Source organism: Pseudomonas brassicacearum, assembly GCF_009601685.2.
GTDB classification, from domain to species: domain Bacteria; phylum Pseudomonadota; class Gammaproteobacteria; order Pseudomonadales; family Pseudomonadaceae; genus Aquipseudomonas; species Aquipseudomonas kilonensis_B.
On record NZ_CP045701.2, the window covers coordinates 3613445 to 3844130 of the forward strand.

The following is a 230686-nucleotide window of genomic DNA, read 5'->3' on the forward strand; positions in this document are numbered from 1 at the left end:
GGGCTTCAGCCTCCTGGGCTTGCACCAGATCGAGCCGCGCCTGGGCCTCATCGATATCGGTGATCGCGCCCTGGCCGCCCTCATAAAGCTTTCTACTTTGAATGACCAAGCCTCGGATGGCGGACTTTTGCTGGGCGATCAACTTGATTTCGTTCTCCGCCCGGGCAACATCGAAATACCCCTTCGCCACCCGGTCATACAGGGTCTGACCGGCCACGTCGAACACCTGGACGCCCAGTTGACCGCGCGCCTTGCCCTCCTGGTACGCCGCCCAGCGCGCCTTGTCGTAGAGCGGCTGTTGCGCCGCCAGGGTGACGTTGTTCGCCTGGTAATCGTTGCTGTTGACATAGGTGCTGTCATCACCGCCGTCGGTCCGCCCGCCGTAGCCGTAGCGCGAGGTCAGCGACACTTGCGGGTAAAGGCCGCCACGCCCGATGTCTTCTTCATGCCGCGAAGCTTCATAGGCGTGGGCAGCCGACTGCACGGTCGGATCGTTGAGGCGCGAGGCATCATAAGCGGCGCTCAGGCTCAGACCGCCCTCAGCGGCCCACACCGGATTGAGCGCCGCCCAACCCGCACACAGGCTCAGCAATACACGCAAACGGTAGCGGCAACGATCGACCACGCTCATTCCTCCTTGAAGGCTGCAAGCAAGCGTTCACGCAAAGGCTTCATCAGGTAGTTCATCAAGGTGCGCTCGCCCGTCACCACCGTGACGTCGGCGAGCATGCCCGGGCGCACCAGCAAGCCTGCGCCCTGCAACGCAACCACGGTGTCGGCGGGAATCTCGACCTTGGCGGAGAAGTACGGTTGGTGGGTCTGTTCATCGATCAGTTGATCCGCCGACACCGTCGTCACCGTGCCGGTAACCGTTGGCGTATCCACCCGCTGCAGCGCCGTGAAATGCACATGCACCGGCAGGCCCGGGCGCAGTTTGTTGGCCATCAGCGGCTCGAAACGCGCGGTGATCGCCATCGGTGCATCCAGCGGCACCACTTGCATCAGGGTCTGGCCGGCCTGCGCCACGCCGCCGACGGTATGAATGCTTACGTCCATGACCTGCCCGGCCACCGGCGCACGGATCGCACCGTTGTCGACTTCAAACTGCAAGGCGCGAATCTGATCGGCATAACCGGCCGCCTCGGCCGAGACTTCGCTGAGCTGGGTTTCGGCATCGCGGCGGAATTCCTGCTGCGCCTGCAAGGCCTTGAGCCGGCTTTCATTGATCGCCTGGCGAGTCCTGCCGACATCACCCACACCAGAAGCGATCTGCCCCGCCAACTGGGCCGCGTTGCGCTCGGCCTCGAAGAGTTTGTTGCGCGGAACGTAACCCTCCCGAGCCAAATCACGCAGGCCTTCGAGTTCCTGCTGCTGGAAGCGCATCTGCGCGTCGTAGTTGCGCTTGACGCCTTCGTAGCCAAGCAATTGCTGCTGCAAGGCCGCGGCTTCGTGCTCGATGATCTGCAAGCGGCTGCCCAGCTCCGCGCGGCGGGTGATGAACAACTGGCTCTGCAAGGCCATGGCCGCCTTGACTCGCGGTTCGTCGGCGTGCGCCAGCAGCTCCGCGGGCCATTGGATCTGGGCACTGCCCAGGCGCTCGGCAATCAAGCGCGCCTCGATGCTGCGATCATTGAGCAGCTTGCCCAAGGTCACGTCCAGTTGCGACTGCGCCTGCACCGTATTGAGTTGCACGAGCAATTGCCCCTGGGTGACGCGGTCGCCATCGCTGACCAGCAGTTTTTCCACCACCCCACCGACCAGCGACTGCACCGCCTTGCGCTCCCCCGCCACCACCACGGTGCCGCTGCCTACCACCCCTTGGTCGAGCGGCGCCAGGCAGGCCCAGAGCAGGAAACCACCCAGCGTCAGGACCAGGAATCCCACGCCATAGCGAGCCGCGCTCCCGGCGTCGGTGCTGGCGCTGGGCAGTGTCGTGGTGCTGCGCACGCTCAGCCCCTGCTCGCTGTACGCTTGTGTTCCTGGAGTCAGATCACGCATCGCCGCCCGCCTCCCTGACCGCGGCCGGTCTCGGCCCCGGCATCAATGCCTTGAGCACCCGGTCCCGTGGGCCGAACGCTTGTTGAGTACCGTCCTTGAGCACCAGGATGTGATCGACCACCGCCAGCACACTGGGTCGGTGAGTAATCAACACCACGGTGCTGCCAGCCGCCTTGAGCGCACTGATGGCCTGCACCAGCGCCAGCTCGCCGGCGTCATCGAGATTGGAGTTGGGCTCATCGAGCACGATCAGCGATGGCCGTCCATACAGCGCGCGAGCCAGGCCCAGGCGTTGTTTCTGCCCACCGGACAAGCCAAGCCCACCGGGGCCCAACGGCGTGTCGTAGCCCTTGGGAAAGCGCAGGATCATTTCGTGAATGCCGGCATGACGCCCGGCGACGATGATCTTGTCGGCGTCCTGCTCACCGAAGCGGGCGATGTTGTCGGCGACAGTGCCGTCGAACAACTCGATGTCCTGCGGCAGGTAGCCAAGGTGTGGGCCCAGGGCGTCGTGGGACCACTGGCTGATCTCGGCGTCGTCCAGGCGCACCGACCCGCCCATGGCCGGCCATACCCCGACCAGCGCCCTGGCCAGGGTCGATTTACCGCTGGCACTGGGGCCGACCACGGCCAGCACATCGCCCTTGGCGAGGCTGAAATTGATCCCGCGCAGGATCGGCTGCGAAGCGCCCGGCGGACCGACATACAACTGCTCCAGGCGCACCGCGCCGGTCGGCGGTGGCAACGGCATGCGCAGGCGCTCGCGCGGATGCTGGGCCAGCAATTGGCTCAGGCGCTGGTAGCTCTGGCGTCCGGCGTTGAATTGCTTCCACGAGCCGATGGCGATTTCCACGGGCGCCAGGGCCCGTCCCAGCAACAGCGACATAGCGATCATCATGCCTGCCGACAGTTGGCCTTCAAGCACCAGCAAGGCGCCCAGCCCCAACGCCAGGGACTGCCCGGAGATGCGCACGAAACGGGTCGTCGAGGTGATACGCGCGCTGCGATCGCTGGCATGGGCCTGAGCGGCAATGATCCGTTGCTGCAGCAGGCTCCAGCGCTGACGCAGCGGCCCGAGCATGCCCAGAGCCTGGATGACTTCAGCATTGTGCAGCGTGCTGTTCACATAGATAGACGACTGCACCCCCAGTCGATTGGCCTCCCCCAAGCGTGCTCGCGTCGCCAGTTCTCCCCACAGCGCCAGGCCGATCAGCACCAAGGCCAGCACCAGTGTCAGCACGCCGAACCAGGGGTGAAAGATGAACGCCACCAGCAGGAAGATCGGCAGCCAGGGTGCATCGAGCAAGGCGATCAGGCCCTGCCCGGTAATCAACTGGCGCAGCGTCGCCAGATCGGTGAGCACCTGCGCCGGGTTGGCGTTGTGCTCGCGCAGGCTGCGGGAGAAGGCGGCGTCGAAAATCCGCTCCCCCAAGGCATCGTCCAGCCCCGCGCTCATGCGAATCATCACCTCGCCACGGACCCACTCGATCAGGGCGCTGAACATGAACAGCCCCAAGGCCATCAAGGTGAGCATGAACAAGGTGGTTTCGTTGCGGCTGGTCAGGACCCGGTCGTAGACCTGCATCATGTAGAGCGACGGCACCAGCACCAACAGATTGATCACGCCACTGAACAATGCCAGGGCCCAGAACACCCGGCGGTAGCTCAATAAGGCAGCATCAATGTCATGACGCGGATCGAGTAGAAAGCGCATAGAGAATCAACCCGCAATAGGAATAGTCGGTCCCGGCGCAATCCATCGCGAGTTACTTGCCCTAAGGCGTCAAAAAAAAGAGCGTCATGTTGCTGACGTGCCGCTATCAGAGCCGATCGTCGCCGCTACGGACGCCAAGTACTGACAACGTAACCTCAGGTAAGTGCCAGCCCCCAAGTGAGTGTTTTCACCTCAATGACCAGCGGGTTGCCGCACTTCAAAGGTGAACCATCGAAATAACCGCTTTAAATTTTTTACCCAGTTAAGTATTTTGCGTGATATCTGAGCGCCGATGGCAACTACGAACCCTGTGGGAGCGAGCTTGCTCGCGATAGCGGTCTGTCAGTCGACATTAATGCTGCTGATCCACTGCTATCGCGAGCAAGCTCGCTCCCACAAGGGATTGGTGCCGCTCTTCTAGCCTCTTCTTCCCGACAACAAGGACCTCCCGTGAGCGGACTGCGTGAACGTCAAAAAGCCGAACGCCGCCAAGCCATCAGCAAGGCGGCGGTCGAACTGTTCGAGCGCCAGGGTTTCCAGAACACCACCATCGAACAGATCGCCAGCCAGGCCGGCGTATCGGCTCCCACGGTGTTCAAGTATTTCGGCAACAAGCAGGAGATCATCCTGGAGATCCTGCACGACGCCGACCAGCGCGCACTCACCGACACCCGCAACCAGATGCCTGAAATCGACGACCCGGTCCAAGCGCTGTGTTATCTGGAGCGGCTGTTGACCGGCTACGCGCTGGAGGTCATGCACCCGAGCCTGTGGCGCGAGTTGCTGCCGCTGATCCTGTTTGGTGGCGACAACGGGCTGCCCGAGGGGTATCGCGCCATGAACGATGCGCTCAGGGCCGAAATCAGTGGGTTGATCAGGGAATTGCAACACGCTGGCAAGCTGCGCGCCGACCTCGACGTCGACCTCGCCGCCTTCCTGTTGAACGACTATTCGCACTTGCAGCTGTTCCGGTTGGTCAACCAGGAACAACCGGACATCGAGGCACACTCCACCCAGGTCCGGCGGATCACCGAATTGCTCTTCCAAGGCATGCGCGCCTGACCCACCAATACGGACCCGGCGCCGCAACGCCGGGTCACGCTGATCAGCGATGGGTCTTGATGCCAGTCCAGGTGCGGGTGCGGATCCGCTCCACTGCCGCCGGCACCGGCTCCAACGCGAACAGGGTCTTGCGCGCCTCGTCCGGCACATACATGGCGGGGTTGTTGCGAATATCGGCGTTGACCAGCGCCGTGGCTTCCTTGTTCGGGTTGGGGTAACCGATCTTGTTGCTGATCCGCGCGATGACATCGGGACGCAAGATGTAATTGATGAACGCGTAGGCCTCTTGGGTATGAGGGGCGTTGGTGGGCACCATCATGACGTCCGACCACATCGGCGCACCTTCCTTGGGCAGCGCCATTTCCACCTTGACCCCCTTCCCTGCGTCTTCGGCCAGCCTCTTGGCCAGGGCCACCCCACCGGACCAACCCACCCCGACGCAGATTTCGCCGTTGGCCAGGTCCATGCCGTAGCGCGACGAATTGAAGTAGGTGATGTAGGGGCGAACCTTGAGCATGGCCGCTTGCGCCTTTGCGTAGTCCTCACGTTTCTGGCTGTTGGGGTCGAGCCCTTCGTAGTGCAAGGCGATGGGCACGATCTCGTTGGCGGCGTCGAGCAGACCGACGCCGCAACTGGCCAGCTTGGCCATGTTCTCTTCCTTGAAAAGGATGTCCCAGGTGTTCATTTGCACATCGGCGCCCAGCACCTGGCGCACCTTGTCGACGTTATAGCCGATCAGGGTCGTGCCCCACAGGTACGGCGCCGCATAGCGGTTACCCGGATCGCCCACCGCTTCCAGGGACTTCATGAACTCGGGGTCCAGATGCTGCCAGTTCGGCAACTGGCTGCGGTCCAGGGGTTGGACGGCGCCAGCGGCAATCAGGTGACTGACGTTGGAACTGCTCGGGTAGACCACGTCATACCCGGAGTTGCCGGTCAGGAGTTTGGACTCCAAGGTCTCGACGCTGTCGAAAACGTCGTAGATGGGACGGATGCCGGTTTCCTCCTGGAAGCTCTTGAGGATTTCAGGCGGCAGGTACTCGATCCAGTTGTAGATTCGCACCGTCCGCTCTTCGGCCAGGCTCGCGCCACTGACCAGCATCGAAACAACAGCGCCCAGCAAGGTGTTGCGCAAAAACAGGCTCATGATCAAACACTCCAGCGCGGCCGCGAAGGCTCGCGGCACTTAATAGCGGTAGGTGAAGTAGAGTTCCAGCGCGCTGAACTTCCGGTCGTCGCCGAACACTTGCTTGGCCGCTGCCATGGGCTTGACCCAGTTATAGGACAGCGAGGTGGACAGCGACTTCGAAGGCGCCCAATCCAGGAAGACGACACTCTCATCGGCAAACCGCCGGTCACTGACGGCAGCGCCCATGTAGTTTTTTTCGTCGAGCCAGAACTGGTAGTGGATCGCCCCCAGCGTAAGGGTTTCGTTGAGGTGGGTCTTGAGTGAGAACTGCTGGACGTTTTCGTTGCTGTTGAACAGCAGGTAGTTGCCGACGACATCGCCGATCAGCCAGGTGCTCCAGTCGACGAAGCCCTTGCTCAACGGATCCCAGGCTTTCTGTCGGTTGTCGGTGAGGTTGTCGTCGCCGGAAAAGCTCGCGTAGCGGTAGCCAATCACCGGGGTCAACGGCAGCGTGCTGAAGGTGTAATCCGCCTGGCCGTACCAGGCCTTGGCGTCGTAATCCACGCCTTCGCCGCTGCCTCGCTCCAGGGCGTATTCGGCATTGAGGGTCAGGTCCGCGATGCCCGGGAGCTTGGCGTTCAACGCCCTGACGTTGTACACCAGCATGCCATCGCGGCGGCGCGGCAATGCGCTGCCCTTGGGCCCCATGGCCTTGACCTTCAACGCGGTGGCGCCCAGCGTCACCTGGTCGTCGAGGTTGTAGTCCAGGTTCACGCCGCTCATGCGAAAGTCACCCAGGTCGCTGTCGGTGCCCAGGCTGAAGCCCTGGACCTTCAACGCGCCATGATCCCAGGCGACCACCGCCGAATCCTTGAAGGCAGTGCGTGGGGCGAGCCAGTAGGCGCCGTCGTTCAACTGGTCGAGGTTGCCATCCATCACGATGAAACCGTTGCCGATCATGTAGTTCTGGCGACCGCCGGTGACCGTCCACTCCCCGGCCCGGAAACCGCCATAGAACTCTTCGGTCGACACCTTGCCATCGGAGCTGCGGGAGAAGCCACCGGCATCGCCATCACCCAACGTGGTCGCGCCCACCAGGGAGCCACCGGCCAACAGGCTGAAATCCGGCTGCACGGCGTATTCCAACTTGACGCCCGGCTTGACGTAGAACTCCTGCCAGTCGATTTTCGTGCCGCGATTCTTGCCGCTGCGCATGTCCACCACACCGCCGCCAAAGTTGACGTTGCGGGTAGAAAGGACTGCGCCACCGGCACTGAAGTTGACCTCGCCCTTGAGGTTGCCCTCCTCGAAGGTGTAGCTCGCCCAGGCAACCTGGGCGGTCAAGGGTAACCCGAGCACGAGGAACGTTCGGGACAAACGCATCATGGAAACCATATGGAGCTCCTGTGTGATTATTGTTGTTACAGGGCAGTAAATGGCGGCGCAAAACCGCGCCAACACCTGGTGGGGCCAGGTGAGCGGAACGCAAAATTCTTGTGTTTATCGGATGACGTCAGGGCGTCAGGTGCGCCGCGATGGCACGCAGCATGCGCACGCTGTCGCCGTCGAATGGGCTGACGGCCTCGCCCAGGGACGACTGCTTGACGATCACCACGCCGGACGGTTTGTCGATGAACAGGTATTGACCATGGATGCCACCGGCCATGAGCGCCTGCCTGTGGTCGTTGAAGACATACCATTGGCTGCGGTAGGACGCGCCTGGGGTCCAGCTCGAAAAGTCAGGGGATGCAGCGTAGATCGCGGGGTCGGCTCCGGCGGCGATACCGGCCAGCGCCTCGGCCGAGAGCAGTTGTGTCCCACCCTGGCGGCCATCGTTGGCCAGCAGACGGCCGAAGCGCGCCATGTCACGCAAGGTCGCACTGAAACCGGCACCGGCGACGCTGCGGCCCCAGGGGTCCGCCAGGAAGTAGCCGTCACGTTCACAGCCCAACTGGCTCCAGATCTCTTGGAGCAACTGATGGCAGGCCTTGCCTGATGCCCGCTCCATGACCCAGGCCAACGCCTCGGTGGTGGCCGTCACGTAATGGAAAAAGCCACCGTGACTGCCGCGTTTGCGCAGTGAGGGCAAGTACTGATACAGGGATTCGAACGTCGCGTACTGCGCCGGCGCCGGCTGGAAACCGCAGGCGTAACCGTATTGGGAACTCTCTGAATCCGGATCCTCATAGACCTCGCTGTAATCGACCGCCACGGCCATGTCGAACAACTGGCGCACGGTCGCATCGCCGAACGCGCTGCCTGTCAGTTCCGGTACGTAATGGGCGGCCGTCAACGTAGGGTCCAGCAGGTCTTCGCAGACCAGTTGCTCGCCCAAGGCACCGATCAGCGACTTGGTCACCGAAAACATGATGTGCCGGTCCTGGGGACACTGGCCGTTGAAGTAGCGCTCAAACAGTACGGTGTCGCCCTGCAAGACCAGGAAAGCATCGGTCTGGCTGGCGACCAGGTGATCGATCACGCTGATGCTCAAGCCACATTCGCTGTCGAAGTGCAGCTCATCCAGCGGCTGGAGCGCCTGCTTGAACGCGCTGACCGGCCCGCTGCCGGCCTGCACGTCGATGCAAGGACGCAAGCGCGCCAGGTTGCGGAAACCCCATTGGTTGAACGGTGGGCTCATCCAGTTGTGCCAGGTAACGCGGCGCTGGGGTTCGGCGGGAAAGCCTTGCATGAGTGAAGGCGCCAGGCGTGCGTCAAATGACGATTCGTGAGTCTCGACGTAAAGACTGGCCAGTGAAGGCACGGTGTTCTGATTCATCGGGTTGCCCCTGCAAAATGACTCTGCGTGAAAGCAGATGCAGGAGAATAATTACTCGATGTAATTTTTTAGTCAATAAAACTTTTTATCGACATTATTCCTGTAGGAGCTGTCGAGCGAAGCGAGGCTGCGATCTTGTCCCAGACACTTGAGTCGCAAGCAATAGATCAAAGGCCAGCGCCTGGCGATCGCCCCAAGCCGTCAGTACGGTTGATCCAGGCAAAGGCGCAATGCCACGCTATGATCCCGCAAACGTCAGCACCTCAAACAAGGGCAACCATGAACACTCACGCAGCGTGCCTCGGACTGTCTGCCTTGACGCTCGCCTTCCTGTGCGAGCCGGTCCAGGCCTCGACGTGGCAGATCTGTCACCTGGAGCTGCGTATCGTCGAGGTCCTGAAACAACCCTATCCGCAGCTGCAGGCGCAGATCGTGAAAGCCAGGCCAAAGTCCTCCTCGGTGGAGTGTCCGGCGCAAGGCTCATTGCTCACTTTCACCCCGGAAACCCCGGACTACCAAGCCACGCTCCCCCGCCGGCAATGGCCCCGGAAAGGACAGTCGCTACAGGTCGAGTACCGTTACCTGGATGGCGTCTGTAAAGGCGACGGCAACTCGTATGCGTGTCGTATCAAGCACTACCCGGTGGTGGGCCGATAATCAGGCGGCTGGAGAACGTGGCATTTAGCTGATGACCTCATCGCGAGCAAGCTCGCTCCCACAAAAAGGACTTGCGCAACCTCCTGTGGCTAGCTTGCTCGCGATGACGTCGGCACAGCCAACCTCAGCGACTCAAGCCAACAACTCAGTGATCCAACGGGCCTGCCGGGCTATGTCTTGCAGCTTCTCTTCCGGCACGGCTTGCCGCGCCTTGGCGAAACTGGTGAGGGTCTTTTGCTTCTGGCGCAGCAGGCGCTGCCACTTGGCCAGGAAGATCGGGTTACGGGCTTGCAGCTGCAGCGGGCCGAAGTACAGCTCCTCGGCCGTGTACGTCACTGGCCCAGCGCGCTCGGCGACGATGATCTCGTAGTAGAAACGGTTTTCCCGCAGCACTTCCTCGCAGAGGATGCGGTAGTCGTGTTCCATCAGCCATTGGCGCAGCGGTTGCTCGCCGCCGTTGGGCTGCAGGATCAGGCGTTCCTGGCCACTCAACCGCGCTTTGCCGCTGTCCAGGATGTCGCGGATCGTCTCGCCGCCCATGCCACAGAGGCTGATCGCGGTGATCCCGTCTTCCGGCTCGATCGCCGCCAGGCCATTGGCCAGGCGTACGCTGATCTGCTGTTCCAGGCCATTCTCGCCCACGGTGCGTTCGGCGGCGCGAAACGGCGTCAGCGCCACCTCGCCAGCCACCGCCATCGCGATGGCGCCACGGCGCAGCAAGGCTACCGGCAGGTAAGCGTGATCCGAGCCGATATCGGCCAGGCGCGCACCCGCTGGCATATGCGCCGCCACGCGCTCCAGGCGCATGGACAAGGTCTGTTCGTTCAACTGCAATTCCCTGGATTAATCGTAGAACGGCTCGACCGCCGTCCGGCTGCCGACAAAAAAACTGTCCGCGACCAACCGCAGCGGCTGCAGGTCCATGTCGCTGGCGTTGTCGGCAATCAGTTGCTGGAAATGTCGATACACCGCCGCGTACTCGGCTTCCTCGGATACAGCCTGGCGCACGCCGTCGATGCTCAACAGTGCACCGCCGTTGTCCAGGCGCAGGACGCCTTCGGCGCAGCGAATCTCGATACTCCAGAGCTCGTCATGGCCATGGTCGAAATCGAACTCCGCACGAATATCGAGGTGGCGCGCGTCGGCCATCTTGATGCTGGCGGCAATTGGCGACTGGCAGTTGTCCGGCACGCGCAACTCGGCGGATTCCACGAACAGCGGCAGCGCCAGCAGATGGGTCACAATCGACAAGGCATTGATACCCGGATCGAAGACGCCCAGGCCACCGGGTTGCCAGATCCATGCCTGGCCGGGGTGCCACTTGCGCACGTCTTCCTTCCAGTCGATCTGCACGCTCTGCAAGGTGCGACTCGCCAGCCAGTCACGGGCGGCTGCGATGCCCGGCGCGTAACGCGAATGCCAGGCGAACAGGCCGCTGACGCCTTGCTCGCGGACCTGCTCCACCAACGCCATGGCTTCTCCCAGCGTGGCGCACGGCGGTTTTTCCACCAGCACGTGCTTGCCAGCCGCCAGCGCCTGTTGCACCAGGGCAAATCGACCTTGTGGCGGTGTGCAAAACGCAATGGCATCGACCTGCGGACCGTTTTCGAGCAGTTCGCCCAGGGACCGGAAGTTATCCACCCCGGCGCAAGGCAGCCCTTGCGTGGCGACAGCCACCAGTTGAAACGCGGGGTTGGCGTGGATGGCTGGAACGTGTTGATCCTGGGCAATCTTGCCGTAGCCCACCAGCCCGAGACGAATCGGTTGCATCGATGACTCCTGATTTTTGTACTTGTGATCGGCCAGCAAACTAGACGCAAATCGCCCGGCGGACAATGGGGGCCGTGCAGTATCTATACGATGGTCCTGCGCAATTGGGTAACAGCAGTGCCGCAAAGACCTCAGCTGTGCCGTAGCTCACTGGCTGCAGTCACGACGTTGGTCACCCGGCCGAAGAAGGGTTCGAGTCGCTCACGCGGCGCATCGTGCTCGACCACCAGGGAGGCGACCTCTTCGCAGGCGGCCACCTGATAGTGGGCAACGCTGGAGAGCTTCTCGTTGGTCACCGCCGCGATCACCTGCCCGCTTGCCGCGACCACCGCGCGCTTGAACTCCGCGTCATCCAGGCCGAACGCCGTGACGCCATTGTCCGGATCGATGGCGCAGGCGCCGAGGACACACACGTCAAAACTGAACTGGCGCAATTGCTGGACAGCCGTCAACCCGATCACGCCACCCGCGTTTGGACTCAAGCGGCCACCCAGCAGGATGACCTCAGCGCGGGGCAGCTTCATCAACTGAACCGCAATCAGCGGCGAATTGGTGGTGAGGGTCAGCTGCAGTTGCGGATCGATGGCGCAGGCCACGGCCAGATTGGTCGACCCGGCGTCGATGAAGACGTGCTGGCCCGCGCGCAGCAGTGCAGCGGCCGCTTGGCCGAGACTGCCCTTGCGCGCCGGGTCTTTGCGCACGCGTACGTCCAATGAGCCTTCGACAGCGGGCACGAGTATCGCGCCGCCATAAACGCGCTTGCACACCCCCGCCGCTGCCAATGCCCCCAGATCACGCCGTATCGAGTGCTCGGACACATTGAATTCGCTGGCCAAGTCAGCCGCGATCACCCGGCCATACCGGGCAAGACGCTCGCTGATCAATTGCTGGCGTTCGCCGGGGAACGCTTCGTGAGGAGAAGTCATGACGTTACAACCTGCATAAACGAGCACTAATGATCATAAACGAGCAAATAGTGCCGGTTATGCAGCGAGGCGTCAAACCCAAGCCACCTCAACCAGCACACAAAAAAAGCCCCGCGACCGAATACGGTGCGGGGCAAGAAAATTGGTTGGTTGCGGCCAACCAAAGGAGCACAGTGAAAAACGTTTACGGGCCGCTCAGATGCATTCCTGTGCGGCGCGTTCGAAACTCGAAGGCAGGAGGTTGGAGGCCAGCAAATGCCGCTCGTAGATGAACACCTTGCCGCCGCTGCCGGCCTTGTAGGCTTCCAGCACGTTGTCTGCCGAGACTTTGCTCGGCACCACGATGCGGTAGCTGCGCTGGGTCTGCGAGACCATCGGGTTGCCCTGCAATTTCGGCACGACGCATTCAGCGTATTGGGCCGGTGTCTTGCTGGTCTGCAAGGTCAGGGTCGGATTGTTCGGTGCCGAGACACAACCGGCCAGCAACAACGGGAAAAACGCCAGGGGAAGCAAAAATAAAGGGCGCATGGGTGGGGTCCTGAAAATAAAATAGTGGGCTGCGTATTCGATGGCGTTGATTTTCCAATGATTGTCGGCAAAGCAGAACTTGCATTTCGTAATGGTCACTATTACTCCTAGCAATAGTTGCAAGCCGAGAAAGATTGAGGGGGTATAGCCATGAGAACGTTTGATCTGATTCGCGACGCGGTATTGCCCGACTTCCGTGAGCGGGTGGCTGATTACCTGATCCAGTACGAAAGCGTGCTGCTAAGCAAGACCGAACTCGATCCGGAGCTCAAGCGGGCCACGGCCAATCAACTGCGCGGTTATTTGCGCGGGTTGAACACCACTCGGGTACTGGGCATGGCGGATTGGGAGGAGCTGGATCGGCGGGTGGTGGATACGTGGCTTTTGACAGGCTGATCCCCTGACTCTGGATTCCTCTGGCACGAGCCATGGCTCGGCAAATGTGCCAAACGGTCCAAGACAGCGGTTGGCGGCAACTAGCCGCCGACGGCGAGGACACCGTATTGCTGGATTCGGGCACCTTGAGCCAGAACAACGCCCAACGCTCGATATGGGCAGGCATCGACTATGCGCGCCTGCGCCTGGATGAAACGAAAGCAAGCCCTACGATCGCCGGTTCGAGCGTGTAGAAATCAATTGCGCAACCCGCCAAGCCAGCACCCGCCTGACTTATCGTTTAAGCGACCAAGGCCTGCTGCCGCCACCCGGCCAGCCACTCGACAGTGCATTCGACGCAGCGCAACGCGCTCAGTTGATTGACGCGGTGTGTGCCGAGCCCACCCACTTGACGAAACTCGCCACGCCCGGCCCGCGCCGGAAAAAACTACCGCCAAACCTGCCTGCGCCGCAGGTACCGGCAGCGCTGTTGGCCCAGGTGAGCGCACTGCCTCAAGGACAACCGACCAACACCCTCAACCATTTGCAACTCACATATGACGCGGTCTCCCCGATGGCGCCAAGTGCCGTGATCAAAGACACGCCTATGGATTTGTACCTGCAGCCAGGTCCTGCTCGCGGCATATGGCGCGAGCAGGCAACTGGCGCATTGAGTAGTAAACAGGTGAGCGTCCGCTGGCGCGGGTTGATCGAACTGGCCGCGACGAGCGACGCCGGGCTCGATGGCCTGCCCGCCCAAGAAAGTCGCCTGACGAGCATCGATTTGGTTGGGGACTGGCAAAACCTCAAGCCTGGCAGTGCTCTGGGCTACAGCAAGACGTTGGCTGCCAGCACGGGCAAACCTTTCGTGCAGAAGTTTGAATGCTCGGTGGGTGAATCCTTTCCTGCGGCACAACACTTCGCCTCGCTGCTGGGGCTGGCGCGCAATGTGACGTGCAGCGCAGACAATGGACTGAAGTCCAGTAGCACCTATCTCTACCTGGAGGCCTATGACCTGTTCGTAAAAACCGCTGAAAGGTCCATGCTGCTGGTCCAAGTCAGAAAGCTCAAGGCAGCGCAATAACGGGCAATCCTTAGCAATCCGGTGGAACGGATCGGTACTCAGCCCGTCAGTAGCTCGAACCACTGAGGTGGCGTCATCTTCGTCACCATGATCAGCACAATGACAAACATCCCCAAAAATCCAAAAACGCCCATCCAGAACCATTTTTGATACACGGATGAGTATCGATCATCGAGCGCCCTCCCATCCCCAACCGCGTTCGAAGCCATCACGTATAGCCGCTTCTGGAGCACCAGCACCGGAAGCCAGAGCGCGCCCACGCAAAGAAAGATGATCAACGACGTCATGATCCATGCAGTGGTCAGGGGAAGTCCGGCCAGCCTCAGCAGCAGGTAGCCCGTCCCTATCTGAATAAAGCCCGCCGGCGTGGTAATCCAGGTGTCGAACTGGACGACGGTCCTGGCCACGTGGGCAATAACCTGAGGGTTGGCGGTGCGGCTGGCAGCGATCAGGTAGAGGTAGGACCCCATGCCGAAGCCGAACAGGAAAATGGCAGCAATGATGTGGAGGTACTTCAGGCAAAGATAGAGCATCTGTCAGCCCTGCTCGTCAGAGAAGTGTACAGACAGGCTCAAGTTTTCGGGGTCGTTGATGGCAGCCATGTATTCATCGACGGTAATTTCACCCACGCAGGCCCGAGCACCGGGTGCGGGCAGATACCCTTGGGCGATTTTTGCCGCCAAGGCAACGGCTGCACAGCTGGGAATTTCCGGCCCTTTGTCGTTCATGGCGGTGAGCTGCACGTTCATCGACAGCGGTTCGCCATCGGCACCGATGCCCTGGACGTCGATGTACATTGCGCTTTTGCCATCGCCAAATCGTTCGAACCAGAGTCCCCACCGATGAAGCCTGGCGGCCCAAGGGGCATGGTCACGCACCATCCCCATCCTCATTGCCTGGGCCAGCAGATAGTTGGCAACGCCGCCAAGCTTCAGGCCTGAGCCGGCCTTGAAGCTCAGGGTCTGCGCACCATAGCGGCTGGCGAAGATATCCATGTCCGGCACGTCGACATTGGCCAGTACCCGGGTTCCCATATAGCGCATTCTGCGAAGCGTCAGATCCTGCCATCCCAGGACCTCATGTACCCGGCCACTCCTGAGTTGCTTGATCGGCTTGCCTGCATAGGCCAGAACACCTTCGACGGTGGACAACCCCGGCATCTTGGCCGAAGAGGAAATACCATGCTCGATCGTGTCGATGCGTTTAAAGCGATGCCGCTGCTGATCGATGAGGGCCGCCGAGAGCGTCGGCACTGAGCTGCAACCACTGAGGACCGCGACGCCTGCCTGTTTTGCCCGGGCGTCGAGTGCACCAATGCCGGTGACGAAGGCTCTGGAATCGGACAGGTCGCAGTAGTTCACGCCCGCGTCGATGCAGCTCTCGGCAACGGCATAGGATTGCCCTTGAAATGGGCCGCCGGTATGGATGACCCATTGGATGTTCATCAAGCCCAGGACAGATTTGAAGCCCGCGCCCAAGGCGTCGCCGCACCAGCTTTCACACACAGTGCCCGATTGAGCGTTCAATTCATCGACTTTGCGCTGCAGTTTTTGGGCGTCGCGCCCCGAAATCACCAACTGTACGCCTGGCATCACCACCAGGTGCCTGGAGACGATACTGCCGAAGTTTCCATACCCGCCGACCACCATGACTCTGAGCGTCATTCCTTCCGTCCCTAAATATTCGATGAAGCCCGCAACCTTGCCACAAGGAAGGCTCGGTGGTGTACCCATTGTGGCGGGGGAGCTTGCTCACGATGGTCTTTGTAGGAGCTGCCGAAGGCTGCGATCTTTTGATCTTGATCTTGATCTTGATCTTGATCTTGATCTTGATCTTTCGCTTTTGACTCAATTGTTTGGGACAAGATCGCAGCCTCGTTGCACTCGACAGCTCCTACAACAGCTCCTACAACAGCTGCTCCTACAACAGCGCCTTCGACAGCTCCTACATCGCCGCATTGGCCCCCTGCTGATACTCCCGAGGCGTGCAGCCGAACTCGCGGCGAAACACGGTGTGCAGGTATTGCGCCGATTTGAAGCCACAATTCTGGGCGATGTCGGCAATCGGCGCGTCGGTGTTTTCCAGTCCGTTGGCGGCGGCGGCGAGTTTGAAGCGCAGGATTTCGTCGTGGACGCTGCAACCGCGCTCCTTGCGAAAGTGCGCTTCCAGCGATGAGCGCGACACTCCCACATAGGCCGCCACCTGGGCCGTCTTGATGCCCTGGCAGGCGTATTGGCGGATGAAGAGCAGCGCCTGCATGACATAAGGGTTGCCCAACGGTTGATGCAGGCTCGATACCTGAACGTTGATCGCATCCGGCGGTATCAGGATCTGCGTGCCCGTGGAAGGCATGCCGTGCAGCATCTGATGGAGCAGGCGCGCGGCGGTGCGGCCCATGGTTTCGGTGCCCTGGATCACCGAGCTCAGCGGCACCCGCGTCAGGCTGCGGGTCAGGGGATCGTTGTCGATGCCGATCAACGCCACTTGCTCGGGCACGGCAATCCCGGCGGTCAGGCAGGCTTGCAGCAGCTGCCGGGCGCGGGCGTCGCTGACGGCGATGATGCCGATGGGTTTGGGCAGGCTTTGCAGCCAGGCGATCTGCTGTTCGACGGCGCTGTCCCACAGCGGTGCGCTGGTGCCCATGCCGCGATAGACCTCGGCGTGCAGGCCGTCGCGCTGCACCAGCCGGCGGAAGGCCTTTTCCCGTTCCTGGGCCCAGCGATTGGCTTGTGCTTCAGGCAGGCTGAAACAGGCAAAACGCGTCAACCCGGCCTCGATCAGGTGCTCGTAGGCCAACGTCATCAACGCATCATTGTCGGTGGCGACATAGGGAATGCCCTTGGGGTAGGCGCGTTCATCCTGGTAAGAGCCGCCCACCGCCACCACCGGCAGCTTGATCCCGGCCAGCGCCTCGCCGATCAGTGGGTCGTCGAAGTCGGCGATGATCCCGTCGCCCTGCCAGCGCTCGATGCCTTTCAAGCGACAGAGAAAATCCTCCTCGAGGAACAAGTCCCAGGACGCACGCGTGCTGCTCAGGTAATTGCCGATGCCGCTGATGATGCCGCGGTCGTAGATCTTGCTGCCGTTGAACAACAGAGCAATGCGGTGAACGGGCGGGACGGTTTTCATTGGTTTAACCCTGTGCCGGTCGACACAGACTAGGCGTGCAGCCGACGAATCTCAATACTCAAAATCGAACTGCCCATTGGTGATTTTCATAATCAGCAGCCACAGGGCCGGCGTTAGTATCGAGACACCGCCAAGAATAAAAAGGAAATTGCACATGCCGTACTTCCCCGGTGTCGACAAGATTCGCTACGAGGGCTCCAACAGCGATTCACCGCTTGCCTTCCGTCACTACGACGCCAACAAAGTGGTGCTCGGCAAACCCATGCGCGAGCACCTGCGCATGGCGGTCTGCTACTGGCATACCTTTGTCTGGCCGGGGTCGGATGTGTTCGGTGCCGCCACGTTCAAGCGCCCGTGGCAGCACGCAGGGGATCCCATGGAGGTGGCCATCGGCAAGGCCGAAGCGGCCTTCGAGTTCTTCTCCAAGCTGGGCATCGACTACTACTGCTTCCACGACACCGATGTCGCCCCGGAAGGTAACTCGCTGAAGGACTACCGCAACCACTTCGCCCAGATGGTCGATCACCTGGAGCGCCATCAGGAAGAGACCGGGATCAAGCTGTTGTGGGGCACCGCCAATTGCTTCAGCAACCCGCGTTTTGCCGCCGGCGCCGCCAGCAACCCGGACCCGGAGGTGTTTGCCTGCGCCGCCGCCCAAGTGTTCAGCGCCATGAACGCCACCCAGCGTCTCAAAGGCTCCAACTACGTGTTGTGGGGTGGCCGTGAAGGTTATGAAACCCTGCTCAATACCGACTTGAAACGCGAGCGCGAACAGCTGGGTCGTTTCATGCGCATGGTGGTCGAGCACAAGCACAAGCTCGGCTTCAAGGGCGACCTGCTGATCGAGCCCAAGCCCCAGGAGCCGACCAAGCACCAGTACGATTACGACAGCGCCACGGTGTTCGGTTTCCTGCAACAGTTCGGCCTGGAAAACGAGATCAAGGTCAACATCGAAGCCAACCACGCCACCCTGGCCGGGCACAGCTTCCATCACGAGATCGCCACGGCCGTCTCCCTGGGTATTTTCGGCAGCATCGACGCCAACCGTGGCGACCCGCAGAACGGCTGGGACACCGACCAGTTCCCCAACAGCGTCGAGGAAATGACCCTGGCCACCTATGAAATCCTCAAGGCCGGGGGCTTCGGCAATGGCGGGTTCAACTTCGACTCCAAGGTCCGGCGCCAGAGCGTGGACGATATCGACCTGTTCCACGGCCATGTCGCCGCCATGGACGTCCTGGCCCTTGCCCTGGAACGCGCGGCGGCCATGGTGCAGAACGATCAGTTGCAACAGTTCAAGGACCAGCGCTATGCCGGCTGGCAGCAACCGTTTGGCAAAGAGGTACTGGCCGGTAATTTCAGCCTTGAAACACTGGCCGAGCATGCCTTCGAACACGAGCTGAACCCCCAGGCCGTCAGCGGGCGCCAGGAGATGCTCGAGAACGTGGTCAATCGGTTCATCTACCCCTGACAACGGGCAATGGTCGGGGCACAGGGGCTGTTACATTCGCGCGACAAATCTGTGCCCATGGCGCCCTGCAACGCTCTACAGTTCTACCCGGTATCACGCTCATCGTCAGGCAGTGTCTTTCAAACAACAATAAAAGGACGCACCACATGAATACATTCAAACGTACCCTGCTCGCCGGCGCCCTCGCCCTGCTCTCGCTTCCGGTCATGGCCGATGCGGCCCATCCGAAAATCGGTTTCTCCATCGATGACCTGCGCCTGGAACGCTGGTCGCGGGACCGAGACTACTTCGTCGCGGCGGCGGAAAAACTCGACGCCAAGGTCTTCGTCCAGTCCGCCGATGCCAACGAGCAGAAGCAGATCTCGCAGATCGAAAACCTGATCTCCCGCGGCGTCGATGTGATCGTCATCGTGCCATTCAACGCCACCGTGCTGACCAACGCCATCGCCGAAGCCAAGAAGGCCGGGATCAAGGTCGTGTCCTACGACCGACTGATCCTCAACGCCGATATCGACGCCTACATTTCCTTCGATAACGAAAAGGTCGGCGAGATGCAGGCCAGCGGTGTGCTGAAGGCCGCGCCCAAGGGCAACTACTTCCTGCTCGGTGGCGCCCCCACGGACAACAATGCCAAGGTCCTGCGTGAAGGCCAGATGAAGGTGCTGCAACCGGCCATCGACAAGGGTGACATCAAGATCGTCGGCCAGCAGTGGGTGAAGGAATGGAACCCCACCGAAGCCCTGAGCATCGTGGAAAACGCCCTGACCCGCAACGACAACAAAATCGATGGCATCGTCGCCTCCAACGACGCCACCGCCGGCGGCGCCATCCAGGCCCTGGCCGCACAGAAAATGGCCGGCAAGGTGCCGATCTCTGGCCAGGACGCCGACCTCGCAGCGGTCAAGCGCGTAATCGATGGCACCCAGACCATGACCGTCTACAAGCCGCTGAAGCTGATCGCCTCCGAAGCCGCCAAGCTCTCGGTACAACTGGCGCGCAACGAGAAACCCACCTTCAGCTCGCAATACGACAATGGCAGCAAGAAAGTCGACACCATCCTGCTCACCCCTACTGCGTTGACCAAGGACAACATCGACCTGCTGGAAAAGGACGGGTTCTACACCAAGGCGCAAATAGCCGGGCAGTGACCTGACCAGTCAATCAAGCCCCCTGTGGGAGCGAGCTTGCTCGCGATGACGGCAGCACATCCAACATTGATGCAAGCTGAACCGCCGCTATCGCGAGCAAGCTCGCTTCCACAGGTCACATGGCTTGACTGCCTGCCCCACTGCTGATGTGTGAGCCCTTTTTCATGAGTCCTTGCCATGCCCGACTACCTGCTGCAAATGAACGGTATCGTCAAAACCTTTGGCGGTGTCAAAGCCCTGAACGGCATCGACATCCAGGTCAGGCCGGGTGAGTGTGTCGGCCTGTGCGGTGAAAACGGCGCCGGTAAATCCACGCTGATGAAGGTCCTGTCGGCGGTCTACCCCTACGGCACCTGGGAGGGTGAGATTCTTTGGGACGGCCAGCCGCTCAAGGCGCAATCGATCAGCGAAACCGAAGCCGCCGGGATCGTCATCATTCACCAGGAGCTGACCCTGGTTCCCGACCTGTCGGTGGCTGAAAACATCTTCATGGGCCACGAAATCACGCTTCCCGGCGGACGCATGAACTACCCGGCGATGATCCACCGCGCCGAAGCCCTGATGCGTGAACTCAAAGTACCGGACATGAACGTCTCGCTGCCGGTATCGCAGTACGGCGGTGGCTACCAGCAACTGGTGGAAATCGCCAAGGCGCTGAACAAGCAGGCGCGGCTGTTGATCCTCGATGAGCCCTCCTCGGCCCTGACTCGCTCGGAAATCGAGGTGCTGCTGGACATCATCCGCGACCTCAAGGCCAAGGGCGTCGCCTGCGTCTACATCTCCCATAAACTCGATGAAGTGGCCGCCGTGTGCGACACCATCTCGGTGATCCGCGACGGCAAACACATCGCCACCACCGCTATGACCGACATGGACATCCCGAAGATCATCACCCAGATGGTCGGACGGGAAATGAGCAACCTCTACCCCACCGAACCCCATGACATCGGCGAGGTGATTTTCGAGGCGCGCCACGTCACCTGCTACGACGTCGACAACCCCAGGCGCAAACGGGTCGACGACATTTCATTCGTGCTCAAGCGCGGGGAAATCCTCGGCATCGCCGGACTGGTCGGCGCCGGTCGCACGGAACTGGTCTCGGCGCTGTTCGGCGCCTACCCCGGTCGCTACGAAGGTGAAGTCTGGCTGGACGGCCAGCCCATCGACACGCGCACGCCGCTCAAGTCGATCCGTGCCGGCCTGTGCATGGTTCCCGAAGACCGCAAGCGCCAAGGCATCATTCCAGACCTGGGCGTGGGACAGAACATCACCCTCGCAGTGCTGGACAACTACGCGAAACTGACCCGCATCGATGCCGAAGCCGAACTGAGCAGCATCGACAAGGAGATCTCGCGCATGCACCTCAAGACCGCGAGCCCGCTCCTGCCGATCACCAGCCTCTCCGGTGGCAACCAGCAAAAAGCCGTGCTGGCGAAAATGCTCCTGACCAAACCCCGCGTGCTGATTCTCGATGAACCCACCCGCGGCGTAGACGTCGGCGCCAAGTACGAGATCTACAAGTTGATGGGCGCGCTGGCAGCCGAAGGCGTGTCGATCATCATGGTGTCCTCGGAGCTGGCCGAAGTATTGGGGGTTTCCGACCGCGTGCTGGTGATCGGCGAAGGCCAGTTGCGCGGCGACTTCATCAACCACGAACTGACCCAGGAACAAGTGCTTGCCGCCGCGCTCAGCCATCCCGATGGCCATAACAATAATGATCGGAAGTCCGCGTAGATGAATCAGGTCAAACAACTCTTCAGTCGCTACAAAATGCTCGCCCTGGTGATCGCCGTGGCGATGATCTGGCTGTTCTTCAGCTGGCAGACCGACGGTGGGTTCCTGACCCCGCGCAACCTCTCCAACCTGCTGCGGCAGATGTCCATCACGGGCATTCTCGCCTGCGGCATGGTGCTGGTGATCATCAGCGGCGAGATCGATCTGTCGGTGGGCTCATTGCTTGGGCTGCTGGGTGGCCTGGCGGCGATTCTCGATGTGGTCTATCACATCCCGCTGCTGGCGAACCTGAGCCTGGTAGCCCTGTGCGGCTTGGTAATCGGCTTGGGCAATGGCTACATGACCGCCTACCTGCGCATCCCGTCGTTCATTGTCGGCCTGGGTGGCATGCTCGCGTTTCGCGGCGTCCTGCTGGGGGTGACCGGCGGTACCACCATTGCCCCGGTGTCACCGGAACTGGTCTACGTTGGCCAGGGTTACTTGCCGCACACGGTCGGGACCGGGCTCGGCATCCTGCTGTTTGCCCTGACGCTGTTCCTGACCTGGAAACAGCGACGTAACCGTGCCCTTCATGGCCTGGCGGCCCACTCCCTGGGACGTGACGTATTGCGCGTGGTGGTGATCGGTGCGGTGCTGGGCGGGTTCGTCTATACCCTCAACAGCTACGACGGCATCCCGGTGCCGGTGCTGCTCCTGCTGATCCTGCTGGGCGTATTCAGCTACGTCACCAGCCAGACCGTGTTCGGCCGACGCGTCTATTCGGTGGGCAGCAACATGGAAGCCACGCGCCTGTCCGGCATCAACGTGCAGGCCGTGAAGCTGTGGATCTTCGGCATCATGGGCGTGATGTGCGCCCTCGCCGGCGTGGTCAACACCGCACGCCTGGCCGCCGGTTCCCCCTCGGCCGGCAACATGGGCGAACTCGACGCCATCGCCGCCTGCTTTATCGGCGGCACCTCCATGCGCGGCGGCTCCGGCACCGTTTACGGCGCCCTTCTCGGCGCGCTGGTCATCACCAGCCTGGACAACGGCATGTCCATGCTCGACGTCGACAGTTATTGGCAGATGATCGTCAAAGGCAGCATCCTGGTGCTGGCGGTATGGGTGGATGTGAGTACGCGCACGGGGCGGCGTTGACCTGTACTCGTCACTTGCTGGCAGACGCCATCAGCACACCGAAACCCAGGAAGGTGATGCCCGACAGTTTGCCGACAATCCTGGCGCCCTGGGTCGAGGAGAGCCAGCCCCTGGCGCCATTGGCCATGAGCGCATAGCCGCCATGCACCAGTACGACCAGCACGCTATAGGACGACACCAGCAAGAAGAACTGGCTGTAGTAGTCACCCGCCGGCTTGATGAACAGGGGAAACACAGCCAGGAAGAAAAACCCGGCCTTGGGATTGAGCAACTGGATCGACAACGCCTCGACGAATCGCCGCCACGGGCGCGGCGACGTGGCCTGGAGTTCGGGAATAAAGCGCTGGGTACGCCACATCTTGATGCCCAGGTACAGCAAGTACAGGGCGCCGATGTATTTGAGCACCGTGAAGGCCGTCGCCGAGGCGGCCAGGATCAACCCCAAGCTGCTGGCGCAAATACCCGCCACGATAAACGCGCCCGACGCGATCCCGAAGATACCCGGCAACGCACCGCGCCAGCCATGGCGCAAGGCGTTGGTAATCGTCAGCACTACGCCGGGGCCCGGGCTGAGCACCGTCAGGGTCGCCAGGATCAGAAAAAGTCCGTAACCGGCCATGCATCACTCCACATTCAGGGCAAATTGCTGTGGCCTTCAGGGTGGCGTGGCACCGGGACGCTGACAAACGCTTTAATTGCACCGCCTATGTGACTAAATTAGACACATGATCGCCAACCTCCCCCCGTTGAACGCCGTCCGCGCCTTCGCCGCTGCCGCTCGCCACCAGAGTTTCAGCCGCGCCGCCGAAGAACTGCACGTCAGCCACAGCGCCGTCAGCCGCCACGTAAAGTTGCTCGAAGAGCGCTTGGGCGTGCTGCTGTTCGAACGTCGAGTCCGGCAGTCCGTGCTCACGCCCGCCGGCCGGGCTTTCTACGAAGAGGTCAGCGAGGCACTGACCCAGATCGCCAACGCCGCCACTGCACTGACCCGCAGTGCTGCCCAGCGCAAAGTGACCATCAACGTGCGCCCCTCCTTCGCAGTGCGTTGGCTGATCCCGCGACTGCCCGACTTCATGGCGCTCCATCCAGACATCAAGCCCGACGTCGTCACCAGCACGCGGCCTCCCGATCCATCACGGGAAACGTTCGACGTGGTCATCCGTCGCGGGCATAGCGGCTGGTCGCCGCATGTGCAGCCCATGGTATTGCTGGAAGACGACCTGCTGCTGGTCGCCGCACCGTCGTTGCTGCAAAGCGTGCCATTGCAAAACATCCACGACCTGGCCCGGCACACCTTGTTGTCGGGCAGGACGCGCAGCAGCGATTGGCAAGACTGGGTGGAGCACGCAGGGATCGATCCATTGAACCACCCGCCGCCCCTGCAATTCGATCACATGCACCTTGTGCTGCAGGCCGCCGTCGATGGGCTGGGCGTGGCGTTGTGTCCGGCTTCGCTGCTGGGCAGGGATTTGTCCAACGGGCGCCTGACCTGTCCGTTGCCGGCGTTGCGCCTGCCGTTAGCCCGCTATTACTACGGGGTGTCCGGGAATGCGGTGGCTGAGACGCAGGTTTTTGTTGATTGGTTGTTGACTCATATTCATCAGGGTTGGGATGGGCGGGGTTTCAGTCATTCAGATCCAGTTGGCAGTGCTGCAAATAGCCAGCCGCATCCAGGGTAACGGTCAAAAAACGTAGCGCTCGGCAAAAGACGGGATGACATTGGTCATAAGGTAAATCGTCGAAAGGTGCCCAAAAGAACTCAAAGGCAAGACCGCCGCCGTCACACGTGTTGTATGTCCATCGCTCGGGGAGTGCGATCCTTGGGTCACATAGATGGAACGACCATACTTGGGCAAGGTGGTCAGCGTCCCAACATCCGAGATCAGCCGAGACTGTCGCGCAGTCGATGCCAGCCTCCTCATTCAGCTCTCGCAGTGCGGCCTGCCAGGCAAACTCGCCGACCTCAATCGTGCCCTTCACAATTTGCACACCTGCCAACGGATGATGGAACAACAAGATTCGCGGCGGGTGAGAATGGGAAAGAATGATGGGACAAGCTTTGTTTGGACGCATCATGTTTTCCAGAGAGAAGGCCAGGTTGCTTAAGGTTTCTCAAGCAATGTCGGCTCAACGCAATCCGACAAGACTAGCCATTCAAAGCTGGTTTCGCGGTAGCTGTGCTGTTGTTTGTGAGGTGTGAAATCAGTATCAAGAGTGGCTACGGCAACCGATATCCAGTCTGGAAACGCACCGTGAGGGTCAGACCAGAACAAGCTTGAACCGCAGGCCCCGCAGAACTGCCGTTTGACGCCAGTTTCGGATTCATACAACCTGAGCACGTTTCCATTTGCCGAGATTTTCAGTGATGCAGCCGGAACGCTGGCATAGGTTGCGAACGCAGCACCATGAGCTTTCTGGCAGCGCCTGCAATGGCAATGAGTCAACGCCTTGAGCTTTGCCGAAATTTCGTAACGTATCTCGCCGCATAGGCAGCTTCCGTGGTGACTTTCATTCATCCTTGACGCTCTGTTTAAACTTGGGCGGGGACTCTAGCGCAATGATCGCTGAGGGCCAACACATTGGGCAAGAATGTCCGAGAGCCTAGGTCGAAGCGATGCCGATGTCTAAGCCCCTGAGCCGCTTTGCCCTCAACTTCCAACAACTGCTTCCGGATCAGTAACTTTAGTCCAGTGATTGAATCAACACGACAACTGACGGTACGGCAACTGCTAGAACTTCCTTCAGCGATTCTGCAACTGGAGGCAGAATCTGTTACAGAGGGTTTTAGGTTTCTTACTCGCTTGATCACCGATTGGAGAGACGGGTCCAATCGATTCGATCAACCTGGAGAGTGCTTTCTAGGAGTCTTCGACAACGGGCAACTGATTGCTGTTGGCGGACTTTCATGTGATCCCTATGTCGCCCCGAGTGTCGGGAGGTTGCGAAGGGTATATGTCACGCGAACCTCAAGGGGCCTGAAGGTGGGCAGGTTTTTGGTGGAGCATCTCTTGGAACATGCGGCATCACGGTTCCAAGCGGTGCGCCTGTCTACAGACACACCAGAGGGCGCAGCCTTTTACCTGCGCTGCGGATTTCGGCCGGTAGAAGATGATTTTGCGACCCATGTCATGTCATTTTCAGATGCCAGGTAATCAGGACGAAAACACTCATGCTCATCGAACCTTTCTCCATCAACATCCCTGACAGCGCTCTTGAAGACCTTCGACACCGCCTGTCGAACACGAGGCTGCCTGAGCCCTTGGCCGACCAAGGCTGGAGCGAAGGCATGGACATGGATGTGCTTCGGGAGCTTCTGGCCTATTGGTCGAACACGTTCGATTGGCGTGCCCAGGAAGCCGCGCTGAATCGCCTGCCGCAGTTTGTCAGCCACATCGGCGGGCAAAGGGTCCACTTCATTCATCAACGTGGCGTCGGGCCGAATCCGATGCCATTGATCCTCACCCATGGTTGGCCCGGCTCGTTCATCGAGATGCAGCGCATCATCCCATTGCTGACGGACCCGGCCCGCCATGGCGGCGATCCTGCGGACGCCTTCGATGTGGTGGTGCCGTCGCTGCCCGGCTACACCTTTTCCGCACCGTTCCAGCAATCCGGCATGGGGCCTTATGAGGTCGCCGGTTTATGGGCTGAGTTGATGACGGGGTTAGGCTATGACCGGTTTGGCGCCCAGGGTGGGGACATTGGTGCTGGCGTGTCGACGTGGTTGGGCGTGCGCTTTGCCGAGCGGGTGACGGGCATTCACCTCAATTACATCCCGGGTTCCTATCGCCCTCCCCTTGGCGAAACCGAACCCGCGCTGACCGAGGCAGAAACCACCTTCCTGCAACGCGCCGGGGCCTTTGCCGATACCGAAGGCGCCTATGGGCACATCCAGCGAACCAAACCGCAGAGTCTGGCCGTGGGCTTGAATGATTCACCGGCGGGACTCTTGGCGTGGATGGGGGAAAAGATCCTGTCCTGGTGCGATACCCAACCCGCCATCGATCGTGACTGGCTGCTGACCAACGTCACGCTGTACTGGCTGACGAACTGCATCGGCTCGTCGTTCCGCCAATACGTTGAAGGTAGCAAGCGGCCGTTGCTGTTCAACCACGGCGAACGGGTGAAGCCCCCGGTGGGTGTCGCGCTGTTTCCCAAGGAACTGCCCCTGCCGCCGAGGAGCTGGGTGGAGCGCTGCTGCGAGGTGAAGCGCTGGACCGAGATGCCTCGGGGCGGTCATTTTGCCGCGTTGGAGCAGCCGGAGTTGTTGGCGGAGGATATCAGGGCTTTTTTTCGCGGCTGTCGCTAGAAAAATCTGAAAATACTCGCCGCAAGCCTCCTGGGGGAGCACGGTTCCTGTGGGGGCAAGGCTTGCCCGCGATGAAGACGACGCGGTCTTCCGGGGAACCGAGGTGCCTGCATCGCGAGCAAGCTTTGCTCCCACAGCAAGCCGTACACTCCAGTGGTAGCGGCAAGAAGCGCTCCGAAAATCTCGTAGGAATTTACCTCTGTGGCGAGGGGATTTATCCCCGCTGGGCTGCGAAGCGGCCCCAAACCAGGCACCTCTTTTCGCCAGGTACTCCGCTGGTACCGGTTTTACGACTGCTGCGCAGCCGAGCGGGAGCAAGCTCCCTCGCCACAGGGGACGGGGGCGTCCTACAGGTCGGTTGTGGGTGCCGGGATCGACTTCTATAGTTGGGTCGTCGCTGGCTTTGGCCGGTGGCTGGGTTTCGCAGCCCTCGATGAAAAAGATCTAATACCGTCAAATGAAATTCAGGCAAACTTGCCCGCGTTCATTTTATGGCGGTTGTGCGCGGGAGACTTTCGGGTCTGCCGAGTTTTTGGATTCTTTCCTCGGTCTGCGAACCCTCGCGCAACTGCCACCCATTTGATTCGCAGCAAAAAGGTGGCATTTCTTCTTTCTTAAAAGGAATTCAACCTCATGACAACTCACTCATCCAGCCGCTTCACCCCTCTCACCCAAACCGCCACCACCCACCCCGTCCTGCTGATCGACACCCTCACCAACGTCGCCCGGATCCTGGTGCAGGATGTGGCGGATGTGTTTGGCGTGATCGAACAGCGCGGCCTCGAAGACTAGCCAGCCCCTGTCCCTTGGTCCAAACAGGGGCCGTATACATCTGCGCAAGCAAGACTTGCCAGGCTGGATTGCCTACAGGTACTGTCAGGCCATGAATCTTGCTCAGATCGCCTCGACCACCATAATCACGACCGCCAAGGCGGGTCGTGAGGTGTCGTGAGCCAATAACACACGCATCTCAAAGGCCCGCCAGCGATGGTAAGGGCCTTTTCTTTTGCCCTTGCGTCACTGGCCCAAACGCAAGGAAAGCACCATGCACGCGCTGTTGATTCTCGATATGCAAGTTGGGTCGTTTCACGGCCCGGATAAACCCTGGGCTGGCGAAGCGTTGCTGGACACATTGAATGGCTTGCTGTTCAAGGCCCGGAGGGCTGGCGCACCGATTTTCCTGGCTCGCCACGTAGGCCCGCCTGGCTCGCCCATCGAGCCTGCAAGCCCGCTGACGCAACTGGTGCAGGAACTGCAGTTGGAAGGTGATGAAGTCATCTTCGAAAAAAATCGCCCCAACGCCTTCACCCTGACGGGCCTGGAAGAGCGGCTAAAGGTTTGTAACGCTGAAGGCCTGGTCATCGCCGGTATGAAAACCCAGTATTGTATCGACAGCACATGCCGAGCCGCCCGGGACCTGGGGTTCGACGCGGTCCTGATCGCCGACGGTCATACCTGTTCCGACACGCCTGAATTGAAGGCAGAAATGATCGTCGCCCATCACAACGCAACCCTGGCAGGCGCCTTCTGTCGTGTCGTTCGCGCTGAGGACTGGTGCTTCTAAACTCCATCAGAAGATCGGCTCACGTTGGGCCGGTCTTGTTCAACAAGCGGAGCTCACAGCATGGACCCGTTGCAACCCTCGCAATGCACAAACATGGAGGACATCCGACGCGAAATCGATGCCCTCGACCAGGCCGTCATCACGCTGCTGGGCAAGCGTTTTCAATACGTGCTCGCGGCCTCGAAGTTCAAGACATCAGCCACTTCGGTGCAGGCACCGGAGCGTTTCAAAGCCATGTTGGCGACACGACGCGCATGGGCCGAGGCCGAAGGCCTGAGCCCGGATGCCATCGAAAAAATGTACAGCGACCTGGTGCATCACTTCATTGCCGAAGAAATGAAACGCTGGACGGCCCAGCAATCCGACACCTGATCGTCCCCCCCATGGAGTTGCGAAGCGGCCTCAAACCAGCCACCCCGCTTCGCCAAACACACCACATGCACTGCTTTTACAGCCTTATCGCGGGGACAAAGCGCTCGGCCGTACCTGGATGCTTACAGCGTCTCGGAAACTTTCTTGAACACCTCTTCAGGCACCCACCCCTTCCAATCAGCAGTATGGTTGCGCAAGTAATAACGCGCCGTTTGCTCGGGGGTTTCTTTGTTGGAGACCATTCGTGTTGCCAGCGTCCGGATGGTATCGGTACCAACGAACATCGACTTCAAGAAAGGGATGACTGCCTGATGCTCTTTGGCGAATTTAGCTGACGTATATTTATTGAGGGCGATATCTGCGTATGCGCACGCTTGTCGACTCCCGACGCCCTCCTTGAACTGGGCAAGGCTATCGCTGATGGCGTCCCAGCAGGCTTCGCTGTAGGTAGGCTCCTCAAGGCGTGTAAGGGCCAGTTCACCCATCAGAGGGCTAGGGTCCCAGTAATAGGTCATGAAGGGCTGGCCCTTCTCGTAAGCTGAAATAATCGCGGCGTTGAGCGCTGACTCAGACTTGAGTTCCACTGGCGTAAAAGAGCGATCCACCCCGTAAGTGGCCATTTTGATCAGGTTGATTTCCCGACACGCCCAACTACTGATGCAGTTTAACCAAGTGGCCTTGCCTGATCCCGATGCGCGCTTGAATACCTCAGCATACTTGGGAAGGTCTTCGACACGTTTCAGATCAGGGGTCGTAGGTTTGATTCCACGCTTGGCATCGCCCTTGATCATGTATGTGGGCACATAGAATGCCTGCGTGAGACGCTCATAAGTGGGACCGAAATCGAGGATGGCTTTTTTTGCCCTCTGATCCTCGACCCACTGAGGCATCAGCGACGTAAACATCTCCATATTGATGTCGATGTCGCCCGTTTCCATCGCTTTTTGCATTTGCGCGATATCAAGACTTACCGACTCTACGTTCATGCCGTATCCATGCTTGAGGATGTACATGGCGATATGGTTGTCGATCTGGATATTTTCCCAGCCACCGTCGTAGAACCGGATCGAGCGAGCGTCAGATGACGCGAACGCCAAGTGAGCGGTCAGGCTTAGAACGAAGCACAGTGCAGTACGTACGAAAAATGAAGGCATTTGAACTCTCCTATTGATGGACGGTTTCTGCTGAGTGGCTGTTTTTTGAATTGGAGGAAGTGGCGAGGGTTTCCACCACGATACTGGCTATCAGATCGCGCTGCCCTTCCACGAAGTAATGGTCCCCCGCACAGAACACCGACTTGAACGCATGAGTCGTATGCTCACGCCAGCCGGTGATGTGAACGCCCGTGGCGTAAGGGTCGATACGCCCTCCAATAGAGGTAATGGGGACCTCGAGACGGGGGCTGGTTTCGTACAGATAGGTATTATTTATTTCATAGTCAGCCTTGATGATGGGAAGCATCAAATCACGCATTTCAGCGTCATCGAACAGTGCTTGATTGTTGGCAAAATTCATTTCCTTGAGCATCGCAATGAGCTCGCCGTCATCGCTCACCGCGGGCTCACGATCCGACTCATAGTTGAACTGCAGTACATCGGAAGCGAATTGATGCTCGTTGTAAAAGTGCGGTGCCCGACTCCCTGCGAAAATCAAATGTGTCGGATGCAGGTTATGTACATTGACCAGGCGTTGAGCCACCTCGAATGCCTGTACACCGCCCAAGCACAGACCAAAGAATGCGAACGGCCGGTCTAGATAGGGGATCAGATCAGGTGTCAGTTTTGTCACCAGTTCTTCCATGCGGGTGTAAGATTTTTCCCTCAGTCGTGCATTACGACCGGGCAGTTGCAGTAAGCAAAGCTCGATATGATTGGGCAACCGGCCCGCCCAATCCTTGAATACCGCGGGCCCGCCGCCTGCATAGGGAAAGCAAAACAAGCGAAGCGTTGCTTCTGGTCTAGGGATTGGGATAACCACACAGTCCGATGTCTGCACTGCTTGCGGCTCAGGAGGGCTACTGCTTGCTCGCTCGGTTGGGTTGCATTGACGGACCGCCTCAAGCTGCTCAAGTACGAAGTCGTTGATGTCGCTGAGGGTGGCACCGACGATAAGCCTGTCCAGGGGAAAGTTAATACCGAGCTTTTTTAGGCTGTTGCGAAATTCAACGGTCATCAACGAATCAAAGCCCATCATTGTGAGCGACTTGTCCACTGGACTTGCGTCGGCATCGAGACTGCCTGCAACCCGGGCCGCAACAGACATCAACTTGCTCCGGATGAATGCCTGTCTTTGCTCGTCATCCAGCAACAACACAGCCTCGAGAAAGGGAACGGTGTCGCGCTCCACGATTGCTTTGTCTGCTGAGTGTTGCGCATCAATAAGCGATAGGTACGGCCAATCGCTGGATTGTAAATGCGCCTTATAGGGCGCCCAGTCGATCGGTGCTATACCGACGACACCTTGTGCACCCAGGTTGTCCCACAACTTTTGCAGGCCGACTTTCGCAGTAATGTAATTGATGCCTAACGTCGACAGACGCGTCTTGAACACCTTATCGACCCGACTGGCCATGCCCTCGGATGACCAAGGTCCCCACGCGATGCTTAAACCAGGTAATCCCGAACCAGCGCGGTTTTCCATGATGGCGTCCATCGCGCTATTGGCCGCAACATAGTTCGCCTGGCCCTTGAACCCCAGCGACGCGCTAATTGACGAGAAGCCTACGAAAAAGTCCAGCGACTGGGCGCGGGTGACATGGTCCAGCACCTGGGTGCCCTGCAGCTTCGGCGACAAGACATGCCTGAGAGAGGATGTGCTCAATTTCGAGAGGACAGCATCTTCAACAGTCCCCGCCAACTGCAGCACACCTCGTAGCGGCCATTGCAGAGCACCTATATACGACATCAGCGGCTCAACAGCCTCACGGGATGCGATATCCATAGTGAGATAGTCGATTTCCACGCCCTGGCGTCTAAACGTTTCCAGCACGGTCGAGCCAGTCGCTTCCAGTGATTTGCGTCCGACCACCGCCAAATGACGGGCCCCCTTTTCCACTAACCATGCAAGGACCTCGCGCCCTAGCCCACCCAGCCCACCGGCGACCAAATAGGTCGCATCCGGACTTAGCGCCATAGGCCTCGATTTAGCTGGCGACACCTCTATGAGTCGAGGCACATGAACGCTGGAATGACGAATAGCGAATTGATCTTCCTGCCCGTTTGCAAGAATCAATTGCGATGCCAGAAGCAGATCGGCACCGACATCCTCGATGCTCGGTGGCAAGTCTATGAAACCGCCCCAAACAGCCGGCTCTTCCTGCGCGATCACTTTGGACAGCCCCCAAAGTGTGGCCTGCGAAACGTTGATCGATGAAGCAGCGGAACTCACGTTTACCGCTGCACGCGTTACGATCCAAAGCCTGGCAGCCTCTGGTCTGGAGCTGGTCGTCAGCGCTTGCAACGTGGCCAACACGCTATAGAGACCGGCATTCAGGGCACCAAGGTCTTCATTATCCAAGGGATGGTTGTCTGCGGACCGTTGCTCGGTCCCACCGAGGTGAACAACGCCTCTGAGCGGGTTGCGCGCTGAAATGGGCAGTGTTCGAAACACCTCGTGGATATCCGAGGGGGAGTCGGACCTGATGTGCCAGGTATTGGCGCTGATCCGGCAGCAATCGGTCGCGAATATAGCGCGAACAAAGTGTTCGTCACGAATTGACAGGCCATTGCGGATACCCTGGACGAGTTCACTCGTCCCTCCAATGAACAGCCAGACCCCGGTGACGTTCTGATCGTCATGGGTTACTTGAGCTTTGATGGGGTGCTGCACCCAGTCCACGGCCGTCATCCACTGAGGCTTTGCCGAAACGCGAGGGCCTATCCAATGGGGCACCCGCTGAAATGGGTAGCTTGGCGTGTCTACGCGCGTCGCCGTCGCCCCCTCTAAAAGGACCTCCCAGTCAAGTTCAATCCCGGCCTCGAACAAGCGCCCCGCGCTTTCCAGCATTTGTTCGCGATCAGCGACCTTGCTGTTCAGACTCGTTATCCAGGTGGTCTGGTCGGCGTCATCAGGTTGCAGGCATGCCGCTCCAATCGTCGACAACACCGCCTTTGGCCCGATCTCCAGAAAAGTCCGGCCACCTATTTCGAATGCGCTCTGGATGCAGTCCATGAAGCGTACCGGCTGGCGAACATGGTCAAGCCAATGCTCCGACGTCATTAGGTGCTCTTTGGTTATCTCCCCGCTGACGTTGCTGATCAGTGGATAGCGGGGTGCCGACATTCTGGTGCGCCCCAGAACGCTGGCAAAGGGCTGGAGTATCGGTTCCATCAGTTCGGAATGAAACGCATGGGAGACATTCAGGCGCGTGTACTTGGTACCCAGAGTGTCGAGCACTGAGTAGAGTCTGCTCAACTCGCTCAGGGCGCCGGAAACCACTACGTTGCCAGGGGCGTTGACGGCTGCGATGCTCAGATCAATGGCATGCTGAGCCAGCAACTTGCGCACCTCGTCGTGGCTCAGCGAGACGGCGGACATTCCGCCATCCAAGGGGAGCGCCTGCATGAGGCGCCCACGCTCGGCGACCAGGGTCATACCGTCCTCAAGACTGAACACACCCGCCACACAAGCCGCCGAAAATTCACCGAGACTGTGCCCAAGCAAAATATCGGGGACAACGCCAACGTTCAGCCAAACCTGTGCAAGGGAATACTCCAACGCAAACAAGGCAGGTTGCGCATAGCGTGTCTGATCTATAAGCCCAGCTTCATCGCCTGGTGCAGGAAAAAGGATCGTGCGCAGGGATATTCCCATGCAGGTTTGCGCGATAGAATCGCAACGATCAATAGAGGTTCGAAACACCTCGTTATGCTGGTAGAGATCTTTGCCCATGTCTGGAAATTGAGCACCTTGCCCCGTGAACACGAAAACCAGCCCGGTCTCCTTGGCAGGGTCGACCCAGTGAATATCTTTGTCTTGCTGTTGGAGTTTTGTCAGAAGGGTTTCTGGCTGGCGGGCCGACACGGCGTATCGAAAAGGGAATTCTGCCCGTCCGGCACGGGCGCTGTAACAGATATCGCGCAGCGACGACACAGCCGGGCGTTCGAGCCATTCGCGGTACTGGTTGATGAGGTCCGCCAGGGCGTCACGATCCTTCGCGCAAAGAGCCAGAAGGTAGGGGCTGCCGGACTCAGTCAGCGAATGCGCCGATGTCAGGGGGGCCTCCTCAAGAACGACATGAGCATTCGTACCGCCCACCCCAAAGGAGCTGACGCCTGCGCGGCGGGGTGAATCGGTGGTCGGCCATGGGAGGGTTTTGGCGCTGATAAAGAACGGACTGCCGTCAAGATGGATGTCTTTATTGGCGCTCTTGAAGTGCAGCGTGGCGGGAATCGTCCGGTGCTTGAGCGCCAACACAGTCTTGATAAAACCCGCCACGCCAGCTGCTGCGATGAGATGACCGATGTTGGTTTTCACCGAACCCAATGCACAGGTGTTTGCCTTGGCACCGTGCTGTGTAAACACGTCCATCAGCGCTTTGAATTCTATCGGATCGCCTAATGGGGTGCCTGTACCATGAGTCTCTACAAAGTCGAGAGTCGCAGCGCTTACCTCCGCATTCTCAAGTGCCCGTTCAATGACTTGAGCTTGTCCTTGGGAGCTGGGGGCGGCAAAGCTGACTTTCTTGGAACCGTCGTTATTGATGGCCGATCCCTTAATTACAGCCTGAATGGGATCACCCGCTTCCAGTGCATCACTAAGCCTCTTGAGAGTGACCAGTGCGGCGCCACTTCCAAAGACCGTGCCCTGCGCCGCGCAATCGAACGCCCGACAATGTCCATCTGGCGATTGGATCATCCCCTCTTGGTAGACATAACCCTGGGCATGGGGCACCAGAACGGTCACGCCCCCGGCCAATGCAACATCGCACTCGCCCAGGAGTAAGCTTTGGCACGCCATATGAATCGAGACCAACGAAGTCGAGCATGCCGTCTGGATGTTTAGACCGGGACCACGCAACCCCAATTTATAAGCAATCCGTGTCGACAGGTAATCCTTATCGTTACCCAACAAATTCATGAAACCGGCGCTGCTGTCCAAAAAGCCGGTTTCGCAGACGTCCTCCTCCCCCATAACATTGGTGTGAAGGTAACCGTTGTTACCTGCGCCAGCGAACACGCCAATGTTCAACGCCTCACGGTCCTTGCTAAATCCCGCAGCGTCCAACGCCTCCCAGGCACACTCAAGTAACAGTCGGTGCTGGGGGTCGGTAATCGCTGCCTCGCGTGCTGACATTTCGAAAAAACCAGCATCGAACCGATCGACATTATTCAGACGCGCCGCCATGGCAACGTAGTCTTCCCGATTGGCCCGTTCAGCCGGAACACCCGCTTCCAGCAAGGAGCCCAGAGAAACAGGCTCAATGGACTCGTGACCCGCTGTTAAGTTTTCCCAGAATTGCTCGATGGAGTCGGCGCCCGGGAATCGGCAAGCCATGGAAATAACGGCAATCTCATTTCCGTGATATCTGATCTCGCTCATCCTGTTCTCTCCCAAATTGATGGTGACTTAGCCGCGCGGCGCCTATAGCTGCTTCTGGCGTTTACGAGCCGCTGATTTAATGGCTGCGTTCCTGCGGCTCATACTGGAAGAAGGGCCCAACTTCGAGGGCGAGGCGTCATCCAACCCCAGCTTTCTGCCAATCAAACGCGTTTGAGCGTCGATGCTGTTTTCTTCAAAAAGCTCAGTGACTTGAAGGTTCAAACCGAAGGCATCGTTCAACGTCCTGGTCAGGTTTACGATGAGCAGAGAGGAACCTCCCTGGGCAAAAAAACTTCGCATGGGATGTACCGAAGGGGTCATCAGGATGTCGGACCATATTCGCGTCAGGCGCTGTTTTACCGACAACGGTTGATCGTCTGCTTGTGATGGCCTGGGTTGGACGTGAGGCGCTAGCCGCTCGAGCGCTGCGACATCCAGCTTTCCGTTGAACGTGAGCGGGAAACGCTCCAGGAAAACAAAATGGGCGGGAATCATGTACGAGGGAACATGGGTTCGGAGGGAGTCTTTGAGTTTCTCAATGACATCTTGCCGGATAGCGAGGTCGTCGATTTCCCTGACAAAGGCTTGCTCAACCCGCGCGCTACCCACGGCAGGGCGAGGTTCGAAAGTGGGGTCCAAGCTGTTATGCGGCCCCACGAATACATCCATCGTTCCTGCGGGGAGACTATCGTTCCAGCGCACCCTGGCTTGACGATGGCGGCTGGAGGCCCAGCGGCGAAAGTATTCGGGGTCGTAAGCTTCGTCTGGGATGATTGAGGGAGCGTTTCGGGAAAGCTGCAGGTCCAGGCTGATTCTAGCGTTTGGAACACCTGTAAGCACAAACGCCGAAGGGGCGGATGCCAACCATTGACTCAGGTCTTGCTCGTATAGACGCTCATGTTGATACGAGTAGCGTGTAACCGGTTCTACGATTGTTCGGTCATCCGTGTCGAGCCTTATGATGACGTCGTAACGATAACGAGTCATTTCATCGCTACCTTGCCCTGCTCGCAACTCGGTCTCTACGTTGACGATTCGCTCAAGCGTGTAGGCCACTTGCTTGATTTGCAAAGGATCGAGCCACAACTCCCCTTCTCCGATCATGGGGAGTGCACGCTGCAACTTTTTGCGGGTACGACTCGCGGCAGCGGACAGGACGTGTTTCAGAGACTCGTAGGGAACATCTCCGATCACAATCACGCCACCGTCTTTGCACAACGTGCATGCTTTTTGAAGCACATCGACAAGGTAATCAATGCCTGGGAAGTACTGAATGACGGAGTTCAGAAGTACGACGTCGAAAGGTGCCTCACCCAGCGCATCAAGCTCATGAGCCGCCATTTTTACCAGCGCAAATGAGGCTGTATTGCTACCGGCCGCCTCCAGCCGTCGTCGCGCGGACTCAATCGCCGCTTCAGAAGCATCGCAGCCTACATAACGCCGAACGCCGCTTTCCAGCAGCGCGGCTCCAGTCATCCCGATACCGCAGCCTACATCCAGCACTGAATGGCCTGAGAAAGCCAGAACACGAGAAGCTGTCGCCTGCACCCATTCACGCAGATCGCTGTCCGGGATCAACTCGCCGGAGAAACTTGAGGTGTAACCACTTTCGGCACTGGCGATCTCATTTTTCTGCGCCGACAGATAAGCCGCTTCCCACACGTCGAGCCAGACCCCGGCATCGGCATCGCGCTGCTGCCCCAACACTTTATTATCCAGCACGACATAGGCTGCCAGCCTGTGGTCATCATGAGCGTGTTCCACAAGCGTGACGACCGATTGGCTGACGAGGCCGGACTTATAAAGGGCGGCCTCGACCTCGCCCGGCTCGATACGGTAACCGTTCAACTTCAGTTGGCGGTCTTTACGTCCGATGAAAACCAGGGAGTTATCGGGCTGGCGTCGAACCCGATCGCCGGTGTAGTAAGCCACTGAAGTGCTGCTCTTTGCTTCAGTTGTTTGAAATTTCTCCAGCGTCAGATCGTCCCGATTGAAATAACCGGCACTGACCCCAGGCCCTTCAATCACCAGTTCGGACTCTAAAGGGTCATTTGACGGACACAATCGATAGTGAGTGCCAGGCAACGGCTGGCCTATGGGGACACTTGTGGCAGAACCGGTAAAGTCGTCGGCCTGCAATCTGTGACAGAAAGACCAAATCGTTGTTTCTGTCGGTCCATAAAGGTTCCATGCCGCCCGCGCCGACTGAAAGATCTTCTTACCCAGATCGACGGGTAATGTTTCACCGCCACACAGCGCTCCGACGGCGCAGGTGCGGGGCCACCCTGCTGCTATCAGCAGTCTCCAGGTGGCTGGGGTGGCTTGAAGCAGCGCACGGTCACATTGATCAAGTAATTTCGCGATCGCCTGTCCGTCCCTGGCCTGTTGCTCACTGGCCAAGTACAGCGTTCCACCTTGAGCCAAGGGCAGAAAAAATTCCAGGATGGAAATATCAAAGCCGTAGGTCGTCGTGGAAACCAGCGCGCCCCATGCCGAAAAATTGATCACCTCATTGATCGCAGATAAAAAATAGGCAAGATTTTGCCGACGGACCATCACGCCCTTGGGGAGACCCGTTGAGCCTGAAGTGAACAGCATATAGGCAAGCGAAACATCATCGATAACGGGGTCAAAGGGCAGCGTCGAATCGCTCCAATCGACGTCCTCGATATTTAAAAAAGCGTCCACCGGCCATCGTAAAAGATCAACAGATTGAGGTTTAATCACGGCATCGAGGTTGGCGAGCGAGGCTATAAGCTCATTACGCTGTAATGGCGAATCCGGGGGGAGCGGAACAAAGATTGCCCCTATCGACAGTACCGCAGTCAGCGCGACGATCAGATCAGGCTCCCGGGGCAAGTAGATCCCAATCTTGCTCCCCAATCCAAAGCCTTCGCGGGCAAGGTGTTTGGCGAGTGCCTTTCTTCGGTTTGAAAGTTCAGCGTAGGTAATCGGCTGTCCTCGAGACATTATTGCTGTTTTCTCGGGGTGCTGATTCGCCCATGTATCGATTCTGGCAACAAGGTCCAGTGAAACGGGTGAGTAATTAACGGGGGGTATTGGCGGCTGCATCATTCCAAGAACTCCTTCTACCGTGATCGGTACATAGAATCTAAATGGGTTATGCATGCAGTACTAAATGACTACCTGATGCATTCAGCACAACAATATTAGTCATTCCTTAAAGCGATGAGCGGAAAATGGGTAAATTTCGATTATTTGTAACTTAGTAAAAATACGCCAACAAGAACAGTACCTATCCCAACCTTCTGCACCACCGTCGTTATCTCTCTGTAGATCACGATAGCTAGCAACACCGTTACACCGGAGTATACCGAACTGATAGGCGTCACTAACGATAGATCACCCACCTTGGAGGCGAATATATAAAACACCCAGCCTGCATTGACTAACAAAGAGTGCGCAAAGAAAATCCACCCGCGACGCTGAGTTACGTCGCCTTTTTCCAGCTTGCCGTTCCTGATCAGCGCCAATGAAGTAAAAAGAACAGCCTGAGTTAATGCCGAATAAAAGAAAGCATTCGTGACATCAAGTGTTTTTGCGGAAAAACCAAGAATAAAAAAGGCCACACCAAAGCCGGCCATGGCCAAGATAGCTTGGAGGAACCCTTGCGAGCCGCCACGCAGTGAGCGGAAGATATTGCCGGATGTCATGACAATACCAATAAAAATAATAGATACGGCAGTCCAGGCAGCCGGGGCCAACCTTTCTTGTAGAAAAATGATGGAGAAAAGGATAGTGACCAAGCTATAGGTAGAAGCAATCGGAGAAACCAAGGACAAGTTTCCGACCTCACACCCTCGCATGTAGAAATAATACCCTGATACGTAGGCGGCAGAGCTGCAGGTAATAATCAACACGGCACTGGTGTCGAACCTGAGCTGGTGTGACATGATCAAATATGCCCCCAAGAGGGAGGCCACAGCAAAGGTAAATATATTGCGAACCAGCATTGTTTTTGCGGTACCTAACTGGCGAATCATCAGACTTTGAATAAAGTCTGAAATCCCCCAGCACAACATAACCATCAGTCCGCCAAAAACTCCGCCATCCATACCGGAAAAACTCCATCTCCATTAGACTTGCTGCGTCAGCCAAGCCTTGTATTCATCGATTGCAGTTTCATCTCTTGAATAAAATGCCCATTTGCCAATTTTGTTCACACGCAAAAAGCCTGCTTGTTTCAATAGATCCAAGTGCCTGCTCACAGTTGGCTGGCTCATGCCGAGTTTTTCAGTAATCAACGTTACGCACACGCCGATCAACGCTGGATCACCGGTAACTTGATGAGAGAAGTGCGCACGAGGCTCCTTAAGCCATTGAAGGATTAAGATTCGAGGTTCACCCGCAAACGCTTTGGATTGCTCTATGTATTTATCGTGTGGCTTCATCCTATCCTCATATAGCTAAATGTCAATGCGTTTTTTTAGATTGATGTGAATCGTTCACGATTATCTTATAACTTTGCTTCTTCAGGCGAACCAAGGCATACGGAGACGAATGGAGAAGATCGGGGACTATCCATCAGCAAAGTGCCATCATGCCCTTCAGGCACTACAACGCCAAGGACTTATGATGCATGACGCCTAGATGGTTTGCATGAAAGGTGGGGGCATGGACGCTTAGCATGGCGTTGGCACCACACTCATCACCCATTAAATACTGTTCCTTTTTGACGGTGTCGGTTGCCGTCAAAAAGGAACGTATTTGCGAAACGGGACGCTAGGTCTTCTCTTTAGGCTCCGCCAGCGCCTCCAGCACCAAGGGGTGCAGGACAGCCTCTGGATGCATCTGTTGCCACCCCTGCAATTGCTGGCGCATGCCCGGCGTCCAGAAGCTCTTGATGTGCTGGCGCACGCCATTGACCGCCAATGTGTGATCCGGCTCGCTGGCGAAATACTGAGCGATCTGGTTGGCCATCTTGATCAAGCTATCAGAGCTCATCGACGCACCTCGGCCTTCTCGGCATGGCGACGTTCCCTGAGCAAGCGGCTTTGTTCATCACTGAACGCCTGGTAGCGCTTCTGCCATTCCGAAGGCTGGCTGACCCGCACGATCTCGACCGCCGTCACCTTGTATTCCGGGCAGTTGGTGGCCCAGTCGGAGTTGTCGGTGGTGATCACGTTGGCGCCCGATTCAGGGAAGTGGAACGTGGTGTAGACCACGCCCGGTGCCACCCGCTCGGTCACCTTCGCACGCAGCACTGTTTGCCCGGCACGACTGCCGATACCCACCCAGTCTTCGTCGACGATCCCGCGGTTCTCGGCGTCGGTTGGGTGAATCTCCAACCGGTCCTCCTCGTGCCAGGCCACGTTGTCGGTACGCCGGGTCTGGGCACCGACGTTGTACTGGCTGAGGATACGTCCGGTGGTCAGCAACAGTGGATAGCGGCTGTTGACCTTCTCATCGGTGGGCACGTAGCCGGTGAGCATGAAGCGCCCTTTGCCGCGGACGAACTGATCGATGTGCATGGTCGGCGTGCCGTCCGGTGCGGCATCGTTGCAAGGCCATTGCAGGCTGCCGTGACGATCCAGTTCGGCGTAGCTGACGCGGGTGAAAGTCGGCGTCAGGCGGGCGATTTCATCCATGATTTGCGAAGGATGGTTGTAGTGCATCTTGTAGCCCAAGGCGTCGGCCAGGGCGATGGTGGCTTCCCAATCGGCCTTGCCGGCCAGTGGGTCCATCACCTTTCGAACGCGGGAGATGCGGCGTTCGGCGTTGGTGAAGGTGCCGTCCTTCTCAAGGAACGAGCTGCCCGGCAGGAACACGTGGGCGAACTTGGCCGTCTCGTTGAGGAAGATGTCCTGGACGATCACACATTCCAACGCGGACAACGCGGCCGTCACATGCTGGGTGTTGGGGTCGCTCTGGGCGATGTCCTCGCCTTGGCAGTAAAGCGCCTTGAAGGTGCCGTCCAGGGCCGCCTCGAACATGTTCGGAATGCGCAGGCCCGGGTCGGGTTGCAGAGTGACGTTCCAGGCCTGTTCGAACTGGGCGCGTACGGTTTCGTTGGAAATGTGCCGATAACCCGGCAGCTCGTGGGGGAACGAGCCCATGTCGCAGGAGCCCTGGACGTTGTTCTGTCCACGCAGCGGGTTCACGCCGACACCTTCGCGACCGATGTTGCCGGTGGCCATGGCCAGGTTGGCGATGCCCATCACCGAGGTGCTGCCTTGGCTGTGCTCGGTGACGCCAAGGCCGTAGTAGATGGCCGCGTTGCCGCCGGTGGCGTAGAGCCGTGCAGCGGCGCGGATCTGCTCGGCAGGCACGCCACACACCGGGCCCAGGACCTCAGGGGAGTTTTCCGGCTGGCTGACGAAATCGCGCCAGCGAGCGAAGTCCGCCGCCTCGCAGCGTGCCTCGACAAAAGGCTGGTCAATCAAGCCTTCGGTGGCAATCACATGGCCCAAGGCATTGAGCATTGCCACGTTGGTGCCCGGACGCAGTTGCAAGTGCAGCTCGGCACGGGCGTGAGGCGAATCCACCAGGTCAATGCGCCGTGGGTCGATGACAATCAGCCGTGCGCCCTGACGCAGGCGGCGCTTGAGCTGTGAGCCGAACACCGGGTGCGCGTCAGTCGGGTTGGCGCCCATCACCAGGATGACGTCGGCCTTCATCACCGAGTCGAAATTCTGGGTGCCGGCGGACTCGCCCAAGGTCTGCTTGAGGCCGTAACCGGTAGGCGAATGGCAGACGCGGGCACAGGTGTCGACGTTGTTGTTGCCGAACGCGGTGCGCACCAGTTTTTGCACCAGGTAGGTTTCTTCGTTGGTGCAGCGGCTGGAGGTGATGCCCCCGATGGAGTCGCGCCCGTACTTGAGCTGGATCCGGCGCAATTCGCTGGCGGCATAGGTGACCGCCTCGTCCCAACTGACTTCCTGCCACGGGTCGTTGATGTGCTTGCGAATCATCGGCTTGGTGATGCGGTCCGGGTGCGTGGCGTAGCCCCAGGCGAAGCGCCCCTTGACACAGGAGTGACCGTGGTTGGCCTGGCCGTTCTTGTCCGGGACCATGCGCACCAGTTGTTCGCCTTTCATCTCGGCGCGGAACGAGCAACCCACGCCGCAGTAGGCGCAAGTGGTGATGACGCTGCGCTCCGGCTGGCCGATCTCCACGACGCTCTTGTCGATCAGGGTCGCCGTCGGGCACGCCTGCACGCAGGCGCCGCAGGACACGCATTCGGAGTCGAGGAAGTTGTCACCGCCGGCTGCCGCCACTCGAGAGTCAAAACCACGTCCGGTGATCGTCAGGGCGAAGGTGCCCTGGATTTCCTCGCAGGCACGCACGCAGCGGTTGCAGACGATGCACTTGCTCGGGTCGTACTCGAAATAGGGGTTGGAAACGTCCTTGGCTTCATCCAGGTGATTGGCGCCGTCGTAGCCGTAGCGCACTTCGCGCAGGCCCACCTGCCCCGCCACCGTCTGCAATTCGCAGTTGCCGTTGGCTGCGCACGTCAGGCAGTCCAGCGGGTGGTCGGAGATGTACAGCTCCATCACGTTGCGTCTCAAATCGGCGAGTTTGGAGGTCTGGGTGCGCACCACCATGCCCTCGGTCACCGGTGTGGTGCAGGAGGCCGGATAACCGCGCATGCCGTCGATCTCCACCAGGCACATGCGGCAGGAGCCGAACGCCTCCAGGCTGTCGGTGGCGCAGAGTTTGGGAATGGTGGTGCCGAGCAAGGCCGCGGCACGCATGACCGAGGTGCCGGAGGCGACGCTGATTTCGCGCCCGTCGATGGTCAGGCTGACCTGCACGTCGCTTTCGCGCGCCGGGGTGCCCAGGTCGATATCACTGCTGGGGTCGAAGATAGTGATCATTGGTCGGCCTCCGTGGTCGCCAGACCGAAGTCGGCGGGGAAATGCTTGAGGGCGCTGGCGACAGGGTAGGACGTCATCCCACCGAGGGCACAGAGCGAACCGTATTGCAGGGTATCGCACAGATCCTGCAACAGCAGGGCCTGTTCCTGACGAGCAGCGGTTTCGGTGCTGGCGATCAAGCGATCCACCACTTCCACCCCACGGGTGGAGCCGATCCGGCACGGCGTGCACTTGCCACAGGATTCCTCGGCGCAGAACTGCAAGGCGAAGCGGGCCATCTGGGCCATGTCCAGGCTGTCGTCGGCAACCACCACGCCACCGTGGCCAAGCATCGCGCCCATGGCGGCGAACGCTTCGTAGTCCAGCGGTGTATCGAATTGCGAAGGCGGCACCCAAGCCCCCAACGGCCCGCCCACTTGCGCGGCCTTCAGGGGACGACCGCTGGCGGTACCGCCGCCGTAGCCTTCCACCAGTTCACGCAGGCTCAGGCCGAAGGCGCGCTCCACCAAGCCACCCTGACGGACGTTGCCGGCCAGTTGGAACGGCATCGTGCCCAGGGAACGGCCCATGCCGAAGTCGCGATAGAACTGCGCGCCCTTCTCAAGGATGATCGGCACCGAGGCCAGGGTCACCACGTTGTGCACCAGCGTCGGCAGCCCGAACAGGCCTTGAATCGCCGGCAGTGGCGGTTTGGCGCGAACCGTGCCGCGCTTGCCCTCGAGGGATTCCAGCAGTGCGGTTTCTTCGCCACAGATATAGGCGCCGGCGCCGACACGAACCTCAATGTCGAAGGCGCAGCCGCTAGCGCTCACGTTCGCCCCCAGATAGCCGGCGTCGCGAGCGATGCGCAGCGCTTCGTTCAGCGTACTGATGGCGGCCGGGTATTCCGAACGCACGTAGATGTAGCCCATCGTCGCGCCTACGGCGATGCTGGCAATGATCATGCCTTCAATGAGCAGGAAAGGGTCGCCCTCCATCAGCATGCGGTCGGCGAAGGTGCCGGAGTCGCCTTCATCGGCGTTACACACCACATACTTCTGTGCACCCACGGCATCGCGCACCGTGCGCCACTTGATGCCCGCCGGGAATGCCGCACCGCCCCGACCGCGCAGGCCGGAATCCAGCACGCTGGCGACCACATCTGCGCCATCCATCTGGATGGACCGGGCCAGGCCCAGGAATCCGCCCCGGGCACGGTAGTCGTCCAGGGACAGCGGTTGCGTGATGCCGGCGCGCGCGAACAGCAGGCGCTGCTGGCTCTTGAGATAGGGAATCTCCTCCACCGGCCCCAGTGCCAGCGGATGGCTGCCAGGATCGCCTGCCAGCGCATCCAGCAGGCTCGGCACGTCGGCCGGTGTGACGGGGCCAAACCCCAGACGGACGCCGGCGCTTTCGAGCTCTACCAGCGGTTCCAACCAATAGAGGCCACGGGAACTGGTGCGCAACACCGTCAACGGCAGTTGTCGACGCTCAGCCTCATGGGCCAACGCATCGGCCACCTTGTCCGCGCCCACGGCACGGGCCACAGAATCGCGGGGGATACAGAGCGTCAGCATGCGCCCTCCTCCATGCAATCATTGACCAACTGACGCAGACGCTCGGGCGTGATCCGCGCATGCAGCTCCCCGTCCAGCTCCAAGGCCGGCGAGCAGACGCAGGCACCCAGGCAATAGACCGGCCGCAGGCTGATGCTCCCATCGGCGCTGGTGCCGTGATCGTCCAGCGCCAGTTGCTCGCGCAGCTGCGCAGCCAGGGCTTCGGCGCCCATGCTCTTGCAGGACTCGGCCCGGCACAAGCGCAGGGTATGGCGCGCCGGCGGTGTGGTGCGGAAATCGTGGTAGAAACTGATGACCCCGCGCACTTCAGCCTGGCTGAGGTTCAGGGCGTGGGCGATCTCCGGGACGGCGCTGTCGGGGACATACCCGCAGCCTGCCTGGATGGCATGGAGAATTGGCAGCAAGGCACCGGGGGTGTCCTTTTCGCGCGCAAGCACGCTATGGATCAAAGGCAGGTGAAGCGTCTCATCGGGCATAAACGTACCTCGGCATCTCGAACGCCACCGCCGCATAGCGGCAGCCGTCCGGAGTCTTGGCTGCGGCGGCCGGCCCACGTCACGGTCGCGTGGCACATCCGATCGCCATTCTCGCTCTCCGGCCAGTGTCTTAGATGCACTTGGTCCGGGGCATCCTCACAGCTTGCCACTCCCGGGGGTTGGCGATTGCACATGGGCGACGAAACGTGTTCTGAAAGCGACTTGGGGTAAATAAGTCGCAAAAACAGGAAAGCCGATTTGATCGATAGGTTCGTGCAAACAAACATATCTGACAAACCGGCGCAATTGGACTGCGTCAGAGAGACGCTTGGAGCGCGGCACTCATTGCCGTCAACCGAGTAGTCAAGACCGATTTCGCCCCGGCAGCATCCGGGCCAGGGTATTGTCACCCACCCAGTAATGATGGAACAGACCGGCCGCCGCATGCAGGCCGATCAGCCAGTAGCCGCCGCTGCCGAGCAACTCGTGCCAGTACTTGAGTTGTTTGGCCAAATCGGGATCCACCGCCACGGGGGCCGGCAAGAAGAACCCGAAGTACGGCACCGGCTTGCCTCCGGCGGCCAGCATCAGCCAGGCCAGCACCGGTGTCGCGATCATCAGGCCATACAAGGCGGCATGCATCAGGTGGGAAGCCCCCGTCTGCCAGGCCGGTGGCGCGGGTGTAACCGGCGGGCGCGGTGTCAAGCGCCCGAACAAGCGGACCCAAACCAGTGCAAAAATGCTCACCCCGAAGAGCCCGTGCAACCCCAGTAACAGGCTTCGCCCGGTGCTGCCACGGGGCAACAAACCCTTGATCTCAATGCAGGCATACACACCGACGAACAGCGCCAGCATCAACCAGTGCAGGGTCATCGACAGTTTTCCATAACGGTTTACGGCAATATCGCGGGTCATAACGCGCCTCGTGAAGGTCTGACGGACTGCCGACTCGTTCGCCAGCCCCGATTCGGTCGATGGGAACCGATGCTGCCAACTTGCAGGTGAAGTCTTAAGGCAGTCTGAAGACCGACATTTCAAGAAGCTCTAAGAACCAAATATTTGTTTTTCCCTGTTATTGATAACACAAGCGTCTTAACTGCCCTCGCAAACTGATAGTTCTGACAGGTCAAAAGTCCAACCAACAAGCGCATAAACATCATGACAGGCAGCGAAGGACGTCCTTCAACTTCTTTCACGGACCGCATCGAGCCCCTTGACCATGAATATTCTTCGCGCCGAGACCAGATGACCTACTCCTCGACAATACATGCCGCGACCCCCGTCTTGTCGGTGATCGAACCGCGGGGACTGCCGGTACGCACAGTGCAGTATCACCGTCGTCTCGATAACGATCCTGTCGCCCCTCGCGTCAATCGCCAGGCCTATGACACGCTGGGTCGTTTGATAGCGCATTGGGACCCGCGCCTATGGGCGTTGATGGAGGGAGGATCGGCGGCACCAGCGAATCAGACATCGATCCATAGCCTGTGCGGTCAAGTATTGGCTGACACCAATGTCGACGCGGGCTTGCGCGTGAGCTTGTTGGGCGACGCGGGCCAAATATTGCACCGCTGGGACAGCCGGGGCACTGAAACACGTATCGAATACGACCGTTCATTACGCCCGGTGGCGGTCTTCGAGCAAGGCCAGGGGGAGCTTGAGCGCTGCGTGGAACGCCTGACTTACGGGGAACCCGAGGTCCATGCACATAATCTCTGTGGCCTGCTGACACGCCATGATGATCCGGCTGGCAGCCAGCAGGTGCATGAGGCAGGTTTGAAGGGCGGTATCCTGCTGCAGTCTCGACGTTTTTTGCTACAGGAAACGCTGCCGGACTGGCCGCTAGAACCATCCCTGCGCGATGCAATGTTAGAACCTGCGCCCGAGCGCGCGATTACACAGTACCACTACGATGCGCTGGGTAATGTCCTGACCCAGACCGATGCCAGGGGCCATCGCCAGCGCTTCACCTATTGCGTAGCTGGGCATTTGCGTCGCGTTTGGCTGCAACTGGCTGGCCAAACCGAACAGGTAGTGTTGTCGATGATCGGGTACAACGCCTTCGCTCAAGTCGAGACGGAAGTCGCCGGCAACGGTGTCGTCAGCACAGCCGACTATTGTCCCCTCAGCGGCCGACTCAAGCGCCTGTTTGTGCGCAGGGATAACGGCACGCAGTTGCTAGATCTGCGATACGACCACGATCCGATGGGCAATATTCTCAGTATTCGCGATGAGGCGCTGCCCGTTCGGTATTTTAATAACCAACGCATCGAACCGCTAAGCACCTATCGCTACGACACGCTCTATCAATTGATTGAGGCCACCGGCAGAGAAATCGCCATCGGGCGACAAGGGCCCGCCTTGCCGGAGCTACAACCCGCACCTCTTGATCCCAATCAGCTAAGTCAATTTACTCAGACGTATTGCTATGACGCAGGGAATAACCTGACGACATTGCGGCATGTCGGCGCCCACTCCTACACCAGGGAAATGCAGGTGGACGGCCTGAGCAACCGCAGCGTGCCAAAAGAGATCGACCTGGCCTCGGCGTTTGATGCCAACGGCAATCTGCAGCATTTGCAGCCCGGACAAGTGCTGAACTGGGACCTGCGTAACCAGTTGCAGCGCGTTACTCCGGTAGAACGATTAGACGCGGCCAATGATGACGAGGTGTATATCTATGACGGTAACCACCAACGGGTCAGAAAGATTCACCGCAGCCAAGCCCGGACGGTCGCGCATCGGGCCGAGGTGCGTTATTTGCCCGGCCTGGAGTTACGTACCGATACGAAGAATGGCGAAAGCTTGCAGGTGATCAGCATGTCCTTCGGCCTCGGCGGAGTTCGAATGCTGCATTGGGACGCCGGGCTGCCGGATGGTTTGAGCAATGATCAGTTGCGCTACAGCGTGAGCGACCACCTGGGTAGCAGCAACATTGAACTGGACCATCAGTCGCGACTGCTCAGCCAGGAAGGCTACTACCCGTATGGAGGCACGGCTTGGTGGGCAGGGCGTGACGCCATCGAGGCAACGTACAAGACCCTGCGTTATTCAGGTAAGGAGCGTGATGCCACCGGCTTGTATTACTACGGCTTCCGTTATTACGCGCCGTGGCTCAGTCGATGGATCAATCCGGATCCGGCGGGCGGCATCGATGGTTTGAACCGGTTCAGGATGGCCAGGAACAATCCGATCACCTTAATCGACCAAGACGGATTTCAACCCATCTATCCAGTCTTAAGTGCTTTTCTAGGCGATATTTTTGATGATCCTGGCTATGCCCGTAAGGGTAGCTACCTGCTGGCGCCAGGCGCGTCGGCTGATCATGCCCCCATCGCAATATGGGATGACCGAATATATGTGGGCACGGCCGAACGACACATGGGAATTCGCCCAGATGACGAGAAAGGTTTCCCTCACTTTGTGGGTGAAATAACAGGACAGCAGATCACCAATGCTTCTGGGCATTACATACCCCCTGCTGGGCTGGGGCACCTTATCCCGGATGGGTACACCTACGTTGAACAATACGCAGGCAGTAGTGCCTCCCCTATCCGCCTGACCATGTTCTCTTCGCCTCAGAATTACGTGGACAAGGTGACGGAATTTAGGCAGCACAATGATAAATTGGACAGAGCCAAGGGAGTAATGAGCTTCCTGAAGGAACACCACCTTTATGACGCTGCTAGCCGCGTCGCCCACACGCAAGGAAACCTGCGTGTCACCCAGCTTTTTCGAGACAGCGGGATAGAAATTGAAGACAGCGTCGGAGAAACCCTTAGCAACCTTCACGACCAAATTGCTCCCCTTGAAAGAGCGATACTCTGGGGCGCAAAGTCCAAACAAAACGAAGCTAAATTAGCAACGATAATGAGCCACATAAAAACCATAGACAACATCATAAAGAAGGACAGTACGATCTCAAGCCAGCCTTATTCCTTCATTAAAGCAGATGTTGAATCGCCCCCATCAACGCCGCGACGGGCTGTGGGCGGCTCTGCAAGTCAGATCAGCCGAGCGCAAGCGTCCCCGCCCAGACAAGCCAGCGTCTTTTCCCGGATTAGAAAGGCGATGAGGCGTTAAGCGGCGAAACGCTCTGTCGAGCAAAGGCTGCCAGGCATGCTCGAGCGCCGCGTGAAGCCCATTGCCAAAGTCAGGAAAAATCCTGAGAAAACGGAAAGCTGATACCATCCGGAAATTGACATGCTGAGCAGAACGAAATGAATCGCCGCAAGAAAATAAACCAGTTATTGAAGGCGAACGCCAAAAAAGCCAGTGCCAAGCTGGCCCCCAAAAACAAGCCTCAATACATCAGCAAAGCCGACCGACTGAAACTGGCGGCTGAAGCCAGTGACGCGCCCATCACGCCCCCGGAAAGCTGATCCACGACGTTTGAGCTCCATCCTCAGACCGTTTTGCACGTTAGCCAGGCGCCCCAGAAAAGACTGCTGAAGAACCGGGTAGCACGGCCGAACCCTGCATCATTCAACAGTTTTTGAACCGCTGCTTCGGAATGTGGAGGGTCGGCGCCTTGAAGAATTTTCCCAAGCTTGACCGTCACTTCTTCCGGGCTGGCGCCATGCTGTCGCCACCGTTGCCCCCAGGCCGCGAGGAGTAATGGCTGGCTGGCATACGCATATTGGTTTCCAGCGACAATCAGCGGCGCTCCCGGCTTCAGATGTGCCTGGATGGACCGCAATATTTTCAACTTGGCTTCATCCCCATCGAGATGATGGAGTACACCGATCAAGGTAGCGGCATCGTACGACCCGTTTGCTACCAGGTCTTCAACATGCCCAAGGTGCATGGCGGTTCTTTCAAGCAAGTTGTTTGCAGCTAACTGCTGCTCCGCGGCCTCCAGCATCGGCCCGGACGGATCGACGGCAGTGAAACGCCAACCCGGCTCCAGCTTGGCCATGGCAATGATCTCCTGCGCCGTACCGCCGGCGCCCACCACCAGTACTTTCGCCGAGCCCGCGTTTCCAAGGGTCGCCGCCAGCATGCACGCCGTCAGATCCTGGCAGGCGTCGTACCCGGCGAGCGCAATGCGGCTCTGCCGGCCGTACTCGTTGGCCCGTGAAGTATCAAATTTTTCCGCTGAATTAAACGAGGATGATTTCAAAGCGCAGTTCTCCGTGTCCGGAAACCAAGCTACGCCTCGCTTAAGGATAATAAAAATTCATTAATTTTATGCGTAGCATTCCCACAAGGAATATCTGTTTTCATCAGCAGAATTTTGCGCAGCCAGCCAATTGCGGCTTGCGATAAACATATGGAAATACGAATATACTTTTTTCCATATGTTCTGGACCGGATTGGAGCTGTGTAATGACTGAGTTCTCCAGCGAAACCCCGCATGACTTCCCAAATCTTGACCTGTCACTCTTCGACGCACCAACACCGGAAAAACTCGCAAAGAGCGCAGAACCAGAACATAAACCGCGCATACTTTTACTGTACGGATCAACCCGCGAGCGCTCTTTCAGTCAGTTGCTAACCCGCGAAGCGGCGCGCCTGTTGGAGCTCATGGGCGCCGAAACCGCGGTCTTCGATCCGTCCGGGCTGCCGCTGCCGGACGATGCGCCCGTCGATCATCCCAAGGTCCAGGAACTGCGCGACTTGGTGATGTGGTCGGAAGGCCAGGTCTGGTGCTCACCAGAACGCCACGGCTCGATGTCGGCAGTGTTCAAGGCACAGATCGACTGGATCCCGCTCGCGCTGGGCGCGGTTCGTCCTTCCCAAGGCAAGACGTTGGCGGTGATGCAGGTATGCGGCGGATCGCAATCCTTCAACACCGTGAATCAACTTCGCGTACTGGGTCGCTGGATGCGCATGGTCACGATCCCCAACCAATCCTCCGTCCCCAAAGCCTTCCTTGAGTTCGACGAAGCCGGGCGCATGAAACCCTCGTCCTATTACGACCGGGTCGTCGATGTCATGGAGGAACTGATGAAGTTCACCTTGCTGGTGCGCGGCAGAGAAACCTATTTGGTAGACCGCTACTCCGAGCGCAAGGAAAGCGCCGAAGCGCTCTCCAAACGCGTTAACCAGAGGTCTATCTAGGCGTAGCGATAGTGGCGAGTTTTTCGGTGTGATGTAGGACTTTAACGGACGTACGCTGCATTAACATCGGCCTCATACTGAAGGGCAGCTACGGCCAATGACGCAATCCAGACCACCGAAACCCCGTAATTGAGTCGCTGGTACAGGCCGAACAAGTGACCGTCGGCCAATGCCGTCGCCATCAACATAACCGTCGCGATGGCCAGGACTACGCAGATCGCCGAGATCATTGCGAACCTGGACGATGCGAGCAGCGCCTTGCCGAGGAACGTCCACAGCGCTCCCGCCAGAGTGAGCGAGATGAACATCACCAGCCCCGCAAAATTGTGGCTCTGTTGCGAGACTGACGGTTGAACCGGCGCACAGCCTTGATCGCAGGAAAAATAGCCGGCCGTAACGCTTGCCAAGCCATGGATGAGTATCAGTGCCGCGCTAAGCAAGGCCATACGCGATGCCTTGAACCGTCTCGCCACACCTATTGCGAAAAGCACGAACATTACACCCAGCGGAAAGTTGTTCACCCAAGCAGAGAAGCTGTGGGTTGGCGCTCCAACGGCGCCTAGTTGGCTCATGGCTTGATCCAGATGGCTGTAGCCTGGATAGGCCCGCGCAGTCAGCGTAACCCCCAAAAACAGCCAGAACGGAATCAGTATTCCAGCGCCTAGCAAAGCACGATCAATGGTTTTCATGCTGTGACACTCCGTGTCGTTGTGATGTCCGTTTGTGGTGATGTGAACTCTGGCATTGATTCAAGCATCCACCTGCTCAATCAAGGACAGGGCGCAGGAAACTACGCTCATAACTCAGAATGAATCGTTGTTCCGTCGCCTGGGTCACCAATTCAACGCACTCCGGATCCTGTTCGGCTTTCCTTCGATAGTTTTCATATTCGGCCAGGCTGGAAAAGCTGAACAGGCAGTATGCGATGTTGTTGGCGCCTTCGGCAGGTAGGAAATAGCCATGATGTTTTCCGCCCATTCGGATCACCACTTCAATCCATTGGCGGGAGTAGCTCTCGAAAGCTGGGATCTGGTAGGGGTCAATGACATACCTGACATGGCAAGTAATCATGGGCTCAATCCTTTGAAAATCGGAAAAAACGGATTCTACACAGGATACGAGGCATGTCGTCGATGATTACCATTAGCTGAACAACTGCGTTGCTCATCGCAGTGCCTGACGCCAACGATCAATCATCAACCAGGATCGAAACACCATGGATGAACGCCTGGCCCTTGAGGATCTGGTGAGTCTTGAGCGCACAGGATTCCTCGGCTTTACGCTGCCGCCACTGGAGGAAACGACTGTCAGCGACGCGGCAATCATGCGGGGCTGCATCCCCAGCATCTATCAATGCCATCGTAGCCTGACAAGGGCAGTTGGACGCTTGAGGTAGTGGTTCGACACCCTGCCAAAGGCCATGCGCGCCAACCCCAACAGCTGGATGTATAAACGTACAAGTAGATTGCTATTGTTTAAAACCGTTCTGAGCGGAGCAGTTTCAAACCCTGCTTGAACAAGGAGATTTAAATGTCCGACCTGAACGATCCACGCGTGTTCTTTGCCGCTGAACGAACGTTGCTGGCATGGAACCGAACCAGCCTTTCACTGATGGCATTCGGCTTTGTGATTGAACGATCCGGGCTACTGTTGCAGATGCTAAAGCCGGGCCTTGTGGCCGCCCCTGGAAAACATGTTTCGCTCTGGATCGGACTGGCTTTTCTGACGCTGGGCTCATGGGTTGCCTGCTGGTCGTCCTGGCAATACAAAAAGGTGGTCAAAACCCTCAAGCCCGCTGAGATCCCCCTTGGCTACAGCGTCAATGCTGGCCCTGGCATTAATGTCGGTACTGCAATCCTGGGCGTTTTGCTCATGGCCTATTTGTCCATTCTGTGAGCAAGGCTGGCCTGCCTGACCTCACTCGGCTTCCCGCAATCACTTCGGCATACGAGGGTCAACGGCACCCCATGGGCTGTCGACTGGTGCGGTCGACCTTTTTTCGACGAGTAAGCGCGCGAATTTGATCGACTCGAATTTATTTCAAAATATTGCTGAATGCACCGGAATTGTCATCAGACAGAAATATTTAAAGAATTAAATCGTCACTTCTCCGATAGGTGGGTTCCTCCACTTAACTCCTTTCATTGAGGTGTTGTCGTGATGTTGCTGACTAAAAAAAGCCTGTCTGTCTTGCTGGCGTCCCTCTGCATGAGTGGCCTTGCTCATGCAACCGATGTTAACGGTGCAGGCTCCAGCTTTGTCTACCCGGTTTTGTCCAAGTGGTCGCAGGACTACAGCAAAAGCTCCAGCAACCGTATCAATTACCAGTCGATTGGGTCGGGTGGCGGTATCGCTCAGATCAAGGCTGCAACAGTAGATTTCGGTGCGTCCGACGCCCCGTTGTCTGCCGATGACCTCAAGGCCGGTGGTCTGGGTCAATTCCCCAGTGTCATTGGAGGCATCGTGCCGGTGATGAACATTGAGGGGATCGCGCCGGGCCAATTGAGGCTCGACGGTGAGATCCTGGCGAAAATCTTCCTTGGTGAGATTACTGTCTGGAACGACCCGGCTATCGTCGCACTGAACCCGGGCGTGAAACTGCCTGACAGCAAAATCACTGTCGTTCACCGTTCTGACGGCTCTGGTACCTCTTACAACTTCACCAACTATCTCTCCAAGGTGAGTGATGGTTGGAAATCGAAAATCGGTTTCGGCACCACCGTCCCTTGGCCCGTTGGTGTGGGTGGCAAAGGCAACGAAGGTGTATCTGCCTACGTAAAACAGATCAAAAACTCAATCGGTTACGTTGAGTACGCCTATGCCTTGCAAAACAAGATGACGCACGCACAGTTGAAGAACGCCGCCGGGAAATTCATTCAACCCAATGCCAAAGCGTTCCAAGCAGCTGCCGATACCGCAGACTGGGCTAACGCCAAGGACTTCAACCTGATCATGACCAACGCACCTGGCGATAGCGCATGGCCAATCACGGCGACCACTTGGATCATCATGTACAAACAGCCAAAGAATGCCGAGCAAAGCCAAGCTGCCTTCAACTTTTTCAAATGGTCGTTGGAGAACGGCCAGCAGCAGGCATCGGCACTGGACTATGTCGCCTTGCCTGACTCCCTGGTGAAGCGGATCGAAGGTTATTGGAAGTCTGACTTCGCCCGTTGATCCGGCAACATTAAAACACCCCTTCCTCAAGCACGTTTTGCCTGGCGAAGGGGTTTGTTTGTGAGCAGACAAAACATGAACGACACAGTCCATCTTCTGGCCATGACCACTCACACAAGCGACGTTGCGAGTGATAGGCGTGCAACGCGCGATCAGCGTCATGATCTCTGGTTCAAGCGGTCAATGCTTGGCGCCGCAATGCTGGTGCTGTTGCTACTGGCGAGCATCGCCGCCTCGACACTCTGGGGCGGTCGTCTTGCATTCAAAACCTTCGGCCTTGACTTTCTTACAAGCACTGAGTGGGATGCTGTCAACAACCACTTCGGTGCACTGGTGCCGATTTACGGCACCCTCATGACGTCTTTTCTGGCGCTGCTGATTGCGGTTCCTGTCAGCTTTGGCATCGCGATTTTTCTCACTGAAGTAGCACCGCCCTGGCTGCGGATGCCCGTCGCCTCGGCGGTTGAGCTGCTCGCGGGGATTCCATCGATTATCTACGGCATGTGGGGGCTGTTCGTTTTCGGCCCGTTCATGGCAGAGCATCTATCACCCTGGATCAATGACTATCTGGGTGAACTTCCTTTAGTGGGCTCGCTGTTTCAAGGCCCACCATTAGGAATCGGCATGCTGACAGCAGGCATTGTGTTGGCAATCATGATCATGCCCTTCATCACCTCCGTCATGAATGAAGTGTTTCGTAGCGTTCCCACAACACTCAAGGAGTCTGCCTACGCGCTAGGCAGCACCACCTGGGAAGTGGTCTGGGACATCGTTCTGCCTTACACGCGGTCGGCGGTTGTCGGGGGAATTTTCCTGGGGCTCGGACGCGCATTGGGCGAGACCATGGCGGTGACTTTCGTGCTGGGTAATGCTCAACAGTTCTCCGCCTCATTGCTGATGCCAAGCAGCTCCATCGCGTCAGTCATCGCCAACGAGTTCAGCGAAGCCTATACCGACCTGCATCGTTCCTCGCTGATTGCGCTGGGCTTCTTGCTGTTTGTCGTCACCTTTATCGTCCTGGCGCTAGCACGACTCCTGCTTATGCGACTTTCACGCAAGGAGGGTCTATGACTGGCAACGAACGTCTTTACCAAATCCGAGTGTTCAAGAATCGACTTGCAATGGTGCTCAGTTGTGGCGCCACAGCCTTCGGCCTCATCTGGCTGGTCTGGATTCTGCTGACCACGGTGATCAACGGATTTCAGGCGCTCAACCTTCGCCTCTTCACACAGATGACACCGCCGCCCGGTACGGAAGGAGGTCTGGCAAACGCGTTCTATGGCAGTGCCCTGATGTCGGCTATCGCCCTGCTAATAGGAACGCCCATCGGCTTGATGGCGGGGATCTGGCTAGCGGAGTTCGCCCGACATTCGCGTCTGGGCAACACAGTCCGTTTTATTAACGACATTCTGCTTTCGGCACCGTCTATTGTGCTGGGTCTGTTCATTTACACCGGCGTTATCCTGCCGTTGAACCTGCTGACTAACCATCAGGTGGGTTTCTCTGCAATCGCCGGAGCACTGGCATTGGCACTATTGGTGATTCCAGTGGTAGTCCGGACCACTGACGAAATGCTTCAGTTGCAACCCTCAACGATGCGGGAAGCCGCGCTGGCACTAGGTGTCCCGCAATGGAAACTGACCCTGCAAATCGTCTTGCGAGCGGCAAAAGCGGGGGTGGTTACCGGGGTGCTTCTAGCACTCGCCAGAATCACCGGTGAAACAGCGCCGCTGTTGTTTACAGCGTTCGGCAACCAGTTCTGGAGCAGCAATCTGCTTAAACCAATTGCCAGCGTGCCCGTGGTGATTTTCCAGTACGCCATGAGCCCATTCGATGACTGGCACGCTCTGGCCTGGGCTGGCGCATTGGTGCTGACCTTGTTTGTACTGGTACTCAGTTTTCTGTCCCGTTTGATCCTTTTGCGCAATAGGTTGACCTGATGAATAGCCGTGACCTTGTCCCCGAGAGAACAAAAATTCGCGTTCGTGACCTGGAGTTTTTTTACAACAACCAGCGCTCGCTGAAGTCCATCGATATGGACATTCCAGAGAAACGCATCACCGCGATCATTGGGCCATCGGGTTGCGGGAAGTCGACGTTACTGCGGGTATTCAACCGCATCTACGCCATGTACCCAAAGCAGGAAGCGCGCGGCGAGGTGCTGCTCAACGGTGAGAATATTCTCGCGCCTGGTTACTCGATGAACCGGCTGCGCAGCCATATAGGCATGGTATTTCAGAAACCGGTGCCGTTTCCGATGTCCATTTACGACAACGTTGCCTACGCGGTGCGCCACCATGAACAACTCTCCCGTCGTGAGATGGATGCACGCGTAGAACAAGCCCTCAAAGGTGCAGCGCTTTGGGACGAGGTCAAGGACAAGCTCAAACAAAGCGCACAGAGCTTGTCGGGTGGTCAGCAACAACGCCTGTGTATAGCGCGCACCATCGCGTTGCGACCCCAAGTATTGCTTCTGGATGAGCCGACTTCCGCGCTTGACCCGATTTCCACCGGTCGTATTGAGCAGTTGATCACTGAGTTGAAAGAGCAATACACCGTTATCATCGTGACCCACAACATGCAGCAAGCCGCACGGGTGTCGGACTACACCGCCTTTATGTTCATGGGCGAATTGATTGAGCATGATGTGACCGATAAGATATTCACCACGCCAAAAGTGAAGCAGACGGAAGACTACATTACCGGTCGCTTTGGATAACGACCCTTCTTCACTCAGTACATTCGTAAGCGCTCAGCCCCTAGAGCTGCAAGGAGTTCGGTAACGTTGGTGAGAACATTAGTGGCCATCACCATAAGCGCATCGCTCGGAGGGTGGTTACGCAGTATTTTGGGGGCGAAGCTCAAGAGCTTGTTTCCAAGCATGCCCGCCGGAACGCTCGTAGCGAATTTAGCCGGTGGGTACTTCATTGGCCTGGCCATCGGCTTCTGGGCGGATTCACCGCTTCTCTTCCCTCGCTGGCACCTTGCGATCATCACAAGCTTTTGCATAGGGCTTGCTATCTTCTCGATCGCCTCGGCAGGATCGGCCTCGTTAAGCCAAAAAGAACGGTTCATTCCCGCAATTGGGGCTATCTCGCTTCATGTCATAAGCGTGCTTGTTATGACTGCGCTGGGAGCGCTCACCTTCCAGTGGATAAACGACGTCTAGAAAAGATTTGACCATAGGTTGGCATGACATTTGGCTATGTGATTGGTATGCGTCCGGCCAACCATCGTGACACCGAGGGAGATTGAGGAGTTACTCCCGCATAAGTGGTCGGCCGTTTAACCGTAAGGGGCCAGGGAACACACCTTCCTCGCCCGACCGACAAGGGCGATTGTGTCCACTCGCCACCGATCCCATGGATATGCGTGCCGGCACCGAGACTGCGTTGGCCAGGGTGATAGCGGTGTTTGGTGCGGCGAAGCCGCACTGCGCTTATCTGTTCGCCAACCGCCGCGCCACTCGCATGAAGGTTCTGGTACATGACGGGGTTGGAATCTGGCTGGCTGCTCGCAGGTTGAATCAAGATAAGTTTCACTGGCCAGGCATTCGGCATGGCTCTGAAATGGAATTGGATGCCGAGCAACTTCAAGCCTTGGTACTGGGCCTGCCATGGCAACGCGTGGGATCTGGCGGCGCGATCACACTGCTTTAAGGGCTGCCATTAGCCTATCGGTCTATCGCCGCGAACTGCCTGCTCTGGCAAAATCTGCAGCATGACTTCTTCGCCCAATCTCGACCAAATGTCCCCCGACCAACTGCGTGCCTTGGCTGCGCAGTTGCTGTCGCAGGTCGACACCATGGAGAAGAAGATCCATCGCGACCAAACAGTCATCGAGAAGCTGACGCACGAGATCGCTCAGCTCAAGCGCATGAAATTTGCCAAGCGCAGCGAGCAGTTGAATCCGCAGCAGGCCAGCTTGCTCGATGACCTAATCGATACCGATATCGCAGCGATTGAAGCTGAGCTTCAAGCCTTGCAAACCGCTCCGACACCGACCGAGAAAAATCAAAAGCCTAAACGCACTGCGTTGCCGGCAGAGTTTCCACGCACGTTGATCCATCACGAACCGGACAACACCCACTGCCCATGCGGCTGCGCACTCAAACGCATCGGTGAAGATATCAGCGAAAAGCTGGACTACACGCCGGGCGTGTTTACCGTTGAGCGCCATGTTCGTGGCAAGTGGGTCTGTGATGACTGCGAAACGCTGATCCAGGCGCCGGTTCCGGCGCAGGTCATCGACAAGGGCATCCCGACCGCCGGGTTGCTGGCCCACGTCATGATTGCCAAGTACGCCGACCATCTGCCCCTTTACCGCCAGGAATAGATTTTCGGTCGAGTTGGCTTGGCGACTCTGCGTTCAACTTTGGCTCAATGGGTAGGCGTTACGGGCGTGCGGCTACAGCCTCTGGTCAATGCGCTGCGCGACGTAGTGCTCGGGCAGCAGGTCATCCACGCCGATGAAACGCCAGTGCAGATGCTCGCTCCGGGTTCGAAGAAAACCCACCGTTCTTATGTCTGGGCCTACGTCGCCAGCCAATTCTGCGAAACAGCGGCTGTCGTTTACGACTTCAGCCCCAGCCGCGCCGGAGAACACGCCCGCAACTTCCTGCAAGACTGGAAGGGCAAGCTGGTCTGCCACGATTTGGGCGGCTACAAGGCCAGCTTTGAACTCGGCGTGACCAAGATCGGCTGCATGGCCATGCGCGTCGCAAGTTCTTCGAACTGCACGCCACCAACAAGAGCATGCTCGCCGAGCAGGCCCTGCGCTACATCCAGTTGCTTTACGAAATCGAGAGCGAAGTCCGTGACCTGCAGCCGGATTTACGGCGCCGAATACGGCAAGAAAAAGCCGTGCCGGTGATGGATGTTCTGCATACGTGGATGATCGCCCAGCGCGATCTTGTGCCCGAAGGTTCGGCTATCAGCAGAGCGCTGGATTACGGCCTGAAACGCTGGGCAGCGCTATCGCGCTACCTCGATGACAGGGCCGTGCCCATTGACAACAATTGGGCGGAGAACCAGATCCGGCCGTGGACACTGGGGCGCAAGAACTGGCTCTTCGCAGGTTCACTGCACAGCGGCAAACGGGCGGCTGCGATCATGAGCTTGATCCAGTCTGCGCGGCTGAATGGTCATGATCCGTAGCCTACCTCAAGATGTGCTGACGCGGCTGCCGACGCAGCGGGCGAATGAGATTGAGCAGCTGCTGCCGCACCGATGGCAAGGTTTCACCCTTCTTGCCCACAGCCGGCCTATTGCCTAACTAGTTTGCTCGCATAGCAATTTTCTGCCACTCCGTTTGGCTAGAACCATGAGCGTCAGCCCGACGAGAACAGGCGGAATGCTCAACAGTTGGCCAACGTTTAGTGGCAGGGAATAGTCATAGCTGGCTTGGTGCATCTTGGTGAGTTCAAGCAGGAATCTCGCCGAGAAGACTGCTGATAAAAACAACCCGCTCAGGAACCCCGGTTCCAGGGTGGCGCGGCGTTTCTGGTACAGCAAGAACATCAGCAAAAACATTACAAGATAGACGCATGCTTCATAGAGTTGTGTGGGGTGCCTAGGCAGCGTATCAATTCGGGAGAATACAATTGCCAATGGAATATCCGTCGGAACACCGGCGATCTCAGAATTGAAGAAATTGCCCACTCTGATCAGGCAGCCGCCCAAAAGAGCTACTATGGCAATCCTGTCCAGCAGCCAGAGATAGCCTATGTCGGAACGACGTCGGCAGAATAGATAGAGGCTAAGGGCGAGTCCAATAGCGCCGCCGTGGCTTGCTAGCCCGCCTTTCCAGATGGCTAGGATTTCCGCAGGATTGCTGAAGTAAAACGCTGGATCGTAAAACAGCACGTGCCCAAGCCGGGCGCCGAGCACTGTACCCAAGCCGAGATAGATCAGCAGAGCGTCCAGGTCACCCTCAGGCTTACCTTCTCGTCTGAAGATAAACCTCATGATCGCCATACCGAAGCCAAACGCGGCTGCGAACAGGACGCCGTACCAGTGGATATCGAGCACTCCGAATCGCATCAGTACAGGGTCGGTGTTCCATACAAAATACTGCTCCATCGCGCAATCTCTCCTTGGCTAACAGACGCTTCCACTTGCAGTTATCCCTTTCCCTGTAAATCAATGCGCTACAGATGAAGCCTCGTGGGCCGCAGGCCTGTCACAGGAATCAGTTCGCAACCATACCAGTTCATCGGCCATGGAGCACTTAGCCGCAGGGATCAGGGCAAATGGCATTGAGGTGATTGATAGCTGCCTGAGTCACACAATGTGAGTTGGGCGGACGCTTACGGACAACTACGACTTAAGGAAAGGAAATGGGCATTCTTGATCGCTTGTTCGGCGGCCGCTTTACGCTACCGCCACCGGAGGAAACGACTGTCAGCGACGCGGCGATCATGCGGGAGCTGCATCCCTATCGCTCCGGGCTCAAGGCATTTGCTCAGGCCATATTGGCCCGCATGCCGGAAGACGAGCGCGCCAGGCTGGTCAGGCGCGTGCTGCGCATTTACGGCTCGGGCCAGGAGCCAGCCTCGGCGCTGGTGGAAGGACTGCTGGATACAGACCGGGGCCAGAAGCTCGAACACTTGGCTTTGCTCGGCGTCGACTGGAAAGGCTTTGATGGTTTCGAATACCTGGCGCCCTACCTGGTTAGCGCCAGCGGGGTGAAAGAGGCCTATCGGCATGAGGGCACGCTATCGATGTCGCAGACGCTGGCCAGTTTTGATCAGTGGCTGACGGCGTTCGACAAACGCTACCTGCACCTGGACTCCGGTGGCGACGAATATGTGGGGTTCATCGCCGACGCCAAGCAGGTTGAAGCCATGATCGAACTCGCGCGGCAAGCAGGTATTGAAGTGCGCCTCGATAGCTTCTGAACGAAGAGGCGTCATCGCTGGGTAGCGTTATTGCGCTGAACGAAGCGAGCAACGCAACAGTCGGAGCAACAAGACCCTCGGCAAAGAAACCTGGCCCATGCCCCTGCGATCCACTGCCCTCGCTACGTTGTTCACTTTGGCTGCCAGCACGGCGGCCGCTGTGCCTGAACCGCTGCGCCTGGAAAGCCTGAAACGCTGCGGCGGCCTGCTGCAAAGCCAGCAGCAGGACTGGTGCCTGACCGTACGCGGACTGGGCAACGCAACGCCGCAACTGAAGCTGGGCACGAAAGCAATATCGGCAGACACGGTCCAGCGTGAAGGGAACAACCTGCGCTTGCGCCTGGACAACGCCGAGTACCAGAGCGGCCCGCTCTGGCTGCAAGACGGCCCACGCGCCAGCAATGCCGCCTGGCTGACCTTGCGCAACAGTCACGTACTGGCCGCCGGAGCGGACGAAGTAGCGAAGAACATGGATGGCCTGAACACCTACGTCGACCTGGTCAGTGTGCTGATCGAGGAAGACCATGATGGCCGCCAGGAAGCCGAGCGCCTGGCCCGCAAGTACGGGGCAACGGTGGTCGGCAGCATCGCGCCGCTGAACCTGTATCAACTTCGCCTGCCGGCCAAGGACTTGGTGCAGCGTGACGCCCTGGTGCTGCGCCTGGGCAGCGAAACCAGCGTGGACGCCGTGGTCATCGAAGAGTCCTCGGCCGAAGAAACCGAGCAGGCCGCCGCCCATACTGAAGAACCGAAGAAGCCAGCCCTGGACTCCGATGAGTGGGCCGCGAATCGCTTTCTCGACGCGGTGAATTATTACCAACGACGCATCTCCGGACGACAGCCGCCCATCCAGCCGCAACCGGTGCGCATCGGCCTGATCGAGCGCGATGTCGATTTCGACACGACGGATTTCGCAGACTACCTCGGCGCCTGCTCACCGCCGCGCACCTGCGTCTACGCTCGCGATGCAGACAAGCCGGACAACCACGGCACAACCGTCGCCGGCATCCTCGCCGCACGCTGGGACGACAGCGGCAACACTGGTTTTCTCCGAGGCCTGGACAAGGCCAGTGGCGGCTTCGAAGTTATCGTCGAGCGCAATTCCGATGCCGGGATCACCGCCAACATTGCCGCCTCGGTCAACCTCGTGGAGGACGGTGTGCGCGTGCTCAACTGGAGCTGGGGCATCCACCGCGTCGGCGCCAAAGACATCAAGGGCGATGACGTCGACTCGCTGCTGCGCTCGGGCATCGCCATGGGCGGGTACGAGGAACTGCTGGAGGAGTTCTTCCTCTGGCTGCGCAAGGAACATCCCGACGTCATCGTGGTGAACTCCGCCGGCAATGGATCTTCGTTCTCGGGCAGCGACGAATACCGCCTGCCCTCCTCCTTCATCACCGAACAATTGCTGGTGGTCGGCGGGCACCAGCGCAGTGAGCGCACCGGCGTCGCCGTCGACGACCCGGCCTATGCAGTCAAGCGCAGTTCTTCGAACATCGACATGCGCGTCGACATCACCGCCGCCGCTTGCGCCCACGCTTCGACGACCAACGCCGGCCAGGACAGCGCGGTGCATTGCGGCACGTCCTACGCCACGCCCATGGTCGCAGGCCTGCTGGCGGCAATGCTGTCCATCAACCCGCAACTGCACCCCGAGCAACTGCGCATGCTGCTACGCCGCAGCGCCATGACCATCGGTGACAATCACGACTTCGAACAGATGGACGCCGAAGACCTCACTGCGCCCATCCTGCCGTCGGAGCGCCGCTACCAACTCAACGACAAAGACGTCGGCCGCTCCGCGCGGCTGGACATGCAAAAAGCCCTGGACCTGGCCGCACAAAGCCGCGACCGCGTGCGTTGAAAGTCAAGGCACGTCTAACTCAAGACGATGTCTGCCTTGCGCGGGCAAAACCATCCATGCATCAGGCCCGCCTGGTAGAACTGAACCGGAGCCTCGAACCCAGCAGTCTCGATGAGACCGGCGACCTGCTGTGTCGGCAGGATAGCCACGTCCCGGGCGTAGGCGGCACGAGCCCTGACCAGCATTTGCGGCTGTACACCGGCAGAGGACATCAGCGTCATCCAGTTGCGCAGTAGTGCCTCATAGGCTGGTGATTCGGTGTCAGCAGCGAGGTCGGTGTTTGCCAATATTCCCCCCGGCTTAAGCCGGCGGGCGATCTCATGGAAGAACGCTATACGGGCTTGTGGCTCGAGCAAAAACTGAGACACCAGAAAACAGGTGGCACCGTCGTGGTCAGGCTCGGCAGGCAGCGCGTCAAGGTAACCCTGATGAAAGCTGCAACGCGAGAGGAAGCCTTCTTGCACTGCTTTCTGCCGGCAGATATCGAGCATGGCGCCCGAGGGGTCAACGGCGGTGAAATGCCAGCAGGGGTTATGCTGGGCCAGGTGGGCCAGCTCCGCACCGGTGCCTACGCCGACGCAGAGTATCCGGGCATGTTCCGGTAAGTCAGCGAACACGGCGTCGAGCAGGGTGTACAGGGCGTCACGAATAGGCGCCATTCCCGCCCATTGCTTGTCGTAGCCGGCGGCCTGCTGGTCGAATAGGGCCTTGAGTTCTTCATTGCGCATGGAGAGCACCTTCCTTTGCGTCGTGATGGGATGTACCGCGATGGATGCGGCTACGCTTTGAGTATCCCAGGGCTGTCAAGCCCCACTGGTTGCGCGGCATTGAGTCGCCAGTCATGGAACCAGTCGGTAGGTGGACTGCACCAGCCCCGAAGGAAAGCTGCGGCTGGATACCAATTTCAAATCCACATCCCGCTCAAGCCCACCGAACAACGGCCGCCCCGAGCTACACCCAACACCGCCACAACAAAGGCCCCCAAAAATGCCCACCGCCCACGTCTTCATCGCCACCCGCTAGTCTAGAGACTTGATTCGCCGAGTTCATAGTCACTTCAGTTATCCCCATCGACTCGATCGGTCCAAGCCTGACATATTTAGTATATCTTTTCGGAAACGCCCTACAATACGTTTAAAGATTTTGCAATAGGATATCCGACCAATTAAAAGGAGTTAAGCGTATGGCCAATCACAGTTACATGACGATTTCCGGATCACAACAAGGCCTGATCTCCGCAGGCTGTTCCACTCAAGACTCCATCGGAAACAAGTGCCAAGCTGGGCACGAAGACGAAATCATGGTGCTGGCCTACTCTCATAATATGACCGCAGGCGATGAGGGAAGCATTATGGGCGGCCGTGGCAAACACATGCCAATCGTACTTACAAAAAATATCGACAAGTCTACACCTCTGTTGGCGAGCGCTCTGCACGAAGGCGAAGAAATCGAATGCAAAATCAACTTCTATCGCACGTCGCCTGCTGGCTTCGACGAGAAATATTTTACTGTCATGCTCAGCGGTGGACGCATCGCAAACATAAGCGTTCAAGTACCACATGCCATTCACATGAGCGACGCGCAACCCCAAGAGCTGATTGCCATCCGCTATCGAGAGATAAGCTGGGCACACCATCAGGCAGGTACAAGCGCCTATAGCTCTTGGGGTAATAAAGATGAATGACCCTTCATGCGACATTAATGACGTAGCTAAAGCAGGCTCTGACCTGGTGGTACTGGGGTGCACAATTGGTGCAACCAACTTCTATGACGGTTTTACCCAGCTCCAATTCGGTTCAATTATCGCCAACTTCGTTAACGAAGTTATAAAAGACGTCAACGACGGCCTAATTAGCGCTTGGGAGGGTGTACAGGAGATAAGGGCAGAATATGCAGACCTATCGAACAAGGTACTTTTTTATGCTCAAAACGGTATAGGGGTTGCTGCGGGTGTCATGCAGGTTGAGGTGGGCATCGCCATTACGGGAAGCTCTTACGGTGCGGGGGCGCCAGTAGGTGCGTTTTTTGTCGCCCACGGCGTCAACAACATCTACGAGGGTGGAATGAACATTTATAACGGCCCCGGCGCCCCAGCTGCACAGGGACCTACTCGGCGCGCCTATCAAATGTTTTTAGACGATGACTATAAGGGGGACATGGCCTATGGAACGATCGACTTGATATTGTCGGCAGGCGCAATGATGCGGCCAGTTCGCAGGACAGACGCAGTACAACTTTTCAGGCGCGACCCTCTGAATTACGAGTCTGCATATCAACAGACCGGTAAGCTGGCATTGTTTTTCGAAGCGTTAGTAGATGCCATTACCATCAACGCCATGCTCTCAAAGGAAAAACTTGAAATAGAAAACAACTGACACGTGAGCGGCGATTAATTACCACATCTTGCGTAACCGGGGAGCGTAAAAGCGTAATCCAGCAATGACGATGACAAGAAACACAATACCGCTCACAACCCAATAGGCTTTGCCGTTCAGGGGGAAAACTTTCGTTATTCCCCAGACAATAATCATTGTATAACCCATAGAGCAGCCAACAACAACCAACCCCAAACTTAATAAATACCTGACTGTATACATCTCATACCCCCTTAAGCAGTGGTCGATAAGGGAATGTACCATAAGTTCATCGAAGCACCTACCGGCAACCTTGTCAGAAAATTCTCTATTTTTTAAGAAGCTGGTTAACTCATGCATCATAGATACTGTAGCTCCGCTAAGGGCGGCATGACGCGGCGGTCCAAAATTGAAGTACCCATAGCTTAGTAAGCTATGTAATTTCTGCATGCATTCTTCTATCGCCTGACCAAGCTTTCCACGTTATACCTCAGAACGTGATCAAGCCTTTTGTGAATTCGATAAGCTCTTGGTGATAACTTTCTTTAGGGCTGCACTGATTTTCAGCAATCAACACGTGCACAGAACATTAGTGTCAAAAGGCTGTTTCTCTTTAAGTATGTGGTAGCTCGCACGCGCCAGTTTATAAGCCAATGCTTTGGTCGCGACCACGCTGTTTGTCTTGGCTTTCTTTTTCTCGAAAAATCGTTTGGATAATCGTATGATTTTGAACGTCAGCTTAGGGTCGATTCTGTTGAAAACAGTCGAGTTGGGCTGCCCCTCCAGTGAATTGAGTACTGAAAACGCCAATTTTGCAGGCAGCTAAGTAAAGCCTGAGCCACTAATCCCGTGCACAACGTAAAAAATTACATATCAGACGCGAACTTTTCCGCGGTGGAAATCAAAGCCCACTTTTTCATCAGAATCGATCTAACCCCCTTACCGGCAACACAGACAACCACTGACCACCGGCTGATCGGGGTCGTTTTCGAGAAATGTGACTATGACTTCCATGCCCGTCCGAGGGGGGCCAATTTCACAACGCCAATTGGAAGCCTCCCTCAGCCAACAACGACTCTTGTCGTCAAATCTATCTTCACGGTCCCAGGGAACTTGACCTTGATCCTCCCGTAGCGCCGCTCACTCTGGGTCGCCTCGTCCTCCAGAGCGATGACTACGGCGATCTGGTCACTTGGCACCTGAGGTTTCTCGTGGGCCAACGGCGGACAATAGGACACCTCCCACGGAACAACGATGAAGCGGTTGCGGTAGCCCTGATGAAAGTCATCCTCGTTCCCAGTGTTGCCACTGGCGACGTTTTCACCCAATACCTGTGGTTGCCTGCCTTCGTGGATGACCCGGGTCAGTAGCCATGGAACGTTCCACTCTGGACGCAGATGGCCCGAGACTTCCAGCACATGGCCACTGCCTAACCGAGGCTGGTCACTTTGCCCTTCAACGTGACGATAAGGCGCGTAGCGGTGCACCACAGTACGAAGACTTTCTTGTCCATGAACAGTGGGTTGCGCAACCCTGGGAAAAACCGCCTGATCATCGCCAAAAACCAGCACGTGGCCATGAGCGCTATGCTGGAAGTGAAAGTGGATACCCTCTTCTTCGCACAAGCGCTGAATGAAGTGCAAATCCGTTTCGTCGTACTGGGTACAGTAGTCACGCTCGGGGTAGGTCGCCCCCAGATGAAACCGACAGGCGTCGCCCAGAATGCCGTGCTCTTGCAGTATCAACGCGACGATTTCCGGCACCGAGAACTGTTGATAGATCCTCTGGTTGATGCGGTGACGCAAGTAGGACAGGTGCGGTACGAGGGCCAGTTTGTAGCGCGTCAACCGCTGACCGTTGCTGCTTTGAGCGATGTGATAGACCCGTCCATGAATGCCGTTGCCCTTCGAGTCGAAGGTCAGAAAGGCCTCTACATCGAAGAGGCTTTCAAGATCCAGGTCAGACTGCTCGCTAACAAACTCCACGCTGAAGAGGTAAGGCTTGCTGATCGCCTCCTCTCCAGTGAACGCGAGCACTTGAAAACCTTGCTCAAAACCGTCGATGGTCAAACTGAAGTACGTTTGATTGGCTGGGCTGAACATCCGCTGTTCTCTTCTTACATAAGGCGGCGCAATGACCGGAAGACCCCGAGCACTACTGGGCTGAGGGATTATAAGGTTCTCATCCACCCGCCCAGCATCCCTGTATATCGGCGTTTACGTCTTGCTTTCCAGACATACAATCAAGTCAGATCACACACCACTCTTCACTTTGGTCCAGATCCGCGTGCGGATTCGCTCCAATTTCAATGGCAGTGGCTCAAGTGGAATAAGTGTTGCGATCGTCTTTTTGTCTGGATAAACCCAAGGATTGTCTCGCAGCTTCTGCTCGACAAACTCAGCGGCATCTTTATTGGCGTTGGGATATAACGTGTGGTTTGAGGTCTTGGCAATAATTTCTGGCCGCAACATGTAATTAATGAACGCCATGCCCTCCGTGGGATGAGGGGCATCTTTTAGCAGGACCAGATTCTCCGACCAGGCCAGCGCGCCTTCGCGAGGTAGACTGTAGGCAATCTTGCGTCCAGTGTTGGCCTTCTCATTGATGGCCTGTGCAGCAAGGGCACCATTGGCCCACCCCACAACTGCACAAATATTGCCGTCAGCCAGGTCGGCGTCGATTCTGGACGAGTCGAAATAGAGGACATAAGGACGGATTTTTAACAGCAAGGCTTGGGCTTTCTGATAATCATCCGGGTTCTTGCTGTTGCTGGGAAGTCCAAGGTAATTCAAGGCAATCGAAACGATCTCACTGGGAGAGTCAAGCATTGCCACGCCGCACGACTGGAGCTTACTGATGTTCTCTTCTTTGAAGATCAGATCCCAGCTATTCACTGGAGCATCATCACCCAATGCCGCTTTGACTTTGTCAACGTCATAGCCAATGCCGGTAGTGCCCCACAAATAGGGCACGGCATAGCGGTTACCAGGATCATTGACCGCGAGCTGGGACAAGAGATCAGGATCGATGTGTGAAAAGTTACTCAGTTGATTACGATCCAATGGCTGAAGGACTCCCGCCTGGATCAGGCTGGGCAACACATTGGAGGTCGCCACAACCACGTCATACCCGGTGCGCCCGGCCATGACTTTGCTCTGCATGATTTCGGCGCTGTCGAACGCATCCATATGCACGCTCGTGCCAGTTTCCTGTTCAAACTCCTTTGGCGTCTCCGGCGCAAGCAACCCGAACCAGTTATACAGATACATCCCGGGCTCTACAGCCGCTACTGATGTGCTTATCCCTGCACAGAGAAGCGAGGCGGAAAAAATGGTTCGCAAATGTGACTTTCTCATGCAACATCCTTGTCAAGACGATATGCCCTCATGGCCATCGTAAACCCTGCCAGCGAATATACCGGGTGCTCGCGAATAGTAAATACCCACGAATACTTACCTTTGACCTGAGAATCCCTAACCCAAAAGGGGTAGAAAATGCCGTTTGACCTCCATAGCCTGGCTTGGCATCGATCGATTGGGAAGCTGATCATGCAGCTGAACCGTCCAGATTTCTGGAGTTCACTTGTTCGTACCTTAAATGAATATGTACAGATCGATAATTGGGTTGTATTGATTTTCAGCAATCAACAGGTACAGGTTGTTAGTCTTCCCGAGATAGCCGATGCGCAAGAGATTGACGCATTCACTCATCGCTATGTAAAAGGGCTTTATCTACTCGATCCATTTTATATAGCCAACCGAGAGAATCCACAGAGCGGTTTCTTTCATCTACTGGATATTGCACCAGAGTACTTTCTTGAAACCGAGTACTACCATCAGTACTTTGCACAATACATCTCCATGGATGAGGCGCAGTACAATGTCCAACTCGACCGCGACAGAACGTTGTGCATTTCCATCGGCAGCAAAGTTCACTTTAGCCAAGAACAAATAACCCTGCTTGACATCATCAAGCCTTGGGTAACTGCCTTGATGCATCAGCGCATGGGTTTTGAAAATGACGTAGAGAAAACCCTGACTGAGCCGCCTCTGTGGCCGGAAACGGTCAATCAGCTTGGCACACAAATAACAGCACGCGAGAGTGACGTACTTCGCTTATTACTCAGCGGCTTCTCCAATAAGGAGATAGCCGGAAAGCTGTCCCTCTCGGCGGAGACCATAAAAGTTCACCGCCGCAATATTTACGCAAAATTAAACATCAAGTCACAATCCGAGCTGTTTGCTCGATTCTTCATGCCCAGACAGCATGTTCCCGCTACCCATTAAGGCCAGGGCATCGGGCTGATTTGTGCGGTCATGCGCCTGCAAGCATCAAGTTCAGATTCTGCACGGCCGCGCCAGCAGCACCCTTCCCAAGATTGTCAAACACCGCAGCCAGCAAAACCTGCCCGGTCTCGTCATTCTCGAACACCGACAATCGCAAATCATCTGTCCCGTTAAGCGCTTGAGGATCAAGGGACGTCAGCTCTTTTGATTCCCGCATCGGCATCACCTGTACATGGCGCGCATCGGCATAGTGCTGCATCAAACACGCATGCAACTGCACCGCGCTCACGCCGGGCGCCAGCAATCGGGTGTGCAAGGGTATGGTCAGCACAATCCCCTGCCTAAAAGCGCCATAGGCCGGCACGAACATCGGCCGCTCCGTCAGTCCACTTTGCTGCTGAATCTCCGGAATATGCTTGTGTGCCAGCCCCAGCCCATAGACCTGAAACGCCGACACCTGTGCTGCGCCTGCTCCCTCATGCTCTTGCACGCCGACGCGCCCTTTTCCGGAATAACCCGACACGGCATGAATGTTCAGCGGGTAATCCCTGGGCACCAATCCGGCCTCCAGCAATGGGCGCAGCAACCCTATCGCCCCCGTTGGATAGCAGCCGGGATTGCTGACCCGCCGCGCCGCGGCGATGCGTTGGGCCTGTTGCGGGTTCATCTCTGCGAAACCATAGGTCCAGTCTGGATCGGTACGGTGCGCCGAACTCGCATCGATCACCCGAACGGCGGAGTTTTCGATGGTCGCTACCGCGTCGCGTGCGGCTTGGTCGGGCAAGCAGAGAATCGCGATGTCGCAGTGGTTGATGGCTTCGGCGCGACGTTGCGGGTCCTTACGATGTTCGGGATTGAGTGTGAAAAGCCGAAGATCGCTGCGCTCGCGCAGACGTTGATGGATTTGCAGCCCGGTGGTGCCTTGGTCGCCATCGATGAATACAAGGGGACTTGCCATGGAATGCTCTCGGACATTGGAAATCAGGAGCCCAATCTTCAGCGAACCTCTAAGATAGGAAAAGTTGAATTTATAAACGATGAAATTCAGTTTTTCTGAACAAGGAATCTCTCATGCGCGAAATCAGCCTCGACCGTCTGCGCACCTTGGTAGCGATTGCCGACCTGGGTTCGTTTGCCGAAGCGGCCCGCGTGCTGCACCTTGCGCCGCCCACCGTCAGTCTGCATATCGCCGACCTTGAGTCACGTGTGGGCGGCAAGCTGTTGTCGCGCACACGTGGGCGCGTTCAGCCTTCAGCAATCGGGAACACACTGGTGGAACGCGCGCGGCGCCTATTGGCAGACGCAGAGCAGGCGCTTGAAGACGTGGAACGTCAAGTACAGGGATTGGCCGGGCGTGTGCGCCTGGGCGCCTCCACAGGGGCCATCGCACAGTTGCTGCCGCATGCGTTGGAGACATTGAGCCAACGCCACCCCGCGATCGATGTACAAGTCGCGGTGCTCACCTCCCAGGAAACCTTGAAGAAACTTGCCGAGGGCTCTTTGGAGGTTGGTTTGGTCGCGCTGCCGCAGTCTCCGGTGAAGGGCTTGCGGATCGAGCCGTGGCGACGCGACCCAGTCATGGCCTTCCTGCCGGCTCGCTGGGAGTCCCCGCAGGTTGTGACCCCCGACTGGCTGTGCGCTCAACCATTGATTTTGAATGACGCCACCACGCGCCTTTCGCGCTTGACTGCGGAGTGGTTCGCCAGCGATGGGCAGCAGCCTGCGCCGCGTATCCAACTGAACTACAACGACGCGATCAAAAGCTTGGTGGCGGCAGGATATGGTGCGACGTTGTTGCCCCATGAGGCGGCCACGCCATTGCTCGATAACAGGATCGTCATGCGGCCATTGAAGCCCTTATTGTGGCGTCAACTGGGGATTGCACACCGCAGCCAGGACATCGAACGACCTACGCAACATGTGCTGGATGTGTTGTGGGAGTTGAGTGCGCAGTGAATCGTCGTGGGTACTGCGAAGGGCAAAGGAAAGGCGTCCACGCCTTCGGGCCACAACGTCATATAACCCTCAAAGCCACCTTTAAATGGCAGAATCTCCCAATTGATCGTTTTGGAGAACACCATGCTTCGCGTGTTTGAACAAAGACTCGACCCCTTCCCGCCCGACGAGGTACCGCCGCCACCCGAAGGCCTGGCTCGGTTTCTGTGGGCGTGCACACGGGGCGCCCGCGGTTACATCCTTGCGTTTGCGCTGCTCAGCGCCGGTGTGTCGATCTACGAAGCCTGGCTGTTTTCCTTCCTCGGTCAGGTCGTGGATATGCTCTCGACCTGGCAAGCCGGTGGTGAGGCGGCGGCGCAGGAAAGTCGCGTGCTGTGGGGCATGGGCATCGTCATGGTGGCCAGCATCGGGCTGGTGGCGTTGCGCACCATGGTTCAACACCAGGTATTGGCGATCAATCTGCCGCTGCGGCTGCGTTGGGATTTTCACCGCCTGATGCTGCGGCAAAGCCTGTCGTTTTTTTCCGATGAGTTCTCCGGCCGGGTCACCACCAAGGTGATGCAGACTGCGCTGGCCGTGCGTGACGTGCTGTTCACCCTGATCGAGATCGCCCCCGGGATCGGCGTGTATTTCATTGCGATCATCGCATTGGCCGGCGGCTTCGCCCTGAAACTGATGCTGCCTTTCCTTGCCTGGATCCTGTTGTTCGGGCTGGCCATGGTCTACTTCGTGCCCCGCCTGGGCAAAGTCGGACAGGAACAGGCCCATGCGCGCTCCTCGATGACCGGACGTATCTCGGACGCCTACACCAACATCACGACCGTGAAGCTGTTCTCCCATTCCAACCGTGAAGCGCACTTCGCGCGCGCGGCCATGGAGGACTTCAAGCAGACCGGCTTTCGCCAGATGCGCCTGGTCAGCCAGTTCGAAATCGTCAACCAAGCGCTGGTGGTGGGGTTGATCATGGCTGCAGGCGGTTATGCGCTGTGGCTGTGGCACCAGGGCGACGTCGGCGCCGGTGCCGTGGCGGCGATTACCGCCATGGCGTTGCGTATCAACGGCATGTCGCACTGGATCATGTGGCAAATGACCTCGCTGTTCGAGAGCATCGGCACCTTGCAGGACGGCATGGCCACCCTGACCCGCGGCCCCAAGGTGCAGGATGCGCCGGACGCCGGGGTGCTGGCGACCTCTGGCGGAGCGGTCACCTTCGACAATGTGAGCTTCAACTACAACGGTGAACGCCAGGTGCTCGATGGCTTGAGCCTGAACATTCGCCCGGGCGAGAAAATCGGCCTGGTAGGCCGCTCCGGCGCGGGCAAATCCACGCTCATCAACTTGCTGCTGCGTTTCTATGATGTCGACAGCGGGCAGATTCGCATTGACGGGCAAGACATCGCGCGCGTGACGCAAGACAGCCTGCGCAGCGCCATCGGCATGGTCACCCAGGATACGTCCCTGCTCCACCGCTCCATTCGCGACAACATCGCCTACGGCCGACCCGATGCAAGCGACGCGCAAATCCGCCGTGCCGCGGCCAATGCCCAGGCCGATGAGTTCATCAGCCAACTGAGCGACCGCCAGGGTCACAGCGGCTACGACACCTTGGTGGGCGAGCGCGGCATCAAGCTGTCGGGCGGCCAGCGCCAGCGCATCGCGATTGCCCGAGTGATGCTCAAGAACGCCCCGATCCTGCTCCTTGACGAGGCGACCAGCGCGCTGGATTCGGAAGTCGAAGTGGCCATCCAGGAAAGCCTCGATGAAATGATGCAGGGCAAGACCGTCATCGCCATCGCCCACCGACTGTCCACGATTGCGGCGATGGATCGACTGATTGTCATGGATGATGGACGCATCATTGAACAGGGTACTCACGCTGAATTGCTCGCCAAGAACGGTATTTATGCGCGGCTGTGGCACCATCAGAGTGGTGGGTTCCTGGGTGAGGATCGGGGGGTGACCGAGGACATGGATCAGGTATGAGCGCTTGGGGATGATCAGCAAGCGGGTGTTTTGGGTCGGAAGCTGCCCTGCTTCCGACCCGATTTATCTTGGAACAATGTGGCCTATCCCACGCCAGTTACGAACGTCTACCTAGGGTCGATGACATCCAGCGCCCGGTTTGCCAATAGCTGACCCAGCTCGATCAACTGCTGCAGCCCTAGTGCAACATGCCGTCGAGAGTCCTCCAGATCGAACGCCAAATCGTTGGCCATGGCATTGGCGGAGGCTAACGTTTCGCTGAGGTTGGCTAACAGGCTTTCAGCATCGACGCCCTCCACGACGGTGAATAGCTGGTCCGGAGGTGGTTTCTTGTCTGGCTGGGCGGGTTTGGGGTTCAGATAGGAATCGATGACGCGTTCGGCGTTGGCGTCGGCCGCGATGTCCAGGTGCAGCGGTGGAACGGGTGGGTCTGGGATGAGTTTGTCCATATGGACCTCCTAACGTCAGTCGGATCCGCCACTGTTCGCGACTAAACGAAGTGGGGTGGCGGCTGTGCGCAGGTTAGTCGACCGGGACGTTAGGAAACCGGCGCACCCGAAAGTGCCCTGCGCACAGCCACCATAAAATCAGCGAGAAAATCGTAGCCTGACTTCAAGGAGACCTTGCGCCTAACGAAATACCGAGCGACTAAACCCGACCGCTGAATTGGCAGCGGTGAGCAAAGACTAGGCACCGAAATCAGCAGGCGCAAGAGGTTGGAATTTTCTAGGAAATGTCCTGCAAGTCAATGGGGAATATTCGTTCCGTCGATTCCTACGACAAGCTCGTTCAACCACTCCACCACCGAAGCACTGCGCGACGGGTGCGATGTGATTGGGAGACGGTTGCGGGCGCAGCTGCGGAACAAATAAAAAATGAGCGATCTTGGATCGCCCATTCGATTCAGGTGCTAACGACAGGAATACGTTCCTGATGCCCCTTATGAGATCTTGTCCGGCATCAGGCCCCCAAGCGAATGCGCTCGATCAGACGCGCCTGGAGTGCTTCCAGCTCCTCGGGATCGGCCTTGCCCCTGCCATGTATACCGGGTGCTTCACCGTCCCAGCGAGGAATGATGTGCATGTGAATGTGGTAGACCGTTTGCCCGGCCACAGCACCATTGAACTGCGCGACCTGAACCCCGTCCGGCTGCAATTCGTCCACGATGATCCGCGTCAGGCGCTGCACGGCTGACATCATCGCACCCAGGACGACGGGCTCGACCTCGAGGATATTTCGCGCCTGGGAGGCTTTGGGGATGACTAGGACATGCCCGCGCGATTGGGGGAAAAGATCCAGGAAGGCCAACACGTCGGCGTCTTCGTAAATCTTGTAGCACGGCGCATCGCCGCGAAGGATCAGCGCAAAGATGTTCTGCGGATCGTAATGACCGTGGAGACTCATGATCACTCCTTGAATGGGCTTAGAGAGGTGGTGGACTGCCGGTAAGAGATTTAGCACAGTCAGAGGCCTACTTGAAGCCAAGCCCGCTCCCACAAGTTTTTCGAGCTGTTCATAACAGTCATGTCTGGCCTAACTCCCCTGTGGGAGCGGGCTTGCTCGCGATGGCGGCGGGTCAGTCGACATCGGTGCTGGATGCCAAGCTGCTTTCACGAGCCCCCATCAGCGTAACGGCAATTTTCTGCTGCAGCTCGCTTTGCGAAAACGGCTTGTGCAGGACCGGGCACCCAGCGTATTCGGCTGGCAGCCCGCTGGTGCCGTATCCGGTGCTGAACAGGAAGGGAATGTGGCGACCGCGAAGGATTTCGGCCACCGGAAAAACGCGCTCGCCAGCCAGGTTGACGTCGAGGATCGCCAGGTCAACCTGCACCGAGCCGGCCATGTCACGTGCTGCAGCGAGCCGGGCGACTGAGGCCACCACTTCGCATCCGAACGCCTCGAGCATGTCCTCGATCAACAGGGCAACCGCGCCTTCGTCCTCGACGAGCAGCACCCTGACGCCATCAAATGGGGTCATGCCCCGGTCACCCCAATCAGGAACGAAAAGCGGCAGCAAACGCCTTGCGCAGCGTAGGTGAGCTCGAACTTGCCGGCCAGGTCGCGCTCGATGCAACGCTGCATCAGGCGTGAACCCAGCCCTTCGCGCTCCGGCGGTGACACGGGCGGTCCTCCTTGTTCGCGCCAGTCGAGGGTCAGCAACGTTCCGTCCGCCTGGGCTTGCAGGTGCCAGGTGACGGCAAGCGTCCCGGTCTCGACCGACATCGCCCCATATTTCAGCGCATTGATCGCCAATTCATTGAGGGTCATCGTTAGGTTGAGCGCCACACGGGTGCCGACATCTACAGAGGGGCCTTCAATCACGAAGCGGCCTGGCTCAGGCCCAAACACCGGCTTGAGCACTTCGTGGGCCAGGGTATCGAGCGGCGTCTGCCCCCAATGCCGTTTCGTCAAGAGATCGTGTGCTCGTGACAACGCCAGGAGCCTTGCCTCGAAACGCCTGTAGCCGTCTTTGGCATCCTCTGCGTTGCGTGCCGTCTGGGCCGCCAGCGATTGCACCGTGGCCAGGGTGTTCTTGACCCGGTGATTGAGCTCATCGATCAACGTTTTCTGCCGATTTTCCGCCTGCTTTCGCTCGGAGATATCCACCAGCATGTTGATGGCGCCCACCAGGTTTCCATCGGCGTCATGCAAAGGCGTGGGATAAGGCGAGAACGGAACACGGCTGCCATCCGGCCGCTCTGCAACGGCCTCGGCGCCGCGTATCGGCCGGTTTTCCTTCAGGGCCACTGCCATGGGGCATTGGTCGTGGGGCAGGAAACTGCCATCGGTGTTGAACAGTTTCCAGGTCACGCACCACTGGTCGCCCAGCCGAGGTGTGCACCCGGACAGTTCGACAGCAGCACGGTTGAAAAAGGTGATACGCCCCTCGGCATCGGTGGTATAGACCGCGGCGGGCAATGCCTCGAGCAGGTTGCGCATGTGCCGCTCGCTTTCGCGGATCTGGTTTTCCATGCGTCGCGCCTGCGTGACGTCCTGGAGGATCCGCACGCCGTAGCGAAACGTTCCGTCGGCGGCCCTGACGGAAGAGCTGTGGATGTCCAGGTAAACGGTCTCGCCGCCAGGCTTGAAGGCACGCTTGCGTAGCACGTAATTGTCCAGCTCACCGGCCACTTGGCGCGCATAAAGGGCCGCATCCTCGTCGGTGCTGTCGCAGTGCGTATAGTCCAGGAAAGTCATGTTCAGCAACGCTTCGCGCGTGCGGCCCAGCATGTTGCAGAGAGCGTCGTTGACGCGCAGCAGACGGCCTGCCGCATCGGACTCCGCGATGCCGATCGTCGCCGCTTCGTACGTCGCCGCCAGCCTGTCATCGCTTTCCTGGCGCGCTGTCTCGGCCGCGTGGACACAGGACATGTCCACCGTGAAACACCGCGTGTTGAACAGCTTGCCGTCCTCGAACCGTCCGTTGGAAGTGATGGTGACATGCTTGATCGAACCGTCCCTGGCCCTCAAGCGCGCAGGATAACCTTCGAGGCATTCACCGCCGCTCAACTTACCCAGAATGTCGCAGATCACCGGCTCATCGACATGAAAGTCGGTGATGTTGCGGCCAATATATTCTTCTGCCGGATACCCCAGCAGGGCCAGCTCTGCCTTGTTGGCGCGCAGGATGATGCCCTCGCCACTGACGATATGAAGGCCCACCGCGCTGTTTTCGAAAAAGTCTTCCAAGTCGGCACTCCTGCGCCGAAGCTCTTGGGCCATGGCGTGGTGCGCCGAGACGTCCTGGAAGCAGTTGATGGCCCCTTGGATGATTCCTTGATGGTCTTTCAGGGCCCGGATATTCACCAACGCCATGACCCGTGATCCGTCGGGACGCTCAATGAGCACTTCCTGATTGCGCGCCGCCGTTCCTTGCTCAAGCGCCGCGGCCATCGGACAGTCTTCAAAGGCAAGCGGGCTGCCGTCGGGCCGCAAAAGGCCATAAGAGCCGCAAAAACGGTCGCCGCCCTCCCCCAGTATTGGCGCACGCCCCCACAGTTTGGCCGCCTCGCTGTTGTAGCGAACCAGCCAGCCCTGGTGGTCACAGACGTAAACCGCACCAGGAAAGGCATCGAGCGCGTTCGCGCCCATCGCCAAAAGACTTTCGTAGTCGCTCGGCGTGCGCGTCCCCTGGGGAAACGCTTCAATATTGGACATTGCTCTTCCTCGATCCGCCTGGCTGAATGCGCCAGCTACACAACGACCCGGTCATACCCTGAGTCGCGATCCCGGCCCGTATAACTCCTTAAATATGCCGGCGCGGACTGTACATGCAGCTGCAATGGATTCTAGATCCCTATTCAACGGGCGAGTTCAGGAAAATTCGCCGCCACGGTACGTCGATCTCAAAATCTGAATAAGGCGCGTGGGGTCTCGATCATGAGCGCGCGCATCAGCGGCGCCGCCCCCTCCAAAGCCTGCCGCTGTTGAATCACCCTATCGAAACCAACGCTTGCCTCGTGTTGTGTATGCGGCCAGTCGCTACCCCACACCAGGCGATGGCGGCCAAAACTCTGTTCCAGCAAGGCCAGCGCGGTCCGGGCGAATGCCAGGTTCTGTTGATCCGTTCCCGCCAGGCGATAGATGCCGGAGATTTTCATCCATACGTGCCCACTGAGCCCCAGCGCCAGCAGCTCGGAAAAACCCGGTTGGTCGACGCCCAGGCGGGCGTCCGGGCGGCCAAAATGGTCGATCACCAACCGGACCTCAAACGGCATCAGCTGACGAATCAATCCTGGCAGTTGCTCCACCGGGGCGTGCAGTTCGAGGTGCCAGTCCAACTCGGCAAGATGCCCCAGAAAGGCTTTCCAGGCGGCTTCGCGAAAGTCGGGCATGGCCTTGCCCAGCAGATTAAGGCGAACACCGACCACGCCCAGCCGGGCCATGTCGTCCAGCTCGGCCCGGCTGACGTCTCGCTCCACCACCACGACCCCGCGCAATTGCTCCGGCGCCTGCCGCAATGCAGCCAGCAGGTAGCGGTTATCGGTGCCGAGGAAACTCGGCTGCACCAGCACGCCATGGCTCAAGCCGTGGGCGCGCAGGTGGCCCAGGTACTGGGCGAGCGTGGCGTCATAGCCAGGTGTGTAGCGCCGGCCAGCAGCCAGTTCCAGCGCACGGCTGAACACGTGGGCGTGGCAGTCAATGCCGGTGATCGGTGTAGAACAGGTATCAACCATGGGTTTCATCTATCGAAATAAGGGAAATCAGGCCCGGGCGCCCTGGCTGTCACTCTCTACCCCAGGCGCCGATGCAGCAGTGGCTTGCAGGCTGCGGCCGCGGGTTTCCGGCAGGCAAAGCGCCGCGATCACCGCCACGCCGTAGGCAATCCCGGCGTCGATGCCAATGGCCGAGCCCAAGGACATGGAATCGCTCATGTGCCCGACCAGGAACGGGAACACCGCCGAGAGCACCCGGCCGAAGTTGTAGCAGAACCCCACGCCGGCGCCGCGCACATCCGCCGGGTACAACTCGTTGAAAAACGCCCCGAGGCTGGCCGGAATACCGGCCGCGAAGAAGCCGAGCGGGAACCCCAGGAACAGCATCTGGGTGTTGCTCAACGGCAGGAACACATAGCACTGCACGGTCACCACGCAGCACAGCGCGAACAGCAGGATGTTTTTGCGCCGGCCAATGCGATCGATCAACAGGCCGCTGACCACGCAGCCGCACCAGAAGGCAAAGATGATCACCGCCAGGTAGCCGCCGGAGTTGAGCACCGACAGGTTGCGCTCGGTCTTGAGGAAGGTCGGCAGCCACGTCATCACCGCGTGGTAACCGCCGTGCGCCCCCAACCCCAACAGCCCGCCAAACAAGGTCACGCGCAGCAGCTCAGGGCGAAAGATACCGCCCAGGGATTTGAAGAAACTCTGCGGGATGACATTTTCCTTTTTCAGGCGCTGGAAACTGTCGGGTTCTTCGACGTTGCGCCGCACCCAAATGATCAGGAACGACGGCAGCAGGCCCACGATGAACATCACCCGCCAGGCCATGTCTTGCGGCACAAAGGAGTAGATCAGCGTGAAGACGCCGACCGCCAGCCCCCAACCCACCGCCCAGGCGCTTTGTACCGTGCCCATGACCTTGCCGCGGTACTTGGGGTTGATGGTCTCGGCCATCAGCACCGCACCGGCGGCCCATTCGCCGCCAATCCCGAAGCCCTGCAGCGCCTTGACGATCAACAGCGAGTGGAAACCGGTGACGAACGCCGACAGGAAGGTAAAGAACGAAAACCACAGGATCATCCACTGCAGCGTACGCACCCGACCGTAGCGGTCCGACAGCGTGCCGCCGACCCAACCGCCAAGGGCCGAAGTGACCAGGGTCACGCCGCTGACCAGCCCGGCATCGCCCTTGGTCAGGGCGAACGCGGCGATCAGCGCCGGTATCGCCAGGCCGAACATCTGTACTTCCAGGGCGTCGAGCGACCATCCGCCGAAACAGGCCCAAAACGTTTTACGCTCCCGCGCAGTGACTTGGCGATACCAACTGAACATGATTTTTATCCTTATAGGTGGAACGAAAGGCAGCCGAGAGCGAACCGCGCCGCTACAGGGCCAGTCATGGCAAACAAAACGATAAGGGCTGCGGCGACCGACTCGCCGCTAGCCAGGTAGGGTCAGCGGATTTCCACGCGGTAGCGGAAATGCTCGGCATGCCCGCGCGAACGTCGCCACTCCAGGGGATTGCCGGCGTAGTCGCGCGCCAGACGCTCGATCACCACCACCGGGCTGTTGACCGGCACCTGCAGCAGTCGCGCGTGGACTTCATTCACCGACTCGGCGGTGAGGGTTTCTTCGGCATAGGCGACCACCTGAGCGCAGGTTTCTTCATAGATGGGATAAAGCAGCGGCCCTTTTTGACTCAGGTCGATTTCGAGCAACGGTTGGAAACGGCTGCGGGGCAACCAGATTTCTTCGGCGAGCACCGGCTCCACTTCCAGCAGACGCACCCGCACGATGCGAATCACCGGCGCATCCATCGGCAACCCCAGTGCCTGGGCCACCGCCGAAGGCGCGGCCACCGGTTCCACGGACAAGATCCGGCTCTCGGGAACCCGGCGTTCGCCCGAAGCGCTTTGAAAGCGGAAAAAACGGAACAGCGACGATTGAAATTGCGGTCGGCGAATAAAGGTGCCGCGCCCCTGCTGACGCTCCAGGACGCCCTCGCTGACCAACGCATCGATGGCCTTGCGCACCGTGCCGGTAGACAACTGGTATTCGGCTGACAGTGCCGCCTCAGTAGGAATCGCCTCCCCTGGACGCCAGCGGTTATTGGCGATCTGTTCAGCCAATTGGTCGCGTAAACGTTGATAAAGCGGTAGGCGGGTATCACTGGCAAGAGATTTCATCGACCTTATTCACCTTGTTATCTAGTCATATATATGAATATGGACGCGAGTATTTGCTCAAGGTTGGCAGATTGTCAAGAATGCCCGGGCTAGCTGGCTGACGAATGGCCGGCGGCAACGGTGGCAAGCGGTAGCCAGACCCGCACCTCGAACCCCTCCTGCCGGTCTTTTGCCGGGGACAACAGTTCGATTCGCCCATCGATCCCCTGCACGATCGTCTTGACGATCGCCAACCCCAATCCCGACCCACTGGTTTCGCTCTGGCCGCGCACGAAACGCTCGGTCAGCCGCTGCAGGACGGCCACCGGCACCACCGCTCCGGCATTGATCACCCGCAGTAGCGCCTGGCCCGTAAGGGTGACTTCGATGGGTTGATCCTTTGCGCCGTACTTCAATGCATTTTCGATCAGATTGCGCAACAGAATGCCGAAGGCGTCCGGGTCGACGGTCGAATACACATGGGCCTGGGCAGGAAGTTGCAGCGTGATCTGGCGAGGGCTGTTGCGTCGCCACTCATCCACCACGTGAGCCAACAATGGAACCAGGTCCTGGGGCGTTTGCGAGAGCAGCCCGCCCCCTTCGGCCTTGGCCAATTGCATGAGTTTTTCCGATAACCGGGCCAATTCGCGCAAAGCGCTTTCGATCTTTTTCGCACGCAACCGCAACGGACCTTCAGGAGCCTCCTGATACAGCCGCTGGACCTGCGCCAATGTCGCGGCCAAGGGTGTACGCAGCTCATGCGCGCTATTGGCGGTGAAGCTGCGTTCGGCCTCCAGGGCCTTGCGCAAGCGTTCCAGCAGGCGGTTGACCGCATCGGCCAATGGGTTGATTTCTGCCGGCAGGCGCGACACCTTGATCGGCGACAGATCACCCACGCCACGGGCCTCCACGGCATACCGATAGGCCAGCACACTTCTCAGACTCATGCGCACCAATAGCCAGGTCCCCAACAGGCTGATGGGGGCCAGCGCCAACAACGGCCACAACAGGGCAAACAAGGCTTGCCGTGCGGCCTCGCGGCGATTGCGCAGCGGCTCGGCGACTTCGATGAATACCGTCTCGCGCAGCGCACTGGCGCCATACAGACGGTACTTTCCAGTCGTGGAGAAACCTTCAATCGGATGTTTGCTGAAGATCCTCGGGTTGGCATCGTGGGACTGCATCAGGACCTTGCCCCCGGCATCGCGAACCAGATAGGTCAGGTACTCCTTGTGCATCTTCAAGGTGGCAACCTGTTGCGCCTCGGCAGGATTTTCCCGGTTGCTGATTTCCAGCACGGCCAGGGGCAGGATGCGTTGGGCAGTCTCCTCCAGTGCGCTGTCAAAGGCCTCGTTCAACTCATGTCGTACCCCGCGCCAAGCGCCGACCGTCGCCACCAGCCAGAGCAATGTCATGCCCAGCGTCAGTCCCAGGCCGAGACGCTTTTGCAGGCTGAAAGTCGTCTTCATGCCGACACCATCCGGTACCCCATGCCCCGCACCGTCTCGATCAGGTCGCGCCCCAGTTTCTTGCGCAATCGACTGATATAGACCTCGATCGTATTGCTCTCGATTTCGGCGCCGAAGGCATACAACCGCTCCTCGAGTTGCCCCTTGGACAGCAGCGCGCCGGGACGCTGGATGAACGCCTCCAACAGCGCCCATTCCCGGGCAGTGAGGTCCACGGCCATGCCAGCCCGATGCAAGGTACGGGCACTCATGTCGATGTGCAGCTCACCGAGCCTGATCTGGGGATTGGGGTTGCCGCTGTAACGGCGGGCCACCGCTGCCACACGGGCCGACAGTTCAAACAGATCGAAGGGTTTGACCAGGTAATCGTCGGCGCCGGCATTGAGGCCGGCGATTCGATCAGATATCTGGTCCTGGGCCGTCAGGATGATCACCGCGGTCACGTCACCTGCGCTGCGCCGCTGACGCAGGAAGTCCAGCCCTCGGCCGTCCGGCAACATCAAGTCAAGCAGGATCAGGTCATAAGCGGTCGTGCTCACGCTACTGCGTGCATGGGCAAGGTTGTGCACCCAATCAACGGCATGGCCGTCATCGGCGATCTGCTCGCGCACCGCCTCCCCCAACCTTGGCGAGTCCTCAACCAATAAAACCCGCATCGGGCAGCTCCTGTGATCGTGGTTGTGCCGCACCTTAGCGGCCTTACCTGACGTGAATCTGAAGATTCAGCTGGCTGTCAGGAATGCACCGTAGGGTATGCCCACAACGAAACCCCGGCAGGAGACAGATCATGAAATCAGGTTTTATTGCCAGCACTGCGCTGATAAGTGTGCTGGCCAACGGTCACGCCTTGGCCGATGACGACTGCAGCGAACCGGTCAACGACTGGCAGCCACGGGAAACCCTGCGCCTGCAGGTGCAACAGCGATACGGCTGGACGGTGCAGCGCATCAAGGTCGACGACGGCTGCTACAAGCTCAAGGGCTTGGACCGCCAGGGCAATGTCATCGAAGCCCGCTACGCACCGGCGTCGCTGCACCTGCGCAAACTCGAGGTCTACTTCCGGGACGATGACGATGCCACCGCCTACCTCACCCCAGCCCCAGCCCCCGCACCGTGACATTTCGACGCGTTGGCCCTGCCGTTCAGGTTGCTGTCAGCAAGCAGGTCCAGGCTCTCGCCCCAACGATCAAAAGGACAACCCCATGAAAAAAATCATCGCTGCAACCTGCCTCGTCGGCGCCATCGCCTTGCCGGGGCTGGCTCAAGCCCGTGAAATAACCCTCACCACCCAGCTCAAGCGCTACAGCGGCAACGATGCGTACCTGGCGATCTACGTCACCGATGCCAGCGGCCAGTATCAGAAAACCCTCTGGGTGGCCGGCAAAAAGGCCAAGTACTACAAGCACCTGGCCGACTGGGCCCGTGGAAGCAAGATGAGCCCGAGCGAGTACGACGGCGTCAGCGGCGCCAGCGTTGGCAGCGGCGACACACTCAAAGTCAGCGTCGAGCTGGCTGACACCCTGATCGATGCCGGGTATCAGATCCGTATCGATAGCGCCGTCGAGGATAAGCGTGATGCCCGGGCCGACGTCAGCGTGGCCCTGACTTCGCAAGGCGCAGGCAAGCCAGTGGCGGGCAATACCTTCGTCCAATCCTTTACCTACGATCTGTAGCACCTGCCATCTGCGGAGGCCGAACATGCTTCGCCAGCTCCACGCCCTGCCCGGTTTGATTGCCGCCCTATTGGTCATGCTATTGGCCATCAGCGGCGCGACATTGTCTGTCGATCCGGCCCTCGAACGCCTGAACAATACGTCCACTGCGGTCGGGCAGGTCAATGTCGCCCAGTTGGCCGGACGCGTCGCCGAGCACTTTCCAGCGGTGGAGCAGATCCAGCGTACGGCGTCCGGCACGGTCATCGTCTACTACAACCGTGACGGCCAGGTCGGCGCCGACGAGGTCGACCCGTTGACCGGTCAAGGCTTGGCACCGTACGAGCCCGGCGCCTTCTCGCGCTGGATGAAAGACCTGCACCGCTCGCTATTCCTCGGGACACCGGGCCATGGGGTCGCGGGTGCCGGCGCGCTGGTCATGCTGATGCTCTTGGTGTCCGGGGCACTGTTGCTGGTCCGGCGTGTCGGCGGCTGGCGCAACCTGCTGCGTCCACTGCGGGGCAACTTCAGCCAGCGTTGGCATGCTGAGCTCGGTCGCCTGGCGTTATGGGGGCTGCTGTTGTCGGCCTTGAGCGGTCTCTATCTGTGCGCCGTGACGTTCGACTTCATCGCCGACGGCAGCCAGGTCGAGCCCGCCTTTCCCGACAGCGTCAGCTCCGCCCCGGCCTTGCCGGTGGCGAACCTGCACGCTTTGGCCTCAATCGATCTGAATGACCTGCGCGAGCTTGTCTACCCCAGCCCCAATAACCCGCAAGACGTGTTTTCCCTGCGCACGGCCCAGGGTGACGGTTATGTGGACCCGGCCAGCGGCACCCTGCTGTCCTATCAAGCCCATGACGGGATGCACACCGTCTACGAATGGATCTATCGATTGCACACCGGTGAAGGACTGTGGTGGCTCGGCCTGTTGCTCGGCCTTAGTGCACTCTGCGTACCCGTGATGAGCATCACCGGCATCCTGATGTGGTGGCGTCGCCGCAAAGCCGCGCCGAACATCCATCATGACAGCAGCGCGCAATCGGCCGACACCGTGATCCTGGTAGGCAGCGAAACCAACAGCACCTGGGGCTTTGCCAACACATTGCATGAAGCCTTGCATCAAGCCGGTCACCGCGTTCACAGCGCGCCAATGAATCAATACGCCAACGCCTGCATCAACGCGCAACGGGTGTTCATCCTCACCGCAACCCACGGTGACGGCAACGCCCCGGCTTCGGCTTCGCAGTTCCTTGCCCGGCTGGCCAGCAACGGCCTGAAACCCGGCCAGGCGTTTGCCGTGCTGGGCTTTGGTGATCGACAGTTTTCCCGGTTCTGTCAGTTTGCCCACCAGGTGCAGGACGCCTTGTTGCAGGCCGGCGGCACGCCGTTGATCGGCCTGGAAACCATCAACCGCCAGTCTGCCCAGGAGTTTGCTCGCTGGGGCCACGCCGTGGGTGAAGTGCTGGGGCATGAGCTGACGCTGGTCCACACCGCGCAGCCGCCACGCACCCATCAACTGATCCTGGCCGAGCGCATTGTCTACGGTGAACAGGCCGACGCTCCCACCCACGTATTGCGTTTCAAAGCTTCAGGGACATTACCCACCTTTGAAGCCGGTGATTTGGTCGGCATCCTGCCGCCCGGCAACCCCATCCCGCGTTTCTATTCCCTGGCCAGCAGCTCACAGGACGGCGTGCTGGAGATCTGCGTACGCAAGCACAAGGGTGGCGTGTGCTCGTCATTTCTTCACAGCTTGGACATCGCGGCCCCCATCGAAGCCTTTATCCAACCGAACCCACAATTTCGCCCGGCATCGGGCGCTCATCCGGTGATCCTGATCGGCGCCGGCACCGGCATCGGACCGCTGGCCGGTTTCATCCGCAACAACAAGGCCCACCATCCCATGCACTTGTATTGGGGCGGGCGCAACCCGACCTCGGACTTCCTCTACGAAGCCGAACTCAACCATTACCTGGCAGACCGTCGCCTGACGGCATTGCACGCGGCCTTTTCCCAGGTCACGGACCGTTCCTACGTGCAAGACCGGCTGATCAGCGACGCCCCTGTGTTACGTCGGCTGATCGAAAAAGGCGCCCAGGTATTGGTGTGCGGCGGTCGCGAGATGGCCAAGGGCGTGATGCTGGCGCTGGACGAAGTGCTCGCCCCCCTCAACCTGAATGTGCTGACCCTCAAGGCACAGGGACGCTACCGTGAAGATGTCTACTGATTCGCGACGCTACAGCCTGAACGGCGAAACCATGGGCACGCGCTACACCGCCCTGTTCCATGCCCAGGGCGAACCCGATGTCCCCGCCATCAGCCACGCCCTGGCCAGCGCCGTGGCCCGGGTGGACCGGCAAATGTCGACCTGGAAACCCGACTCGGACCTCAATCGCCTCAATGCGGCGCCTTTGCACACCTGGATATCGGTTCCTGATGAACTGGTCACGGTGCTGGCAGCCGCATTGCGCGTCAATCAGCAGTCCAATGGCGCTTTCGACATCACCGTCGGCGACCCGGTAGACGCCTGGGGGTTTGGCCCCGGCGAACGGTCCATGACCACTTTCCCCCCCTCGGCGCTCGCGTCGCAAGTCCGGCTATCGACCCGCGGGACACTGATCATTGACCCAAGGCATCGGCAAGTGCGCAAACGCGCACCGTTCAAGCTCACGCTGAACGGCATCGCCAAGGGGTTTGGTGTCGATGAACTGGCCCGCTGCCTGGAAAGTTTTGGCATCACGCGCTACCTGGTGGGCATAGACGGCGAAATGCGTGCCCGTGGGCTTAAACCTGATGCAACACCTTGGGTCGTGGCCATTGAAAAACCCTGTCGGGGCGCGCGTGAAGTCATGGGTGTGATGGAGCTCAGTGACGCGGCCATCGCCACCTCCGGGGATTACCGGCATTGGGTGGACATCGAGGGCCAGTCCTACAGCCACACCATGGACCCGAAAACCGGCACGCCGCTGCGTAATCGACTCGCCGCCGTGACCGTGGTGTCATCCTCATGCATGCTCGCCGACGCCTGGGCCACGGCGCTGATGGTGCTGGGTGAAACCGAAGGTCCTCGCCTGGCCCAAGAACGCAGGATGGACGCATTGTTCGTCGTGCGCGACGGTTTGCAGCTCAAGGAGATATCCATAGTCGGCGGACAGTTGCAGGCCCAGGTTCAAACGCGCTGACGCCGACGCTCGGGTGTTGAGGCCTCCAGCAGCGAGGCTACGCCTGTTTTAACGGCGCAAGCGCTTGGATTTCACTCGATCATCGGCACCTTGGCTGCCCGTTGATAAGGCCCGTACTCGACCGGTACCCACTGGAAGTGCCCGCCCACTGCACTGATATGCCCTATCCCCGGAAACGGCAGATGCGCCGCTGCCACCCAGGTCTTGGTAGTGGCCGCGGCATTGAACACCTTGGCCCGGCTCTTGATCGCCTGTTGATTGTCGACATCAAAACGAATCGACACTTCAGGATGCTCGAACTGCACCGCCAGGTTATGCACCAGGTCCCCCATGAACAGGATGCTCTGGCCTTGGGAGGTAAAACGGTACGTGGTGCTGCCAGGCGTATGCCCAGGCTCCAGTTCGGCATCGACATCGGGCACCGGCGACTGGCCGCTGGCGAAGGTCTTGAAGCGGCCGGCTGCCACATAAGGGGCGGTGGAATCCTGAGCGATCTTGAAAAATTCCCGGGCACCGGCCGGCGCCTTCGCCAGCGCCTGGGGATCGAGCCAGTAATCGGCTTCTGCTTTCGCGGCATAGACTGTAGCGTTGGCAAACAGCGGTTGCTGCTTGTCGTCGACCAGCCCGCAGACGTGATCCAGGTGCAAATGGGTGAGCAAGATGGCATCGACCTGCTCCGGGCGATAACCGGCGGCCTGCATGTTCGCCGAGAGCATTCCAGCCGTGGCGCCGATGCATTGGCCGGCACCGGTGTCCACCAGGATCAGCTGCTTGCCGGTATTGACCAGAAAAGCATTGAACGCGGTCTGCACCCCTGGCGTTTCAATCGAGCGACGGGCGAGCAAGGCACGGATCTGGCTTTGGCTCAAGCCTTCGAGCAGCTTGGGCGACAGATCGTTGTAGCCATCGAACAGCGCCGTCACTTCGTAGTTGCCCACCGCCAAGCGGTAGTAACCGGGTACTTGAGTGGCCTGGAGCGGCGCCTGGGCCAGGGCGCCCAGCGATGTCAGCGCCAATGCCAGGCCCGCCCCGCGCAGTGTGCACACCAAAGATTGCTTCATACCTTCACCTTGATCGAGTCAGAAGAACGGCCACTCATACACCAGCCGGAGAAGCTCATCATGCACTCGTCTCGCACCGCAGAACTTGCAGCCATGTGCTGAGTGAGTGCAGCGTCCGATGCTGCACCTGAACGCAATTAACAACGTTTAACTCGCACGCTCGCGCCCCACGCCCAAGAATAAAGCCCTCTGCCCAGACCTGTTTTCTCAAGCGGGAAGCGGCCCGCCCACCGTGCGGTGCGCCAGGCATTTCCCACTGACACGGAGTTTTTGTCATGGCTCATGCATCACACACCACCGTCAGGGCGCCCATCGAGCCAACGCGAAAAACCAGCACCGGCGGCCTGTCGCCCTGGCGCGAAAGCCTGGTCAAGAAAGTGATTCTCGACGGCCTGAGCGACACGCTGGAAATTGCCGAACTGGCCAAGGCCTGCGCCCTGTCCCGCAGTCATTTTTCCCGCGCGTTCAAATGCAGCACCGGCCAGTCCCCTCAGGCCTGGATCCGTAGCCAGCGCATCGACCGGGCCAAACAACTGATCCGGGAGACCGACTTGACCCTGACGCAAATCAGCCTGGAATGCGGGTTCTGCGACCAGGCGCACTTTTGTCACATCTTCACCCACAGCGAAGGCATCAATCCGTTTGCCTGGCGGTGCCGGGAACTGCGCGCTCAGCCGGACACACCTGGTTGCAAGTAGTACCGCCCCTTCGCCCGCCCAATCTCACACGGAAACGAAGCATGTTGCCTGCACCACACCACTCAACCGCCGCCCTGAAGCCGCTCTGGCTGCTTGCCCTGCTCACCGGCAGCGCCGCACCGGCGATGGCAGCGGAACTCGCGCAAAGCACGCCTGGCTTTCTCGAAGGGGCGACGCTGGAAGTTCTCAGCCGCAACTTCTACCTCAACAATGACTATCGCACCGCGACCCCGGCAGGCAAAAGCTACAAACAGGAATGGGCCCAGGGCTTCATCGCCTCGTTCGAGTCCGGCTTCACCCCCGGCACGATCGGCGTAGGCATCGATGCCCACGCATTCCTGGGGCTGAAACTGGACGGGGGCAAGGGGCATTCCGGAACGGGATTATTGCCGTTGGATGAGAACGGGCGCAGCGAGGACCATTACTCCAGCGCGGGCGGCGCGCTGAAATTCAACACCTCACGCACCACCCTGGCGGTCGGCGAAATGACTGTGCAGAGCCCGGTATTCGATACCGCAGACAAGCGCCTGCAACCCGAATACGCCAGCGGCCTGCTGCTCTCCAGCCGCGAGCTCGAAGGGGTCGACCTGCAAGCGGCTCACTTCAGTGCGTTCAAGAATCAGGACGCCTCGACCAGCCAGGGTGACTTTTCCGGGTACGGCGCGACGACGCGCAACGGCGCCATCGATTTCATCGGCGCCGACCTGCTCACCGGCCAACCCCTGGGCGGCGCGCTCTACGCCTCCGAACTGAGCGATACCTGGCGCCAGTACTATGCCAACCTGCATACCACCCTTGGCGAACTGTTCCTTGACGGCAACCTGTATCACACCCGCGACTATGGCAAGGCCAACGCCGGGGCCATCGACACCACGGCCTATAGCCTGAGTGGCAAATACCGGCTCAATGCCCAGGCGTTCACCCTGGCCTATCAGAAAATCAACGGCGACACGCCCTTCGATTTCGTCGGCGGCGACTCCATCTACCTGGCCAACTCGATCAAATATGCCGACTTCAACGGCCCGGGCGAGCGCTCATGGCAAGCACGCTACGATCTCGACCTGGGCACCTTGGGCATCCCCGGCCTGAGCTTCATGGCCCGCTATGTGACTGGACGCGGGATCGACGGCAGCCATGCCCCCCAAGGCGGCGCCTACAACCCGTTCGATAGCGACACTGGCACTTACAGTCCACAACAAGGGGACGGTGGGCGCCATTGGGAGCGCGACCTGGACCTGCACTACATCGTGCAGTCAGGCCCGGCCAAGGACCTGTCGCTGCAACTGTCCCACGTCACCCATCGCGCCAACAGCAGCCAGGGCGGAGATGACATCGACCGGCTGTATATCGTCATCCAGTACCCACTCAAGCTGGGACCGTTCTGACCCTCGCACAACTGACGCCGCGCGCCTTCGGACGTTGAAGATAGGCTGAAATCCAAGCCACTGAAACGGCACGACCCGGTTTTCTGAAGTGTCAGGAAACCGAAGGTCGACGAACACGCTCAGCGCCAGGCCCCTTGCCCATCTCCCGTCCACCCGCTGATTACTTGCGCGTGGCCTAATCGGTCATCCGAGTGGCACGTATGCTCGCCTCTGCGGCGGTACGTTGCGCCTGCTCGGCCATTATCTCGGCCTGTTCAGCCTTCCTGTAGGCCTCATCCGCCCTGAGCCTTGCCGTTGCGGCGTTGTTTTGCGCCGAATCCAACCGGGCCTCGACTTCCTGGTCGAGCTTGTGAGTGCATCCGCCACTGGTTGCCAAAAAGAGGCTCAACAAGGCGAAAGACAAGTACCTGTTCATGATCATTTCCTCGGTTGACCGCGACTGAAAAAAGCGTGCGACAGCTGCCCCGAGTATCCAGTGCCCGCATCCACCCACTCTGATCTCGATCAACTACAAGGCCGGCCAGGCGCAGGTCCACTTAAGCGTTGTTGATGTAGCTCAATGTGCCGGCCTGCCTCTGGTGTAGAAACAACGAACCGGGTACGTGTGCCCGCGTCTTTTCCTGACGCAGAGGATGCGGTGATGAATGACTGGACCTTGCGCAAGACCGTCCTGGATGAGCTGGAATTGCAACCTGACATCAACGCAGCCCCTATCGGCGTCTTTTGATGAGTCATGGCCATGAAAAAAACTCACCAGTGGAACCTGTCCTACTTCTTCATTGCGTTGGCCGTGTTCAGCCTCGTGCAGTTCCTGTTTTTCGAGCGCCCCGCTGTGCAGGTCATCCCCTATAGCCAGTTTCTGCAATTGCTGAGCAATCAGAAGGTCAGCGATCTACGGGTCGAGAAAGACCAGATCAGTGGCAAGTTGCAGGAACCCATCGACGGCCACACCCAGTTCTCGACCGTGAGGGTAGACCCGGCGCTGGCGGCGGATCTCGCCCACTCGGGTGTCGGGTTCACAGGCGCAAACGAAAACACCTTCCTGGGGGGCCTGCTGGGCGGGTTGCTGCCCTTCGTGCTGATCATGGTGATCTGGTATTTCCTGTTTCGTGGGCTGGCGGAAAAACAGGGCATGGGTGGCTTGATGAACATCGGCAAGTCCCGCGCCAAGGTATTCGTCGAGCGCGATACCGGCGTGACCTTTGCCGATGTCGCCGGCATCGACGAAGCCAAGGTCGAGCTGGTGGAGATCGTCTCCTTCCTCAAGGACAAGGCGAAATATTCACGTCTGGGGGCACACATCCCCAAAGGTACATTGCTGGTCGGTCCGCCGGGCACCGGCAAGACCCTGGTTGCCAAAGCCATCGCTGGAGAGGCCGGCGTGCCCTTCTTTTCCATCTCGGGGTCGGAGTTCGTCGAGATGTTCGTCGGTGTCGGCGCCGCTCGCGTGCATGACTTGTTCGAACAGGCCCGACAGGCCGCGCCCTGCATCATTTTTATCGATGAACTCGATGCGCTGGGTAAGATGCGCGGCGTCGGCGTCCTGGGCGGCAATGACGAAAAGGAGCAGACCCTCAACCAACTGCTGGCAGAACTGGATGGGTTCGACCCTCGTGAGGGGGTCGTGCTGCTCGCGGCGACCAACCGCCCCGAGGTATTGGACCCGGCGCTGTTGCGAGCCGGCCGGATCGATCGACAGATCCTGATCGATCGCCCCGACCGTAAAGGCCGGCAGGCGATCCTCAAGGTTCACCTGCAAAAAATCGTCACCGGCCAGGACCTCGATAGCGAGCGTATCGCCGACATCACTACTGGTTTTACTGGCGCAGACCTGGCCAACCTGGTCAACGAAGCCGCCATCATCGCCACCCGACGCGGTGCCGAAACGGTCAGCCTCGACGATTTCACGGCAGCCGTGGAACGCATCGTTGCCGGGATCGAACGCAAGAGCAGCCTGCTGCACCCCGATGAACGCCAAGTGGTGGCCTATCACGAAATGGGACATGCGTTGGCGGCCAGCAACCTGCCGAACATGGACCCGGTCCATAAGGTCTCGATCGTGCCGCGCGCCATTGGCTCGCTGGGTTATACCTTGCAGCGACCCACGGAAGATCATTTTCTGGTCAGCTACCAGATGCTCAAGGACCGCATGGTGGTCCTGATGGCAGGACGTGCCGCCGAATTCCTGGCCTATGGTCAGGTCTCGACCGGGGCCGCCGATGACTTGGCCCACGCCACCGATATCGCCCGCCAGTTGATCACCCGCTTTGGCATGAGCGCGGAGCTTGGCCTGGCGGTGCTGGAACGTAAAAATGCGACCTACCTGGGCGAACGCATGGACATCGGTGACAAGGACTATTCGGAACAAACCGCCCGGGAAGTCGACCTGGGTATTCGCGCCTTGCTCGATGAAGCCTATCAACGCGCCAGGACACTGCTGGAAAGCCATCGGGAAGACCTGAACGCCGGGGCCCACCTGCTGGTGGAAAAAGAAACCCTGACACCTGAAGAGTTTGCCCCACTGCTGCCGCTTAAACACGCTACGCTGGCTTTGCGACTGGTTTGACAGCCATTTGACCGCCGCTCGGACCGTCACGGTTCGAGCGGCTCCAGCGCCCCCCCTGCGCGCCCGCCCCCCGATGCAACCAGCGTCGTCTTGCAAACTTCTTCGTGTAGGTTTGCCCCCCATCATTTGTACCCACGTTGCGCTTATCGACAGTCGGTAGTGCTTTGGGCGACAAAAAACAGGCACGGCTGAGCTGGTCTTCTATGCTTGCTCCAACTAAAGGAATTTTCCCCATGGTCGAGCCTCAATCGCAACTTCTGCAGGTGCACGCCCTCAAGACCGCTTGCTCGAACTGCAGTGTGCTTGAACTGTGCCTGCCCATTGGCTTGACGGGCGGCGAAGTCGAGCGCCTCGACACCCTGATCGCCCAGCGGGTGAAGGTCAAGAAAGGCGCCGCGCTGTATCGCACCGGCGACCCACTGCGCTCGTTGTATGCCGTGAGGTTGGGCTTCTTCAAGACCAGCGTCCTTTCGGTAGACGGTCGCGAACAGGTCACCGGTTTCCAGATGCAAGGCGAAATGCTCGGCCTGGACGCCATCAGTACCGATCATTACGCCTGCAATGCCATTGCCTTGGAAGACAGCGAAGTCTGCCCGCTGCCTTTCACACTCCTGGAAAAACTCGCCCACGATCTACCGTCATTGCAACACAACCTGAACAAACTCCTGAGCCAGGAAATCGTGCGCGACCACGGCATGCTGTTGATGCTCGGCAACATGAACGCCGACGAACGCCTGGCGGCGTTCCTGTTGAACCTGTCGCAACGGCTCAGTATGCGCGGCTATTCCTCGCGCGAGTTCGTCCTGCGCATGAGCCGCGAGGCCATCGGTTCCTACCTGGGCCTGCGCCTGGAAACGATTTGCCGGGGCATCGCCCACCTGCGTCTGGAAGAACTGGTGGACATGCACGGGCGCAATGTCACGATCCTGGATTTGCCCGGCCTCAGGCAAAAAGTCGCCGGTTGCCATCGTCATGCTGAGCTGTAACGCCTGCCTGCATGACATCTGATCTACATCAATACCCCCCAATGCCTACAGGTCGACATTAAGACTCGGCGTTCGAACCTTTGTATCGACGAAGGTTACCGGACCTCCCGTCTCATGGAGGCTTTGATCATGGCAACGCACCTGCAAGGTACAGAACCGGTCATCCCGACCGTCAAACCTCACCCTTTGGCCGGCAGTTTGCGAAAGGTCGAACCCCGGCGCCTGTCGCTGAGCCTGTTGATCGCCCTGGTGGTCGGTTCGATGATCGGCAGCGGTATCTTCAGCCTGCCCCAGAACATGGCGGCCAGTGCCGGCGCCGGCGCGATCCTGATCGGCTGGCTCATCACCGGCGTGGGCATGCTCTCACTGGCTCTGGTCTACCAGACACTCTCCAACCGCCAACCGGAACTGGACAATGGAGTGTTCGCCTACGCCCGAGCCCTGGGTGGCGAATTCCTCGGTTTCAATTCGGCGTGGGGCTATTGGATCAGCGCCTGGATCGGCAACGTCAGTTATCTGGTGATTCTGTTCGCTGCGCTCAGTTACTTTTTCCCCTTGTTTGGCGAAGGCAATAACAAAGCTGCGATCGCCGGTGCATCCGTGGTGCTGTGGGCATTGCATTGGATGATCCTGCGCGGTATGCGCACCGCCGCCAAGGCCAACGCCCTGACGACGATCGCCAAGGTGGTGCCGTTGCTGTTGTTCATCGGGCTGGTAATTGCCGCTTTCTCCAAGGACACCTTCGTGGTGGATTTCTGGGGCGCGCCGGCACTGGGCAGTACGCTGGACCAGGTCAAGAGCACCATGCTGGTAACGGTCTGGGTGTTCATCGGCATTGAAGGCGCCAACGTATTTTCCGCCCGGGCCGCCGAACGGGCCGACGTGGGCCGCGCCACCGTGATTGGCTTCGTCCTTACCTTGTTGCTGCTGATCGCCGTTTCCCTGTTGTCGTTGGGCATCCTCAGACAACCCGAACTGGCCGCCCTGAAGAACCCATCCATGGCGGGTGTACTGGAAGCGGTGGCCGGGCCCTGGGGCGCGGTGCTGATCAGCATCGGCCTGATCGTGTCAGTGGGCGGCGCGTTGCTGGCCTGGACGCTGCTGGCGGCCGAATCGGTGTTCACGCCGGCCAAGGAAAAAGTCATGCCGCGTTTGCTGGCCACGGAAAACCAACATGGCGCACCGGCCAACGCGCTGTGGATCACCAACGGCTGCATTCAATTGTTCCTGTTGCTGACCCTGTATTCGAGCGCCAGCTACCTGGCGCTGATTTCACTCGCCACCTCGATGATCCTGCTGCCCTACCTGTTCAGCGGCCTGTATGCGTTGAAGATGACCTGGCAAGGCCAGACCTACGCCGGTCATCGCGGGCTGCAACTGCGCGACATGGCCATCGCTGTGGTCGCGACGGGTTATTGCATCTGGCTGCTCTACGCCGCCGGGCCGCGGTACATGCTGCTCAGTGCCCTGCTCTATGCCCCCGGCTCGCTGATCTATCTGAGCGCCCAACGGGCCAGGACGAACCGTGCCCTCAATGGTTTCGGCTGGGGCCTGCTGCTGGTGATCTGGGTGGCAGCGATCTTCGCCGGCTGGATGCTCTGGTCCGGCCAACTGTCCTTGTAGTTTCGCAAGCGTGCATTGACCTGTTCGGCAACGGTGCCTGGCGATTGGGCCGAGACCCGTCCGGACTTCACCAAAGAGGAAAAGCAAATGTCCAATTCAGTGAAAAAAATGCCAGTCACCACCGAAGACAACGCCCAGCCCCCCGCCAAGGCGGACCTCTGGCATCCGTTTGAAAGACTCCGCCAGCAGGTGGACCACCTGTTCGACGACTTCAATCGGGGCACAGCGCTTTCTCCTTTCAGTCGTCGGTTGTTCGATGTCGAACCCTTCTGGCGTCGCGAGTTCTCCATGAGCAGCCTGCCGGCCGTGGACATCAGCGAGAAAGAAAAGAGCTTTGAAATCACCGCCGAGTTGCCCGGCATGGATCAGAAAGACATCGAAATCCGCCTGGCCAACGGCAACCTGATCATCAAGGGGGAGAAAAAAGAAACCAAGGAAGAAAAGAAAAAGGGTTATCACCTGTCCGAGCGCCATTACGGTTCCTTCGAACGCGTGTTCAACCTGCCAGAAGGCGTCGACAGCGACAAGATCGAAGCCCAGTTCAGCAAAGGCGTGCTGACGCTGACACTGCCAAAAAAACCGGAAGCACTGAAAGCGGAAAAGGTCGTGCCGATCAAGGCCGACTGATCGCTTTGAGCCCTGCCCCTCGCCGGCCAACGACGAGGGGCTTTTTATGCCTGTGCTGATTGAACCCATAGTGACAGGCACCACATGTTCGATTGACACTGCGCTATCGCGAGCAAACTCGCTTCCCCAAAAAGACGACGCTGGCCATGTATCCCTCGCTGACTTCCCTCGCCCCCTGCGACCTCGACACCCTGCTGCGCAGCCTGCAGCCCATAGCCCCGCTGCTGGACACCCTCGCGGACGTGGTGTTTTTCATCAAGGACCAGCAGGCCCGCTACGCCTTCGTCAACCAGACCCTGGCCCGGCGCTGCGGTTTCAAACACAGCGGCGACCTGCTCGGCCTTACCGCCGACCAGGTGTTCCCCGAGCGCTTCGGCCCGCTGTACACCGAACAGGATCGCCGGGTGCTGGCCAGTGGGCGGGAGTTGGCCGACCAGCTCGAACTGCATTTGTATTACGGCAACCAGCCCGTGTGGTGCCTGACCCACAAGCTCGCCCTGCACGATCCAAACGGCCAGGTCGTCGGCTTGGCGGGCATTTCCCGCGACCTGCAACTGCCGCAATCGAGCCATCCGGCGTTCCACAAACTGGCGGCGGTCGATGCCCATATCAAGCAGCACTTCGCCCGCCCCATCAGCCTGGCCGAGCTGACCGCCATTGCCGAGTTGTCGGTGGCGCAACTGGAGCGGCACTGCAAACGCATCTTCCAACTCACGCCGCGGCAGATGATTCACAAGGCACGACTGGAAGAAGCCTCACGGCTGTTACTCGACAGAAACCTGCCGATCACTGAGATCGCCCTGCGCTGCGGTTACACCGACCACAGCGCTTTCAGCCGCCAGTTCCGCGCCCTGACCAGCCTGTCCCCCAGCCAATACCGCGAGAATCAGCGCTGATACTTGTTCCCTGATGGGGCATCGGGCCCCGTGGTTGCTCCCATCTGTAACACCCCGGCCCAGCACTGCCCCCTTACCCCTGTTTGATACCACCTAGTATGCAAGCCTCTAGACCAGCCCTCTGCTGGCATTGCTGCGCCTCTACCAGAAACAGGCACGCCGATTGCTTATCTAATATCGTATACGAAATCCTCAATACGATATCTCACCGCATTTATTCGACAGCGAGGCATTTATGAAAAACCCAGCATTGGCCGTAGCCCTCGGCATTGTCCTCACCCCGCTTTTCATCGCCACCGCCCACGCCGACAAGCTCGATGACATCATCGGCTCGGGCAAGCTGCGTTGCGCCGTGACCCTGGACTTTCCGCCCATGGGCTTTCGCGATGAAAGCAACAAGCCGGCGGGCTTCGACGTGGACTATTGCCACGATCTGGCAAAGGTCCTTGGTGTCGATGCCGAAGTGGTGGAAACGCCGTTCTCCGACCGCATCCCCGCGCTGCTGTCCGGCCGCGCCGATGTCATCGTCGCCTCCACATCCGACACCCTGGAGCGGGCCAAGACCGTGGGCCTGACCGTGCCCTACTTCGCCTTCCAAATGGTCGTGCTGACCCGCGACAACACCGGCATCAACAGCTACGCCGACCTCAAGGGCAAGGCCCTGGGCAACACCAGCAGCACCTATGAAGCCATCGCCCTGGAGAAGGACCAGAAGAGTTGGGGCAGCGGCAGCTTCCGCGCCTACCAGTCGCAGAACGACACCTTGTTGGCCGTCGCCCAGGGGCACATCGATGCCACCGTGGTGACCAACACCGTGGCCGCCGCGACCCTCAAGTCGGGTAAGTACAAGGGCCTGAAGATCGCCGGTGACGCGCCCTACGTCATCGACTACGTGTCCCTCGGCGCCAAGCGTAGCGAATACGGCCTGCTCAACTACCTCAACCTGTTCGTCAACCAGCAGGTACGCACGGGCCGCTACAAGGAGCTGTTCGTCAAATGGGTCGGCACCGACATTGCGCCGGCCAACCTGACCGTTCCCCAGGTCTACTACTGAGGATCGGCGCATGCCAAGCACGCCTGTCCGTGTGAACGGCCGCAGCCTGGTGGAGGGTGCCGCCCAGGGCGCCCTGCTGTTCGCCGATGTTGGCTTGAGCTTCTGGGGCGGGGTCGATCCGGCCAGCGGCGAGGTCATCGACCGTCACCATCCCTTGAGTGGCCAGCGCCTGGCCGGGCGCGTGCTGGCGATCCCCAGCGGACGCGGCTCCTGCACCGGCAGCAGCGTCTTGATGGAACTGATCAGCAACGGCCATGCACCGGCGGCCCTGGTGCTGGCCGAAGCCGATGAAATCCTGACCCTGGGCGTGCTGGTGGCGCAGGTGATTTTCCAACGCTCGCTGCCGGTAGTGTGCGTGGGGCACGAGGCCTTCAATGGGCTGCGTGGCCAGGGTTTCGTGCGCCTGGATGGCGAGGTCCTGACACTGTCTGGCCAGCCGCCAAACGACGGTTGGCAAGGTTCTGACGCAGCGTCGCAGCCGCCCACGCCCTCAACCCTGGCGCTGAGCGAACAGGACCGGGCGTTGCTCGACGGCAGCCACGGCAAGGCCGCCCAAGTGGCGATGCAAATCGTGCTGCGCATGGCCGAGATCCAGGGCGCCACGCAACTGCTGGACGTGACCCAGGCCCACATCGACGGCTGCATCTACACCGGCCCGGCCAGCCTGCGCTTTGCCGAACAACTGGTGCAGTGGGGGGCGAAGGTTCGCGTCCCCACCACCCTCAACTCGATCTCCGTGGACCAGCGCCGTTGGCGAGAACTGGGCGTCGATCCGGCCCTGGGCGAGCCGGCCAGTGCCCTGGGCGATGCCTACATGGCGATGGGTGCCCAACTGAGTTTCACCTGCGCCCCCTACCTGCTGGACACCGCGCCAAAGGCCGGCGAACAAATCGTCTGGGCCGAATCCAACGCGGTGGTCTACGCCAACAGCGTGCTGGGGGCGCGCACGCAGAAGTACCCGGACTTCCTCGATATCTGCATCGCCCTGTGCGGACGGGCACCGCTGAGCGGCTGCCATCTCGACGATCCACGCAAGGCCCAACTGATCGTCGACGTACCGGCGCTGGGTCACGTGGATGACAGTTTCTATCCGCTGCTGGGCTATCACATCGGCAGCCTGGCGGGCCGGCGCATCCCGCTGATACGTGGGCTGGAACACGCCGCGCCCACCCTGGACGACCTCAAGGCCTTCGGCGCCGCGTTCGCCACCACCAGCGCCGCGCCGTTGTTCCACATCGCCGGGGTAACGCCGGAAGCCCTCGACCCGGCCGATGTCCTGGAGAGCGACGTCACCTTGCCGCAGGAAAGCGTCGATGCCGCCGGCCTGCTTGCCAGTTGGCGCGAGCTCAACAGCGCCCGGGACAACTGGGTGGACGTGGTGTCCCTGGGTAACCCGCATTTTTCCCTCAGCGAATTCGCCGCCCTCGCGACCTTGTGCGCGGGGCGGGTCAAGCATCCGTATGTGGTGCTGGCGATCACCTGTGGCCGGACGGTGCTGGAGCAGGCCCGCAAAGCCGGGTATCTGACCGCCATCGAAGCCTTCGGCGCGGTGCTGGTGACCGACACCTGCTGGTGCATGTTGGGCGAACCGGTGATTCCGCCCCACGCCACCACGCTGATGACCAACTCCGGTAAATACGCCCACTACGCACCGGGCCTGGTCGGGCGTGGGGTGCACTTCGCCGCCCTCGCCGAATGCGTCGAGGCCGCCTGCACCGCCTCGACCCGCGGCCAGCCGCCGGCGTGGCTGCAACCCACCGCCCGCACGGGGAGCCCGACTCATGTTTGACTACAGCTTCCAATGGCGCCCGGCCTTGCGCGCCCTGCCCGACATGCTCGCCGGAGCCTGGGTAACGTTCGAAACCGCCGCGCTGTCGATGATATTCGGCGTGCTGATCGCCCTGGTGCTGACGGTCATGCGCCAGGCCCCGAATCGCGTGCTGCGGGGCGTGGGCAATGGCTGGGTGTCCATCGCCCGCAACACGCCCTCGCTGTTCCAGATCTACATCCTCTACTTCGGCCTCGGCTCCCTCGGGCTGCACGTCAGTTCCTGGCTGGCCTTGCTGGCCGGGATCACCTTCAACAACGCCGGCTACCTGGCGGAAAACTTTCGCGGCGGCCTCAAGGCCGTGCCCAGTACGCAAATGCGCGCCGCTCGCTCCCTGGGGATGAGCGCTTTCCAGGCGTACCGGATGATCATCGTCCCGCAACTGTTGCGCATCGTGTTCTACCCGTTGACCAACCAGATGGTCTGGGCGGTGCTGATGACGTCCCTGGGCGTGGTCGTCGGCCTGAACGACGACCTCACCGGTGTCACCCAGGAATACAACGTCAAGACCTTCCGCACCTTCGAATACTTCGCCCTTGCGGCGGTGCTGTATTACCTGATCGCCAAGCTGATCGTCGGTTTGGCCCGGCTGTTGTCCTGGCGCTTGTTCCGCTATTGAGGGCTGGTCATGTTTTCTACAAGCCTCACTGTTAACGACCTGTTGTACTTGCTCGAGGGCGCCTGGGTCACGCTGCAATTGACCGCGTGGTCGATCCTGATGGGCACCCTGGCCGGGCTGCTGTTCGGCCTGCTGCGGGCGCTGTTGCCGCGGGCCAGCCTGCCCCTGGCCTGGGTATTGGATGCGTTTCGCAGCGTGCCGCTGCTGATCCAGTTCGTGCTGTTCAACTCGCTCAAGAGCATCGTCGGCCTGAACCTCAGCGCCTTTGCCGTCGGTTGCATCGTCCTCGGGGTCTATGCCGCGGCTTACTTCACCGAGATCGTGCGCGGTGGCGTGCTGGCGGTGCCGTTGAGCACCCGCCGGGCCAGCCGGTCACTGGGCCTGAGCTATGTGCAGGACCTGCGCTTCATCGTCCTGCCGATTGCCACGCGGGTGGCCTTTCCCGGCTGGCTGAACCTGGTACTGGGCGTGATGAAAGACACCGCGCTGGTGATGTGGATCGGCATCGTCGAATTGCTGCGGGCGTCGCAAACCATCGTCACGCGCATTCAGGAACCCCTGCTGGTGCTGTGCATCGCGGGCCTCATTTACTACGTCATGAGCCTGGTGGTCGCCCGCCTCGGCGCACGCCTGGAAAGAAGGTGGCAGGAAAATGATTGAGATCGAAAACGTACACAAATCCTTCGGTGACCTGGAAGTGGTCAAAGGTGTGAGCCTGACGGTGGACAAGGGCGAAGTGGTGTCGATCATCGGCGGTTCCGGCTCTGGCAAGTCGACCCTGCTGATGTGCATCAACGGCCTGGAACCGATCCAGAAAGGCAGCATCCGCGTGGACGGCATCGAGGTCCATGACCGCGCCACCGACCTCAATCGCCTGCGGCAGAAAATCGGCATCGTGTTCCAGCAATGGAACGCCTTCCCCCACCTGACCGTGCTGGAAAACGTGATGCTGGCGCCGCGCAAGGTGCTGGGCAAAAGCCGGCAGGACGCCGAAGCACTGGCGGTGCAACAGCTTGAGCATGTGGGCTTGGGGGACAAGCTCAAGGCCTTCCCCGGCAAGCTTTCCGGCGGCCAGCAGCAGCGCATGGCCATCGCCCGGGCGCTGGCGATGTCGCCGGACTACATGCTCTTCGACGAAGCCACCTCGGCCCTCGACCCGCAACTGGTGGGCGAAGTGCTGGACACCATGCGCATGCTCGCCGAAGACGGCATGACCATGGTGCTGGTGACCCACGAGATCCGCTTCGCCCGGGACGTGTCCGACCGCGTGGCGTTCTTTTGCAATGGCCGGGTCCATGAGATCGGGCCGCCGGACCAGGTGATCGGCAATCCGGTGCAGTCGGAGACGGCGGCGTTTCTCAAGTCGGTGAAATAGCCGATGGCCTCATCGCGAGCAAGCTCGCTCCCACACTGGTTTTGTGTACACAGCTCAATCCATGTGTCCACCCCAGAACCCTGTGGGAGCAAGGCTTGCCCGCGATGAGGCCCGACCAGACAACACAAGGATTTGATTCATGCGCTCATCAAAAGTCATCCATGTCATCAGCTGCCACGCCGAAGGCGAAGTCGGCGACGTGATCGTCGGCGGCGTCGCCCCACCCCCTGGCGCCACCGTGTGGGAACAATCACGCTGGATCGCCCAGGACCAGACCCTGCGCAACTTCGTCCTCAACGAGCCCCGCGGCGGTGTGTTCCGCCACGTCAACCTGCTGGTGCCGGCCAAGGACCCGCGGGCGCAAATGGCCTGGATCATCATGGAACCGGCCGACACCCCGCCGATGTCCGGCTCCAACTCGTTGTGCGTCGCCACCGTGCTGCTGGACAGCGGCATCCTGCCGATGACCGAACCCCAGACCCGCCTGGTGCTCGAGGCCCCGGGTGGCCTGATCGAAGCGGTGGCCGACTGCCGCGACGGCAAGGTGCAACGGGTCGAGATCAAGAACGTGCCCTCCTTCGCCGACCGCCTCGATGCCTGGATCGAAGTCGAGGGCCTGGGCTCGTTGCAAGTGGACACCGCCTACGGCGGCGACAGTTTTGTCATCGTCGACGCCCAGCGCCTGGGCTTTGCCATCCGCCCTGATGAAGCCGCCGAGCTGGTGGCCATGGGCTTGAAGATCACCCGCGCCGCCAACGAACAATTGGGCTTCGTGCATCCGCTGAACCCCGACTGGTCGCACATCTCGTTCTGCCAGATCGCCGCGCCCATCGTCCAGGAAAACGGCATCGCCACCGGTGCCAATGCCGTGGTGATCCAGCCTGGCAAGATCGACCGCTCGCCCACCGGCACCGGCTGTTCGGCGCGCATGGCGGTGCTGCACGCCAAGGGCTTGATGCAGGTCGGCGAACGGTTTATCGGCCGCTCGATCATCGGTTCCGAATTCCACTGCCGCATCGACTCACTGACCGAGGTGGCCGGACGCCCGGCGATTTATCCGTGCATTGCCGGACGGGCGTGGATTACCGGCACCCATCAGCTGTTGCTCGACCCGGCCGATCCGTGGCCCGAGGGCTATCGGCTTTCGGATACCTGGCCGGGTGCATGATTTTCAGATTTGCATACAGCCCTGTGGGAGCAAGGCTTGCCCGCGATGAAGATGACGCGGTTTTCCGTGAAACCGAGGCGCCTGCATCGCGAGCAAGCTTTGCTCCCACAGCGGATTTGTTGTGAATTCACCTTTATCTGCGTATACGAAATACCATAACCGGAGACAACCCATGAGCAAACGCATCAACTGGAGCGGCGTCTTCCCTGCCGTCACCACCCAATTCAACGATGACTTTTCCATCAACCTGGAAAAAACCCACGAAGTGATTTCCAACGTCATTCGTGATGGCGTCTCCGGCCTGGTGGTCTGCGGGTCGGTGGGGGAAAACACGTCCCTGAGCGCCGAGGAAAAAATCGCCGTGACCGAAGTGGCGGTAGACGCCTCCCGTGGCCGCGTGCCGGTGATCTGCGGCGTGGCCGAATTCACCAGCGTGCAAGCCGCCAAGGTGGCCAACGCGGTGCGCAAGGTCGGGGTTGACGGGGTGATGCTGATGCCGGCGCTGGTCTACGGCTCCAAACCGTTCGAGACCGCCGAGCATTTCCGCTACGTAGCCCGGCATGCCGACGTGCCCTTGATGGTCTACAACAACCCGCCGATCTACAAGAATGACGTAACACCGGACATCCTGATTTCCCTGGCCGATTGCGACAACGTGGTGTGTTTCAAGGATTCCTCCGGTGACACCCGGCGCTTCATCGACGTGCGCAACGAAGTCGGCGACCGTTTTGTGTTGTTCGCCGGCCTCGATGACGTGGTGCTGGAAAGCCTCGCCGTGGGGGCCGAAGGTTGGGTTTCGGGCATGTCCAACGTGTTCCCGAAGGAAGGCGAGACCATTTTCCGCCTGGCCCGCGCCGGACGCTTTGCCGAAGCGATGCCGATCTATGAATGGCTGATGCCGATCCTGCACCTGGACGCCCGCGCCGACCTGGTGCAATGCATCAAGCTGTGCGAAGCCATCGCCGGCCGCGGCAGCGCCCTCACCCGCCCACCGCGCCTGGCCCTGCCGCAAGCGGACCGGGCGTATGTGGAGCAGATCATGGCCAAGGCCCTGGCGAATCGGCCGATGTTGCCGGATGTGGGGCTTTAAGGTCCGACCTAACCCGCAAGGCAGATGAAGAACCCCCTGTGGGAGCGGCGGTGCGGCGATCCGACTTGCTCGCGAAAGCGGTCTGTCTGACATGACTATGCTGGATGTACCGCCGTCTTCGCGAGCAAGCTCGCTCCCACACCGTTTTGACGAGGCTTCCCATGAATTATTTCCTGGCCCAGGCCCTGAACAACCGATGGGCCAACCACAGGCTACTCGGCGCTTGCGCGCAGTTGAGCGAGGCCGAATACGAAGCGTCGCGCACGGGGTTCTTCCCGTCCATCCAAGCCACGCTTTGCCACATCCTGGAAGTGGACCGCTATTACCTCACCGCCCTGGAAGGCGACCGCGATGGGCAGATAAAGGACTTTTCCGAAACCCTGGCCTTTGCCCCACTGAAGCAAAGCCAAACCCAAACCGATCAGCGGCTGGTGGCGTTCTGCGAAGCCCTGCGGGAAAAAGACCTCGCCCGCTCCGTGGAGCTGGTGCGGGTCGACGGTGTGGTGCGCGAGCGTATCGACCGGCTGCTGTTGCACCTGTTCGAACATCAGATCCATCACCGCGGCCAGGTGCATTCGATGCTCAGTGGCACCGGCATCAAGCCACCGCAGCTCGATGAGTTCTTCCTCGACTGCGACCGTAGGTTTCGGCAAGAGGAAGAGCAGCCACTGCAACTCAACGAAAGGACCGTCTGGCAAGACTATCGGCCGGGCTGAAAGTCTCCACTGGCCGGAAAAAATGCGATGGCCGCTGCCGGCCATCGCCAAATCGCCCACGTCAGGCGCTCTTAGATCCGTGCGGGAGACACGATAATTTTCACGTTGTGCTCCTTGTTATTGACCAACTCCTCGAAGCCCTGGCCGACAATCTGCTCCAGCTGGATGCGTCCGGTCACCAGCGGCGAGATGTCCAGGCGCCCATCGGCGATGAAGGCAATCACATCGGCGAATTCGCCGTTGTAGGCCAGCGCGCCAAGCACTTGCTTCTCGGTGGAGACCAGTTCAAAGAAGTTGAACTCGCTCGGTTCCTCGAAAATGCCCACCAACACACACTTGCCGGCCTTGCGGATCAGGTCGATGGCCAGTTTGGCGGTGTGCTTGTTGCCGATGCATTCGAAACTGACATCGGCCCCCAGGCCAGCGGTCAGGCGGCGGACTTCGGCCAGGGCGTCGCATTCGTTCGGGTCGATCACGTGGCTGGCCCCGACTTCCAGGGCCTTGGCCTTGCGTGCACCGGACATTTCCAAGGCGATCACCTGGGCCGCCCCGGCGGCCTTGGCGCACATGATGGTGCACAGGCCGATGGTGCCGGCACCCACCACCACGACGTTCTGGCCCAGCAGGCTCCCGGCTTTTTTCACTGCATGCATGCCCACCGCCAATGGCTCGATCAACGCACCGGCCTCGGCAGGGAAATCGGCGGGCAGTTTGTAGAGCAGGTTGGCCGGTACGTTGACCAGTTCCGCGAACGCCCCGTTGTTCATCAGCCCGGTGAAGGCCAGGTTCTCGCAAATGTTGTAGAGCCCATGGGTGCAGTAATAGCAGGTGCCGCAGTGCTGGCAGGCGTCCGCCGCCACCGGTTCACCGACACTGAAGCCCTCGACGCCGGCGCCCAGTTCGACGATCTCGCCGCAGAACTCATGGCCGAGGATGCACTGGCCCTTGATCCCGGTCAGCGGGTGCGGCGCGTCCACCGGAATGAACACTGGCCCGGCTACGTACTCGTGCAGGTCGGAGCCGCAGATGCCGCACCATTGCACGCGGATCTGCACCCAACCGGCGGGCGGCGAAATCGGCAGTGGCACGTCTTCGACGCGAATGTCGTTGCGGCCATGCCAGACAGCGGCGCGCATGCTGCGGGTCGGCTTGATTGAAACGTTCATAACGTTGCCTCCAGAATTTATAGGGACGACGACGCATGTCGCCGCCCGCTTGATCAGTGCTGCTCGATGAACCCGAGGATCAGCTGGTTGACCTGCTCGGCCGCTTCCATTTGCACCATGTGGCCCTGGCCGGACAGCACCTCGACCTGGGCACTCAGCCCGTCGCTGTGGGCCGCCGGGATGATCGCGTCGTCACTGCCCCAGATCACCAGGGTCGGTACGTGGCCGGCCTGCACCACTTCGCGCAAGTCCACCTGTTGGCGGCCGTCGGCGAACAGCGTCGCTGACAGTAGCTGCAGCGCCGCGTCCACGCCTTCCAGGCGCTTGTACTTGAGCATGTCGTCGAGCATCTGGCGGTTGACCAGTTCGGCATTGGAGAACAGTTGCACCAGTTGCGGCTTGAGGGCGTTGCGGTTGGCCGCTTCGACAAAACCTTGCAGGTAGCCGCCGTTGATCTGCGCGCCCAACCCGGCGCTGCCGATCAAGGTCAGCGACCGGACTCGCTGGGGCATCAGGCGTGCGGCGTTCAGCGACACCGCCCCACCCATGGAATGCCCCACCAGATGCGCAGCATTGATGTCCAGGTGATTGAGCAAGGCCAGCACCACGCTGCTCAATTCGTCCAGGTCGCCGCGTTGCAGGGCTTTCGAAGATTCGCCGTGGCCCGGCAGATCCAGGGCAATGACCCGACGCCCGGCCGCCAACGCCTCATGGTTGAACAACCAGTTGTTCAGGTCGCCGCCGAAACCATGCACCAGCACCAGCGGCGTGCCGCCCTCGCCCCGCTCGAAATAGCGGATCACCCGGCCGTCCAACTCGACTTTCTGCGGTTTCGGCCCACTGTCTTCGTCGGCCGCATCGCCGGGCACAAAGGTCGACTGGAACTGTTCGATGACCGCATCGATCTCGGCATCGCTGGCTTCGCCGTCGACCACGATGCCGAGCAAGGCGCCGACCGCCAGGGTTTCGTCCTGCCGGGCGATCTGGCGGCGCAGGGTTCCGGAAAACGGCGCTTCGACGCTGCTGGAAATCTTGTCCGTCTCGACGTCCATCACTTCATCGCCCTTGGTGATGGCCTGGCCCTCCTCCTTGAGCCAGGCATCGACCCGGCCCTCGGTCATCGACAGGCCCCACTTGGGCATGGTCAGGGTATGAATCTGGCTCATCAGCGCTTGCTCCACTCGATCACGTTGAGCACGGCTTGTTCGATTTTCGCCGCATCAGGGATGTACAGGTCTTCCAGCGCATCGGAGAACGGCACCGGGGTGTGCGGCGCGGTGACCATCTCGATCGGCGCCTTGAGCGCGGCAAAGGCTTTTTGTGCCACCAGCGCCGAAATATCGGTGGCCATGGAACAGCGTGGGTTGGCCTCGTCGATCACCACCAAGCGTCCGGTTTTCTCGACGCTTTCCAGGATGCTGTCCTCGTCCAGCGGGCTGGTGGTGCGCAGGTCGATCACTTCGCAGTCGATGCCCCGCCCGGCCAGGCTGCGCGCTGCGTCCATCGCGGTGTTGACCATGCGCCCGTACGACACCAGGGTTACGTCCTTGCCATCGCGCAGGAAGTTGGCCTCGCCAAAGGGAATGGTGTAGAGCTCTTCCGGCACCTCGCCCTGCATGCTGTAGAGCAACTTGTGCTCGCAGAAGATCACCGGGTCGTTGTCGCGGATTGCCTGGATCAACAGGCCCTTGGCGTCGTAAGGCGACGATGGGCAGACCACTTTCAGCCCCGGGATGTGCGTCCACAAGGACGTGAGCATCTGCGAATGCTGGGCGGCGGCGCGCAGGCCGGCGCCGACCATGGTGCGGATCACCAACGGCGTGGAGGCCTTGCCGCCGAACATGTAGCGAAACTTCGCCGCCTGGTTGAGGATCTGGTCCAGGCAGCAGCCGGCAAAGTCGACGAACATCAGTTCGCACACCGGGCGCACGCCGCAGGTGGCGGCCCCGACTGCCGCACCGACGTAACCGATTTCCGACAACGGCGTGTCCAGCACGCGGCCGGGGAACTGGTCGTAAAGCCCCTTGGTAACGCCGAGCACGCCGCCCCAGGCGTCGTTTTCACCGGGCGCGCCGGCACCACCGGCCACGTCCTCACCCATGATGAAGACGCTGGAGTCGCGGCGCATTTCCTGGGCCAGGGCTTCGTTGATTGCCTGCTGATAGCTGATTTTTCTCGCCATGATGAAATTCTCTATTCTTGTTTTTTCGAAGGGCGTTCAGGGATAGCTGACGTAGACGTCGGTCAGCAGGTCCGCCGCGCAAGGCTTGGGATCGGACTTGGCCTTGTACACGGCGTTTTCGATCAGCAGGTCCACTTCCTTGTCGATCTGGTCCAACTGCTCGACGGTGAGCAAGCCGGCCCGGGTGGTGCGCTCGCGGAACTGCATCAGGCAGTCCTGGTTCTCGCGAAAATGCTTGACCTCGTCGGGCGCCCGATAGGTCTGGGCGTCGCCTTCGAAGTGGCCGTAGTAGCGGGTCAGCTTGACCTCGATCAGCGACGGCCCTTCCCCGGCACGGGCGCGTTCGACGGCGGCCCCGGCGGCCTCATGCACGGCAAAGAAATCAAAGCCGTCCACCGTCACCCCGGGCATGCCGAACCCCGCCGCGCGGTCGGCGATGTGGTCGCAGGCCACCGACCAATTGGAGGCGGTGGCTTCGGCGTAGCCGTTGTTTTCGGCGATGAACAGGCACGGCAGGTTCCACACCGAGGCCATGTTCATGGCTTCGAACACCGCACCCTCGTTGGAGCCGCCGTCGCCGAAAAACACCACGGCGACGCTGTCGGTGCCCTTGAGCCGTGCCGCCAGGGCAGCGCCGACCACCAGCGGCGCGCCGGCACCGACGATGCCATTGGCGCCGAGCATGCCCTTCTCGAAGTCGGCAATGTGCATCGAGCCGCCCTTGCCTTGGCAGACGCCGGTCTTCTTGCCGTAGATCTCGGCCATCATCCCGTAGACGTCCACGCCCTTGGCGATGCAATGGCCGTGACCACGGTGGTTGGATGCGATGCAATCGTCATCGCCCAGGTGGGCCATGACGCCGGCGGCCGAGGCTTCTTCGCCGGCATACAGGTGGACGAAACCGGGAATCTCGCCGGTGGCGAACTCCACGTGCAGGCGCTCTTCGAAGGCGCGGATGGTGCGCATCACCTGGTAGGCGTGCAGCAGTTGATCGTGGGTGAGCGGTGTCGACATTTTTATTCTCCTGGGGTGTCTTCTAGAAGATTCAGAGGGTGCTGCGGGTGTTCGCGGCCGATGGCCAGCAAACGCTGTTGCGCGGCGTAGGCCAGCACCGCGTTGACGTCGATGCTCAGCGGGCCGCCGGCATCGAGGGTGACCGTGAGCCGGTCCTGCGCGTTGAATTCGATTTCCCGTTCGCCATCCAGGGCCAGGGTGCCGCTGGACAGCGACAGGCCGTGGGCGATGCCAGGTTCCAGGGGCCCTGCTGCAAGCACGCCACAGCCCTGCAGCAGGCCCGGCGCGAGCGGCACCAGCAGCGCTTCGGGCGATCGCGGGTCCAGGCGCATCCAGGCGCCACCCGGTGCCTGGCGTGACACCGGGAACCACAAGCCGCACAGCGCCGACAAGCCGATGGACTGCGGTTCGGCGAAGGTCACGAAGACTTCGGCCAGGTCCTGTGCGCGACTGATGGCCCGGGCGCCGACAAACCGCAGCGGCGACACGGCGACGTCCACCAGGGCGACTTCGCGCAAGCCACGTCCGGCGTCACAGACCAGCAAGCGCTTGTTGCGACGCAGGCCGATCTGCGCCGGGATCCGGCCACTGGCGTACAACCCACCGGCCAGCCCGGCACTGGTGGCCTCGCGCAGTTCGGGAAAGGCGTTGTTGGTGCCGGTGGACAGGGTCAGCAACGGAATGTCCCCCACTTCAGCGGCCACCGCCTTGTGGGTGCCGTCGCCACCCAGCACGGCGATCAGCGCCACCTCGCGCTCGGCCATCAGACGCGCGGCCCGGCGGGTGTCTTCGACGGTCTGGCGCAGGGTCAGGTCGAGAAACTCCAGGGCCGGCCAGTGGCTGCTGCGGGCCTGGCGGCTGTGGCTGTTCTTCAGCACGGCGGCGGCCATGCCAATCATGTCGGTGGGCATCAACACCTGCTCGATGCCGGTGGCGCCGAAAGCGGCCAGCAAGCGCTGGATCACCGAGACCTTGTCGGTGCTGGAAAACAGCCCGGCATTGGCGGTCAGGCGCCGCACGTCACGGCCCGATGCGGGGTTGGCTATGATGCCCACGGTCAATGGCCGGCGACTCATGACACCACCGTGGAGGGGGCAGGCACACGGCCTGGGCAGGAAACCATAGACACCTCGTTGTTATTATTGGATGACCCGTCGAGCGGGCCCCAGAGGTAGAGCAAGGGCGGTGCCAGTTGTGAAAAAAACCTGCTCAAGGCCCGGGCCAGAGCGGTCCCTATGGGATTTGTGATGAAGCGAAGCGAGCCCCGGTGAGACGCCCCATGTCAGCCTGCACGAGGTTGCGGCGAGACCCTGAGACGTGGCGTCTCACACCGCCCGTAGAACCCGTCGAGCTTGTCTGCACCCGGCGAACGGCGCTTAATGTGCGCACAACGATAAGAAGCTGAATCGGAGGCCCCTATGCTTTCCGCTCACTCCCGGGCGCACGTGGATTGCGTCAGTCGCGTGGTGAAAAACGCGAACCAATTGCCACAACTGCCCGTCCCGGACCTGATCCTCGACTCCTGGCGCCGGTCCATGGAGCAACATCACCTGGATCCCGGTTCGCTGCAGGGCCCGCGCATCCTGTCCCAGGACGTGCTCAAGCAATGCCGCGAGCGCTCCGAGCTGTTCCTCAATATCGCCAGCGAAGAAGTGGCGCGCCTGCATGGCCGGGTCCGCGATGCCGACTACTGCGTGCTACTGACCGATGCCCAGGGCCAGACCATCGACTACCGGGTGGAAAGCACGATTCGCAATGACTGTCGCAAGGCCGGGCTGTACCTGGGCACCTGTTGGTCGGAGGGTGAAGAAGGCACCTGCGGCGTGGCGGCAGTGCTCACGGCCAAGGCCCCGGTGACGGTGCACAAGCGCGACCATTTCCGGGCGGCGTTCATTGGCCTGACCTGCTCCGCCGCGCCGGTCTTCGACCCCCAGGGTGAATTGCTCGGGGTGCTGGACGTCTCGGCGGTGCGCTCGCCGGATGATCGGCGCTCGCAGCACCTGATCCGGCAAATGGTGGTGCAGAGCGCCCGGGAGATCGAACAGGCGTTTTTCATGAGCAGCGCCCAGGGCTACTGGGTACTGCGGGCCCATCGCAACGCCGGCTACGTCGACAGCCAGCCGGACTTCCTGTTCGCCTGGGACGACGACGGTTGCCTGCAAGCCTTGAACCCGGCCGCCCGCCAGTACCTGCTGCAACATTACGGGCAGTTGCCGCAACACATCGGCCAGGTGTTCGACCAGCAGTTGCTGCACCGTGCCCGGGACGAAAGCCTCTGCTCGCTCGATCACGCCATGCACGGGCGCTTGAGCGCGCCACGCCAACGGGCCGGTTCACGTGCGCGGGTGGCGATGACCCCGTTGGAAATCGATCCACGCCTGGCCGACAGTCTGCGCCTGGCGGTGCGGGTCAAGGATCGCAACCTGCCGGTGCTGATCCAGGGCGAAACCGGCTCCGGCAAGGAAGTGTTCGCCCGTCAGTTGCACCAGGCCAGCCAGCGCCGTGATCGCCCTTTCGTGGCATTGAACTGCGCCGCGATTCCCGAAAGCCTGATCGAGAGCGAATTGTTCGGCTACGTCGCCGGCGCCTTCACCGGCGCCTCGGCCAAAGGCATGCAGGGCCTGTTGCAACAGGCCGATGGCGGCACCTTGTTCCTGGATGAAATCGGCGACATGCCGCTGGCCTTGCAGACCCGCCTGCTGCGCGTCTTGGCCGAGGGTGAAGTGGCGCCGCTGGGCGCGTCCCGGCGCAAGGCCGTGGACATCCAGGTGATCTGCGCCACCCACCGCGACCTGGAGACACTGGTGGCCGCCGGCGAGTTTCGCGAGGATTTGTATTTCCGCCTGGGCGGCGCGCGCTTCCAACTGCCACCGTTGCGCGAACGCAGCGACCGACTGGCGTTGATCAATCGAATTCTGGCCGAGGAGTCGGCGCTGTGCGGGACAACCGTGCAATTGAGCAGCGCAGCCCTGGAATGCCTGCTCGGTTATCACTGGCCGGGCAATGTCCGCCAACTGCGCCATGTGCTGCGTTATGCGTGCGCGGTGTGCGAAGCCAGTGTGGTCCAGCTCAGTCACCTGCCCGAGTCAATGCACCGCAAGGACGCCGCCGATCACGGGCCGGAGCCAAGCGCCAGCCCCGAACGCCAGGCACTGCTCGATGCCTTGGTGCGCCACCGCTGGAAACCCACCGCCGCCGCCCGGGCCCTGGGCATTTCCCGGGCAACCCTGTATCGACGGGTAAACCTGCATGGCATCGAAATGCCTGGCCGCAGCCCGGCCTGAAGGCCTATCGGCGCGCCAATTCATGACGGACACATTGTTCGTAGTAAGTCTGCTTGACCGCGACCGGCTTGAGACGCGAGGCGCTGTTGTAGGTCTGCTCGGTAATGCCCAGGGCGGTCATGCGCATCCAGGGCCGAGGAAACTTGCGCACTTGCAGCCTCTTGCGCGCGCCATACAGGCTTACGCCGGAAAGCTTCGACGCCTGCGCCCCTGCCGCGATGTCCGAACCCCAGCGGCACACCGACTTCTGGTTTTGCGTCAGCGCCCTGGCCTGGGCCTCAAGCGAGACGGCGAACAAGAGAAACGTCGCCACGACCCACATAGAAATACGCATAGGTTTGTCGCCCAACTTTCTGAAAAGAAAGAAGTTTGACCTTATGTAAATGAGCAAGGGGCCAGCATTTGCACAAGCCCTACTCCCTCCGAGTCCGCTGAAGCTGCGTAGGAGCCGCGTAGGAGCTGTGCCGGAACTATGCCGGAACTGTGTAGGAGCCGTGTAGGAGCCGTGTAGGAGCTGTCGAGTGCAACGAGGCTGCGATCTTTCCCCAGACACTTGAATCCCAAGCGAAAGATCAAAAGATCAAAGATCAAAAGATCGCAGGCTTCGCCAGCTCCTACAGGGCCCAGCACAAGCAAGCCCCTCGCCATGAGTTATTGGCCCGCCTTCGCCTCCTGCAACAACTGCTGGATCACCTGCTCCTGCTCGCCATAGCGTCCTTCGCCAAAATGGCTGTAGCGCACCTGCCCCTTGGCATCGATGAAGTAATGAGCGGGCCAGTACTGATTGTTGAAGGCGCGCCAGATCGCATACTGATTGTCGATCGCCACCGGGTAGTGGATGTCCAGCTTGCGCACCTGCTCGCGGACGTTGTCGATGATCTTCTCGTAGCCGTACTCCGGGGTGTGGACACCGATTACCACCAGCCCGTCCTTTTCATACTTCTTCGCCCAACCGTTCACATAGGGCAAGGTGTGCTGGCAGTTGATGCAGTCGTAGGTCCAGAAGTCCACCAGCACCACCTTGCCCTTGAGTGACTCGCTGCTCAGCGGGGGTGAGTTCAACCACTGCACCGCGCCGTCCAGCGCAGGCATGGCGCCCTGGGACTGGAGGGCCGGCATGGAACTGGCGCCGGCTTTGCTCACCACATAGTCGATGGCCTTGGGCACGTTCTCCAGCAGGCTTTTTTCCAGGGTGGCCGATTGTTGGGAGGAAGTCGCCGCCAACAAGCGGTCATCCGCCCCGGTGCCAATCGCCACGGCCGCCAGCAACACCACCGCTCCCGTTCCCCGGCGCAGCCAGGTGGTGATCGGCAGCGAGAGTTTCAGGCGCCCGACCAGTCCGCGCCCGGCCAGGATCAGCGTCCCCAGGGACAAGGCGCTGCCCAGGCCGTAGGCGAGCAACAGCAGGCTGGTTTGTGCACTGGCGCCTTGCAGCATGGCCCCGGTCAGGATCACCCCAAGTATCGGTCCGGCGCACGGTGCCCAGAGCAGCCCGGTGGCGACCCCGATCAGCACCGACGCCACAGGCCCGGCCATCCGCCCGGCGCCGGCGTCCAGGCGATTGCCCAGGCTGACCAGTGGCCGCGCCAACCAGGTGCCGACCCGACTGAAGATCAGTGACAAGGCAAACACCACCATCACCACCAAGGCGACTTGCCGGCCAACACTGCTGGCACGCAGCACCCACTCGCTGCTGACCACTGCCAGGCTGGAGACCAGGGCAAACGTCAGCACCATGCCGCCAAGGGTCAGCAGCACCGAGCCACGGGAGCGATCGGCCCGGGCGAACAGAAACGGCACCACGGGAAGAATACAGGGACTGAGGATCGTCAGGATCCCGCCGAGAAAAGCGATCAGAAGCATGGCAACACCTCAATGGTAGGTAGATAGACAGAACACACCCAATCGGGCAGCGCCTCTGTGGGAGCAAAGCTTGCTCGCGATGCAGACGCCTCGATTTCTGGCAATCACCGCGTCATCGTTTATCGCGAGCAAGCTTTGCTCCCACAGGTTTACTGTCACAAGTTGGCTTCCACGGCGACTCAGTTACCGTCATTGCAGTTATCGGAAAGCTTGCGGTAGTCCAGCGCCTGCTTGTGGCCTGCCGAATCCAGGTAGGTCATCTGGGCATTCACCACACCGCAGACAGGGTTGGCGTCTTCGCTAAGGGACAGCACCTTCTGGATGTCCAGGTGGGTGCCGTAGGTGTAGTTCTGTGCCTGCACGGTGCTTTCGGCCCGGGCCGACAGCGTGCAAATGTTCAGTGCAGCGAAAAGGCAGGCGGCGTAGATGGCTTTGCTGTTCATGGCGATTCCTCGATTCAATGGGTTTATCTGCCGAGGCCTGTCGTGTTGCCTCGATGGACGCCATTGAATGCCGCGCAGGTATCGCGCCTGTATCGAGCCAGGTGGCTTTTTGCATCGCTGTGTATCCGTCGCGCGCCAGATACACTGCAATACAAACCGCCGCGAGCCGGGCCGGCCGGCGCCTGTAGACTGCTCACAACGAAACGCCGAGGAGCTGGACACCATGGATCATGTCGATCACGTGTTGATAGTGGATGACGATCGCGAGATCAGAGAGCTGGTTGGCAACTACCTGAAAAAGAATGGCCTGCGCACCACTGTCGTTGCCGATGGCCGGCAAATGCGCGCCTTCCTGGAAACCACCCCGGTGGACCTGATCGTGCTGGACATCATGATGCCCGGCGACGACGGCCTGGTGCTGTGCCGGGAATTGCGTGCCGGCAAGCACAAGGCCACGCCGGTACTGATGCTCACCGCGCGCAACGACGAAACCGACCGCATCATCGGCCTGGAAATGGGCGCCGACGATTACCTGGTCAAGCCCTTCGCCGCCCGTGAGCTGCTGGCGCGCATCAACGCCGTGCTGCGCCGCACCCGCATGCTGCCGCCTAACCTGGTGGTTACCGAGAGCGGTCGCCTGCTGGCGTTCGGACGCTGGCGCCTGGACACCACCGCCCGCCACCTGCTGGACACCGACGGCACCATGGTTGCCTTGAGTGGTGCCGAGTATCGTTTGTTACGGGTATTCCTCGACCATCCACAACGGGTGCTCAACCGCGACCAGTTGCTTAACCTGACTCAAGGCCGGGACGCCGACCTGTTCGATCGCTCCATCGACCTGCTGGTCAGCCGCCTGCGCCAGCGCCTGCTCGATGATGCCCGCGAGCCGGCGTACATCAAGACCGTGCGCAGCGAAGGCTACGTGTTCTCGCTGCCGGTGGAGATCCTCGAGGCCTCGGTATGAGCCTGCCGCTGCGCTGGCCGCGTACATTGGCCTCGAGGTTGTCGCTGATCTTCCTGATCGGCCTGATCCTGGCCCAGGGCCTGTCCTTCGGCGCCCAGTACTACGAGCGTTACCAGAGCGCCAAGTCGACCATGCTCGGCACCCTGGAAACCGATGTCTCGACCTCGGTCGCCATTCTCGACCGCCTGCCTGCCGCCGAACGCCAGGCCTGGCTGCCCAAACTCGCCCGGCGCAACTATGGCTACCTGCTCGACGAAGGCCAGCCTGGGCAACCGATGGATCTTGCCGACGCGCCGATTTCGGTCAGTTCGATCCAGGAAGCCATCGGCCAGGCCTATGGCCTGACGTTCAAGCAGATTCCCGGGCCGAAAATGCACTATCAGGCGCACCTGCGCCTGGGCGATGGCAGCCCACTGACCATCGATGTACGTCCAGCGATGACGCCCCTCTCGCCATGGCTGCCGATGGTGTTGCTGGGGCAGTTGGCGCTGTTGATCGGCTGCACCTGGCTGGCCGTGCGCCTCGCCGTCGGCCCACTGACCCGGCTGGCCCAGGCGGTGGAAACCCTCGACCCGAACGCCCATAGCGTGCGCCTGGACGAGAAAGGCCCGACCGAAGTGGTGCATGCCGCCAAAGCGTTCAACGCCATGCAGGACCGCATCGCCGCCTACCTCAAGGAGCGCATGCAGTTGTTGGCGGCGATTTCCCACGACTTGCAGACCCCCATCACGCGCATGAAGCTGCGCGCCGAGTTCATGGACGAGGGGATCGAGAAGGACAAGCTGTGGAGCGACTTGAGCGAAATGGAGCACCTGGTGCGTGAAGGCGTGGCCTATGCCCGCAGCATCCACGGCGCCACCGAGGCCAGCTGCCGGATCAGCCTGGATGCGTTCCTCGACAGCCTGGCGTTCGACTACCAGGACACGGGCAAGGACGTGCAATTGTCCGGAAAAAACGCCGCCGTCATCGACACCCGCCCCCATGCCTTGCGGCGGGTGCTGGTCAATCTGGTGGACAACGCCTTGAAGTTCGGCGGCGCGGCGCAAATCCATGTGCAGCTCGCCGATAACGGGCAATTGGCGATCCAGGTACTGGACCGCGGCCCCGGGATCAGCGAGCAGGAACTGGCCGAAGTGCTCAAGCCGTTCTACCGCGTGGAAAGTTCACGCAACCGGGAAACCGGCGGCACCGGCCTGGGCTTGGCCATCGCCCAGCAACTGGCGATCGCCATGGGCGGCTCATTGACCCTGAGCAACCGCGACGGCGGCGGCCTGTGCGCCGAGTTGCGGTTGGCATTCGCGAGCTGACATAGCCTCTGTGGGGAGCTTGCTCGCGATAGCGGCCTGAGAGCTGGCCGTTTTTTTTGACTGGGTACATATCCATTGCTGCGGTAACGGCTACTTAGGGTTCCGCCCTGACGGCGGCTCACTTTTGAAGAGCCCGGAAGCCGGCCCAGTCAAAAGCAAGCAAAACGCTTCTGCCCCACCACTCGGTGCCTGCGTTCGGCCAGCGTGGTTAACGGGGCGCCGAGATCAACGTCCACCGCGAGGCGGCCTGACAGCCGACCTGGCTCTCCAGTCGTACACCCATCAGATCTGTCGGAGCAAAGCTTGCTCGCGATAGCGGTGCATCTGCCAGCACCTGTTCAACTGACCTGATGCCATCGCGAACTAGCTCCCACAGGGGTTTGGCATGAGGCCGGGCTTCGGTTTGTATGCCAGTGCGTCTGCGGATGATCGGCATACACAAACTTGCACAATGCTGCGTTGCGGACATACCCCGCCTACACCGGCTTGAAAGACTGCTCGTATCCCGGCGACTATCAGCACCGGGCCTCGACACCCAAGGAGCCTTTACATGCCTACCGCAACTGCATCCCCCGTTCGTTATCAGGGCTGGTCACTGTTCAGCCTGCTCGCCGCCCTGGTGCTGTTGATGACCGGGTTGATCCTGGTGCTCAATCCGGACCTGACCGAAGGCGTGCGCAGTGCCATTCGCGCCACGGCTCGCTCATCCTTTGCCTTGTTCCTTCTGGCCTTCACCGCCTCGGCATGCGCGGTGCTGGTGCCCTCGCCCCTGAGCCGGTCCCTGGTGCGCGAACGGCGCTTCATCGGGCTGGCCTTTGCGTTTTCCCATCTGGTCCACGCTGTGCTGATCTATAGCTACGGCCAGCTCAATCCCGAGTTCTGGCCGGGCCGCACCACCCTTGGCAACGTGCCTGGCACCGTAGGCTACGTGTTCATCCTGCTGCTGGCCCTGACCTCTTTCAAAAGCACCACGCGCCTGATCGGTTTCAAGGCCTGGAAGCGCCTGCATGTCACCGGCATGTGGGTGCTGGCGGCGATCTTTGCCTACTCCAATTTCAAACGCATCCCCATGAGCGCCTGGTATGTGCTGCCCTTCGGCCTGATCTGCGCCGCCACCGCCATCCGCCTGCTGGGCAAGCTGGCCCAGGCCACCCAGCGCCGTCAACGACTGAAACACGCGACTGGTCTGTAGGAGCTGTCGAGTGCAACGAGGCTGCGATCTTTCCCCAGACACTTGAGTCTCAAGCGAAAGATCAAAAGATCGCAGCCTCGCTTCGCTCGACAGCTCCTACACAGCTCCTACACAGCTCGTACATAGCGCCTGCACAGGGCCTTGGCCTTGAAAAAATCGAAACCTTGGACGGCCTGCACCGGTCAAGTCCTGTATGAACGTCAACCGCTGCACGTCGCGCCAAGCGACGGCGGCCTGAAACGAGGGACAGGCATGAGCATGACCGTCGGTGATTTTCTGGTGGAACGTCTTTACGAATGGGGTGTTCGCCGTATCTATGGCTATCCGGGCGATGGCATCAACGGCGTCTTTGGCGCCTTGAACCGCGCCCAGGGAAAAATCCGCTTTATCCAGGCCCGCCACGAGGAAATGGCCGCATTCATGGCTTGCGCCCACGCCAAGTTCACCGGCGAGCTGGGCGTCTGCATCGCCACCTCCGGGCCCGGCGCATCGCACTTGGTGACCGGCCTCTACGACGCGCGGATGGACCACATGCCCGTGCTCGCCATCAGCGGCCAGCAGGCGCGCGCCGCGCTGGGCGGGCATTACCAGCAGGAACTGGACCTGGTCAGCCTGTTCAAGGACGTGGCCGGGGCATTCGTGCAGCAGGCCAGTGTGCCTGCCCAGGTGCGCCACCTGCTGGACCGCGCCGTACGCACGGCGATAGGCGAGCGCCGGGTCACAGCGTTGATCCTGCCAAACGATCTCCAGGACATGGAATACACCGCGCCACGCCACAAGCACGGTACGGTTCACTCCGGCGTCGGTTACCGCAAGCCCAGCGTCGTCCCCTACGAAGAGGACCTGCGCAAGGCCGCCGAGGTCCTCAATGCCGGCAAGAAAGTCGCCATTTTGGTCGGTGCCGGTGCGCTGCATGCCACCGACGAAGTGATCGCCATCGCCGAGAAGCTCGGCGCCGGGGTGGCCAAGGCACTGCTGGGCAAGGCCGCCGTACCGGATGACCTGCCCTGGGTCACCGGCACCATCGGCCTGCTTGGCACCGAGCCCAGCGACAACCTCATGGCCGGCTGCGACACGCTGCTGATGATCGGCTCCGGCTTCCCCTACGCAGAATTCCTGCCCCCTGAAGGCCAGGCCCGCGGCGTGCAGATCGACATTCAGGCGGACATGCTCAGCCTGCGTTATCCCATGGAAGTCAGCCTGCACGGCGACAGCGTCGATACTTTGCGCGCCCTGCTGCCGCTGATCGAAGAAAAAACCGACCGCGCCTGGCGCAAGAAAATCGAACATTGGCGCGAACGCTGGGAGCGGACCCTGGAAAAACGCGCCTTGGTAGCCGCCAAGCCGATCAATCCGCAGCGAGTCACCTTCGAACTGTCGCCCCGGCTGCCGGAGCGCGCCATCATCACCTGCGATTCCGGCTCCTGTGCCAATTGGTTCGCCCGCGACCTGAAGATCCGGCGCGGCATGATGTGTTCGCTGTCCGGCGGCCTGGCGTCGATGGGCGCCGCCGTGCCCTACGCCATCGCGGCGAAGTTCTGTCACCCAGAACGGCCGGTGATCGCCCTGGTGGGCGATGGCGCCATGCAGATGAACAACATGGCCGAGCTGATCACCGTCGCCAAATACTGGCGCACCTGGGCCAACGGCAGCTGGATCTGTGCGGTGTTCAACAATCGGGATTTGAACCAGGTGACGTGGGAACAACGGGTAATGGAGGGCGATCCAAAATTCGCAGCCTCCCAGGACATTCCCGACGTGCCCTACCACCTGTTCGCCGAATCCATTGGCTTGAAGGGCATCCTGGTGCTGCACGAGGACGACGTGGCCACGGCCTGGGAAACCGCGCTGGCGGCGGATCGTCCGGTGTTGATCGAATTTCGCACCGACCCCGACGTGCCACCACTGCCGCCGCACATCAAGCTGGAACAGGCGAAAAAATTTGCCTCGACCCTGCTCCAAGGCGACCCAAACGAGCGAGGGATCGTGGTCGAGACCGCCAAGCAGGTACTGAGCAGCCTCCTGCCGGGCCAGCGCACGAATAAAGAGTGAGGCTGACGCGATGCCAACCGCTGAGCTGCATCGTCGCTATGAACGGTCCCTGCTCCTGACTTTCTGCGTGGTGTGGGGATGGCTGGCCATTGCGCCGATAAAACGCAGCGACTGGCTGGTGCATTTCAACTATGGCCTGCCCGCACCAACAAAATCACGCGCTCCAGTGGGCATCACGCTTCAAGGCGCGCATATGATGGAGGCAATGCAGCCTGTCGGCCCCTTCGTTAACACGCCTAAGTAAATCAGCCAGACAGCCGATATAAGACAGGTGCGGGTGAAATCGCTTTTTGGCTGATGACTTATTTTTATGATTGAAATTGCTGGCAACGACTCGACCGTGCTTTCCCCGGGCTCGCCAACCCGAAGTTTCACCCGTCGCACGTTCCCGGCCATCATGCTCCTGCTGTTTGTCATGTCTGCACTGGCGATTGCCGTGCTGCTCAACATCACCGGTGCCCAGGACCGCCGCGCCCGTGAACAAAGCCTGTTTTTCGCCCAACGGGCCATCGAGGGGATCCGCACGGGGATCGGACGGGACCTGAGCGACTACTCCAAGTGGAGCGACGCCTACCGGCACCTGCATGTCGACATGGACAAGGAATGGGCCTATGACCAGGAAAACGTCGGCAGCAGCGTGTTTTCGCTCTATGGCTACCAGGCCGTGTTTGTCATTTCGCCAACCGGCCAGACCGTCTATTCGGTGATCGATGGCCAGATGAGCGAGGTCGATGCCGACACTTGGCTGGCCGGTGACCTGCGAGCGCTGCGCAAAAAAGCCAGTGCCGCGCAAAACCACGACGAAGTCATCGTCGAGATGCTCCATCACGAGGACGCCCCGGCGTTTGTCGCCGCGTCCGCCATCACCATTGGCACGGACAACAGCGTGCCCGAAATCCCCGGCCCGCCCAGCCTGATGCTCTTCGTCAAGGTCCTTGATCCCGGAGCCCTGGAAAACCTGGCGCGGGACTTCGCCCTGCCCGATGCGCATATTGCCAGGACACCGGGCCCAGCCGATACCGCCCAACTGCTGCTCGACGAACTGACCCTGGAAGCCTTGGCCTGGCGGCCGCAAACCCCGGGCCAGGACCTGCGAAAATTCCTCCTGCCGTTGCTGGCCGTGGCGTTACTGGTGCTGGGGATTCTGGCGCTGGCCGTTCTGCGCCATGCCTTGATGATGCTGCGTGCCCAGGAAAGCCAATACGCCAGCCTGCTGGCCCACCGCAAGGCATTGGAACGCAGTGAAGAGCGTTTCCGCGACATCGCCGAAGTGTCCTCCGACTGGTTGTGGGAGGTCGATGCGACCGGGACGCTGACTTACCTGTCGGAGCGCTTCGAACAAGTAACCGGCTTCAGCCCCACGGAATGGCTGGGCAAACCTCTGCACCGGCTGCTTCACCCCCATGGCGGCTCGATCTCGATTGCCCAATGGCTGCTCGGCGGTGCCAACAGCGTCTGCTCGGCGCCGCTGTTGTGCGAGTACACCGCGCGCAACCAGCGCATCCGCACTTGCAAACTGTCGGTACGGGCCATCGAAGCCGGCACCCTGGGTTTTCGCGGCACCGCCACCGACATCACCGACGAATTGCGGGCACTGGCCCAGATCAAGCACCTTTCCCTGCATGATCCGCTGACCGGGCTGGCCAACCGCAACCGCTTGTTCGATTGCCTGCGCGAACACCTGGACCGAGCCGATCGCCCGCCCCTGGCGCTGCTGAACCTGGACATGGACCGATTCAAGCCGGTCAACGACTCCCTGGGCCATGCCGTGGGCGATAAGGTGCTCAAGGAAGTTGCGCATATCCTCCAGCAAAATGTGCGCAGCACCGATCTGGTGGCGCGTCTGGGCGGTGATGAGTTTGTCATTGTCATGCCCGAGCCCGGCGATGCCGACGATCTCGATCAACTCTGTGCACGACTGATCGACTGCATGCAACGGCCCATGCACCTGGACGGCAATACCCTGTACCTGGGGGTGAGCATCGGCGTTGCCTGGTCGCAGCCCGGAGACGAACGTGCCGATGAACTGTTGCGCCACGCCGATATCGCCTTGTATGCGGCCAAGGCAGCCGGCCGCAACACCTGGCGCGTGTATGTGGAAGCCATGGGCAACCTGGCCCGCGACCGGCGGCAATACGAGCAGCAACTGCGCGATGCCATGCAACGGGATCAGTTGGAACTGCGTTACCTGCCCCGCTTCGATGTCAGCGCCGAACAACTGCACGGTTTCGAAGCCCAGACCTTCTGGCACCACCCCGAGAAAGGTGAACTGGGCGGGGCCGACTTCATGCCGGTGGCCGAAACCTCGGGCCAGCTTGAAGAACTGGGCACCTGGATGTTGATCAACGTCTGTGAAGAGGCCGCCACCTGGCCGAGCGCCGTCAGTGTCTCCATCGCGGTTTCACCCCGCTGGTTCAACAGCAGCTTCCTGATCAACCAAGTGCAAGAAGCCCTCGAAACGAGCGGCCTGGCGCCCCACCGGCTGACCCTGGAAGTGGCCGAAGGGGTCCTGCTGGCCGACCACAAGACCGTCGCCAGCACCCTCCATGCGCTCAAGGACCTCGGCGTGCGGATCAACATCGACAAGTTCGGCACCAGCATCGCCTCCCTGCGTGAAGTACTGGACCAGCCGTTCGATGGTATCCGCTTCGACCGCAACATCCTCACGCAGCTAGGCCTGGAGGATGACAAGGAAGGCGTCCTGGCGATGATCCGCTTGAGCCGCAGCGTAGGGCTGATGGTCACCGCCGAAGGCATCGAAAACGCGCGGCAATTCAGCCAACTGCGCAACGTGTCCTGCGACCATGTCCAAGGCCCCTACTTCGGCGCCGCCCTGGCCCGCTCGGAAATGGCCTCGTTCTTCACCACGCCAAGGTGGCTGTAACCTCTTCACAACCGCCATCGCGAGCAAGTTCGCTCCCATAATGGTTCCGGGTACGACACGGTCCTGTGGCGAGGGAGCTTGCTCCCGCTGGGGCGCGCAGCGGCCCCCAAAAAGCGATGAGCGCTGCGCACTCAAGCGGGAGCAAGCTCCCTCGCCACAAAAAACCTCCAAAACCATCCGCCACAGATTGATCACCGGTAAACCCTGTGGGAGCTTGCTCGCGATGAGGCCAGCACAGCCAACCTCACTGCAAGCTCGGTCTCTTACAAACTCAGCCGCCCCCGTTCCTCCTCGGTCAACCGCTGGCGGCTCTGTTCATCCAAAGGCCCCGCGCCCAATACCTGGACCGGGCTGGCCGGGTCGTAGGCGCGGGGGGCTTCGCGGCTGGCGCCGTCGCGGGACGGGGCCAGTTGTTCGGAGCCGAAACTCACCACCTGTACGGTAAACACCGACGCCTGGTTCTGCCGCGCCGCGTTCTGTTGCTGACGGGCCACGTCTTCAGCCGCTTGCGTAGCCGAGGACGCCGCCGAACTGGCCGAAGTGATGGCGCCGGTGTTCACCGTGGCCGCCAGTGGTACACCGGAGGATTTGCCCTGGGTCTGGATGTTGGCCGCGTTCACCACGGTCAATGCTGCGATATTGACGTTGCCCGACACCCGGATCCCCGCCTCGCCCGCATCGATGGTGCCCAATGGCGCGATCAGATCGATGTCGCCCGGCGTCACTTCGGCAATCGGGTTGAGCGTGGCGATACCGGCACCGGTACTCGGCACCGACGGCGACAGGGTCACGTTGCCCCAGGTGTCGTACAAACGCTTGGGCGGCGTGTAGACGACGGTGGTCTTCGAACCGCGACCGGCGTTGATATCGCCCTGGGCCGACCAGCCGAGGATCGAGCCACCGAAGGTGGTCATGATCCGGCTCTGCCCCAGCAGGATGCTGTTCTGCGCATACAACTGGATATCGCCCTCGCCCTGGGTGATGACCCCGGCGGTGGACGGCGGCGCGTTGCCCTCGATGCCGAACGTCTGCCCGCCGCCCGGGGTGAGCATCTGGATACTGCCGCCGAAATCGGTGTGCACCCCGGCCCCGCCGAACATGATGATGTCGCCCTTGTAGGTGATCGCATTACCCGCCACATCCTTGCTTGGGAACAACAAATCGATAGCTTCCCGCCCGCGCAGGTAGCTGCCCTGGCGCACGCCGCCCACTTCGTTGTACTCACGACCACCGGCCTTGAGTTCAGCAAAGTACACATCGCGGGCAAACACCCGCTGCTGCTCCGCCGGCAACGCCGCGAAGTAGCTGCGGGCCTGCTCGGTGTCACCGCTGAAGCCGAAGCGTTCCTTGAGCCAATCCACCAGTTCCGCCTCGTAGGTCTTGGCGACCTTGCCGTCCTGGTTCGCCAGGGGCACACCGGCCAAGGCCTGGTTCGCCGGGTCCAGGTAGGCCTTGACGAAGCGATCGTAATCCGCGCCGTCGAGGCCCGCGCCGGCTTGCAGCACCAGGCTCGCGCCAGGGCGCGAATCCCCTGGCACCACGGCGCCGAGGCTGGTGATGCTGACTTTGTCGTCCATCAGGATATTTCGCCCGGCGGTGATCTCCAGCAGGCCGGGGCCGGCGACGTTGAAGCTGCTGTAGAGGATGTCGCGCCCGGCCGAGACGATGGAGATGTCGGTGGGGTTGTTGTGGATGAAGAGGTTGCCGGCGCTGGTGTAATTTCCCGCTTCGGAGTTATTGCTCAACGAGCCGCCCAGTGGAATCCCGCTACTGACGATGTCTCGCCCAGCCATCATCCGTACAGCTCCGACGCCTTCGTAGGCGATTCGCCCCGGCCACCTGCCAACGGATGCCGATGTCATTGACCGTCCAGTGGCGACTGCCAGCAAATCACCTTCCAGCGCATAGAAGCGAGCAGGATCGACATTGAGAGCCCATTCACTGGAAGCGCTGCTGGTGTCGAAGGCAAACAGAGGCAATATTTTCGCATCAGGGCGAGCGGGGTTGCCATCGGCTGAGAGATTGCTGGCCTTTATGATGAAACCATCGACGATACCGACAAAGGCTGGTCGCAACGGCGTCGCCAAGGCAGTCGATGCGGCACCGGAGCGACTGACCGACATATCGCCGCCGTAGATGGAATCGCCGGCCATGAATTGCAGCTCACTGTTGATGCCGGGAGCGAGCAGCAGGGCTGGGCGATTGTTGCCGTTGTAGCCGGTTCCATCCCATATCGAGGATTTGCCATAGTAAAGACTGCCGTTGGCCGCCACAGCCCTCAGGATCGATGGGTAGACCACAGCCAGATCCGTCTCGACCTCTGGCACCACAGGCGTCAGATTCCCCCCCGATGACCACAGATCAATTGCCGTGTTGGCGGTCCACAACGTAAACCAACTAACCCCCGATCCGTTGGTCGCACCACTTTTGAAGGGCGAAACACTCATCATCGGCGCCCGGCCCGGGTCTGCTACGTCCATCACTACCAGGTCGCCCGAAGTGGTCAGATTAAACGTCGCATCGCCCGGCATCAGGGTAAGCCCACCTGTTGGCCGGCTACGTGTGGCTCTGAAGGAGTCGTACGCACGCGTTTCCCCCGGAGACTGTGCCGAAGCAACGTTGCCATAGCGCAGGTCAATTCGACCGATGGCACCGCTGTCGATCTGCGCGTGCCCCCGCAGGTTGATGACCGCGCCGTTGAGATGCCCGTTGGCGAACACGCTATCGGGATTCAAGGCGCCGCCTACGCGCAGGTTGAGGTCACCACCGCCGGTCAATTGCAAACTCCCATCGGCACCTACCCGCCCGGTGCTGCCCACCGCCAACAGCAGCCCCTGGCTACGAGCGTTGATGTTTGAACTGAAGTTGCTACCGGCGAGTTGGTTCAACACCCCCGCGTCACCCTTCACCTGTACATCCAGATCACCGCCGCCCAAGGTCCCGAATCCGGTGAAAGCGGCCATTTGATCAGCGCCACCCGACACCGTCGACGCGGTATAGCTACCGAAGTTGATCCACCAAGCGGTCGGCTGGCTGTTCGCTGAATCACCATTGCCCTGGCGCCAGAGCCAATTGCCCACATTGGCCGAATCCTGGCCCATGTCGATAGGGTTCGGTCGCCCGTTAGAGTTGACTGGCGCGGTCAGATTACCGCTGAGGTCACCGCCGACCTTAAGCAACAGGTTACCGCCCGCGTCCGGATACCAGGCGCGATAGAGACTTTCAGTGCCGCCATCGACCAGCCTTTCATTGCTGCCATCCTCGTCGTTGAGCACCGTGTCGTTGCCGCCCAAGGCCTTGGGCTGGTTGTAGGGATCGCCCGGGAACGTCGGCGCCGACGAGGTGCCGGCGGTATAGATCCCGAACAACGAATCCATGCGCAGGCTGCCACCGCTCAGCAGTTCCAGGTCGCCGGTGCCGGTGCGGAGGACACTTGGACGGACACTGCCGGCAACCGGATTGTATTCCCCGTCAGCGGGTGTACAAATTTCCGGTACTGCGTCGCAAAACGACTGGACTGAATCGAATTTGAAAAATTGCGCCGCGGCCTGGCTGATCAGCTCACCGGCCTTGACCTCGAAGCCTGAATTTGCCAGCTGATCCTCTGCTGATTTGGTCCATTTGTAAGAAGCCTGGAGCGTGCAATTGCCACCAAAATCAGCACAAAAAGCTTCGGCCGATTCGTAACCGAAAATATCGCGAAAGATGGTTTCGTCGACAGGCTGGCCCAGTTCGACCGTGATCCCGTTGTTCAACATGTCCTCTACGCCCGCTTCGGTCCATATCAGGCTGCCCTTTCCAGGCACGAGCACACCGAACATACCGTAGTGGCTGTCGGCGAGACGCAAGTCGCCATGGACGGGTTCAGGCCGGACGATCCGGCTGTCTGCAGCCGTCGTGTCGGCCCCGGCGACCAGTCTCAGCGACCAGGACTGGGAGCCTTCAGCGAGCATCGGGGTGATGGCCCACATCCGGCCGTCGCTGCCCGCGACCTCTGGACGAAACTGCACTGATTCGACACCGTCCGGCAACTTCACATCAGTCCCTGACGGAATCAGTGAACCGCGATTCAAGATCAGGCTACCTTCTAACTTGAGGATATTGGTCTGCGCATTGCCCGCGTTTGCCACGTTGGGCAGCGCGACCCCCTTCGGCCAAGTGAAGCCGCGCAGCGCCGTGGCATCGTTCAGCACAATGCCGGCACCCAACTGCGTGCCGACTTCAAGTGTTTGGGCGCGGCTCAGCAACGTGCCTGCGGCAAACAGCAGGTTGCCGGAAGCGTCATGCACTGCGGCCGCCAACACCGTGCCGGCCGGCAGTTCCAAGGGTTGATCGAGGATCGCCGCCACTGGCAACCGGGTGCCGGCAGCCAGGGTCACATCTTTGATCGGCAAGTCGTAGTTGAGCGTGGTTCCCGCCGGGAACGCCGTACCGTCGGCCAGCGTCACGCCGGCACCGGGAACGACGATGTCGCCACCGGTGAAATCGATGCCGGGCAGCAGCACCCAGCCTTTGTCATCCTGCGTGGGCGGCGGTGGCGCGAAACCGTCGTTGATGCTGCCGTAGATGCTCAGGTCGCCACCGGCGCGCAGGGTCAGCGCACCGGCCTCGCCGGAACCGTATAGGTCGGTTTTCTGCGTGTGCGGGTTCACACTGGCGTAGCGATAACGGGACAGGTCCAGGTCTCCCTGCACCACCAGGTCGCCGTCGGCCGTGGCGCTGACGATCTCGACGCCGGGCCGCAGGTGGAACGCATCGGCATAACGGGCGTTGTTCAGACCGGCGAGTCTACGTTGCATCAAATCGCTGTTGGCCAGGGCCGCGTTGATGAAGGCGAGGCTGTCCTGATGCTTGCCATCCAGATAGGCCTGGTCGATGACCTGATAAGGACGGCCACTGGCCGCCGGATCGCTGCCATAGTCGGCATCGCTGTACTGCCACATACCGTTGACGGCAATCGAGCGAGCGCCCTGGATATCCAGGTTTGCGCTGGCGTCGATGGCAACGTCGCCGTGGGTGGCGTCCGGTCCGCTGCGGCGGGCGTTGAGTTCCAGCGTGCCCCGGGCGCGACCGTCATATTGTCCGGCCCGCGCTGCGGTGCCATGGCGCAGATCGATGCGTGCGCCGTCGGCCAGGGTCAGCACACCGGCGCGGGAGGTCAGGTCGACCATGGCGCGGTTCGGTGAGTCGATGATCTTGCCGTAGCTATCTACACGCAGACGATTGCCATGGGCATCGAGCAGCGCGTTGCTGCCCAGCGTCAGGGAGCGCCCGGCGGCGAGCCGGATGCTGCCGACCCGTTCGCCGCTGGCGTCTACCTTGCCATTGACCAACAGGTTTCCGCTGTCGACCGACACGCTGATGGTCGAGGCCTTGAGTCCGTTGCCGATCACCAGGTCGCCCTGTTTGAGCTGGAAGCCACGGGAACCGAACACCTGCCCGTCGTTCAATCGTTGGTTCAAGGCCGCGAACTGCTCGCTGAGGCTACCGCTGCCGCCCAGGCGCTGGGCCTGGATCTCCACGCCGCCGGCCAGATATGGCATGGCAGTGCCCCCGGCGTCATATTCGCCCGTGCTGCTGCCGAGAATCCGACCCTGCAAATCAACGATCCCAGCGGCCTCGTCCAGGGCCACGGCACTGAGCCGGCCAGCCTGGTTGTTACGGGCCGAGAGGTCGATGCTTGAACCCTCCGCCTGGCGGATGTTGCCGTTGCGGCTTTGCAAGATCACCTCGCCACCGGCGCTGTAGCGTGTCACATCGTTGAAGGTGACGGTGCGGCCCGCCACGTCGATCAGTGCCCCATCGGCCAGGGTCAGGTCATCCGTTGCGCTCAGGGTCAGCTTGCCGCTGGGCAGCATCACCGCGCTGGCAAGGTTCAGGCTCGCGCCTTTGATGGACAACTCGCCCCCAAGCCCGGAGACAGTGCCCGGCTTAGCGCTTGTGCCCGCTACGTTGACCGCGCCGCCTGCGGTGATGCGGTTAACCGAGCCGGCTTCACCGGTGAGCAACGGGGTAAGGATATTCAGGTTGCCGCCGCTGTAGGCGTAGCCCGTTTTCGCGTCATAGGCGCCCTGGCTTTGATACACCGCCAGGCTGCCTTTGTGGTTGGCGGTCAGGCGCTCGCTGGCACTGAGGTTGACGTTGGCGAAGCCCAGCGCCAGACGATCCAGGGTAGTGATAGAGCTCGGCTGGGCGAACTCACCATAGCCGAATTCGATGCGTTGGGCCTGGATATCCAGGCGACCGGCACCGGTGCCGGCCCCACCGGCAATCACCGAACCCGGCGCGCCAACGGCACCGTTCCAGATCAGGTTGGCGGTACGGATGGTCGCCACGTCATTGTTGCTGCCGGCGCCATAAATGGCCGGAGTGCTGAGCATCAGGTTGTTCAGGCGTGACTTGCCGGTTGTTGGGTCATAGGTGTCGAGGCTGACGGTGCCATAGAAGTTCAGTGCCTGGCTGGCTGACAGTTCCAGGGTCTCGAGGGCCGGTGCGCCGTATTCGGTGTCTCCACGCAACAGGCGATCGAGCACGGTCTGGCTCAGGGTCAGGCCGGCGGGCAAGACCTGCCGCGTCGCCGCATTGCTCAGGGCCTGGGCGGTGCCGACGTTGATGTTGCTCAGGGCCAGGGTCAGGTGACGGGTGCCGTAGCGCACCTGGTCGTCAAGCTGCAGGCTGCTGCCGGACGCAGCGACGATGCTGCCTTCGGAGTGAATGCGGGTCACGCCGCTGCACGGCGTCAGGCTGCATCCGCCGATGTTGACTGTGCCGGTGGTGCCTGACAGAGGGGCCAATACATTGAGCAAGCCATTGGAGGCGGCCAGCAAGCTGTAGTTTTGGAACTTCACATTGAGGTTATAGATAAAACCATCACGGGCATCGTACGCGGCCTTTCCCCTTCCGATGGTGTTGATGGCAGCGCCTTGTTCCACCAACAGTTCGCCGCCGTCGGCCAGCAGGAATACCTCGGGCGCCGACAGGGTCGCACCTTCACGCAGCGCGACACTGCGGGACACCCGTTGCGGCGTGATGTAGTTACCACCCTGGCCATAGAGCACCGAAAACTGGCCGCCGATCACTTGGCGTGAGGCATTCAACGCATTGAGGCTTTCGGCATTAAGGGTTACGCCCTCGAAGCCGGCCGTAGCCCCCCGCCCTTCGGCGACCACCTCCAGCGCGGTACCATTGCTGGCGACCACCGCGACGGTTCCGCCGTACCCCCCAGTCTGAGGTGCGAACTTACCGATGCCCTTGAAGGAGAAAGCCTGATCTGCGGCGCCCTTTGCAAGGTTCAACTTCAACATTTTGGCATCTACTGGCAACAAAGCCCTGGGAACGCCCAAACGCGCGGCGTCGGCCACGGCGAACTGGGCGTAGCTGGTTTCGTTGTATTGCGAGTAGCGACGCAGCACATCTCCCGAGGTCAAGATGACTTGGCTGGACAAACTGTTGCGCTGCCCGGTATTGGCCACCGACAGCACGCCGGCGGTGGTCCAGGAACCGTTGCGCATCTGTTGCGCGCTTGAAGTGGAGCCTTGTCCCGCCAAACCGTTGACCTCGACCCGGAACGCTCCCGGCAGCAAGGCGTAGGTGGATGGCATCAGGGTATAGGTACCGGCGGCGAGCCCTGGCACACCGGCGCCAATGGTAATTTGCTGACCTACCCTGGGATCCACTGCTCCACCTTCGGGGGCGACCGGCGCGTATTGGCTCTGATTGCCCGGCACGATGGCGTAGACCGGATTGCTGGACAGCCCCGGCAAGGTGAAACCGCCATTGGCGCCGATTTGTACCAGCGGGTTGAAGCGCGCATCGGTGGAGCCGCCTCGGCCGGAGATGAAACCTGCGCCGAGCAACTCACCGCCACCGGACAGATCGAGCACCGCGTCTTCTTGCGCCACCACAGATCGACCGCCAAGAATCACCCCGATGTTCAAATCGGAGTTGTCGTTGGGCGTCGCCCCCTGTCCCAGCAACACGACCTTCTTGCCAGCGTACTCGTAGCTCTGGCCGTCGACGGTGCCGCCGTAAGGTAGGACCAGGCCCAGGCCACTGACCGAAGTCAGACTGCCCGGTAACAGCTCCACTCGATCAGTGGTACCCAAGCCATCGTTTATGCCGACTTCAATCAACCCCAACGGTGCCCGTACCACCCCGCCCTGCTCAATCTTCGCACTGCCCAGTTGCAAGCGGCCAAATGCCGAATAAGGCACTGCAGGTGTGACCTGGGTAGTACGCTCAATGACCAGACTGCGCTCCGGGTCATAGACAGGGGCACTGGCACCGGTATACCCCGCCAACACCCGTGCTCCAACCCCGGTCGCCGGATACAGCTGCGCCGCTTGCAACACCATGTCCGAAGGGGTCAGCAATTGGGCGGTAAAGCCCGTAGGCATTCCCCCACTGGAGAGCCCTGCCAGGAATCGCAAATCCCCCCGACTGCGTAGCTGAACCCGGTCGAAACCGGCGCGTTCCAGCTCGACGGTATTGCCGTCGGCCTGCCTCAGCTTGCCTTTGCCGCTAAATATCACACTGCCCTGTACATCCAGCAGGTCCGCATTGACGGAAAATACCGCCTTGTTCGTCAATAGCGACACCCCGCCGCCCTCGACCACTGGCCGGGTATAGGGGTCAAAACTCGGTCGAGTGGTCGCCAGCCCTGTCGCAAGTGCCAGCAACACATGGGGTGCATTGAGCTCGACCCGGGTATTGGCTGGCGCGGTTGCACTCAATCCAAAGCTGCGGGCGTACAGGCTCAGGCTTTGGCCGAGGGACATCGACAGGTCGCCATCGACGCTCATCAGGCCGTTGCTTAACAGGGACAGGCTATCGAAACCACCGGCCTGGACCTGATCGACACCTAGCCGCCCGTGACCATAGACCAGCGAATCCGCCGAGGTTTCAGCCGTATCGCTCAGTGGGCTGGCCTGGGCAGCGCGCGCCAGCACCAGTTCACGCACCTTCAACACCCGATCATTGACAGCACTCTTGAAGTAATAGGGCGTTTCCAGCGCTACCGACAAACTACCCCCTGCGGCCCCTGCTCCACCCGAACGGGCGCTGAACGAACCGTCCAGGTACAGACCATTGGCCGACGCCAGGGAAATGCTGCCGCCATTGCTCGCCACCGACGTGCGTCCCTGGCCGGGAATATCCAGAGTCGCCTGGCTGCCATCCGCTTGCAGACGCGCACCGTCACGCACCACCACAAACAATTCGGACGCCGAAGTCGATCCTTTCGCGGCATCGATCTGGCCGCCGATGACAATCTGCCCGCCGTCGCGCACCAGGCCGTAGGTCTGACCGCGCATGTCCCGAGCTGTTATGGCCCGGCTCGATACATCGATCAGTGATTGTTCACCCAGCCATATGGAATGACCGTGGCCTTGGGCATTGACTTGATCGCGGACCGTATCGCCGACGCTCAACTCGGTGAGACTGACCCGACCGCCCCAGGCGTTGAGGGTACCGTTGGCGGTCAGTTGACCGATGCTGCGCACATCGATGCCCTGCCCCGGATCGACGCTGATCACACTGCCCTTGCCCAGGTTCAACACCGTGCTGGCCATGTCGGCGGCGCTGGCGTTCTCGGTGCCGGCAGTGAGGCTCAAACTCGCGCCGCGACGCTGGGTGAGAACCCCTTTGATCGCGTCTTCCTGGTACAGGTCCGGCGTCCAGCGCTGCAACGCATCGGCCGCTTCTGCGCCGCTGCCGGTGCTCAACGCCTGCTCGCCAAAGCGGTACACCGGCATCGTCACATCGACCCGGGTCCCGTCGGCCACGGTCAGGCCTTCGTTGCCAGTGATGTCATAAGCCGAGAAACCCTTGTCGAAAAAATCGCCACTCAGTTGCAAGGTGCCCGGTTCAAGCGGCGAGCCGCTGTTGCCGATCAGCACTTTATTGGCCGCCAGCTTCAAGGTCCCGCCACCGCTTACTCCGGTACCGCGCAGTTCACCGTCCAGGCTCAAGTTGCCGCTGCCTGACGACGTATTGATAACCGCCGTCAGGGTCAGGTCCCCGCCCTTAGCGCCGCGGGTCTTGCCATCGGCCATGACCGCGGCGCCGGAGCTGACGTCGATCAGGCTGCCCTGGCGCACATCGATATTGTCGCTGCGCACGACCACGGCACCGCCGTTGATAAACGGCAGGTTCTGACGGTCGTTGCCATCAAGCAACAGATTGCTCCAGCGGCCAGCGGCGTTCAACGTCACGCCCTCGCCCAACGTGACCACAGCACGCTGACCGGTGACGGGCGAAAGCACGACATCGCCCATCTGGAAATTATCGGTTCTGACCTGTTTAAGCACGTTACCCAGCACAATGCGACCGCTGCGGGCCGTCAGGTCAGCATTCACCTCGACCTGTGGTGCATAAAACGTGATGTCGCCGCCATCGGCTACCTTGAGCGCGCCATCGACCTTGATGCCCTCAAGCGCCGCCACCTTGACCGCACCGAGCTGGAAGCCGTTGAGCAGATCGTTATCCAGAACCAGTTTGCCTTGCCGATCGGTGTCGACCACCGAGGTCAGGTCAAGGCCCGCAGCAATCTTGTCGGCCACTTTGCCGACGGTGATCTGATCGAGCGTGGGGTTCAAGGCGCTGTTGATCACACCGCTGGTCTTGTCATAGATCGGCGTGTAGCTGCCCACCCACAATTGCGCCCGTCGGGCCACGGCGTTTTGCGATTGCTGGTAGCCGTCGAGATTGAGATTGGGTGCCTGGGTCTGGCGTTCGCCCTGATAGACCTCACCGACAATCTGGCCTTCCAACACCGCGTTGCGGGTCGACACCACCAGCTTGCCGGCATCGCGGCCAACGGTGTAGCCGGCTTCGAAGCGCTCGCGCGGGGCGATCAACGGGTTGTAGTAGTAATCAGTCTGGCCCCAACGCTGGCTGTGGTCTTCGTAGCCCTTGTAGATGCCGGTATAGAGAATGTCCCCCGGCGCCTTGGACAAGTCATACAAACGCCCATTGGGGCCCTTGAGCCAGGACTGACGCAGGTAGCCGCTCTGCACATCCAGGGTACCGCCGGACAGGTTCAGTTGCGCCGCCTGCTGGGTCACCACGTCGTTGCCGGTGAACGTCAGGGTGCCGCCTTGAGCAGCCCATTCACCGGCGCTGTGGCCTCGGGTCCCCAAATAACCGCCGACTTCCAACAGCCCACCCGCGGTGTACCAACGGTCGGTGGCGTAGCCGTTGGTGCCCGCCGGCACGTAGATCAAATCACGTACGTCTACCCAGACATCGTTGTTGGTCAGCTTGCCACCGTCGCGGTTCACCGGTGCGTCGCGCTGTTCGTTGCCCTGCACGTTGACCTTGATGGAGTTGGATTCCATCGCTACCTTGACGCCGATGGCGCCGGACACATCGATCACCGCGCCATCGCGCACCAGGCTGCGACCGGCGGCGCTGACCGCAACCTGGCCACCGGTGGCCAGGGTGATGGAGCCATTCTGGAAGTCGACGCTGCCGCCACTGACGATCTCGACCCGCGACTGATCGGTGCGGTCGACCACGCTGCTGAGGTTGTTGAACTGGCCGGTGATCAGGTTGTTCGGCGTGCCATCCAACCCGGCCGGTCCGGCATTGCGCTGGCTGTCCAGGGCACTGCCGCCCGCGGCGTCGAGCAACACCGCCGTGGCGCTGCCCTGCCCCAGGGTCACGCTGCCGGTGCTGTCGCTGAAGGCGTTGAGCAAGTGCACGGTGCCGCGGGTGTCCACCGAACTGCTCGCCACCGCCACGCCGTTCTGCTGCACATTGTGCCCGGTAAGGGTGATGTCGCCGGTGCTGGCCTGGATCAGGCCGCTGTTGATCACCGTGCCGGCGCTGCTGCCCGACTTGAGGGACGTCGCAACCTCGTTGCCGCGGGTGGTGGAACGCAGGTTGCCGCTGGTGCCCTGGCCGCGTCGGATGTAGAAGCTGTCGCCCGCCGCCAGGGTGGTCTGGCCCTTGGCGGTGATGATGGAGCCGGCGTTCTCCACTTCGCTACCCAGCAGCAAGGCATAACCGCCACCGGCCGTGGAGGTGGCGGCGCGGTGGGTTTCTATCAGTGCGCCCTGCTGCACTTCGACCTTGCCCGCCGCGTCAGTGAAGGTCGGCTGGCTGCCAGTGGCATCGACATACAAGCCGCGCTTGCTGAACTGCTCATCACTGATATTCGCCGCCACCGCCGCCAGGTTGCGCACGTTGACCTGGCTGCTGCCGCTGAACACGATGCCGTTGCGGTTGACCAGCATCACCGTGCCATTGCCCTTGATCTGGCCCTGGATCTGGCTCGGTCGCGCCTGGGGATCGTTGACCCGGTTGAGTACGGCCCAGTCTGATTGCTGCTGGAAGTCCACCGTGGTGTTGCGCCCGACGTTGAAGGTTTCCCAATTGAGAATCGCCTTGTCGGCAGTCTGCTCGATCTTCACCGTGGTCTTGCCGCCAGCCTGGGTCTGCTGCGGTCCCTTGGCGTTGAGCCAGCCCTGGGTCAGGCTGTTGTCGACCTTGAGCCCACCCTCGCCCAAGCCGTCGGGCACGACCTGTATCTGCCCTAGCGCGGCTTGCCGTCCGGCGGCCTGGGCCGCCTGCTGGGCGGCGATGGCGGCCACGGTGTTGTTGAGGTTGGTCAACGAACGCTGCAACTGCGCATTGGCCCGTTGCTGTTGCGCCAGGGGTGGCGGCATCCCTGGCTTAGCCGTCGTAGGCCGCCCCGCGCCACCGGCCTGGGACGCGCCCTTAGCAGCAAACCAGGCCGAACTGAATGCCGTCGCCGCGTGGGCATTGCCAGCCACCATCAGCAGGGCAATGGCCTGGGCCAGCGGCTTGAGCCGCAACATCGACAATTCGCCATCGCGACGTGGAGCATTCAGGTTCGTCTGGGGTTTGCTGCGCAGCATCCTACTTATCCTTTCGGGTTCGCTTCTTAAGGGTCGCAACGCGGTGGTATCAAGCTGCCAGCGTTGGTTCTAGGGGTTAGGCGGTTACAGGGGGACGGGACCGAACGGTTGTCATGAAAATTTCATGTGGCTGTGTTGGTCGCGACGCCAAAGCAGAAAATCAGCAACGGCTTTCGCCGTTGCTGATCGGTGTTACGTGTCGCTTAGCGTGGTGTTACAGCGGACGACCGATGCCATTGCACACGTTGGTGTTGCCGATGCTTTGAGCGCTGGTAGTGGTCAGGAAACTGCCACGAATGGCGTTTTTCCAGGCCGTTGGCAGCGGCACGAAGCGGTTGGCGGTAATAGCAGCATCGTTGTTGTTGGCAGCAACTGCGCCGTAGTGACGGGTGAAGAAATCACGTACCTGAGTGCTCTGGGCAGCGTTGGCGTAGCACTGGCTGAAGATCACGTTGGTGAAGCCCAGGATCGGATAGCCGCTGGTTGGGTAGAGACGCAAGCTAGGGTCGTTCGGGTTTGCATTGATGATTTCTTGCGAAGTGAACACCGGCACCCAAGCGTTAGGATTTGAACGGTTGGCAGCAGTAGGAACTGGCACGGCAGCAATAGCTGTCGACACATTGGCTGGCGCTGGGGAAACACCGGCAACGCGGGCAACCTTGGTGGCGTCGTCCAGACCTGCCAGAGTAGTTGCCGCGTAATCCGGGCTCATGTAGGTGATACGGCCTTGGGCTGCGTTGAGCGCAGTCATGACGTTGGCACTGCCGGAGGCGAAAACGGCGCCGGCCGGCACGCCACCGCTGTAGCTGTTAGCGAAGTTGGTGGTGATGGCGAAGGTGCCGGTTTCAGCGCACTTGGCGTTCAAGAAGCGAGTGAACAATTCTGTGGTGCCACTGAGGTCGCTGCGGTAAACCACAGTGATCGCGCCAGTACGGCCAGAACCGGTGATCTGGCTCCAGTCAGTCAGACGACCAGAGAACACGCCGCACAGCTGGTTGACGCTCAGATCGACGTTGGCAGTGCCGGTCTTGTTGAACGGAATGGCAACCGAAGTGGCGACCGAAGGCGCCTGGATCAATGGACCCCAGGCGGTGCCGTGATTGGTGACGTAGGTGTCCAACTCAGCCTGGGTGAGCTTCGAATCGCTACCCGCCCAGTGCACGTTCTTGCTGGTGTTGCCAGATACGAACTTGGTGTAGTCGTTGTTCAGGAAAGCAGCCTTGCCAGCGCCGCTGCCCACACCGATGTAAGGGGCAAAACCGGCAGTCAGTACGCCGGAAGTCTGGTACAGCGGCTGAGGCAAGGTAGCGCCACCACCGTTGACATCAGCCATGGCGGCCTGAGCGGCGCAGAGGCCGGCGAGGGTCAGGGATACCGCGAGAACGTTGCGCTTAAACATGAAGAATCTCCTTTCATCGTGTTCGTACGTAGGTTGGGTGACGCGTGCTTGCCGTCATGGCGCTCGGTCCTGTGCCGGTGGCGATGGGGTGAGGCCATGGGTTAGAAATTCGCAGCTTCCGGTGACAGATAAAGGAAAAAACCTCGGGAGCTGAGGGCTGTTTTCAAGGCATTTTTCTCGGGTGTTCGAGGGCTCTGGGTTGGGGTTTCGAGCAGGTTTCACGGCCGTGCCATGTGGGGGCGTGGTGGAGAGGACGGCGGGTGGTTGCCGGGCGCGGAAAAATGACAGAACGAGGAACCCGAGTTTGGCGCGATCGAGGCTCGGGAGGTGCTGCGGCACGGCAAAATCATCGGCTGCTTTTGGAGCGCAGGAGCTGTGTAGGAGCTGTCGAGTGCAACGAGTCTGCGATCTTTCCCCAACCACTTGAATCCCAAGCGAAAGATCAAAATCAAAAGATCGCAGGCTTCGCCAGCTCCTACAGAGCCCAGCGGGAGCAAGCTCCCTCGCCACGTTTTTTTGCGCGATAGGCTATTGAACCAACTGGTTGATCTCGATAATCGGCAACAACACCGCCATGACGATCACCAGCACCACGCCACCCATGACCACGATCATCAGCGGCTCCAGCAGCGCAGTCATGCCCATCGCCCGGCGTTCGATGTCGCGGGACAGGGTTTGCGCGGCGCGTTCGAGCATCGGTGGCAGGCAGCCGGTTTTCTCGCCGCTGGCGATCAGGTGGATCAGCACCGGTGGGAAGACTTTTTCCACCCGCAGCGCCGCCGCCAGGTTGACGCCTTCGCGAACTTTGGCGGTGGCCTCGCTGACACTCTGGCTCAGGCGGTCGTTGGACAACGTCTGGCGCGCGGCCTCAAGCGCTCGCAGCAATGGCACCCCGGCGCCGCCGAGAATCGCCAGGGTCGAGGCAAACCGTGCGGTGTTGAGGCCCAGCACAAAACGCCCGATCAGCGGCAGGCGCAAAACCCGCGCGTGCCAGTTCAACCGCGCCGCCGGTTTGCGCAAGTACATGCGCCAACTCCAGAAGCCACCGGCCAGCACGCCAAAGCACAACCAGCCCCAGGCACGAATGAAATCACTGGCGGTAAGCATCGCCACGGTCAGCGCGGGCAGGTCTTGCCGAGCCTGGGAGAACGCACTGACCACCTGCGGCACCACATAGCTGAGGAGGAAAATCACGATGGCGATCGACACCAACCCCACCACCCCGGGGTAGATGAACGCCGTGAGGATCTTGCCCCGCAGGTTGTTCCGTTCTTCGATGTAGTCGGCCAAGCGCTCCATCACCTGGGCCAGGTCGCCGGACTCTTCGCCAGCGGCAATCAACGCCCGATAAATTTCCGGAAAGTCCCGGGGCCGTGCCGCCAGGGCTTCGGCCAGGCGCATGCCGCTGCGCACATCGGCGCGCACCGCGCTCAGGGTCTGGGCGATGTGCTTGCGCTCGGCCTGTTCCACCGTGGCGCTCAACGCGGCTTCCAGCGGCAGGCTTGCGCCCAGCAGGCTTGCCAGTTGCCGGGTGGCCCAGGCCAGGTCGTTGTCCGAGAGTTTGGCGCTGAACACGCCACCGCCGTTGGCCGGTGTCGTGTTGCGCTCGACCTGCACCTGCAATGCCGTCAGCCCGCGACTGCGCAACAGGTTGAAGGCCGCGCCCTGGCTGTCGGCTTCCAAGTGTCCGGATTCGATCTTGCCCTGGGCGTCGGCGGCCTCGAAACGGTAGCGATTCATCAGGCGTCCCGTGTTACGCGCAGGATTTCTTCAGGGGCCGTGGTGCCGCTACGCACCCAACGCTCGCCATCCTCGCGCATGCTGAACATCCCGGCCCGGCGAGCGGCGGCGCGCAGTGCCTGCTCCCCTGCCCCCTGGTGGATCAGCGTGCGGATGTCATCGTCGATGCAGAACAGTTCATGGATACCGGTTCGGCCGCTGTAGCCGGTCTGGTTACAGATCGGGCAGCCCACCGGCCGCCAGGTGCCGGGCGTGGCCGGATCGGGCTGTTTGCACTGCGGGCAGAGCCTGCGCACCAAGCGCTGGGCGAGCACGCCGAGCATCGATGAGGCCAGCAGGAACAGCTCGACGCCCATGTCGATCAGGCGGTTGACGGCCGACACCGCGTCGTTGGTGTGCAGCGTCGCCAACACCAGGTGACCGGTGAGGGAGGCCTGCACGGCGATTTGCGCGGTTTCCAGGTCGCGGATTTCGCCGATCATGATGATGTCCGGGTCCTGGCGCAGGATCGCCCGCAATGCCAGGGCGAAGGTCATGTCGATCTTGGCGTTGACCTGGATCTGGCTGATGCCCGGCAGGTCGTATTCCACCGGGTCTTCCACGGTGAGGATGTTGTGGACGCTGGCGTCCAGCCGAGCCAGGGCGGCGTAGAGACTGGTGGTCTTGCCGCTGCCGGTGGGGCCAGTCACCAGGACGATGCCGTGGGGCTGGCGGATCAGGTGATCGAGCTTGCCCAGCACGTCCGGGTCCATGCCCAGGGTTTCCAGTTGCAGGCGTCCGGCCTGCTTGTCCAGCAACCGCATCACCACCCGTTCGCCGTGGCCGGTGGGCACCGTCGAGACGCGGATATCGATCGGTCGCCCGGCCACGCGCAGGGCGATGCGCCCATCCTGGGGCAGGCGTTTTTCGGCGATGTCGAGCTGGGCCATGATCTTGATCCGCGACACCAGCGCGCCGTGCAGAGCCTTGCGCGGCGAAACCACATCGCGCAGGGTGCCGTCGACGCGGTAGCGCACCACCGAATGGCTCTCGTAGGGTTCGATGTGGATGTCGCTGGCCTCGTCCCGTGCGGCCTGGGTCAGCAAGGCATTGATCATGCGAATCACCGGCGCACCGTCCTGGGTGTCCAGCAGGTCGGTGATCTCGGGAATGTCCTGCATCAACCGGTCGAGATCCACTTCATTTTCCGCAGCGCCCACCACCGCGGCGGCGCTGCCGGTGTCGGCATAGGCACTGTTGAGCAGCCCATCGAGCTCCTCGTCGCGCACCCGCTCCAGGCGCACCTCGCCAAACTGGCGGCGCACTTCACTGATGGACCAGCCCGGCGTGGACGGACACACCATCAGCACCGCCCCCTCTTCGGACTGGTGCAACACCAGGCGCTGGGCCTTGGCCCAGGCGTATGGGAGGGTGTTCATGGCCTCAACGCCTCCTCGAATGACGGACACACCGTGACTGGCGCGTCGACACTGTGTAGGAGCTGTCGAGTGCAACGAGGCTGCGATCTTTCCCCAGACACTTGAATCTCAAGCGAAAGGTCAAGATCAAAAGATCGCAGGCTTCGCCAGCTCCTACAGAACCCAGCGCGAACTTGCTTCCTCGCCACGGTGCTCATTGTCCAACCGGCTCCGTGAGGGGCACCGCCTTGATCACCGCCCTGGGCGTTTGCAAGCTCACCGGCGCAGCCCCCGGGATCGCCCGGGCCGAGGCTGGCAATTGCGGAGCCTGCATGTCCGGCATCGCCCAGCTGCGTTCCGGTTGCAGCAGGCCTTGGGCGCGGCGCATGAAGTCGTAGCGGTTGAGGGTGATGCCGCGGCCCGCCGCCGTATCGCGGATGATGTAGGGCCGCAGGAACACCATCAGGTTGGTCTTGGTGATCTGCCGCCGCTCGTTGCGAAACAGCGCGCCGATCCCGGGAATCGTCGACAGCCACGGCACCGCGTCGTTGCTCTGGCTGTAGCCATCCTGCAGCAGCCCGCCAAGGACCATGATCTGCCCATCGTCGAGCAGGATGCTGGTGTCGATGGCGCGCTTGTTGGTGACGATCCCGGTGGTGCTCGAGGCGCGATTATCGACGCTGCTGACCTCCTGATAGATGTCGAGCTTGACCGTCCCGCCTTCGGAAATCTGCGGCCGGACATTGAGCTTCAAACCCACCTCCTCGCGGGTCACGGTCTGGAACGGGTTGTTGCTGGTGCCGCCTCCGCCGGTGACGTAGCTGCCGCTGACGAAGGGAATGGTCTGGCCGACGAAAATACTCGCCGCTTCGTTGTCCAGGGTCAGCAGGTTCGGTGTCGACAGCACATTGGTGCCACCCTTGCTCTTCAAGGCCCGGGCGAGGACCTTGAGGTCGAGTATCTTGCCGATACCGGGAATGTCCACCGTGCCGTTGACCAAGCCAAGGTTCAGGCCTTGAGGCAATACATCGATGCTGGTCTTGCCATTGAGATTGAGCCCCGTGCCGCCAAGATTGACCCCACCGATCACCCCGCTGCCACCGAGGTTGCCGGTCTGCCATTGCACACCGAACTCGCTGGCGTCGTCCTCGCCGACCTCGACGATCAGGCTCTCGATCACCACCTGGGCGCGACGCTGGTCCAGCAAGTCGATGACCTCCCGCAGGTTGCGGTACAGCGGGTCCGGCGCGGAGATCAGCAAGGTATTGGTGGTGGCGTCAGCCTGGATGGTCACGCCGCCAGCGCTGAAGGCGGTGCCCTGCTCGTTGTTCGTCGAAGCGGAGGTCGTGCCGTTGCTGCCTTGGGCGTAGCCGTTGCCACTGGTCGAAGCACTGCCGCCGGTGGTGGTGCTGCTGGTGCCATCGCCACTGCTGCTCTGCCCGCTTTGGCCATTGGTGCTGCCACCCATGCCACTGAGCACCGAGCGCGAGTTGTCGTTGCCCTCGCCTTCACTTTCCCCGGTGAGCAAACCACGCAGGGATTGGGCCAGCTTGCCGGCCTGGGCATTGCGCAGGTACACCACGTGCAGATTGCTCGGGTTGTTCTGGGCGTTGTCGAGCTTGTAGATCAGGTTGCGCGCCAGCTCCGTGCGTTCGGGGCTGCCGGCGCGAATGATGATGGAGTTGGAGCGCGGGTCGCCGATCACGTTGATCCTCTGGGTCTGGTCGCCGCCCTGGGTTTCCAGCAGGTCAGAGACCATTTGCGCGATGTCGACGGCGATGCCGTTGTGGACCGGCACCACGTCGGTGTCGATGGCGCTGGGGGTGTCGATGCCTTCGATGAGTTGCGCCACCCGCGACAGGTTTTCGGCGTAATCGGTGATGACAATGGTGTTGTTGCCCGGGTAGGCATTGATCGGGTTGTTCGGTGACACGATCGGGCGCAGCACCGGGATCAGGTTCACGGCGTTTTCGTATTGCAGGCGAAAGGTGCGGGTCAGCATGCCGTTGCCAGCCGGTTTGTCGGCGCTGTAGATCGGCCCACCCAGCAGCTTGGCATCGGCCTCCGGCACCACCTGGGCCACGCCGCCGACATCGACCACGCTGAAGCCTTGCATGCGCAGCGCGGCCAGCAGCATGTCGTAGGCCTGGTGAGCCGGGACCTGGCCTTCGGACACCAGCGTCAGGCTGCCCTTGACCCGCGGGTCCACCAGGAATTGTTGGCCGGTGGAACGGGACAAGGCCCGCACCACCGCCTGGATATCGGCCTCGACGAAGTTCAGCGTCACCGGTTGATCGCCCAGGGGCGTGCGCGCCGGCGCAGTGCTGCGCGGCTCACGGGCACGGGCGGTAAGATCGACCTGATGCCGCACCGCAGGCTTGCGTTCACGCAGGTCCTGGGCCCGCTGGCGATCGAGCAATGCATCGCCGCTGCGCTGGGTGCTCCCCAATGGAATGCCCAACTCACTGTCCACCAGCAACGGTGGCTGCGACGCGGGCGGCGTGCTGTTGCACGCACTCAACGCGAGCAACAACAGCGGTGCAGCCTTGCGCCAATGACGTGGGTAGCGGGCCCCTTTCATGAAGCTTCCTTAGCGCTTTGCGCCTGATCCATGCGTACGGTGCCGGACAGTGTGCCGGCGGTGTTGTCGTTGTCGTGGTTGTCGGGACTGGCAAGGGCGGTGCGCTGCAAACGGGCCTCGATCACTTCCAGGGAGAATTGCCGTGGGTTGCCCAATAGCCAGCTGATCACCGCCTCTGCCGGAGCCTTGTCGAACGTGAGCTGCCAGGCGTTGGGGCGCTCGGCGTCGGGAGCTTGCAGTTGGTAATGCTGGCTCAAGCCACTGGCTTCCAGGCTCTGGCGCAAAGCAGCCTCAAGGGGCTGGTCCGGTGCAGGCCCGGCGACGTCACGCAACAGCACTTCGAGGGCTTGGGTCTGTGAACGCAGCTTCGGGGTTTCGGCTTGCCAGTAGGCGATGGTCTTGAGCGGCGGCTGGATCAGTGCGAGCCAGACCAGGCAGCCGCCCACCACCAGTGCAGCCAGGGCCACGGCGGCCTGTTCGCGCACGGCAAGCCCCTGCCAGAACGTGCGCAAACGCGTGCGAAAGGTTTCCCAGCGCCCCCACGCCAATGCCAGGGAATGCTTATTCATCGTCTGCGCCCGGGGTTTCGTCGGGGCTGTCCTGGTTGCCCTGGCCGGCCGGTGCCACCCGCAAGGTCCAGCCCTGATCGATGGCCGCGATGTCGATGCCGGCCTGGGCCAGGGGGATTTTCCAATCCTCTGCAGTGGCGGGTTTCTGCGCCTCGGCCACGACATTCAGGCGCAACTCACCGTTCTCGAATACCAGCGCCTGGACATTGCCGCTCATGAACGGCATGGCACTGCCCGCCTGCTGCACCAGGTTGGCAAAGCGTTGGGCCGGGTCGGTCGCCGCACCGCTCTGGCGCGCCGCGATTTGCTGGCGTGCCTGTTGCAGCGGGTTGAGAATCACCGGCAACTCGGGAAACGCCTGCTTCACTCGCTGTCTCATCTGCGCCTTGAGTCGCTGGCCCTGCGCCGCTTCGCGGGCGGCGTAGAAATTCAGCCCGATCACCCACACCGCCAGCGCTGTCGCGCAGATCGCCGCCGCCCGGCCCCAACCGCCGCGCTCGGCCGCATGGCGTGCAAGGCCGGCATGCAACCCCCAGCCTGGCGCGGGGCCCATCCAGCGTTGGGTTTCGGCCAAGGTACTGATCGAGGGTTGCGGCGGCGCGTCGCCGATCCAGTGCAACCCGGGCCCCGTTTCCAGCAGCCATTCGTCCAGCGCCTCTTGCTGCAACGGTTGCACCACGGCGTGCTGCAGGCCATGGCGCACCAGCAGATGGTCGTCCTCGATGCAGGCCACCGGCCCCGACAGCACCGGCAAGGCGTAGGCCGCCGGGTAGAGGCCGCGCAGCTTCATACCGGCCTGATGCACAAGCCGGCCCAGCGAGGCGAGCGATTCACGATCCAGCCAGGCGATCTGCACCTGCCCGTCAACGTCACGCGGGCTGTGGGCCACCTGCATGTGTTCGCTGGCGCCGAGCATCAGGGCCTGGGCCGCGCACATCACCGCTGCGGTGATCTTGGCCGCAGGCAACAGCGGCAATTCCAGGCGGGTCAGCAAACTGTCGCGGGGATGAAGGAAGCATTCCAGCGAAATATTCTTACCGCCCTGGCCCAGTGCCCGCAGGCTGCTACGGCCCTGTTCGCGGACCTGGCCTTGGCGATCCAGCCAGGCAAATCTCACCTCGCTGTCGAGGTCCAGGCTGCCCAGCGGCGCCAGGGCGATGCGCAAGCGCGTCATACGCCCACCCTGGACCAGATCACCTGGGGCAAGCGGTCCTCGGTGCGTTGCAGCAACGCCTCCAGTTCAACCCGGCGCTGACCGCTGCGTGCCTGGCCCCGCAGGCGGAACCAGTCGCTGGTGATGCCGACCTTGACGCTGGCAGTCTCCAGCTCCGGCATGCGCAGGCGATTGACGAAATCCCCGCGATTGATAAACCAGTGGCCGCCGTCGCGCTCCCTGACCAGTGCCTCGGCCCGCTGCAGCGACAGCCCCGGCACGTAGGCGGCCAGCACCGGGGCGCTGGCGGTGTTGCCATTGAGCCAGGTATTGGTCGGCAGGATCGTCACGTAAGGAGTCAGTGTGTCCAGCAACCGCGTGGTGACGCCCTTGACGCTGCGCAGGTCTTGCAAGGTGCGCAGCATCGGGCGCGTCGGGACCAGCGGCGTGTTGTCGGCCTGTGGCGAGGTGTCCCGACCGCTATTGAAGGCATTGGTCTGTGACGCCTGGTCCACCCGCTGCGGATTCAACAGGCGCGGATAGGCCTCGACCACCCTTTCGACGATGCGCGTGCGGACCGTCGCAGCCACGCCCAACTGCTGGCACAGGCGTTCGAAGGCGCGCACTTGTTCTTCATCCACACGCTCATTGGCGACGAGGTTGCGCAGGTTGAACTTGCCTTGCTCATCTTCCAACTGGCCTTCGAACGGCGTATCGACCTGGCCCGAGCCCGGCATCACGATGGGTTTGGCCCAGGGTTGGCCAAAACGCGTCAACGGATCGCGCTGGCGGGCATCCCAGAGCAACTGGCGACTCAGTTGCAGGCCGCCCTGCAACCGCGCCGTGCCCTGGACACGTAGCTGCTCGGCCTCCAGGCTGCGGGTGAACAGGGTCTGGCGGGTCAGCATGCCGCCGGCGATCACCGCCACCACGGCAGCGATCAGCAAGGCACTGATCACCGCCATGCCGCGCTGCTTCGCCGCTGCGGGCGAATCCGTTTGCATCACGGCCCTTACAACTGCCAGGAGCCAATGTCGGCATTCACGCCGTCGCCGTCAGGCTGGCCGTCGGCCCCCAGGGAAAAGATATCGACTTCACCGTTGGCACCCGGGTTGAGGTAGTTATAAGGACGGCCCCATGGGTCGTTGGGCAGGCGCTCCAAATAAGAGCGCCAGGTGCTGTTTTTCGCATCGGCCGGCTTGTCCACCAGCACCTTGAGGCCCTGGTTCATGCTCGGGTAACTGCCGTGGTCCAGGCGATACAGCTTCAAGGCTTGCATCAGGCCGCCAATGTCCTGTTTCGCCGCCGTTGCCCGCGCCTGGTCGGGACGGTCGAGTACCTTGGGCACCACCATCGCCGCCAGGATGCCGAGGATCACCACCACGACCATGATTTCGATCAGGGTGAAACCCCGCTGCCCGCGAGGGCCTTGGGAACGGGCGTTGTAACGGGCGATCTGCATCTCGACGGTCCTTCGCTGGATTCGATTCGAGGCGCAGTGTTGCAAGAAAATATGTCAGTGATATTGAAATTGCTCAGGAGCTTGCGTCGTCAATTGGTCACGAGCGCGGGCTAATCTTGAAGGCTGCCTTCACCCTTGAGCCCGTGCCATGCCACGCCCTGCTCCGCAAGCCGGCTTCACTCTGATCGAAGTGCTGGTGGCCCTCGCGATCATCGCCGTGGCCATGTCGGCCGCCGTGCGCGTGGCCGCGGTGATGACCCAAAGCAACGGCCTGCTACGGGACAAATCCATCGCCCTGCTGGCCGCCCGCAGCCAGTTGGCGCAGTTGCGTCTGGAAGGCCGTTTTACCCAGGGCTCGAAAGTGTTCGATTGCGATCAGGGGCGATTGCTGTTGCGCTGCGAACAGAACCTGCGCCCGGCGGAAAACGGCCGGTTGCTGCGGGTTGAGCTGAGCGTGTCGGATCGCAGTCGCGAAGCACCGCCGTTGGCTCGGTTGGAGACGTTGGTCAGCCGGGAGAAGCCCTGATTAAACGGAATCCCTGCTGGGCTGCTGTAGAGCTGTCGAGTGCAACGAGGCTGCGATCTTTCCCCTGACAATTGAGTCGTGAGCGAAAGATCAAAAGATCGCAGCCTCGCTTCGCTCGACAGCTCCTACAGCCCCAGCGGGAGCAAGCTCCCTCGCCACAAGGGTTTCAGGGGATTAGCGAGGGCAAGCTCACCGAATCCGGCAACCGAGCCAGGGCCAGACGGGTCTGTTCATTGCCGCGTTCGATGACCACCGCCTGCGCCTCGATCGCCACCAACCGTACCCCCTGGGCCACCCGTTCACCCACCAGGAAACTGCGCGGCGGCCCGTCGTTGAGGCTGAGGATCGCCACGGGCGCGCGGGTGCCGGCCATCACGCCGCTGACCTTGATCTCCACCGGCGCCGGCTGGTTGGAGAACCACTGCAGCGCTGGGTTATCGGAACGCTCGGCCATGCGTTGCGGGGCAACATCCGGCGTGCGCGACTCGGCCGGCGTGAGCAGCAGCGAAGACCAGGTCGCCACCCCGGCCAATGCCGCCAACAAGCCCACGGCCTGGACGATTTGCGCCGGGGACACACGCTCGATGAACGCCATGGCCTGAATCTCCTTTTTTGGGTTCCAGCGGCCAGCGTACGCGTCAATTCTCTCCGTTTTATTTCACATGCTTATCATCTTCACCGTGCAGGATGGCCCACACGCAAAGGAGCGCCCATGAACCTCGGCAAACAACACGGTTTCACCTTGATCGAACTGATGGTGGTGCTGGTGATCATCGGCATTGCCAGCGCCGCCGTAAGCCTGAGCATCAAGCCGGATCCGTTGAAGTTGCTGCGCCAGGATGGCGAGCGACTGGTGCAACTGTTGCAACTGGCCCAGACCGAAGCCCGCACCGATGGGCGACCGATTACCTGGCGCTGGGACGCCAAGGGGTTTGGCTTCAGCCGTCGCGCCGATCGAGGCGTCGGGATGGATCGCTTCAAGGACGACCCGCAACTGCACCCACGTCGTTGGCAGAGTCCGTCGATGGAGGTGCGCGTGGAACCGAGGCAGCGGGTCGTGTTGGATGCCGAATGGCTCGGCGCGCCCTTGCAGATCCGATTGTCGGACGGCCTGAACAGCATCACTGTGCAACGCAGTGCCGCCGGGCGGGTGCAACTTCAATGAGCGCCCGGCAGACAGGCTTCACCTTGTTGGAAGTGATGGTGGCGATCCTGCTGATGGCGGTGGTCAGCCTGATTGCCTGGCGCGGGCTGGACAGCGTGACCCGTGCCGACAGCCACTTGCAGGCCAGTACCGAACAGACCGAAGCCTTGTTGCGGGTGTTGAACCAACTGGAGCGCGACGTCGCCCTGCGCGCCAGCATCGAACTGAGCGAACCGGTCAAACCCGACGTCGACGACCCTCCCTCGACCGCCCCACCCGCCCTCACCGTGCGCAGCACCGAAGGTCGGGGCTTTCGCCTGGATGTCATCCGCGTGGCAGCGGCCCAGGAAGGCGAGCTGCAACGGGTGCGCTGGTGGCTCAAGGGCGACACGCTTTACCGCGCCCAAGGCCAGGCCCGCAGCCGCTACCCACTGCCGGCACCCGGCTCGGGCATGGCGGTGCTCAGTGACGTCAGCGACGCCGCACTGCGGTTCTGGGATAAGGAAAAAGGCTGGCGCAAGCTCAGCGGCAACCGCCAGGAAAACCCGATGGGCATCGAAATCAGCCTGACCCGCCAGACACCCCAAGGCGTCGAGCATTATCGACAGGTGTTGGGGCCGCTGGAGTAAGCCCAGCGAATACGCACCCTTGTGGGAGCGGGCTTGCTCGCGAAGGGGCCCGCCCAGGCGCCACCGGCCTCAGCTCAGCACCACCACCCCACCCGGCAATTCGGTGCATTTGGCGCCATAGGCATCGCGGATCAACAGCGCCACGCCCGCCAGTTGGTCAAGGCGAAACCGCGCCTGGACCTTGCGCTGGCCCAGTTCGCGGTTGAGCAACAGCAACATGCCGGGCCGGTAGCGGTTGATTTCATCGATGACGCTGGCCAGGGTCGCGTCGTTGAACACCAGGACCTGCTCACGCCAGGCAATCGCTGCCGACACATCGGCCCGCTTGGGAACGCCCACCCGGCCAGGGTCGTAAGTCAACTGCATGCCCGGCTCCAGGCGGAACCGCTGGCCTTGCACCTCGACCTGCACCACGCCCTCCAGGCAGGTGGCGCAGACGCTCTGGTCGGTGTAGCGGATGTTGAAGCGTGCCCGAGCGGCGCTGATCCAACCGGCGCCGGCCTGGACGCTGACCACCTGCGCACTGCGCCCCTGCACTTCAATCTCGCCGCTGAGCAATTCCAACCCTTGTCCGCCATCGTCCAGCGGGCGGCGGCTGAGGCGGGTCTGAGTATTGAGCTCCAGGCTGACGCCCTCGGCCAGTTCCACCCGACGCTGCTCGCCGACGTCGGTGATGTAGTCGGCCCCCAGCCCGGAAACACCACCAGGCACCGTGGCGCGGATCAATAGGAAAGCCGCCGACGCCGCAATGGCGCCACCCAACAACGCCCGACGGCCGAAATGCCGGGGCGCCTGTACCGCCGCGGCGGCGGGTTGCAGCCCGTGCCACAGCGCCTTGGCCTGCTTGAAGGCCCGGGCATGTTCGGGGCTTTGCTCGCACCATAGGCGCAAGGCCCGGGCATCGGCCACGGTGGCGCGCCCCGAGGTCAGCAGGATCAGCCAGTCTCGGGCCTCGCTGGCCAATCGGGCCTGGGGCGTGGCATCAGGGGAAGCGATGCTGAAGATGTTCAAGCGCACACACACTCACGAAAGGGTCGGGTCTCTACTCTCAAGACGGTTTTCCCGCGCCGGGACCGAACCGCTGAATGACTTTTCTTTCCAGGCGCTGGGCGCAGTGCCCCAGCGCAGCCTTGATTTCCTTCTCCACCATACGCGTGGAAATACCGAAACGCTGGGAGATTTCCAGGTGCGGCGCTTCTTCCAGGCGTGCGGCGATGAAGATCCTGCGTCGGCGCGCCGGCAGTTCGTACAAGGCCTTGAGCAGGGTCTGCAGTTCCTTCTGTCCCCCCACCACCCGGGCCGGATCCAGTGCTTCATCCGAGACCTGCAGCAACTCCTCGATTTCATCGCCGGTGAGCAGGCGCGCATCGGCCTGTCGACGGTCGGCGGCGATGTTCAGGGCCATGCGATACAAATAAGCGTTGGGTTGGGCGATCTCCGGCGTATCGACCATGCGATCGACCCGCAGATAGGTTTCATGCAACACATCGTTGGCCAGTTCCTCGGAGCCCAGGCGCCTGCGCAGGCGCACCTTGAAATCCTCATACGAGGTGAGGAACAACTTCACCAACGGGCTGCGACCGGAGTCTTTCATCGCCCGGACACCCCTTCCCCTGCTATGCATTCCATGCTTCTTCCTGATGAGTCGGGTAACAAAAGCAGGGTCACCGGCTGGCGCAACGAACTGGGCGCCGGGCGGTCGATCCTGAGGTTTTGCAAACTGTTGACCAAAGCCTTGTCCCGCATCAGGTCGCCCGTGGAACTGACCAGGCGGCTGTGCTGGACCACGCCGTCCCGGCCGATCCACACTTGCAGCACCGCCCGGAAACTGCCCGGGCGGGTCAACGGTGAACGACACAAGTTGCGCTGGATGACCGTCTGGATGGCTGCCGCGTAGTTGCTGTCACTCAAGCCCGGGGTTACACCGGGAGCCAGCGGTACCTCGCGGACCCGCACCGGCTGCAACGTGAACGCATCCGCCCGGGCATAGTGCGCCGCCAGCCCGGTGCCGCTGAGCAACACCCTCAACCCTTCGGAAGGAGTGAACAGCCCCTGCACACCCAGCGTATGGCGCTGGCTCGACAACTGGTGGTCCACCAGCACCGCCATGCCCGTCGCCCGGCTGAACTGCTCCAGCGCCGTGGTCAGTTCCTGGGGCGCGATGTCCAGGTCCACCAGGCCGACTGCCTGGATCGGCCCGGCCAGCAGACACAGCAACATCATCAGCCACCGCAAGGGCGTCCTGGTCATTCCACGCCTGCGTCCGCCCCCGGCTCTGCCCTGCTGCACGACTGACGTATCCGTTGAAAACCGTCATCCTGAGGGGAGTTTATGAATGTCGTATGACAACTGATACAAATCCCCCGGGCCGCACTAGACTGGTGCCAGACAACGAACCGTCCGGTGTAACGGGCAGGAGGTCGATGATGAAACAGTGGACGAAAATGATGACTGGCCTCGGGCTGCTCATGGCCCTGCCCTGGGCCCAGGGCGAAGAAGCCCCGGCGTGTATCGAAGTGACCGTCGGTGGCTACAAGACCCCCGACTACAACTGCCTGAGCCGGCAGATGGGCAACGACCCGCAGGCTGCAGCCGCTGCGCAACAGGCTCAGGACGCCATCAATGTGCCGGTCAACGAACGCGCGCCGAACAGCATCGGCCTGGCCACCCCGGCGGCCACTGGCGTGCGCATGGGCAATACGTTTGGCACTTCGGTCAAGCCTCAGAGGCCGCCGGTTCCGGCCGGCAACTCGCCGCTGCCCAATGGAAATAAATAGAGACAAGCGCCAGACCTGCCCTGTGGGAGCAAAGCTTGCTCGCGATCCAGGCAACACGGTCCGCCAGATTCACCTCATCATCGTTCATCGCGGGCAAGCCTTGCTCCCACAGTTGGTTCTCGCGATCAGGCACTGGGACTCTGGCGGAAACTCACCGCCAGCCGGTTCCAACTGTTGATGGTGCTGATCGCCAGGGTCAGGTCCACCAGTTCCTCCTCGCTGAAGCAGGCCCTGGCCTGGGCATAGACGTCGTCCGGCACCTGGCTCTCAGCCAACAGCGTCACCGCCTCGGTCCAGGCCAGGGCGGCGCGTTCGCGGGCAGTGAAAAAACCGCTGTCGCGCCACACCGCCACCGCGTAGAGCCGGCGCTCGCTCTCGCCCTGGCGTCGTGCCTCCACCGAATGCATGTCGGTGCAGAAGGCGCAGCGGTTGAGTTGTGAAGCGCGGATCTTGATCAGGTGCAGCAGCGCCGGTTCGATACTCAGGCGGCTGGCCAGGGCTTCCAGGCCGATCATGGCTCGCATCGCCCCGGGGGATGCAGTGTAGTAATCCAGACGCGGGCTCATGGCGGGCTCCGTGGTATTCAAGACCTTCACGGTAGGCCCGGGGGTCGGTCAATGACAGGTCCAATTCGTCGAAAAACCCGGAGGCAAGTCCAATGGGCGCGATTTTCCCCACGCAACTTCTATGCAGTCGCACAATGCGGGTAATCTTGCGCCTTTGACGCTGGCGACCAAACAATCGCCCAGGAGCTTGCGGGTATGGAACTTCATGTTGTCATCAACGGCCGCAAGGACCTGTCGGGCCAGTTGTATCAACAATTGCGCAGCGCCATCGAAAGCGGTCGCCTGGCGGCCGGCACGCAACTGCCGCCCAGCCGCCTGCTGGCCGAGCAACTGGGCGTCTCGCGCAAGACCGTCTCCGACACCTACGCCCAACTGACCTACGAAAACCTGCTCACCGGCATCATCGGCAAAGGCACCTACGTCAACGCACGGCCGGTCAGAATCGTGCGCAAACAGAGCCACCGCGAGCTGGCCGGTGCCGACGTCGTCGAAGCCTGGCGCACCATGCCGGACCTGATGCGCCACCCCACACTCGAAGGTGCGTTGCGCTACGACTTCATCGGCGGTGCCACCGGCAAGGGCCAGTTTCCGCTGGACGACTGGCGGCGCTGCACGGCCCACGCGCTGCGCCAGATTGCCAGTGCCAAGGGCTTCTACAGCCAGCCCGAAGGGCTGCCGTCGTTGCGCAATGCCATTGCCCGGCACATCGCGTTTTCCCGCGGGGTCAATTGCCAGGATGAAGACGTGGTGGTGTGCAACGGCGCGCAGCAGGCCCTGGACCTGATCTCGCGAGTGTTGACCCGTCCTGGCAGCCTGGTGGCCATGGAAGATCCGGGCTATCCGCCGGCGCGCCTGCTGTTCGGCTCCCAGGGCGCCACGGTGGCCGGGGTACCGGTGGACGAGCAAGGCATGCGGGTCGACCTGATCCCCGACGGCACGCGGTTGATTTATGTGACGCCCTCCCACCAGTTTCCCTTGGGCATGCCCATGAGCCAGGCCCGCCGCGAGGCCCTGCTGGCGCGGGCCTATGAGCTGGGGGCGATCATCATCGAAGACGACTACGACAGCGAATTCCGCTACGAAGGCCGGCCCGCCGATTCGTTGCAGAGCCTGGATGAACGCGGGATCGTGGCGTACGTCGGCACCTTCTCCAAGACCTTGTTGCCGGAACTGCGGCTAGGCTATGCGATCCTGCCGCCAGCGATTCTTGAAGCGGTGATCCTGGCCAAGCGCCTCACCGACCAGCACACCTCCACCCTGCCCCAGTGGGCACTGGCGAAGTTCATCGCCGAGGGGTGCCTGCTCAAGCACATCCGCCGCTGCCACACCCTGTATGCCGGCCGCCGCGAGCGAATCCTGGCACGCATGGGCGGGGACTTGTCACCCTGGTTCGAGGCCGTGCCCACCACCGCGGGCTTTCATATGGCGGTGCTGTGCAAGGTCCCGATGGACCTGGCGCTGGTGATCGAGTTGGCGAAAAAAGCCGAAGTCGGGCTCTACAGCCTGGATGGCTTTTTCAACGATACCCCGGTGCGGCCGGGCCTGTTCTTTGGTTTCGGCGCGATCGAAACCCTGGACATCGACATCGCCCTGGACCGCTTGCGCGACATTCTGCAGCAAGTGGCCTGAGGGATTGGACTGGGCATTTATCCGCCCATTGGCTGTTTGAGCCTTGCCCCGCCGGGCCTATCCTGCACGGGTGTCATTGATAGTGAGCAACCCCCTGCGACTTTATTCAGGAGCCTGAACAATGTCTCGCCAAGTGATCAATACCGTACAGGTGCAAGCCGCCGCCGGTCGCTCGGAAGAACTGGGCCGGCAATTGCAGCAAATCGTCGAGACCCTGCGTGCCCAGCCGGGCTGCGACGCCTACCTGGTCGACCGCTGCCCGGACAATGGCGACCGCTGGAACGTCAGCGCCCGCTGGCAGTCGGAAGCGGCCATGCAAGCCCACTTCAACTGCCCCGAAGTGCAAGGCTTCATCAGCCTGATCGACAACCGCCTGGCCCGAAGCGTCGACTTCAACAGCTGACACCCCACGCCTGTAGGAGCTGCCGAGTGCAACGAGGCTGCGATCTTGCCCAACCCAATTGAATCTCAAGCCAAAGATCAAGAGCCAAAGATCGCAGCCTTCGGCAGCACCTACAGGGGTACCGTTCACATGGGGTGGATCGCGGTATTGGTCTACCCACCTTCCGAAAGATTGGACGTTTGCTTACTCCACCGTGGGGCTTAGGGTGAATCCATCGCCGCGACAGCGCGAAATCACTCTAAACCACACAGGTCATACCTTCATGAAAACACTCTGTCTGATCGCCGCCCTCGGCCTGCTGCCCATGACCCAGACCTACGCCCACGAAGCCGCGCCTTCGGAGAAGGTCACGGTGCTGCAGGAGCAATTGCTGAAAAACGTTCCAGGTAAAAAAACCATGATGCTGACCGTCAACTATGCCCCCGGCCAAGCGTCCATTGCCCATAAGCATGAGGGCACGGCCATGGCCTACGTGCTCGAAGGCGCCATCACGTCCCAGGTCAAGGGTGAGCCGGCGAAGACCTACAAGGCTGGAGAGTTCTGGTATGAAGCGGCGGGTTCCGAGCATCTGGTCTCGAAAAACGCCAGCACGAGCCAACCGGCGAAATTGCTGGTGTTCATGGTGATGGGTGAAGATGAGGCGGTGTTGATACCGCTGAAGAACTAACAGCCAAGACGCAGTCCCCCTGGGGTCCACAGGGGATCTTGTACAACTCCCCAAAAAAAAGCCCCGCATCTCTCAATGCGGGGCTTTTTCATTCAACGCCGGATCAGTTGGCCGTGACGACCGCCTGACCGCTCAACGCCAGGTCCAGCAGTTCGCGGTTGGCGACCGCGTACATGGCGTAGTCGGTGCCGCTGGCGGCACGGATGTCCACCAGCATGGCGCGCCAGCGCTCGACCATTTCACGGTGCTGTTCCAGCCACAGCGCCAGGCGGGTTTCCACGTCCTGGGTCGCATCGCCGTCCTGCAGGACCGAGATGGTGATCGCCCGTTGCTGCCAGTCGATGTCATCGCGGAACGCTTCACGGGCCAGTGCCTGCCAGTTGTTTTCCACCGGCAGTGCGCTGATCTGTTGCAGGTACCAGGTGATGTCCAGGGCACTGCCCACGGCGAAGTAAGCCTTGGCCACATCGGCAGCGTTCTGACCGGTGACGTCGGACGCCTCGATGATCGGCAACAAGGTGTACAGGTGCGTGGTGCCGGCGACCATGCGCGCCAGCAGCTCCGGCACACCGGCGGCCACGTAGGCCTGGTAGCGGGTCTGCCAGCCTTCGCGGGTCGGACCTTCCAGCAGTTCGTCGAGCTTGAGGCCCAACGCGGCCAGGTGCGGACCGAAGTGCGCGACGTCACGGGCAGCGTTCTGCTCGTTGCGGCGGCTGCGCAGGAACCAGCGCGTGGCGCGACGCCCCAGGCGCATCAGCTCGTCCATCAGCTCCAGTTGCACGTCGGCCGACACCTGGTGGTCCAGAGCTTCGATCTGACGGAACCAGTGCGGGAGGTGGAAGATATCCCGAACTATTACATACGCACCCGCAACATTCGCCGGGCTCATGCCCGTCGACTCTTTCAACCTTTGGACAAAAGTGATGCCCATGTGGTTGACCAGGTCGTTGGCGATCTGGGTGCTGACGATCTCGCGCTTGAGGCGATGGCGACGCATGGCCTCGGAGAACTTGCTGACCAGGGTCGGCGGGAACGCGGTCTCCATGTCACGGGTCAGGTAATCGTCGTCCGGTACCAGGGAGTTGAGCAGCGCTTCCTTGAGGTCGATCTTGCTGTAGGAGATCAACACCGACAGTTCGGCACGGGTCAGGCCATGGCCTGCCGACACGCGTTCGGCCAGTTGCTCTTCAGTCGGCAGGAACTCGATGGCGCGGTCCAGCTTGCCACGGGCTTCCAGGTCGTTCATCAGGCGCTTGTATTCGGCGATCCGCACGAAGGCGCGGCGTGCCGCCAGGGACAGGGCCTGGGTCTGCTTGTAGTTGTTGCCCAACACCAGGCCACCGACTTCGTCGGTCATGCTCGCCAGCAACTGGTTGCGTTGCTTGTCGGTCATGTCGCCGGCCTGCACCACTTCGTTGAGCAGGATCTTGATGTTCACTTCGTGGTCGGAGCAGTCCACGCCGCCAGCGTTGTCGATGAAGTCGGTGTTGGAACCGCCGCCATTGAGGCCGAACTCGACGCGACCCAGCTGGGTCATGCCCAGGTTGCCGCCCTCGCCCACGACCTTGCAGCGCAGTTCGTTGCCGTTCACGCGCAGTGCATCGTTGGCCTTGTCGCCGACATCGGCGTGGCTTTCAGTGCTGGCCTTGACGTAGGTACCGATACCGCCGTTCCACAACAGGTCCACCGGCGCCTTGAGCAGAGCGTTGAGCAGCTCGGTCGGGGTCAGTTTGTCGGCCTTGATGTCGAAGCGTTCTTTCATCTGCGGCGAGATGGCGATGCTCTTGGCGCTGCGCGAGAAGATACCGCCGCCTTCGGACATGATGCTGGTGTCGTAGTCGGTCCAGGCCGAACGCGGCAGGTCGAACAGACGCTGGCGCTCGGCAAAGCTGCTGGCCGGCTCCGGGTTCGGATCGATGAAGATGTGCAGGTGGTTGAAGGCCGCGACCAGCTTCAGCTTGTCGGACATCAACAAGCCGTTGCCGAATACGTCGCCGGCCATGTCGCCGACACCTACCACGGTGATGCTGTCTTCCTGGACATTGATGCCGCGCTCGCGGAAGTGGCGCTGCACGCCGACCCACGCGCCCTTGGCGGTGATGCCCATTTTCTTGTGGTCGTAGCCAGCCGAACCGCCGGAGGCGAACGCATCGCCCAGCCAGAAGCCGTAGTCGATGGCGATACCGTTGGCGATGTCGGAGAAGGTCGCAGTGCCCTTGTCCGCCGCCACGACCAGGTACGGGTCATCGTCGTCATGACGCACGACGTTGGCCGGCGGTACCAGCGCGCCGTCCTTGAGGTTGTCGGTGATGTCCAACAGGCCCGAGATGAAGATGCGGTAGCAGGCGATGCCCTCGGCCGCGATCTCGTCCCGGCTGCCGCCCAACGGCAGGCGACGTGGCAGGAAACCACCCTTGGCGCCCACCGGCACGATCACCGAGTTCTTCACTTGCTGGGCTTTTACCAGGCCGAGCACTTCGGTGCGGTAGTCTTCTTCACGGTCGGACCAGCGCAGGCCGCCACGGGCTACGTTGCCAAAGCGCAGATGCACGCCTTCGACCCGTGGCGAGTAGACGAATATCTCGAACTTGGGCACCGGTTTCGGCAGTTCCGGGATCAGGTGCGGGTTGAACTTGAAGCTGAAGTACGACTTGCTATGGCCGTTGGCGTCGGTCTGGTAGAAGTTGGTCCGCAGGGTCGCCTTGATCAGGTCCAGGTAGCGACGCAGGATGCGGTCTTCGTTGAGCACCTGGACGTCGTCCAGGGCCGAGAGGATCGCTTGCTCCAGGCGCAGCTGCTTGTCTTCCAGGTCATCGCCACTGAGTTTGCGCGCCAGGTAGAAGCGGGTCTTGAACAACCGGGTCAACTCGCGAGCGATGTCGGTGTGGTTGTTCAGGGTGCTGGCGATGTAACCCAGGTCGAAGCCCAGGCGGATCTGCTTCAGGTAACGGGCGTAGGCGCGCAGCAGCGCCACGTCGCGCCATGGCAGGCCGGCGGTCAGCACCAGGCGGTTGAACGCATCGTTCTCGGCATCGCCACGCACGATGTGGACGAAGGCGTCCTGCAAGGTGTCGTTGAGTTGCTGGATGTCCAGGTCCAGGCCTTCGGCGGCGGTGAACGCGAAATCATGAATCCAGAACTCGCGGCCATTGGTGTGGCGCAGGCGATAAGGGAATTCGCCCAGCACACGCAAGCCGAGGTTTTCCAGGATCGGCAGCACGTCGGACAGCGCCAGTGGCGTGTCGGCGTGATAGAGCTTGCAGTGCAGCTCACGCTGGCCGGAGACCTGGCCCAGCGGCTGGTAGAAGCTCATGACCAGTGGATTTTTTTCGCTCAGGCTCAGCAGGTGCTGCATGTCGACCACGGCCGAGTGCGCGGCAAAGCGCTCGCGATAGCCGGCCGGGAAACCTTTCGGGAAATCCGACAGCACGTTGGTGCCTTGGGCTTCGCCGAAGCTCTCGACGACGAGGCTGGCGTAGTCGTCCTTCCAGCTGCGGCAGGCCTGCACGACTTCTTTTTCCAGCAGCAACGGGTCGATGTCGATGCGGTTCTTCGGGTCCACCCGCAGGATCAGTTGTACACGGGCCAGCACGGATTCGGAGAAGAAGGTCCAGAACTCGCAGTCCGAGGCCTTCAGGCGATCCATCAGCACTTGCTGGATCTTCTGGCGCACTTCGGTGGAGTAGATGTCACGTGGCACGTAGGCCAGGCAATAGCAGAAACGGCCATACGGGTCTTTGCGCAGGAACACGCGGATCTTGTTGCGTTCCTGGATCTGCACGATGGACATGACGGTGCTGAACAGCTCGTCCACCGGGGTCTGGAACAGGTCGTCACGGGGCAGCACTTCGACCACCTGGGCCAGTTCCTTGCCCAGGTGCGCCTTGGCCTGGAAGCCCGAGCGACGCTCGATTTCCGCGACCTTGCGGCGGATGTACGGGATGACCCGCACGCTCTCGCCATACACCGAAGAGGTGTACAGGCCCATGAAGCGGCATTCCTTGATGACCTTGCCGTCGGCGTCGATTTCACGGATCGACACGTAGTCCGGGTAGGCCGGACGGTGTACGCGGCTTGGGTGCGCGGCCTTGGCGAACGACAGCAGCGTCGGTTCGCGCAGGTAATTGACGGCGTAGTCTTCGATGCGCAGGTCTTCGGCGGTCAGGCCGGCGCGCAGCAATTTGGTCAGGCCCAGGAACGAATCAGGGTTGTATTCGATGTGACCGCCATCGGCCTCATCGCGAACCACGAATTCTTCGTAGCCCAGGAAGGTGAAGTGGTTACCCACCAGCCATTCCAGGAAACTCTTGATCTCGCTCTTTTCATCAGCGTCGATGGCGTAGGCGCTGCTGTCCAGGCTGTCGAGGATTTCCTGGACCTTGGCTTTCATCGGTTCGAAATCGGCCACGGCCACGCGCACTTCGTCCAGCACTTGCTCGAGTTCCTTGCTCAGGACGTTGAGTTCGGCGGCGTTGGCGCAGCGGTCGATCTCCAGGTACATCAACGACTCTTGCAGGATGTCGTCGCCCTGGGTGCCTTTTGGCAGGATTTCCAGCAACTCGCCCTTGCTGCCGCGACGCACGCTCAGCACGGTGGTTTGCAGGGTATGGATGCTGTAGCCGCGACGGTTCAGCTCGGTGCGGACCGAGTCCACCAGGAATGGCAGGTCGTGGTGCAACACTTCCACGGCCGTGTGGGTCGACTGCCAGCCGTGGCGTTCGTAATCGGGGTTGTAGACGCGCACCTGCGGTTGCGTGTGATCGAAGCGCTCAAGCAGGCGCCAGGCAGACAGGGTGCAGCCGGCAAGGTCGGACAACCGGCGCTGGGTAAGTTCATCGAGGGAAATGATGCCGAAGAATTGTTCAGCGAACAGCGCCACTTGTGGCAGTGCCTGTTCACTGATGTGCTGCGCCAGTGCCGCCTGCAGTTGGTGCTGGAAGTCGGCTTTGCTGGCTGCGGTGAAGAACGCCATCTGTGGTACTCCGCTTGGGCTTGTTATTGATTGAAGCGTCGCGTGCAACCCCTGCGGGGCTGTCGGCCATCCCGTTCCTGATTCTCGGGCAGAGGAAACAGGACGACAGGTGGGTGAAGCTGGACAGGACCGGCAGGTCACATCCTTTTCCATGTAATTTCACGTCATGGACACCTGCAAAAACCACCCTGGGGTGGACTTTGCAGGAGCACATCCGTTGCGCAGCTTAACGAGTGCGACAATGTGCCTGCTTGCAGCGCTGCGACATATTCGGTCATCGGCAAGCTAAACCGGCCCGAGTTCATCGAACAACCCTAGCAGCCCAGGGGCGAAACGGCACCCAGAGGTAGTAATCCTGCAGAAAATCGTTCGGGCTGGCAGAATCCACTTTTTTGCACCCAGCGGGTGCATCGAGCCAGGAACCATCACCATGCAAATGACCACCGCCCTGCTGATCGCCACCCCATGTGACGACGAAGAAGACAACCTGGCCATGATCTGCTGCCACAGCGCCCAGGGCGAGATGTTCCTGATGACCCGCTACCCCGACGAAGACGAACTGGAAATCACCCTCGATGGCGAGCCTTCGACGCTGGAGGGCGTGAAGGTCACCCTCAGCCCTACCCTGCTGAAAATCGAAATCGCCGCAGCGGATGCCGATGCGTTGAACGGCGACGACACGCTGGAGATCATCCACGGCACCGATGCGGCGGACCTGGCGGAAGTGGAACTGACGTTGAAGAACATCCTCAAGGGGACAGGGACCTACACAAGCCAACTGTAAAATCCGAAGACAAACACGTTCCCGCTCGACTGAGCTGCCGAGCGGAAGCGAACCACCGTCGGTCGTGCCTCTGACACGTTGCCCTTGACGCCCCATTGGATTCTAGTGTTTCCTGAAACCGGTTTCAGAACCGCTAATAAATCCAATAAGCAGGTTTCAATCCGTGAATTCCTTCTCCGCCGCCCAGCGCAGCCGCGTGACCATGCTTGACGTCGCCGAACGCGCCGGGGTCTCCAAGGCCAGTGTCTCGCGTTTCATTGGCGAAGACCGCGCCCTGCTCTCCGAGGCCATTGCCCGGCGTATCGAGCAAGCTATCAGCGAGCTGGGCTACCGGCCAAACCAGATGGCCCGCGGCCTCAAGCGCGGGCGCACACGCCTGATCGGCATGCTGGTGGCCGATATCCGCAACCCTTATTCGATTGCCGTGATGCATGGCGTGGAAACCGCCTGTCGTCGTCATGGCTACAGCCTGGTGGTGTGCAACACCGATCGTGATGACGAGCAGGAGCGCCAGCACCTGGCGCTGTTGCGCGCCTACAACATCGAAGGGTTGATCGTGAACACCCTGGGTCATCACCGTGACGAACTGTTCGAACTGCGCAGCGAAATGCCCCTGGTGCTGGTGGATCGCAAGGTCGACCAGCTCGACAGCGACCTGGTCGGGCTGGACAACCCAAAGGCCGTCGAGATGGCCCTCGATCACCTCGAACAACGGGGCTACCGCGATCTGTTGCTGGTGACCGAACCGTTCGACGGCACCAGTTCACGAATCGAACGGGTCGAGAGTTTCAAGGCCGGCATCACGCGACGCCCTGCCCTGACCGGTGCCGTGGTGGAAACCTGCGACCGATTGAGCGAGCGCATCAAGGCCTTCCTGGCCCAACCAGGCCCCGGCCCCAAGGCGCTGTTCTGTGCCAACGGCATTGCCGCGTTGGCCGCCACCACGGTGTTGCGCGAACTGGGTTGTCACTTGTTCGACGACGTGGGCCTGATCGCCCTCGACGACCTCGATTGGTACCCCTTGGTGGGCAGCGGCATCACGGCCCTGGCCCAACCGACGGCGCAGATCGGCGCCAGTGCGTTCGAGTGTCTGCTCAAGCGTTTACGCGGGGACAACGGTCCGGTGCGGACGCTGGATTTTGCGGCGCGGTTGATTGAGCGTGGGTCGACGCTTGGGGTTTCTCGGTGATCGCGCGGGCCCTATCGCGAGCAAGCTCGCCTCCACAGGGATTTCCAGCGCGACACAGATCCAGCATGGGAGCGAGCTTGCTCGCGATGAGGCCCTGAAGCACACCACTTTTTTTTTGCACAAAACTGAAACCGGTTTCAGAGGTATAAAAACAATGCACAACCCACCCGTATCCATCAGCCTTTCCAGCTACGGCGCCGACCTGGTGCGGCAACAAGGCCAAGGCAGTTTCATCGATCTGCTGGCTGCAGCTGGCGCCTCACGCATCGAATGGCGCGAAGAATTGCTCACCACGGAGCAGCCCGCCGAGCTGGCCGCTCGCGCCCGCGCCCAGGGGCTGCAAAGTGTTTTCTCGTCGCCACTGGAACTATGGCTCGCCGGGCAGCCCAGGCCCAACCCCGCCCTGGCGCTGGCGCTGCAACGGTCCGAGGCGTTCGGCTCGGCATGGCTGAAAGTCTCCCTCGGGCATTTCACCGACTCAAATGACCTGTCGGCACTGGCGGATACGCTCGGCGCAAGCCCGGTGCAGCTACTGGTGGAAAACGACCAGACCTTGCAAGGCGGACGGATCGAACCGATGCAACGCTTCTTCAACGCAGCACAAGCGCACGCATTGCCCGTCGGCATGACCTTCGATATCGGCAACTGGCAATGGCAGGACCAATCGGCCGCCGTGGCCGCCCGACGGCTCGGACGGTATGTGGCTTATGTGCATTGCAAGGCCGTGGCCCAGCGCGCCGACGGCAAACTGGTCGCCGTGCCTCCGGCCATGGCAGACCTGCACCTGTGGGAGCAACTGCTCAAGCACATGCCCATTGGGGTAATGCGCGCCGCCGAATACCCGCTGCAAGGCGAAGACTTGCTGCAATTGACCGCTGGACATGTCGCCACGCTGGCCCGTCTCGGACAGTCGCGCCGGGAGCCAGCCCATGCCTGAGTTCGATGTGTTGTCGTTCGGCGAAACCATGGCGATGCTGGTGGCTGACCAGCGCGGTGACCTGGCCAGCGTCGACCAGTTCCACAAGCGCATCGCCGGGGCCGACAGCAACGTGGCCATCGGTCTGTCGCGGCTGGGCTTCAAGGTGGCGTGGCTGAGCCGGGTCGGCGCCGACTCCCTGGGACGCTTCGTGGTGCAGACGCTGGAAAACGAAGGCCTGGATTGTCGCCACGTGGCGGTCGATCCAAAGCATCCCACCGGATTTCAGTTCAAGTCCCGTACCGGCGATGGCAGCGACCCGCAAGTCGAGTACTTCCGTCGTAGCTCGGCGGCCAGTCATCTGTCGATCGATTGCATCGCGCCATTGCTGCTTGAAGCCCGTCACTTGCACGCCACCGGCATCGTCCCGGCGTTGTCGGTCACGGCTCGCGAGATGTCCTTTGAATTAATGACCCGCATGCGGGAGGCCGGCCGCAGCCTGTCGTTCGACCCTAACCTGAGGCCGAGCCTGTGGGCCAGCGAGTCGACGATGATCACCGAGATCAATCGACTCGCCGCCCTCGCCCACTGGGTCTTGCCGGGGCTCGGCGAAGGTCGCTTGTTGACCGGTTTCGACGACCCGGCCGACATCGCCGCGTTCTATCTGGACCAAGGCGCCGAAATCGTCGTGATCAAGCTCGGCGCGGACGGCGCCTATTACCGCACGCACCTGGACCAGGGTGTTATCGCCGGCGTGCCGGTTGCCCGGGTGGTGGACACCGTGGGTGCCGGCGATGGCTTCGCCGTCGGCCTGATCAGTGCGTTGCTCGAAGGCCGCGCCATCACCGAGGCCGTGCTGCGCGCCAACTGGATTGGCAGCCGCGCGGTACAGAGCCGTGGGGATATGGAGGGATTGCCGATGCGCCTTGAGTTATTGACTGAATTTGAAACCGCCTATCGCGAGCAAGCTCGCTCCCACGGGGGTTAACTCGATCCCATGTGGGAGCGAGCTTGCTCGCGATAGAGCCACCGAAAAACACACCTGCTGCAACAAAAACAACAAGCTCAGGAGTCAACGACATGCAAACGCTCAACCTATCCACCCGCCGCTGGTGGTACATCATGCCCATCGTGTTCATCACCTACAGCCTGGCCTACCTGGATCGGGCCAACTATGGATTTGCCGCTGCCTCGGGCATGGCCAAGGACCTGATGATCACCCCGGGCCTGTCCTCATTGCTCGGTGCGCTGTTTTTCCTCGGCTACTTTTTCTTCCAGGTACCGGGGGCGATCTACGCGCAAAAGCACAGCGTGAAGAAGCTGATCTTCGTCAGCCTGATCCTCTGGGGCTCGCTGGCCACCCTGACGGGCGTGGTCTCCAATGCCTACTGGCTGATCGTGATCCGCTTCATGCTCGGGGTGGTCGAGGCCGCCGTGATGCCGGCGATGCTGGTGTACCTGTGCCACTGGTTCACCCGGGCCGAACGCTCGCGCGCCAATACCTTCCTGATCCTCGGCAACCCGGTGACCATGCTCTGGATGTCGGTGGTATCGGGATACCTGGTGCAGCAGTTCGACTGGCGCTGGATGTTCATCATCGAAGGCCTGCCGGCGGTGCTCTGGGCCTTTATCTGGTGGCGCCTGGCCGATGATCGCCCAGCCCAGGCCAAGTGGCTCAGCGACCAGGAGAAACAGGACCTGGAAAGCGCCTTGGCGGCCGAACAGGTCGGCATCAAGGCGGTAAAGAACTATGCCGAGGCCTTCCGTTCCCCCAAGGTGATCATCCTGGCGCTGCAATTTTTCTGCTGGAGCATCGGGGTCTACGGGTTTGTGTTGTGGTTGCCGTCGATCCTCAAGGCCGGCCTGCAGATGAACATGGTCGAGGCCGGGTGGCTGTCGTCCTTGCCTTACCTGGCGGCGGTGATCGGCATGCTGGTGGTGTCCTGGGCGTCGGACAAGGCGCAGAAGCGCAAGCGTTTTGTCTGGCCGCCCCTGCTGATCGCCTCCGTCGCGTTCTACGCCTCCTACCTGCTGGGGGCCGAGCATTTCTGGTGGTCCTATGGCTTGCTGGTGGTCGCCGGCGCTTGCATGTACGCGCCGTACGGTCCGTTCTTTGCCATCGTTCCGGAAATCCTCCCGGCCAATGTCGCCGGCGGCGCCATGGCGTTGATCAACAGCATGGGCGCGCTGGGTTCGTTCGGTGGCTCATACCTGGTGGGCTACCTCAACGGCACCACCGGCTCCCCCGGCATGTCCTTCCTGCTGATGAGCGGCGCGTTGCTGCTGTCGGTGGTACTGACCCTCGCCCTCAAGCCCGGCGCCAGCGACCGGGAAGCCTCCCATACCGCGACGCCACACCCGGCGCCCGCCCGTTCCTGAATCGAGACCCGTCCCATGAAAAAGCATGTGGTGTTGTACAAAGCGTTGTCACCCCAATTGATGGCCCGCCTGCAAGCCCAGACCCACGTCACGCTCATCGAGCGCCTCGATGCCCAGGGCCTGGCGCAACTGCGCGACGCCCTCCCCGCCGCCCACGGCCTGCTGGGCGCCAGCCTCAAGCTGGATGCGACGCTGTTGGACCTGGCGCCGAACCTGCAAGCCATCGCCAGCGTCTCGGTGGGAGTCGACAACTACGACATCGATTACCTGACCGAACGCCGGATCCTGCTCAGCAACACCCCGGACGTGCTGACCGAAACCACCGCCGACACTGGGTTCGCCCTGATCCTGGCGACCGCCCGACGCGTGGTGGAACTGGCCAACCTGGTTCGCGCAGGCGGGTGGCAACAGAGCATCGGCCCCCAATATTTCGGCACCGATGTCCATGGCAAGACCCTGGGCATCATCGGCATGGGCCGCATCGGCGAAGCCTTGGCCCAACGCGGGCACTTCGGCTTCGGCATGCCGGTGCTCTACCACAGCCATTCGCCCAAGCCTGCGGTGGAGCAGCGTTTCGGCGCGCGCTATTGCAGCCTCGATACACTGTTGCAGCAGGCGGATTTCATCTGCCTGACCTTGCCCTTGACCGCTGAGACTCAAGGGCTGATCGGTGCACAAGCGTTCGCGCAGATGCGTCCCGAGAGCATCTTTATCAATATCTCCCGGGGAAAAGTGGTGGATGAAGCGGCACTGATCGACGCCCTGCGCAACCAGCAGATCCGTGGCGCGGGGCTGGATGTGTTCGAGCGCGAGCCCTTGAGTGCGGATTCGCCGTTGCTGCAGATGGACAACGTGGTGGCGACACCGCACATGGGCTCGGCCACCCACGAGACCCGGGAGGCGATGGCGCGTTGTGCGGTGGACAACCTGTTGGCGGCGTTGGCGGGGGAGCGGCCAGCGAATCTGGTGAATGCGGGGGCATGGATCGGCTGACCTATTGCCGCCTTCGAATATGCCATCGCTAGCGGGGTCGCGATGGCATCTGTACTCATTTAGATGTGCACGTAACACAACCTTTCCGGGTACACCCGCCTTAGAACACCGCTGCCAGATTATCCTTTTGATCCTCGCTTAAAATAATATAAACATCCCAAACAGAGAGAACAGTATAGAGAAACCACACTTTCAACAAAGCAGCTACATTCCTACACCCCCCTCCTACTCAACGGCAAGAGCGAACCTACGTCAGCCTCGGAAGTCGCGCAATAGCCCTCACCTCACCCCAATGTTATTAATTAATCACTTGCGAACACACGCAAGTTGGGCGCTCGCGTCGCTCATTCCAGGACTTGAGCGATTCAACATCATTAGAAACGGTCGCTTGGTGGTGCCACAGTACGTGTTACGCGGTTGAATTATCGAATACAAAGCAACCAGGATCGAGTACATGCATAGCATCCGGGCAATGATAAAAAACGCCTATAAAAAACACACCAAACTTCTAGCAATGACGATAGTCACAATCATCGCACTCAAGCTCATCACACTTGCCCCTCCACTGTTACTCGGAACCATCATCGACACTCTGCAAGGTAACAGAAACCCAGCACCCGGCACCCTGCTCGCACTGACGACAGGCCTGATTGTCGCGGGGTGGATTCATGCCATCATCACTCCTCTGCAGCTCCATGCACTGTCAAAGCTGGTACAGAGCATTATCATGAACGCTTCCATTGAGTGGATCACCGAACTCATAGGCAAAGAGTTTTCGTTATTCAACTCTTGGAGAATCGGCCATTTCATCAAATCGGTCGAGCGCGGAATTACTGCGCACGAACAACTACTCACTTTCATTGTGACCATTGCGCTTCCCGTACTCTTGGAATTCATAGTTGTTGGAGCTGCCTTTATTTACATAGGTGGCGGTAAAATTTTTTTGAGCATGACAGCGTTCGGAACTATCTATCTGGCGGCCACCCATCAAATTATCAAATGGCGGAGAAAGCACATCGATGCAGTCAATGAACAGGAAGATGAGTTAAGTGCCCACCTCTACAACACCCTCAACGCTGGGAAAATCATAAAACTGGAAACTGCCATACCTACCGCCCTGCGCCCGTTGAACGCGGCGTTCGGACGTTATGCCAACGCAGCGGTGACTACGGCATCATCTGGCGGTCTGCTGAGCACCGCCAAGATACTGTTCGTAAGCCTTTCCACTGGGGGATTGCTCTACTGGGGCGTCGCGGATCAACTTTCGGCTCATCCCAGTATCAGTGTCGGGCAGCTGGTTGCCATTTTTTCAATCGCGGGGAGTTATCTGCTCAGTATTTCAACCTTGACCGAAGGGTATCGTGTTCTTGATCAGTTCCTTGCAGACCAGCGTCAATTTCAGGGTCTGCTATCACTTCCAGATTTCGATCGCAGCAATCGGCTGGCCTGGGTTGATTTCCAGCGGTCCTCAGTTCTGGAACTCGGCCCCTGCGAAGTGACAGGAACGGGACCGCTTCGCCTGTCGATCAAGCGCTCCCTGGCATTTGCTCAAGGGCAATCAGTGGCCGTCACGGGCCCTAGCGGCGCAGGTAAAACCACTTTTCTGGAAGTCCTCGCCGGGCTTGATGCATCAAAGCGAGACCAACTGAGTATCGACTCGGTACCGGTCTCACTTTTGTCCGGTCAGGCTCACTTGGACGCCTTGAGATATTGCCCCCAACAACCGCGGTTTCTGGAAGGCTCTTTTGAACAATCGGTTCTGTTCGGAGGCAGCGCATCGCCGATTTTGTCTAGAGCCATACGGCAATTGGAACTGGATGAGATCGTGACAACACGGCAGGTCCGCGAAAATGCATCGAATATCTCCGGAGGCGAAGCCAAACGCCTATCACTGCTGCGCCTGATCAACAAGCCTGGAAAATTCAATATGTTCGACGAGCCAAGCGCATCCATCGAACCTAGGCTGACCACGCCTCTTTGGGACCTGTTATTCGACGTATTTGCCGGGCAGGGGTTGATATGTGTCACCCATGACGTGGACCACCTGCATCGGTTTGACCGGGTCATTGTGATGCATGACGGGGCAATCGTGGAGGATGGTCCGTGGCGGGATCTGATCGACAGGCCAGCAATCAGGCTGCTGGTGGATGAGATTCGGATGCAAAAGTAGCGCAAATATGAGGTGCCGGATCTACTACGGTAATCGCGAGCAAGCTCGCTCCCACACTGGATCGGCGGCGTGCCTTGCCCTGCATCCACCGCCAATCCTCTGTGGGAGTTGAGCTTGCTCGCGACAGCGGTGGGTCAGGCTGCATTGAAGTTGAATGCGCCGCTGCCATCGCGAGCAAGCTCGGCTCCCGTACCACCACAGACTTGGATGGCGTTGCGTATGAGGTTAGGCTTGGCCCAATAGGCATTTTGCACGTCAACAGGATACAGGCCGGTGATCAAGCCGTTTACCCTGATACATCGTCGTTTCAGCTCCATCCGTTGGCGTACTCGAGTGACGTTGTGGACCGCCGCCACGGCTGCTGGCTTGCTCGTCGTGATGTTTGCCAGGCTGGCAGATCTGGCCTTGTCGCAATTCGCGCAGCAAACGGCTGAACGGCCTTGGCTGCCATTCATTTACACCCCTCTGATCGGTATGTTCGTGGTCTGGTTGACCACCCGTTTTTTCAAGGGCTCCCAAGGCAGCGGCATACCCCAGGTGATCGCCGCAACGAAACTGGCCAGACACGGGAAAAGCGTCGACAAGCTGGTTTCACTGCGAATTGCCTTTGGCAAGATCGGCCTGGGCGCGCTTGCACTGACAGGCGGTTTCTCCGCTGGGCGTGAAGGACCATCGGTACAGGTTGCCGCCTCGATCATGCATTTCTTCCACCGCTTTCTGCCCAATGCCCGGATCATTCGCGTAGAGGACCTGATACTGGCCGGTGGCGCCGCCGGTATTGCTGCGGCGTTCAATACTCCTCTGGCGGGTATTGCCTTTGCGGTTGAAGAGCTTGGCCGCAAGCTGGAAACCCGTACCAGCGGCGTATTGCTCAGCACCATTATTCTTTCAGGGATGGTCGCGATCGCCTTACAGGGAAACTACAACTATTTCGGCCATTTCGATGTTAAGGAGGTCGGCCGCGATATGCTTGTCCCGATACTGGCGGCGGGCATCGGCTGCGGCCTGCTGGGTGGGTTATTCAGCCGGATGCTGTTGTGGCCTCAGCGTCATCATCGGTTCGTGCTCTGGGAGTGGCGTCGTGCGCATCCGGTATGGTTCGCCGGGATCTGTGGCGTCATTGTGGCGATACTGGGCTGGCTCAGCGCAGGAACGTCGTTTGGAAGTGGCTACGGGATTACCTCCCAGGTCATCAACCAAGACGTCGGCCTGCCCTGGCATGCACCGATTACCCGTTTCCTCGCGACGATCGTCACCTACTTTTCCGGTATTCCGGGTGGCATCTTCGCGCCCTCCCTGGCGATCGGAGCCGCCGTTGGATCAAACGCTGCCGAACTGTTTGGTCTTGCCCTGCAACCCATTATTGCGTTGTGCATGGTTGGCTTTCTCGCCGCCGTCACACAGTCGCCAATCACCTCCGCAATCATCGTGATGGAGATGATCGATAGCCATGAGTTGGTCATCAGCCTCATGGCAGTGGCGTTGATCGCCAAAGCGGTGAGTTCAAGGATGGGGCCTGAGTTGTATCAGCAATTGTCGAAAGATTTTCTACACGGGTCGAAAAACGAAACAGCCGTGCCAAAACACGGCACGGCGTAAGCCCGAGCCCGAGCCCCGGCCGACCGGTAAATCCGGGGGTATGGAAAGGCTGACTCAATCTGTGAATTCATGCCAACGCCTGGATTCTCAATCCCGATAAAGAATCTGTGGGGAGCGCGTTTGTCGCTTCAATATCAAAGTCGCTCAAGGGATGATTTGTAGGCCAGGACAATGTAAGCCAGTTGAAACTCGATGGCATATTTCAAACTCCGTTTCATTCGCTCTTTTTCAACATTCGCCTGAGGATTCTTATTATCCCTAACGCCTAGTTTGGCTTGCCTCGCCGCCAGGGCGAGCTCTTGCAGCCGCTCAGCAACCATGTCAGTTGCCGCCTGAAAAGCTTCAATGCCTTGGCGGAACGATTCATCGGTAACGCTATCGACTTCGATGTCCGCTTTCTCCCTGATTTCCCTGAATTCAGCAGGTGTTACTAACGCATCGCTCTCCATTCGAGTGATCAACTTTTTTAACTCTTCATCTGTGGACGCCAATTGCAAGCTCATGGAATGACTCCTCAAAAAAGACACGGGGCCCCGTCGCCCATCTCTAATCTATTAGCCAAAAGCCAAGGCATCTACTGTCAGAAATTACAGGTGTATACGATTCATTTATGTGTTTTGGATGAATTGAAGCTGTCGCAGATTATCTTTCGCAGGCCTCGAAGCCCGACAGAGCAAGCCTATGCGGTCCATCCGGGCGTAGCTGCATATTTGAAATCAAGACAACGCGGCGCCCAAGCCCGCCGTGATTGCGGCGCTTCAAGGTGCAGCGCGTTCGACGCCGATCACAAATCCGCACACCAGACAAAATCCCGTTAGTCGCCACCCCCCGCCATGCATTAAAGTAATGCCCCCAGCCCCGGCGTTATCCGAACGCCTGGGGCCACCCTTTCCAGGAACAGTCACCGATGGAACATCGTGAAGCGCTGCTGGCGCTGCGAACCTTTCTTTCAACGCAGATTCTCGGCCAGGAAAAACTCATCGAGCGCCTGCTCATCGCCCTGCTCGCCGACGGCCACATGCTGGTCGAAGGCGCGCCGGGGCTGGCCAAGACCAAGGCCATCAAGGAGCTGGCCGAAGGCGTCGAAGCGCAATTCCATCGTATCCAGTTCACCCCAGACCTGCTGCCCGCCGACATCACCGGCACGGAAATCTATCGCCCGGAAACCGGCAGCTTCGTGTTCCAGCAAGGGCCGATTTTTCATAACCTGGTACTGGCCGACGAAATCAACCGCGCCCCAGCCAAGGTCCAGTCGGCCTTGCTCGAGGCCATGGCCGAGCGCCAGGTCAGCGTCGGGCGCAGCACCTATGAACTGTCGCCGCTGTTCCTGGTGATGGCCACGCAGAACCCGATCGAGCAGGAAGGCACCTACCCACTGCCCGAAGCCCAGCTCGACCGCTTCCTGATGCACGTCAAGATCGGCTTTCCCGATGCCACGGTGGAGCGTCGCATCCTCCAGCAGGCCCGGGGTGAAGCGCTGAACGGCGAGACCAAGCCCGAGCGCCGCGTGAGCCAGCAGGCGATCTTCTCCGCACGCAAGGAAATCCTCGGGTTGTACATGGCCGACGCCGTGGAGGAATACCTGGTGCAACTGATCATGGCTACCCGCAACCCGGCCAAGTTCGATCCGGAAATGGCCGAATGGATCGCCTACGGCGCCAGCCCGCGGGGCTCCATTGCCCTGGACCGCTGTGCCCGTGCCCATGCCTGGCTGGCCGGACGCGACTTTGTCAGCCCGGAAGATATCCAGGCCGTGCTGTTCGACGTGCTGCGCCATCGCATCATCCTGTCGTTCGAAGCCGAGGCCGCCGGCATCGACCAGGACCGGGTCGTGCAGCGAATTCTCGACGTCGTCGCTGTCGCTTGAGCATGACTGATGAATAACCCACTGGCGCCCGCACCGGGCATCCGCGTCAGCCTTTCGGAGCTGATCGAGATGCGCCATCGTGTACGCGAGGTGCAGTTGTTCTCGACGCCAGGCCAGCGCAGCCCGCTGATCGGCCTGCATCACTCCAAGCTGCGCGGACGCGGGGTGGATTTCGACCAGGTGCGGGTCTATCAGGCCGGCGACGACGTGCGCACCATTGACTGGCGCGTCACCGCCCGGACCCAGGAGCCCCACACCAAACTGTTCCACGAAGAACGCGAGCGGCCGATCTTCATCATGATCGAGCAAAGCCACCGCCTGTTCTTCGGCTCGGGGCTGATGTTCAAGTCGGTGCTCGCCGCCCAGGCCGCCAGCCTGATCGGCTGGGCCGCGCTGGGGCACAACGACCGGGTCGGCGGCCTGGTGTTCGGCAATAACACCCATTACGAGGTCAAGCCGCGGCGCAGCAAACAGAGCCTGTTGCAATTGCTCAACCGGCTGGTGCGAGTCAATCAGTCGCTGCACACCGAAGGCGAGCCGGACCGCGACTCGTTCGGCATCGCCCTGCGCAGGGCCCGGGAAGTGCTACGGCCCGGCAGCCTGGTGATCGTGATTTGCGACGAGCGTGCGTTGTCCGATAGCGCCGAGCAGCAGCTGAGCCTGTTGTCGCGCCATTGCGACCTGTTGCTGCTGCCGCTGTCGGACCCACTGGATCACGCCCTGCCCGCCGCCGGCCTGCTGCGCTTCGCCCAGCGTGCTTCACAGTTGGAGCTCGACACCCTGAACTTCGAACTGCGCCAGGCCTATCGCGCCCAGGCCGAGGCGCGTCAGGAGCGCTGGGAAATACTGGCGCAGAAGCTGCGGATCCTGATGATGCCCTTGAGCACCCAGGGCGACATGGTCGAGCAACTGCGCGAATACCTGAACCCCAAGCGGGCCGGGAAAAGTCGATGAGCAACCTGGATCAATTGCAGCCGCTGATGGCGCCGCCCCCTATTGGTTTCTGGCCTCCTGCGCCAGGCTGGTGGTTGCTGCTGGTGTTGATCCCCCTGCTGGGCCTGGGCCTGTGGCAGTTGCGCCGGTTCATTCCCGCCAAGCGCACCGGCTCCCGTGCCGAACAGCCCCTGGACCCGGTGCGACTGGCCGCGCTGGCCGAGCTCGCCCTGCTGCCCAAACCCTACGATGGGGCGCCGGCCGGGGCCTGGCTGCAACAACTCAACGGGCTGCTCAAGCGCCTGTGTCGCAACCATTACCCCTATAGCCAGAGCCATACCCTCAATGGGCGCAAATGGCTGGCTTTCCTGGACAACCGCTGTCCGGCAGCCGGCCTGACCCGCTGGATGGTGCTGGTGGAAGGCGCCTACAAACCCGAATGCAAGCTCGATGACAAAGCCATCGCCGGCCTGACCCAGGCGGTCGAAATCTGGATTCGCAAACATGTTTGAGTTCGCCTGGCCGTGGATATTGGCCCTGTTGCCGCTGCCTTGGCTGATGCGCCTGGTGCTGCCGGCGGCCGACAGCGGCGAGCCTGCGCTCAAGGTCAGTTTCCTCGCTGACCTGGAAGGCCTGGTGGGGCGGCGAGCCCGGGCCAATCTGCCGACCTGGCGGCAACAGGCGCCCTTCATCCTGCTCTGGCTGCTATTGCTGATCGCCGCGGCCCGACCACAGTGGTTGGGCGAGCCATTGCCCATTGCCGCCAGCGGTCGCGACCTGCTGGTGGCGGTGGATGTCTCGGGCTCCATGGATTTTCCCGACATGCACTGGAAGGACGAAGAGGTCAGTCGCCTTGCGCTGGTCCAGCATATGCTCGGGGATTTTCTCGAAGGCCGCGAAGGTGACCGGGTCGGCCTGATCCTGTTCGGTAGCCAGGCCTATCTGCAGGCACCGCTGACCTTCGACCGCCGCACCGTGCGCCATTGGCTCGATGAGGCGCGTATCGGCATCGCCGGCAAAAATACCGCCATCGGCGACGCCATCGGCCTGGCCCTCAAGCGCCTGCGCCAGCGGCCGGCCCAGAGCCGTGTGTTGATCCTGGTCACCGACGGCGCCAACAACGGCGGCGAAATCGACCCCCTCACCGCCGCGCGACTGGCTGCCGACGAAGGCGTGAAAATTTACCCGATCGGCATCGGTGCCGACCCGGAACAAAGCGGCACCACGGGTTTGCTCGGCGTCAACCCGAGCCTGGACCTGGACGAACCGACACTCAAGGACATCGCCCAAGTCACCGGTGGCCAGTATTTTCGTGCCCAGGATGGCGAGCAATTACTGGCGATCAAGACCACCCTCGACCAGCTCGAGCCAGTGACCCAGCAACCGACCCAGGCTCGTCCTGCCCTGGCGCTGTATCACTGGCCCCTGGCCGTTGCGCTGCTGTTGAGCATGTTACTGGTGGCCCGGGCGCGCTGGCCGGACAATCCGCTGCAACGCCTGCTCAACCAAGCGCTGTTCCAGCCAGCCCAACACACCGAGTGGCGCCAGCGGCTCAAGCGCCTGCGCTTGCGGAGGCGTCGATGATCGCCCTCTGGCCACACTGGCTACGCCCCTGGTTCGTGTTGCTGCTGCCTCTGCTGGGCTGGTTGCTCTGGCAACTGTGGCACCGGCAAAAACGCGTGGGCCGCTGGCAGATGATCCTGCCGCCCGCCTTTCATGCTGTGCTGCTCAGTGGCGGCAGTGGCCGGGAAAGCCGGTTGCCGTGGATTGCACTGGGCCTGGGTTGGCTGTTGATGGTGCTGGCGTTGCTCGGGCCGAGCTGGGCGCGGGTCGAACAGACCAGCCAGAGACCCGCCGACCCGCTGGTGGTGGTGTTGGAGCTGACCCCGGAAATGCTCGCCACCGACGTCCCGCCCACGCGCCTGGAACAGGCCCGGCGCAAGGTCCTGGACCTGTTGCAGAACCGCAGCGACGCCCAGACCGCGATCATCGTCTATGCCGGCAGCGCCCATACGCTGGTGCCGCTGTCCGACGACTTGTCCACCAGCACCAACCTGCTCGAAGCCCTCGCACCGTCGATCATGCCGCAAAGCGGCCATCGTGCCGACCTGGCGGTCCGCAAGGCCTTGGCCCTGCTGGACCAGGGCGAACTGGGCCATGGCCGGATCCTGCTGATCGGTTCGTCGCTGAACGAGCAGGAACGCCAGGGCATTCGCCAGGCCCTGGACGGTTCCGCCACGCAGTGGCTGATGCTGGGCATCGGTACCCGCGAAGGCGCACCGGTGCCCCAGGAAGATGGCAGTTACCTCAAGGATGCCCAGGGTGCGATCCTGGTGCCACGCCTGGACAGCCCGGGCCTCAAGGCCTTCGCCAACGAGTTGGACGGTCGCTACCGGCCGGCGCGGCTGGACGACAGCGACCTGCGCGGCCTGGGCCTGCTGGCAGGTCCTAGCCATCTGCGCAGCGACGGACAAACGCTGCGCCTGGACACTTGGGCCGACCAGGGCTATTGGCTGCTCTTGCCGCTGTTGCTGCTGGCCGCCTGTGCCGGGCGCCGAGGCTGGCTGTTCTGCCTGCCGCTGTTGTTCATGTTGCCGCAAACCAGCCACGCCTTCGAATTCCAGGACCTGTGGTTGCGCGCCGACCAACAGGGCCAGCATTTGCTCAAGCAAAAGCGTCCCGCCGAAGCCGCCGCCCACTTCGAGGACAGCCAGTGGCAAGGCGTCGCCTTGTACGAGGCCGGCCAATACAGCGAAGCCGCCCGACGCTTCGCCGAAGGCAACGATGCCCGCGCGCACTACAATCGTGGCAACGCCCTGGCCAGGAGCGGCGAACTGGAAGCCGCACTGGACGCCTATGAGCAGGCCCTGGAGTTGCAACCCGACCTGCGCCCCGCCCAGACCAACAAGGCCCTGGTGGAAAGCTTGTTGGAAGAACCGGCCCCCGTACCGGAAGAACCCAAGCCTGCCGACAGCGAGGAGTCGGGCCCCGCCGAGCAATCGCCGGATGCCGCCTCACCCTCCCGGTCTTCCGACCCAGGGCAGCCCTCCCGCGAGGCAAGCGCAACATCGGACGAATCCGCGCCTGCGCGCACGGCACAGCCGCCCACCGCCCAGGATGTCCCGGGCAGCGAACTGCCCGATGAGCAGACCACCACCCCGCCACTGCGTCCTGCCGCAGGTCAGCGTAATGAAGAAGAACAGCGTCAGGCACTGGAACAATGGCTGCGCCAGATCCCGGATAATCCAGGGGAGTTGCTCAGGCGTAAATTCTGGTACGAACAGCAAAGCCATCAGGCCCAGGAAAAAACCCAATGACCCGCTTCACCGCCTACCTCCTCGTGTTGCTGCTCTGGGCCTCTGGAACCCAGGCTGCACAGCTGACGGCCAGTGTGGACCGCAGCCGCCTGAACTCCGGGGAAACGGTGGAACTGACCCTGGAATCCAACGACGCCACATTGTTCGGCAAACCTGACCTGGGCCCGCTTCAGGCTTTGTTCGATGTGCGCGGCACCCGCCAGGTCAACCAGTTGACGACCCTCGACGGTGAGAACCGCGCCACCACCCGCTGGATCGTGACCCTGCTGCCGCGCCAAAGCGGCACCGTGATCATTCCGCAGCTGCAATTGGGCGAAGTGACCAGCCAGCCGATCACCCTGCAAGTGATCGAAAGCGAAACCCGCAACGCCTCGGGCCCCCTGGCACCGGTGTTCATCGAGGCCAGCCTCGACCAGACCCAGGTATATGTTCAGGCCCAGGCGATCTTGACCCTGCGCATCTACCATTCGGTGTCGCTGTACGACGACAGCAGTCTCACGCCGCTGCACATTCCCGACGCCCGCACCGAGCAACTGGGCGAATCGCGCACCTATGAAAAAGTCATCAACGATGTGCGCCATGGCGTGATTGAACTGCGTTACGGCATCTACCCGCAACGCAGCGGCGAACTGACGATTCCGGCCCAGACATTCAGTGCCACCCTGGTCGAGCCGGTGGCCCAGGACGCCGTACCTTCGGGTCCCAAGCCCGGCCAGTTGATGCGGGTAAGCTCCCCGCAACTGCTGCTGCACGTCAACCCCAAACCGGCCAGTTACCCGGCCGATGTGCCCTGGCTGCCCGCACGCAGCCTGTCCTTGAGTGAAAGCTGGAGCCCGGAACCAACCCATAGCCAGGTGGGCGACTCCCTGACCCGCAGCCTGACCCTGGAAGCCGAAGGCCTGGCCAGCGCCCAGTTGCCGCCCCTGCCGGCCACTGAGATCAATGGCCTGCGGCGCTATCCGGACCAACCGGTACTCAGCAGCCGCAACAGTGAGCGCGGGCTGGTGGGCAGCCGCGAAGACCGCGAGGCCCTGGTGCCCAACCGCAGCGGCACCATCGAGCTGCCCCCGGTGGAAGTGATCTGGTGGAACACCCTGGAAGACCACCTGGACCGCACCAGCCTCCCGGCGCGGACCCTGCAAGTGGCGAACAATCCAAGCCTGATGGTGGACACGCCGGCCGGTACGACGCAGATCGTGACAACGATCGACAGCGAGGCCCTGTGGTACTGGCAACTGAGCACCTTCCTCCTCGCCTGCACGACGCTGCTGGGCTTTGGCTTGTGGTGGCGCGCCCGCTGGCAGCCAGCGATCCTGCGCTCGACCCAGACCGGACCGAGCCCGCGTACCCTGCTGGATGACCTCAAACGCACCTGCCTGGCCAACGACCCCCACGCCACCCGACAGGCCCTTGACGCCTGGGCCCGCCAGCAGCCGGAAACCCTGGCCGACATGGCGGCGCGCTTCGTGCCGCTGTCAGACGCCCTGGACGGTCTCAACGGCGCGCTCTACAGCGAGACCGGCCAGCACTGGCAAGGCGAGGATCTGTGGCGGGCCATCCGTGCCATTCCGCCCACCGAAGGGGCGCTGGACTCGGCGAGTGATTCGGGTTTGCCGCCGCTTTACCCCAAATAATCCCGCTCTGTTTCGCAGCCTTTGTGGCGGGGGCAAGCCTTGCTCCCACATAAATTTCCTTGCCACAGGATTAGTCTTCGATAGATCCAGCGAAGTTGAACAAGTCCTCAGCCCTGTTTCCCAGTAAACTCTCCTTCTTTTAGCCGCCCTCCTTTTCACCGCGGCCATCATCTGTTTTCTGGAGTTTGCCTTGCGTCTGTTTCACACCTCCGACTGGCACCTGGGGCAAAACCTTCACGGCCAGGAACGTGATTTCGAACACGCCTGTTTCCTCGACTGGCTGCTGCGTCAACTGACCCACGAAAAACCCGACGTGCTGCTGATCGCCGGCGACATCTTCGACACCGTCAACCCGCCGGTCAAAGCCCAGGAACGGCTGTACGATTTCATCGTCAGCGCCCATGAACAAAACGCCAACCTGACCATCGTGATGATCGCCGGTAATCACGACTCCGGCTCGCGTATCGAATTGCCTGCGCCGCTGATGCGACGCCTGCGCACCCATGCATTGGGTCGAGTGTTGTGGCTCGACGATGGGCAACTGGACGTCGAGCGCCTGTTGTTGCCGTTGCCCGATGCCAAGGGCAAGGTCAAGGCGTGGTGCCTGGCCCTGCCGTTCCTGCGCCCTGCCGAAGTCACCGGTGCGCAACTGGGCGACGACTACTTGCGGGGCATCGGCCAGGTGCATGAATGGCTGATCGCCGCGGCCACCAGCAAGCGCAAGAAAGGCCAGGCGCTGATTGCCATCAGCCATGCGCACATGGCCGGCGGGTCGGTGTCCGAGGATTCCGAGCGCAGCCTGATCATCGGCAACGCCGAGGCCCTGCCCGCCAGCCTGTTCGGCCCGAGCATCAGCTACGTCGCCCTCGGCCATTTGCACAAGCCGCAGAAGGTCAACGGCGAAGAACGTATCCGCTACAGCGGCTCGCCGATCCCGCTGTCATTTTCGGAGATCGGCTATCAGCATCAAATTCTCGACATCACCCTGGACGGCGAAACCCTGGTCAAGGTCGAGCCACGCCTGATTCCCCGGGCCGTCAACCTGCAACGCCTGGGCCCGCTGCCCCTGGCCGATCTCCTGGTGCAACTCAAGGACTTGCCCGACATCGACCTGCTGGCCGATGTCCAGCGTCAACCCTGGCTGGAAGTGCGGGTGCGCCTCGACGAACCGCAACCCGACCTGCGTCACCAGGTGGAGACTGCACTGCAAGGCAAGGCTGTACGCCTGGTGCGGATCGCCGCCGAGTACGCCGGCAACGGCGGCGCCGGCAGTGCCGACGATGGCAGCGCGCTGGTGGAGTTGGATCAACTCAGCCCGCAGGAGTTGTTCAGCCGCGCCTGGCAGGACACCTACGGCAACGAAGTGGACGAACAGACCCTCAAGGACTTTGCCGTGCTGTTGCAAGACGTGCAGATGGAGAGCGAGCAGCCATGAAGATCCTCGCGATCCGTCTCAAGAACCTGGCGTCCCTGGCCGGGCCTTTCGAAATCGATTTCACCGTCGAACCCTTGGCCAGCGCCGGCCTGTTCGCCATTACCGGCCCCACGGGCGCCGGCAAAAGCACGCTGCTCGACGCCTTGTGCCTGGCCTTGTTCGGCGCTGTGCCACGCCTCAATAACACCGGCCGCGACGCCAAGGTGCCGGACGTCGATGGCGAGATTGCCACAGGCGATCCGCGCACCCTGTTGCGCCGTGGCACGGGCGATGGCTTTGCCGAAGTGGATTTTCGCGGCATCGACGGACGTCGCTACCGGGCCCGCTGGGAAGCCAATCGCGCCCGGGAAAAAGCCGGCGGCAAGTTGCAAGCCAGCCGCCAGAGCCTGCGGGACCTGGACAACGATCAACTGCTGGCGAGCCAGAAAGGCGAATACAAGACCCAGCTCGAAGCGGCCCTGGGCCTGAACTTCGAACAGTTCACCCGTGCCGTGCTGCTGGCCCAGAGCGAGTTCAGCGCGTTCCTCAAGGCCGATGACAACGATCGAAGCGAACTGCTGGAAAAACTCACCGACACCGCCCTGTATACCCGCCTCGGTCGCCGCGCCTTCGACAAGGCCAAGCAAGCCAAGGACAGCCACCGGCAGTTGCAGGACCAGGCCACCGGCGTCACACCGCTGGCCCCCGAAGCCCGGGCAGAGCTGGACCAGCGCTTCAACGACGCCCAGCAACAACTCAAGGCCCAACAGGCACAACTCAAGCAACTGGAGCAGCAACACACCTGGCTGCGCGACTTGGGCCAGTTGCAGGAAGAACACGCCAGCGCCGCCGAACAGCTGCAACAGGCCCAGGCCGATTGGAACGCCCTGGCCGACGAGCGCCTGAAACTCGTCCGCCTGGAACAACTGGCGCCCCAGCGCCATCAGTTCATCCGCCAGGCCGAACTGGGCCGACAGCTCGACCCCTTGATCGTGCAGATCCAGCAGCTCACCCAGCAGCAGATCGACCTCCATGAACAGCAGGTCGAACTGGAAAAAGGCCTGGGCGCCGCGCAACTGGCACTGGCCGCAGCCCGGCAACACAGCAGCGACAGTGCGCCGTTGCTGCGCCAGGCTTTTGAAGAGCAAAGCACCCTGGCCCGCCTCGCCAGGGACGCCAGCCAGGGCGCCGAGCGCCAGGAACAGGCGCAACAGGCCTGCACCGAAGGCCAGCGCACCATCGACACCTTGCTCGAACAGCAAAGGCGAGTGGCCGAGCGCTTGCAGCGCATCGCTGGCGCGCTTGAACAAAGCACACACCTGGCCCCGCTGAGCGATGCCTGGAACGCCTACCGCGATCGCCTGCAACAACTGATGCTGATCGGCAATCGCCTGAACCAAGGCAATGCCGAACTCGCCACACTGGAACAAGGCGCCGCCCGCGCCGCCGAGGAACTGGCCGCTCGCCAGCAAGACCTCGAAGTGCTCTACAAGGAAGCCGGCGCGGAGCCGGAAGCAGTAGCCGAACAGATCCAGTTGCTCGGCACCCTGCTGCAAGACAACCGCAAACAATTGCGTGCCTTCGAAGAGCTGACCCGACTGTGGGCCAGTCAGCAAGAGCTGGACAAACGTGGCGCCGAGCTTGAACAACGCCAACAACAGGCGTTGCAGGAACGTGACCGATTGGTGCGTGAAGGCGGCGAAGCCAAGGCCGAACTGACCATTGCCGAACAGACCCTGACCGTCACCCGCGAGCTGCTCGAGCGTCAGCGCCTGGCTCGTAGCGAAAGCGTCGAGCAACTGCGCGCACAGCTACAGGACGAGCAGCCCTGCCCGGTGTGTGGCAGCGTCGAGCATCCTTATCATCAGCCCGAAGCCTTGCTGGAAAATCTCGGGCGTTTTGATGAAACCGAAGAAGCCAACGCCCGCAAGGCCGTGGACCTGCTCAATGAAAAAGTCATCGACCTGCGAGCGCAATACAGCGGGGTCATCGCCCAGCTCAAGGAACTCAAGCAGCAGCAGGAACAGCTCGCCAGCCAGCAACAGGGCCTCGCCCCCAGCCTCGAAGCCCACCCGTTGTCGGCACAACTGCTGGCCCAGGATGCGAACAAACGCGACGCCTGGCTGACCCAGCAGAACAGCCAACTGAGCCTGCGCATCAGCCAGGACGAACAACGGCAGACCGCCCTTTTGACCTTGCAGCAGGACGCTGCGCGCATGGCCCAGCGGCTGCGTGAAGCCGAGGCGGCCAGCCAACAGGCCTCACAGCACCTGAGCAACCAGCAGCAGGAACTGGCCCGCGACCGTCAGCGCCTGGACGAGGAACTGAGCCACTTCAGCACCCTGCTGCCCGCCGACACCTTGCAGGCCTTGCGCAGCGAGCCCGCCGCAACCTTCTTGCAGCTCGACCAGCAGATCGCCCAGCGCCTGGAGCAACTGCAACAGCAGCGCGACGAGCAGGACGAACAGCTCCAGCGCCAGCAGACCCTGGAGAAAGAGCAGGACCGCCAGCAGACCCGCCTCCAGCAACTGGAAGCGGCCCGCCTGCAATTCAGCGCCCTGAACGAGCAACAACAGGCCTGCCAGGAGAAACTCACGCAACTGCTCGGCGAGCACACCAGCGCCGAACACTGGCAGCAACAACTCGACCAGCGCCTGGAACAGACGCGGGATGCCGAGGCGACGGCCAATCAGCAGTTGCAGCAACTGCGCAACGACTTGGTACAACTGGGTGCCGAACTCAAGGCCCGCCAGGAACAGGCCCAAGCCCTGGACCACGAACACCAGACGCTGGCCACCGGTATCGCGCAATGGCGCACCACTCATCCTGAATTGGACGATGCCGCCCTCGACACCCTGCTCGACCTGGACGAACAACACGTCGGCCAGTTGCGCCAGCGCTTGCTCAACAGCGAAAAAGCCATCGAACAGGCCCGCGTCCTGCTCACCGAGCGCGAACAGCGCCTGCAAAACCACCAGGCCCAGCACAACGGCAACCTGGCGCCCGAACAACTCGCCCAAGCCCTCACCGAACTGCAAGCTCAATTCGCCGCCAGCGAACAACACTGCGCCGAACTGCGCGCCCAACAAGCCGACGACCAGCGCCGGCAGAACGCCAACCAGGCCCTGGTCCAACAGATCGAACAGGCCTACACCGAATACCAGCGCTGGGCACGCCTCGACTCCCTGATCGGCTCGGCCACCGGCGACCGCTTCCGCAAGCTGGCCCAGGCCTACAACCTCGACTTGCTGGTGCATCACGCCAATGCCCAACTGCGGCAACTGGTGCGCCGCTACCGGCTCAAGCGCGGCGGCAGCATGCTCGGGCTGCTGGTGATGGACACGGAAATGGGCGATGAACTGCGCTCGGTGCATTCATTGTCCGGCGGCGAAACCTTCCTGGTCTCCCTCGCCTTGGCCTTGGGCCTGGCCTCGATGGCGTCCAGCACACTGAAGATCGAATCGCTGTTCATCGACGAAGGCTTCGGCAGCCTCGACCCCGAGTCGCTGCAACTGGCGATGGACGCCCTCGACGGACTGCAGGCCCAGGGCCGCAAGGTCGCGGTGATTTCCCACGTGCAGGAAATGCACGAGCGGATCCCGGTGCAGATCCAGGTGCGGCGCCAGGGCAACGGCTTGAGCACAGTGGAGGTGAAATGAGCCACGCCACGCTCTATTCCTTCCGCCGCTGCCCCTATGCGATGCGGGCGCGCATGGCCTTGCGCTACAGCGCGGTCGAGATGGAGATTGTCGAAGTCAGCCTGAAGGCCAAGCCAGCCGAGATGCTCGCACTCTCCAGCAAAGGCACGGTGCCGGTGCTGCAGGTCGATGGCCGGGTGATCGATGAAAGCCTGGAGATCATGCGCTGGGCCTTGGCCCAGCACGATCCGCAAGACTGGAGGCTACGGGACGACCCCGAAGGCCAGGCGCTGACGGCGGCGTTGATCGAGGAAAACGATCAGGTGTTCAAGCTGCACTTGAATCGCTACAAATACCCCGAACGCTATCCCGAGTACCCAAAGGAACATTACCGTAGCGAGGGTGAAAGCTTTCTGCGCAGGCTGGAGGCCTTGCTTGAAACCCGGCCGTTCCTGGCGGCGCATCACCCGAGCCTGGCCGACGTGGCAGTGATGCCCTTCATACGGCAGTTCGCCCACGTCGACCGCGACTGGTTTGCCCAGGCGCCCTACCCTCGGCTACAGGACTGGCTGCATAGGTTTCTGGAGTCCGAGCTGTTCGTGGCGATCATGGCCAAGTAACCATTAGTGTGAAGAGGGAATTTACTCCTGCTGGCCTGCGTAGGAGCTGTGTAGGAGCTGTGTAGGAGCTGTCGAGTGAAACGAGGCTGCGATCTTTCCCCTAACACTTGAGTCTCAAGCGAAAGATCAAAAGATCGCAGCCTTCGGCAGCTCCTACACAGGCCCAGCGGGAGCAAGCTCCCTCGCCAAAAAAGCATTATGCAGCCCTGTTATCGAAGCAATCAGTCGCTCAGCAAACTCAATAATCGCTCACGCGCCACTTCCAACTCGCCGGCATCCGGCTGGGCCGCCGAGACAATCGGCGTGGAATAGAGAAACAGCAGCATCACCGCCAGACGCATCGCCATGGTGTCGGTCCTTAATCGGCAAGGGAGTCAATTTATCAGCGTCAAATTTAAACACATGGCCAAGTGATATTACAGCAGGATTTCTCCAGAAACAGCGAAGCCTGCGATCTTTTCTCTTGCACCTGTGGGTCGGTGAAGATGAAAAGATCGCAGGCTTCGGTCGTTGCGCGAGATTTCAGTGTTGGGTCTTGTGGTCCAGTGCCGCATAGAAGTTGGCGCTTTGTTGCAGGTATTTCTCGGTGTAGCTCTGGGTGCGATTTTTCTTGTCGCTGATCTCGACGCTGGCACTGGCGGGCAGCGCCACGGTGGCAGAGATAGCGGAAGCGGCGATCACGGAGAAGAGATTCAGATTCATGGCGGTAGACCTCGGATTCAGTTGGCTTGCTTGCCCGGTTGGGCCGTGAAGCAAACTTACGCGCCGAGGCGTCCTGCGTTGAAATGCTTTACATCACTTGCGAATATCAGTCTCGTTGATACAACGGCGCAGGCCCCAAAAAACGGGGCCTGCGGTCTATTGACGGACGATGAACTTCAAATCGCTGGGCGCATCCATCGGCATTTTCTGCACGGTTTTACCCAGCAGGCCGGTCTTCGGATCGCGCTCGATCACCACGATCTGGTTGCTCTTCTGATTGGCAATCAGCAGGAATTTCCCGCTCGGGTCGAGGCTGAACTCCCGTGGATGATCGCCTTCGACCGAGCGCCGCTGCAGCTCTTTGAGCGTGCCGGCGGCCGGGTCGATGGCGAACACCAGCACTTCGTTGGTGGTGCCCCGGTTGCTGACGTAGAGGAACTTGCCATCCGCGGACGCATGCAGCGCAGCCGCCGCCCTGCCCGGCTGCGGCTTGCCAGCCGCCAGGTCGACCAGTTGACGCTGGGTCAATCGGCCATCCTGATAATCGAACACCGCCACTTGCGCGCTCATTTCCATGGTCAGCCAGGCATGCTTGCCATCAGCGCTGAACAACAGGTGACGCGGGCCGCTGCCGGGCGGCAATTGCACGAATGCCGGATCGGCAGGTGTCAATGGCAGCTCGGGATTGGCCTTGGGGTCGTAGCGATAGACGAACACCTTGTCCGCCCCCAGGTCGTTGGCGAACACGTACTTGCCATCCGGTGAAGGCACCACCGAATGCACGTGAGCCGATTTCTGCCGCTCGGGATTGACCCGACTGGGCTGATGAGCGCCCGACTGCACAACCGGAGCCAGCTTGCCGTTCGATTCCACTGGCAGCACCACCAAAGTACCACCCGGGTTTTCCAAGACAGAATAATTACTGACCAGCAAATGCTGGCCATCGTGACTCAGGCTGGAATGGGTCGGCTCGTTGCCCAGGGACTGCACCTGGTTGATCAGGCTCAGTTCATGGGTCTTCGGGTCAATGGCGTAGCTGCTGACCTTGCCCACCGGGTCTTTCTGGCCCGGCCCGTTTTCGTTGACCACGAACAGCCGCGTCATGTCCTTGGAAAGGGTCAGCCACGACGGGTTGTCTGTTTTGATCACTTGCAACGGGTTGGCATCGAGCTGGCCGGTGCGGCTGTCGAATTGCATCCGGTAGATGCCTTGGCTCTGGCCGGCGGTGTAGGAACCCACCAGCAGTTGATGGCGTTCATCGGTACCTGCCTGGACGCCCATGGCGCCCATGCTACCGGCCATCAACAGCGGCCAGAGACTACGCATTTTCATCTTCGTCATCCTCATCGTCGTGGCCGCTGAATGCCTTAATGCACTCCAGGTGGTGATCACCCGAATCACTGGAGATGGCCCAATGATTACAGGTTGTATCGAAGGTCGCGGCCTGCATCTGCACCGGTGTGAAACGCCAATGCTCGCGGGTGCGACCGTTCATGCACTCGACGTGCAATTGGTCCTGCTCGTCGAGGGAAAAATCGAACGCATGCAGATTGTCGATAATCAGCATGTCGCAGTTTTCAAGGGTATCGAGCAGGGTGTCGGTTACAGCAGTCATGGTGATCAGTCGGTCGTTGGGAAAGTCGTCATGATAACCCAATGTGGGCGTGAGCCTTGGGCCATGACTTCAGACTCGTCATTGACTGGACTGCCGCCTTCGCGAGCAAGCCCGCTCCCACATGGGAATGCGGTCCCATGTGGGAGCGGGCTTGCTCGCGAAGAGGCCAGCACATTCAACCTCGATGCAACCGCCTCATCGCAACCGTCAGAGCGCCTCGCGCCCCGGCACCCCATCCACCAACCGCAGGATCCCCAACGGGTTGGCATTCTTCAACGGCTCGGGCAGCAGGCTGTCCGGGTAGTTCTGGAAGCACACCGGACGCAGGAAACGATCGATCGCCAGGGTGCCCACCGACGTACCACGGGCATCGGACGTCGCCGGGTAAGGCCCGCCGTGCACCATCGAATCACACACCTCCACCCCGGTCGGATAACCGTTGAGCAGGATGCGGCCGACCTTCTGCTCCAGCAACGGCGTCAGTTCGCTGAAGCGTTCGAAATCCGCTGGCTCGCCGATCATCGTTGCCGTCAGTTGGCCGTGCAGGCCGTTCAGCGCGGCGCTCAGTTGCGCCTGGTCCGCGACTTCGACAAACACCGTGGTCGGGCCGAAGACCTCTTCTTGCAGCGCCTCGTCACCGTTGATCAGCAGGCTGGCGTCGGCCTTGAACAACTGCGGCTGGGCCTGGCTGCCCTGCTGTTCGCGTCCGGCCAAGTGTTCGATGCCTGGGTGAGCCAGCAACTTCTGCAGACCCTTGCCGTAGCTTTGCAGCGTGCCGGCGTTGAGCATGGTCTGGGGCGCCTGATCGCCGATCAACGCCGCCACTTGCTGGGTGAAGGCGGTGAACTGCGGCGAACGAATGCCGATCACCAGGCCCGGGTTGGTACAGAACTGGCCGCAGCCTTGCACCACCGAGGCGGTCAGGTCGCGAGCGACGCTCTCGGCGCGGGTTTCCAGCGCCTGCGGCAACACGATCACCGGGTTGATGCTCGACATTTCGGCAAACACCGGGATCGGCTGCGGCCTTGCGGCGGCCATGTCGCACAGGGCACGCCCGCCCTTGAGGGAACCGGTGAAGCCCACGGCCTGGATCGCCGGATGCTTGACCAGCCATTCACCAACGCCACCGCCGTAGATCATGTTGAACACACCCGCCGGCATCGCCGTCTTTTCAGCCGCGCGGATGATCGCATCGGCCACGTGTTCGGCGGTCGCCATGTGGCCGCTGTGGGCCTTGAACACCACCGGGCAACCGGCCGCCAGGGCCGACGCCGTGTCGCCACCGGCGGTGGAAAACGCCAGGGGGAAGTTACTGGCGCCAAACACCGCCACCGGCCCGAGGCCAATGCGGTATTGACGCAGGTCCGGACGCGGCAACGGCGTGCGTTCAGGCAACGCCCGATCGATGCGCGCACCGTAGAAATCACCGCGGCGCAGGACCTTGGCGAACAAACGCATCTGCCCGCTGGTGCGACCACGCTCGCCCTGGATCCTGGCTGCTGGCAACGCGGTTTCACGGCAGACCACGGCCACGAACGCATCGCCCAAGGCATCCAGTTCATCGGCAATGGCCTCGAGGAACTCGGCCCGGCGCACCGCACTCAGGCTGCGGTAGGCCGGATAAGCCGTCGCGGCAGCCTTGGCGGCGGCGTCGACTTCTTCTGCCGTGGCCTGGACGAATTCATGGGGCAAGGTCTCGCCGGTACTGGCGTCGACGCTTTGCAGACGTGTCTGGCCGGCCGCACTGCGCGCCCCACCGATGTAGTTGTGGCCAAGGATCTGGTTCATCGCAAGTCTCCTTTTAAAGTGTGCCGATAGTACCCGGGTTGAACACCGCGTCTACCGGGGCAATGCCGTTGACCAGCGGCGCGCCGAATTCAGCCTGGCTGATTTCGAACACATCCCCCGGCTGCGTGCGGATGCCATCGGCGAACGACAGGGTCGCGGTGCCGAAGAAGTGAACGTGGACGTCCCCCGGGCGCAGGAACTGACTGTACTTGAAATGGTGGAATTCCAGGTTTTCGAGGCTGTGGCACATGTTCGCCTCGCCGCTGAGGAATTCGTTCTGCCACAGCACTTCGCCGTTGCGCAGGATACGACTGGTCCCGGAAAGATGTTGAGGCAGTTCACCTACGCGAAGTTCCGGGCCAAAGCTGCAACTGCGCAATTTCGAATGAGCCAGGTACAGGTAATTCTTGCGCTCCATCACGTGGTCGGAGAACTCGTTGCCCACGGCAAAGCCCAGCCGATAGGGTCTGCCGTCGTGACCGATCACATACAGGCCGCTGATTTCCGGCTCCTCGCCAGCGTCTTCAGCGAACGGCGGCAACGGGAACGGATGGCCCGGACGGACAACGATGCTGCCGTCGCCCTTGTAGAACCACTCCGGTTGCACGCCGGCCTGCCCGGCCTCGGGTTTACCGCCCTCCACACCCCACTTGAAGATGCGCATGGTGTCGGTCATGGCCGCTTCGTCGCCGGCCTGCTGGTGCATCTTGTCCCGGGCCGAGGCGCTGCCCAGGTGGGTCAGGCCGGTGCCGCTGACCAACAGGTGCGCCGGGTCCGGGTGGTCCAGTGGCGGCAGGATGCGCAGCTCACTGAGCAACCGGGCGTAGTCATGGCTCGCCCCCAGGCCCAGGCTGTCGACCTGTTGCTCAAGCTTCACACCTGCCTCGATAGCCGCCAGCGCCAGCTCGCGCACGGTGCCGGCGCCCTGCACTTCGCGCACCCGATCGCCATCGACCACACCGACGCGGCGTTCGCCGTTACTCAATTCGAACTGAACTAGACGCATGGGTTTCTCCCTGTAAACAAAACTTGAATAGGCGTAGCAGGCTTTTGTGGTGTAGGAGCTGCCGAAGGCTGCGATCTTTTGATCTTGATCTTGATCTTTCGCTTGAGATTCAAGTGTCTGGGGAAAGATCGCAGCCTCGTTTCACTCGACAGCTCCTACTCAGCTCCTACACAGCTCCTACACGCAGTCGAGCGGGAGCAAGATCCCTTGCCACAAAAAGCTCGCTCCCACAGTGACCTCAGGTACGCGTTGCCCCTCGCGCGCTGGCCGCGAACTGGTCCGCCGGCAGCACATGCTTGCGCTCCAGCAGGCGATAGACCACGCCGGTCAACACCAGGCCGAACACCATCACACAGGACAGGAAATACAGCCCCGAGGCCAGGTTGCCGGTGTACTCCTTCAGCGCACCGATCACGAACGGGCCGATGTAGCCGCCCAGGTTGCCCACCGAGTTGATCAGCGCAATGCCCGCCGCCGCGCTGGCGCCGGCAAAAAAGCGCCCCGGCAAGGTCCAGAACACCGCCGTGCAGGAAAACAGCGCGAACGCTACCAGGCACAGCGCCGCCAATTGCAACACCGGCACCGACAGCCAGGCACTGAGGAACAGGCCGATGGCCCCTAGCACATAGAGCACGGCCAGATGACCGTAGCGATCATTCAAGCGGTCGGAACTGCGAGGAATGATCAGCAAACCGATGATGCCGAAGATGTACGGCACCGAGGACACGAAACCGGTCACCAGGTCCGTTCCGCCAAATTGCTTGATCAACGTGGGCAGCCACAGGCCCAGCCCGTAGATACTCAGGGTGACCGGCAAATAGAACAACGCCAGTAGCAGGACGCGCTTGTCCTTCAAGGCGTGCAGCGGATTGCCATGACGGGTCTGGCCGTATTCCTCAAGGTCTTTTTTCAGTTCACCAGTCAGCCAGTCCTTCTCGGTCTGATCCATCCATTTCACCTGTTGCGGACCGTCCGGCAAATAACGCAGCACCGGCCAGGTCAGCAGGATCGCCGGCATACCGATGACGATGAACAACCACTGCCAGCCGTGCAGCCCCAGGACACCGTCCATGCCCAGCAAGCCGCCGGATACGGGACCGGTGATCATCATGGCGATGGGTTGGGAAAGAATGAACAGCCCCAGGATCTTGCCGCGATGGCGCACCGGGAACCATTGGGTAATGTAGTACAGCACGCCCGGGAAGAACCCGGCTTCGGCCGCGCCAAGCAAAAAGCGCATTACATAGAAGCTATGCGGGCCTTGCACGAACGCCATGCCGATGGTGATGGCGCCCCAGGTGATCATGATCCGCGCGAACCAGCGCCGGGCACCGAAGCGTTCCAGCATCAGGTTGCTGGGGATCTCCAGCAGGAAATAACCGATGAAAAACAGCCCTGCACCCAGGCCGTAGGCGGCGTCGCCGATGCCCAGGTCGGCCCCCATGTGCAGCTTGGCAAAGCCCACCGCAGAGCGGTCCACGTAGGCGATCAGGTACAGCAGGATCAGGAAAGGAATCAGTTTGAGTGTGATGCGGCGAATAAGCCGCAATTCCTGGCTCATGGGACCGGTCTCCGATTGTTGTTGTTATGGAACCTTGGGGATTTCTCTCGCGAATGACCGCCAGGACAATCCCTCCGTTGAATTGGACTATATAGTAATACTATTTACCCAACAACACTTCCAAACCGCACAAATTGCGCTTATGTTACGCTTCAGCTAGAACAATATAGTCATACAATAAGAGAATCGATCATGTCTGATAAGAAACCCTCCCTGCGCTCGGCCCAATGGTTTGGCACCGCCGACAAAAACGGCTTCATGTACCGCAGCTGGATGAAAAATCAGGGCATCGCCGACCATCAGTTCCATGGCAAGCCGATCATCGGCATTTGCAACACCTGGTCGGAGCTGACGCCGTGCAACGCGCATTTCCGGCAAATCGCCGAACACGTCAAGCGCGGTGTGATCGAGGCCGGAGGGTTCCCGGTGGAATTTCCAGTGTTCTCCAACGGCGAATCGAACCTGCGCCCCACCGCCATGCTGACCCGCAACCTGGCGAGCATGGACGTGGAAGAGGCGATTCGCGGCAACCCGATTGACGGCGTGGTGCTGCTCACCGGTTGCGACAAGACCACCCCCGCCTTGCTGATGGGCGCCGCCAGTTGTGACGTGCCGGCCATCGTCGTCACCGGCGGGCCGATGCTCAACGGCAAGCACAAAGGCCAGGACATCGGCTCGGGCACGGTGGTCTGGCAATTGAGCGAGCAGGTCAAGGCCGGCACCATCACCCTTGACGATTTCCTTGCGGCCGAGGGCGGCATGTCCCGCTCGGCCGGCACCTGCAACACCATGGGCACCGCCTCGACCATGGCCTGCATGGCCGAAGCCCTCGGCACCTCCCTGCCCCACAATGCGGCGATTCCGGCCGTGGACGCACGGCGTTATGTGCTGGCCCACATGTCCGGTATGCGCGCCGTGGAAATGGTCCGTGAAGACCTGAAGCTGTCGAAGATCCTGACCAAGGAAGCCTTCGAAAACGCCATCCGCGTCAACGCGGCCATCGGCGGTTCGACCAACGCGGTGATCCACCTCAAGGCCATTGCCGGGCGTATCGGCGTGCAACTGGACCTCGACGACTGGACCCGCATCGGTCGCGGCATGCCGACCATCGTCGACCTGCAGCCGTCCGGGCGCTTCTTGATGGAAGAGTTCTACTACGCCGGCGGCCTGCCCGCCGTGCTGCGTCGCCTCGGCGAAGCCAACCTCATTCCGCATCCAAACGCGTTGACGGTCAACGGCAAGAGCCTGGGGGAAAACACCAAGGACGCACCGATCTACGGCCAGGACGAAGTCATTCGCACCCTGGACAACCCGATCCGCGCCGACGGCGGTATCTGCGTGCTGCGCGGCAACCTCGCGCCACTGGGCGCAGTGCTCAAGCCGTCCGCCGCCACCGCCGAACTGATGCAGCATCGCGGACGTGCGGTGGTGTTCGAGAACTTCGACGAGTACAAGGCACGGATCAACGACCCGGAACTGGACGTGGACGCCGACTCGATCCTGGTGATGAAAAACTGCGGGCCGAAGGGTTATCCGGGCATGGCCGAAGTGGGCAACATGGGCTTGCCCGCCAAGCTACTGGCCCAGGGCGTGACGGACATGGTGCGCATTTCCGACGCACGCATGAGCGGCACCGCCTACGGCACGGTGGTGCTGCACGTGGCACCGGAAGCCGCCGCCGGCGGACCTCTGGCGGCGGTGAAGGAAGGCGACTGGATCGAGCTCGATTGCGCCAGCGGCCGCCTGCACCTGGACATCCCGGACGCCGAACTCGCCGCGCGCCTGGCCGACCTGCCGCCACCGCAGAACCTGTTGGTGGGCGGTTATCGCCAGTTGTACATCGACCACGTGCTCCAAGCGGACCAGGGTTGTGACTTCGACTTCCTGGTGGGCTGCCGCGGCGCCGAGGTGCCACGCCACTCCCACTGACCCGTTATGAGGTACTGTGCAGGTGCTCGTGCGTGCTGTGCAGGTGCTCGCGCGTGCTGTGCAGGAGCTCGCGCGTGCTGTGCAGGAGCTGTGTAGGAGCTGTCGAGTGCAACGAGGCTGCGATCTTTCCCCTAACACTTGAATCTCAAGCGAAAGATCAAAGGATCAAAGGATCAAAAGATCAAAAGATCAAAAGATCAAAAGATCGCAGCCTTCGGCAGCTCCTACACAAATCCAGCAGGAGCAAGCTCTGGCCACAAGGTCACCAGCCCCAAGGGTTTGGCCTGATGAATATCCGCCGCGCCTGCTATCATGCGCAGCACTCCCCTCGCACAGGATCGCGCCGCCTCCCATGGATTACCGCAAACCCTCCGACCGCAAAAGCATGCACGCACGCATCGTCCAGGAACTGGGCATGCAGATCGTTTCCGGACGCTTCAAGCCGGACGACAAACTGCCCGCTGAAGCCTTGTTGTGCGAAGAGTATGCGGTCAGCCGCCCGGTGCTGCGCGAAGCCACGCGGGTGCTGGTCGCCAAGGGCCTGGTGTATTCGCGCCCGCGCGTGGGCACGGTGGTCAAGGCCCGGCGGGAATGGCACATGCTCGACCCGGATGTGCTGCACTGGCTGATGCAGAGCAGCCCGCAGAATGAATTCTTCAACCTGCTCACCAGCGTGCGCAGCATCATCGAGCCGGCCGCCGCTGCCCTCGCCGCACAGTTCGCCGACGAGGCCGACATTGCTGCCATCCGCGAAGCCTACCAGCGCATGGAAGCGGCCCCGACCCCCGAGGCCGTGCTGCAACCGGACCTGGACTTCCACAGTCGCATCGCCGACGCCACTCACAATGACCTGCTCGCCAACCTCTGCAACATGTTGTCGGTGGCGATCGCCGAGGCACTCAAGCATTCCAACCAGCGGCCCAACCTGCATGAACTGGCGATGCCGCGACACAAGGCAATCCTCACCGCCATCGAGAACCGCGACGCCCTCGGTGCCCGCCATGCCACGCTGGTGCAGCTGGACGATGCGCGCAGCGCACTGAATGTAGTACTGGGCAGCGATCCTGCCTGATACGGTGCGGTAACTATGTACCGCACAGCGCATTGAAGAAATTCCGAAACTGGCGTGGTCGTCATCCCGACGACCACGAGTCCAGGAAAAGGATTTCTTATGACCTCCCCCTCTCCGGCTGACAGCCATTGCGCATTTTCGCAAAACGTCAGCCAGCGATTTGCCGGACGCCCGACGTTCGAGCAAGTCGCACAGAAAGCACTGCAACAGGCGATTCAGAAAAGATTCCCCACCTCGAACATCGACCTGTCCAAAACCAAACTGGCAACCCCGGATGTGGCCGCTCGCCGCTGGCGCTTCCAGCCTTTCATGCGCCTTGTGCTCGATTACCTGAGCCTTGGCACGCCTTTGGATTTCACGCCACAAGGAAACTTCGACTGTTATCTGTCCGATGCCCCGCCGCACCGCCTTAAATCAGGCGATTACAGCCTGGACATGAAGGTCATCGAAAAACTCGTGCTTGAACTGCCCGTGACGATACCGATCGAACTGGAAGATGCCCTGACCCGCTATTGGAACGCTGACATCGATGACGCCCCCCAAGTCGATGACCGCACCTCCACCAACCGCTGGCAATGGCTCAGCGACACCTTGCGCAACATGCTGCATATCCAAGGGCTGCAACAGCCTGGATTGAGTGAGCCGGTGCGCGAGGCCCTGGATCAGATCGTACGTTGGCCCGACCGCGAACAGCGTTTCAAAAACAATGTCCCTCCCGTCTACGCCTACAGCTTGGAAAGCATCGTCACCTACGGCGCCTCCACTGCGCAGTTGCCAAGCAGCGAGATCCTGCTGCTGCATTACACCCCCAATGACCTGGTCATCGTGCTGTGCAGCCCTGACAACGCCGTGCGAACCTTCGATTCACTGGATGCTTTCAATGACTTTTGGGCTGAACGGATTGCCAACGCCTACCTCGTCGACAGCGTCACCTGCCAACGCTATGAAATAGGCGGCAACGCCTTCGATACCCAGGCGCAACTGATACTGGAGCAGCAACTGGCGGACCTGAGGGCTGTGCAACTGCCCTCGCGGATCGGCCCACAGAAGCTCGGGATGCTCTATAGCGAGCTGAGCGATCCAGCTCGCTCTATGGGCGGGGCCACCTGCCTCGCGCCGCAGACAGCGGCAAAACTGCGGCCGATACTGCCCGACTGGCTCAAAACAGCGGCCAGCGTCGACCAGGCGAGGTTCCAGCGATATAGCCTGGCGATGGCCAGCGTCAAGAAACGCAGCCAAGGGCGTCCCCCTGTCAGCGACATCAGGGCTTTCGCGGCTGACGCGTTGCTCAGCCAGATGAATGAAACCAACGACAATGACAAAGCCAAGGCTGACGCCAACCGCTTCCAACCGGATGACGTGGAGCTGATCTTCACAGTCTCCGCAGGGTATCCGGGGACTGTCGGCATCAGCGAAAAAAGGACAATGAGTCTGACGCAACTGGCCATCGACAACCTCATCGCGCGCCCCAGTGGAAACCTGGCGCTCAGCCATCGCCGGGGTTTGACACTGCCCGCATGGTTGACGCCGGACTTCATCACCCGCCGGGGTGGGCTGATCGAACAGCTCGACATTGGCACCACCTACCCTCGCTACCTGCAACAGGAGCTGTTGGGGGACTCGCCTCAAGCGCTCGACTACCAACGGATCTTTGCAGAACAGGTCCCGGCGCAGCTACCGCTCGAGGCGTTACAGCAAGTGCTCGGCAACGAAAACGGCATGACCCGTCAAGGGCTGCGCCTGATTGAAGCCCTGTTGCAACCGGACGCGGGCGACCAGCAGGTTGATGGTCGCCCCGTGGTGATCCGACACTTGGCCTTCCTGCGCAAGCCCCTGGCCCGGCCCGACATCGTGAGCAACATGTTCATTATCGAGGCGCAGGACACCAGCACGGGGCCGCACGTGTTGTATCGTCCCCTGTATACGCCCGTACTGATGGAGTTCCCGACGCGCCAGGCGCTGTTACAGTCTGTCATCAGCGACATCGAACTGCAGAACAGCGTCCTGACCTGGATGTCCGACGACGCCCGCCCGGTGTACACCAATGGCGGCTTCCAGCAGCCGCACATCGTGCACTTTCTCCAGGGCGACGAGTTTGGCGTTCCTGAAGTGCCCGCCCCCGCGACGCTCGCCACCCATGCCGACAGCGATGAACTGCTGCAATACCTGCGCAACGGCAAGCTGATGCAATACCTGTATGGCTGCAACGCCCAAGCCCTGATCACCCAGGCCGACCGCGCTTCGATTTCCAACCGTGAAAGCCGCTGGGCGGTGCTGCTCAAGGGCGCGAGCCTGCTGTTCAATACGTTGCTGTTCCCACTGCTACGCGGTCCGACCATGACCGTCGCCTGGCTATGGAGCCTGATGGCCGCCGCCAGCCACGACATTCCAGACCTGAGCAGTGACGATCCCGTGACGCGGGAACTGGCCGCTGTCGATTTGCTAGTCAACCTCGCCATGTTGGTGACCCAGTTTCCTTCCATTCAGGCACCTGTTCGCCCTTCCGTGCCCATGTCGATCAAGGAACAAGCGATGCACGCCCCGGCGCCGCGCCTCGTTGCACAGCAATGGCCCGCACCCGACCTGCCAACCATCCGCCAGGGATCCATTGCCTTGCCTGGCGAACATCCCAATGCCTTCCTGGATTTCAGTTTCAGCAATCCCCGTAACCGGCTGACGCAGGAACAACGCACCCGTCTCCTGCGCATGCAGGTACCACGCCCCGCGTCATTGCCTGTGCCGATCCCGTACGGGCCTTTAAAAGGTTTGTACTTGATCGCCGAAAAGTGGCATGCGTTGCTCCAAGACGGTCTGTATCGAATCGACCTGGATCCGGAAGGTCAGATCACGATTATCGACCCGCTTGATCCGACACAAAGGGGCCCCGCCCTGCGAGCGGATCCCGAGGGTAACTGGTCCCTGGACCTGCGCTTGCGCCTGCTCGGCGGCGCACCGCCCAAACGCCTGGCCGACCAGCGTCGCCAGAATGCCCGCAGAGCCGCCGAGCTGAGCCAGGAACTGGAGAACTTCCTCACCCAGCAGGTCGACCAACAACGAGCTATCGACGTTGCCCAACAGGTGATGACCCTGTTCCAGGATGGAAGCCGCTATTCCGAAGAACAACGCGCGCCGAAGCGAAAAATTTATGACGGGCTGCTCAATGAACAGACGGCCATTTATCTAAAGCTCTTGGACAGCGCAGCGGAGCGCGCGCGGCTGAAAATTGAGTTCCCGTCTGTAATGCTGCGCGGGCTGATGGAAAATGTGATCAACAATGCCCGCAAATCTGTCGTGGTCATCGAGATGGAACTGGACGCCCTCATTGCCGCCAATCCGGGGTTTGCGCTAAGGCCTATGGATGAACTGGTGGCTGGCGGTATCGAGGGGTATTTGAGGTACCTGGATGCCCTCTGTGAACTCAATGATCGCTCCATTCATTGGCTGGAACTCAAGGACGCCTATCTGGAAAAGCTGCTGAATCTGGATTCCGACGGCGCGCAAGCGTTCGAACGCCTGACCAGCGACCGCCCGCAGAACGAAAAAAACGCAATAGGCGTCAAGGCCTTTCAACTGTCCTTGCTTCCGTTGCTGGCGATCAAAAGTCTCGGATCCGGCCTGTCCGAGAGCCTGCATCTCGTTGTCAAGCCACTGTCCGAGCAGATGCGCTCCCATGCGAACTTGCAATTGTACGAACTGCCCCCGTCGGACCAGCTTGAGGTGTTGACCAGTCTGACCGAGCAATATGGTGAAGCACTGGATGCCCTGCAGGGCATGAAAGCCCTCTATGCCGACGACATCCAAGAAGCCAACTTCGACAGGCTGATCAAACTGGTTGGCAGCCTGTATCAGGATACGTCCGGCAAATTGGCAACAGAAGTCAAACCGGAACCGACACCACGCAAACGTGCGCCCAAGCGTTCGAAGGCGCCCAGTGGCCAGCCTCAGAAAAAAGTGATCAAGACTCGAAAGAATGGCGTACTGATCGGCGATCTGAAACCGGCTGGCACCTCACTGCCGATTGAAGTCGTCGAGCTGCGTTCCCAAGTCGACGATGAAGTGATTGCCACCTATTCGCAGCATGGCGAAGTGTGGGATCCCGTCGACATACGCCGGCCGGCGCCCGCGCCCAAAACCCGGTCGGTCAATGCCATCAAGCGTGACGCACGCCAGTTGCTCGACCAACTGGACGTCCGTCTGAGCCGTGCAGAAGGCTACAAGAGCCGCTGTCGCCACCCCCAGGAAATCGAAGAGATCATGAACAATGAGGCGAGCCGTTTTCGCACGATCTCGGCAGAACTCGACAGGGCCTACGCAGCCAAGCAAACCGAACGGACCCAGGCGGATCACGCCTTGAGTCAAAGCCTTTCAGAGGCTATTTCCGCGCTGACCGCCAAGGGCACGGCCTTGCGCATTGAACTGAGCATGCGACTGCCGCCTACCGACGGCAACCTTAGCTACCTGTTCGAGAAAAATCTCATCCAGGTCGCGCGGCTCGGCGGGCGCAAGGCCCTGAGAGGGACCCGCAAGGATTTTCTCCAGGAATATGCCATCAATGACCGTGACGGAGCGGCCCTGTGGTATGCACATTTTCACTACGAAAAAGTCGATACGCCGAAGGCTGGCTACAGCGTCGCGCATCTGAAAACCAAGGAGCAGCGTCGAGAAGACTATTATTCCCTGCTCGCCAAGGCGAATAGCCCTTACGCGGTGGTGAATGTGCATCGAGGGAAAATCGGCAAACCCCTGGCGCAAAGCAAGTTCTTGCCGTTGGCGACCTGATTACAACACAAGCGTAAGGATAGTGATGCCGCTCACCCAGCTCCCACTGGCTGCAGGAGCCGCGAGGGAGCTGTGTAGGAGCTGTCGAGTGCAACGAGGCTGCGATCTTTCCCCTACCAACTGAGTCTTGAGCGAAAGATCAAGATCAAAAGATCGCAGGCTTCGCCAGCTCCTACAGGGGCCAGGGGGAGCAAGCTCCCTCACCAAAGATTTACTTCAGCCCCAATCAATGAGCAAACAACGAATTGCCCTTCTGCCCCGCCAGTTTTTCCGGTTTGATCAGGAACCGCGCCAGCGCCGGCAGCAGCCAGAGCGCGCCGAACATGTTCCATAGCAGCATGAACGTCAGCATCAACCCCATGTCCGCCTGGAACTTGATGGCCGAAAAGATCCAGGTGCACACGCCAATGGCCAGGCACAGACCGGTGAACAATACCGCTTTACCGGTGGACTTCAGCGTCTGGTAATAGGCCTCCTGCAATGGCAGCCCGGCCCGCAGGAAACTTTCCAGGCGGCTGTAGATGTAGATGCCGTAGTCCACCCCAATCCCCACGCCCAGTGCTACCACCGGCAGGGTCGCGACCTTCACGCCAATGCCCATGAACGCCATCAGGGCGTTGCCCAGCACCGAAGTGAGCACCAGCGGCAGCACGATGCACAGCGTCGCTGCCCAGGAACGGAAGGTGATCATGCACATGGTCGCCACGCAGATGTACACCAAAATCAGGATGGTCAGTTCCGACTCCTTGATCACTTCGTTGGTGGCTGCCTCGATACCGGCGTTACCGGCGGCGAGGATGAACTCCAGGCCATCGCGGTTGTTTTCCTTGGCGAAGTCCTGCACCGCCTTCACCGCACGGTCCAACGTCTCGGCCTTGTGGTCGTTGAGGAACACCAGCACCGGTGCCAGGGAGCAATTGTTGTTGTACAGGCCATCGGCCCGGGCAATGGAGTTGTTCAGCACGTCAGGGTTGCGCGACAGGGTCTCCCATTTCAGGCTGCCCTCGTTCATGCCCTTGATCATTTGCTTGGACACGGTCACCAGGGAAATCGCCGACTGCACGCCCTCGGTGTTCTGCATCTTCCACATCAATTCGTCGATAGGAGCCATGGCCTCATAGCGCGAGCAACCTTCGGTCTTGGTCTTGACCATCACCACCAATACATCGGAGCTGGTGGAGTAATTGCTGATGATGAAGTTGTTGTCCTGGTTGTAGCGCGAGTCCGGACGCAGCTCCGGCGCGCCCTGGTCCAAGTCACCGATCTTCAGGTTCTGGCTGTACCAGAGGCCACCGCCAAAGGCGATTACCGCCAGGGCAATGGACACCGGCGCGACCTTGGCACTGGCGAAGTTCGACAGCAGGCGCCAGAACGGATGTTCGCGGGTCGCGTCTTTCTTGCTGCGCTCGACCGCACGCTTGCTGATGCCGGCGTAGGAGATCGCCACCGGCAGCAGGATCAGGTTGGTAAACACGATCACCGCCACGCCGATGGAGGCACCGATGGCCAGTTCGCGGATCACGCCGATGTCGATGATCAGCAAGGTGATGAAGCCCACGGCGTCCGCCAGGATCGCGATCATCCCCGGCAGGAACAACTGCCGGAAGGTACGCCGCGCCGCCGTCAGGGCGTTGTCCGCATCGCTGGACTGCAAGGCGATGCCGTTGATTTTCTGCACGCCGTGGGAAATGCCGATGGCGAAGATCAGGAACGGCACCAGCATCGAGTACGGATCCAGGCCAAAACCGGCCGCATGCATCAGCCCCAGTTGCCAGACCACCGCCACCAGGGTGGTGGTCAACACCGCAATGGTGCTGCGCATGCAGTGGGTGAACCAGTACAGCAGGATCAGGGTGATGACGAAAGCCACGCCGAAGAACAGCACCACCATGACCAGGCCGTCGATCAGGTCGCCGACCTTCTTGGCGAAACCGACGATGTGGATCTGCACGTTGGGGTTCTGGGCTTCGAACTTGTTGCGAATCTTGTCTTCAAGTTCGTGGGAGAACTTCTGGTAATCCAGGGCGAGCAATTTGCCCTGGTCCTGTGGGTCGGGATAGGACTCCAGCAGCGGGATGTCGATGATGCTCGACTTGAAATCGTTGGCCACCAGGCGCCCGACCTGGCCGGACTTGAGCACGTTGTTGCGCAGCAGATCGAGGCTGTCGGCCGAGCCGTTGTAGCTCTGGGGGATCACCTCGCCACCGGCGAAGCCCTCCTCCGTCACTTCGGTCCAGCGCACGCTCGGGCTCCACAACGACTTGAGCCCGGAACGGTCGACACCGGAGATGTAGAACACCTCGTCGTGGATCTGGCGCAGGGTCTCCATGTATTCCTTGGAGAAAATGTCGCCGTTGGTGGCCTCCACGGAAATGCGCACCGTGTTGCCCAGGTTCGCCAGGTCGTTGCGGTGCTCGAGCATCTTCTGGATGAAGGGGTGCTCGAGGGGGATCATTTTTTCGAAACTGGTGGACGGCCGGATCAGCGTGGCCTGCCAGAACAGGAAAACGCTGACCAGCAGGCAAATGACGATCACTGCCGGGCGGTTGTTGAAAATCAGGCGCTCGAGAAACGTCGCCTTGTCTTGGTGATGACTGCTCATGGGTTCCGCCTTCTTGTTTTTGTGCCCGTTTTGCAGGCCTGACTCATTTGCTCAGTTCGGCGCCGGTGGACGTGGTGGCACGAACGCCGCCTTGCCCCGCCAGGATCAGGTTGCCGTTGCCTGCCGCCGTGACGGCGGCCACGGAGATTCGATCCGGGCGGTTGAACACGCTGAAGGTCTCGCCGTCGTCGGTACTGCGCACGACGCTGCCGCCGTTGCCGACAATCACGATGGAACCGTCCGCCAGCAGCGTGGCGCCTGACAGGCCGAACTCCAGGGCACCGCGCGCAGCCTGGAGCTCGACCTGATCCCAAGTGCCGCCGAAGTCAGTGGAACGATAAAGGTTGCCGCGCAAGCCATAGGCCAGCAGCGTCGAAGGTTGGGCGGTGCCGATAACACCGAACAGCGAGCCTTCGTATGGGCCTTCGACTTTTTCCCAGGTCTGGCCCCAATCGGCGGAGCGGAACATGCTGCCGGCCTCGCCGACGATGAATAGCCCGGCATCTTTCACGGCGGCGATCGCATTGAGGTGGAACTGGTCTTCGTTATCCAGGCGGTCGCTGGCGTCTTCCCAGTGCTTGCCGCCGTCAGCAGTTTCCAACAGCGCGCCATAGGCGCCCACGGCGAAACCGTTGCTGGCATCCTTGAACCAGACATCCAACAATGGCGCTTCACGAGCGAGGTCTTCGAATTGCTTGGTCCAGGTGCTGCCGCCGTCATCGCTGGCGAGGATCTGCGCGTCGTGCCCCACGGCCCAGCCGTGTTTGTCATCGACGAAAAATACCGCCGTGAGCAGTTGGCGAGTCGGCACCTTGGCCTGGGTCCAGGACGTGCCCTGGTCATCGGAATAGACAATGTGCCCGCGATCACCGACCGCCACCAGGCGCTGGCCGGCATGGACCACATCGAGCATCAGGGTTTTGCTGGCCTTGGCCGATTCGATGGAATAGATGACATCGGAGGTCGACGCCGCAACAGCCATCACCGGTGCCGACAATACGGCAGAGCCCAGCAGCGACAGCGCCGAAGCCAGCAATGCGACTCTGCGCAGTATCGGCGGCCGGCTGCGGCCCACAGCCATGACAGGCTCATTCATAGACCTTTCCCCCATTATTATTGTTAGGTCATTCAACCCTTCAGGGCGCCGTAAGCAGGCTCTGCAAGGTTGCCGGTCCTGGAGGATAGTCCTGAAACCTGCAATCTAGAGCCACTTCGGAAGCTGACCTATCCTATCGGGCTTTCGAAAGGTCTGACAATCGACGCCGCGTTATCTTTTGTTAACCACGAGGATATAGGCCAAGGGCGAATAAGAAGACATTCGTGAGGATGATGAATGTTGCGAGGGGGCAAGCTCCCACTGGCCATGCAGGAGCCATGCAGGAGCCGCGTAAAAGCCGCGTAAGAGCCGCGTAAGAGCCGTGTAGGAGCCGTGTAGGAGCTGTGTAGGAGCTGTCGAGTGCAACGAGGCTGCGATCTTTCCCCTAACACTTGAGTCTCAAGCGAAAGATCAAGATCAAGATCAAGATCAAGATCAAAAGATCGCAGGCTTCGCCAGCTCCTACAGAGGCCAGCGGGAGCAAGCCAGGCAGAGCCTGTTTATGCCAGGCTCTTGCTCACCACCTCGAACACATCGGTGGAAAGCCCGCCGGACGCCAGGATGCGCTCCAGTTCAGCCTTCATCAGCGCCTGGCGGGCGCTGTCGTATTTGCGCCAGCGAGTCAGCGGGGCCAGTTGCCGGGAGGCAATCTGCGGGTTGAAGCCATTGAGCTGGATGACCAGGTCCGCCAGGAAGCGATAACCCGAACCGTCGGCGGCATGGAAGTTGATCAGGTTCTGCCCGGCAAACGCACCGACCAGCGCGCGCACCTTGTTCGGGTTCTTGATATTGAACGCCGGGTGCTCCATCAATGCCTTGACCCGCGCCAGGCCACCCGGCAACGGGCTGCCGGCCTGGACGCTGAACCATTGGTCCATGACCAGCGGGTTGCCCTTGAAGTTCTCCGCAAACACTTCCAGGGCCTTGGCCTTCTCGGCTTCGAACGGCGAGTTGACCAGTACCGCCAGCGCGGTCAGGCGCTCGGTCATGTTGTCGGCGGTGTCGAACTGTTCCAGGGTCGCGCTCAGCACCTCAGGCTTGTCGCTGAGCATCAGGTACGACAGCGCAATGTTCTGCAACGCGCGACGGGCGAAATGCTCGGCCTCGGCCACATATGGCGTTTTCTTCGACAGGTCGCGATTGGCGGCATAACGCAGCCACAGGGCTTCGAACAGGTTCTCGGCCAACTGCTGGCGGGCGAACTCACGGGCAGCATGGATCGCCTCGACGTCGGCCACTTCGCTGATTTCCGTCAGGTAGGCTTCGCTTGGCAGCGAGAGCATTTCGGCGACCATGGCCTGGTCCAGGGACTCGTCCGTCAGCACGCTGCGCAACGCACTGACCAGGCGCGGATCCAGCGTCAGGCTGGCGCCCTGCTGATGCTGGGCGATCAGATCCTGCAACACTTGCACCGACAGTTGCTGGCCGGCATCCCAGCGGTTGAACCCGTCGCTGTCGTGTTGCATCAGGAACATCAACTGGTCGCGGTTGTACGGGAAGCTCAGCTTCACCGGCGCCGAGAAACCACGCAGCAATGAAGGCAGGGGGTGTTCGGCGATGTCGACAAAGGTGAAGGTCTGCTGGGCTTCGGTCACCGAGATCACCCGTGATGTGCCGTCCGCCGCCGCTTCACCGGCCAGGCGCAACGGGATCCCGCCACCCTGGCTATCCAGCAGGCCCAGTTCCACGGGAATCACGAACGGCAGCTTTTCCATCTTGTCCGGGGTCGGCGGGCAACTCTGGCTGAAGGTCAGGCTGTAGGTCTTGGCGGCGGCATCGTAGGACTCGCTCACTGCCAGCCGTGGCGTACCGGCCTGGCTGTACCAACGCTTGAACTGGGCCAGGTCGACGCCATTGGCATCTTCCATGGCCTTGATGAAGTCATCGCAAGTCACGGCCTGGCCGTCGTGGCGTTCGAAGTACAGGTCACTGCCCTTGCGGAAGCCTTCGGCGCCCAGCAGGGTGTGGATCATGCCTACCACTTCCGAACCCTTTTCGTACACGGTCAGGGTGTAGAAGTTGGAGATCTCGATAAAACTGTCCGGACGCACCGGATGCGCCATGGGGCCGGCGTCTTCGGCGAACTGGTGGGTACGCAGGTACGCCACGTCCTGGATACGCTTGACGGTGGGGGAGTTCATGTCGGCCGAGAAGCCGGCGTCGCGAAACACCGTGAAACCTTCCTTGAGCGACAGTTGGAACCAGTCGCGACAGGTCACGCGGTTGCCCGACCAGTTATGGAAGTATTCGTGGGCAACGATCGCCTCGACCCGCTGATGCGCGGCATCGGTGGCGGTTTCGGCGCGGGCCAGCACAGCGCTGGAGTTGAAGATATTGAGGCCCTTGTTCTCCATGGCGCCCATGTTGAAATCGTTGACCGCGACAATCATGAAGATGTCCAGGTCGTACTCGCGCCCGTATACCTCTTCGTCCCAGCGCATCGACTTCTTCAGGCTGGTCATGGCGTGCTGGCACTTGTCGATGTTTTCCGGCTCGACATAGATGCGTAGCGCTACGCTGCGCTCGCTCAGGGTGGTGAAGGTGTCTTCGACGCACCACAAATCGCCGGCCACCAGGGCAAACAGGTAGGCAGGTTTCTTGAATGGGTCTTCCCAGGTCGCCCAGTGCCGGCCCTCTTCGCCCGGCCCGCTGGCAATCGGGTTGCCGTTGGACAGCAGCACCGGATAGCTGTGCTGCTCGGCCACCACGGTGGTGGTGAACTTGCTCATCACATCCGGGCGGTCGAGGTAATAGGTGATCTTGCGGAAACCCTCGGCCTCGCACTGGGTGCAGAACATGCTGCCGGATTTGTACAGGCCTTCCAGGGCGGTGTTGGTTTCCGGGTGGATCCGGACGGTGGTGTCGACCGTGAAGGCCTGGGCCTTGGGGTGCAGGGTCAGGTGGCTGTCGTCCAGTTGATAGTCGCCCTGCCCCAGGTCGACGTCATCGAGCTTGAGCGAGACCAGTTCCAGGTGCTGGCCATCGAGCACCAGCGGCGGCAGCCCGGCGCCGCGCTCGGGATTGCGGCGCATCACCAGTTGCGCATGGACCAGGCTGTGGTCCTCGAACAACTCGAAGGTCAGGTGCGTCTCATCGATCAGGTACTCGGGCGCCTGATAGTCCTTCAGGTAAATCATCTTCGGTTGTTCGGTGCGCATGGGTCGAATCCTTCTACTGATGCACGGCGAGCTGGTAGGCCGTGTATTTACGAATGTTGATCACGCCGGTGTCAAAAATCAGGTACTGGCCCTTGATCCCCAGCAGCGTGCCTTCGGCAATCGGGTTCTTGTCCAGGTTGAAGCTGACGATCTTGGCCGGGTATTGCTCCACCGGATAACGGATCTCGATGGGCTCGACGTCCGCTATGGTCTGGATCGCTTGCAGGCCGAATCGTTCCTGCAAGCCCTGCAATCCCTGGGCGCAGCTTTCGAACAGCGCGTCGCGGATCGCCGGCAGGTCCACCGCGGCGGCATCGCCCTTGAGCAAGGCGCGCCAGTTGGTCTTGTCCGCCACTTGGCTGCGGAACAGGTCTTCGACAAACCCCGATTGCTGGCGGGTGGCGACCCGCAGGATCGGCAGCGCCTGGCTGGCGCCCTGGTCAAGCCAGCGGGTCGGCAATTGCGTGGCGCGGGTGATGCCGACTTTCACGCCTGAGGAGTTGGCCAGGTAGACCACATGATCGGTCATGCAGAACTGCTCGCCCCAGGCCGGGTCACGACAGGTGCCCGCCTCGTAATGGCAACGCTCGGGGCTCATGATGCACAGGTCGCACTGGGCCAGCTTGGTCATGCAGGGGTAGCAATAACCCTGGCTGAAGCTGGTCTTGGTCCGACGTCCACAGTGGGTACAGTGGATCGCGCCGAGGTACTCCAGGCGCACCGTGCTGCCGATCAACGGGTTGACCGGCACCTCGACATCGCCCAGGCGAAAGGCGTATTGAACGGTCGGCCCGTCAAGGCGCGCCGACATCTTGCTGATTGCACCGCGGCCAATCTCGATCAATGGATGGCGTCCGACTTGAACAGGATATTGGGCACTTCGGTGGATTTCGAGTGGCATTCCTGCGCGCCCATGTAGCCGGTGCGCTCGTCTTCGGGCAGGTTCTGCATTTCCCAGGCGATCATCGCCTGCAGCGACAGCTCGCGCTGCTCGGCGGTGAGCTTGTTGCCATCGGGCCATTTACCGATTTCCACCGCCAGCTTCAGGCTCCGGTAGATGTCGGGGGTGATGTTCTGGATCATTTCTGCAAAAGACGACATGTTAAGCAATCTCCAATAATGTCGTGGTTTTCCAAGGCAAAGCACGACTGACAGCCGTGTGGATACCCGCTAATCTAGAATTCCCTGGACAGCTTGACCTGGGCCAGCTCTTTTTCCAGGGAGCGCCTGAATATCTGTGGCGCGGCAAAGGTGTACGCGGCAAACCCCAGCCACAGCCAGTCAATCGCCTGAGCCACCTGCGGGTAGCCCTGGGCCGTCAGGGTGATGACCACCACCCGATAGACCACGAACATGAGCAACAGCACCACAATGGCGCGACTGGCGCTGCGCTCGCTCATCCAACTGTTGAACCGCCACCATGTTCCCAAAAACAGACTGCCGCGGGCCTTGACGGCGGTCAGCAAGTGCAGCGCGGCCCGGTCATTGGCGTTTTCCTGCAAGGCCCAGATGGCGTGCTCACGCGCGCCCTCGACGTCACCTTCGCGCAACAACAGATGCCCGAGCACCACCACGGCCCCGGTATGCCCCGGTTCGGCCTGCAAGGCCTGGCGGGCGAACTGGTGCGCCTTCCCCCAGTCGCCGCTGGCACGATAAAACTGAGCCATGGCAACCAGATTTGACGCATCGTCGGGCCCCAATTCCAGGGCTTTTTCCAACGGCTCGCGGCTTTGCTCCAGGCGGCCGGTCAACTGGTAAAGATCGGCCAGGGTGCGGTAATTGACCGGATTGAGCGGTTCCATGTCCAGCAACTGGGTCAAGTGTTCCTGGGCCAGCTTGAACTTGCGCAGGGCAATGGCAACCTGGGCGGCGGCGTAATGGGCGAGCGGCAGTTGTGCATCGGCTGCCAGCGCCAACTGCACCTCGCGCCTGGCAGCATGCACGCGGCGCAGATTGATCAGGCACACCGCCAGCAACGCATGGGCTTCGGCCGAGTCCGGATCGCTCGCCAGCAATTGGCGCAGCGCGTCGATAGCACCGTCGTAATGGTCGGCCTGCAAGCGTTGATACGCCAGTTGCAGCAGATAATCGGTATTCATCAGCTCACCACCAGATACCAGAGAGTGGCAGGCACCCACTTGATGACCATGCCCTTGAGCACGAAAGCGCCAACCAGCACGACGGGCAAGCCAAAGCGGTTCAGCACGCCACCGTAGTACTGGTAGATCTCGATGGTCGCGTTTTGCTGCATGAACAGCAGATACCCGATGGCAAGTTTCCACACCACCAGGGTCAACAAGGCGTATTGGATCTGCGCCTGGTTCTGGATGTAACCGGCGTCCACCAGTTGCAGCAGCACCACGCCGATGACCAGACTGCCCACCAGGCAAAGGCCGGCCAGCAACCACTCACGTACGCGGGTCGGGCTGCCCACCGCGATGGCGTTGAAGACAAACCACGGCAAGCCGAGCCAGGCGCCCCCCAGCATCAGCCCCAGCAACGGCCAAAAAGGCGAGACGGCCCACTTGGCCAGAGCGCCCGGACGCGGTTCGTCTTCAATGCGATAACCACCGTACTGCGCCATCAACGGCCCTTCCCATGTTTGTCGAGGAAGGCCAGCACTTCGTCGTACTGGTTACCTTCATTGGCGTAACGCGCGTAATTGCGCGCCGTGGTCAGCCATTCCAGGGTGGTTGCCCGTACTTCCTTGAGCGCCTGCTTGAAATGTCGGTCGCAGATCGGTTGCTCGCTCGCGCCGCTGATGGACTCTTCGATCGCTTCGTCAGCGGCGGTTTCCACCAGCTCACCCAGGTCCGCACCGGAAAAGCCCGAGGTGTTTTTCGCCAGGAAGGCAAAGTCGATGTCCTCGGCCATCGGACGGCCTTGCATCATCAATTTGAGCATGGCTTCCCGGGCAGGCCGGTCCGGCGGCGGCACGAACAGTACCCGGTCAAAACGCCCCGGACGCCTGAAAGCCGAGTCCACCGACCAAGGCACGTTGGTCGCGGCGAGAATCAATACGCCGTGATTGTCCTTGGTAAAACCGTCCATCTCGGACAAGAACTGACTGACAAGCTTCGAAGATGTCGAATCCCGGGTATTGGAGCGCTTGCCCCCCAAGGCCTCGACCTCGTCGAAAAACATTACCGCCGGCGCCTGGGCACGGGCCTGTTCGAACAGCGCGTGCAACTTGCGCTCGGACTCGCCGATGTACATGTCCAGGACATCGGAAATGGCCACGTTGAAGAACGTCGCCTTGCACTCCCCGGCCGTGGCCCGGGCCAGCATGGTCTTGCCACACCCCGGAGGCCCATAGAGCAACACGCCACCGCCGACACGCTTGCGAAAGCGCTGGAACAGGCCGGGCTTCTGATAAGGCAGGATGATTTTTTTGTGGATGGTTTTCTTCAGCTCGTCCAGGCCACCGATGTCATCGAAAGACAGGACTTCCTTTTCCGGCACCAATAGTCGACGGACCTCGGTCTGGTCGGTGTTGTCATTGGAGATCACGCGCAAGCGCGGACGCCCTTGCGCAGCTGAAAAGTCGGTCACGGATACGTTCAACTGACGCCATAGCGCCATGTCTTCAAGGGCTGGGTTGGCATCCACCGCGGCGCGGTATTCCACCTGGGCCTCCTTCATCTGCTCCAGGGCCGCAAAGGCGCGCGCCCTGAGCATCCGCGCAGCAGGCTCGTCGCCTTCAATCAGGCGAAGGGCCCGTTGCGCCTGGCCCGCGGCGATACATAGCCCGGCCGCAGCCATTTTCAAGGCCTGGGCATCGCCCCATTGCTCAAGATCGGCAGGCAGCAACTCAAGCCCGCGCGCGTACTCGCTGCGCTCGACACTGGCGTTGAGCAGCAGTGTCAGCAGCGCGACGTTACCGGGCGCAGCAAGGAGTGCGGCCTCCAGTTGGTCGAACGTCGAATCATCCATGGCACTTCCTCAAAAAATGCGTTCGCGTGACAGACAATCTCATTGCACCACCTCCGGCCGCTCGACATCGACCCAGACGAATTTGTGCGGATCCAGGCGGGTTTCCTGGTCGAGGCGATAGGCGACCAGCTTGCCGTAGAGCACCGCGCTGTAATCCAGGCAGGCCAGGTTCGGGCGAATGGGCGCGGGCTTGCCGCTGCGCCAATAGTGGCCGACGAACAGCAACGGTTCATGGACGCCATAACGCAGCAGGTTGTTTTTTTCATCCGGCGACAGCGGCGTGCGGGCCACCGGTTCCGGCAAGGCGTCGGGCTGGAAGACGATGTCGCCGTAGGTCTGCGGGTTGTCTTCCCAGAACTTGGTGCGGAAAAACGAACGGGTCAGGCCATCGCCACCGGTCAGCGTCAGGCCATGGGGCAGGCGCATGTCGGTGCCACGCAGCAAACGATCGAACACCGTGCTGGCAAAACTGCCCGGTTGCGCCGAGGCCTGGAGGAAATGCTCGTCGACACAACCGTCGGGGAACAGGCCACGCAGCGGTTCGATCAGGCCCGCATCCCAACAGGCATGCACCACCCGGAACCGGCCGGCGTCGACAAACAGCGGCAGCTCGTAGAACCATTTGAGAAAGTCATGCCAGTCGCCGGGATGCTGCTCGAACTGGGTCAGGGTCTCGTTGAGCAGGCGGGCATGGCGCGGCGTGTGTTCGCGCACGTAGCGCTGGCCGCTGCCCGGCAATGCCGGTGTGCTCCAGCCCAGGGCGTTGAACTCGTGGTTGCCCATGATGCACAGCGCCTGGCCGGCCACGACCATGTCGTGGACGATGTGCAGCGCCTCGCGAATCCGCGGGCCACGGTCGATGATGTCCCCCAGGAACACGGCCATGCGCGACGGATGCCGCCAGACCCCGCCCTGCTTGTGGTAACCGAGTCGGTCCAGCAGGTGTTCCAGGGTCAGGGCGCATCCGTGCACGTCACCGATCAAATCGTAACTGCGCGCAGGATCGAGCATCAGTCGCCTCCACCCCCCAACCGACTGCCCCAGCCGAGCTTGGTCCGGCAGACTTCGTAGTAATTGTGATCCAGCGGATGGATCAGGCGCAGCTTCTGCGCTTTTTTGCTGACGGTGATGGTGTCACCCGGCGCGCAGGTGAAATGGTTCTGGCCGTCACAGGACACTTGCGGGTAGATCTGCATATCCTTGGACACGACGATTTTCAGCTCACTGTTGCCATCGACCACAATCGGTCGCCCAGACAAGGTATGGGGGTACATGGGCACAATCACAATAGCGTCGAGCTTGGGATGCATGATCGGCCCGCCGGCCGACAGCGCGTAGGCCGTAGAACCGGTCGGGGTCGCGACGATCAGGCCGTCGGCCTTCTGGCTGCAGACGAACTGGCCGTCGATGTACAGCTCGAATTCGATCATGCGCGTGGATTTGCCAGGGTGCAGCACCACGTCATTGAGGGCATCGCCCTGGCCGATGGCCTCGGCGTGACGACGCACCTCGGCTTGCAGCAGGAAGCGGTTTTCCACCAGGTAGTGGCCGTCCAGCACCTCGGCGACCTTGGTTTCCAGCTCGTCAGGGCGGATATCGGTGAGGAACCCCAGGCTGCCCCGGTTGATCCCCAGCACCGGGATATTGTGCCGCGCCAGGGCCCGGGCGGCCCCCAGCAGGCTGCCGTCGCCGCCGACCACGATCACCATGTCGCAGACCTCGCCCAGCATCTTGCGCGACGACGTCTGCAGGCCATGGCCCGGCAAGACTTCGGCGATGGTATCTTCGAGGATCACATGCAGGTGTCGCTCCAGGAGGAAACGTTTGAGACGGCGAACGGTGTCCAACACCTGCGAACTGCCCAGGCGACCGATGATGCCGATATTGCGAAATTGCTCCATGAGGCTCCTGCGAGGGTCTGCGGCGGGCGAAAACCACGATTATGGGCGAAAGCGCTCCATAGACAAAATCCTTTAAGCCTTCGTCGCAGCAGCTATGCTCGCAAAATGATCCTGTTCCCTGAATTGCTGGACTTGCCTCGCCGCCTTCGCCATCCCGAAGTGCGCGACCTCGCGTGGGCGATCATCGCCCCGCCGATGCTCATCGACACGCCCTGGCCCCAGCGCCATCCCCTGGCCGGCAGTGACTGGGTACAGGCACCTGATCAGTTGGAGCACTGGCTGCGGCAACTGGACCGTGACAGCTACCCGCTGCTGCATTGCCTGTCCCAAGGGCGAACGCGGCGCCTGGGCCTGTATTACGAAAGGCTGTGGCAGTTTGCCGCGCAGCATGCCCCGGGCATCGAACTGATTGCCGCGAACCTGCCGATCCGCCACGAAGGCCAAACGCTGGGTGAACTGGACCTGCTGCTGCGCGATCGTGACGGTATCCATCACCTGGAGCTGGCGATCAAGTTGTACCTTGGCCCCCAGCACGGTAACGGGTTGGACGCCGCGCAATGGCTGGGCCCGGGTTGTCATGATCGGCTCGACCGCAAGCTGGCCCATCTACGCGAACACCAACTGCCGATTTCGGCCCGCCCGGAAAGCCGAGAGGCCCTGGCGGCACTGGGTATCGAGCCCACGGGGATCGAGCTGTTTCGTTCCGAACTCTGGTTGGGCGGGTATCTGCTGTACCCCTGGCCGGGCCAGGCTGAACCGCCGGCCGGTGCCCACCCCCGGCATTTGCGCGGCCGCTGGTTGCACCAGCGGGACTGGCCTGAGTTTATCGCCCAGCGTCCACCGGGGCGCTGGCAACCCCTGCCCCGCGCCGCCTGGCTGGCCCCGGCGCATTATCCGGCGGACCAAACCTGGAGCACCGCGCAATTTGACGCTTGGCGAATGGCCCTGGACCCCATGGCCCCGGCGCAGTTGATGGTGCGCCTGAGCGAAAACGCCGAGGGCGAGTGGGAGGAAGCCGAGCGGGTGTTCCTGGTGGCCGATCTTTGGCCGAATGTGCCGGGTAGTGCTTAATAGATTGGCGCAAGCCCTGTAGGAGCTGGCGAAGCCTGCGATCTCTTGATCTTTCGCTTGAGACTCAAGTGCCAGGGGAAAGATCGCAGCCTCGCTTCGCTCGGCAGCGCCTACAGGGACAACCGCACAGCCAACGCTGCCAACGTCACCAGCAACACCGGCAGCGTCAGCACGATCCCGACCTTGAAGTAATACCCCCAGCTGATCTGGATGTTCTTGCGCGCCAGCACATGCAGCCACAGCAAAGTCGCCAGGCTGCCTATCGGGGTGATTTTCGGGCCCAGGTCGCTGCCGATGACGTTGGCGTAGATCATCGCCTCCTTCACCACTCCGGTGGCCTGGCTGGCGTCGATGGACAAGGCGCCGATCAGCACCGTCGGCAAATTGTTCATGGCCGATGAGAGCAACGCCGTCAACACGCCAGTGCCCATGGCCGCGCCCCACACGCCATATTCGGCGAAGCCGTCGAGCCAATGGGCCAGGTAGCCGGTCAAGCCGGCATTGCGCAGGCCATACACAACCAGGTACATGCCGAGGGAGAAAATCACGATCTGCCACGGCGCTTCCTTCATCACCTTGCGGGTGGAAATCTTGTGGCCGCGGGCCGCGACAGCCAGCAGCAACGCCGCACAGACCGCCGAGATCGCACTGATGGGAATCCCCAGCGGCTCCAGCGCAAAGCAGCCCAGCAGCAAGATCACCAGCACCACCCAGCCGGCATAAAACGTTGCCTGGTCGTGGATCGCCGTCGCCGGATCGTCCAATTGATGCGGGTCGTAGTCGCGCGGGATGTCGCGACGAAAGAACCACAGCAAGATCGCCAGGCTGGCCGCCACGCTGACCAGGTTCACCGGCACCATGACCGCTGCATAGCGGTTGAAACCAATGCCGAAGAAGTCCGCCGAGACAATGTTCACCAGGTTCGATACCACCAGCGGCAGGCTCGCGGTGTCGGCAATGAAACCGGCGCCCATCACGAATGCCAGGGTCGCTACCGGGGAAAAGCGCAATGCCAGCAACATCGAAATCACGATAGGCGTCAGGATCAACGCCGCCCCGTCATTGGCAAACAGGGCCGACACCAGAGCCCCCAGCAGCACCATGAACGCAAACAGCTTGTGTCCACTGCCCTTTCCCCAACGGGCCACATGCAAGGCCGCCCAGGCGAAGAAGCCGGCTTCGTCCAGCAGCAGGCTGATGATGATCAGCGCGACAAACGTACCGGTGGCGTTCCAGATGATCTGCCAGACCAGCGCAATGTCGCTGACCTGCACCACCCCGCTCAACAACGCCAGCAGCGCGCCGAGCGTCGCGCTCCAGCCGACGCCAAGCCCCTTGGGCTGCCAGATCACCAGCGTAATGGTCAGCAGGAAAATCAACGACGCGATCAGCATGCGCAACAGCCTTGGAAGGAGAACTGAAAAGAGGGAGTCAGGCGTGACGAAAAACGGCCTGGTGGTGCGAAGGGGCGAATATATGGAAATTCGAATATTCAGTAAAGCGCGCAGATGAGTTGCCGATGTCGCGAGGGAGGGTTATTCCACTGTGGGAGCAAGGCCTTGCTCCCACAGAAAATCACTTCGCCACAAAGGCGATTGGCTTGAAGCTGTGCGAAGAGATCAAGCCTTCTTGTGTTGCTCGACCCACTGGCCGTAGGCATCGATGAACTTCTGCAGGAAAGGCCGTACCGACTCCGACAGGTTGCCCGCCTCGTCAAACGCCGTCCCGGCACCGTTCAGGTAGGCTTCCGGCTGCTGCATGCAGGGAACGTCAAGGAAGACCAGCGACTGGCGCAAATGATGGTTGGCGCCGAAACCACCGACGGCGCCCGGCGAAGCACTGATCACCGCGCCCGGCTTACCGCTCAGGCAACTCTGGCCATAGGGACGCGAACCGACGTCGATGGCATTCTTCAGCGGCGCCGGCACCGAGCGGTTGTACTCAGGCGTGACGAACAACAAGGCGTCGGCCGCGCCCACCTGCTGGCGGAATGTGGTGTAGGCTGGCGGCGGTGTTACATCGATGTCTTCGTTATAAAGTGGCAGTTCGCCAATCTCGACGATGTTCAGCTTGAGGTTGGCTGGCGCCAGGTCAGCCAGTGCCAGCGCGACCTTGCGGTTGATCGATGCCTTGCGCAGGCTGCCCACCAAAACGGCCACTGTATAGACATTACTCATAAGAGGCTTCTCGACTGTCAGCTCAAAGGAGCCTGTAGTTATAGATGATCGGGGCAACAATTGGACCAGTGGAGCGACGAAAACCTGTCGGCTGGACTATTTTTTTCATGTAGGAAAACTTACCGCGCTTGACCAGGGTCTACAGAACCGCAAATCGAGTGATTTATTTCCAGAGGTTCTAAGCGATGGCAGCAGTACTTGTCGGACAATTTCATGCGCGGGACGGCGAAGGTCGCGTCTATTCGGTGCATGAGTTCCAGGAATCGACCCCGTCGCCTGACGGAAACGGCAAGGAGCCTGTCACCACCTATAAGCTGGCTATCGGTGATCGAGTCAACAAACTCGACGACGGCAAATTTATTCTGGTGCAATCTCAAATCGAATTGACGCGCGAACCGGAACCGCCACTGCAGGCGCAAACATCCACTGAAACGCAAATAGCGCTGTAACCAATTGGTTATGAGCAGAAGTCATGCCCGGACTTGGGTTAGGATTCAGCCACTTGATGGCTCACCCGCCGAACATGGACTTCTTGCATGCGTTTACGCCACATCGAAGTGATCCAGGCGCTGTTGCAAACCGGCCACCTCGGCACGGCGGCCGAATGGCTGCAACTGCCGGTGGCGGAGGTCGAGGCGATCCTGCGCGATGCCGAGGCCCAGTTGGGCTTCATGCTCTTTGCCAGCGTGCGCGGGCGTTTGCAGGCCACCCGGGAAACCCTTGAACTGCGCGAAGGCATCACGCGGGTGTACGACACCCTCGAACCGGTGCAGCGCCTGGCCAGCAGCCTGAAACTCTATCAAGCGCCGCCCTTGCGTATTATCTGCACCCCGCCGCTGGCCCAGCAATTGTTACCCCAGAGCATCGCTGCCTTGCGTCGCCGCCATCCGGATGCACCTTGCACCCTGCTCAGCCAACCGACCCGCGACATCGTCCACAGCCTGCTGTTGCGTGAAAGCGACCTGGGCCTGAGCTTGCACGATCCCGAACACCCCGACATTCATTGCCAGACGATCGCCCAAGGCAAGCTGCAATTGCTGGCACCCCACGGCTGGCTGCAACCACGGCAGAAATACATTTCACTCCAGGACCTGGCGGGCCAGCCATTGATAGGCCTGGATGGCCATGACCCGCTGAGCCCTGCGTTCGAGCATAAACTGGCGGCGTTGCGACCGGCACCGATGATCCAGATCCGCGTCCAGACCCATCAAATGATGCGCGCCATGGTCGAGGCCGGCGAAGGTCTTGCCATCGTCGACCCGTTCACTGCCTCCGGTGCCAAGGGCAGTGGCCTGGACGTCTGCCCGGTATCGCCCGCCATTGCGATTGGCCTCTATGCCCTGAGCCTGAACGGCACGCCGCCCTCACCCGCCCTCCAATCGCTGCTGGAACGGGTTACGGAACAAGCCGAGGCGTTGTTGAGCCACTGATCGACATGCCCAGCGGATCGTCGAACAACCGGTACCAGAACAACGCCACTTCAGCGGTATGCCGGTCAATGCCGCGATAGCGCAGGTGATCGATACCGCCAAGCACGTAACCGCAACGCTCATAGAGCCGGCACGCACCCAGATTGTTGTTCTGGGTCTCGAGCATGATGCCCGGCAGTTTTTTCTTGCGGCTCCAGAACTGGGCGACATCGAGCAACGCCTTGGCCACCCCATGGCGACGGGCCGGGGCGTGTACCGCCAACTCGTCGATGTGGGCATAGCCGTTCCAGTTGGTACTGACCACCAGATGCCCCACGGGCTGGTCATCGAGATAAGCCATGAAGATCTCGCTGTCCGGGGCGTCGCGAAAACTGCTGAACTCCTCGGGATCGATGCCATAGCACTTGCGATAGGGAACAATGGGCGTCACCGGCCACTGGCCGACGGGCCGGCCGATCTGCGCCGTCGCGTAATCGCTGACTTCGAAACTGAAATCACTGCCCCAGATATAGGCGGCAAAGCCGTCATCGACGACGCGCACCGACAAGCCGGGGTGCTTGGGATTCATGACCGGTTGCATACTGGGGAAGGTCCTCATTCCTTGAGGCAACCAACGGCGTGGTGCCATCCATTGCCCTTGTCTTTCAAGTCTTCACACATCAAGCGGGATCCGTGGACTGCCCGTTACCTCAGGGTAGAAGGTCGTGGCGATTGTGGCGAGAAATGAACGATGGATGCAGTAGCCCACTTAAGGCTGAATGAATCATTGTGGCCAGAGATTGTTCCCGCTGCCCTCTGTAGGAGCTGCCGAAGGCTGCGATCTTTTCCCTGACCATTGAGTCTCTCAAGTGAAAGATCAAAAGATCGCAGCCTCGCTTCGCTCGACAGCTCCTACAGGGCCCTTTCCAGAGTTCATCCGTGCGAAGCGGCCTGCGACTCGGCCAACTGCGTCCACAATGCCGGAGCACCTGCGGACTTGGCGATGGCTTCCAGACGCGCGGCATGTTCGGCCAGGTCGCTTTCGCTGGCACGGATGATCCGCGATGGCTGGCGGTCAGCGGGCAAACGGCGGATTTCCGTGGCCTGGTTGCCAGAGCCTTCGCCAGTACCGTTACCGTCCGAGGCGTTACCGGCCAGGGACAGGCTGGTCTGGCCGCCGGTCATGGTCAGGTAGACGTCGGCCAGGATCTCGGAGTCGAGCAAGGCGCCGTGCAGTTCACGACCGGAGTTGTCGACGCCGTAGCGCTTGCACAAGGCGTCGAGGCTGTTGCGCTGCCCAGGATGGCGTTCCCGGGCCATCATCAAGGTATCGAGGATGGTGCAATGCTGGGTAATGTCGGCCCGGTCGTGCTGGCCCATCAGGGCAAATTCGTTGTTGATGAACCCGACGTCGAACGCCGCATTATGGATGATCAACTGCGCGCCTTGGATGAATTCGAAGAACTCATCGGCCACTTCGGCGAAGCGCGGCTTGCCCACCAAAAACTCGTTGGTGATGCCGTGCACGCCGATGGCGCCCTCGTCACTTTCGCGATCCGGTTGCAGGTAAACGTGGAAATGGCGACCGGTCAGGCGCCGGCCGATCAGCTCGACACAACCGATTTCAATGATCCGGTGACCATCGGTCACCGGCATGCCGGTGGTTTCGGTATCCAGTACTACAGATCTGTTGGCCATCAGTGTTCAGTTCCCAGCGGACATGCTTGCAAAGGCGCGGATGTTAACACGCTCTTGTGGCAAGGGGATTTACCTGAGAGCCAGGCTCGTGGAAGCAGATGATGAGCGAGAGCAAACACTGTGGGAGCAAAGCTTGCTCGCGATGAAGATCATGCGCTCTTGCAGGAAAACCGGGGCGCCTGTGTCGCGAGCAAGCTTTGCTCCCACACAAGCGCCTCGCCATAGGAGGTACATCCGGCTGAATCAGGCCTGCTTGTAGCCCCGAACCTCATCGACCCCACGATTGGCCAACTGGTCGGCGCGTTCGTTGCCGTGGTGGCCGATGTGGCCGCGCACCCATTTCCAAGTGACGTTGTGGCGGTTGACCTGCTCATCCAGCAGCTTCCAGAGGTCGGCATTTTTCACCGGTTCCTTCGCCGCCGTCTTCCAGCCGCGCTTTTTCCAGTTCGCCATCCACTCGTTGATGCCTTTCATGACGTACTGCGAGTCGGTCACCAGCAGCACATCGCAGGGCCGCTTGAGCTCTTCCAGGCCACGGATCGCACCCATCAGTTCCATGCGATTGTTGGTGGTATTGGTTTCGCCGCCCCAGAGTTCCTTCTCCACGCCCTTGCACACCAGCAACGCGCCCCAGCCGCCCGGACCGGGGTTGCCTTTGCAGGCGCCATCAGTGAAGAGTTCTACGCTATCGCTCATGCCAATCTATCCAGAAAAAATGCAAAGGCCCGCCGATCGGCCCGACAACACGCGCGGCCCGATACCGGCAAGACCATCGAAAAAGGTTACGGCCCGATGTGGCGACGATTGACCTTGGCCATTGGCAAGGGAATCAGTTTGCCCATCGGCTCGCGTCGCGCCTGGCGCACCGGGCGCAGCCCGACCGCGATCTTGCGCGCCACCAATAGGTAGAAGCCGCCGCCGGACAGCTGCCAGTCACCGGCCTTGCGCTCCCAGCCGGCCAGGCGCGCCTGCCACTTGGGCGATGCAAGCGGCGGACGATAGCACCCGAAGCGGCGTTTCTCCAGCGCAAAGCCCAGCAGGTTGAGCCAGTCGCCAACCCTCGACGCCGAGATGCAGCGGGCCTGGCGCAAGGCGTCATGAGCAAAGACATGACGCAAGCCCCAAGCGCTCCAGGGGTTGATGCCGATGATCAACAGGTGCCCGCCGGGGCGCACGCTGCTGGCGGCTTCACGCAACAAACCGTGGGGCGACAGGCAGAAATCCAGGCCGTGCTGCATGACCACCACGTCGGCGGCATGTTCGCTCAACGGCCAGGCCTGCTCCTCGCAGACGATTTCCACCCCGGGCAACGGCGCCCCCAGGCGCACGTTGCGCTGGACTTGCGGTGCCGACGGCGGCGTCTGCGCCGAAGGTCCGTAGTGCACCAGATAGCCGCCGAAGAACCGGCCCAACTCGTCTTCGAGCATGTGCCGTTCTTCTTCCAGCAAAAATTGCCCGACAGGGCCGGACAGCCATTCACGGGCGGCACTGATCAACGCCAACCAGTCAGGATCAGCCTGAGCGAACGCTTCATCGGTCATTGCATTCTCCAACGCGTCAGGAAGTTCTAAGATGCGCCTTTGTTTTCCGCTTGGCGAATTCCGCGATGATACAGATCAGTGCCCTGCCCGCATTCACCGATAACTACATCTGGTTGTTACAGGATCACTCTACCCAACGGTGCGCCGTGGTCGACCCGGGTGACGCCGCGCCGGTGCAGGCCTGGCTCGAGGCCCATCCGGGCTGGGTCCTGAGCGACATCTTGATCACCCACCATCATCATGATCACGTCGGCGGCGTCCAGGTACTGAAAAATGCGACGAACGCCACCGTCCATGGCCCGGCCAGCGAAAACATCCCGGCGCGGGACAAGGCCCTGCATGACAACGACAAGGTCAGCGTGCTCGGCTGGGACTTCGATGTCTACGCCGTGCCTGGCCATACGCTGGGGCACATCGCCTACTACCACCACGGCCTGCTGTTCTGTGGCGACACCCTGTTCGCTGCCGGTTGCGGCCGGCTCTTCGAAGGCACGCCTGCGCAAATGCACCACTCGCTCAGTCGCCTCGCCGCCCTGCCTGAAGATACGCTGATCTACTGCACCCATGAATATACCCTCAGCAACCTGAAATTCGCGGCCGCCGTGGAGCCAGGCAATCCGGACATCGCCGCCCGCCTGGAAAAAGTCAGCCGACAACGCAGCGAAGGCATCATGACACTGCCCTCGACCCTGGCCCTGGAAAAACTCACCAACCCGTTCCTGCGCACGACTGAAACATCCGTTAAACAAAAAGCAGACGAACGGAATGGCCAGCGAAACCAGACGCCAAGTGAGGTTTTTGCGGCCTTGAGAGCTTGGAAAGATAAGTTCTAAGGCAGCTATCGCTTGATACAAAAATTCTGAAAGGTTGACCTGCTGGGGTGCGCTTCCTAGAATCGGCCGACATTTTTGCCCGGAACTTACTTCCAGCCAATGTCGTCATCTATACGTAGGTCCGTCCAGTCAGACACTTTGACCCGCTTGGCTCAAGCCATCGCGGTGGCTGTGTCAGCCACATTGGCGGGCTGCCAGAGCACGAGCCAGCTGCCGCAGACCGACGCGGCCCATACGCCGAATATCGCCGCTCGCGCCAAGCAGAAGCCGCTATGGCTCAGTGAAAAACCCAGCCCCCAAGTACCCCAGGATGTCTGGGAGCGCATGCGCCAGGGCTTCCAGCTGCAGGAAACGGCCGGCGTCAACCCGCGTATCGAGCAACAGCGCCTGTGGTTCGCCAGCAACCCCTCCTTCCTGGAAAACGCCGGCGAGCGCGGCAGCCTGTACATTCATTACATCGTCGAACGCCTCGAAGAGCGCAACATGCCGCTGGAGCTGGCGCTGCTGCCGGTGATCGAGAGTGCCTACAACCCCATGGCCTATTCCCGGGCCAACGCAGTGGGCCTGTGGCAATTCATCCCGTCCACGGGGCGTTACTTCAACCTGCGCCAGACCCGCTTTTATGACGGGCGTCGCGATATCACCGCCTCCACCACGGCCGCCCTGGACTACCTGACGCGCCTGCACGACATGTTCAACGGTGACTGGTTGCTGGCGCTGGCAGCCTACAACGCCGGCGAAGGCACGGTCAGCCGCGCCATCGAGCGCAACGAGAAGCTTGGCCTGCCCACCGACTACTGGAACCTGCCGCTGCCCAGCGAGACCCAGGCCTATGTGCCAAAGTTGCTGGCGCTGTCCCAGGTGGTGCTCTCGCCCGAAGCCTATGGCGTGAACCTCAACCCGATCGCCAACGAACCGTATTTCCAGGTCGTCGAGATCAACCAGCGCATGGACCTGTCCAAGGTCGCCGCCGTGGCCAACATCGACGAAGACGAGTTGTTCCAGCTCAACCCGGCCTTCAAGCAGCGCACCACCATCGATGGCCCCCAGCACCTGCTGGTGCCAACGTCCAAGGCCCAGTTGCTGGCCGCCAGCCTGTCGACCATGCGCCCGGAAGAACTGATCAGCCAGCGCTCGCCCAAGCCGGTGTTTGAATCGACCGACGACAGCGACTTGGCAGGTGCAAGACGCACCTACCGCGTCAAGCGCGGCGACAACCTCGGCCAGATCGCCAAGGCCAACAACGTCCGGACCAAGGACTTGCAACGCTGGAACAAGCTGCGTGGCAGCAAGCTCAAGATCGGCCAGACCCTGGTGATGCTGGACGCCACGCCCACCAAGGCCAAAGGCAAGCGCATCAGCACCGTGGTGGCCGCCAATACCAAGGGCAAGAAGAAGCAAACCCAATACAAGGTCAAGCAGGGTGATTCGTTGTACGTCGTCGCCAAGCGCTTCAACGTGGAAATGCAGCACCTCAAGCGCTGGAACCCGCGGATGGGCAAGGCACTCAAGCCTGGGCAGATGCTGACGGTCTATTCCCCGCATTGACACCGGGGCACCTGTAACCAGGGACTGGGTTGTTGTAGGAGCTGGCGAAGCCTGCGATCTTTTGATCTTTCGCTTGATATTTAAGTGTCTGGGGAAAGATCGCAGCCTCGCTGCGCTCGACAGCTCCTACAACCCCGCCTTTTTCCTGCCGATACAAGCTGTTACTGTACAGGCCATAAAGCCCAAGCCGCCTGGATCGGATCTCAGACTTGATACGTCCCCTCCTCTTGCTCCTGATCGGCCTGGCCTTGAGCTCTCCCGCCAGCGCAACCATCAGCGAAAGCCATGGCTATGCGCAGTTTGGCACGCTCAAGTACCCGGCCAGATTCACCCACTTCGACTGGGTCAACCCGCAAGCGCCCAAGGGCGGAGTCTTGCGGGTCATGGCATTCGGCACCTTCGATACGCTCAACCCCTATACATTCAAGGGCAGTAGCCCGGTTTCCACGCCCAATTTCCTGCAATACGGCATCAATGAGCTGAATGAACCCCTGATGGTCGGCACAGGCCAGTACGCACCATCCGGTGACGAACCGACGTCGAGCTATGGCCTGATCGCCCAGTCGGTGCAATACAGCGAAGACCGCAGCTGGGTCGTGTTCAACCTGCGACCCGAAGCGCGCTTTCATGATGGCGTGCCCATTACCGCCTATGACGTGGCGTTCTCCTACAGGACGCTGCTCAAGGAAGGCCACCCGCAATACCGCACCAACCTGCAGGAAGTACTGCGGGTCGACATTCTCAATCCGCTGAAAATCCGCTTTGTCTTCAAGCGCGCGGGCAACCCGCTGCTGATCCTGCGCCTGGGTGAACTGCCGGTGTTGCCCCAGCATTACTGGAAAGGCCGCGATTTCAAGGCGACGACCTTCGAACCGCCCCTGGGCAGCGGGCCGTATCGCATCACCAAGGTGCAACCAGGTCGCCAGTTGGTCTTCGAACGGGTCAAGAACTACTGGGGCAAGGACCTGCCAGTCAATCGTGGCAAGTACAACTACGACCGCATGGACGTGGAGTTTTACCGTGACAGCGAGGTCGCCTTCGAAGCCTTCAAGGCTGGCGAGTTCGATATCTACATCGAACACCAGGCCAAGAACTGGGCCAACGGCTACCAATTCCCGGCGGTCAATCGGGGCGATGTCATCAAGGCGCAAATCCCCCACCAGATCCCGACCCAGACCCAGGGTCTGTTCATGAACACCCGGCGCAACACGTTTGCCGAGGTCAAGGTACGTGAAGCCCTGGGGCTGATGTTCGATTTCGAGTGGACCAACCGCACACTGTTCAGCGGCGCCTACAAGCGCACCCTCAGCTACTACCCCAACAGCGAATTCTCCGCCACCGGCCTGCCAGTGGGCCATGAGTGGCTGCTGCTCAAGCCGTACCGGGACCAATTGCCACCCAAACTGCTCACCGAACCCTTCAGCCTGTCCAAGACCGACGGTCGCGGCATCCCCCGGGAAACCTTGCGCAAGGCCCTGGGCCTGTTGAAGGAAGCCGGCTGGAGCCTTAACGGCCAGCGCCTGCTCAATGCCGACCGCCAGCCCCTGAGTTTCGAAATCCTGCTGGTGAACCCGAACCTGGAGCGCATCCTGCAGCCCTACGTCGAAAACCTCGCCAGCATCGGCATCCAGGCCCGACTACGCACGGTGGACCGCGCCCAGTACAAGCAGCGCCTGGACCAGTTCGACTTCGACATGATCCTGCTGACCCTGGGCCAGACCCTCAGCCCCGGCCTTGAGCAATGGCAGTACTTCCACTCCAGCCAGGCCGGGGTCAAGGGCAGCAAGAACTACGCAGGGATCGCCAACCCGGTGGTCGACCATCTGCTGGAAAAATTGCTCGCCGCCCAAACCCGCGACGAACAGGTCGCCGCCGGCAAAGCCCTGGATCGGGTGCTGCTGTGGCAGCATTACTGCATTCCCAACTGGTATCTCAATTATCATCGCCTGGCGTACCGCAACCGGTTCGCCTTCGTCACCACGCCGCCCTACACCCTGGGCCTGAGCGCATGGTGGCTGAAATCTTCGGAGAAAGATCAATGAAGCTTCTACGAGCCCTGCTCCTGCAGGCCAGCAGCCTGTTATTCGCCGGGCTGGCCTGTGCCGCACCGCAGCATGCCCTGACCTTGTACAACGAGCCGCCGAAATACCCGGCGAACTTCAAGCATTTCGACTACGTCAACCCGGACGCGCCCAAAGGCGGAATCTTCCGCCAGGGCGGTTTTGGGGGCTTCGACAGCCTCAACCCGTTCATCAGCAAAGGCGTGCCGGCCGATGACATCGGCCTGATCTACGACACCCTGGCCAAGCAGGGCCTGGACGAACCTTTCACCGAATATGGCCTGATCGCCGAAAAAATCGAGAAAGCCCCGGACAATGCCTGGGTGCGCTTCTACCTGCGCCCCGAAGCCCGTTTCAACGACGGCCATCCGGTACGCGCAGAAGACGTGGTCTTCAGCTTTCAGACCCTGACCAAGGACGGCGCGCCGATGTTTCGCGGCTATTACAACGACGTCGCCGACGTCATCGCCGAAGACCCGCTCAAAGTCCTGTTCAAGTTCAAACACACCAATAATCGCGAACTGCCGTTGATCCTCGGCCAATTGCCGGTATTGCCAAAACACTGGTGGGCCGAACGCGACTTCAGCAAGGGCAACCTGGAGCCCCCCCTGGGCAGCGGCCCCTACAAGGTCGCCGAAGTAAAGGCCGGACGCTCGATCCGCTATGAGCGGGTCAAGGACTACTGGGGCAAGGACCTGCCGGTCAACCGCGGCTTCTATAATTTCGACGTACTGGTGACCGACTACTATCGCGACAACACCGTCGCGGTCGAGGCCTTGAAAGCCGGGCAGTTCGATTTCTGGTTGGAAATGACCGCCAAGAACTGGGCCAACGCCTACAACATCCCGGCCGTGACCGAAGGCCGGCTGATCAAGGAACAGATCCCCAACGGCAACCCCACCGGCATGCAGGGTTTTGTCTACAACCTGCGCCGGCCGATCTTCCAGGACGTGCGGGTGCGCAAGGCCTTGAGCCTGCTGCTGGACTTCGAGTGGACCAACAAGCAACTGTTCAACGGCGCCTATGCCCGCACCCGCAGCTATTTCGAGAATTCGGAAATGGCCGCCACCGGGCTGCCCGGCGAAGACGAGTTGAAGATCCTCGAGCCCCTGCGCGGCAAGATTCCCGAGCAGGTCTTCACCGAGGCGTTCCAGCCTTCGGTGTGTGACGGCAGCGGCATGATCCGCAACCAGCAGCGCAAGGCTTACCAATTGCTGCAAGAAGCGGGCTGGCGCATCGCCGACGACAAGATGGTCGATGCCCAAGGTAAACCCGTGGTGCTGGAATTCCTGCTGGCCCAGACCGAGTTCGAGCGGATACTGCTGCCTTTCAAGCGCAACTTGAGCGACCTGGGCATCGAACTGGTCATCCGCCGGGTGGACGTATCCCAGTACATCAATCGCGTGCGCTCCCGGGACTTCGACCTGGTGGTGAGCAGCTTCCCGCAATCCAGTTCGCCGGGGAACGAACAGCGCGAGTTCTGGATGTCCGCCGCCGCCGACAAGCCCGGCAGCCGCAACACCATGGGCCTCAAGGACCCTGCAGTGGACCAGTTGGTGGAGCAACTGATCAACGCCGACTCGCGCCAGAGCCTGGTGGCCCACGCCCGTGCGCTGGATCGGGTTCTGCAATGGGGCTACTACGTGATCCCCAACTGGCACATCAAAACCTGGCGCGTGGCCTACTGGAACCACATCGGTCATCCGAAAATCACGCCAACTTATGACATCGGCACCACCACCTGGTGGGTCAAGCCAGAGGTCAAGCCGGCCGATGAAGTAGAAAAGCAGGTCATCGAGCAGCAAATCGCCGCCCCTGCGAGCGTGGAGTAACGAAATGCTGGCTTATATTTTTCGGCGACTGCTGCTGATCATCCCGACGCTGTTCGGCATTCTGTTGATCAACTTCATCATCATCCAGGCCGCGCCCGGCGGGCCGGTGGAACAGATGATCGCCAAGCTCGAGGGCTTCGAAGGCGCCACCAGCCGCATTGCCGGCGGCGGTGCCGAGGTGTCGGTGGCCGGTTCTTCCTACCGCGGTGCCCAGGGCCTGGACCCGGCGCTGATCAAGGAAATCGAGCACATGTACGGCTTCGACAAGTCGGCGCCCGAACGCCTGTGGATCATGATCAAGAACTACGCGCACCTGGACTTTGGCGACAGTTTCTTCCGCGATGCCAAGGTCATCGACCTGATCAAGGAAAAGATGCCGGTGTCCATCTCCCTCGGGCTATGGAGCACGCTGATCATGTACCTGGTGTCGATCCCGCTGGGGATCGCCAAAGCCACGCGGCACGGCAGCCATTTCGACGTATGGACCAGTTCGGCAATCATCATCGGCTACGCAATCCCGTCGTTCCTGTTCGCCATCCTGTTGATCGTGGTGTTTGCCGGCGGCAGCTATTTCGACTGGTTTCCGTTGCGCGGGCTGACCTCCAACAACTTTGACGAATTGAGCATGGGCGGCAAGATCCTCGATTACTTCTGGCACCTGGCCTTGCCCGTGACCGCCCTGGTGATCGGAAACTTCGCCACCATGACCCTGCTGACCAAGAACAGCTTCCTCGACGAAATCAACAAGCAATACGTGGTCACCGCCAAGGCCAAGGGCCTGACCCGCAACCGCGTGCTCTACGGCCATGTGTTCCGCAACGCCATGTTGCTGGTGATCGCCGGTTTCCCTTCGGCATTCATCGGGATTTTCTTTACCGGTTCCCTGCTGGTGGAAGTGATCTTCTCCCTCGATGGCCTGGGCCTGATGAGTTTCGAAGCGGCCATCAACCGCGATTACCCGGTGGTGTTTGGCACGCTGTTCATTTTCACCTTGCTGGGGCTGGTGGTGAAGCTGATCGGCGATTTGACCTACACCTTTGTCGATCCGCGTATCGACTTCGAAAGCCGGGAGCATTGAGATGAACCTGTCCCCTCTCAATCGCCGTCGTTTCGAACTGTTCAAGGCCAACAAGCGAGGCTGGTGGTCGCTGTGGCTATTCCTGATCCTGTTCGGGCTGAGCCTGGGTGCCGAGTTGATCGCCAACGACAAGCCGCTGGTGGTGCACTACGAAGACGGCTGGTACTTCCCGGCCCTCAAGCGTTACCCGGAAACCACGTTCGGCGGCGAATTCCCCCTGGAAGCCAACTACAAGAGCCCCTACATCCGTGAACTGCTGGCGGCCAAGGACGCCTGGGTGCTGTGGGCACCGATTGCGTTCAGCTACCAGAGCATCAACTACGACTTGAAAGTCCCGGCCCCGGCACCGCCCTCTTCGGCGAACTGGCTGGGCACCGACGACCAGGGCCGCGATGTCCTGGCCCGGGTCATCTATGGCTTCCGCATCTCGGTACTGTTCGCCCTGACTTTGACCGTGCTCAGTTCAATCATCGGCGTGATCGCCGGCGCGCTGCAGGGCTTCTATGGCGGCTGGGTGGACCTGGCCGGCCAACGTTTCCTGGAGATCTGGTCCGGGTTGCCAGTGCTGTACCTGCTGATCATCCTGGCCAGTTTCGTCCAGCCCAACTTCTGGTGGCTGCTGGGCATCATGTTGCTGTTTTCCTGGATGAGCCTGGTGGATGTCGTCCGTGCCGAGTTCCTGCGTGGGCGCAACCTGGAATACGTACGCGCCGCCCGGGCGCTGGGCATGCAGAACGGGGCGATCATGTTCCGCCACATCCTGCCCAACGCCATGGTCTCGACCATGACATTCATGCCGTTCATCCTCACCGGCGCCATCGGCACCCTCACCGCCCTGGATTTCCTCGGCTTTGGCCTGCCGCCGGGCGCGCCGTCCCTGGGTGAGCTGGTGGCCCAGGGCAAATCCAACCTCCAGGCGCCGTGGTTGGGCATCAGCGCGTTCGCCGTGCTGGCCCTGATGTTGAGCCTGTTGGTGTTCATCGGCGAGTCCGCTCGCGATGCCTTCGATCCGAGGAAGTGAAATGAACCAGGATAATCTGATCGAAGTGCGCGACCTGGCGGTGGAGTTCATTGTTGGCGAACGCCGCCAGCGCGTGGTCGAGGGCGTCAGCTTCGATATCAAGCGCGGCGAAACCCTGGCCCTGGTGGGTGAAAGCGGCTCGGGCAAATCGGTCACCGCCCATTCGATCCTGCGGTTGCTGCCCTACCCGCTGGCCCATCACCCCACCGGGACCATCCAGTACGCCGGCCAGAATCTACTGGGGTTGAAGGAAAAAACCATCCGCCATATCCGCGGCAACCGGATCGCGATGATCTTCCAGGAACCGATGACGTCCCTCAACCCGCTGCACTCCATTGAAAAACAGATCAATGAAGTGCTCGGCATCCACAAGGGCCTGAGCGGCAAGGTCGCGACCCGCCGGACCCTTGAGTTGCTGGAACTGGTGGGCATTCCCGAGCCCCACAAGCGCCTCAAGGCCCTGCCCCACGAGCTGTCCGGCGGCCAGCGCCAGCGGGTGATGATCGCCATGGCCCTGGCCAACGAACCGGAACTGCTGATCGCCGACGAGCCGACCACGGCCCTGGACGTCACCGTCCAGCTGAAAATCCTCCAGTTGCTCAAGGAACTGCAGGCGCGATTGGGCATGTCGCTGCTGCTGATCAGCCACGATTTGAACCTGGTGCGAAGAATTGCGCATCGCGTATGTGTCATGCAGCGCGGTTGCATCGTCGAACAGGCATCGTGCGAAGAGTTGTTCCGCGCACCGCAGCATCCGTACACTCGGGAACTGCTGAGCGCCGAACCCAGCGGCACCCCGGCGAGCAACGTCGTCGGCCCGCCGCTGTTGCAGGTCGAGGACCTGAAAGTCTGGTTCCCGATCAAGAAAGGCCTGTTCAAACGCACGGTAGACTACATCAAGGCCGTGGACGGTATCCGCTTCAGCCTGCCCCAGGGCCAGACCCTGGGCATCGTCGGCGAAAGCGGTTCCGGCAAATCCACCCTGGGGCTGGCAATCCTGCGGTTGATCGGCAGCCAGGGCGGGATCCGCTTCGAAGGCAAATCGCTGGACAGCCTGACGCAGCAACAGGTCCGGCCGCTGCGCCGGGAGATGCAAGTGGTGTTTCAGGACCCCTTTGGCAGCCTGAGCCCACGGATGTGTGTGAGCCAGATCGTCGGCGAAGGTCTGCGGATCCACAAGATCGGCACCGCAGCCGAACAGGAACAGGCAATAATTGAGGCATTGAAGGAGGTAGGCCTGGATCCGGAAACTCGGAACCGCTACCCCCATGAATTTTCCGGAGGGCAACGACAGCGTATCGCCATTGCCCGGGCCCTGGTGCTCAAGCCGGCGTTGATTCTGTTGGATGAACCGACGTCGGCCCTGGATCGTACCGTGCAACGCCAAGTGGTGGAGCTGTTGCGGTCGTTGCAAACCAAGTACAACCTGACGTACCTGTTTATCAGCCATGACCTGGCTGTCGTCAAAGCGCTGAGCCACCAGTTGATGGTGGTCAAGCATGGCCAAGTGGTCGAACAAGGTGATGCCCGCAGCATATTCGCCGCGCCGCAGCACCCCTATACACAGCAGTTGCTGGAGGCCGCCTTCCTGGCCCCAACAACTGCCGAATAACCTGAAAGAGGAGCAACACATGGGTTTTCTCGCCGGTAAGCGCGTACTGATCGTCGGTGTCGCCAGCAAGCTGTCCATCGCATCCGGCATCGCCGCCGCCATGCATCGCGAGGGCGCTGAGCTTGCCTTCACTTATCAGAACGACAAACTCAAGGGTCGTGTCGAAGAGTTCGCACAAGGCTGGGGTTCGAGCCCTGAGCTGTGCTTCCCGTGCGATGTGGCCAGCGATGAAGAAATCGCCAAGGTTTTCGAAGAACTGAGCAAGAAGTGGGACGGCCTGGACTGCATCGTGCACTCCGTGGGCTTCGCCCCGGGCGACCAACTGGACGGCGACTTCACCGAAGCCACCACCCGTGAAGGTTTCCGCATTGCCCATGACATCAGCGCCTACAGCTTCGTGGCCCTGGCCAAGGCCGGTCGCGAAATGATGAAAGGCCGCAACGGCAGCCTGCTGACCCTGTCGTACCTGGGCGCCGAGCGCACCATGCCGAACTACAACGTCATGGGCATGGCCAAGGCTTCCCTGGAAGCTGGCGTGCGTTACCTGGCCGGCTCCCTGGGCCCGGACGGCACCCGCGTCAACTGCGTATCGGCCGGTCCCATCCGCACCCTCGCCGCTTCCGGCATCAAGAACTTCCGCAAGATGCTGGCCGCCAACGAAGCGCAAACGCCGCTGCGTCGCAACGTCACCATCGAAGAAGTCGGCAACGCCGGCGCCTTCCTGTGCTCGGACCTGGCATCGGGCGTCAGCGGTGAAATCATGTACGTGGACGGCGGCTTCAACACCACCGCCATGGGCAACATCGAAGAGTAATCTTCACGTTGCAGCAAAAACGCCGCTTGCCCTGGAAAGGCCAAGCGGCGTTTTTTATTGCGATTGCCTGATTACACCGCAATACCCTGTGCTAGCTGCGTAGCGCCTGCTTCTGTGTGTACATCGCCGCATCGGCGTCAACCAGCAGTGTGTCGATCGACTGATGACGCTGGGCGTCGTACTCGATCTGACCGACACTGAAACGAATGTCATAGCCACGCTGCAACATTGCATTGCGCTCATCGAGGATTTCCTTGAGGCGCACCATGATCGTCGTTGTCTCGACATGGGAAGAACCGGTGAGCAACGCCACGAATTCATCACCGCCGAGGCGGCCGATCACATCACTTTCGCGAAAGGCGATACGCAGCACATCGGCGAAGGTTTTTAGCGCGCTGTCGCCCTCGGCGTGTCCGTAGCGGTCGTTGATCGGCTTGAAGTCGTTGAGATCGAAGAACAGCAGCGTCGCCGGTCGCGACAAGCGGTCACACACATTCAACGCATGCTGGGCCAACGTCCGGAATCCACGCCGATTGGATAACAGCGTCAGCTCGTCCATGCTCGCCATCTGCACCGCGACCATCTCCTGCTCGGCCATGCATGCCAAGTCGCGCAGCAATTCGCGTTCTTCGTCATTGAGCTTGCGCGGCCGGGTGTCGAGCAGGCACAACGTGCCGAGCTTGCTGCCGTCCTCCAACCCCAGCGGATGTCCTGCATAGAAGCGAATGCCAGGCTTGTCCGTGACCAGCGGGTTGTCATGGAAGCGCTCGTCCTGTTCCGCGTCGCAGATTTCCAGGATCTGATCCTGCAAAATCGCATGCCCACAGAAGGAAATCTCCCGCGGGGTTTCGCTGGCGTCCAGGCCGGCGCTGGACTTGAACCACTGCCGGTTGGCGTCCACCAGCGACACCAGCGCGATGGGCACGTCAAACAGGCGTCGGGCAAGACGAGTCAGGCGATCGAACCGCTCTTCGGGGGCGGTATCAAGCAGCTTGAGCGAGTGCAGATTCTTGAGGCGAGCAGCTTCGTCGTCCGGTTTGCGTGGCGCAAGCATCGGGAACTCCATTGGCAGGGCTTCATGAAGTCTAGTTCAGGACCACTGCCGTTCAAACCGAACGGCTAAATCCGACGGGCATTTGCCGGCCAGGGCTAATACACTGCCACTCAGGTTCAAGACGAGGACGCTGACCGATGAAGCACGCCCCCCATGACGACGCCCCACGTTTCTGGCGCGACGCGGCCCTGCCCTTCATCGAAGCCCGGGCCATCGGCGATGGGCGCAAGGTCTGCTATTCGCGCCATTCCCATGACCACTTTTCCATCGGTGCGATCACCGCAGGGCGCAGCACTTACAT

Annotated in this window: 192 protein-coding genes and 3 pseudogenes (2 of these 195 cut by a window edge); 100 read left to right on the top strand and 95 right to left on the bottom strand. The window is 60.9% G+C overall.

The annotated features are described in order from the left end of the window. The 3 genes in view from GFU70_RS15140 to GFU70_RS15150 are tightly spaced (at most 2 nt apart) and all read right to left on the bottom strand, a layout consistent with a single transcriptional unit that may run on beyond the window. A protein-coding gene (locus GFU70_RS15140) for a TolC family outer membrane protein (RefSeq protein WP_153388340.1) crosses the window boundary here: on the bottom strand, positions 1-625 show its start. 725 nt of this gene lie to the left of the window's left edge; only the first 625 of its 1350 coding nucleotides appear in the window; its start codon is at positions 623-625; its stop codon lies off the left edge, out of view. A gap of 2 nt (positions 626-627) precedes the next feature. Next, a complete protein-coding gene (locus GFU70_RS15145; RefSeq protein WP_058542395.1) occupies positions 628-1998 on the bottom strand; it encodes an HlyD family type I secretion periplasmic adaptor subunit in 1371 nt (456 codons plus the stop codon). Beyond that, positions 1991-3712, bottom strand: coding sequence for a type I secretion system permease/ATPase (locus tag GFU70_RS15150; RefSeq protein ID WP_058542394.1), 1722 nt, complete (start codon positions 3710-3712; stop codon positions 1991-1993). Before GFU70_RS15150 ends, GFU70_RS15145 begins: the two co-directional genes overlap by 8 nt. Positions 3713-4162: 450 nt before the next feature. Between GFU70_RS15150 and GFU70_RS15155 the strand changes: the two genes are divergently transcribed. Beyond that, positions 4163-4774, top strand: a complete 612-nt coding sequence (locus tag GFU70_RS15155; protein WP_153388341.1) for a TetR/AcrR family transcriptional regulator — start codon at positions 4163-4165, stop codon at positions 4772-4774. A gap of 43 nt (positions 4775-4817) precedes the next feature. Here GFU70_RS15155 and GFU70_RS15160 read toward each other — a convergent pair whose 3' ends face one another. The 3 genes from GFU70_RS15160 to GFU70_RS15170 all read right to left on the bottom strand — a co-directional run bounded on the left by GFU70_RS15160 (position 4818) and on the right by GFU70_RS15170 (position 8679). After that, positions 4818-5921, bottom strand: a complete 1104-nt coding sequence (locus GFU70_RS15160; RefSeq protein ID WP_153388342.1) for a polyamine ABC transporter substrate-binding protein — start codon at positions 5919-5921, stop codon at positions 4818-4820. A gap of 39 nt (positions 5922-5960) precedes the next feature. Further along, positions 5961-7298, bottom strand: coding sequence for an alginate export family protein (locus GFU70_RS15165; protein ID WP_153388343.1), 1338 nt, complete (start codon positions 7296-7298; stop codon positions 5961-5963). Positions 7299-7416: 118 nt separating this feature from the next. Next, a complete protein-coding gene (locus GFU70_RS15170) occupies positions 7417-8679 on the bottom strand; it encodes a serine hydrolase domain-containing protein (RefSeq protein ID WP_116642112.1) in 1263 nt (420 codons plus the stop codon). A gap of 279 nt (positions 8680-8958) precedes the next feature. Here GFU70_RS15170 and GFU70_RS15175 point away from each other — a divergent pair, with 279 nt between their 5' ends. Next, positions 8959-9336: a hypothetical protein gene (locus GFU70_RS15175; protein ID WP_058542389.1), complete on the top strand. Its 378-nt coding sequence runs from the start codon at positions 8959-8961 to the stop codon at positions 9334-9336. A gap of 132 nt (positions 9337-9468) precedes the next feature. Here the strand turns inward: GFU70_RS15175 and GFU70_RS15180 are convergent, their stop codons facing one another. The 4 genes from GFU70_RS15180 to GFU70_RS15195 all read right to left on the bottom strand — a co-directional run bounded on the left by GFU70_RS15180 (position 9469) and on the right by GFU70_RS15195 (position 12560). Then, complete coding sequence (locus tag GFU70_RS15180) at positions 9469-10164, bottom strand: tRNA (adenine(22)-N(1))-methyltransferase (RefSeq protein ID WP_153388344.1); 696 nt, start codon at positions 10162-10164, stop codon at positions 9469-9471. A 15-nt stretch (positions 10165-10179) separates the two neighbouring features. Next, positions 10180-11106, bottom strand: a complete 927-nt coding sequence (locus tag GFU70_RS15185) for a Gfo/Idh/MocA family protein (RefSeq protein ID WP_153388345.1) — start codon at positions 11104-11106, stop codon at positions 10180-10182. 131 nt (positions 11107-11237) lie between these two features. Then, positions 11238-12032, bottom strand: a complete 795-nt coding sequence (locus GFU70_RS15190; protein WP_153388346.1) for a DeoR/GlpR family DNA-binding transcription regulator — start codon at positions 12030-12032, stop codon at positions 11238-11240. Between the two features lie 195 nt (positions 12033-12227). After that, positions 12228-12560: a hypothetical protein gene (locus tag GFU70_RS15195; protein WP_064106923.1), complete on the bottom strand. Its 333-nt coding sequence runs from the start codon at positions 12558-12560 to the stop codon at positions 12228-12230. Between the two features lie 150 nt (positions 12561-12710). On the opposite strand from GFU70_RS15195, the gene GFU70_RS15200 reads away from it, so the two are divergent. The 3 genes from GFU70_RS15200 to GFU70_RS15210 all read left to right on the top strand — a co-directional run bounded on the left by GFU70_RS15200 (position 12711) and on the right by GFU70_RS15210 (position 14019). Continuing rightward, positions 12711-12956 (top strand): hypothetical protein, encoded by a 246-nt coding sequence (locus GFU70_RS15200; protein WP_058545259.1) that lies wholly within the window; start codon positions 12711-12713, stop codon positions 12954-12956. A gap of 44 nt (positions 12957-13000) precedes the next feature. Next, on the top strand, positions 13001-13189 hold the full coding sequence (locus tag GFU70_RS15205; RefSeq protein WP_116642108.1) for a hypothetical protein: 189 nt from the start codon (positions 13001-13003) through the stop codon (positions 13187-13189). Positions 13190-13311: 122 nt separating this feature from the next. Beyond that, positions 13312-14019 (top strand): hypothetical protein, encoded by a 708-nt coding sequence (locus GFU70_RS15210; protein WP_153388347.1) that lies wholly within the window; start codon positions 13312-13314, stop codon positions 14017-14019. Positions 14020-14057: 38 nt separating this feature from the next. Here GFU70_RS15210 and GFU70_RS15215 read toward each other — a convergent pair whose 3' ends face one another. The 3 genes from GFU70_RS15215 to GFU70_RS15225 all read right to left on the bottom strand — a co-directional run bounded on the left by GFU70_RS15215 (position 14058) and on the right by GFU70_RS15225 (position 17148). Then, the gene (locus GFU70_RS15215; RefSeq protein ID WP_058545257.1) at positions 14058-14552 is read right to left on the bottom strand and encodes a DUF2269 family protein; all 495 of its coding nucleotides are present in this window, start codon (positions 14550-14552) and stop codon (positions 14058-14060) included. A 3-nt stretch (positions 14553-14555) separates the two neighbouring features. Then, positions 14556-15683, bottom strand: a complete 1128-nt coding sequence (locus tag GFU70_RS15220) for a saccharopine dehydrogenase NADP-binding domain-containing protein (RefSeq protein WP_058545256.1) — start codon at positions 15681-15683, stop codon at positions 14556-14558. A 280-nt stretch (positions 15684-15963) separates the two neighbouring features. After that, positions 15964-17148 carry a XylR family transcriptional regulator gene (locus GFU70_RS15225; RefSeq protein WP_116642106.1) on the bottom strand — a complete coding sequence of 395 codons (1185 nt, stop codon included), beginning with the start codon at positions 17146-17148 and terminating at the stop codon, positions 15964-15966. Between the two features lie 154 nt (positions 17149-17302). Between GFU70_RS15225 and xylA the strand changes: the two genes are divergently transcribed. The 4 genes from xylA to GFU70_RS15245 all read left to right on the top strand — a co-directional run bounded on the left by xylA (position 17303) and on the right by GFU70_RS15245 (position 22638). Continuing rightward, positions 17303-18619 carry a xylose isomerase gene (gene xylA / locus GFU70_RS15230; protein ID WP_058545254.1) on the top strand — a complete coding sequence of 439 codons (1317 nt, stop codon included), beginning with the start codon at positions 17303-17305 and terminating at the stop codon, positions 18617-18619. A 146-nt stretch (positions 18620-18765) separates the two neighbouring features. Then, positions 18766-19767 carry a D-xylose ABC transporter substrate-binding protein gene (gene xylF, locus GFU70_RS15235; protein ID WP_058545253.1) on the top strand — a complete coding sequence of 334 codons (1002 nt, stop codon included), beginning with the start codon at positions 18766-18768 and terminating at the stop codon, positions 19765-19767. Between the two features lie 177 nt (positions 19768-19944). Continuing rightward, positions 19945-21501 carry a D-xylose ABC transporter ATP-binding protein gene (xylG, locus tag GFU70_RS15240; protein WP_153388348.1) on the top strand — a complete coding sequence of 519 codons (1557 nt, stop codon included), beginning with the start codon at positions 19945-19947 and terminating at the stop codon, positions 21499-21501. Then, positions 21502-22638 carry a sugar ABC transporter permease gene (locus GFU70_RS15245; RefSeq protein ID WP_058545251.1) on the top strand — a complete coding sequence of 379 codons (1137 nt, stop codon included), beginning with the start codon at positions 21502-21504 and terminating at the stop codon, positions 22636-22638. Between the two features lie 10 nt (positions 22639-22648). Here the strand turns inward: GFU70_RS15245 and GFU70_RS15250 are convergent, their stop codons facing one another. Next, positions 22649-23257: a LysE family translocator gene (locus GFU70_RS15250; RefSeq protein ID WP_153388349.1), complete on the bottom strand. Its 609-nt coding sequence runs from the start codon at positions 23255-23257 to the stop codon at positions 22649-22651. 106 nt (positions 23258-23363) lie between these two features. Here GFU70_RS15250 and gcvA point away from each other — a divergent pair, with 106 nt between their 5' ends. Further along, a complete protein-coding gene (gcvA, locus tag GFU70_RS15255; RefSeq protein WP_153388350.1) occupies positions 23364-24317 on the top strand; it encodes a transcriptional regulator GcvA in 954 nt (317 codons plus the stop codon). Here the strand turns inward: gcvA and GFU70_RS15260 are convergent. Further along, a complete protein-coding gene (locus GFU70_RS15260) occupies positions 24262-24714 on the bottom strand; it encodes an NUDIX hydrolase (protein ID WP_413468820.1) in 453 nt (150 codons plus the stop codon). The two genes, gcvA and GFU70_RS15260, sit on opposite strands and share 56 nt — an antisense overlap. A gap of 26 nt (positions 24715-24740) precedes the next feature. Further along, complete coding sequence (locus GFU70_RS15265; protein WP_153388352.1) at positions 24741-25154, bottom strand: GFA family protein; 414 nt, start codon at positions 25152-25154, stop codon at positions 24741-24743. 174 nt (positions 25155-25328) lie between these two features. Here GFU70_RS15265 and GFU70_RS15270 point away from each other — a divergent pair, with 174 nt between their 5' ends. From GFU70_RS15270 to GFU70_RS15290, 5 genes are all read left to right on the top strand, one after another. Continuing rightward, the gene (locus GFU70_RS15270; RefSeq protein ID WP_153388353.1) at positions 25329-25790 is read left to right on the top strand and encodes a GNAT family N-acetyltransferase; all 462 of its coding nucleotides are present in this window, start codon (positions 25329-25331) and stop codon (positions 25788-25790) included. Between the two features lie 17 nt (positions 25791-25807). Continuing rightward, positions 25808-26947 carry an epoxide hydrolase family protein gene (locus GFU70_RS15275; RefSeq protein WP_153388354.1) on the top strand — a complete coding sequence of 380 codons (1140 nt, stop codon included), beginning with the start codon at positions 25808-25810 and terminating at the stop codon, positions 26945-26947. A 633-nt stretch (positions 26948-27580) separates the two neighbouring features. Then, complete coding sequence (locus tag GFU70_RS15280) at positions 27581-27739, top strand: hypothetical protein (RefSeq protein WP_193034247.1); 159 nt, start codon at positions 27581-27583, stop codon at positions 27737-27739. 253 nt (positions 27740-27992) lie between these two features. Further along, on the top strand, positions 27993-28511 hold the full coding sequence (locus GFU70_RS15285; protein WP_058542714.1) for an isochorismatase family protein: 519 nt from the start codon (positions 27993-27995) through the stop codon (positions 28509-28511). 60 nt (positions 28512-28571) lie between these two features. After that, the gene (locus GFU70_RS15290; protein WP_153388355.1) at positions 28572-28883 is read left to right on the top strand and encodes an isochorismate lyase; all 312 of its coding nucleotides are present in this window, start codon (positions 28572-28574) and stop codon (positions 28881-28883) included. A gap of 122 nt (positions 28884-29005) precedes the next feature. On the opposite strand, the gene GFU70_RS15295 is transcribed toward GFU70_RS15290, so the two are convergent. From GFU70_RS15295 to GFU70_RS15340, 10 genes are all read right to left on the bottom strand, one after another. Further along, positions 29006-30037, bottom strand: coding sequence for a glycine betaine ABC transporter substrate-binding protein (locus GFU70_RS15295; RefSeq protein WP_058542716.1), 1032 nt, complete (start codon positions 30035-30037; stop codon positions 29006-29008). A gap of 10 nt (positions 30038-30047) precedes the next feature. Beyond that, the gene (locus GFU70_RS15300) at positions 30048-35423 is read right to left on the bottom strand and encodes a type I polyketide synthase (RefSeq protein ID WP_153388356.1); all 5376 of its coding nucleotides are present in this window, start codon (positions 35421-35423) and stop codon (positions 30048-30050) included. Between the two features lie 42 nt (positions 35424-35465). Beyond that, positions 35466-38498, bottom strand: a complete 3033-nt coding sequence (locus tag GFU70_RS15305; protein WP_193034248.1) for an AMP-binding protein — start codon at positions 38496-38498, stop codon at positions 35466-35468. A gap of 140 nt (positions 38499-38638) precedes the next feature. Further along, entirely contained in the window at positions 38639-39499 is an 861-nt protein-coding gene (locus GFU70_RS15310; protein ID WP_058542719.1) for a DMT family transporter, read from the bottom strand. A gap of 21 nt (positions 39500-39520) precedes the next feature. Beyond that, positions 39521-39835, bottom strand: coding sequence for an ArsR/SmtB family transcription factor (locus GFU70_RS15315; protein WP_058542720.1), 315 nt, complete (start codon positions 39833-39835; stop codon positions 39521-39523). Between the two features lie 331 nt (positions 39836-40166). After that, a complete protein-coding gene (locus GFU70_RS15320) occupies positions 40167-40388 on the bottom strand; it encodes a formate dehydrogenase subunit delta (protein WP_058542721.1) in 222 nt (73 codons plus the stop codon). Next, a complete protein-coding gene (fdhF, locus tag GFU70_RS15325) occupies positions 40385-43261 on the bottom strand; it encodes a formate dehydrogenase subunit alpha (protein WP_058542722.1) in 2877 nt (958 codons plus the stop codon). Before fdhF ends, GFU70_RS15320 begins: the two co-directional genes overlap by 4 nt. Next, positions 43258-44817 (bottom strand): formate dehydrogenase beta subunit, encoded by a 1560-nt coding sequence (locus GFU70_RS15330; RefSeq protein ID WP_153388358.1) that lies wholly within the window; start codon positions 44815-44817, stop codon positions 43258-43260. Before GFU70_RS15330 ends, fdhF begins: the two co-directional genes overlap by 4 nt. Next, positions 44811-45293, bottom strand: coding sequence for a formate dehydrogenase subunit gamma (locus tag GFU70_RS15335; RefSeq protein ID WP_064106920.1), 483 nt, complete (start codon positions 45291-45293; stop codon positions 44811-44813). Before GFU70_RS15335 ends, GFU70_RS15330 begins: the two co-directional genes overlap by 7 nt. Positions 45294-45656: 363 nt before the next feature. After that, positions 45657-46208 (bottom strand): cytochrome b, encoded by a 552-nt coding sequence (locus GFU70_RS15340; protein WP_058542972.1) that lies wholly within the window; start codon positions 46206-46208, stop codon positions 45657-45659. Between the two features lie 243 nt (positions 46209-46451). Between GFU70_RS15340 and GFU70_RS15345 the strand changes: the two genes are divergently transcribed. Continuing rightward, entirely contained in the window at positions 46452-49376 is a 2925-nt protein-coding gene (locus GFU70_RS15345; RefSeq protein WP_153388359.1) for an RHS repeat-associated core domain-containing protein, read from the top strand. Between the two features lie 137 nt (positions 49377-49513). Further along, entirely contained in the window at positions 49514-49675 is a 162-nt protein-coding gene (locus tag GFU70_RS15350) for a DUF2986 domain-containing protein (RefSeq protein ID WP_064503197.1), read from the top strand. Between the two features lie 23 nt (positions 49676-49698). On the opposite strand, the gene GFU70_RS15355 is transcribed toward GFU70_RS15350, so the two are convergent. Then, on the bottom strand, positions 49699-50415 hold the full coding sequence (locus GFU70_RS15355; RefSeq protein ID WP_058542974.1) for a class I SAM-dependent methyltransferase: 717 nt from the start codon (positions 50413-50415) through the stop codon (positions 49699-49701). Positions 50416-50621: 206 nt separating this feature from the next. On the opposite strand from GFU70_RS15355, the gene arsH reads away from it, so the two are divergent. Further along, positions 50622-51356 (top strand): arsenical resistance protein ArsH, encoded by a 735-nt coding sequence (gene arsH, locus GFU70_RS15360; protein ID WP_058542975.1) that lies wholly within the window; start codon positions 50622-50624, stop codon positions 51354-51356. A gap of 41 nt (positions 51357-51397) precedes the next feature. Here the strand turns inward: arsH and GFU70_RS15365 are convergent, their stop codons facing one another. Together GFU70_RS15365 and GFU70_RS15370 are read right to left on the bottom strand one after the other, a co-directional pair. Continuing rightward, positions 51398-52045: a DUF998 domain-containing protein gene (locus GFU70_RS15365; RefSeq protein ID WP_058542976.1), complete on the bottom strand. Its 648-nt coding sequence runs from the start codon at positions 52043-52045 to the stop codon at positions 51398-51400. Positions 52046-52121: 76 nt separating this feature from the next. Continuing rightward, positions 52122-52427 (bottom strand): NIPSNAP family protein, encoded by a 306-nt coding sequence (locus GFU70_RS15370; RefSeq protein WP_058542977.1) that lies wholly within the window; start codon positions 52425-52427, stop codon positions 52122-52124. 145 nt (positions 52428-52572) lie between these two features. On the opposite strand from GFU70_RS15370, the gene GFU70_RS15375 reads away from it, so the two are divergent. The 9 genes and pseudogenes from GFU70_RS15375 (at position 52573) to tnpC (ending at position 59807) form a co-directional block, all read left to right on the top strand. Then, on the top strand, positions 52573-52752 hold the full coding sequence (locus tag GFU70_RS15375; RefSeq protein ID WP_058542978.1) for a hypothetical protein: 180 nt from the start codon (positions 52573-52575) through the stop codon (positions 52750-52752). Positions 52753-52886: 134 nt separating this feature from the next. Beyond that, positions 52887-53252: a YidH family protein gene (locus GFU70_RS15380; protein WP_153388360.1), complete on the top strand. Its 366-nt coding sequence runs from the start codon at positions 52887-52889 to the stop codon at positions 53250-53252. Positions 53253-53516: 264 nt separating this feature from the next. After that, on the top strand, positions 53517-54533 hold the full coding sequence (gene pstS / locus GFU70_RS15385; protein ID WP_116642090.1) for a phosphate ABC transporter substrate-binding protein PstS: 1017 nt from the start codon (positions 53517-53519) through the stop codon (positions 54531-54533). A gap of 102 nt (positions 54534-54635) precedes the next feature. After that, entirely contained in the window at positions 54636-55604 is a 969-nt protein-coding gene (gene pstC, locus GFU70_RS15390; protein ID WP_413468866.1) for a phosphate ABC transporter permease subunit PstC, read from the top strand. Continuing rightward, on the top strand, positions 55601-56473 hold the full coding sequence (gene pstA / locus GFU70_RS15395) for a phosphate ABC transporter permease PstA (RefSeq protein ID WP_058542981.1): 873 nt from the start codon (positions 55601-55603) through the stop codon (positions 56471-56473). Before pstC ends, pstA begins: the two co-directional genes overlap by 4 nt. After that, the gene (gene pstB, locus GFU70_RS15400; RefSeq protein WP_153388362.1) at positions 56473-57252 is read left to right on the top strand and encodes a phosphate ABC transporter ATP-binding protein PstB; all 780 of its coding nucleotides are present in this window, start codon (positions 56473-56475) and stop codon (positions 57250-57252) included. Before pstA ends, pstB begins: the two co-directional genes overlap by 1 nt. 81 nt (positions 57253-57333) lie before the next feature. Further along, positions 57334-57702: a CrcB family protein gene (locus GFU70_RS15405; RefSeq protein ID WP_413468821.1), complete on the top strand. Its 369-nt coding sequence runs from the start codon at positions 57334-57336 to the stop codon at positions 57700-57702. Between the two features lie 169 nt (positions 57703-57871). Continuing rightward, positions 57872-58192 (top strand): IS66 family insertion sequence element accessory protein TnpB, encoded by a 321-nt coding sequence (gene tnpB / locus GFU70_RS15410; RefSeq protein ID WP_264295890.1) that lies wholly within the window; start codon positions 57872-57874, stop codon positions 58190-58192. A 61-nt stretch (positions 58193-58253) separates the two neighbouring features. Further along, positions 58254-59807: pseudogene (tnpC, locus tag GFU70_RS15415) on the top strand (IS66 family transposase). Here the strand turns inward: tnpC and lgt are convergent. Continuing rightward, on the bottom strand, positions 59804-60613 hold the full coding sequence (gene lgt, locus GFU70_RS15420) for a prolipoprotein diacylglyceryl transferase (protein WP_153388364.1): 810 nt from the start codon (positions 60611-60613) through the stop codon (positions 59804-59806). The pseudogene tnpC and the gene lgt sit on opposite strands and share 4 nt — an antisense overlap. A 257-nt stretch (positions 60614-60870) precedes the next feature. Here lgt and GFU70_RS15425 point away from each other — a divergent pair, with 257 nt between their 5' ends. After that, positions 60871-61431, top strand: coding sequence for a hypothetical protein (locus GFU70_RS15425; protein WP_153388365.1), 561 nt, complete (start codon positions 60871-60873; stop codon positions 61429-61431). 97 nt (positions 61432-61528) lie between these two features. After that, the gene (locus GFU70_RS15430) at positions 61529-63295 is read left to right on the top strand and encodes a S8/S53 family peptidase (protein ID WP_153388366.1); all 1767 of its coding nucleotides are present in this window, start codon (positions 61529-61531) and stop codon (positions 63293-63295) included. A gap of 14 nt (positions 63296-63309) precedes the next feature. On the opposite strand, the gene GFU70_RS15435 is transcribed toward GFU70_RS15430, so the two are convergent. Together GFU70_RS15435 and GFU70_RS28765 are read right to left on the bottom strand one after the other, a co-directional pair. Then, positions 63310-64023: a class I SAM-dependent methyltransferase gene (locus tag GFU70_RS15435; RefSeq protein WP_116642086.1), complete on the bottom strand. Its 714-nt coding sequence runs from the start codon at positions 64021-64023 to the stop codon at positions 63310-63312. A 111-nt stretch (positions 64024-64134) separates the two neighbouring features. Next, a pseudogene (locus tag GFU70_RS28765) lies at positions 64135-64245 on the bottom strand (dihydrofolate reductase); the annotation flags it as partial. A gap of 233 nt (positions 64246-64478) precedes the next feature. Between GFU70_RS28765 and GFU70_RS15440 the strand changes: the two are divergent. Then, a complete protein-coding gene (locus GFU70_RS15440) occupies positions 64479-64979 on the top strand; it encodes an Hcp family type VI secretion system effector (protein ID WP_116642085.1) in 501 nt (166 codons plus the stop codon). Continuing rightward, on the top strand, positions 64972-65670 hold the full coding sequence (locus tag GFU70_RS15445) for a DUF4225 domain-containing protein (RefSeq protein ID WP_116642084.1): 699 nt from the start codon (positions 64972-64974) through the stop codon (positions 65668-65670). The genes GFU70_RS15440 and GFU70_RS15445 overlap by 8 nt, the downstream gene beginning before the upstream one ends. An 18-nt stretch (positions 65671-65688) precedes the next feature. Here GFU70_RS15445 and GFU70_RS15450 read toward each other — a convergent pair whose 3' ends face one another. From GFU70_RS15450 to GFU70_RS15460, 3 genes and pseudogenes are all read right to left on the bottom strand, one after another. Beyond that, a complete protein-coding gene (locus GFU70_RS15450; protein WP_153388367.1) occupies positions 65689-66099 on the bottom strand; it encodes a hypothetical protein in 411 nt (136 codons plus the stop codon). Positions 66100-66588: 489 nt separating this feature from the next. Next, positions 66589-67751, bottom strand: a pseudogene (gene tssI / locus GFU70_RS15455) (type VI secretion system tip protein TssI/VgrG). A gap of 150 nt (positions 67752-67901) precedes the next feature. Next, positions 67902-69005 carry a polyamine ABC transporter substrate-binding protein gene (locus tag GFU70_RS15460; RefSeq protein WP_058542990.1) on the bottom strand — a complete coding sequence of 368 codons (1104 nt, stop codon included), beginning with the start codon at positions 69003-69005 and terminating at the stop codon, positions 67902-67904. 138 nt (positions 69006-69143) lie between these two features. On the opposite strand from GFU70_RS15460, the gene GFU70_RS15465 reads away from it, so the two are divergent. Then, positions 69144-69935 (top strand): response regulator transcription factor, encoded by a 792-nt coding sequence (locus GFU70_RS15465; protein ID WP_058542991.1) that lies wholly within the window; start codon positions 69144-69146, stop codon positions 69933-69935. Between the two features lie 28 nt (positions 69936-69963). On the opposite strand, the gene argC is transcribed toward GFU70_RS15465, so the two are convergent. After that, on the bottom strand, positions 69964-70893 hold the full coding sequence (gene argC, locus GFU70_RS15470) for an N-acetyl-gamma-glutamyl-phosphate reductase (protein WP_058542992.1): 930 nt from the start codon (positions 70891-70893) through the stop codon (positions 69964-69966). Positions 70894-71006: 113 nt separating this feature from the next. On the opposite strand from argC, the gene GFU70_RS15475 reads away from it, so the two are divergent. Both GFU70_RS15475 and GFU70_RS15480 read left to right on the top strand, forming a co-directional pair. Continuing rightward, positions 71007-71891 (top strand): LysR family transcriptional regulator, encoded by an 885-nt coding sequence (locus GFU70_RS15475; RefSeq protein WP_153388368.1) that lies wholly within the window; start codon positions 71007-71009, stop codon positions 71889-71891. A gap of 123 nt (positions 71892-72014) precedes the next feature. Continuing rightward, complete coding sequence (locus GFU70_RS15480) at positions 72015-73874, top strand: ABC transporter ATP-binding protein (protein ID WP_153388369.1); 1860 nt, start codon at positions 72015-72017, stop codon at positions 73872-73874. Positions 73875-73981: 107 nt separating this feature from the next. Here GFU70_RS15480 and GFU70_RS15485 read toward each other — a convergent pair whose 3' ends face one another. The 9 genes from GFU70_RS15485 to GFU70_RS15525 all read right to left on the bottom strand — a co-directional run bounded on the left by GFU70_RS15485 (position 73982) and on the right by GFU70_RS15525 (position 83326). Then, positions 73982-74323 (bottom strand): DUF6124 family protein, encoded by a 342-nt coding sequence (locus GFU70_RS15485; RefSeq protein ID WP_046062260.1) that lies wholly within the window; start codon positions 74321-74323, stop codon positions 73982-73984. 511 nt (positions 74324-74834) lie between these two features. Continuing rightward, positions 74835-75278, bottom strand: a complete 444-nt coding sequence (locus GFU70_RS15490; protein WP_153388370.1) for an HIT family protein — start codon at positions 75276-75278, stop codon at positions 74835-74837. Positions 75279-75450: 172 nt separating this feature from the next. Then, on the bottom strand, positions 75451-75852 hold the full coding sequence (locus tag GFU70_RS15495; RefSeq protein ID WP_116642075.1) for a response regulator: 402 nt from the start codon (positions 75850-75852) through the stop codon (positions 75451-75453). Next, positions 75849-78032 (bottom strand): PAS domain S-box protein, encoded by a 2184-nt coding sequence (locus GFU70_RS15500; RefSeq protein ID WP_116642074.1) that lies wholly within the window; start codon positions 78030-78032, stop codon positions 75849-75851. Before GFU70_RS15500 ends, GFU70_RS15495 begins: the two co-directional genes overlap by 4 nt. Positions 78033-78220: 188 nt before the next feature. Further along, positions 78221-79051 carry an amidohydrolase family protein gene (locus GFU70_RS15505; RefSeq protein ID WP_153388371.1) on the bottom strand — a complete coding sequence of 277 codons (831 nt, stop codon included), beginning with the start codon at positions 79049-79051 and terminating at the stop codon, positions 78221-78223. 27 nt (positions 79052-79078) lie between these two features. Next, on the bottom strand, positions 79079-80368 hold the full coding sequence (locus GFU70_RS15510) for an MFS transporter (RefSeq protein WP_058543000.1): 1290 nt from the start codon (positions 80366-80368) through the stop codon (positions 79079-79081). 122 nt (positions 80369-80490) lie between these two features. Continuing rightward, on the bottom strand, positions 80491-81222 hold the full coding sequence (locus GFU70_RS15515; RefSeq protein WP_058543001.1) for a GntR family transcriptional regulator: 732 nt from the start codon (positions 81220-81222) through the stop codon (positions 80491-80493). An 89-nt stretch (positions 81223-81311) separates the two neighbouring features. Next, the gene (locus GFU70_RS15520; protein ID WP_058543002.1) at positions 81312-82670 is read right to left on the bottom strand and encodes an ATP-binding protein; all 1359 of its coding nucleotides are present in this window, start codon (positions 82668-82670) and stop codon (positions 81312-81314) included. Next, complete coding sequence (locus GFU70_RS15525; RefSeq protein WP_058543003.1) at positions 82667-83326, bottom strand: response regulator transcription factor; 660 nt, start codon at positions 83324-83326, stop codon at positions 82667-82669. Before GFU70_RS15525 ends, GFU70_RS15520 begins: the two co-directional genes overlap by 4 nt. A gap of 131 nt (positions 83327-83457) precedes the next feature. Here GFU70_RS15525 and GFU70_RS15530 point away from each other — a divergent pair, with 131 nt between their 5' ends. From GFU70_RS15530 to GFU70_RS15545, 4 genes are all read left to right on the top strand, one after another. After that, a complete protein-coding gene (locus tag GFU70_RS15530; protein WP_058543004.1) occupies positions 83458-83787 on the top strand; it encodes a PepSY domain-containing protein in 330 nt (109 codons plus the stop codon). An 85-nt stretch (positions 83788-83872) separates the two neighbouring features. Further along, positions 83873-84343 (top strand): DUF2271 domain-containing protein, encoded by a 471-nt coding sequence (locus GFU70_RS15535; RefSeq protein WP_058543005.1) that lies wholly within the window; start codon positions 83873-83875, stop codon positions 84341-84343. Between the two features lie 25 nt (positions 84344-84368). Then, the gene (locus GFU70_RS15540; RefSeq protein ID WP_058543006.1) at positions 84369-86549 is read left to right on the top strand and encodes a PepSY domain-containing protein; all 2181 of its coding nucleotides are present in this window, start codon (positions 84369-84371) and stop codon (positions 86547-86549) included. Beyond that, a complete protein-coding gene (locus GFU70_RS15545; protein WP_153389171.1) occupies positions 86539-87504 on the top strand; it encodes an FAD:protein FMN transferase in 966 nt (321 codons plus the stop codon). Before GFU70_RS15540 ends, GFU70_RS15545 begins: the two co-directional genes overlap by 11 nt. A 71-nt stretch (positions 87505-87575) precedes the next feature. Here the strand turns inward: GFU70_RS15545 and GFU70_RS15550 are convergent, their stop codons facing one another. Further along, positions 87576-88565, bottom strand: a complete 990-nt coding sequence (locus tag GFU70_RS15550; protein ID WP_153388372.1) for an MBL fold metallo-hydrolase — start codon at positions 88563-88565, stop codon at positions 87576-87578. A 275-nt stretch (positions 88566-88840) separates the two neighbouring features. On the opposite strand from GFU70_RS15550, the gene GFU70_RS15555 reads away from it, so the two are divergent. After that, positions 88841-89263 carry a helix-turn-helix domain-containing protein gene (locus GFU70_RS15555; protein WP_116642070.1) on the top strand — a complete coding sequence of 141 codons (423 nt, stop codon included), beginning with the start codon at positions 88841-88843 and terminating at the stop codon, positions 89261-89263. A gap of 41 nt (positions 89264-89304) precedes the next feature. After that, positions 89305-90648 (top strand): OprD family porin, encoded by a 1344-nt coding sequence (locus GFU70_RS15560; protein ID WP_153388373.1) that lies wholly within the window; start codon positions 89305-89307, stop codon positions 90646-90648. A gap of 175 nt (positions 90649-90823) precedes the next feature. Here GFU70_RS15560 and GFU70_RS15565 read toward each other — a convergent pair whose 3' ends face one another. Continuing rightward, entirely contained in the window at positions 90824-91063 is a 240-nt protein-coding gene (locus tag GFU70_RS15565; RefSeq protein WP_058543011.1) for an Lpp/OprI family alanine-zipper lipoprotein, read from the bottom strand. 189 nt (positions 91064-91252) lie between these two features. On the opposite strand from GFU70_RS15565, the gene GFU70_RS28900 reads away from it, so the two are divergent. The 14 genes from GFU70_RS28900 to GFU70_RS15630 all read left to right on the top strand — a co-directional run bounded on the left by GFU70_RS28900 (position 91253) and on the right by GFU70_RS15630 (position 105196). Then, a complete protein-coding gene (locus GFU70_RS28900) occupies positions 91253-91375 on the top strand; it encodes a hypothetical protein (protein ID WP_264295891.1) in 123 nt (40 codons plus the stop codon). A gap of 12 nt (positions 91376-91387) precedes the next feature. Next, a complete protein-coding gene (gene ftsH, locus GFU70_RS15570) occupies positions 91388-93214 on the top strand; it encodes an ATP-dependent zinc metalloprotease FtsH (RefSeq protein WP_153388374.1) in 1827 nt (608 codons plus the stop codon). Positions 93215-93447: 233 nt separating this feature from the next. Next, a complete protein-coding gene (gene fnr / locus GFU70_RS15575) occupies positions 93448-94200 on the top strand; it encodes a fumarate/nitrate reduction transcriptional regulator Fnr (protein ID WP_058543013.1) in 753 nt (250 codons plus the stop codon). Between the two features lie 129 nt (positions 94201-94329). After that, complete coding sequence (arcD, locus tag GFU70_RS15580; protein WP_116642068.1) at positions 94330-95823, top strand: arginine-ornithine antiporter; 1494 nt, start codon at positions 94330-94332, stop codon at positions 95821-95823. An 87-nt stretch (positions 95824-95910) separates the two neighbouring features. Further along, entirely contained in the window at positions 95911-96450 is a 540-nt protein-coding gene (locus tag GFU70_RS15585) for an Hsp20/alpha crystallin family protein (protein WP_058543015.1), read from the top strand. Positions 96451-96596: 146 nt separating this feature from the next. After that, on the top strand, positions 96597-97346 hold the full coding sequence (locus GFU70_RS15590; protein ID WP_058543021.1) for an AraC family transcriptional regulator: 750 nt from the start codon (positions 96597-96599) through the stop codon (positions 97344-97346). 235 nt (positions 97347-97581) lie between these two features. Continuing rightward, positions 97582-98400 carry a transporter substrate-binding domain-containing protein gene (locus tag GFU70_RS15595; RefSeq protein WP_058543016.1) on the top strand — a complete coding sequence of 273 codons (819 nt, stop codon included), beginning with the start codon at positions 97582-97584 and terminating at the stop codon, positions 98398-98400. A 10-nt stretch (positions 98401-98410) separates the two neighbouring features. Further along, entirely contained in the window at positions 98411-100189 is a 1779-nt protein-coding gene (locus GFU70_RS15600; protein WP_153388375.1) for an aconitase X, read from the top strand. Further along, a complete protein-coding gene (locus GFU70_RS15605; RefSeq protein WP_058543018.1) occupies positions 100182-100847 on the top strand; it encodes an amino acid ABC transporter permease in 666 nt (221 codons plus the stop codon). Before GFU70_RS15600 ends, GFU70_RS15605 begins: the two co-directional genes overlap by 8 nt. 9 nt (positions 100848-100856) lie before the next feature. Beyond that, positions 100857-101507 (top strand): amino acid ABC transporter permease, encoded by a 651-nt coding sequence (locus GFU70_RS15610; protein ID WP_153388376.1) that lies wholly within the window; start codon positions 100857-100859, stop codon positions 101505-101507. After that, positions 101500-102222, top strand: coding sequence for an amino acid ABC transporter ATP-binding protein (locus GFU70_RS15615; RefSeq protein ID WP_153388377.1), 723 nt, complete (start codon positions 101500-101502; stop codon positions 102220-102222). Before GFU70_RS15610 ends, GFU70_RS15615 begins: the two co-directional genes overlap by 8 nt. Positions 102223-102361: 139 nt before the next feature. Beyond that, on the top strand, positions 102362-103390 hold the full coding sequence (locus GFU70_RS15620; protein WP_153388378.1) for a trans-3-hydroxy-L-proline dehydratase: 1029 nt from the start codon (positions 102362-102364) through the stop codon (positions 103388-103390). Between the two features lie 172 nt (positions 103391-103562). Beyond that, complete coding sequence (locus tag GFU70_RS15625; RefSeq protein ID WP_058545545.1) at positions 103563-104480, top strand: dihydrodipicolinate synthase family protein; 918 nt, start codon at positions 103563-103565, stop codon at positions 104478-104480. 161 nt (positions 104481-104641) lie between these two features. After that, entirely contained in the window at positions 104642-105196 is a 555-nt protein-coding gene (locus GFU70_RS15630; RefSeq protein WP_116642063.1) for a DinB family protein, read from the top strand. 71 nt (positions 105197-105267) lie between these two features. Here the strand turns inward: GFU70_RS15630 and GFU70_RS15635 are convergent, their stop codons facing one another. From GFU70_RS15635 to GFU70_RS15655, 5 genes are all read right to left on the bottom strand, one after another. Then, positions 105268-106332 carry a 2,3-butanediol dehydrogenase gene (locus GFU70_RS15635; RefSeq protein WP_226921177.1) on the bottom strand — a complete coding sequence of 355 codons (1065 nt, stop codon included), beginning with the start codon at positions 106330-106332 and terminating at the stop codon, positions 105268-105270. Positions 106333-106415: 83 nt separating this feature from the next. Next, positions 106416-107528 (bottom strand): acetoin dehydrogenase dihydrolipoyllysine-residue acetyltransferase subunit, encoded by a 1113-nt coding sequence (locus GFU70_RS15640; RefSeq protein WP_153388379.1) that lies wholly within the window; start codon positions 107526-107528, stop codon positions 106416-106418. Then, positions 107528-108544: an alpha-ketoacid dehydrogenase subunit beta gene (locus GFU70_RS15645; protein ID WP_058545549.1), complete on the bottom strand. Its 1017-nt coding sequence runs from the start codon at positions 108542-108544 to the stop codon at positions 107528-107530. Before GFU70_RS15645 ends, GFU70_RS15640 begins: the two co-directional genes overlap by 1 nt. A 36-nt stretch (positions 108545-108580) precedes the next feature. Beyond that, positions 108581-109558, bottom strand: coding sequence for a thiamine pyrophosphate-dependent dehydrogenase E1 component subunit alpha (locus GFU70_RS15650; RefSeq protein ID WP_058545550.1), 978 nt, complete (start codon positions 109556-109558; stop codon positions 108581-108583). A 2-nt stretch (positions 109559-109560) separates the two neighbouring features. Next, positions 109561-110634 (bottom strand): ATP-NAD kinase family protein, encoded by a 1074-nt coding sequence (locus GFU70_RS15655; protein ID WP_058545551.1) that lies wholly within the window; start codon positions 110632-110634, stop codon positions 109561-109563. Positions 110635-110976: 342 nt separating this feature from the next. Between GFU70_RS15655 and GFU70_RS15660 the strand changes: the two genes are divergently transcribed. Next, positions 110977-112842 (top strand): sigma-54-dependent Fis family transcriptional regulator, encoded by a 1866-nt coding sequence (locus GFU70_RS15660; RefSeq protein WP_153388380.1) that lies wholly within the window; start codon positions 110977-110979, stop codon positions 112840-112842. A gap of 4 nt (positions 112843-112846) precedes the next feature. Here GFU70_RS15660 and GFU70_RS15665 read toward each other — a convergent pair whose 3' ends face one another. The 3 genes from GFU70_RS15665 to GFU70_RS15675 form a co-directional block, all read right to left on the bottom strand. Next, positions 112847-113176: a hypothetical protein gene (locus GFU70_RS15665; protein ID WP_058545568.1), complete on the bottom strand. Its 330-nt coding sequence runs from the start codon at positions 113174-113176 to the stop codon at positions 112847-112849. Positions 113177-113493: 317 nt separating this feature from the next. Then, complete coding sequence (locus GFU70_RS15670) at positions 113494-114705, bottom strand: cytochrome c biogenesis protein DipZ (protein ID WP_116642060.1); 1212 nt, start codon at positions 114703-114705, stop codon at positions 113494-113496. 179 nt (positions 114706-114884) lie between these two features. Continuing rightward, the gene (locus GFU70_RS15675; RefSeq protein ID WP_153388381.1) at positions 114885-115148 is read right to left on the bottom strand and encodes a DUF2790 domain-containing protein; all 264 of its coding nucleotides are present in this window, start codon (positions 115146-115148) and stop codon (positions 114885-114887) included. A 223-nt stretch (positions 115149-115371) separates the two neighbouring features. Between GFU70_RS15675 and GFU70_RS15680 the strand changes: the two genes are divergently transcribed. The 6 genes from GFU70_RS15680 (at position 115372) to GFU70_RS15705 (ending at position 123547) form a co-directional block, all read left to right on the top strand. Further along, the gene (locus GFU70_RS15680) at positions 115372-116112 is read left to right on the top strand and encodes a response regulator (RefSeq protein WP_003202589.1); all 741 of its coding nucleotides are present in this window, start codon (positions 115372-115374) and stop codon (positions 116110-116112) included. Then, complete coding sequence (locus GFU70_RS15685) at positions 116109-117419, top strand: ATP-binding protein (RefSeq protein ID WP_058545555.1); 1311 nt, start codon at positions 116109-116111, stop codon at positions 117417-117419. Before GFU70_RS15680 ends, GFU70_RS15685 begins: the two co-directional genes overlap by 4 nt. 550 nt (positions 117420-117969) lie before the next feature. Beyond that, positions 117970-118611 (top strand): ferric reductase-like transmembrane domain-containing protein, encoded by a 642-nt coding sequence (locus tag GFU70_RS15690; protein ID WP_153388382.1) that lies wholly within the window; start codon positions 117970-117972, stop codon positions 118609-118611. 252 nt (positions 118612-118863) lie between these two features. Then, complete coding sequence (locus tag GFU70_RS15695; RefSeq protein WP_153388383.1) at positions 118864-120663, top strand: thiamine pyrophosphate-requiring protein; 1800 nt, start codon at positions 118864-118866, stop codon at positions 120661-120663. Positions 120664-120673: 10 nt separating this feature from the next. Continuing rightward, a complete protein-coding gene (locus GFU70_RS28770; protein WP_226920908.1) occupies positions 120674-120907 on the top strand; it encodes a hypothetical protein in 234 nt (77 codons plus the stop codon). A 66-nt stretch (positions 120908-120973) separates the two neighbouring features. After that, positions 120974-123547: an EAL domain-containing protein gene (locus GFU70_RS15705; RefSeq protein ID WP_058545558.1), complete on the top strand. Its 2574-nt coding sequence runs from the start codon at positions 120974-120976 to the stop codon at positions 123545-123547. Positions 123548-123810: 263 nt separating this feature from the next. Here the strand turns inward: GFU70_RS15705 and GFU70_RS15710 are convergent, their stop codons facing one another. The 9 genes from GFU70_RS15710 to gspG form a co-directional block, all read right to left on the bottom strand. Further along, a complete protein-coding gene (locus GFU70_RS15710) occupies positions 123811-136428 on the bottom strand; it encodes a filamentous hemagglutinin family protein (protein ID WP_153388384.1) in 12618 nt (4205 codons plus the stop codon). A 214-nt stretch (positions 136429-136642) separates the two neighbouring features. Next, a complete protein-coding gene (locus tag GFU70_RS15715; protein ID WP_058545559.1) occupies positions 136643-137827 on the bottom strand; it encodes a substrate-binding domain-containing protein in 1185 nt (394 codons plus the stop codon). A 528-nt stretch (positions 137828-138355) separates the two neighbouring features. Next, a complete protein-coding gene (gene gspF / locus GFU70_RS15720) occupies positions 138356-139567 on the bottom strand; it encodes a type II secretion system inner membrane protein GspF (protein ID WP_153388385.1) in 1212 nt (403 codons plus the stop codon). Next, complete coding sequence (gene gspE, locus GFU70_RS15725; protein ID WP_153388386.1) at positions 139567-140985, bottom strand: type II secretion system ATPase GspE; 1419 nt, start codon at positions 140983-140985, stop codon at positions 139567-139569. The genes gspF and gspE overlap by 1 nt, the downstream gene beginning before the upstream one ends. A 193-nt stretch (positions 140986-141178) precedes the next feature. Then, positions 141179-143545, bottom strand: a complete 2367-nt coding sequence (gspD, locus tag GFU70_RS15730) for a type II secretion system secretin GspD (RefSeq protein WP_153388387.1) — start codon at positions 143543-143545, stop codon at positions 141179-141181. After that, positions 143542-144114, bottom strand: a complete 573-nt coding sequence (gene gspM, locus GFU70_RS15735; RefSeq protein ID WP_058545563.1) for a type II secretion system protein GspM — start codon at positions 144112-144114, stop codon at positions 143542-143544. Before gspM ends, gspD begins: the two co-directional genes overlap by 4 nt. Further along, positions 144107-145288: a type II secretion system protein GspL gene (gspL, locus tag GFU70_RS15740; protein ID WP_153388388.1), complete on the bottom strand. Its 1182-nt coding sequence runs from the start codon at positions 145286-145288 to the stop codon at positions 144107-144109. The genes gspM and gspL overlap by 8 nt, the downstream gene beginning before the upstream one ends. Beyond that, positions 145285-146271 (bottom strand): type II secretion system minor pseudopilin GspK, encoded by a 987-nt coding sequence (gene gspK, locus GFU70_RS15745; protein ID WP_153388389.1) that lies wholly within the window; start codon positions 146269-146271, stop codon positions 145285-145287. Before gspK ends, gspL begins: the two co-directional genes overlap by 4 nt. Before the next feature lie 8 nt (positions 146272-146279). Then, a complete protein-coding gene (gene gspG / locus GFU70_RS15750; protein ID WP_058545566.1) occupies positions 146280-146729 on the bottom strand; it encodes a type II secretion system major pseudopilin GspG in 450 nt (149 codons plus the stop codon). 148 nt (positions 146730-146877) lie between these two features. On the opposite strand from gspG, the gene gspI reads away from it, so the two are divergent. Further along, a complete protein-coding gene (gene gspI / locus GFU70_RS15755; protein WP_058545567.1) occupies positions 146878-147255 on the top strand; it encodes a type II secretion system minor pseudopilin GspI in 378 nt (125 codons plus the stop codon). Between the two features lie 166 nt (positions 147256-147421). Here gspI and GFU70_RS15760 read toward each other — a convergent pair whose 3' ends face one another. Beyond that, a complete protein-coding gene (locus tag GFU70_RS15760) occupies positions 147422-147850 on the bottom strand; it encodes a type II secretion system protein N (protein ID WP_064106917.1) in 429 nt (142 codons plus the stop codon). Between the two features lie 117 nt (positions 147851-147967). On the opposite strand from GFU70_RS15760, the gene gspH reads away from it, so the two are divergent. Together gspH and GFU70_RS15770 are read left to right on the top strand one after the other, a co-directional pair. Beyond that, entirely contained in the window at positions 147968-148420 is a 453-nt protein-coding gene (gene gspH, locus GFU70_RS15765; RefSeq protein WP_153388390.1) for a type II secretion system minor pseudopilin GspH, read from the top strand. Next, positions 148417-149028 (top strand): type II secretion system protein J, encoded by a 612-nt coding sequence (locus GFU70_RS15770; protein ID WP_058542695.1) that lies wholly within the window; start codon positions 148417-148419, stop codon positions 149026-149028. The genes gspH and GFU70_RS15770 overlap by 4 nt, the downstream gene beginning before the upstream one ends. A gap of 69 nt (positions 149029-149097) precedes the next feature. Here GFU70_RS15770 and GFU70_RS15775 read toward each other — a convergent pair whose 3' ends face one another. Genes GFU70_RS15775 through GFU70_RS15785 form a run of 3 tightly spaced genes read right to left on the bottom strand, consistent with a single transcriptional unit; the run spans position 149098 to position 151251 of the window. Continuing rightward, positions 149098-150039: a FecR family protein gene (locus GFU70_RS15775; RefSeq protein ID WP_058542697.1), complete on the bottom strand. Its 942-nt coding sequence runs from the start codon at positions 150037-150039 to the stop codon at positions 149098-149100. A gap of 37 nt (positions 150040-150076) precedes the next feature. Beyond that, complete coding sequence (locus GFU70_RS15780; protein WP_058542694.1) at positions 150077-150622, bottom strand: sigma-70 family RNA polymerase sigma factor; 546 nt, start codon at positions 150620-150622, stop codon at positions 150077-150079. Next, on the bottom strand, positions 150619-151251 hold the full coding sequence (locus GFU70_RS15785) for a TonB C-terminal domain-containing protein (RefSeq protein WP_081264446.1): 633 nt from the start codon (positions 151249-151251) through the stop codon (positions 150619-150621). The genes GFU70_RS15780 and GFU70_RS15785 overlap by 4 nt, the downstream gene beginning before the upstream one ends. A gap of 200 nt (positions 151252-151451) precedes the next feature. Between GFU70_RS15785 and GFU70_RS15790 the strand changes: the two genes are divergently transcribed. Further along, entirely contained in the window at positions 151452-151805 is a 354-nt protein-coding gene (locus GFU70_RS15790) for a hypothetical protein (protein WP_153388391.1), read from the top strand. Between the two features lie 125 nt (positions 151806-151930). Here the strand turns inward: GFU70_RS15790 and GFU70_RS15795 are convergent, their stop codons facing one another. Then, positions 151931-152371, bottom strand: a complete 441-nt coding sequence (locus GFU70_RS15795; protein ID WP_058542691.1) for a carboxymuconolactone decarboxylase family protein — start codon at positions 152369-152371, stop codon at positions 151931-151933. A gap of 195 nt (positions 152372-152566) precedes the next feature. Between GFU70_RS15795 and GFU70_RS15800 the strand changes: the two genes are divergently transcribed. The 3 genes from GFU70_RS15800 to GFU70_RS15810 all read left to right on the top strand — a co-directional run bounded on the left by GFU70_RS15800 (position 152567) and on the right by GFU70_RS15810 (position 155070). Further along, positions 152567-154000, top strand: coding sequence for a PLP-dependent aminotransferase family protein (locus GFU70_RS15800; protein WP_064106916.1), 1434 nt, complete (start codon positions 152567-152569; stop codon positions 153998-154000). Between the two features lie 121 nt (positions 154001-154121). Further along, complete coding sequence (locus GFU70_RS15805; RefSeq protein ID WP_116642047.1) at positions 154122-154403, top strand: antibiotic biosynthesis monooxygenase family protein; 282 nt, start codon at positions 154122-154124, stop codon at positions 154401-154403. A gap of 262 nt (positions 154404-154665) precedes the next feature. After that, positions 154666-155070 (top strand): cupin domain-containing protein, encoded by a 405-nt coding sequence (locus GFU70_RS15810; RefSeq protein ID WP_058543655.1) that lies wholly within the window; start codon positions 154666-154668, stop codon positions 155068-155070. Between the two features lie 103 nt (positions 155071-155173). On the opposite strand, the gene GFU70_RS15815 is transcribed toward GFU70_RS15810, so the two are convergent. Beyond that, positions 155174-160042: an NAD-glutamate dehydrogenase gene (locus tag GFU70_RS15815; RefSeq protein WP_058543654.1), complete on the bottom strand. Its 4869-nt coding sequence runs from the start codon at positions 160040-160042 to the stop codon at positions 155174-155176. A 430-nt stretch (positions 160043-160472) separates the two neighbouring features. Between GFU70_RS15815 and GFU70_RS15820 the strand changes: the two genes are divergently transcribed. The 8 genes from GFU70_RS15820 (at position 160473) to GFU70_RS15855 (ending at position 170072) form a co-directional block, all read left to right on the top strand. Then, positions 160473-160826 (top strand): hypothetical protein, encoded by a 354-nt coding sequence (locus GFU70_RS15820; protein ID WP_058543653.1) that lies wholly within the window; start codon positions 160473-160475, stop codon positions 160824-160826. Positions 160827-160989: 163 nt separating this feature from the next. Next, positions 160990-162015: a LacI family DNA-binding transcriptional regulator gene (locus GFU70_RS15825; RefSeq protein ID WP_153388392.1), complete on the top strand. Its 1026-nt coding sequence runs from the start codon at positions 160990-160992 to the stop codon at positions 162013-162015. A gap of 154 nt (positions 162016-162169) precedes the next feature. Continuing rightward, positions 162170-162952 (top strand): sugar phosphate isomerase/epimerase family protein, encoded by a 783-nt coding sequence (locus tag GFU70_RS15830; RefSeq protein WP_153388393.1) that lies wholly within the window; start codon positions 162170-162172, stop codon positions 162950-162952. Beyond that, entirely contained in the window at positions 162945-163919 is a 975-nt protein-coding gene (locus tag GFU70_RS15835) for a sugar kinase (protein WP_153388394.1), read from the top strand. The genes GFU70_RS15830 and GFU70_RS15835 overlap by 8 nt, the downstream gene beginning before the upstream one ends. 92 nt (positions 163920-164011) lie before the next feature. After that, entirely contained in the window at positions 164012-165310 is a 1299-nt protein-coding gene (locus tag GFU70_RS15840) for an MFS transporter (protein ID WP_116642042.1), read from the top strand. A 15-nt stretch (positions 165311-165325) separates the two neighbouring features. Continuing rightward, entirely contained in the window at positions 165326-166303 is a 978-nt protein-coding gene (locus GFU70_RS15845) for a 2-hydroxyacid dehydrogenase (RefSeq protein WP_153388395.1), read from the top strand. 454 nt (positions 166304-166757) lie between these two features. Beyond that, positions 166758-168473: an ATP-binding cassette domain-containing protein gene (locus tag GFU70_RS15850; RefSeq protein WP_153388396.1), complete on the top strand. Its 1716-nt coding sequence runs from the start codon at positions 166758-166760 to the stop codon at positions 168471-168473. 273 nt (positions 168474-168746) lie between these two features. After that, positions 168747-170072 carry a chloride channel protein gene (locus GFU70_RS15855; protein ID WP_116642040.1) on the top strand — a complete coding sequence of 442 codons (1326 nt, stop codon included), beginning with the start codon at positions 168747-168749 and terminating at the stop codon, positions 170070-170072. 134 nt (positions 170073-170206) lie between these two features. On the opposite strand, the gene GFU70_RS15860 is transcribed toward GFU70_RS15855, so the two are convergent. After that, entirely contained in the window at positions 170207-170575 is a 369-nt protein-coding gene (locus GFU70_RS15860; protein ID WP_058543646.1) for a hypothetical protein, read from the bottom strand. Between the two features lie 404 nt (positions 170576-170979). Between GFU70_RS15860 and GFU70_RS15865 the strand changes: the two genes are divergently transcribed. The 9 genes from GFU70_RS15865 to GFU70_RS15905 all read left to right on the top strand — a co-directional run bounded on the left by GFU70_RS15865 (position 170980) and on the right by GFU70_RS15905 (position 183495). Then, complete coding sequence (locus GFU70_RS15865) at positions 170980-171939, top strand: AAA family ATPase (RefSeq protein WP_058543645.1); 960 nt, start codon at positions 170980-170982, stop codon at positions 171937-171939. Positions 171940-171948: 9 nt separating this feature from the next. After that, entirely contained in the window at positions 171949-172893 is a 945-nt protein-coding gene (locus tag GFU70_RS15870; protein ID WP_058543644.1) for a DUF58 domain-containing protein, read from the top strand. Next, a complete protein-coding gene (locus GFU70_RS15875; protein ID WP_058543643.1) occupies positions 172890-173384 on the top strand; it encodes a DUF4381 domain-containing protein in 495 nt (164 codons plus the stop codon). The genes GFU70_RS15870 and GFU70_RS15875 overlap by 4 nt, the downstream gene beginning before the upstream one ends. After that, positions 173377-174456, top strand: coding sequence for a vWA domain-containing protein (locus GFU70_RS15880; protein WP_064106914.1), 1080 nt, complete (start codon positions 173377-173379; stop codon positions 174454-174456). The genes GFU70_RS15875 and GFU70_RS15880 overlap by 8 nt, the downstream gene beginning before the upstream one ends. Continuing rightward, positions 174453-176189 (top strand): tetratricopeptide repeat protein, encoded by a 1737-nt coding sequence (locus GFU70_RS15885; RefSeq protein WP_153388397.1) that lies wholly within the window; start codon positions 174453-174455, stop codon positions 176187-176189. The genes GFU70_RS15880 and GFU70_RS15885 overlap by 4 nt, the downstream gene beginning before the upstream one ends. Then, positions 176186-177823 carry a BatD family protein gene (locus GFU70_RS15890; RefSeq protein WP_153388398.1) on the top strand — a complete coding sequence of 546 codons (1638 nt, stop codon included), beginning with the start codon at positions 176186-176188 and terminating at the stop codon, positions 177821-177823. The genes GFU70_RS15885 and GFU70_RS15890 overlap by 4 nt, the downstream gene beginning before the upstream one ends. Positions 177824-178013: 190 nt before the next feature. After that, entirely contained in the window at positions 178014-179258 is a 1245-nt protein-coding gene (locus GFU70_RS15895) for an exonuclease SbcCD subunit D C-terminal domain-containing protein (RefSeq protein ID WP_153388399.1), read from the top strand. After that, positions 179255-182896: an AAA family ATPase gene (locus tag GFU70_RS15900; RefSeq protein ID WP_153388400.1), complete on the top strand. Its 3642-nt coding sequence runs from the start codon at positions 179255-179257 to the stop codon at positions 182894-182896. Before GFU70_RS15895 ends, GFU70_RS15900 begins: the two co-directional genes overlap by 4 nt. Further along, the gene (locus tag GFU70_RS15905; protein WP_153388401.1) at positions 182893-183495 is read left to right on the top strand and encodes a glutathione S-transferase; all 603 of its coding nucleotides are present in this window, start codon (positions 182893-182895) and stop codon (positions 183493-183495) included. The genes GFU70_RS15900 and GFU70_RS15905 overlap by 4 nt, the downstream gene beginning before the upstream one ends. Before the next feature lie 221 nt (positions 183496-183716). On the opposite strand, the gene GFU70_RS28905 is transcribed toward GFU70_RS15905, so the two are convergent. From GFU70_RS28905 to GFU70_RS15935, 7 genes are all read right to left on the bottom strand, one after another. Further along, positions 183717-183842, bottom strand: coding sequence for a hypothetical protein (locus GFU70_RS28905; RefSeq protein ID WP_256587218.1), 126 nt, complete (start codon positions 183840-183842; stop codon positions 183717-183719). 175 nt (positions 183843-184017) lie between these two features. Further along, a complete protein-coding gene (locus tag GFU70_RS15910; RefSeq protein ID WP_003202673.1) occupies positions 184018-184197 on the bottom strand; it encodes a hypothetical protein in 180 nt (59 codons plus the stop codon). A 156-nt stretch (positions 184198-184353) separates the two neighbouring features. After that, a complete protein-coding gene (locus tag GFU70_RS15915; protein WP_153388402.1) occupies positions 184354-185529 on the bottom strand; it encodes a lactonase family protein in 1176 nt (391 codons plus the stop codon). Next, complete coding sequence (locus GFU70_RS15920) at positions 185516-185854, bottom strand: DUF5629 family protein (RefSeq protein WP_153388403.1); 339 nt, start codon at positions 185852-185854, stop codon at positions 185516-185518. The genes GFU70_RS15915 and GFU70_RS15920 overlap by 14 nt, the downstream gene beginning before the upstream one ends. 165 nt (positions 185855-186019) lie before the next feature. Then, positions 186020-187600: an aldehyde dehydrogenase (NADP(+)) gene (locus tag GFU70_RS15925; protein WP_153388404.1), complete on the bottom strand. Its 1581-nt coding sequence runs from the start codon at positions 187598-187600 to the stop codon at positions 186020-186022. Positions 187601-187613: 13 nt separating this feature from the next. Then, positions 187614-188606, bottom strand: coding sequence for an AraD1 family protein (gene araD1, locus GFU70_RS15930; RefSeq protein ID WP_153388405.1), 993 nt, complete (start codon positions 188604-188606; stop codon positions 187614-187616). 238 nt (positions 188607-188844) lie between these two features. After that, a complete protein-coding gene (locus GFU70_RS15935; protein WP_058544584.1) occupies positions 188845-190167 on the bottom strand; it encodes an MFS transporter in 1323 nt (440 codons plus the stop codon). 192 nt (positions 190168-190359) lie between these two features. Between GFU70_RS15935 and GFU70_RS15940 the strand changes: the two genes are divergently transcribed. The 3 genes from GFU70_RS15940 to GFU70_RS15950 all read left to right on the top strand — a co-directional run bounded on the left by GFU70_RS15940 (position 190360) and on the right by GFU70_RS15950 (position 197947). Next, the gene (locus GFU70_RS15940) at positions 190360-192096 is read left to right on the top strand and encodes an IlvD/Edd family dehydratase (protein ID WP_058544583.1); all 1737 of its coding nucleotides are present in this window, start codon (positions 190360-190362) and stop codon (positions 192094-192096) included. 352 nt (positions 192097-192448) lie between these two features. Further along, the gene (locus GFU70_RS15945) at positions 192449-193168 is read left to right on the top strand and encodes a FadR/GntR family transcriptional regulator (RefSeq protein WP_053119770.1); all 720 of its coding nucleotides are present in this window, start codon (positions 192449-192451) and stop codon (positions 193166-193168) included. Between the two features lie 99 nt (positions 193169-193267). Beyond that, positions 193268-197947, top strand: coding sequence for a dermonecrotic toxin domain-containing protein (locus tag GFU70_RS15950; protein WP_153388406.1), 4680 nt, complete (start codon positions 193268-193270; stop codon positions 197945-197947). 226 nt (positions 197948-198173) lie between these two features. Here the strand turns inward: GFU70_RS15950 and GFU70_RS15955 are convergent, their stop codons facing one another. The 10 genes from GFU70_RS15955 to GFU70_RS16000 all read right to left on the bottom strand — a co-directional run bounded on the left by GFU70_RS15955 (position 198174) and on the right by GFU70_RS16000 (position 210637). Next, positions 198174-200549, bottom strand: a complete 2376-nt coding sequence (locus GFU70_RS15955; protein ID WP_058544580.1) for an efflux RND transporter permease subunit — start codon at positions 200547-200549, stop codon at positions 198174-198176. Between the two features lie 43 nt (positions 200550-200592). Beyond that, on the bottom strand, positions 200593-201645 hold the full coding sequence (locus tag GFU70_RS15960; protein ID WP_058544579.1) for a WD40/YVTN/BNR-like repeat-containing protein: 1053 nt from the start codon (positions 201643-201645) through the stop codon (positions 200593-200595). A gap of 500 nt (positions 201646-202145) precedes the next feature. Further along, complete coding sequence (gene pepN / locus GFU70_RS15965) at positions 202146-204803, bottom strand: aminopeptidase N (RefSeq protein ID WP_153388407.1); 2658 nt, start codon at positions 204801-204803, stop codon at positions 202146-202148. Positions 204804-204816: 13 nt separating this feature from the next. Continuing rightward, entirely contained in the window at positions 204817-205647 is an 831-nt protein-coding gene (locus GFU70_RS15970) for a DUF2797 domain-containing protein (protein ID WP_072341749.1), read from the bottom strand. Beyond that, positions 205644-205904, bottom strand: a complete 261-nt coding sequence (locus GFU70_RS15975) for a YeaC family protein (RefSeq protein ID WP_153388408.1) — start codon at positions 205902-205904, stop codon at positions 205644-205646. Before GFU70_RS15975 ends, GFU70_RS15970 begins: the two co-directional genes overlap by 4 nt. A gap of 74 nt (positions 205905-205978) precedes the next feature. Beyond that, positions 205979-206902, bottom strand: a complete 924-nt coding sequence (locus GFU70_RS15980; RefSeq protein WP_058544575.1) for a tetratricopeptide repeat protein — start codon at positions 206900-206902, stop codon at positions 205979-205981. Next, complete coding sequence (locus tag GFU70_RS15985; RefSeq protein ID WP_043042394.1) at positions 206902-207387, bottom strand: hypothetical protein; 486 nt, start codon at positions 207385-207387, stop codon at positions 206902-206904. Before GFU70_RS15985 ends, GFU70_RS15980 begins: the two co-directional genes overlap by 1 nt. After that, on the bottom strand, positions 207387-208736 hold the full coding sequence (locus GFU70_RS15990) for an ATP-binding protein (RefSeq protein ID WP_058544574.1): 1350 nt from the start codon (positions 208734-208736) through the stop codon (positions 207387-207389). The genes GFU70_RS15985 and GFU70_RS15990 overlap by 1 nt, the downstream gene beginning before the upstream one ends. A gap of 39 nt (positions 208737-208775) precedes the next feature. Then, positions 208776-209750 (bottom strand): metallophosphoesterase, encoded by a 975-nt coding sequence (locus tag GFU70_RS15995; protein WP_193034309.1) that lies wholly within the window; start codon positions 209748-209750, stop codon positions 208776-208778. Continuing rightward, the gene (locus tag GFU70_RS16000) at positions 209747-210637 is read right to left on the bottom strand and encodes an NAD(+) kinase (RefSeq protein ID WP_003202709.1); all 891 of its coding nucleotides are present in this window, start codon (positions 210635-210637) and stop codon (positions 209747-209749) included. Before GFU70_RS16000 ends, GFU70_RS15995 begins: the two co-directional genes overlap by 4 nt. Before the next feature lie 105 nt (positions 210638-210742). On the opposite strand from GFU70_RS16000, the gene GFU70_RS16005 reads away from it, so the two are divergent. Then, positions 210743-211708, top strand: coding sequence for a DUF1853 family protein (locus GFU70_RS16005; RefSeq protein WP_058544572.1), 966 nt, complete (start codon positions 210743-210745; stop codon positions 211706-211708). 110 nt (positions 211709-211818) lie between these two features. Here the strand turns inward: GFU70_RS16005 and GFU70_RS16010 are convergent, their stop codons facing one another. Together GFU70_RS16010 and GFU70_RS16015 are read right to left on the bottom strand one after the other, a co-directional pair. Beyond that, positions 211819-213102: an arsenic transporter gene (locus GFU70_RS16010; RefSeq protein ID WP_153388410.1), complete on the bottom strand. Its 1284-nt coding sequence runs from the start codon at positions 213100-213102 to the stop codon at positions 211819-211821. A gap of 225 nt (positions 213103-213327) precedes the next feature. Then, positions 213328-213885, bottom strand: coding sequence for an NADPH-dependent FMN reductase (locus GFU70_RS16015; protein ID WP_058544570.1), 558 nt, complete (start codon positions 213883-213885; stop codon positions 213328-213330). 185 nt (positions 213886-214070) lie between these two features. Here GFU70_RS16015 and GFU70_RS16020 point away from each other — a divergent pair, with 185 nt between their 5' ends. Both GFU70_RS16020 and GFU70_RS16025 read left to right on the top strand, forming a co-directional pair. Next, positions 214071-214334: a hypothetical protein gene (locus GFU70_RS16020; protein ID WP_058544569.1), complete on the top strand. Its 264-nt coding sequence runs from the start codon at positions 214071-214073 to the stop codon at positions 214332-214334. An 87-nt stretch (positions 214335-214421) separates the two neighbouring features. Further along, positions 214422-215315: a LysR family transcriptional regulator gene (locus tag GFU70_RS16025; protein WP_058544568.1), complete on the top strand. Its 894-nt coding sequence runs from the start codon at positions 214422-214424 to the stop codon at positions 215313-215315. Here GFU70_RS16025 and GFU70_RS16030 read toward each other — a convergent pair. The 4 genes from GFU70_RS16030 to GFU70_RS16045 all read right to left on the bottom strand — a co-directional run bounded on the left by GFU70_RS16030 (position 215281) and on the right by GFU70_RS16045 (position 218533). Continuing rightward, positions 215281-215895, bottom strand: coding sequence for a GNAT family N-acetyltransferase (locus GFU70_RS16030; RefSeq protein ID WP_058544567.1), 615 nt, complete (start codon positions 215893-215895; stop codon positions 215281-215283). The genes GFU70_RS16025 and GFU70_RS16030 overlap by 35 nt on opposite strands. A gap of 332 nt (positions 215896-216227) precedes the next feature. After that, on the bottom strand, positions 216228-216992 hold the full coding sequence (gene dnaQ, locus GFU70_RS16035) for a DNA polymerase III subunit epsilon (RefSeq protein ID WP_058544566.1): 765 nt from the start codon (positions 216990-216992) through the stop codon (positions 216228-216230). Positions 216993-217235: 243 nt separating this feature from the next. Continuing rightward, complete coding sequence (rnhA, locus tag GFU70_RS16040) at positions 217236-217688, bottom strand: ribonuclease HI (RefSeq protein WP_058544565.1); 453 nt, start codon at positions 217686-217688, stop codon at positions 217236-217238. Between the two features lie 86 nt (positions 217689-217774). Further along, positions 217775-218533, bottom strand: a complete 759-nt coding sequence (locus GFU70_RS16045) for a class I SAM-dependent methyltransferase (RefSeq protein ID WP_058544564.1) — start codon at positions 218531-218533, stop codon at positions 217775-217777. Positions 218534-218598: 65 nt separating this feature from the next. Between GFU70_RS16045 and gloB the strand changes: the two genes are divergently transcribed. The 8 genes from gloB (at position 218599) to fabI (ending at position 229331) form a co-directional block, all read left to right on the top strand. Then, positions 218599-219366 (top strand): hydroxyacylglutathione hydrolase, encoded by a 768-nt coding sequence (gene gloB, locus GFU70_RS16050; RefSeq protein WP_058544563.1) that lies wholly within the window; start codon positions 218599-218601, stop codon positions 219364-219366. Between the two features lie 99 nt (positions 219367-219465). Continuing rightward, complete coding sequence (locus GFU70_RS16055) at positions 219466-220914, top strand: transglycosylase SLT domain-containing protein (RefSeq protein ID WP_116642023.1); 1449 nt, start codon at positions 219466-219468, stop codon at positions 220912-220914. A 209-nt stretch (positions 220915-221123) separates the two neighbouring features. Further along, positions 221124-222956: an extracellular solute-binding protein gene (locus GFU70_RS16060; protein WP_153388411.1), complete on the top strand. Its 1833-nt coding sequence runs from the start codon at positions 221124-221126 to the stop codon at positions 222954-222956. After that, complete coding sequence (locus GFU70_RS16065; protein WP_153388412.1) at positions 222953-224806, top strand: extracellular solute-binding protein; 1854 nt, start codon at positions 222953-222955, stop codon at positions 224804-224806. The genes GFU70_RS16060 and GFU70_RS16065 overlap by 4 nt, the downstream gene beginning before the upstream one ends. Before the next feature lie 4 nt (positions 224807-224810). Beyond that, on the top strand, positions 224811-225884 hold the full coding sequence (locus tag GFU70_RS16070; protein ID WP_058544559.1) for a microcin C ABC transporter permease YejB: 1074 nt from the start codon (positions 224811-224813) through the stop codon (positions 225882-225884). Between the two features lies 1 nt (position 225885). Beyond that, on the top strand, positions 225886-226905 hold the full coding sequence (locus tag GFU70_RS16075) for an ABC transporter permease (RefSeq protein ID WP_153388413.1): 1020 nt from the start codon (positions 225886-225888) through the stop codon (positions 226903-226905). A gap of 1 nt (position 226906) precedes the next feature. Continuing rightward, positions 226907-228517: an ABC transporter ATP-binding protein gene (locus GFU70_RS16080; RefSeq protein ID WP_058544557.1), complete on the top strand. Its 1611-nt coding sequence runs from the start codon at positions 226907-226909 to the stop codon at positions 228515-228517. Positions 228518-228536: 19 nt separating this feature from the next. Beyond that, positions 228537-229331: an enoyl-ACP reductase FabI gene (fabI, locus tag GFU70_RS16085; protein ID WP_058544556.1), complete on the top strand. Its 795-nt coding sequence runs from the start codon at positions 228537-228539 to the stop codon at positions 229329-229331. A gap of 91 nt (positions 229332-229422) precedes the next feature. Here the strand turns inward: fabI and GFU70_RS16090 are convergent, their stop codons facing one another. Then, positions 229423-230385 (bottom strand): sensor domain-containing diguanylate cyclase, encoded by a 963-nt coding sequence (locus GFU70_RS16090; protein ID WP_116642020.1) that lies wholly within the window; start codon positions 230383-230385, stop codon positions 229423-229425. 137 nt (positions 230386-230522) lie between these two features. Between GFU70_RS16090 and GFU70_RS16095 the strand changes: the two genes are divergently transcribed. Next, a protein-coding gene (locus GFU70_RS16095; RefSeq protein WP_058544554.1) for a helix-turn-helix transcriptional regulator crosses the window boundary here: on the top strand, positions 230523-230686 show its 5' end (the start). 661 nt of this gene lie beyond the right edge of the window; 164 of the gene's 825 nt are visible here — the first part of the coding sequence; the start codon lies at positions 230523-230525; its stop codon lies off the right edge, out of view.

Excerpts from the sequence above, each read along its gene's own strand:
- GFU70_RS15170 (WP_116642112.1), bottom strand. The coding sequence starts at position 8,679 with ATGAATCAGAACACCGTGCCTTCACTGGCCAGTCTTTACGTCGAGACT.
- GFU70_RS15565 (WP_058543011.1), bottom strand. The coding sequence starts at position 91,063 with ATGAACAGGTACTTGTCTTTCGCCTTGTTGAGCCTCTTTTTGGCAACC.
- rnhA (WP_058544565.1), bottom strand. The coding sequence starts at position 217,688 with ATGAGCGATAGCGTAGAACTCTTCACTGATGGCGCCTGCAAAGGCAAC.
- GFU70_RS16020 (WP_058544569.1), top strand. The coding sequence starts at position 214,071 with ATGGCAGCAGTACTTGTCGGACAATTTCATGCGCGGGACGGCGAAGGT.
- GFU70_RS15590 (WP_058543021.1), top strand. The coding sequence starts at position 96,597 with ATGTATCCCTCGCTGACTTCCCTCGCCCCCTGCGACCTCGACACCCTG.
- GFU70_RS15830 (WP_153388393.1), top strand. The coding sequence starts at position 162,170 with ATGCACAACCCACCCGTATCCATCAGCCTTTCCAGCTACGGCGCCGAC.
- xylF (WP_058545253.1), top strand. The coding sequence starts at position 18,766 with ATGAATACATTCAAACGTACCCTGCTCGCCGGCGCCCTCGCCCTGCTC.
- GFU70_RS16000 (WP_003202709.1), bottom strand. The coding sequence starts at position 210,637 with ATGGAGCAATTTCGCAATATCGGCATCATCGGTCGCCTGGGCAGTTCG.
- gspK (WP_153388389.1), bottom strand. The coding sequence starts at position 146,271 with ATGCAAACGGATTCGCCCGCAGCGGCGAAGCAGCGCGGCATGGCGGTG.
- GFU70_RS15595 (WP_058543016.1), top strand. The coding sequence starts at position 97,582 with ATGAAAAACCCAGCATTGGCCGTAGCCCTCGGCATTGTCCTCACCCCG.
- GFU70_RS15465 (WP_058542991.1), top strand. The coding sequence starts at position 69,144 with ATGCCGTTTGACCTCCATAGCCTGGCTTGGCATCGATCGATTGGGAAG.
- GFU70_RS15640 (WP_153388379.1), bottom strand. The coding sequence starts at position 107,528 with ATGAGCCAGATTCATACCCTGACCATGCCCAAGTGGGGCCTGTCGATG.
- GFU70_RS15945 (WP_053119770.1), top strand. The coding sequence starts at position 192,449 with ATGGATTACCGCAAACCCTCCGACCGCAAAAGCATGCACGCACGCATC.
- pepN (WP_153388407.1), bottom strand. The coding sequence starts at position 204,803 with ATGCGCACCGAACAACCGAAGATGATTTACCTGAAGGACTATCAGGCG.
- arsH (WP_058542975.1), top strand. The coding sequence starts at position 50,622 with ATGACTGAGTTCTCCAGCGAAACCCCGCATGACTTCCCAAATCTTGAC.
- gloB (WP_058544563.1), top strand. The coding sequence starts at position 218,599 with ATGATACAGATCAGTGCCCTGCCCGCATTCACCGATAACTACATCTGG.
- GFU70_RS15710 (WP_153388384.1), bottom strand. The coding sequence starts at position 136,428 with ATGCTGCGCAGCAAACCCCAGACGAACCTGAATGCTCCACGTCGCGAT.
- GFU70_RS15510 (WP_058543000.1), bottom strand. The coding sequence starts at position 80,368 with ATGTTCAGTTGGTATCGCCAAGTCACTGCGCGGGAGCGTAAAACGTTT.
- GFU70_RS15515 (WP_058543001.1), bottom strand. The coding sequence starts at position 81,222 with ATGAAATCTCTTGCCAGTGATACCCGCCTACCGCTTTATCAACGTTTA.
- xylA (WP_058545254.1), top strand. The coding sequence starts at position 17,303 with ATGCCGTACTTCCCCGGTGTCGACAAGATTCGCTACGAGGGCTCCAAC.
- GFU70_RS15935 (WP_058544584.1), bottom strand. The coding sequence starts at position 190,167 with ATGAGCCAGGAATTGCGGCTTATTCGCCGCATCACACTCAAACTGATT.
- GFU70_RS15280 (WP_193034247.1), top strand. The coding sequence starts at position 27,581 with ATGACAACTCACTCATCCAGCCGCTTCACCCCTCTCACCCAAACCGCC.
- GFU70_RS15785 (WP_081264446.1), bottom strand. The coding sequence starts at position 151,251 with ATGATGTTGCTGTGTCTGCTGGCCGGGCCGATCCAGGCAGTCGGCCTG.
- GFU70_RS15600 (WP_153388375.1), top strand. The coding sequence starts at position 98,411 with ATGCCAAGCACGCCTGTCCGTGTGAACGGCCGCAGCCTGGTGGAGGGT.
- GFU70_RS15160 (WP_153388342.1), bottom strand. The coding sequence starts at position 5,921 with ATGAGCCTGTTTTTGCGCAACACCTTGCTGGGCGCTGTTGTTTCGATG.
- GFU70_RS15805 (WP_116642047.1), top strand. The coding sequence starts at position 154,122 with ATGTCTCGCCAAGTGATCAATACCGTACAGGTGCAAGCCGCCGCCGGT.
- GFU70_RS15780 (WP_058542694.1), bottom strand. The coding sequence starts at position 150,622 with ATGAAAGACTCCGGTCGCAGCCCGTTGGTGAAGTTGTTCCTCACCTCG.
- GFU70_RS15550 (WP_153388372.1), bottom strand. The coding sequence starts at position 88,565 with ATGAAGCAATCTTTGGTGTGCACACTGCGCGGGGCGGGCCTGGCATTG.
- GFU70_RS15985 (WP_043042394.1), bottom strand. The coding sequence starts at position 207,387 with ATGGCGCAGTACGGTGGTTATCGCATTGAAGACGAACCGCGTCCGGGC.
- GFU70_RS15530 (WP_058543004.1), top strand. The coding sequence starts at position 83,458 with ATGAAATCAGGTTTTATTGCCAGCACTGCGCTGATAAGTGTGCTGGCC.
- GFU70_RS15940 (WP_058544583.1), top strand. The coding sequence starts at position 190,360 with ATGTCTGATAAGAAACCCTCCCTGCGCTCGGCCCAATGGTTTGGCACC.
- gspL (WP_153388388.1), bottom strand. The coding sequence starts at position 145,288 with ATGACGCGCTTGCGCATCGCCCTGGCGCCGCTGGGCAGCCTGGACCTC.
- GFU70_RS15615 (WP_153388377.1), top strand. The coding sequence starts at position 101,500 with ATGATTGAGATCGAAAACGTACACAAATCCTTCGGTGACCTGGAAGTG.
- GFU70_RS15625 (WP_058545545.1), top strand. The coding sequence starts at position 103,563 with ATGAGCAAACGCATCAACTGGAGCGGCGTCTTCCCTGCCGTCACCACC.
- GFU70_RS15555 (WP_116642070.1), top strand. The coding sequence starts at position 88,841 with ATGGCTCATGCATCACACACCACCGTCAGGGCGCCCATCGAGCCAACG.
- GFU70_RS15215 (WP_058545257.1), bottom strand. The coding sequence starts at position 14,552 with ATGCTCTATCTTTGCCTGAAGTACCTCCACATCATTGCTGCCATTTTC.
- GFU70_RS15810 (WP_058543655.1), top strand. The coding sequence starts at position 154,666 with ATGAAAACACTCTGTCTGATCGCCGCCCTCGGCCTGCTGCCCATGACC.
- GFU70_RS15220 (WP_058545256.1), bottom strand. The coding sequence starts at position 15,683 with ATGACGCTCAGAGTCATGGTGGTCGGCGGGTATGGAAACTTCGGCAGT.
- GFU70_RS15715 (WP_058545559.1), bottom strand. The coding sequence starts at position 137,827 with ATGTTTAAGCGCAACGTTCTCGCGGTATCCCTGACCCTCGCCGGCCTC.
- GFU70_RS15145 (WP_058542395.1), bottom strand. The coding sequence starts at position 1,998 with ATGCGTGATCTGACTCCAGGAACACAAGCGTACAGCGAGCAGGGGCTG.
- GFU70_RS15225 (WP_116642106.1), bottom strand. The coding sequence starts at position 17,148 with ATGAAAACCGTCCCGCCCGTTCACCGCATTGCTCTGTTGTTCAACGGC.
- GFU70_RS15650 (WP_058545550.1), bottom strand. The coding sequence starts at position 109,558 with ATGTCGACACCGCTCACCCACGATCAACTGCTGCACGCCTACCAGGTG.
- GFU70_RS15560 (WP_153388373.1), top strand. The coding sequence starts at position 89,305 with ATGTTGCCTGCACCACACCACTCAACCGCCGCCCTGAAGCCGCTCTGG.
- GFU70_RS15195 (WP_064106923.1), bottom strand. The coding sequence starts at position 12,560 with ATGCGCCCTTTATTTTTGCTTCCCCTGGCGTTTTTCCCGTTGTTGCTG.
- GFU70_RS15345 (WP_153388359.1), top strand. The coding sequence starts at position 46,452 with ATGACAGGCAGCGAAGGACGTCCTTCAACTTCTTTCACGGACCGCATC.
- GFU70_RS15480 (WP_153388369.1), top strand. The coding sequence starts at position 72,015 with ATGCTTCGCGTGTTTGAACAAAGACTCGACCCCTTCCCGCCCGACGAG.
- GFU70_RS15905 (WP_153388401.1), top strand. The coding sequence starts at position 182,893 with ATGAGCCACGCCACGCTCTATTCCTTCCGCCGCTGCCCCTATGCGATG.
- GFU70_RS15335 (WP_064106920.1), bottom strand. The coding sequence starts at position 45,293 with ATGCCCGATGAGACGCTTCACCTGCCTTTGATCCATAGCGTGCTTGCG.
- gspI (WP_058545567.1), top strand. The coding sequence starts at position 146,878 with ATGCCACGCCCTGCTCCGCAAGCCGGCTTCACTCTGATCGAAGTGCTG.
- GFU70_RS15800 (WP_064106916.1), top strand. The coding sequence starts at position 152,567 with ATGGAACTTCATGTTGTCATCAACGGCCGCAAGGACCTGTCGGGCCAG.
- GFU70_RS15150 (WP_058542394.1), bottom strand. The coding sequence starts at position 3,712 with ATGCGCTTTCTACTCGATCCGCGTCATGACATTGATGCTGCCTTATTG.
- dnaQ (WP_058544566.1), bottom strand. The coding sequence starts at position 216,992 with ATGGCCAACAGATCTGTAGTACTGGATACCGAAACCACCGGCATGCCG.
- GFU70_RS15285 (WP_058542714.1), top strand. The coding sequence starts at position 27,993 with ATGCACGCGCTGTTGATTCTCGATATGCAAGTTGGGTCGTTTCACGGC.
- GFU70_RS15250 (WP_153388349.1), bottom strand. The coding sequence starts at position 23,257 with ATGGCCGGTTACGGACTTTTTCTGATCCTGGCGACCCTGACGGTGCTC.
- argC (WP_058542992.1), bottom strand. The coding sequence starts at position 70,893 with ATGGCAAGTCCCCTTGTATTCATCGATGGCGACCAAGGCACCACCGGG.
- GFU70_RS15975 (WP_153388408.1), bottom strand. The coding sequence starts at position 205,904 with ATGTCGTCTTTTGCAGAAATGATCCAGAACATCACCCCCGACATCTAC.
- GFU70_RS15375 (WP_058542978.1), top strand. The coding sequence starts at position 52,573 with ATGGATGAACGCCTGGCCCTTGAGGATCTGGTGAGTCTTGAGCGCACA.
- GFU70_RS15955 (WP_058544580.1), bottom strand. The coding sequence starts at position 200,549 with ATGAGCAGTCATCACCAAGACAAGGCGACGTTTCTCGAGCGCCTGATT.
- GFU70_RS16005 (WP_058544572.1), top strand. The coding sequence starts at position 210,743 with ATGATCCTGTTCCCTGAATTGCTGGACTTGCCTCGCCGCCTTCGCCAT.
- GFU70_RS15835 (WP_153388394.1), top strand. The coding sequence starts at position 162,945 with ATGCCTGAGTTCGATGTGTTGTCGTTCGGCGAAACCATGGCGATGCTG.
- GFU70_RS15545 (WP_153389171.1), top strand. The coding sequence starts at position 86,539 with ATGTCTACTGATTCGCGACGCTACAGCCTGAACGGCGAAACCATGGGC.
- GFU70_RS15190 (WP_153388346.1), bottom strand. The coding sequence starts at position 12,032 with ATGACTTCTCCTCACGAAGCGTTCCCCGGCGAACGCCAGCAATTGATC.
- GFU70_RS15315 (WP_058542720.1), bottom strand. The coding sequence starts at position 39,835 with ATGAAGCCACACGATAAATACATAGAGCAATCCAAAGCGTTTGCGGGT.
- GFU70_RS15675 (WP_153388381.1), bottom strand. The coding sequence starts at position 115,148 with ATGAACAGCAAAGCCATCTACGCCGCCTGCCTTTTCGCTGCACTGAAC.
- GFU70_RS15320 (WP_058542721.1), bottom strand. The coding sequence starts at position 40,388 with ATGAGCTCTGATAGCTTGATCAAGATGGCCAACCAGATCGCTCAGTAT.
- GFU70_RS15275 (WP_153388354.1), top strand. The coding sequence starts at position 25,808 with ATGCTCATCGAACCTTTCTCCATCAACATCCCTGACAGCGCTCTTGAA.
- GFU70_RS15380 (WP_153388360.1), top strand. The coding sequence starts at position 52,887 with ATGTCCGACCTGAACGATCCACGCGTGTTCTTTGCCGCTGAACGAACG.
- GFU70_RS15305 (WP_193034248.1), bottom strand. The coding sequence starts at position 38,498 with ATGATGCAGCCGCCAATACCCCCCGTTAATTACTCACCCGTTTCACTG.
- GFU70_RS15205 (WP_116642108.1), top strand. The coding sequence starts at position 13,001 with ATGTGCCAAACGGTCCAAGACAGCGGTTGGCGGCAACTAGCCGCCGAC.
- GFU70_RS16030 (WP_058544567.1), bottom strand. The coding sequence starts at position 215,895 with ATGCAACCGGTCATGAATCCCAAGCACCCCGGCTTGTCGGTGCGCGTC.
- GFU70_RS28905 (WP_256587218.1), bottom strand. The coding sequence starts at position 183,842 with ATGGCGATGCGTCTGGCGGTGATGCTGCTGTTTCTCTATTCCACGCCG.
- GFU70_RS15450 (WP_153388367.1), bottom strand. The coding sequence starts at position 66,099 with ATGCAGAAATTACATAGCTTACTAAGCTATGGGTACTTCAATTTTGGA.
- GFU70_RS16065 (WP_153388412.1), top strand. The coding sequence starts at position 222,953 with ATGAAGCTTCTACGAGCCCTGCTCCTGCAGGCCAGCAGCCTGTTATTC.
- xylG (WP_153388348.1), top strand. The coding sequence starts at position 19,945 with ATGCCCGACTACCTGCTGCAAATGAACGGTATCGTCAAAACCTTTGGC.
- GFU70_RS15790 (WP_153388391.1), top strand. The coding sequence starts at position 151,452 with ATGATGAAACAGTGGACGAAAATGATGACTGGCCTCGGGCTGCTCATG.
- GFU70_RS15915 (WP_153388402.1), bottom strand. The coding sequence starts at position 185,529 with ATGAAAATGCGTAGTCTCTGGCCGCTGTTGATGGCCGGTAGCATGGGC.
- GFU70_RS15645 (WP_058545549.1), bottom strand. The coding sequence starts at position 108,544 with ATGGCGAGAAAAATCAGCTATCAGCAGGCAATCAACGAAGCCCTGGCC.
- fnr (WP_058543013.1), top strand. The coding sequence starts at position 93,448 with ATGGTCGAGCCTCAATCGCAACTTCTGCAGGTGCACGCCCTCAAGACC.
- gspD (WP_153388387.1), bottom strand. The coding sequence starts at position 143,545 with ATGAAAGGGGCCCGCTACCCACGTCATTGGCGCAAGGCTGCACCGCTG.
- GFU70_RS15910 (WP_003202673.1), bottom strand. The coding sequence starts at position 184,197 with ATGAATCTGAATCTCTTCTCCGTGATCGCCGCTTCCGCTATCTCTGCC.
- GFU70_RS16070 (WP_058544559.1), top strand. The coding sequence starts at position 224,811 with ATGCTGGCTTATATTTTTCGGCGACTGCTGCTGATCATCCCGACGCTG.
- GFU70_RS16015 (WP_058544570.1), bottom strand. The coding sequence starts at position 213,885 with ATGAGTAATGTCTATACAGTGGCCGTTTTGGTGGGCAGCCTGCGCAAG.
- GFU70_RS16090 (WP_116642020.1), bottom strand. The coding sequence starts at position 230,385 with ATGCTTGCGCCACGCAAACCGGACGACGAAGCTGCTCGCCTCAAGAAT.
- GFU70_RS15680 (WP_003202589.1), top strand. The coding sequence starts at position 115,372 with ATGGATCATGTCGATCACGTGTTGATAGTGGATGACGATCGCGAGATC.
- GFU70_RS15340 (WP_058542972.1), bottom strand. The coding sequence starts at position 46,208 with ATGACCCGCGATATTGCCGTAAACCGTTATGGAAAACTGTCGATGACC.
- GFU70_RS15200 (WP_058545259.1), top strand. The coding sequence starts at position 12,711 with ATGAGAACGTTTGATCTGATTCGCGACGCGGTATTGCCCGACTTCCGT.
- GFU70_RS15685 (WP_058545555.1), top strand. The coding sequence starts at position 116,109 with ATGAGCCTGCCGCTGCGCTGGCCGCGTACATTGGCCTCGAGGTTGTCG.
- araD1 (WP_153388405.1), bottom strand. The coding sequence starts at position 188,606 with ATGCGTCTAGTTCAGTTCGAATTGAGTAACGGCGAACGCCGCGTCGGT.
- GFU70_RS15610 (WP_153388376.1), top strand. The coding sequence starts at position 100,857 with ATGTTTTCTACAAGCCTCACTGTTAACGACCTGTTGTACTTGCTCGAG.
- GFU70_RS15330 (WP_153388358.1), bottom strand. The coding sequence starts at position 44,817 with ATGCTGACGCTCTGTATCCCCCGCGATTCTGTGGCCCGTGCCGTGGGC.
- GFU70_RS15770 (WP_058542695.1), top strand. The coding sequence starts at position 148,417 with ATGAGCGCCCGGCAGACAGGCTTCACCTTGTTGGAAGTGATGGTGGCG.
- GFU70_RS15875 (WP_058543643.1), top strand. The coding sequence starts at position 172,890 with ATGAGCAACCTGGATCAATTGCAGCCGCTGATGGCGCCGCCCCCTATT.
- pstS (WP_116642090.1), top strand. The coding sequence starts at position 53,517 with ATGTTGCTGACTAAAAAAAGCCTGTCTGTCTTGCTGGCGTCCCTCTGC.
- lgt (WP_153388364.1), bottom strand. The coding sequence starts at position 60,613 with ATGGAGCAGTATTTTGTATGGAACACCGACCCTGTACTGATGCGATTC.
- GFU70_RS15690 (WP_153388382.1), top strand. The coding sequence starts at position 117,970 with ATGCCTACCGCAACTGCATCCCCCGTTCGTTATCAGGGCTGGTCACTG.
- gspH (WP_153388390.1), top strand. The coding sequence starts at position 147,968 with ATGAACCTCGGCAAACAACACGGTTTCACCTTGATCGAACTGATGGTG.
- GFU70_RS15820 (WP_058543653.1), top strand. The coding sequence starts at position 160,473 with ATGCAAATGACCACCGCCCTGCTGATCGCCACCCCATGTGACGACGAA.
- GFU70_RS15635 (WP_226921177.1), bottom strand. The coding sequence starts at position 106,332 with ATGCGCGCCGCTGTCTGGCATGGCCGCAACGACATTCGCGTCGAAGAC.
- GFU70_RS15655 (WP_058545551.1), bottom strand. The coding sequence starts at position 110,634 with ATGAGTCGCCGGCCATTGACCGTGGGCATCATAGCCAACCCCGCATCG.
- GFU70_RS15850 (WP_153388396.1), top strand. The coding sequence starts at position 166,758 with ATGCATAGCATCCGGGCAATGATAAAAAACGCCTATAAAAAACACACC.
- GFU70_RS15950 (WP_153388406.1), top strand. The coding sequence starts at position 193,268 with ATGACCTCCCCCTCTCCGGCTGACAGCCATTGCGCATTTTCGCAAAAC.
- GFU70_RS16075 (WP_153388413.1), top strand. The coding sequence starts at position 225,886 with ATGAACCTGTCCCCTCTCAATCGCCGTCGTTTCGAACTGTTCAAGGCC.
- GFU70_RS15485 (WP_046062260.1), bottom strand. The coding sequence starts at position 74,323 with ATGGACAAACTCATCCCAGACCCACCCGTTCCACCGCTGCACCTGGAC.
- pstB (WP_153388362.1), top strand. The coding sequence starts at position 56,473 with ATGAATAGCCGTGACCTTGTCCCCGAGAGAACAAAAATTCGCGTTCGT.
- GFU70_RS15885 (WP_153388397.1), top strand. The coding sequence starts at position 174,453 with ATGATCGCCCTCTGGCCACACTGGCTACGCCCCTGGTTCGTGTTGCTG.
- GFU70_RS15585 (WP_058543015.1), top strand. The coding sequence starts at position 95,911 with ATGTCCAATTCAGTGAAAAAAATGCCAGTCACCACCGAAGACAACGCC.
- pstA (WP_058542981.1), top strand. The coding sequence starts at position 55,601 with ATGACTGGCAACGAACGTCTTTACCAAATCCGAGTGTTCAAGAATCGA.
- GFU70_RS15175 (WP_058542389.1), top strand. The coding sequence starts at position 8,959 with ATGAACACTCACGCAGCGTGCCTCGGACTGTCTGCCTTGACGCTCGCC.
- GFU70_RS15705 (WP_058545558.1), top strand. The coding sequence starts at position 120,974 with ATGATTGAAATTGCTGGCAACGACTCGACCGTGCTTTCCCCGGGCTCG.
- GFU70_RS15505 (WP_153388371.1), bottom strand. The coding sequence starts at position 79,051 with ATGGTTGATACCTGTTCTACACCGATCACCGGCATTGACTGCCACGCC.
- GFU70_RS15365 (WP_058542976.1), bottom strand. The coding sequence starts at position 52,045 with ATGAAAACCATTGATCGTGCTTTGCTAGGCGCTGGAATACTGATTCCG.
- GFU70_RS15500 (WP_116642074.1), bottom strand. The coding sequence starts at position 78,032 with ATGTCCAATATTGAAGCGTTTCCCCAGGGGACGCGCACGCCGAGCGAC.
- GFU70_RS15880 (WP_064106914.1), top strand. The coding sequence starts at position 173,377 with ATGTTTGAGTTCGCCTGGCCGTGGATATTGGCCCTGTTGCCGCTGCCT.
- GFU70_RS15245 (WP_058545251.1), top strand. The coding sequence starts at position 21,502 with ATGAATCAGGTCAAACAACTCTTCAGTCGCTACAAAATGCTCGCCCTG.
- GFU70_RS15845 (WP_153388395.1), top strand. The coding sequence starts at position 165,326 with ATGAAAAAGCATGTGGTGTTGTACAAAGCGTTGTCACCCCAATTGATG.
- GFU70_RS15350 (WP_064503197.1), top strand. The coding sequence starts at position 49,514 with ATGAATCGCCGCAAGAAAATAAACCAGTTATTGAAGGCGAACGCCAAA.
- gspE (WP_153388386.1), bottom strand. The coding sequence starts at position 140,985 with ATGAACACCCTCCCATACGCCTGGGCCAAGGCCCAGCGCCTGGTGTTG.
- GFU70_RS15960 (WP_058544579.1), bottom strand. The coding sequence starts at position 201,645 with ATGAATGAGCCTGTCATGGCTGTGGGCCGCAGCCGGCCGCCGATACTG.
- gcvA (WP_153388350.1), top strand. The coding sequence starts at position 23,364 with ATGATCGCCAACCTCCCCCCGTTGAACGCCGTCCGCGCCTTCGCCGCT.
- GFU70_RS16010 (WP_153388410.1), bottom strand. The coding sequence starts at position 213,102 with ATGCTGATCGCGTCGTTGATTTTCCTGCTGACCATTACGCTGGTGATC.
- GFU70_RS15840 (WP_116642042.1), top strand. The coding sequence starts at position 164,012 with ATGCAAACGCTCAACCTATCCACCCGCCGCTGGTGGTACATCATGCCC.
- GFU70_RS15535 (WP_058543005.1), top strand. The coding sequence starts at position 83,873 with ATGAAAAAAATCATCGCTGCAACCTGCCTCGTCGGCGCCATCGCCTTG.
- GFU70_RS15870 (WP_058543644.1), top strand. The coding sequence starts at position 171,949 with ATGAATAACCCACTGGCGCCCGCACCGGGCATCCGCGTCAGCCTTTCG.
- GFU70_RS15665 (WP_058545568.1), bottom strand. The coding sequence starts at position 113,176 with ATGCGTATTTCTATGTGGGTCGTGGCGACGTTTCTCTTGTTCGCCGTC.
- GFU70_RS16080 (WP_058544557.1), top strand. The coding sequence starts at position 226,907 with ATGAACCAGGATAATCTGATCGAAGTGCGCGACCTGGCGGTGGAGTTC.
- GFU70_RS15860 (WP_058543646.1), bottom strand. The coding sequence starts at position 170,575 with ATGAGCTTGCAATTGGCGTCCACAGATGAAGAGTTAAAAAAGTTGATC.
- GFU70_RS15980 (WP_058544575.1), bottom strand. The coding sequence starts at position 206,902 with ATGAATACCGATTATCTGCTGCAACTGGCGTATCAACGCTTGCAGGCC.
- GFU70_RS16055 (WP_116642023.1), top strand. The coding sequence starts at position 219,466 with ATGTCGTCATCTATACGTAGGTCCGTCCAGTCAGACACTTTGACCCGC.
- GFU70_RS15260 (WP_413468820.1), bottom strand. The coding sequence starts at position 24,714 with ATGATGCGTCCAAACAAAGCTTGTCCCATCATTCTTTCCCATTCTCAC.
- GFU70_RS15525 (WP_058543003.1), bottom strand. The coding sequence starts at position 83,326 with ATGCGGGTTTTATTGGTTGAGGACTCGCCAAGGTTGGGGGAGGCGGTG.
- GFU70_RS15815 (WP_058543654.1), bottom strand. The coding sequence starts at position 160,042 with ATGGCGTTCTTCACCGCAGCCAGCAAAGCCGACTTCCAGCACCAACTG.
- GFU70_RS15430 (WP_153388366.1), top strand. The coding sequence starts at position 61,529 with ATGCCCCTGCGATCCACTGCCCTCGCTACGTTGTTCACTTTGGCTGCC.
- GFU70_RS15495 (WP_116642075.1), bottom strand. The coding sequence starts at position 75,852 with ATGACCCCATTTGATGGCGTCAGGGTGCTGCTCGTCGAGGACGAAGGC.
- GFU70_RS15490 (WP_153388370.1), bottom strand. The coding sequence starts at position 75,278 with ATGAGTCTCCACGGTCATTACGATCCGCAGAACATCTTTGCGCTGATC.
- pstC (WP_413468866.1), top strand. The coding sequence starts at position 54,636 with ATGACCACTCACACAAGCGACGTTGCGAGTGATAGGCGTGCAACGCGC.
- GFU70_RS15990 (WP_058544574.1), bottom strand. The coding sequence starts at position 208,736 with ATGGATGATTCGACGTTCGACCAACTGGAGGCCGCACTCCTTGCTGCG.
- GFU70_RS15300 (WP_153388356.1), bottom strand. The coding sequence starts at position 35,423 with ATGAGCGAGATCAGATATCACGGAAATGAGATTGCCGTTATTTCCATG.
- GFU70_RS15295 (WP_058542716.1), bottom strand. The coding sequence starts at position 30,037 with ATGCCTTCATTTTTCGTACGTACTGCACTGTGCTTCGTTCTAAGCCTG.
- GFU70_RS15760 (WP_064106917.1), bottom strand. The coding sequence starts at position 147,850 with ATGGCGTTCATCGAGCGTGTGTCCCCGGCGCAAATCGTCCAGGCCGTG.
- GFU70_RS15695 (WP_153388383.1), top strand. The coding sequence starts at position 118,864 with ATGAGCATGACCGTCGGTGATTTTCTGGTGGAACGTCTTTACGAATGG.
- GFU70_RS15290 (WP_153388355.1), top strand. The coding sequence starts at position 28,572 with ATGGACCCGTTGCAACCCTCGCAATGCACAAACATGGAGGACATCCGA.
- GFU70_RS15795 (WP_058542691.1), bottom strand. The coding sequence starts at position 152,371 with ATGAGCCCGCGTCTGGATTACTACACTGCATCCCCCGGGGCGATGCGA.
- GFU70_RS15630 (WP_116642063.1), top strand. The coding sequence starts at position 104,642 with ATGAATTATTTCCTGGCCCAGGCCCTGAACAACCGATGGGCCAACCAC.
- GFU70_RS15670 (WP_116642060.1), bottom strand. The coding sequence starts at position 114,705 with ATGCTTCTGATCGCTTTTCTCGGCGGGATCCTGACGATCCTCAGTCCC.
- GFU70_RS15265 (WP_153388352.1), bottom strand. The coding sequence starts at position 25,154 with ATGAATGAAAGTCACCACGGAAGCTGCCTATGCGGCGAGATACGTTAC.
- GFU70_RS15925 (WP_153388404.1), bottom strand. The coding sequence starts at position 187,600 with ATGAACCAGATCCTTGGCCACAACTACATCGGTGGGGCGCGCAGTGCG.
- GFU70_RS15540 (WP_058543006.1), top strand. The coding sequence starts at position 84,369 with ATGCTTCGCCAGCTCCACGCCCTGCCCGGTTTGATTGCCGCCCTATTG.
- GFU70_RS15435 (WP_116642086.1), bottom strand. The coding sequence starts at position 64,023 with ATGCGCAATGAAGAACTCAAGGCCCTATTCGACCAGCAGGCCGCCGGC.
- GFU70_RS15370 (WP_058542977.1), bottom strand. The coding sequence starts at position 52,427 with ATGATTACTTGCCATGTCAGGTATGTCATTGACCCCTACCAGATCCCA.
- gspF (WP_153388385.1), bottom strand. The coding sequence starts at position 139,567 with ATGAATCGCTACCGTTTCGAGGCCGCCGACGCCCAGGGCAAGATCGAA.
- GFU70_RS15865 (WP_058543645.1), top strand. The coding sequence starts at position 170,980 with ATGGAACATCGTGAAGCGCTGCTGGCGCTGCGAACCTTTCTTTCAACG.
- GFU70_RS16025 (WP_058544568.1), top strand. The coding sequence starts at position 214,422 with ATGCGTTTACGCCACATCGAAGTGATCCAGGCGCTGTTGCAAACCGGC.
- ftsH (WP_153388374.1), top strand. The coding sequence starts at position 91,388 with ATGAAAAAAACTCACCAGTGGAACCTGTCCTACTTCTTCATTGCGTTG.
- gspG (WP_058545566.1), bottom strand. The coding sequence starts at position 146,729 with ATGCAGATCGCCCGTTACAACGCCCGTTCCCAAGGCCCTCGCGGGCAG.
- GFU70_RS15310 (WP_058542719.1), bottom strand. The coding sequence starts at position 39,499 with ATGGATGGCGGAGTTTTTGGCGGACTGATGGTTATGTTGTGCTGGGGG.
- GFU70_RS15440 (WP_116642085.1), top strand. The coding sequence starts at position 64,479 with ATGGCCAATCACAGTTACATGACGATTTCCGGATCACAACAAGGCCTG.
- GFU70_RS28770 (WP_226920908.1), top strand. The coding sequence starts at position 120,674 with ATGCCAACCGCTGAGCTGCATCGTCGCTATGAACGGTCCCTGCTCCTG.
- GFU70_RS15445 (WP_116642084.1), top strand. The coding sequence starts at position 64,972 with ATGAATGACCCTTCATGCGACATTAATGACGTAGCTAAAGCAGGCTCT.
- GFU70_RS15900 (WP_153388400.1), top strand. The coding sequence starts at position 179,255 with ATGAAGATCCTCGCGATCCGTCTCAAGAACCTGGCGTCCCTGGCCGGG.
- GFU70_RS15185 (WP_153388345.1), bottom strand. The coding sequence starts at position 11,106 with ATGCAACCGATTCGTCTCGGGCTGGTGGGCTACGGCAAGATTGCCCAG.
- GFU70_RS15620 (WP_153388378.1), top strand. The coding sequence starts at position 102,362 with ATGCGCTCATCAAAAGTCATCCATGTCATCAGCTGCCACGCCGAAGGC.
- GFU70_RS15165 (WP_153388343.1), bottom strand. The coding sequence starts at position 7,298 with ATGGTTTCCATGATGCGTTTGTCCCGAACGTTCCTCGTGCTCGGGTTA.
- fdhF (WP_058542722.1), bottom strand. The coding sequence starts at position 43,261 with ATGATCACTATCTTCGACCCCAGCAGTGATATCGACCTGGGCACCCCG.
- GFU70_RS15460 (WP_058542990.1), bottom strand. The coding sequence starts at position 69,005 with ATGAGAAAGTCACATTTGCGAACCATTTTTTCCGCCTCGCTTCTCTGT.
- GFU70_RS15520 (WP_058543002.1), bottom strand. The coding sequence starts at position 82,670 with ATGAAGACGACTTTCAGCCTGCAAAAGCGTCTCGGCCTGGGACTGACG.
- GFU70_RS15605 (WP_058543018.1), top strand. The coding sequence starts at position 100,182 with ATGTTTGACTACAGCTTCCAATGGCGCCCGGCCTTGCGCGCCCTGCCC.
- GFU70_RS16045 (WP_058544564.1), bottom strand. The coding sequence starts at position 218,533 with ATGACCGATGAAGCGTTCGCTCAGGCTGATCCTGACTGGTTGGCGTTG.
- GFU70_RS15660 (WP_153388380.1), top strand. The coding sequence starts at position 110,977 with ATGCTTTCCGCTCACTCCCGGGCGCACGTGGATTGCGTCAGTCGCGTG.
- GFU70_RS15475 (WP_153388368.1), top strand. The coding sequence starts at position 71,007 with ATGCGCGAAATCAGCCTCGACCGTCTGCGCACCTTGGTAGCGATTGCC.
- gspM (WP_058545563.1), bottom strand. The coding sequence starts at position 144,114 with ATGAATAAGCATTCCCTGGCATTGGCGTGGGGGCGCTGGGAAACCTTT.
- fabI (WP_058544556.1), top strand. The coding sequence starts at position 228,537 with ATGGGTTTTCTCGCCGGTAAGCGCGTACTGATCGTCGGTGTCGCCAGC.
- GFU70_RS15425 (WP_153388365.1), top strand. The coding sequence starts at position 60,871 with ATGGGCATTCTTGATCGCTTGTTCGGCGGCCGCTTTACGCTACCGCCA.
- GFU70_RS15890 (WP_153388398.1), top strand. The coding sequence starts at position 176,186 with ATGACCCGCTTCACCGCCTACCTCCTCGTGTTGCTGCTCTGGGCCTCT.
- arcD (WP_116642068.1), top strand. The coding sequence starts at position 94,330 with ATGGCAACGCACCTGCAAGGTACAGAACCGGTCATCCCGACCGTCAAA.